General features: G+C 70.2%; 216 protein-coding genes, 6 tRNA genes and 1 other RNA gene (2 of these 223 cut by a window edge). 100 read left to right on the top strand and 123 right to left on the bottom strand.

Annotation, left to right across the window (positions count from 1 at the left end; genetic code table 11):
• Together EV279_RS08600 and EV279_RS08595 are read left to right on the top strand one after the other, a co-directional pair.
• On the top strand, positions 1-304 hold the final stretch of the coding sequence (locus EV279_RS08600; protein WP_133542593.1) for a hypothetical protein. The gene continues 950 nt to the left of window position 1, outside the view; only the last 304 of its 1,254 coding nucleotides appear in the window; the start codon falls outside the window, past its left edge; its stop codon occupies positions 302-304.
• An 85-nt stretch (positions 305-389) separates the two neighbouring features.
• On the top strand, positions 390-2,615 hold the full coding sequence (locus tag EV279_RS08595; RefSeq protein ID WP_133542591.1) for a hypothetical protein: 2,226 nt from the start codon (positions 390-392) through the stop codon (positions 2,613-2,615).
• A gap of 363 nt (positions 2,616-2,978) precedes the next feature.
• On the opposite strand, the gene EV279_RS08590 is transcribed toward EV279_RS08595, so the two are convergent.
• The 6 genes from EV279_RS08590 to EV279_RS08565 form a co-directional block, all read right to left on the bottom strand.
• The gene (locus EV279_RS08590; protein WP_133542589.1) at positions 2,979-3,662 is read right to left on the bottom strand and encodes a hypothetical protein; all 684 of its coding nucleotides are present in this window, start codon (positions 3,660-3,662) and stop codon (positions 2,979-2,981) included.
• On the bottom strand, positions 3,659-4,297 hold the full coding sequence (locus EV279_RS08585) for a transcriptional regulator (RefSeq protein WP_133542588.1): 639 nt from the start codon (positions 4,295-4,297) through the stop codon (positions 3,659-3,661). Before EV279_RS08585 ends, EV279_RS08590 begins: the two co-directional genes overlap by 4 nt.
• Positions 4,294-8,121 (bottom strand): TIGR04255 family protein, encoded by a 3,828-nt coding sequence (locus tag EV279_RS08580; protein WP_166644489.1) that lies wholly within the window; start codon positions 8,119-8,121, stop codon positions 4,294-4,296. The genes EV279_RS08585 and EV279_RS08580 overlap by 4 nt, the downstream gene beginning before the upstream one ends.
• 279 nt (positions 8,122-8,400) lie before the next feature.
• Complete coding sequence (locus tag EV279_RS08575) at positions 8,401-8,841, bottom strand: very short patch repair endonuclease (RefSeq protein ID WP_133542586.1); 441 nt, start codon at positions 8,839-8,841, stop codon at positions 8,401-8,403.
• A gap of 196 nt (positions 8,842-9,037) precedes the next feature.
• Positions 9,038-11,377: an ATP-binding protein gene (locus EV279_RS08570; protein WP_133542584.1), complete on the bottom strand. Its 2,340-nt coding sequence runs from the start codon at positions 11,375-11,377 to the stop codon at positions 9,038-9,040.
• Positions 11,374-12,420, bottom strand: coding sequence for a ribbon-helix-helix domain-containing protein (locus EV279_RS08565; protein ID WP_133542582.1), 1,047 nt, complete (start codon positions 12,418-12,420; stop codon positions 11,374-11,376). The genes EV279_RS08570 and EV279_RS08565 overlap by 4 nt, the downstream gene beginning before the upstream one ends.
• 583 nt (positions 12,421-13,003) lie before the next feature.
• On the opposite strand from EV279_RS08565, the gene EV279_RS08560 reads away from it, so the two are divergent.
• Complete coding sequence (locus tag EV279_RS08560; protein WP_208109502.1) at positions 13,004-14,230, top strand: NaeI family type II restriction endonuclease; 1,227 nt, start codon at positions 13,004-13,006, stop codon at positions 14,228-14,230.
• A gap of 81 nt (positions 14,231-14,311) precedes the next feature.
• A complete protein-coding gene (locus tag EV279_RS08555) occupies positions 14,312-15,493 on the top strand; it encodes a DNA cytosine methyltransferase (RefSeq protein ID WP_133542580.1) in 1,182 nt (393 codons plus the stop codon).
• 181 nt (positions 15,494-15,674) lie between these two features.
• Here EV279_RS08555 and EV279_RS08550 read toward each other — a convergent pair whose 3' ends face one another.
• A complete protein-coding gene (locus EV279_RS08550; protein WP_133542578.1) occupies positions 15,675-17,414 on the bottom strand; it encodes a DUF2075 domain-containing protein in 1,740 nt (579 codons plus the stop codon).
• Positions 17,401-17,721: a nucleotide pyrophosphohydrolase gene (locus EV279_RS17040; RefSeq protein WP_243728498.1), complete on the bottom strand. Its 321-nt coding sequence runs from the start codon at positions 17,719-17,721 to the stop codon at positions 17,401-17,403. The genes EV279_RS08550 and EV279_RS17040 overlap by 14 nt, the downstream gene beginning before the upstream one ends.
• Before the next feature lie 319 nt (positions 17,722-18,040).
• On the opposite strand from EV279_RS17040, the gene EV279_RS17035 reads away from it, so the two are divergent.
• The 4 genes from EV279_RS17035 to EV279_RS08530 all read left to right on the top strand — a co-directional run bounded on the left by EV279_RS17035 (position 18,041) and on the right by EV279_RS08530 (position 21,131).
• Positions 18,041-18,202, top strand: coding sequence for a hypothetical protein (locus EV279_RS17035; protein ID WP_243728497.1), 162 nt, complete (start codon positions 18,041-18,043; stop codon positions 18,200-18,202).
• A gap of 33 nt (positions 18,203-18,235) precedes the next feature.
• On the top strand, positions 18,236-19,171 hold the full coding sequence (locus EV279_RS08540) for a site-specific integrase (RefSeq protein WP_279526926.1): 936 nt from the start codon (positions 18,236-18,238) through the stop codon (positions 19,169-19,171).
• Positions 19,172-19,315: 144 nt separating this feature from the next.
• Complete coding sequence (locus EV279_RS08535) at positions 19,316-20,320, top strand: type IV toxin-antitoxin system AbiEi family antitoxin (protein WP_133542574.1); 1,005 nt, start codon at positions 19,316-19,318, stop codon at positions 20,318-20,320.
• The gene (locus EV279_RS08530) at positions 20,298-21,131 is read left to right on the top strand and encodes a hypothetical protein (protein ID WP_133542572.1); all 834 of its coding nucleotides are present in this window, start codon (positions 20,298-20,300) and stop codon (positions 21,129-21,131) included. Before EV279_RS08535 ends, EV279_RS08530 begins: the two co-directional genes overlap by 23 nt.
• Positions 21,132-21,560: 429 nt before the next feature.
• Here the strand turns inward: EV279_RS08530 and EV279_RS08525 are convergent.
• From EV279_RS08525 to EV279_RS08515, 3 genes are all read right to left on the bottom strand, one after another.
• Positions 21,561-21,632 (bottom strand) — tRNA-Arg (locus tag EV279_RS08525).
• A gap of 49 nt (positions 21,633-21,681) precedes the next feature.
• Positions 21,682-22,641, bottom strand: coding sequence for an NAD(P)-dependent alcohol dehydrogenase (locus tag EV279_RS08520; RefSeq protein ID WP_133542571.1), 960 nt, complete (start codon positions 22,639-22,641; stop codon positions 21,682-21,684).
• A 49-nt stretch (positions 22,642-22,690) separates the two neighbouring features.
• The gene (locus EV279_RS08515) at positions 22,691-24,853 is read right to left on the bottom strand and encodes an MDR family MFS transporter (RefSeq protein ID WP_243728495.1); all 2,163 of its coding nucleotides are present in this window, start codon (positions 24,851-24,853) and stop codon (positions 22,691-22,693) included.
• A gap of 256 nt (positions 24,854-25,109) precedes the next feature.
• Between EV279_RS08515 and EV279_RS08510 the strand changes: the two genes are divergently transcribed.
• The gene (locus tag EV279_RS08510) at positions 25,110-25,382 is read left to right on the top strand and encodes a Fe-S cluster assembly protein HesB (protein WP_243728494.1); all 273 of its coding nucleotides are present in this window, start codon (positions 25,110-25,112) and stop codon (positions 25,380-25,382) included.
• Between the two features lie 120 nt (positions 25,383-25,502).
• On the opposite strand, the gene EV279_RS08505 is transcribed toward EV279_RS08510, so the two are convergent.
• From EV279_RS08505 to EV279_RS08470, 8 genes are all read right to left on the bottom strand, one after another.
• Positions 25,503-26,060 (bottom strand): heme-binding protein, encoded by a 558-nt coding sequence (locus EV279_RS08505; protein WP_133542567.1) that lies wholly within the window; start codon positions 26,058-26,060, stop codon positions 25,503-25,505.
• Between the two features lie 23 nt (positions 26,061-26,083).
• A complete protein-coding gene (locus EV279_RS08500; RefSeq protein ID WP_133542566.1) occupies positions 26,084-29,644 on the bottom strand; it encodes an error-prone DNA polymerase in 3,561 nt (1,186 codons plus the stop codon).
• A gap of 264 nt (positions 29,645-29,908) precedes the next feature.
• Positions 29,909-31,498 carry a DNA polymerase Y family protein gene (locus EV279_RS08495; protein WP_133542564.1) on the bottom strand — a complete coding sequence of 530 codons (1,590 nt, stop codon included), beginning with the start codon at positions 31,496-31,498 and terminating at the stop codon, positions 29,909-29,911.
• Position 31,499: 1 nt separating this feature from the next.
• On the bottom strand, positions 31,500-32,378 hold the full coding sequence (locus EV279_RS08490; protein ID WP_243728493.1) for a hypothetical protein: 879 nt from the start codon (positions 32,376-32,378) through the stop codon (positions 31,500-31,502).
• Positions 32,379-32,469: 91 nt separating this feature from the next.
• Positions 32,470-33,033, bottom strand: a complete 564-nt coding sequence (locus EV279_RS08485; RefSeq protein WP_133542562.1) for a cysteine hydrolase family protein — start codon at positions 33,031-33,033, stop codon at positions 32,470-32,472.
• 252 nt (positions 33,034-33,285) lie between these two features.
• A complete protein-coding gene (locus tag EV279_RS08480) occupies positions 33,286-33,783 on the bottom strand; it encodes an HNH endonuclease (protein ID WP_133542560.1) in 498 nt (165 codons plus the stop codon).
• Positions 33,784-34,127: 344 nt separating this feature from the next.
• On the bottom strand, positions 34,128-35,054 hold the full coding sequence (locus EV279_RS08475) for a M23 family metallopeptidase (RefSeq protein WP_243728492.1): 927 nt from the start codon (positions 35,052-35,054) through the stop codon (positions 34,128-34,130).
• A 279-nt stretch (positions 35,055-35,333) separates the two neighbouring features.
• Positions 35,334-36,035, bottom strand: a complete 702-nt coding sequence (locus EV279_RS08470; protein WP_133542556.1) for a metal-dependent transcriptional regulator — start codon at positions 36,033-36,035, stop codon at positions 35,334-35,336.
• Between the two features lie 108 nt (positions 36,036-36,143).
• Between EV279_RS08470 and serC the strand changes: the two genes are divergently transcribed.
• Positions 36,144-37,256, top strand: coding sequence for a phosphoserine transaminase (gene serC, locus EV279_RS08465; RefSeq protein WP_133542555.1), 1,113 nt, complete (start codon positions 36,144-36,146; stop codon positions 37,254-37,256).
• A 159-nt stretch (positions 37,257-37,415) separates the two neighbouring features.
• Positions 37,416-38,045 (top strand): TetR/AcrR family transcriptional regulator, encoded by a 630-nt coding sequence (locus EV279_RS08460; RefSeq protein ID WP_208109501.1) that lies wholly within the window; start codon positions 37,416-37,418, stop codon positions 38,043-38,045.
• Between the two features lie 73 nt (positions 38,046-38,118).
• Here EV279_RS08460 and EV279_RS08455 read toward each other — a convergent pair whose 3' ends face one another.
• Both EV279_RS08455 and EV279_RS08450 read right to left on the bottom strand, forming a co-directional pair.
• A complete protein-coding gene (locus EV279_RS08455) occupies positions 38,119-39,063 on the bottom strand; it encodes a DUF3027 domain-containing protein (RefSeq protein WP_133542550.1) in 945 nt (314 codons plus the stop codon).
• Positions 39,047-39,430, bottom strand: coding sequence for a cold shock domain-containing protein (locus EV279_RS08450; RefSeq protein ID WP_133542548.1), 384 nt, complete (start codon positions 39,428-39,430; stop codon positions 39,047-39,049). Before EV279_RS08450 ends, EV279_RS08455 begins: the two co-directional genes overlap by 17 nt.
• Positions 39,431-39,538: 108 nt before the next feature.
• Between EV279_RS08450 and EV279_RS08445 the strand changes: the two genes are divergently transcribed.
• From EV279_RS08445 to EV279_RS08435, 3 genes are all read left to right on the top strand, one after another.
• Positions 39,539-39,808, top strand: coding sequence for a multidrug ABC transporter ATPase (locus EV279_RS08445; RefSeq protein WP_133542546.1), 270 nt, complete (start codon positions 39,539-39,541; stop codon positions 39,806-39,808).
• Positions 39,809-39,818: 10 nt separating this feature from the next.
• A complete protein-coding gene (locus tag EV279_RS08440) occupies positions 39,819-41,528 on the top strand; it encodes a helicase-associated domain-containing protein (RefSeq protein WP_133542544.1) in 1,710 nt (569 codons plus the stop codon).
• A 112-nt stretch (positions 41,529-41,640) separates the two neighbouring features.
• On the top strand, positions 41,641-43,281 hold the full coding sequence (locus tag EV279_RS08435; RefSeq protein WP_133542542.1) for a DNA repair helicase XPB: 1,641 nt from the start codon (positions 41,641-41,643) through the stop codon (positions 43,279-43,281).
• Between the two features lie 3 nt (positions 43,282-43,284).
• On the opposite strand, the gene EV279_RS08430 is transcribed toward EV279_RS08435, so the two are convergent.
• Positions 43,285-44,205, bottom strand: a complete 921-nt coding sequence (locus EV279_RS08430) for an alpha/beta hydrolase (protein WP_208109500.1) — start codon at positions 44,203-44,205, stop codon at positions 43,285-43,287.
• 101 nt (positions 44,206-44,306) lie between these two features.
• Between EV279_RS08430 and EV279_RS08425 the strand changes: the two genes are divergently transcribed.
• The 4 genes from EV279_RS08425 to EV279_RS08410 all read left to right on the top strand — a co-directional run bounded on the left by EV279_RS08425 (position 44,307) and on the right by EV279_RS08410 (position 47,849).
• Positions 44,307-44,855 carry a TetR family transcriptional regulator gene (locus EV279_RS08425; protein ID WP_133542540.1) on the top strand — a complete coding sequence of 183 codons (549 nt, stop codon included), beginning with the start codon at positions 44,307-44,309 and terminating at the stop codon, positions 44,853-44,855.
• 80 nt (positions 44,856-44,935) lie between these two features.
• Complete coding sequence (locus EV279_RS08420) at positions 44,936-45,628, top strand: response regulator transcription factor (RefSeq protein WP_133542538.1); 693 nt, start codon at positions 44,936-44,938, stop codon at positions 45,626-45,628.
• A 117-nt stretch (positions 45,629-45,745) separates the two neighbouring features.
• Complete coding sequence (locus EV279_RS08415) at positions 45,746-47,437, top strand: HAMP domain-containing sensor histidine kinase (protein WP_243728491.1); 1,692 nt, start codon at positions 45,746-45,748, stop codon at positions 47,435-47,437.
• A gap of 124 nt (positions 47,438-47,561) precedes the next feature.
• The gene (locus EV279_RS08410; protein WP_133542535.1) at positions 47,562-47,849 is read left to right on the top strand and encodes a WXG100 family type VII secretion target; all 288 of its coding nucleotides are present in this window, start codon (positions 47,562-47,564) and stop codon (positions 47,847-47,849) included.
• 275 nt (positions 47,850-48,124) lie between these two features.
• On the opposite strand, the gene groL is transcribed toward EV279_RS08410, so the two are convergent.
• From groL to EV279_RS08385, 5 genes are all read right to left on the bottom strand, one after another.
• Positions 48,125-49,744: a chaperonin GroEL gene (groL, locus tag EV279_RS08405; protein WP_133542533.1), complete on the bottom strand. Its 1,620-nt coding sequence runs from the start codon at positions 49,742-49,744 to the stop codon at positions 48,125-48,127.
• 203 nt (positions 49,745-49,947) lie between these two features.
• Entirely contained in the window at positions 49,948-50,151 is a 204-nt protein-coding gene (locus EV279_RS08400; protein WP_133542531.1) for a cold-shock protein, read from the bottom strand.
• A 146-nt stretch (positions 50,152-50,297) separates the two neighbouring features.
• Positions 50,298-50,888, bottom strand: a complete 591-nt coding sequence (locus EV279_RS08395) for a LytR C-terminal domain-containing protein (protein WP_133542529.1) — start codon at positions 50,886-50,888, stop codon at positions 50,298-50,300.
• 68 nt (positions 50,889-50,956) lie between these two features.
• A complete protein-coding gene (locus tag EV279_RS08390) occupies positions 50,957-51,208 on the bottom strand; it encodes a DUF3263 domain-containing protein (protein WP_133542527.1) in 252 nt (83 codons plus the stop codon).
• Positions 51,209-51,235: 27 nt separating this feature from the next.
• The gene (locus EV279_RS08385) at positions 51,236-52,255 is read right to left on the bottom strand and encodes a DUF2332 domain-containing protein (protein ID WP_243728490.1); all 1,020 of its coding nucleotides are present in this window, start codon (positions 52,253-52,255) and stop codon (positions 51,236-51,238) included.
• 82 nt (positions 52,256-52,337) lie between these two features.
• On the opposite strand from EV279_RS08385, the gene msrB (EV279_RS08380) reads away from it, so the two are divergent.
• Both msrB (EV279_RS08380) and EV279_RS08375 read left to right on the top strand, forming a co-directional pair.
• Positions 52,338-52,739 carry a peptide-methionine (R)-S-oxide reductase MsrB gene (msrB, locus tag EV279_RS08380; protein ID WP_133542523.1) on the top strand — a complete coding sequence of 134 codons (402 nt, stop codon included), beginning with the start codon at positions 52,338-52,340 and terminating at the stop codon, positions 52,737-52,739.
• 20 nt (positions 52,740-52,759) lie between these two features.
• Positions 52,760-53,287 (top strand): nitroreductase family protein, encoded by a 528-nt coding sequence (locus EV279_RS08375; RefSeq protein WP_133544774.1) that lies wholly within the window; start codon positions 52,760-52,762, stop codon positions 53,285-53,287.
• Here EV279_RS08375 and EV279_RS08370 read toward each other — a convergent pair.
• A complete protein-coding gene (locus EV279_RS08370) occupies positions 53,284-54,246 on the bottom strand; it encodes a DMT family transporter (RefSeq protein WP_243728489.1) in 963 nt (320 codons plus the stop codon). The two genes, EV279_RS08375 and EV279_RS08370, sit on opposite strands and share 4 nt — an antisense overlap.
• Positions 54,247-54,298: 52 nt before the next feature.
• Here EV279_RS08370 and EV279_RS08365 point away from each other — a divergent pair, with 52 nt between their 5' ends.
• Both EV279_RS08365 and EV279_RS08360 read left to right on the top strand, forming a co-directional pair.
• Positions 54,299-54,952: a hypothetical protein gene (locus EV279_RS08365; RefSeq protein ID WP_133542521.1), complete on the top strand. Its 654-nt coding sequence runs from the start codon at positions 54,299-54,301 to the stop codon at positions 54,950-54,952.
• A gap of 80 nt (positions 54,953-55,032) precedes the next feature.
• Positions 55,033-55,242 (top strand): hypothetical protein, encoded by a 210-nt coding sequence (locus EV279_RS08360; RefSeq protein WP_133542519.1) that lies wholly within the window; start codon positions 55,033-55,035, stop codon positions 55,240-55,242.
• A 46-nt stretch (positions 55,243-55,288) separates the two neighbouring features.
• Here EV279_RS08360 and EV279_RS08355 read toward each other — a convergent pair.
• Together EV279_RS08355 and EV279_RS08350 are read right to left on the bottom strand one after the other, a co-directional pair.
• Positions 55,289-55,364, bottom strand: a tRNA-Thr gene (locus EV279_RS08355).
• A 46-nt stretch (positions 55,365-55,410) separates the two neighbouring features.
• Entirely contained in the window at positions 55,411-56,292 is an 882-nt protein-coding gene (locus tag EV279_RS08350) for a thioredoxin domain-containing protein (protein WP_347876855.1), read from the bottom strand.
• A gap of 359 nt (positions 56,293-56,651) precedes the next feature.
• On the opposite strand from EV279_RS08350, the gene ugpC reads away from it, so the two are divergent.
• Positions 56,652-57,755, top strand: coding sequence for a sn-glycerol-3-phosphate ABC transporter ATP-binding protein UgpC (ugpC, locus tag EV279_RS08345; protein WP_133542514.1), 1,104 nt, complete (start codon positions 56,652-56,654; stop codon positions 57,753-57,755).
• Positions 57,756-57,821: 66 nt separating this feature from the next.
• Positions 57,822-59,129, top strand: a complete 1,308-nt coding sequence (locus EV279_RS08340) for a DUF4032 domain-containing protein (protein WP_133542513.1) — start codon at positions 57,822-57,824, stop codon at positions 59,127-59,129.
• A gap of 6 nt (positions 59,130-59,135) precedes the next feature.
• Here EV279_RS08340 and EV279_RS08335 read toward each other — a convergent pair whose 3' ends face one another.
• Both EV279_RS08335 and EV279_RS08330 read right to left on the bottom strand, forming a co-directional pair.
• Positions 59,136-60,443, bottom strand: coding sequence for a dihydrolipoamide acetyltransferase family protein (locus EV279_RS08335; protein WP_133542511.1), 1,308 nt, complete (start codon positions 60,441-60,443; stop codon positions 59,136-59,138).
• Complete coding sequence (locus tag EV279_RS08330) at positions 60,443-62,626, bottom strand: alpha-ketoacid dehydrogenase subunit alpha/beta (protein WP_133542509.1); 2,184 nt, start codon at positions 62,624-62,626, stop codon at positions 60,443-60,445. Before EV279_RS08330 ends, EV279_RS08335 begins: the two co-directional genes overlap by 1 nt.
• A 94-nt stretch (positions 62,627-62,720) precedes the next feature.
• Between EV279_RS08330 and EV279_RS08325 the strand changes: the two genes are divergently transcribed.
• Positions 62,721-63,275: a VOC family protein gene (locus EV279_RS08325; protein ID WP_243728488.1), complete on the top strand. Its 555-nt coding sequence runs from the start codon at positions 62,721-62,723 to the stop codon at positions 63,273-63,275.
• 8 nt (positions 63,276-63,283) lie between these two features.
• A complete protein-coding gene (locus EV279_RS08320) occupies positions 63,284-63,967 on the top strand; it encodes a GntR family transcriptional regulator (protein WP_133542507.1) in 684 nt (227 codons plus the stop codon).
• Positions 63,968-63,973: 6 nt separating this feature from the next.
• Here the strand turns inward: EV279_RS08320 and EV279_RS08315 are convergent, their stop codons facing one another.
• Genes EV279_RS08315 through EV279_RS08305 form a run of 3 tightly spaced genes read right to left on the bottom strand, consistent with a single transcriptional unit; the run spans position 63,974 to position 66,986 of the window.
• Positions 63,974-64,681: an SDR family oxidoreductase gene (locus EV279_RS08315; protein ID WP_133542505.1), complete on the bottom strand. Its 708-nt coding sequence runs from the start codon at positions 64,679-64,681 to the stop codon at positions 63,974-63,976.
• The gene (locus tag EV279_RS08310) at positions 64,678-65,604 is read right to left on the bottom strand and encodes an NAD(P)-dependent oxidoreductase (RefSeq protein ID WP_133542503.1); all 927 of its coding nucleotides are present in this window, start codon (positions 65,602-65,604) and stop codon (positions 64,678-64,680) included. Before EV279_RS08310 ends, EV279_RS08315 begins: the two co-directional genes overlap by 4 nt.
• Positions 65,604-66,986: a Xaa-Pro peptidase family protein gene (locus tag EV279_RS08305; RefSeq protein WP_133542501.1), complete on the bottom strand. Its 1,383-nt coding sequence runs from the start codon at positions 66,984-66,986 to the stop codon at positions 65,604-65,606. Before EV279_RS08305 ends, EV279_RS08310 begins: the two co-directional genes overlap by 1 nt.
• Positions 66,987-67,094: 108 nt before the next feature.
• Between EV279_RS08305 and EV279_RS08300 the strand changes: the two genes are divergently transcribed.
• Positions 67,095-67,778 carry a helix-turn-helix domain-containing protein gene (locus EV279_RS08300; RefSeq protein ID WP_133542499.1) on the top strand — a complete coding sequence of 228 codons (684 nt, stop codon included), beginning with the start codon at positions 67,095-67,097 and terminating at the stop codon, positions 67,776-67,778.
• Positions 67,779-67,786: 8 nt separating this feature from the next.
• Here the strand turns inward: EV279_RS08300 and EV279_RS08295 are convergent, their stop codons facing one another.
• Positions 67,787-68,836, bottom strand: coding sequence for an alcohol dehydrogenase catalytic domain-containing protein (locus EV279_RS08295; protein ID WP_133542497.1), 1,050 nt, complete (start codon positions 68,834-68,836; stop codon positions 67,787-67,789).
• A gap of 6 nt (positions 68,837-68,842) precedes the next feature.
• On the bottom strand, positions 68,843-69,148 hold the full coding sequence (locus EV279_RS08290; protein WP_133542495.1) for a Dabb family protein: 306 nt from the start codon (positions 69,146-69,148) through the stop codon (positions 68,843-68,845).
• Positions 69,149-69,283: 135 nt separating this feature from the next.
• Here EV279_RS08290 and EV279_RS08285 point away from each other — a divergent pair, with 135 nt between their 5' ends.
• Both EV279_RS08285 and EV279_RS08280 read left to right on the top strand, forming a co-directional pair.
• On the top strand, positions 69,284-70,711 hold the full coding sequence (locus EV279_RS08285) for an amidohydrolase family protein (RefSeq protein WP_133542493.1): 1,428 nt from the start codon (positions 69,284-69,286) through the stop codon (positions 70,709-70,711).
• A complete protein-coding gene (locus tag EV279_RS08280; protein WP_133542491.1) occupies positions 70,708-71,718 on the top strand; it encodes a 2-dehydropantoate 2-reductase in 1,011 nt (336 codons plus the stop codon). Before EV279_RS08285 ends, EV279_RS08280 begins: the two co-directional genes overlap by 4 nt.
• Before the next feature lie 12 nt (positions 71,719-71,730).
• On the opposite strand, the gene EV279_RS08275 is transcribed toward EV279_RS08280, so the two are convergent.
• The 3 genes from EV279_RS08275 to cysS all read right to left on the bottom strand — a co-directional run bounded on the left by EV279_RS08275 (position 71,731) and on the right by cysS (position 74,933).
• Positions 71,731-72,372 (bottom strand): NAD(P)H-binding protein, encoded by a 642-nt coding sequence (locus EV279_RS08275; protein ID WP_133542489.1) that lies wholly within the window; start codon positions 72,370-72,372, stop codon positions 71,731-71,733.
• 84 nt (positions 72,373-72,456) lie between these two features.
• Positions 72,457-73,458 carry a 23S rRNA (guanosine(2251)-2'-O)-methyltransferase RlmB gene (gene rlmB, locus EV279_RS08270; protein ID WP_133542487.1) on the bottom strand — a complete coding sequence of 334 codons (1,002 nt, stop codon included), beginning with the start codon at positions 73,456-73,458 and terminating at the stop codon, positions 72,457-72,459.
• Positions 73,458-74,933, bottom strand: a complete 1,476-nt coding sequence (gene cysS, locus EV279_RS08265) for a cysteine--tRNA ligase (protein ID WP_133542485.1) — start codon at positions 74,931-74,933, stop codon at positions 73,458-73,460. Before cysS ends, rlmB begins: the two co-directional genes overlap by 1 nt.
• 155 nt (positions 74,934-75,088) lie before the next feature.
• Between cysS and EV279_RS08260 the strand changes: the two genes are divergently transcribed.
• The gene (locus EV279_RS08260) at positions 75,089-76,057 is read left to right on the top strand and encodes an EamA family transporter (protein WP_133542483.1); all 969 of its coding nucleotides are present in this window, start codon (positions 75,089-75,091) and stop codon (positions 76,055-76,057) included.
• Positions 76,058-76,063: 6 nt separating this feature from the next.
• Entirely contained in the window at positions 76,064-76,534 is a 471-nt protein-coding gene (locus EV279_RS08255; RefSeq protein ID WP_133542481.1) for a GNAT family N-acetyltransferase, read from the top strand.
• Between the two features lie 22 nt (positions 76,535-76,556).
• Here the strand turns inward: EV279_RS08255 and ispD are convergent, their stop codons facing one another.
• Positions 76,557-77,750, bottom strand: coding sequence for a 2-C-methyl-D-erythritol 4-phosphate cytidylyltransferase (gene ispD / locus EV279_RS08250; protein WP_133544768.1), 1,194 nt, complete (start codon positions 77,748-77,750; stop codon positions 76,557-76,559).
• A gap of 126 nt (positions 77,751-77,876) precedes the next feature.
• Entirely contained in the window at positions 77,877-78,359 is a 483-nt protein-coding gene (locus tag EV279_RS08245; protein ID WP_133542479.1) for a CarD family transcriptional regulator, read from the bottom strand.
• A gap of 144 nt (positions 78,360-78,503) precedes the next feature.
• On the opposite strand from EV279_RS08245, the gene EV279_RS08240 reads away from it, so the two are divergent.
• Complete coding sequence (locus EV279_RS08240) at positions 78,504-79,010, top strand: DNA modification methylase (RefSeq protein ID WP_243728487.1); 507 nt, start codon at positions 78,504-78,506, stop codon at positions 79,008-79,010.
• A 76-nt stretch (positions 79,011-79,086) separates the two neighbouring features.
• Here the strand turns inward: EV279_RS08240 and EV279_RS08235 are convergent, their stop codons facing one another.
• On the bottom strand, positions 79,087-79,770 hold the full coding sequence (locus tag EV279_RS08235) for a response regulator transcription factor (RefSeq protein WP_133542476.1): 684 nt from the start codon (positions 79,768-79,770) through the stop codon (positions 79,087-79,089).
• Positions 79,767-80,996 (bottom strand): ATP-binding protein, encoded by a 1,230-nt coding sequence (locus EV279_RS08230; protein ID WP_133542474.1) that lies wholly within the window; start codon positions 80,994-80,996, stop codon positions 79,767-79,769. The genes EV279_RS08235 and EV279_RS08230 overlap by 4 nt, the downstream gene beginning before the upstream one ends.
• A 167-nt stretch (positions 80,997-81,163) precedes the next feature.
• On the opposite strand from EV279_RS08230, the gene phoU reads away from it, so the two are divergent.
• A complete protein-coding gene (gene phoU / locus EV279_RS08225; protein ID WP_133542472.1) occupies positions 81,164-81,850 on the top strand; it encodes a phosphate signaling complex protein PhoU in 687 nt (228 codons plus the stop codon).
• A 69-nt stretch (positions 81,851-81,919) separates the two neighbouring features.
• On the opposite strand, the gene EV279_RS08220 is transcribed toward phoU, so the two are convergent.
• On the bottom strand, positions 81,920-82,669 hold the full coding sequence (locus tag EV279_RS08220; RefSeq protein WP_133542470.1) for a phosphoglyceromutase: 750 nt from the start codon (positions 82,667-82,669) through the stop codon (positions 81,920-81,922).
• 53 nt (positions 82,670-82,722) lie between these two features.
• On the opposite strand from EV279_RS08220, the gene EV279_RS08215 reads away from it, so the two are divergent.
• Positions 82,723-83,550, top strand: a complete 828-nt coding sequence (locus EV279_RS08215; RefSeq protein WP_133542468.1) for a class I SAM-dependent methyltransferase — start codon at positions 82,723-82,725, stop codon at positions 83,548-83,550.
• A gap of 1 nt (position 83,551) precedes the next feature.
• Here the strand turns inward: EV279_RS08215 and EV279_RS08210 are convergent, their stop codons facing one another.
• The 4 genes from EV279_RS08210 to EV279_RS08195 form a co-directional block, all read right to left on the bottom strand.
• Positions 83,552-84,664: an FUSC family protein gene (locus EV279_RS08210; protein WP_166644488.1), complete on the bottom strand. Its 1,113-nt coding sequence runs from the start codon at positions 84,662-84,664 to the stop codon at positions 83,552-83,554.
• Positions 84,661-85,764 carry a glycine cleavage T C-terminal barrel domain-containing protein gene (locus EV279_RS08205; protein WP_133542466.1) on the bottom strand — a complete coding sequence of 368 codons (1,104 nt, stop codon included), beginning with the start codon at positions 85,762-85,764 and terminating at the stop codon, positions 84,661-84,663. The genes EV279_RS08210 and EV279_RS08205 overlap by 4 nt, the downstream gene beginning before the upstream one ends.
• Positions 85,764-86,363, bottom strand: coding sequence for an FABP family protein (locus EV279_RS08200; RefSeq protein WP_133542464.1), 600 nt, complete (start codon positions 86,361-86,363; stop codon positions 85,764-85,766). The genes EV279_RS08205 and EV279_RS08200 overlap by 1 nt, the downstream gene beginning before the upstream one ends.
• A 135-nt stretch (positions 86,364-86,498) precedes the next feature.
• The gene (locus tag EV279_RS08195; protein ID WP_133542462.1) at positions 86,499-86,789 is read right to left on the bottom strand and encodes a hypothetical protein; all 291 of its coding nucleotides are present in this window, start codon (positions 86,787-86,789) and stop codon (positions 86,499-86,501) included.
• Positions 86,790-86,903: 114 nt separating this feature from the next.
• Between EV279_RS08195 and EV279_RS08190 the strand changes: the two genes are divergently transcribed.
• The 3 genes from EV279_RS08190 to EV279_RS08180 all read left to right on the top strand — a co-directional run bounded on the left by EV279_RS08190 (position 86,904) and on the right by EV279_RS08180 (position 90,791).
• Positions 86,904-87,605: a response regulator transcription factor gene (locus EV279_RS08190; RefSeq protein ID WP_133542460.1), complete on the top strand. Its 702-nt coding sequence runs from the start codon at positions 86,904-86,906 to the stop codon at positions 87,603-87,605.
• Between the two features lie 85 nt (positions 87,606-87,690).
• Positions 87,691-89,856, top strand: a complete 2,166-nt coding sequence (locus EV279_RS08185; protein WP_133542458.1) for an RNA degradosome polyphosphate kinase — start codon at positions 87,691-87,693, stop codon at positions 89,854-89,856.
• Entirely contained in the window at positions 89,853-90,791 is a 939-nt protein-coding gene (locus EV279_RS08180) for an NUDIX domain-containing protein (RefSeq protein WP_133542456.1), read from the top strand. The genes EV279_RS08185 and EV279_RS08180 overlap by 4 nt, the downstream gene beginning before the upstream one ends.
• Positions 90,792-90,912: 121 nt before the next feature.
• Here the strand turns inward: EV279_RS08180 and EV279_RS08175 are convergent, their stop codons facing one another.
• Entirely contained in the window at positions 90,913-91,680 is a 768-nt protein-coding gene (locus EV279_RS08175; RefSeq protein ID WP_133542454.1) for a hypothetical protein, read from the bottom strand.
• A gap of 191 nt (positions 91,681-91,871) precedes the next feature.
• Here EV279_RS08175 and pstS point away from each other — a divergent pair, with 191 nt between their 5' ends.
• The 4 genes from pstS (at position 91,872) to pstB (ending at position 95,944) form a co-directional block, all read left to right on the top strand.
• The gene (pstS, locus tag EV279_RS08170) at positions 91,872-92,984 is read left to right on the top strand and encodes a phosphate ABC transporter substrate-binding protein PstS (RefSeq protein ID WP_133542452.1); all 1,113 of its coding nucleotides are present in this window, start codon (positions 91,872-91,874) and stop codon (positions 92,982-92,984) included.
• A gap of 85 nt (positions 92,985-93,069) precedes the next feature.
• Entirely contained in the window at positions 93,070-94,014 is a 945-nt protein-coding gene (gene pstC, locus EV279_RS08165) for a phosphate ABC transporter permease subunit PstC (protein WP_133542450.1), read from the top strand.
• A 1-nt stretch (position 94,015) separates the two neighbouring features.
• Positions 94,016-95,122: a phosphate ABC transporter permease PstA gene (gene pstA, locus EV279_RS08160; RefSeq protein WP_133542448.1), complete on the top strand. Its 1,107-nt coding sequence runs from the start codon at positions 94,016-94,018 to the stop codon at positions 95,120-95,122.
• A 42-nt stretch (positions 95,123-95,164) separates the two neighbouring features.
• A complete protein-coding gene (gene pstB / locus EV279_RS08155; RefSeq protein ID WP_133542446.1) occupies positions 95,165-95,944 on the top strand; it encodes a phosphate ABC transporter ATP-binding protein PstB in 780 nt (259 codons plus the stop codon).
• Between the two features lie 178 nt (positions 95,945-96,122).
• Here the strand turns inward: pstB and EV279_RS08150 are convergent, their stop codons facing one another.
• From EV279_RS08150 to sigK, 6 genes are all read right to left on the bottom strand, one after another.
• A complete protein-coding gene (locus EV279_RS08150; protein WP_133542443.1) occupies positions 96,123-97,010 on the bottom strand; it encodes an aminodeoxychorismate lyase in 888 nt (295 codons plus the stop codon).
• Between the two features lie 280 nt (positions 97,011-97,290).
• On the bottom strand, positions 97,291-97,929 hold the full coding sequence (locus tag EV279_RS08145; RefSeq protein WP_133542441.1) for a DNA-directed RNA polymerase subunit beta: 639 nt from the start codon (positions 97,927-97,929) through the stop codon (positions 97,291-97,293).
• A 99-nt stretch (positions 97,930-98,028) separates the two neighbouring features.
• A complete protein-coding gene (locus EV279_RS08140; RefSeq protein ID WP_133542439.1) occupies positions 98,029-98,436 on the bottom strand; it encodes a VOC family protein in 408 nt (135 codons plus the stop codon).
• Positions 98,437-98,642: 206 nt separating this feature from the next.
• Positions 98,643-98,990: a helix-turn-helix transcriptional regulator gene (locus tag EV279_RS08135; protein WP_133544762.1), complete on the bottom strand. Its 348-nt coding sequence runs from the start codon at positions 98,988-98,990 to the stop codon at positions 98,643-98,645.
• 104 nt (positions 98,991-99,094) lie between these two features.
• Positions 99,095-100,138: an anti-sigma factor gene (locus EV279_RS17030; protein ID WP_243728486.1), complete on the bottom strand. Its 1,044-nt coding sequence runs from the start codon at positions 100,136-100,138 to the stop codon at positions 99,095-99,097.
• The gene (gene sigK / locus EV279_RS08125; protein ID WP_133542437.1) at positions 100,135-100,737 is read right to left on the bottom strand and encodes an ECF RNA polymerase sigma factor SigK; all 603 of its coding nucleotides are present in this window, start codon (positions 100,735-100,737) and stop codon (positions 100,135-100,137) included. Before sigK ends, EV279_RS17030 begins: the two co-directional genes overlap by 4 nt.
• A 234-nt stretch (positions 100,738-100,971) precedes the next feature.
• Here sigK and EV279_RS08120 point away from each other — a divergent pair, with 234 nt between their 5' ends.
• The 5 genes from EV279_RS08120 to EV279_RS08100 all read left to right on the top strand — a co-directional run bounded on the left by EV279_RS08120 (position 100,972) and on the right by EV279_RS08100 (position 105,084).
• Positions 100,972-101,643, top strand: a complete 672-nt coding sequence (locus EV279_RS08120) for a fasciclin domain-containing protein (protein WP_133542435.1) — start codon at positions 100,972-100,974, stop codon at positions 101,641-101,643.
• Between the two features lie 80 nt (positions 101,644-101,723).
• Positions 101,724-102,881: an SLC13 family permease gene (locus EV279_RS08115; protein WP_133542433.1), complete on the top strand. Its 1,158-nt coding sequence runs from the start codon at positions 101,724-101,726 to the stop codon at positions 102,879-102,881.
• Positions 102,882-102,923: 42 nt separating this feature from the next.
• Positions 102,924-102,996, top strand: a tRNA-Lys gene (locus tag EV279_RS08110).
• 337 nt (positions 102,997-103,333) lie between these two features.
• Entirely contained in the window at positions 103,334-104,572 is a 1,239-nt protein-coding gene (locus EV279_RS08105) for a serine/threonine-protein kinase (protein ID WP_133542431.1), read from the top strand.
• Positions 104,569-105,084, top strand: coding sequence for a hypothetical protein (locus EV279_RS08100; protein ID WP_133542430.1), 516 nt, complete (start codon positions 104,569-104,571; stop codon positions 105,082-105,084). The genes EV279_RS08105 and EV279_RS08100 overlap by 4 nt, the downstream gene beginning before the upstream one ends.
• An 18-nt stretch (positions 105,085-105,102) precedes the next feature.
• On the opposite strand, the gene EV279_RS08095 is transcribed toward EV279_RS08100, so the two are convergent.
• Positions 105,103-105,681 (bottom strand): isochorismatase family protein, encoded by a 579-nt coding sequence (locus EV279_RS08095; RefSeq protein ID WP_133542428.1) that lies wholly within the window; start codon positions 105,679-105,681, stop codon positions 105,103-105,105.
• Positions 105,682-105,782: 101 nt separating this feature from the next.
• On the opposite strand from EV279_RS08095, the gene EV279_RS08090 reads away from it, so the two are divergent.
• Positions 105,783-106,745: an EamA family transporter gene (locus tag EV279_RS08090; RefSeq protein WP_133542426.1), complete on the top strand. Its 963-nt coding sequence runs from the start codon at positions 105,783-105,785 to the stop codon at positions 106,743-106,745.
• Between the two features lie 47 nt (positions 106,746-106,792).
• On the opposite strand, the gene EV279_RS08085 is transcribed toward EV279_RS08090, so the two are convergent.
• Positions 106,793-107,188, bottom strand: a complete 396-nt coding sequence (locus EV279_RS08085) for a hypothetical protein (protein WP_133542424.1) — start codon at positions 107,186-107,188, stop codon at positions 106,793-106,795.
• 173 nt (positions 107,189-107,361) lie between these two features.
• On the bottom strand, positions 107,362-107,802 hold the full coding sequence (locus tag EV279_RS08080; RefSeq protein WP_133542422.1) for a hypothetical protein: 441 nt from the start codon (positions 107,800-107,802) through the stop codon (positions 107,362-107,364).
• A gap of 236 nt (positions 107,803-108,038) precedes the next feature.
• Here EV279_RS08080 and EV279_RS08075 point away from each other — a divergent pair, with 236 nt between their 5' ends.
• Complete coding sequence (locus tag EV279_RS08075) at positions 108,039-108,467, top strand: hypothetical protein (RefSeq protein ID WP_133542420.1); 429 nt, start codon at positions 108,039-108,041, stop codon at positions 108,465-108,467.
• A 76-nt stretch (positions 108,468-108,543) separates the two neighbouring features.
• Positions 108,544-108,876, top strand: a complete 333-nt coding sequence (locus EV279_RS08070) for a biopolymer transporter Tol (protein WP_133542418.1) — start codon at positions 108,544-108,546, stop codon at positions 108,874-108,876.
• Between the two features lie 24 nt (positions 108,877-108,900).
• Here the strand turns inward: EV279_RS08070 and EV279_RS08065 are convergent.
• Positions 108,901-108,976, bottom strand: a tRNA-Thr gene (locus tag EV279_RS08065).
• Positions 108,977-109,225: 249 nt separating this feature from the next.
• On the opposite strand from EV279_RS08065, the gene EV279_RS08060 reads away from it, so the two are divergent.
• From EV279_RS08060 to EV279_RS08050, 3 genes are all read left to right on the top strand, one after another.
• Positions 109,226-110,125 carry a MetQ/NlpA family ABC transporter substrate-binding protein gene (locus EV279_RS08060; protein WP_133542416.1) on the top strand — a complete coding sequence of 300 codons (900 nt, stop codon included), beginning with the start codon at positions 109,226-109,228 and terminating at the stop codon, positions 110,123-110,125.
• A gap of 70 nt (positions 110,126-110,195) precedes the next feature.
• Positions 110,196-111,233, top strand: coding sequence for a methionine ABC transporter ATP-binding protein (locus tag EV279_RS08055; RefSeq protein WP_133542414.1), 1,038 nt, complete (start codon positions 110,196-110,198; stop codon positions 111,231-111,233).
• Positions 111,226-111,885, top strand: a complete 660-nt coding sequence (locus EV279_RS08050) for an ABC transporter permease subunit (RefSeq protein WP_133542412.1) — start codon at positions 111,226-111,228, stop codon at positions 111,883-111,885. The genes EV279_RS08055 and EV279_RS08050 overlap by 8 nt, the downstream gene beginning before the upstream one ends.
• A 284-nt stretch (positions 111,886-112,169) precedes the next feature.
• On the opposite strand, the gene EV279_RS08045 is transcribed toward EV279_RS08050, so the two are convergent.
• The 9 genes from EV279_RS08045 to EV279_RS08005 all read right to left on the bottom strand — a co-directional run bounded on the left by EV279_RS08045 (position 112,170) and on the right by EV279_RS08005 (position 121,462).
• Complete coding sequence (locus EV279_RS08045; protein WP_133542410.1) at positions 112,170-113,726, bottom strand: alpha/beta hydrolase; 1,557 nt, start codon at positions 113,724-113,726, stop codon at positions 112,170-112,172.
• On the bottom strand, positions 113,723-114,880 hold the full coding sequence (locus EV279_RS08040; RefSeq protein ID WP_133542409.1) for a DNA polymerase III subunit delta': 1,158 nt from the start codon (positions 114,878-114,880) through the stop codon (positions 113,723-113,725). Before EV279_RS08040 ends, EV279_RS08045 begins: the two co-directional genes overlap by 4 nt.
• Before the next feature lie 10 nt (positions 114,881-114,890).
• Positions 114,891-115,595 carry a dTMP kinase gene (tmk, locus tag EV279_RS08035; RefSeq protein ID WP_243728485.1) on the bottom strand — a complete coding sequence of 235 codons (705 nt, stop codon included), beginning with the start codon at positions 115,593-115,595 and terminating at the stop codon, positions 114,891-114,893.
• On the bottom strand, positions 115,592-118,300 hold the full coding sequence (gene topA / locus EV279_RS08030; protein ID WP_133542407.1) for a type I DNA topoisomerase: 2,709 nt from the start codon (positions 118,298-118,300) through the stop codon (positions 115,592-115,594). The genes tmk and topA overlap by 4 nt, the downstream gene beginning before the upstream one ends.
• 132 nt (positions 118,301-118,432) lie before the next feature.
• Positions 118,433-118,750, bottom strand: a complete 318-nt coding sequence (locus tag EV279_RS08025; RefSeq protein WP_133542405.1) for a helicase — start codon at positions 118,748-118,750, stop codon at positions 118,433-118,435.
• On the bottom strand, positions 118,750-119,088 hold the full coding sequence (locus tag EV279_RS08020) for a TadE family type IV pilus minor pilin (RefSeq protein ID WP_133542403.1): 339 nt from the start codon (positions 119,086-119,088) through the stop codon (positions 118,750-118,752). The genes EV279_RS08025 and EV279_RS08020 overlap by 1 nt, the downstream gene beginning before the upstream one ends.
• Positions 119,085-119,279 (bottom strand): DUF4244 domain-containing protein, encoded by a 195-nt coding sequence (locus EV279_RS08015; protein WP_133542401.1) that lies wholly within the window; start codon positions 119,277-119,279, stop codon positions 119,085-119,087. The genes EV279_RS08020 and EV279_RS08015 overlap by 4 nt, the downstream gene beginning before the upstream one ends.
• Before the next feature lie 57 nt (positions 119,280-119,336).
• On the bottom strand, positions 119,337-120,224 hold the full coding sequence (locus EV279_RS08010) for a type II secretion system F family protein (protein WP_133542399.1): 888 nt from the start codon (positions 120,222-120,224) through the stop codon (positions 119,337-119,339).
• The gene (locus EV279_RS08005) at positions 120,221-121,462 is read right to left on the bottom strand and encodes a TadA family conjugal transfer-associated ATPase (protein ID WP_133542398.1); all 1,242 of its coding nucleotides are present in this window, start codon (positions 121,460-121,462) and stop codon (positions 120,221-120,223) included. Before EV279_RS08005 ends, EV279_RS08010 begins: the two co-directional genes overlap by 4 nt.
• A gap of 409 nt (positions 121,463-121,871) precedes the next feature.
• Between EV279_RS08005 and acs the strand changes: the two genes are divergently transcribed.
• Positions 121,872-123,842 (top strand): acetate--CoA ligase, encoded by a 1,971-nt coding sequence (acs, locus tag EV279_RS08000; RefSeq protein ID WP_133542396.1) that lies wholly within the window; start codon positions 121,872-121,874, stop codon positions 123,840-123,842.
• A 66-nt stretch (positions 123,843-123,908) separates the two neighbouring features.
• Here the strand turns inward: acs and EV279_RS07995 are convergent, their stop codons facing one another.
• Both EV279_RS07995 and EV279_RS07990 read right to left on the bottom strand, forming a co-directional pair.
• Positions 123,909-124,385, bottom strand: coding sequence for a RidA family protein (locus EV279_RS07995; protein ID WP_133542394.1), 477 nt, complete (start codon positions 124,383-124,385; stop codon positions 123,909-123,911).
• Complete coding sequence (locus EV279_RS07990; protein ID WP_133542392.1) at positions 124,382-124,594, bottom strand: hypothetical protein; 213 nt, start codon at positions 124,592-124,594, stop codon at positions 124,382-124,384. The genes EV279_RS07995 and EV279_RS07990 overlap by 4 nt, the downstream gene beginning before the upstream one ends.
• Positions 124,595-124,716: 122 nt before the next feature.
• Between EV279_RS07990 and EV279_RS07985 the strand changes: the two genes are divergently transcribed.
• The 4 genes from EV279_RS07985 to EV279_RS07970 all read left to right on the top strand — a co-directional run bounded on the left by EV279_RS07985 (position 124,717) and on the right by EV279_RS07970 (position 129,257).
• A complete protein-coding gene (locus EV279_RS07985; protein WP_133542390.1) occupies positions 124,717-127,317 on the top strand; it encodes a transglycosylase domain-containing protein in 2,601 nt (866 codons plus the stop codon).
• On the top strand, positions 127,314-128,255 hold the full coding sequence (locus EV279_RS07980; protein ID WP_133542388.1) for a metallophosphoesterase: 942 nt from the start codon (positions 127,314-127,316) through the stop codon (positions 128,253-128,255). The genes EV279_RS07985 and EV279_RS07980 overlap by 4 nt, the downstream gene beginning before the upstream one ends.
• A gap of 78 nt (positions 128,256-128,333) precedes the next feature.
• Positions 128,334-128,407: transfer RNA gene (locus tag EV279_RS07975), tRNA-Pro, on the top strand.
• Positions 128,408-128,477: 70 nt separating this feature from the next.
• A complete protein-coding gene (locus EV279_RS07970; protein ID WP_133542386.1) occupies positions 128,478-129,257 on the top strand; it encodes an HAD-IIB family hydrolase in 780 nt (259 codons plus the stop codon).
• A gap of 219 nt (positions 129,258-129,476) precedes the next feature.
• Here EV279_RS07970 and EV279_RS07965 read toward each other — a convergent pair whose 3' ends face one another.
• Together EV279_RS07965 and EV279_RS07960 are read right to left on the bottom strand one after the other, a co-directional pair.
• Positions 129,477-130,757 (bottom strand): alpha-hydroxy acid oxidase, encoded by a 1,281-nt coding sequence (locus EV279_RS07965; RefSeq protein WP_133542384.1) that lies wholly within the window; start codon positions 130,755-130,757, stop codon positions 129,477-129,479.
• Between the two features lie 13 nt (positions 130,758-130,770).
• Complete coding sequence (locus EV279_RS07960; RefSeq protein WP_243728484.1) at positions 130,771-131,490, bottom strand: GntR family transcriptional regulator; 720 nt, start codon at positions 131,488-131,490, stop codon at positions 130,771-130,773.
• A gap of 112 nt (positions 131,491-131,602) precedes the next feature.
• On the opposite strand from EV279_RS07960, the gene EV279_RS07955 reads away from it, so the two are divergent.
• Positions 131,603-132,448 (top strand): DUF1295 domain-containing protein, encoded by an 846-nt coding sequence (locus EV279_RS07955; protein WP_133542380.1) that lies wholly within the window; start codon positions 131,603-131,605, stop codon positions 132,446-132,448.
• 6 nt (positions 132,449-132,454) lie between these two features.
• On the opposite strand, the gene EV279_RS07950 is transcribed toward EV279_RS07955, so the two are convergent.
• The 5 genes from EV279_RS07950 to EV279_RS07930 form a co-directional block, all read right to left on the bottom strand.
• Positions 132,455-133,102 (bottom strand): thymidine kinase, encoded by a 648-nt coding sequence (locus tag EV279_RS07950; RefSeq protein WP_133542378.1) that lies wholly within the window; start codon positions 133,100-133,102, stop codon positions 132,455-132,457.
• A 35-nt stretch (positions 133,103-133,137) separates the two neighbouring features.
• Positions 133,138-133,563, bottom strand: a complete 426-nt coding sequence (locus EV279_RS07945; protein ID WP_133542376.1) for a pyrimidine dimer DNA glycosylase/endonuclease V — start codon at positions 133,561-133,563, stop codon at positions 133,138-133,140.
• 10 nt (positions 133,564-133,573) lie between these two features.
• Positions 133,574-135,046 (bottom strand): malate:quinone oxidoreductase, encoded by a 1,473-nt coding sequence (locus EV279_RS07940; RefSeq protein WP_133542374.1) that lies wholly within the window; start codon positions 135,044-135,046, stop codon positions 133,574-133,576.
• Between the two features lie 95 nt (positions 135,047-135,141).
• The gene (locus tag EV279_RS07935; protein WP_133542372.1) at positions 135,142-136,218 is read right to left on the bottom strand and encodes an aspartate-semialdehyde dehydrogenase; all 1,077 of its coding nucleotides are present in this window, start codon (positions 136,216-136,218) and stop codon (positions 135,142-135,144) included.
• Positions 136,219-136,323: 105 nt separating this feature from the next.
• A complete protein-coding gene (locus EV279_RS07930; protein ID WP_133542370.1) occupies positions 136,324-137,097 on the bottom strand; it encodes an NRDE family protein in 774 nt (257 codons plus the stop codon).
• A gap of 92 nt (positions 137,098-137,189) precedes the next feature.
• Here EV279_RS07930 and coaBC point away from each other — a divergent pair, with 92 nt between their 5' ends.
• Entirely contained in the window at positions 137,190-138,407 is a 1,218-nt protein-coding gene (gene coaBC / locus EV279_RS07925; RefSeq protein WP_133542368.1) for a bifunctional phosphopantothenoylcysteine decarboxylase/phosphopantothenate--cysteine ligase CoaBC, read from the top strand.
• A gap of 295 nt (positions 138,408-138,702) precedes the next feature.
• On the opposite strand, the gene EV279_RS07920 is transcribed toward coaBC, so the two are convergent.
• On the bottom strand, positions 138,703-139,989 hold the full coding sequence (locus EV279_RS07920; protein ID WP_133542366.1) for an aspartate kinase: 1,287 nt from the start codon (positions 139,987-139,989) through the stop codon (positions 138,703-138,705).
• A gap of 228 nt (positions 139,990-140,217) precedes the next feature.
• On the opposite strand from EV279_RS07920, the gene EV279_RS07915 reads away from it, so the two are divergent.
• Positions 140,218-140,475, top strand: coding sequence for a hypothetical protein (locus EV279_RS07915; protein ID WP_133542364.1), 258 nt, complete (start codon positions 140,218-140,220; stop codon positions 140,473-140,475).
• A gap of 62 nt (positions 140,476-140,537) precedes the next feature.
• Here the strand turns inward: EV279_RS07915 and EV279_RS07910 are convergent, their stop codons facing one another.
• The 7 genes from EV279_RS07910 to pta all read right to left on the bottom strand — a co-directional run bounded on the left by EV279_RS07910 (position 140,538) and on the right by pta (position 151,340).
• Positions 140,538-141,491 (bottom strand): DMT family transporter, encoded by a 954-nt coding sequence (locus EV279_RS07910; protein ID WP_243728483.1) that lies wholly within the window; start codon positions 141,489-141,491, stop codon positions 140,538-140,540.
• Entirely contained in the window at positions 141,488-142,081 is a 594-nt protein-coding gene (gene recR / locus EV279_RS07905; RefSeq protein WP_133542362.1) for a recombination mediator RecR, read from the bottom strand. Before recR ends, EV279_RS07910 begins: the two co-directional genes overlap by 4 nt.
• A 3-nt stretch (positions 142,082-142,084) precedes the next feature.
• On the bottom strand, positions 142,085-144,313 hold the full coding sequence (locus EV279_RS07900) for a DNA polymerase III subunit gamma and tau (protein WP_133542360.1): 2,229 nt from the start codon (positions 144,311-144,313) through the stop codon (positions 142,085-142,087).
• 82 nt (positions 144,314-144,395) lie between these two features.
• Entirely contained in the window at positions 144,396-146,933 is a 2,538-nt protein-coding gene (locus EV279_RS07895; RefSeq protein ID WP_133542359.1) for a glycosyl hydrolase family 65 protein, read from the bottom strand.
• Positions 146,930-147,661, bottom strand: a complete 732-nt coding sequence (locus EV279_RS07890; RefSeq protein ID WP_208109499.1) for a beta-phosphoglucomutase family hydrolase — start codon at positions 147,659-147,661, stop codon at positions 146,930-146,932. Before EV279_RS07890 ends, EV279_RS07895 begins: the two co-directional genes overlap by 4 nt.
• A gap of 147 nt (positions 147,662-147,808) precedes the next feature.
• Positions 147,809-149,035, bottom strand: coding sequence for an acetate kinase (locus EV279_RS07885; protein ID WP_133542357.1), 1,227 nt, complete (start codon positions 149,033-149,035; stop codon positions 147,809-147,811).
• Between the two features lie 157 nt (positions 149,036-149,192).
• Positions 149,193-151,340, bottom strand: coding sequence for a phosphate acetyltransferase (gene pta, locus EV279_RS07880; protein ID WP_133542355.1), 2,148 nt, complete (start codon positions 151,338-151,340; stop codon positions 149,193-149,195).
• A 177-nt stretch (positions 151,341-151,517) separates the two neighbouring features.
• On the opposite strand from pta, the gene EV279_RS07875 reads away from it, so the two are divergent.
• Together EV279_RS07875 and EV279_RS07870 are read left to right on the top strand one after the other, a co-directional pair.
• Complete coding sequence (locus EV279_RS07875) at positions 151,518-152,180, top strand: NUDIX domain-containing protein (protein WP_133542353.1); 663 nt, start codon at positions 151,518-151,520, stop codon at positions 152,178-152,180.
• Positions 152,177-152,641 carry a VanZ family protein gene (locus EV279_RS07870; protein ID WP_133542351.1) on the top strand — a complete coding sequence of 155 codons (465 nt, stop codon included), beginning with the start codon at positions 152,177-152,179 and terminating at the stop codon, positions 152,639-152,641. Before EV279_RS07875 ends, EV279_RS07870 begins: the two co-directional genes overlap by 4 nt.
• Here the strand turns inward: EV279_RS07870 and ffs are convergent.
• An RNA gene (gene ffs / locus EV279_RS07865) (signal recognition particle sRNA small type) lies at positions 152,636-152,732 on the bottom strand. The genes EV279_RS07870 and ffs overlap by 6 nt on opposite strands.
• 190 nt (positions 152,733-152,922) lie before the next feature.
• Here ffs and EV279_RS07860 point away from each other — a divergent pair.
• The 5 genes from EV279_RS07860 to EV279_RS07840 all read left to right on the top strand — a co-directional run bounded on the left by EV279_RS07860 (position 152,923) and on the right by EV279_RS07840 (position 159,380).
• A complete protein-coding gene (locus EV279_RS07860; RefSeq protein WP_243728603.1) occupies positions 152,923-153,891 on the top strand; it encodes an AAA family ATPase in 969 nt (322 codons plus the stop codon).
• A 9-nt stretch (positions 153,892-153,900) separates the two neighbouring features.
• Positions 153,901-155,148 carry a DUF58 domain-containing protein gene (locus EV279_RS07855; protein ID WP_133542349.1) on the top strand — a complete coding sequence of 416 codons (1,248 nt, stop codon included), beginning with the start codon at positions 153,901-153,903 and terminating at the stop codon, positions 155,146-155,148.
• Positions 155,135-157,495, top strand: a complete 2,361-nt coding sequence (locus EV279_RS07850) for a DUF3488 and transglutaminase-like domain-containing protein (RefSeq protein WP_243728482.1) — start codon at positions 155,135-155,137, stop codon at positions 157,493-157,495. Before EV279_RS07855 ends, EV279_RS07850 begins: the two co-directional genes overlap by 14 nt.
• Before the next feature lie 91 nt (positions 157,496-157,586).
• Positions 157,587-157,674 (top strand) — tRNA-Ser (locus tag EV279_RS07845).
• A 164-nt stretch (positions 157,675-157,838) separates the two neighbouring features.
• A complete protein-coding gene (locus EV279_RS07840; protein ID WP_133542347.1) occupies positions 157,839-159,380 on the top strand; it encodes a serine/threonine-protein kinase in 1,542 nt (513 codons plus the stop codon).
• 43 nt (positions 159,381-159,423) lie between these two features.
• On the opposite strand, the gene EV279_RS07835 is transcribed toward EV279_RS07840, so the two are convergent.
• From EV279_RS07835 to EV279_RS07815, 5 genes are all read right to left on the bottom strand, one after another.
• On the bottom strand, positions 159,424-160,887 hold the full coding sequence (locus EV279_RS07835) for a glutamate-cysteine ligase family protein (RefSeq protein ID WP_133542345.1): 1,464 nt from the start codon (positions 160,885-160,887) through the stop codon (positions 159,424-159,426).
• A gap of 119 nt (positions 160,888-161,006) precedes the next feature.
• On the bottom strand, positions 161,007-161,456 hold the full coding sequence (locus EV279_RS07830) for a pyridoxamine 5'-phosphate oxidase family protein (RefSeq protein ID WP_133542343.1): 450 nt from the start codon (positions 161,454-161,456) through the stop codon (positions 161,007-161,009).
• Positions 161,457-161,519: 63 nt separating this feature from the next.
• Positions 161,520-162,761, bottom strand: coding sequence for an amidohydrolase (locus tag EV279_RS07825; RefSeq protein WP_133542341.1), 1,242 nt, complete (start codon positions 162,759-162,761; stop codon positions 161,520-161,522).
• A gap of 59 nt (positions 162,762-162,820) precedes the next feature.
• Positions 162,821-163,552: an alpha/beta hydrolase gene (locus EV279_RS07820; protein ID WP_133542339.1), complete on the bottom strand. Its 732-nt coding sequence runs from the start codon at positions 163,550-163,552 to the stop codon at positions 162,821-162,823.
• Between the two features lie 313 nt (positions 163,553-163,865).
• Positions 163,866-165,080, bottom strand: coding sequence for an alpha/beta fold hydrolase (locus EV279_RS07815; protein ID WP_133542338.1), 1,215 nt, complete (start codon positions 165,078-165,080; stop codon positions 163,866-163,868).
• Positions 165,081-165,274: 194 nt separating this feature from the next.
• Here EV279_RS07815 and EV279_RS07810 point away from each other — a divergent pair, with 194 nt between their 5' ends.
• Positions 165,275-166,243: a TIGR03557 family F420-dependent LLM class oxidoreductase gene (locus EV279_RS07810; protein ID WP_133542336.1), complete on the top strand. Its 969-nt coding sequence runs from the start codon at positions 165,275-165,277 to the stop codon at positions 166,241-166,243.
• 9 nt (positions 166,244-166,252) lie between these two features.
• On the opposite strand, the gene EV279_RS07805 is transcribed toward EV279_RS07810, so the two are convergent.
• On the bottom strand, positions 166,253-166,972 hold the full coding sequence (locus tag EV279_RS07805) for a CoA pyrophosphatase (RefSeq protein WP_243728481.1): 720 nt from the start codon (positions 166,970-166,972) through the stop codon (positions 166,253-166,255).
• A gap of 153 nt (positions 166,973-167,125) precedes the next feature.
• Here EV279_RS07805 and EV279_RS07800 point away from each other — a divergent pair, with 153 nt between their 5' ends.
• Positions 167,126-167,707 (top strand): DNA starvation/stationary phase protection protein, encoded by a 582-nt coding sequence (locus EV279_RS07800; protein WP_133542332.1) that lies wholly within the window; start codon positions 167,126-167,128, stop codon positions 167,705-167,707.
• 323 nt (positions 167,708-168,030) lie between these two features.
• Positions 168,031-168,930 (top strand): lytic transglycosylase domain-containing protein, encoded by a 900-nt coding sequence (locus EV279_RS07795; protein WP_243728480.1) that lies wholly within the window; start codon positions 168,031-168,033, stop codon positions 168,928-168,930.
• 70 nt (positions 168,931-169,000) lie between these two features.
• On the opposite strand, the gene EV279_RS07790 is transcribed toward EV279_RS07795, so the two are convergent.
• From EV279_RS07790 to EV279_RS07780, 3 genes are read right to left on the bottom strand one after another with little or no spacing between them, the layout of a single operon-like run.
• Positions 169,001-169,885 (bottom strand): alpha/beta hydrolase, encoded by an 885-nt coding sequence (locus EV279_RS07790; RefSeq protein WP_133542328.1) that lies wholly within the window; start codon positions 169,883-169,885, stop codon positions 169,001-169,003.
• A complete protein-coding gene (locus tag EV279_RS07785) occupies positions 169,885-171,135 on the bottom strand; it encodes a glycosyltransferase (protein WP_133542326.1) in 1,251 nt (416 codons plus the stop codon). The genes EV279_RS07790 and EV279_RS07785 overlap by 1 nt, the downstream gene beginning before the upstream one ends.
• A gap of 32 nt (positions 171,136-171,167) precedes the next feature.
• The gene (locus EV279_RS07780) at positions 171,168-172,271 is read right to left on the bottom strand and encodes a class I SAM-dependent methyltransferase (RefSeq protein WP_133542324.1); all 1,104 of its coding nucleotides are present in this window, start codon (positions 172,269-172,271) and stop codon (positions 171,168-171,170) included.
• 178 nt (positions 172,272-172,449) lie between these two features.
• Between EV279_RS07780 and EV279_RS07775 the strand changes: the two genes are divergently transcribed.
• The 8 genes from EV279_RS07775 (at position 172,450) to EV279_RS17020 (ending at position 181,575) form a co-directional block, all read left to right on the top strand.
• Positions 172,450-175,221: a LuxR family transcriptional regulator gene (locus EV279_RS07775; RefSeq protein ID WP_133542322.1), complete on the top strand. Its 2,772-nt coding sequence runs from the start codon at positions 172,450-172,452 to the stop codon at positions 175,219-175,221.
• A 102-nt stretch (positions 175,222-175,323) separates the two neighbouring features.
• Entirely contained in the window at positions 175,324-175,455 is a 132-nt protein-coding gene (locus EV279_RS17135; protein ID WP_279526919.1) for a hypothetical protein, read from the top strand.
• A 151-nt stretch (positions 175,456-175,606) separates the two neighbouring features.
• Positions 175,607-176,782 carry an aminotransferase class I/II-fold pyridoxal phosphate-dependent enzyme gene (locus tag EV279_RS07770; protein WP_133542320.1) on the top strand — a complete coding sequence of 392 codons (1,176 nt, stop codon included), beginning with the start codon at positions 175,607-175,609 and terminating at the stop codon, positions 176,780-176,782.
• A gap of 474 nt (positions 176,783-177,256) precedes the next feature.
• Positions 177,257-179,047, top strand: a complete 1,791-nt coding sequence (locus EV279_RS07765) for a serine/threonine-protein kinase (protein WP_166644487.1) — start codon at positions 177,257-177,259, stop codon at positions 179,045-179,047.
• 139 nt (positions 179,048-179,186) lie between these two features.
• Positions 179,187-179,666 carry a peptide-methionine (R)-S-oxide reductase MsrB gene (gene msrB / locus EV279_RS07760; RefSeq protein WP_133542316.1) on the top strand — a complete coding sequence of 160 codons (480 nt, stop codon included), beginning with the start codon at positions 179,187-179,189 and terminating at the stop codon, positions 179,664-179,666.
• Positions 179,663-180,223 carry a peptide-methionine (S)-S-oxide reductase MsrA gene (gene msrA / locus EV279_RS07755; RefSeq protein WP_133542314.1) on the top strand — a complete coding sequence of 187 codons (561 nt, stop codon included), beginning with the start codon at positions 179,663-179,665 and terminating at the stop codon, positions 180,221-180,223. The genes msrB (EV279_RS07760) and msrA overlap by 4 nt, the downstream gene beginning before the upstream one ends.
• A 287-nt stretch (positions 180,224-180,510) precedes the next feature.
• Positions 180,511-180,804 carry a hypothetical protein gene (locus tag EV279_RS17130; RefSeq protein WP_133542312.1) on the top strand — a complete coding sequence of 98 codons (294 nt, stop codon included), beginning with the start codon at positions 180,511-180,513 and terminating at the stop codon, positions 180,802-180,804.
• A 195-nt stretch (positions 180,805-180,999) separates the two neighbouring features.
• Positions 181,000-181,575: a DUF2510 domain-containing protein gene (locus EV279_RS17020; RefSeq protein WP_243728479.1), complete on the top strand. Its 576-nt coding sequence runs from the start codon at positions 181,000-181,002 to the stop codon at positions 181,573-181,575.
• A gap of 17 nt (positions 181,576-181,592) precedes the next feature.
• Here EV279_RS17020 and EV279_RS07740 read toward each other — a convergent pair whose 3' ends face one another.
• The 3 genes from EV279_RS07740 to EV279_RS07730 form a co-directional block, all read right to left on the bottom strand.
• Complete coding sequence (locus tag EV279_RS07740; protein WP_133542310.1) at positions 181,593-182,795, bottom strand: FAD/NAD(P)-binding oxidoreductase; 1,203 nt, start codon at positions 182,793-182,795, stop codon at positions 181,593-181,595.
• A gap of 147 nt (positions 182,796-182,942) precedes the next feature.
• Positions 182,943-183,593 (bottom strand): DUF1345 domain-containing protein, encoded by a 651-nt coding sequence (locus tag EV279_RS07735; RefSeq protein ID WP_133542308.1) that lies wholly within the window; start codon positions 183,591-183,593, stop codon positions 182,943-182,945.
• 53 nt (positions 183,594-183,646) lie between these two features.
• Positions 183,647-184,147, bottom strand: coding sequence for a DUF427 domain-containing protein (locus EV279_RS07730; RefSeq protein WP_133542306.1), 501 nt, complete (start codon positions 184,145-184,147; stop codon positions 183,647-183,649).
• A 114-nt stretch (positions 184,148-184,261) separates the two neighbouring features.
• Between EV279_RS07730 and EV279_RS07725 the strand changes: the two genes are divergently transcribed.
• The gene (locus EV279_RS07725; RefSeq protein ID WP_133542304.1) at positions 184,262-184,864 is read left to right on the top strand and encodes an NAD(P)H-dependent oxidoreductase; all 603 of its coding nucleotides are present in this window, start codon (positions 184,262-184,264) and stop codon (positions 184,862-184,864) included.
• A gap of 16 nt (positions 184,865-184,880) precedes the next feature.
• Here EV279_RS07725 and EV279_RS07720 read toward each other — a convergent pair whose 3' ends face one another.
• Positions 184,881-186,299: an NAD(P)/FAD-dependent oxidoreductase gene (locus EV279_RS07720; protein ID WP_133542302.1), complete on the bottom strand. Its 1,419-nt coding sequence runs from the start codon at positions 186,297-186,299 to the stop codon at positions 184,881-184,883.
• 164 nt (positions 186,300-186,463) lie between these two features.
• Between EV279_RS07720 and EV279_RS07715 the strand changes: the two genes are divergently transcribed.
• From EV279_RS07715 to EV279_RS07695, 5 genes are all read left to right on the top strand, one after another.
• Complete coding sequence (locus EV279_RS07715; protein ID WP_133542300.1) at positions 186,464-187,327, top strand: ATP-binding cassette domain-containing protein; 864 nt, start codon at positions 186,464-186,466, stop codon at positions 187,325-187,327.
• Entirely contained in the window at positions 187,324-187,998 is a 675-nt protein-coding gene (locus tag EV279_RS07710; protein WP_133542298.1) for an ABC transporter permease subunit, read from the top strand. Before EV279_RS07715 ends, EV279_RS07710 begins: the two co-directional genes overlap by 4 nt.
• Positions 187,995-188,720, top strand: coding sequence for an ABC transporter permease subunit (locus EV279_RS07705; RefSeq protein WP_133542296.1), 726 nt, complete (start codon positions 187,995-187,997; stop codon positions 188,718-188,720). The genes EV279_RS07710 and EV279_RS07705 overlap by 4 nt, the downstream gene beginning before the upstream one ends.
• A 31-nt stretch (positions 188,721-188,751) precedes the next feature.
• Positions 188,752-189,663 (top strand): ABC transporter substrate-binding protein, encoded by a 912-nt coding sequence (locus EV279_RS07700; protein WP_133542294.1) that lies wholly within the window; start codon positions 188,752-188,754, stop codon positions 189,661-189,663.
• Positions 189,664-189,759: 96 nt separating this feature from the next.
• Positions 189,760-190,092: a DUF2834 domain-containing protein gene (locus tag EV279_RS07695; RefSeq protein ID WP_133542292.1), complete on the top strand. Its 333-nt coding sequence runs from the start codon at positions 189,760-189,762 to the stop codon at positions 190,090-190,092.
• Positions 190,093-190,101: 9 nt separating this feature from the next.
• Here the strand turns inward: EV279_RS07695 and EV279_RS07690 are convergent, their stop codons facing one another.
• The 7 genes from EV279_RS07690 to EV279_RS07660 form a co-directional block, all read right to left on the bottom strand.
• Positions 190,102-190,815, bottom strand: coding sequence for an SDR family NAD(P)-dependent oxidoreductase (locus EV279_RS07690; protein ID WP_133542290.1), 714 nt, complete (start codon positions 190,813-190,815; stop codon positions 190,102-190,104).
• A gap of 135 nt (positions 190,816-190,950) precedes the next feature.
• On the bottom strand, positions 190,951-192,642 hold the full coding sequence (locus EV279_RS07685) for an AarF/UbiB family protein (RefSeq protein WP_133542288.1): 1,692 nt from the start codon (positions 192,640-192,642) through the stop codon (positions 190,951-190,953).
• Positions 192,643-192,679: 37 nt separating this feature from the next.
• Positions 192,680-193,258 (bottom strand): PadR family transcriptional regulator, encoded by a 579-nt coding sequence (locus EV279_RS07680; RefSeq protein ID WP_133542286.1) that lies wholly within the window; start codon positions 193,256-193,258, stop codon positions 192,680-192,682.
• A 170-nt stretch (positions 193,259-193,428) separates the two neighbouring features.
• On the bottom strand, positions 193,429-194,022 hold the full coding sequence (locus tag EV279_RS07675; protein ID WP_133542284.1) for a dihydrofolate reductase family protein: 594 nt from the start codon (positions 194,020-194,022) through the stop codon (positions 193,429-193,431).
• A complete protein-coding gene (locus tag EV279_RS07670; protein WP_133542283.1) occupies positions 194,019-194,636 on the bottom strand; it encodes a dihydrofolate reductase family protein in 618 nt (205 codons plus the stop codon). The genes EV279_RS07675 and EV279_RS07670 overlap by 4 nt, the downstream gene beginning before the upstream one ends.
• 35 nt (positions 194,637-194,671) lie before the next feature.
• Complete coding sequence (locus EV279_RS07665) at positions 194,672-195,184, bottom strand: ACT domain-containing protein (protein ID WP_133542281.1); 513 nt, start codon at positions 195,182-195,184, stop codon at positions 194,672-194,674.
• Between the two features lie 4 nt (positions 195,185-195,188).
• On the bottom strand, positions 195,189-197,291 hold the full coding sequence (locus EV279_RS07660; RefSeq protein ID WP_133542275.1) for an acyltransferase family protein: 2,103 nt from the start codon (positions 197,289-197,291) through the stop codon (positions 195,189-195,191).
• Positions 197,292-197,452: 161 nt separating this feature from the next.
• On the opposite strand from EV279_RS07660, the gene EV279_RS07655 reads away from it, so the two are divergent.
• From EV279_RS07655 to EV279_RS07640, 4 genes are all read left to right on the top strand, one after another.
• Positions 197,453-198,754 (top strand): MFS transporter, encoded by a 1,302-nt coding sequence (locus tag EV279_RS07655; protein WP_133542273.1) that lies wholly within the window; start codon positions 197,453-197,455, stop codon positions 198,752-198,754.
• Positions 198,755-198,836: 82 nt separating this feature from the next.
• A complete protein-coding gene (locus EV279_RS07650; RefSeq protein ID WP_133542271.1) occupies positions 198,837-199,628 on the top strand; it encodes a glycosyltransferase family 2 protein in 792 nt (263 codons plus the stop codon).
• The gene (locus EV279_RS07645; RefSeq protein WP_243728478.1) at positions 199,625-200,461 is read left to right on the top strand and encodes an endonuclease/exonuclease/phosphatase family protein; all 837 of its coding nucleotides are present in this window, start codon (positions 199,625-199,627) and stop codon (positions 200,459-200,461) included. The genes EV279_RS07650 and EV279_RS07645 overlap by 4 nt, the downstream gene beginning before the upstream one ends.
• Entirely contained in the window at positions 200,458-201,066 is a 609-nt protein-coding gene (locus EV279_RS07640) for a hypothetical protein (RefSeq protein WP_133542269.1), read from the top strand. Before EV279_RS07645 ends, EV279_RS07640 begins: the two co-directional genes overlap by 4 nt.
• Here the strand turns inward: EV279_RS07640 and EV279_RS07635 are convergent.
• The 6 genes from EV279_RS07635 to EV279_RS07610 all read right to left on the bottom strand — a co-directional run bounded on the left by EV279_RS07635 (position 201,055) and on the right by EV279_RS07610 (position 206,424).
• A complete protein-coding gene (locus EV279_RS07635; protein WP_243728477.1) occupies positions 201,055-202,443 on the bottom strand; it encodes an amidase family protein in 1,389 nt (462 codons plus the stop codon). The two genes, EV279_RS07640 and EV279_RS07635, sit on opposite strands and share 12 nt — an antisense overlap.
• A gap of 41 nt (positions 202,444-202,484) precedes the next feature.
• Entirely contained in the window at positions 202,485-202,982 is a 498-nt protein-coding gene (locus tag EV279_RS07630; RefSeq protein WP_133542267.1) for a metallophosphoesterase, read from the bottom strand.
• A 63-nt stretch (positions 202,983-203,045) separates the two neighbouring features.
• Positions 203,046-204,143, bottom strand: coding sequence for a crosslink repair DNA glycosylase YcaQ family protein (locus EV279_RS07625; RefSeq protein WP_133542265.1), 1,098 nt, complete (start codon positions 204,141-204,143; stop codon positions 203,046-203,048).
• Positions 204,140-205,219 carry a phosphogluconate dehydrogenase (NAD(+)-dependent, decarboxylating) gene (gene gnd / locus EV279_RS07620; RefSeq protein WP_133542263.1) on the bottom strand — a complete coding sequence of 360 codons (1,080 nt, stop codon included), beginning with the start codon at positions 205,217-205,219 and terminating at the stop codon, positions 204,140-204,142. The genes EV279_RS07625 and gnd overlap by 4 nt, the downstream gene beginning before the upstream one ends.
• Before the next feature lie 73 nt (positions 205,220-205,292).
• The gene (locus EV279_RS07615; protein ID WP_133542261.1) at positions 205,293-206,057 is read right to left on the bottom strand and encodes a hypothetical protein; all 765 of its coding nucleotides are present in this window, start codon (positions 206,055-206,057) and stop codon (positions 205,293-205,295) included.
• 1 nt (position 206,058) lies between these two features.
• Positions 206,059-206,424: a bleomycin resistance protein gene (locus EV279_RS07610; RefSeq protein WP_133542259.1), complete on the bottom strand. Its 366-nt coding sequence runs from the start codon at positions 206,422-206,424 to the stop codon at positions 206,059-206,061.
• 149 nt (positions 206,425-206,573) lie between these two features.
• Here EV279_RS07610 and EV279_RS07605 point away from each other — a divergent pair, with 149 nt between their 5' ends.
• Positions 206,574-206,786 carry a DUF2945 domain-containing protein gene (locus EV279_RS07605; RefSeq protein ID WP_133542257.1) on the top strand — a complete coding sequence of 71 codons (213 nt, stop codon included), beginning with the start codon at positions 206,574-206,576 and terminating at the stop codon, positions 206,784-206,786.
• Between the two features lie 115 nt (positions 206,787-206,901).
• Here the strand turns inward: EV279_RS07605 and EV279_RS07600 are convergent, their stop codons facing one another.
• The gene (locus EV279_RS07600; protein WP_133542255.1) at positions 206,902-207,414 is read right to left on the bottom strand and encodes a bifunctional nuclease family protein; all 513 of its coding nucleotides are present in this window, start codon (positions 207,412-207,414) and stop codon (positions 206,902-206,904) included.
• A gap of 132 nt (positions 207,415-207,546) precedes the next feature.
• Here EV279_RS07600 and EV279_RS07595 point away from each other — a divergent pair, with 132 nt between their 5' ends.
• Positions 207,547-208,575 carry an LLM class flavin-dependent oxidoreductase gene (locus tag EV279_RS07595; protein ID WP_133542253.1) on the top strand — a complete coding sequence of 343 codons (1,029 nt, stop codon included), beginning with the start codon at positions 207,547-207,549 and terminating at the stop codon, positions 208,573-208,575.
• Positions 208,576-208,600: 25 nt separating this feature from the next.
• Here the strand turns inward: EV279_RS07595 and EV279_RS07590 are convergent, their stop codons facing one another.
• The 4 genes from EV279_RS07590 to EV279_RS07575 form a co-directional block, all read right to left on the bottom strand.
• Complete coding sequence (locus EV279_RS07590; protein WP_133542251.1) at positions 208,601-209,014, bottom strand: DUF3054 domain-containing protein; 414 nt, start codon at positions 209,012-209,014, stop codon at positions 208,601-208,603.
• 93 nt (positions 209,015-209,107) lie between these two features.
• Positions 209,108-209,866 carry an MBL fold metallo-hydrolase gene (locus tag EV279_RS07585; RefSeq protein WP_133542250.1) on the bottom strand — a complete coding sequence of 253 codons (759 nt, stop codon included), beginning with the start codon at positions 209,864-209,866 and terminating at the stop codon, positions 209,108-209,110.
• Between the two features lie 156 nt (positions 209,867-210,022).
• On the bottom strand, positions 210,023-210,919 hold the full coding sequence (locus EV279_RS07580) for an SDR family oxidoreductase (protein ID WP_133542248.1): 897 nt from the start codon (positions 210,917-210,919) through the stop codon (positions 210,023-210,025).
• A gap of 53 nt (positions 210,920-210,972) precedes the next feature.
• Positions 210,973-211,851: an SMP-30/gluconolactonase/LRE family protein gene (locus tag EV279_RS07575; protein WP_133542246.1), complete on the bottom strand. Its 879-nt coding sequence runs from the start codon at positions 211,849-211,851 to the stop codon at positions 210,973-210,975.
• 315 nt (positions 211,852-212,166) lie between these two features.
• Between EV279_RS07575 and EV279_RS07570 the strand changes: the two genes are divergently transcribed.
• The 4 genes from EV279_RS07570 to EV279_RS16930 are packed head-to-tail and all read left to right on the top strand — an operon-like array spanning position 212,167 to position 213,460.
• Positions 212,167-212,499 carry a hypothetical protein gene (locus EV279_RS07570; RefSeq protein WP_133542244.1) on the top strand — a complete coding sequence of 111 codons (333 nt, stop codon included), beginning with the start codon at positions 212,167-212,169 and terminating at the stop codon, positions 212,497-212,499.
• Positions 212,500-212,521: 22 nt separating this feature from the next.
• The gene (locus EV279_RS07565) at positions 212,522-212,716 is read left to right on the top strand and encodes a DUF2795 domain-containing protein (protein WP_133542242.1); all 195 of its coding nucleotides are present in this window, start codon (positions 212,522-212,524) and stop codon (positions 212,714-212,716) included.
• Entirely contained in the window at positions 212,713-213,033 is a 321-nt protein-coding gene (locus tag EV279_RS07560) for a DUF2188 domain-containing protein (RefSeq protein WP_243728476.1), read from the top strand. The genes EV279_RS07565 and EV279_RS07560 overlap by 4 nt, the downstream gene beginning before the upstream one ends.
• Before the next feature lie 49 nt (positions 213,034-213,082).
• A complete protein-coding gene (locus tag EV279_RS16930) occupies positions 213,083-213,460 on the top strand; it encodes a hypothetical protein (protein WP_208109498.1) in 378 nt (125 codons plus the stop codon).
• A gap of 159 nt (positions 213,461-213,619) precedes the next feature.
• On the opposite strand, the gene EV279_RS17125 is transcribed toward EV279_RS16930, so the two are convergent.
• Positions 213,620-213,745, bottom strand: a complete 126-nt coding sequence (locus EV279_RS17125) for a hypothetical protein (protein ID WP_279526918.1) — start codon at positions 213,743-213,745, stop codon at positions 213,620-213,622.
• A gap of 254 nt (positions 213,746-213,999) precedes the next feature.
• Between EV279_RS17125 and EV279_RS07550 the strand changes: the two genes are divergently transcribed.
• Positions 214,000-214,413 carry a hypothetical protein gene (locus EV279_RS07550; protein ID WP_243728475.1) on the top strand — a complete coding sequence of 138 codons (414 nt, stop codon included), beginning with the start codon at positions 214,000-214,002 and terminating at the stop codon, positions 214,411-214,413.
• A gap of 24 nt (positions 214,414-214,437) precedes the next feature.
• On the opposite strand, the gene fdhD is transcribed toward EV279_RS07550, so the two are convergent.
• Entirely contained in the window at positions 214,438-215,304 is an 867-nt protein-coding gene (gene fdhD, locus EV279_RS07545; RefSeq protein ID WP_133542240.1) for a formate dehydrogenase accessory sulfurtransferase FdhD, read from the bottom strand.
• An 88-nt stretch (positions 215,305-215,392) separates the two neighbouring features.
• Positions 215,393-216,466, bottom strand: a complete 1,074-nt coding sequence (gene moaA, locus EV279_RS07540) for a GTP 3',8-cyclase MoaA (RefSeq protein ID WP_133544740.1) — start codon at positions 216,464-216,466, stop codon at positions 215,393-215,395.
• A 192-nt stretch (positions 216,467-216,658) separates the two neighbouring features.
• Here moaA and EV279_RS07535 point away from each other — a divergent pair, with 192 nt between their 5' ends.
• The 5 genes from EV279_RS07535 (at position 216,659) to EV279_RS07515 (ending at position 223,660) form a co-directional block, all read left to right on the top strand.
• A complete protein-coding gene (locus EV279_RS07535; RefSeq protein ID WP_133542238.1) occupies positions 216,659-218,104 on the top strand; it encodes a cytochrome ubiquinol oxidase subunit I in 1,446 nt (481 codons plus the stop codon).
• A gap of 12 nt (positions 218,105-218,116) precedes the next feature.
• The gene (gene cydB, locus EV279_RS07530; protein WP_133542236.1) at positions 218,117-219,148 is read left to right on the top strand and encodes a cytochrome d ubiquinol oxidase subunit II; all 1,032 of its coding nucleotides are present in this window, start codon (positions 218,117-218,119) and stop codon (positions 219,146-219,148) included.
• Between the two features lie 130 nt (positions 219,149-219,278).
• Positions 219,279-221,021: a thiol reductant ABC exporter subunit CydD gene (gene cydD / locus EV279_RS07525; RefSeq protein WP_133542234.1), complete on the top strand. Its 1,743-nt coding sequence runs from the start codon at positions 219,279-219,281 to the stop codon at positions 221,019-221,021.
• 143 nt (positions 221,022-221,164) lie between these two features.
• Positions 221,165-222,835, top strand: coding sequence for a thiol reductant ABC exporter subunit CydC (gene cydC / locus EV279_RS07520; protein WP_133544738.1), 1,671 nt, complete (start codon positions 221,165-221,167; stop codon positions 222,833-222,835).
• 279 nt (positions 222,836-223,114) lie between these two features.
• Positions 223,115-223,660, top strand: a complete 546-nt coding sequence (locus EV279_RS07515) for a GNAT family N-acetyltransferase (RefSeq protein ID WP_133542233.1) — start codon at positions 223,115-223,117, stop codon at positions 223,658-223,660.
• Here EV279_RS07515 and EV279_RS07510 read toward each other — a convergent pair.
• Both EV279_RS07510 and EV279_RS07505 read right to left on the bottom strand, forming a co-directional pair.
• On the bottom strand, positions 223,657-224,253 hold the full coding sequence (locus tag EV279_RS07510) for a GNAT family N-acetyltransferase (protein ID WP_133542231.1): 597 nt from the start codon (positions 224,251-224,253) through the stop codon (positions 223,657-223,659). The two genes, EV279_RS07515 and EV279_RS07510, sit on opposite strands and share 4 nt — an antisense overlap.
• A gap of 121 nt (positions 224,254-224,374) precedes the next feature.
• Positions 224,375-224,634, bottom strand: the final stretch of a protein-coding gene (locus EV279_RS07505; protein ID WP_133542229.1) for an ABC transporter ATP-binding protein. 874 nt of this gene lie beyond the right edge of the window; only the last 260 of its 1,134 coding nucleotides appear in the window; its start codon lies off the right edge, out of view — the gene reads right to left on this strand; its stop codon occupies positions 224,375-224,377.

The following is a 224,634-nucleotide window of genomic DNA, read 5'->3' as shown; positions in this document are numbered from 1 at the left end:
GCGAATGACATCCAGCGGGAGCACGCGTGAACCGATGCGCGGACTGGGACTGCGGCGCGTGCAGACGTTCCTCACCGCCCTAGGAGGGTTCGCGCGCATACGCAGCGGAAGATTCGAGGTTCAGCGCAATTTCGCGAGCGCCCCCTACCAAGGCCCGGAATCCGATGATCGAAAGTGGTGGGGTGGCGTGGGCGCGCCGACAGCAAAGGAAAAGTTGGCCGGAACCGCCTTTACCTTGCTGATCCCCGTTCCCCCTTCTGCGGCTGCGGATGTCCTGTGGAGGGCAGCTGCCGATGGGGGCTGAGAGACGTGGCCTGGTCACAGGCGACACCTACATATTCACCGTTCACGTTGCGCCGCGGAACGGACGCAGTCGCTCGATTGCTGTCGTGTTCACGCCCTCACCGACCCCGAGCGGGGCGGTACTCAGCAATCAGCTCCGGGACTTCTTCCTCACCAATCCCCTCAGCGCAGAGCTGTGGCTTGTAGCGCCGACATTCGCTGCCGATGCCCTCCGCGCTGCACGCGCCTCGGCGCCGTTCCGTGAGCGTCTGAATCACACGGCCACTTTGGATGCCGTGAGGCTCGTCACGTTCGATGCGGCCGGAGTTTGGGAGGAGATTGACCGGGCCGAAGGGACGGATGAACTCGTTACCCCGGACACGGTGGAGGCGGTTCGCACCGAGGGTCTGCGCATCATGTTCCGCGAAGGGCACGGCTTGTCCGAGGCACATGCCGGCCTGCATTATCGCAAGCCCAGCGGAGCGCACACACGATTCTTCCTGCGAGCCGGGCCGGTCGTTGCGCGCAGCCCGCTCGCTCACTTCGTCGCGACTTCGCTTCTGCCGTGGGCGTCCACAAGAGCACACGACCGCATCTGGGTAGACACGAGTGCCATCGCCGCTGTCGGGTATGCGCTGAGTGCGCTGCTGTCCATGTTTGAGGACAAGCCGCGGTTGGTGCCTGTTGACAGTTTTGGCGGTTACGAGCGCCTGTCTGACAACCCACCCGACCCCGTTGACCAACCGCTCGTCCTCATTTCCGCGAGCACGTCGGGCAACCTCGCCCGTGACATTCACGACAAGTACGGCATCGCGCTCGACGACATCATGACGCTGTTCTACGTCGGCGTGGAGACGCTGGACACGGTGCTCTGTGACCTCACCCGGCGGGTACCCGAGGACGCCGACGAGTACAAGGTCGACCCCATACCCTCATGGAGAGACCCTTGCCCGTTGTGCGACGAGGGACTGAGTACAATCGCGCTGGCCGGCGAGGAGTTCGTCCCAGAGGCCGCACGCGCATCCGTGCGAATGCTGAAGGCCGTCTACGCCGGCAAACACCTCAGTTCGTTCGTGCGCCGGTTCTACAACACTGGCGCCATTCGAGTCGCACGCGCCTCCGACGCACAATCCGGGAAGGCGCGGACAGTCAGCATCGACCTTCGCCGCGCGCTCGCCGAGAGCGCGGAGGTGCGTGCCCAAATCGAGAAAGACCTTAAGCGTCAGTTGCCGGCCCAGGTGCGCTGGATTGTGACGCTTGGCGACCCGGACTCGAACGCAGTTGCCGAACTCGCGAAACAGGTAGCACTGGAGGCGGGGCTCGCGCGGGTGGAGATAGTCGGCACGAGCGAACTCGACAGCCGTCAGGAACTCGGCGATGGACACGCGTTCGTTGTCGCGGGAACGATCGCCAGCGGGCGCGCACTCCTCAACGTCAGCCGCCAGCTGCGATATCTCCACGACGACCACATCCACTACTTCGTCGTGTGCGCAAGGCCGCGTAGCGAGGCGGCATGGAAATCACTCACCAGCGATCTGCGCTGGGGTGAAGGCCCGGCCTTCTATCCGCTCCATAACGTCTGGTTCGTCGAGTCGGAGCCGGACCGCGGCGAGGACAACCCCTGGCTGTTGGAACTCGCCGCACTTCGGGTGGTTCACGCGGCGCTGCCCGACGCGCATCCGGATTCTCTGGACGACGGCAGCTTGGACGCGGTGGCACAACGCATCGATGCGCTGAGTGACGAGAGTTCGGCCGAGGCCCTCGTGCTCTTCCCAGCCTCTGACCATGGCGGTGCCTCTACGGAGCTGACGCTGAACCCGAACTTTGCCTTCTGGAAATTCAGGTTCGAGAACGTCCCCGGTGAGCCCACGCAGGACGAAGTCTTCTTCACCATGGCGACCGTCCTGCACAACTTCCGCTACTCCGCAGAGGGCCGCTACGCGCTGTTTAGCCTGCCCGGACACGGCTATGTGCTCGACCCCTTGAACTTCGGACGGTTTAACGACCCCGTCATCCAGGGTGCGATACTCCGCGCGGCCAAAGGCGTGGAACTGGACTACCGAACCCACGTCGAGACAAGCCGACAGATGACCGACGAGGTACTGCATCTCCTCGCACATCACGCCGATATTAGGTTCGGCGGGGCATCTACCGAGTTCGCCTTGTCCGTCGCGCGAGGACTCGCCGACTTCGACTCTCCTGGAGCACTGCGGCTCCATCGGAACGACATCGCGCGGCTCGCTGAAGTCGCGCCGTCCATCTCACCGCGCGAGGCACCGCTACTGAGTGCGCTTCTTCGCTACATCGCGGCCCGCAGCGCCAGCTCGCTGTGATGCCCTGCTGCATGCGCGTTCGGGCGCTGGACGGAAGCGGAGCCGCCGCATCTGGCGGACTATCCCGGTCTAGACCAGCTAGCCCGAACGGGTCACGAGCACGGAATGCAAACGGAACCCTCCGCGGGGAGCGGGACTGAAGGGATCGGTGGACAACTGTCGGCATCGCGCCCGCAAGTGGCGTCAGCTGTTGCCCCACCTCAATCCGAGGCGTTTCCGCGGCAACCGGGCTCTCAGCGAAGGACTTCAGCGATACGCAACCGGAGCCCTTCGGGTGGACGAATCCCCTAGTAGGCGCCGTGCGATGGGCAAACGCGCATCGGTTGCAGCGGCCGCCAGGGCCCGCCGGCCAGCGCCAGTGCGCTACGCGGGTAGCACGGCCATGATCGCCCGGCGCAACTCCGCACGGACCGAGCCGGCAGTTTGTCGAGAGACAAGCGCCACGCGGCGTGAGCTTCCTGTCCCACCGTGGTCGACGCTTAGCCATGCCTCGATCCACGCAAGGGCTTCACTCGTCGTCATCCCCTTGGCTACCAGATCGGGAACAGAGTCCCCGATGAGGTCAGCTTCGTCGAAGGGTCCCGCCGTCGATGTCTCGAGGCGGGACGTTGGGACGACGATCCGTGCGTTGTGGTGGATCCAGCGCTGCAGGAGCAAATTGACGCCATACGCCGAGAGAATCGCAACTCGCTGACCGCTCTGCAGTTGCTGGGGCTCCACGATCTGGATGTCCTGGAATTTTACGCGGACTGCTCCGCTACCTTCCCCTTCTACCTCGGGAAGGAACATCGCCTTGAAATGTCCCGTCGACCAGTCGTTGGGGATGTTGCTGGCGACGGCTACATCCCCGACAAGGATCCGTGTCGCCAGACTGCTCCCATTGCGGAAGGCGCACGGGTGCTGCAGCACGCAGACGAGATTCTGCCCGTCGAGACGCATAAGATCCCCCGTGAAGACGGGCCTGTCGCGCAGTTCGTCCGCCTCTTCCCCGCGGGCGAGATACAGGTCTTCCGGAGACGCCGGAGTCTCCAGGTCGTTCGCTGTCACGCCTGCGCAGCGACCTTAATGGAGACGACGCCGTCGCTTGCGAGGAAACTTTCGAACTGATCGTCAATGAGTGTCGAACGCCAATCGGCGTCGTACTCATCAAGTATCCGATCGACTTCGACCGCGGGAGCGGTGTCATCTGCAATCAAGAGCAGAACCAGATCGAACCGACCCTGCGCTAGGAGCTGGAGCCTCGAGATCGCGACCCCATCCTTGACCGGCATCTCCAACCACGACGCTGGATCGCTGACGAAATGCTCTCCAAGAATGTCGAGCATTGCGACGATCCGCGCAAGAGCGAGCCTCCTCGCGCCGCTCATGCCCTCGCCACGACGCCACTTTTGCACTGCCGGCACTGTCACGCCCGCCAGCTTCGCGACATCGCGCCACGCGAGCCCCGAGTCGCTCAGCACGGACAGCAGCTCGACGCCGTCTCTCGCCGCCGCTTCCTGCTGGCGAGCATCGAGATCCTCGACCAATGCGTCACGCCGCATGGAGGCCGAGCTCTCGTGTAGGTCGCGCACCTGGCGATGCAGTACCCCGATCTGATCGACGAAGTAAGCCGAACGTCGAGTCTGTGGCAGTTCCGCAAATACACCTCGCTGACCTGTTCCAGACACCATCAGGTCGGTCATGCGAACACTTCCTTCCTAAGTCGATCGGTAATGAAGCTCTCGAAGATTTCCTTCATCGGTGCATGTAGTTTATCGGCGAGACCGACGACACCCGGTGAGGTGACCGCAGGCAATTCCTCCCCGTCCGTGATCTCCCAAGCCGCGTCGGTATCGATCAAGAAGTAAGAACCGGGCGCCGGAAGGTTCGGCCGAATCAGATTCGGCGCACTTGTGACTGCTGGGGGTCCGTCCATGGCGCCATAGCGCACTGTGATGGTCTCTCCCCGATCATGTCCCCCGTATTGCACCACCGCCTGCTGTTGCTTAAGTTGTAGCTCACTACCTGACGACTTGACCCGAGGCGCCAAGAGCGACGGGTCGAGCCAATCAGCCCAATCGGGTCGGGAATTGTTCGGTACGCGAACCTCGTCAATGATGCGGATACCGAGCCTGACGAGCCCATCCATCGGTGCGATGTCCTGTCGAGCCGATAGTCCAACTTCGAGGAAGCGCTTGAAGTCGCTCCAACCCTTATAGTCGGTGGTCTCGATGATCGTCGATGTGGTCGTGAACGTGACGCACGTCCGCCTGCTCCGGGTCATGAACTTGACGAGTTCTTGTTCGCCCCCATCTACGGGTCGGACACCAGCCGGTCCGAACTCCATCGAGAAGCCGCGCGTTCGCTCCGTCGCGAAGAGCGGCAGAGTCGATTGCACTGCCCTCTTCAGAGAAAGGATCTCCGCCCGGGTGAGGGGAGGGGACTCCGGGCCACGGAGTTCCACGATTGCCAGAGCGATGGGAGCATTGGGATACGGCGGCGTAGTGCTCATCACTGCGATGCTACTGAAAGAGAAACCAAAAATACAACCGTCGCTTCTCTCAGCAACGTGATCAGCCGCGGGACGCTCACACCGCTGGAGATAGCGTCGGACGATGCGGGCGGTGGCGAGAGCTACGGAAGAGGCGTGCGCCAGGAGAATCGAGGACTCTTCATCGCCCGAGGTGGGCTCTACATGCCTAGCCCGCGCCCCCGCACTCGGCGCCCCAACCACTGGCCCCGTAGCCATCGTCGCCTCCCGGTTCCGCGCCGCGCGACGCAGCTCCGCCTGGGCAGCGCGCACAGCATCCTGCATCGTCAACTCCGGCGTGCCGCGCTGCATGGACTCGGCGAGGCACTCGCGGGCCGCGGCATCCGTCCGCGCGACGACGATCGCGACGTTGCTCAGCCGACCGCGCGTGAGGCCTACGTAGAGTCCCGCCGCATCGACATCCGGCCCGACCACCGACGCAGCGGCGGTGTCGCCCTGCACGCCGTGGACGGTGGACGCGTAGGCGAGTTGCAGGTGCTCGCGCGCGTACTCGGTGAAGACACGCCTCACCTCGCCGCTGTCGCTCACGGAGATAAGAGGCACGTACCCGTCGCGGATGTCACGCACGGTCCACTGGGCGCGATTCTCGAGGCCCGTTAGCCGGTCGTTGCGACGGGTCTGGACCGTGTCGCCGACGAGGATGCGCTGCTGCCCCATTCCCCATGAGACGCGGCTGTCGAGCTCTCCCTCATCGACTCGCCGCTGCTGGATGGCGTCGTTGATCGCGTCCGCCTCAGCATTCGTGCCGGATACCAGCGTGACCCGCTTGCCGCGCGCGTGCCATTCGAAGTATGCGTCGATCATCCGCTCACGCGCTCCGTCGAGATGATCGACCCGGTCGACGTGACCCTGGTCGGCAAGCTCGCCCGCAACCGCCAGCGCACGCTCGCGATCACCAGCATCCCGGAGCCGCAGCGTGAGCGCCGCGTAGTCGGGATCACGGAACCGGTGCACCGTGTCGAGCTCGACCGCAGCGTTCGCGTGCCGGATCGCGGAACCCATTGCGCCCGCATGTCCGACCGGCAACGCCTGACGCGTGTCACCCACGAAGGCCAGCCCGACACCCTGCTCGATCGCGAGATCAACGAGGACGTTCGCCGTCTGCAGGTCGACCATGCCGGCTTCGTCGACGACGATCCGATCGTGAGAACGCAACACGTAGTGCGTTGGTCCGCCGTACACGGCGCCCATGCTGGGATCTAGTTCACCCACGCGAAGCCTGGTCCACACCTTCGCGCCGGCCTCGTCGGTGCCCCATCGGTAGCCGTGACCCGAGAGCAGGGCATGAATACTGGATGCCGCGGCCCCGACCTCGCGAGACGCCACCGATGCCGCCTTCCGCGTGGGAGCAACGACGAGCATCTGCCGCCGATGCGAAGTGAGCGCCCCGAAGGCAGCGCGCAGCATCGTCGTCTTGCCCGCGCCGGCGGGGCCGGTCACCGTCACGAGCCCGTCCGTGCCCGCGATGGCGCACGCGGCAACGCGTTGCGACGCGTCCAGTGTCGACAGCTCCTCGTTCCGTGCGAACCGCTGCAATTCGCCAAGCAGCAGGGAGCGCCCCGGCCGGGCGAGCACGTCTAAGCGGCCGGCGAGACGCACCTTGGCGCGTACGGTCTCCGTCGCCATGAACGCCTTCACGTGTGCCGGCGGATCATCCGTAACGAGCCGATGGGCGGAACGCGTGGCACGCTCCGTGATCTCGGTGATCACGCCATCGAGCCGGTCGCGCTCCGCAACGACGCCGGTGCGCGAGAGCGCGCGTATTGCGCCGGCGCGGATGTCGAAGATGCTGAACCTCCCGCCGCATGATGTGGACCGTTCGTCCGCGTCGACGACCGCCTGTGCCGCGAGCAGATCTAGGGCGACGGCATGCGGGGCTGTTGCAGCAACGGAGATGGCTGCGCGGGGGATGGTCAGATCCGGATCGATCGCTGCGATCTCGTCGTGGACGCGCGCCTCCCACAACGCCTCATCGAGATCTGTCGGCTTGTTCGGACGCGATACCGCCCACGCGCGCCGATCGATCTGCTGCAGCACCTCCGAACTCGGTGCAGATCCGTTGTGTGCCGCCGACCACTCCGCGGTTAGGCGCGCGCGGTTTCCTTCGATTTGCGCCGACCGACGCGAGACGCGTCGGATAGCGCTGGCGAGTTTGGCGATCTCGCCAGTGTTGTCGAGCGTGTATCCGTGCCGGGCGAGCGCGGCGATCCAGGCGGGATCGGTGCGGGTGGCGAGCTCGCCCTCGGCGTTGACGACGGTGTGCAGTTTCATCGCGACGCGCGAGTCGAGGTTCGACCACTTGCCGTCCACACCGAGGACCTTGATGTTCAGCCAGAGGTGACGGTGGATGTGCGGGTCGAGCGCGCGTGAGCGCCTATGCCGCAGCTCGACCACTTCGATGCGGGTGATCTCCTCGCGGATGAGCCCTCCGTGCCCGCGCCGCGCGTTGAGCTCGGTCTGCCACGTGAGCAGGATGCGGTCACGCAGTCGGTCCTGCAGCGCTTCGAACTCGGCGGCGAGTTCGGGATGTAGCAGCGCGGCGATGCTGTACGACTTCGGGTGGTTGAGTGTCCCGTCGAGCAGTAGGTCGGCGTCGGGGCTTAGCCGCTGATGGCCGCGCTCTTCCCCGGTGATCGGGTCGTGTCCGGTGAGCCAGACACGAAGGCCGCCGGCGGTGAGCTCGTCGCTGCCGATCCTGCCGCTCGCGACGATGAATCGCGAGACGGTCGAATTGGATGCCGCACTGTACGCTTCGAGCGCGTCAATGCTGGGGGAGTGCTGCAGGTGAGCATCGGAGATGCCCTCGAGCGCGTAGCCGATCGCCTGTCGAACCCCTCGGGATTCGACCCCTCGCTTCCAACGCTCGAGGCCTCCTCGCATGGCGTCAGAATAGGCTGCGTTTTCTGCATTATCCAGGTATTTTTGTAGTCTGAAGGTACGTGTAGGAGAGTGCTTCTGAAAGGTGCCGCGCACCATGGGTGCCTGCGTGCATCGCGTACATTTCCTGCCTGGATCGCGTGGACGAACCGCGTGCATCGAGCCGGTTGCGCATCACGCATGATCGCTGTGGATCGAAGTTCGACGGGTCAGAGAGCAGTAGGGAGATTCAATTGCACGTCCGGCGGCTGCTCGACAGTCGATCGCGAGCACGGAGACAGCGGTCGTGTCGGGTGCACGACCAGCTTCGACGAGAACCCAAGCGCTCTTCGCTAGCAGGCCGAGCACCGCAACGCCGGCGCGGACTTAGTGCGCGGCTCACTTCGAAGGCGCTGCGGTCGCGATGTCGCGGATCGTCTCGGCGACGCGGAGAGTGGCCGCCTCGGAAGGCTCGTGTTCCCAGACCCGGACGACAATCCAACCCGCCGCGGTGAGGAGCTCGGTGGTCTCGGCGTCGCGGCGGCGATTTTGATCGACCTTGCTGGCCCAGTAGTCCGCATTGGTCCGTGAGATCGTGTGGTGGGCGGGGCATCCGTGCCAAAAGCACCCGTCCACAAACACAGCTAACCGTAGCCTCGGAAAGACTATGTCAGCCGTGCGTCGGAGGTGCGCCAAGGGCCGCCGATTCACGAAATACCGAAACCCCATAGCGTGGAGTCCTCGACGGATCGCCATCTCGGGGCGCGTGTCGCGCCCGCGATTGCTACGCATGGAAGCGGCAGTGGCGGGCGAGGAAGCCCACGATTTGCGGTCGACCATGGGACCGACGGTACTTCGACGATCGCTTGCCCAACAACCCTGAGAGCCCGCACTTGGAACCGCTCGATCGTTTGCCAACCGCTTCGAACCGTGGTTTCCCAGCCGCTTCGAACCTTGGTTCTCCAGCCGCTTCGAACCCTGAGAGTCGATCGCGCGTGACGGCCCGGAGATCCCGGGCCGTCACGCGAGGTGGACGTCAGTCCTCGAGCTGCCGAGCGAGCTTGTCGTAGTCCGGCATGACACTGAGTACCGCTCGGGCTGCGGCACGCTGACCGCTGGCGATGCTCAGGTCGGGGAGAGGCGCGCCGGCCTTAGCCGCCTTCTGCGCTTCCTGATCGAGCATGAGCAATCCAACCCCAACTCCGACGGCGTATCGCTCGCGCGCCTGCTCTTTGCCCTCATCCGTAAGCTCGGCGGCGCGCGCCTGAACATACGTCTTCAGGGGTGAGAACGTGCGGTTGAGGACGACCGTAGGAACATCGCCCGGGACTCCGGCCAGATCTTTGTACTCCGCACGAGTTGCCGCCAGATCGGCCGCGGAAACCATCTCGATCGCTCCGACAGTCGCAGGAGTCCACTCACTGCCCTCATCCTCATCCGACTTCCAGATCAGTGCGACAAGGCCGCCCCCGGTGGGTCCGTTGTTACCAGTGTCACCGCCGCTCGTACCGCCCGAGCCGGGCCGCGGCCGAGTCTGATCAATGACCTCCATCCGAGTCACCCACTCGAACTCAGGACCAAGTCCGCCAGAAGACTTCGGCCATTGCGCGATCTTCGCGATCAGATTGAATGTGCCGAGCGCCGCGCCGTCAGGAACCGAAATCGACACCCGGACGCGTCCCCCGCGAAGTTCGCCGATCGTAATCTCATCGGCTCCGATATCGGGATGATCGCTTCGTAGAGAAAGCGTTGCGCGACCAGTCCCGCCGAGAAAGCCGTCTTTCGCGTTGAGCTTGAAGTAGACACCCTTCACGGCACCCGCGACCGCCTCGACGTTCTCCGGGCCTTCGAAATGGGTCGGATCCTCGTAGAGCCTCTCCGGCGGTGTGGGTTCGGGCGTCCTCGACCCACGGCCACCCCCGCCGGACCCGTTGCCGCCCAGCGAGAACCCCTTCACCTTGAGAGCTCGCGCGATCTTCTCGGCAATCGCGAGGGTAGGTCGGTCGTTGTTATCGCCGGTGATTGCTTCCCGAATGAGTGCTCGGTTCGCGTCCGCGAGCGCCGGCCAGTCAGCGAGGAACGCGGAAATCTCCGCCTCCAACCGAATGGCAGCGGCGCTGCGCACGAGCTGCGCGCGATCTGCCGTGAAGAGCTCAGTCCGGACTTCGACGGGAAGAGCATCACTCTCGACGACGATCAGCACGCGGTCGTAGAGCTTATTGAGCCGCGACTTCAGCTTGAATTCCTGAGGCGTCCAGTGAGAGTGAACCTGCCCGTTCGATGTGATCATCAGAGCGTGGCCGCTGGCCACGTAGTTGCGGCGTTCGCCTCTAGTGCCCGGCTTCGAGAAGATGCGGAAACGAATCGGCAGGTGGTACGTTTTACCCTCAAAGCGGAAGGGCAGAGTGTCGTTCCCTTCGGCCCCTTCGGGTCCGGGATTGTCGTTGAGGCGCCGCTCGAGCCCATCCAGGATCTCGTCGCGGCCCGCGCGAGTGATGTTATTTCGGTACCTGATGGGAAGCACGGGCCTAAAAAGCCGAGTATTCGTGACGGTGTCAAACGACTTTTCGTCGCCGGAGCGTCGGCCGAGGCCCTCGGTATCGAACCCGATCAGGGCGAGGTGGGTGCCCGGCTCGAAGGCCGGGTACGAAGCTGACGCGGCCGAAAACGGCACTGCACCAGGCCAACTCGAAGGGTCATCCTCATCCCATACGGCACTAGTGAGATAGAAGGCGTTGACCGTTGTGCGCTGACGTTCCCATTGAACTACAGCCACCGTGATTCGATCGCTCTCTCCCTTCGCAAGGAGATCGGGGTGACGTCGACTCACCAGTACGACCGCTTGAGCATTGCGGTAGGTCGTCGCACCGCCGAGCCCGAAAGTGCCCTGCTGCCAGTCGGAACCATCCTTGTGCTTCGAGCCGACCCGGAAGATGCTCTGCGGGACGGCCTCAGGCGTGATGCCGCAGCCCTGGTCGCGCATCACGAGTGTCACCCGCTTCTTGTCCGAACCCGCGCCGGCGGCATCAATAGTGACAGACGAGTAGCTCGCGACTTCTCGCTTGGGCATGCCTCGGGTGAGGTCCTCCGCCGCTTCGTGCGGAGTCCGGTACGGCACTGCGTCGCGCGTTCCGAACCGGCGAAGCGCCAGCAGCTCAAGCACGGCATCCTGCATGTTCGTGGCGACCTCAAGCGATTTGTGATCGTAACTAGCGCCGCTGCCCGTAAGAATGCCTTGGTTGTTCCAGGTGTTGCCGAGCGGTCGCTGATTCGTCTTGCCGACCGCCTTAGCGATTAGCTTCTGAACCGCGTCGGCTTCCTCGAGCGTGCGCGCAGAAAGCGCACCCTCGACGATCTCGTGATGCTGACCATTCATTCGTTTCCTCCAAAGAAGTTTTCATCGCCCAGCGCGGTGAGGCTGTACCGTCCATTTATCTGCTTCGGCTCCAGTAGTCCCCATTCGCGAGCTCGAGCGATGTACCCGGCCGAGTTTGTTGACACCTCGTTAGGCGTCCAGTCGGCCCAAGCGCCCGATACCCGCTCTAGGACCTCCGCGCGAGTAGCTCCCGACCTTCCCACGCTGCGAATCACCGTTCGCCAAGCCGCCCAATCGGCAGGAGCATGCGTCTGGAGATAGCGAATAAATGCGTGGGCCTGGGACTTGGTGTGAGGTTCCGACACCGAGATCCCTGTGACAGCGGCGCAGAGCTCCCAACCTGTGTCAGTGATCGCGACGCATGTCCCCTCATTGGCGTCCTCGACGAGTCCCACCGCGCTCCATTCGAATAGGGGTCCCCTGGTGTTGAACCCACCATCCGCTCGGGGGCTCGCCTCGCCGATCGCAAACGTGCGGAACGCAACCTCGGAGGCCTTTCGCTTCTCGGGATTGGTGGGAAACAACGCCGTTCGCTTTACCCCTGATTCCCGCTCCAGCAAGGTCAGCTTTTCACCGAAGCGCCAGGCCTCGCCGAGGATTGCGCGATAGAAATCATCGAGCGACATCGGAGCCTCGGCTGTCCAGCGAGCGAGCCAAGACAGGGCCCACAGCGACGGGAAGTCCCGATTGTGCAGCCCAAACAGCGGTTTGCCCTCGGGTGTACCGAGGTCGAGAGCCTTCGGGACGGCATAGCCGCTGGGAGGAAAGACGAGGGCGGTGTCGGAGGCCTCTCCCATCCGCTCGTCACGCGACGCTTCATGGTGCTGAGCGCTCGGAAGGTGGCGAACCGCGACGACCGTCTCCACCGGCTCGACGCCCGTCAGTGTGAGCTCGAGGATTCGTTCCCGTATGGCGTCGATGATGAACTCACCGCGGGTGGCGAAACCCCCGATGCCTTTGATAATCACCTCGTCCATGTCGTGTATCAAGTCGATCGGGAGGGCCACGCGCATCACGCGCAGTTCGCGTCCACTTTCAACCACTTGAACACCGCCTGTATCGGTCCATACAGGTACTGTATCACCATATCTGGCGCCTGCGCAAGACTGTATTTGACTATATTTTGATGTCGCCTGCTTAACGGGATATATTCGCCTACGAGCCCCGGCGCCACCGCCAAGACGTTCGGAATCAGCCGGGCGGCCAGACCTGTGGGATGAGCCGAGCTGTGGGATCTCGAGAAGTCGGAGTGCCAGCGGCCGAGCGGGTACTGCAGGCATTGCGCGCCGTGACCCCCCTTGCTGACGGGGCCCCCGCAGGACGCGGCTGATCGGCTGCCATATCCGGTCGGACGCCTGTGTGCGCATGGCGTTCGTGTGTAGCGCCGGCAAAGCGTGACGCATACCGGGTCGCGTCGGCAGGAGGGTGAGGCCGCTAGCTTGTCGCGAGAGCCACGCTCGGATGGTGGCTTTCGGACCAGCGCGATAGGGCGCAACGCCTTGCGCAGGAGGGGCGGCGCCGTGCCGTGCGTGGCCGGAGCTGACGCTCAGGCGCGGATCACGCAAGCACTGTGCTGAGGCGACGCCGCGTGTTCGAACAAACGCACACCGCTGATAACTTCGGCGGGTGGCTACGTGGCAAGGACTGGAACTGTACCCTGACGACGGTGATGCATGGACTGACGTCGATTCGCCGCGCGCCCAGCTCAGCTTCCTTGAAGGTGGAGACCTGGAGCTCGCGGCGACGACGAACCCGCAGCAGAACTCGAGAGCGCGCGCCCTCCGGCGCCGCAGGAATGCGTTCAGATTGCACCTTGACCCGTCCGCCTCCAGGAGCGGCGCTGAATCGGCGGTGTGGAAGAGCCTTAGCAACATCGAGCCCGAGCCCCCTCGCGAGCTAGCGCCCCTCGTCGATTGGTTCTACAGCGAAGATGAATCGCGGGAACGCTTTCGGTGGGCACTGCGAGACGGGCTTGACGAACTCCTCGACGGACAGCGCACCGGCCGCTGGGCGTACCAGCACCTATCGCCGACCGAGAAGGCACACCTGGGCACAGTGGTCGAAATCAACCTGACCAAGGAATTCGATCTCGAATCTGGTGAGCTGCTGGATTGGCAGATCCGCGGCATAGAGCTCGATTGCAAGTACTCCCAGACTCTCGGCAACTGGGAGATTCCATTGGAGATGTATCGCTGCGACGATCACGGCGACCGTCAGGGAAGGTCTGACTTCCCCGCTCTGCTGACGTGGCTGAGCGACGACTCGAGCGAGTGGGCGGCCGGGCTGATTACTGTCACGGACAAGCGCTTGCGATGGATGACGGACAAGACGACTGGTGCGTGGCGCCGTGTCTACAACGCGGATCGCAAGCGGCGCCTATCTGACGCAGCAGCGAAAGACATCTTCTGGCTCTGGGGCGGCCGGCAGAGTGACCTTCCGCGCAACCTCCTTCTACACATGAGTCCGGAGGCGCGTGCTCGCGTGTTCGCCAACGCCCGCTCCGGTCAAGCGCGAGTGAACCAGCTGTTTCGAGAGGTTCAGCAGCAACTAATTGGCCGCCAGACCGTCCTTACCGTCGCCCAGCAAGACGACGCACCGAAGCGTGCGCGTGACGCTCGGCCACACCTCCGACCGGACGGGATGCTAGTGATTGGGCATGAGCTGGCCCATCAACGTGTCGCGCGAGAACTCGGTCTGCCCGCTCCCGCTAAAGGCGAATGGATCAGCGTACGGGTAGTGCCCGTCAACGAAGCCGATACACGGAAGTTCACAGTACTGGACGGCAAGCGGTGGGCGAAGGCTCGCAACGATGATCCCCCCACCCCGGCGCCGCTGCTCCCTAGGACCCTCTGAGCTTGACGAAGTCCGGTGCGGCCATATCGACACCCGACGAAGAAGCGGGTTCGTGTCTGAGGTCTTGCGTACGATCGCTGTATGACCTCCGCGCTTCGTTTGATCGACCTGTTCGCCGGATGCGGTGGGATGACCGTCGGGTTCGCCGAAGAGGGGTTCCGACCGATCCTTGCGGTTGAATGGGACAGGGCGGCGGCTGCCACCTACGCCGCCAACTTCGGCGAGGACCACGTGATCGCGGGCGACATCGCTGGCGTTCCCGATCACATCATCCCGGCAGCCGACATCGTGATAGGCGGCCCCCCGTGCCAGGGGTTCTCCAATCTCGGCCTCAAGGACATCAATGACCCTCGCAATCAGCTGTGGCGCGAGTTCATGCGGTTTGTCAAGATATCGAACCCGAAGGTTTTCGTTATCGAGAACGTTGATCGATTCGCGAAATCACCTGAGTTCCAGATGCTGCTCGCGGAAACCGAGCACGGCGCACTTCGTGAATACGAACTGCAGCACGCGGTGCTCAACGCCGCCGATTATGGCGTTGCCCAGCGGCGCAAGCGGACGATCATCATCGGATCTCGTGTCGGAGTGATACCTCTTCCGGAACCAACTCACGCAAAGTCTCCGACTCCGGGATCCGGCCTCCTGCCGTGGAGGACCGTACGCGACGTCATTGAAGGCCTCCCTGCGGACCCGTTGACAACTGAGCTACCAGCCCGATCGTCGGTTCACTTCGGTGAGGCAATGCCCGGCGAGTTCGTCGGCGTCGAGCTTCACATCAAGCGTCGACCTACCGAGAAGAGTCTGCGCCGCTACAGTTTCGTTCCTCCCGGGGGCGGCCGCTTCGACCTGCCGGTCTCGCTACTGCCCACGTGCTGGGTGAATAAACCAACCGGCACGACTGACGTCATGGGGCGGCTCCGCTGGGATCATCCGTCTGTCACGATCAGGACTGAGTTCTTCAAGCCAGAAAAGGGGCAGTACTTGCACCCGCAATGGGAGGCTGGCGAGTGGGATGAGGAGCACTCGCGGCTCCGAGGTGACCCGGCGCGGTCGGTCGATCGAGTCATCACGCACTACGAAGCTTCATTGATTCAAGACTTCCCGCGTGACTACCGATGGGTGGGAACCAAGATTCAAGTCGCTCGCCAGATCGGAAACGCGGTACCTTCGGGTTTGGCGCGCGCAATCGCCCGTCAGGTCAAGTTCCACCTGGCCGAGGATCGCGGCATAGCCGATCGAGCCGCCGCGCTCGCGGTCGCGTAAAGCGAGCCGGATCCCTCGCGAGTCCACGGCATTTAGCGCGGAGCGTGCACCACGAAAATGGTGACCTCTCTCCGCCGGAGTCGGCGTACCCAATCCTGATCGGCCGGGTCGAGCGCCAGCAACTCTGCTTTCGCAGCAGGGAGCCTCACTGCGGAGTGCCGGCTGGCGGGCGATGACCGGATCAACCTTGCAGGACGGACTTGAAGTAGTGACGGAGATCTGGATCGCACACGTAGATGTATGTGCCTCGGATACCCCGCGTAAGCAGAACTCCGTAGATGTTCTGGATGAGGGCGAGGAGATCTTCGTTCGTCGTTGACCGACGGAGTTGTGCGAGGTTCTCCTTCCCCTTCTTGTCGCGGTAGGCGTCACGGTCTACGACAATCTGTCGCATGACCTCGTCGTACCGGAGGTCCATGCCGATTATTACGCCGGCGTAGTTGAGGTCATAGCCCTGCACGGTATGGATCGAGCCGACTTCATGGGTCGAGCTGGGCGAGTTGATCCAGTCCGTGTCGGTGCGATTCCAGGTGAACTCGATTCCCTCGAGTTCGAAGTCGAAGCCGGGCTTGTTGCCGCGGGTCTTCCAGTCCCAGGCGTAGCCAGCTACAAGTCGGGCGAGGCCGGCTTCGCGGTCGCGCTCGCAAATCGCCTCCTGCATCTCGGTGATGCTGTCAAAGAACCGCAGGTCGTACTCGCCGAAGTCCGGTCGGCCCCCTACGCGAAGCTCGCCCTGAAGAAGCTGGCGAATGAATCCCACGTAGTCTGCGTCCGCGTTCACCCGCATCTGCCTTGCTAACGGAAACCACCGATGCAACTGCTTTGCATCGGCAATCTCGGCGGCGAGCGTCTCGCCCGGGAGGTCCGCCGGCCGCACACCTTGGCGCTCGTCGATGAGCAGGATTTGGTGCGTGCTCTGGGCGCGGATCCAGTCGAGCTGGGTCTTGCGGAGGTCATCGGACCCAAAGAGTCGTTCGTTGATGTCCGCGAAGTCGCGGTTACGCATACCCGAGGATTGGTTCGCGCGGCGGTTGAGCCGGTGCGTCTCGTCGACGATGAGGAGGTCGAACGGCATGGACGACTTGCCGACGTCGAACGGGTTCAACACGAGGTCCTCACTGACCTTCGGCGTCTTCTTGAACACCTTCTTGATCGAGTCTCGAAGCGACTGCTGGGGTACGACCAGTCCGACCCGGACGCTCTTCAGTAGCTCGCGGTTCTCAGGGACGAAGAACTCTGAGAAGAGGGAGTCCTGCTCGATCTCATCCGTGTCGTCGTAGTCGCGGATGTCAGCCAGCAGCTTCATGAGGAAGATCGCCACGATCGTCTTGCCCGTACCCGGATTCCCCTGGATGACGCTGGTCGATCGTGTGCCCGTCGCGAGATCCGCGAGCAGCGATTCAACGATCTGCTCGACGGCGATTGCCTGCTCTCGAGTTAGGACCTTGAAAGGCGAGAGCTTGAAGAGATCGCTGTTCTCGATCTCGGGGATGCTGCGCTGAAAGATCCCGTCCGATCGCAGCTGCTCGAAGATGTCACGAAAGCTCTCGCGGTACTGGTCGCGCTCGTAGTACCGCGCGTCGATGATGCCCTCGTTTCCGTTGAGCACTGTGAAGTGCCCGTCGCCGGCGAGCCAGCGGATGAGGTGCGACTCGAGGTCGAGACACGCCGACTTGTTGAACGTCTCGTCTATGACGACACGCACCCGGCGGAACCCTGCCTTTGATGGATTCGGGATGTGCTGACGCAGGCGTGACACGGCGCTGACCGTCTCGCCGACATAGACAGATGGCGCATCCGGGGACCCGGCGCTGTCGAGAACGTAGACGACAGGCCAGTTCGTCCGCCGTTCATCACCGGACGCCCAAGTTGAGATCGCGGGTGTGGTGAAGTCGAGCCGTTCGATCTCAAAGGGCGTCATACTTCGTGCTCCGCCCTCTCGATCGATCGGCGGGGTACTTCGAGCCTGTTACCGCGAGCTTCTGGAGGACGATCTCGTCCAGGTCGATTCCCAGTTGAGCGGCGAGCAGTGTGCAGTATGTGACGACGTCGGCAAGTTCATCGCGTACGCGAACCTCGTCTGCATCGTCGCTCCACTGGAAGCACTCGAGCAGTTCGCCAGCCTCGATCGAAATGCTCTTCGCGAGGTTTGCTGGCGTATGAAATTGGGCCCAGTCGCGCTCGCGCACGAACTCCGACAAGGCTTCACGAACTCGCTCACTCGTCACGGTGTGAAGGTATCGCACAGCGGCCTCCCCTCCGACAATCAGCCGTTCCAGCGATCGGGCGCGGCGTATGCTCGTCGTCGAGCGGCTGCTAAGCGACGCGCGCCAGCGCGGAGTCTGCAAGGAGTGAGCGGCGAGAACGGAGGCGCGACCGATCGCTACACTCTCGGCGTCGGAGGGAGGCATCCGCTCCAACCTGACGCCAATTGACGACGTCTTCCGTCATCTATCCACATCCGTCGTCGGCCGCGTTGACGGCATCCGAGCAGTGTTCGAAACTGGCTCGATACCGACCATCGAGCCGGTATGAGCGGAGGTCGAGATGGGCACCATCACCCCGTACGAAACGGCGAGCGGCCGCCGCTACCGTGTGCGCTACCGCAAGCCTGATCGCACCGAAGGGCAGAAGCGCGGCTTCACGACGATGCGCGAGGCGAAGCTCTACCTGTCCATGGTCACCGTGTCCAAGTCGAAGGGCGAGTAAATCGACCCCGTGGCGTCCCGGGTGCCGGTCCGGATGTTCGCCGACAGCTGGCTGCGGTCGAAGCAGCCGCCGATGTCGAAGCCTTCGTACTACATGACTTTGGAGCGGGCGTGGAAGAACCACGTCGCTCCCGTCTGGGCAGACAGGGAGATCTGGTCGATCCGGCGGTCTGAAGTTCAGGATTGGGTGTCAGAGCTCGCGACTGCGAAGACGCGTACGGTCGTTCTTCGCGCGCTGGGAGTCCTCGCCGGCACCCTCGATGTCGCCATCGATGATCGGCGCCTTGCGAGCAATCCGGCGCGACACATCCGCAATCTCCCTCGGAGCGGACCGGGCAAGCGCCGCGTCTATCTCTCGCATGACCAGGTGGCGACGTTGGCGGCGTGCTCGGCGCATCCGACGATGGTCCTGACCTTGGCCTACACCGGCCTGCGGTGGGGTGAGGCGACGGCGCTGCGCGTGCGCAGCGTGAACCGGCTGCGTCGGCGCTTCGTGATCGAGGAGAACGCGGTGATGATCGCGTACGAGATCCACGTCGGCACGCCCAAGACGCACGAGAAGCGCTCGGTGCCCTACCCGGGGCGCCTCGCTCCGATGATCGAGCAGGCGTGCGCCGGCAAGGGGCCGGAAGGGCTGCTGTTCGGCGACGGCGTCAACCACATGCGCAACTCAGGCGCACAGGGATGGTTCGCGAACGCCGTCCGCCGCGCGCAGGCTGTGGACCCATCGATCCCACGGCTGACGCCCCACGATCTCCGCCACACCGCCGCGTCGCTCGCGATCAGCTCCGGCGCCAACGTGAAAGCCGTGCAGCGGATGCTGGGGCACGCGTCCGCGGCCATGACACTCGACACCTACGCCGACCTCTTCGACGACGATCTGGATGCCGTCGCATCGCGCCTCAACGACGCCATGCCGCTCGTGGCGCTGCCGTCGGGTCCGCAGACTCGCTACGCCCGGCCGCATTGACCGCCGCGCTCCTACGCACGGCGCTCGGTATCGCATCTGTTTGCAGTTGAATCTCGTTGCTAGAGATCGATAGACGGGCTGTTCATTCTGTGTGGGATTATTCTCAGAGAAGAAATCTGATCAGAGAATAATCTGGGAGGAACCATGGACGACCTCCTCAAGGCACTCCTGCAGCGCGCCGCAGCCTACGACATCGAGATCCTAGACACAGGGCCGCTCGAGCAGGGTGAGTCTATTACCCTCGCGCGTGTTAGACGGCAGACGCAGTCGCAGGAGTACCTCACGCTACTGAGTCCCCACATGCAGATGCCTGACTCGTACACGCAGGCTCGCTGGACAGCCCACCCTCTTCTGGTGATGGGCGCCAAGATCACTCCGCGCAACGCCGACCGCTTTCGCGATCTGGGGATCAACTTCATCGACGCCAATGGGAACGCCTACTTCGAGTTTGGCAACGTGCTCGTGGATGTCCGTGGGCGCTCCGGCGATCCTCTTGCGACCGAATACCAAGCTAGACCGAGCATGTCCAACCTCTTCAGCCCAAAGCGTGCCCAGGTCATTTTCGCGCTGATCTGCTGGCCCGACATCCTGAACGCGAAGCTGCGACAAATCGCCCAGGTAGCTGGCGTCTCGGTCGGATTCGCACAGCGCACTCTCGCGGACCTCGAGATCGCGAACTACATCGAGACGGGCACAGGTGCACGCGGCGGACGGCGTCTGAACGATCTCGACGCGCTCATCGACGGATGGGTGGCGTCGTTCCGGGGCACGATTGGGTCTCCGGACAAAACCCGCGCCTTCCGTGGGGACTTCGACCCTCGTCTCGTGTCCGATGAAGGTCCCGACATCTACATCAGCGGCGAGGCCGCAGCCGACTGGCTTAGGGGCAACAAGACATGGACGCTGTACTGCAACGAGATCCCTCGAGAGGCGGCAGCCGCTGGGCGTTGGGCGGCACGTGCGGGCGAACCGAACATCTTCGTCCGGCCGATCTTCTGGAACGAACCCCCGAGCCTTGACATGAAGCCGCGCGTCCGGACCGCTCCACCACTACTCGTATACGCAGACCTCGTCACATCAAACGACTCGCGTCAACGCGAAGCGGCCGACTACCTTCGCTCCGAGCATGCTGACCTTCGCGCCCAGTGACCTGCGCCAGCTCGATGACGTCGGCCTGGTCGTCGAGGACCTAGTCAGGCTGGCCGACATCGATCCGAGCTGCATCATGCTCGTCGGTGCCCGCTGCCGGGATGCGCTCCACGGCGCACTCGGTCAGACAAGCGCCAACACCGCGACGCAAGACCTCGATCTGGGAATCGCGCTAGCCGACTGGGCCGCGTTCGAGCGCGTCGAACGTGCTTTTCGTCGTGTTGGTAGCAATGGCATTCGCTACCTAATCTCGGGAGTTCCCGTCGACGTCATGCCATTCGGCTCACCCATCGAAGACCCAAGCGGGATATCGAGCCCCGCAACAAGGACGGAGGGTCTCGTGGTGTTCGGTTTCGAGGACGTGTTCGCTCAGGCCCTGCTGATCGATCTCCCCGGCGCAGGCCATCGGATCAGGATCCCTACGCCCGCCGGCTATGCGGCGCTAAAGGCTCGGGCCTGGGTGGACCGATCGGTCTATGGCGAGCCCAAGGACGCGATCGATTTTGGCCTCATTCTCCGCTGGTATGACGATTGGACCGAGGTGCAGGACCGGCTCTACGGCGACCAGCTGAACATTGCTGAGCGATATGAGTTCGACATGCCTCTCGCGGCGGCGCACTTGCTCGGATCTGATGTGCGCGCGAGCCTCGCCCCGTCGAATGCTGACGCCTTGGCGCTGGCATTCGCGGGCTCGGATCTCCTAAGGTTTGCATCGCACATGGCGGTGCAACCGAAGAGCCAAGATCGCCAAGTCGAGATTGTAGGGGCATTTCGAGCGGGTTTGGAGGCTATCGACGTGTCTGTGGCGTGACCTGCTGCGTCGTAGCTCTAATTCCCCAGGAAAGCGGTGATGATCGTCTACGAAGTCGGCACGCCGAAGGCACACGGGAAGCGCTCGGCCTGCTTGCCCCCACCAGCTCGTCGACGAAGATCGGGATGCGGTCGCGACGCGAGTGAACGACCAGATGCCGCTGGTAACACTGCCGTCAGGTCCGCAGACCCGCTATGCCCGACCGACGTAACGCCGGAGAGCAGACTGCTCAACTTTTCGGCGAGGCTCAGGACGTCAGAAATGCTCGATTTCGTCGTTCTGAGGCGTCGAACGACGCTCCGCGAAGGGCGTCGAATCTGCCTCGGTTTTGGCTCGTAGCAAACTCGAATGCGGCCAAAATGCGGCCAAAACGCACTCTGACTGGTCTGACCACAGAAGAAATACCTGGTCAGAGAGAAAAAGAGACTGTGCCCCTGGAGGGACTCGAACCCCCAACCCTCTCCTTAGGACGGAGCTGCTCTTCCATTGAGCTACAGAGGCTGACGGCATCCATTCTAGGCGGCGCACTCAGACGACCCGCGCCAGGCGGCTACTCGTCCCGAAGCTGAACGACGACTTTTCCGAGGGCATGGCCCTCACCGTGATAGGCGAGCGCGTCGCGGATCTCCTCCAGCGGAAAGACCCGGTCGACGTGCACTCGGATGTCCCCGGCGAGGATCGAGTCGGCGAGCGGCGTGAAGTGAGCCGGCCCCTCCCGCACGAACAGAATCCCCAGCCGGGTTCGCGTCACCGCACCCACGACCGTTCCGACCGTCAGCAGCCGCGCCATCGTGCGCGCCGTGCCCCCCACCATGAAGTAGCGGCCGCCGCGCGCGAGCGCGCGCCGCAGCGCGAACACCGACCGGTGCGCCACGAGGTCGATCACGAGGTCGTACGGGCCGGTGCGCGTGAAGTCCTGGGTGCGGTAGTCCAAGACCGCGTCGGCCCCGAGCTCGCGCATGAAGTCGAGCTTCGCGGCGTTGTCGACGCCGGTCACGTGCAGGCCGGCCGCTTTCGCGACCTGGATCGCGAACGAGCCCGCACCGCCGCCGGCGCCGTTGAGCAGCATCCGCTCCCCCGTTCGTCCGCGGGCGACCGCCTGCAGCGCGATCGCGCCGGACTGCGGGATCGTGGATGCCTCGACGAACGTCAGCTCGCGCGGCTTGAGCACGAGCGCCGACGCCGGGGCGACGGCGTACTCCGCGAAGCCGCCCATGAGCTGCAGGTTGTCGCCGTAGACCTCGTCACCGACGCGGAACGAAGAGACGTCGGGCGCCACCGCGACGACGCGGCCGGCGATGTCCGAGCCGAGGACGTGCCGTCTCGGGGCGAGCAGCCCGCCGATCCGGGCGTACGCGGGACTCCCGTGCAGTCCCTCCCAGTCGCTCAGATTGATCGAGGTCGCGACGACCTCGATGAGCACCTGACCCGCTCGCGGCGTCGGCGCCGGGATCTGAGCGATCCGCAGGCGGGACGGCGGACCGTAGGCGTCGTAGACGGCGGCTCTCACGCCTCAGAGTCTGGCGCACACGGCGGGGCGCGGCATCCACCCCTCGCGATCAGGAATCCGGGCCGCCGTCCGCGCGCTCGGCCGCTTCCCGAGCTGCGCGGGCCTCGCGCCGGGTCTGGGGCGGACCACCGGCGCCGACCACCGCGAGCTCTTCGGTCCTCGAGGCGTTCGGCTCGACGAGCGCCCCCATCTCGTTCGCCGCGCGCTGCGCCTCGAGGGCGGCCTGCTCGTCGACCGCCTCCTGCAAGGCGGACTTGTCGCGCAGGGGCGGGGTGCGGAAGAAGAGCGACAGAACGAAGGCCACGAGCACGACCCACATGGCGACCCAGTACACGGTCACCGCCGACGCGTTGAAGGCGACGAGCATCGGTTTCGTGAGAGCCGGCGCGGCGCCGAGCAGGAACGAGGTGTCGTTGATCGCGGAGTCGTCCGTCGCCGACTCGCCGCCGCTGTCGGCGAAGCGGTCCTGAAGGGTCGGGACGACGGATGCCACGAACGCGGCCCGCTGGTCCGGGTCGGAGAAGTCGAGACCCACGGTGCCGTCGTCGGCGATGCGGGCGACCGGCACCTGCTCCTGGATCTGCTGCACAGCAGCCTGCTGGGCTTGGGCGACGGCCTGGGCCGTCGCGGCCTCCTGCGCCTCGGGCGGGATGGTGCCGGCAGCTACCTGCTCAGCGATGTTCTGAGTCGCGGCGAAGGTCGCTTCGGAGAGCCCCGCCTGGATCTGAGCCGTCGTCGCCTCGGTGATCCCGCTGATGATCGGGGCGTAGATCCGCTCCATGATCGCGGCATTGGCCGGATCGTCCGCGATGTCGGGATCGAGGGCGGCGTCGAGGGCCGACGTGAGCGTGTCTTCGTCGGCGAAAGAGGTCTGGATGTTGGCCGGCATCACACCGAACATGAGCGAGAGCAGCACCGCCGTCCCGAGGGTTCCGCCGATCTGGCGGAAGAACGTCGAGGAGCTCGTGGCGACCCCCATGTCGCGCAGGCCGACGGAGTTCTGGCTCGCGATCGTCAGGGTCTGCATGAGCTGACCGAGGCCGAGCCCGAGGAGGAGCATCGCGCCGGCCATGAACCAGTACGAGCCGTCGTACTGCAGATGCGTGAGCCACCAGAATGCGGCGGTCATGAGTGCGGTGCCGAGGATCGGGAACATCCGGTAGCGCCCGGTGCGCGCGATGATCTGGCCGCTCCCGATCGATGCGATCATGAGGCCGAGGATCATCGGCAGCATCTGCAGGCCGCTCTCGGTGGGCGTCGAGCCGAGCACGAGCTGCAGGTAGAGCGGAATCGTCAGCATCGCCCCGAACATGCCGAAGCCGACGAAGACCCCGATGACGGTCGCCATCGAGAAGGTCGGCGAACGGAAGAGCTTGAGCGGGATGAGCGCGTCATCCTTCATGCGGATCTCGGTGATGATGAACGCCACGATGCCGATCGCGCCGATCGCGTAGCAGAGGACGGCGATCGGCGAGGTCCATCCCCACTCGCGGCCCTGCTCGGCTACGAGCAGCAGGGGCACGAGGGCCATGATGACGAAAGCGGCGCCGAACCAGTCGATCCGCACGGAGTGGCGGGGGTGCTTCGGGATGTGGAGGAACCGGAGCACGATCGCGAGCGCGAAGAGCCCGATCGGCACGTTGATGAGGAAGATCCAGCGCCACCCCGCGATGCCCAGGATCTCGTCGGTGCCGGCGAAGGAGCCGCCGATCAGCGGGCCGAGGAGGCTCGAGACCCCGAACACCGCGAGGAAGTAGCCCTGGTACTTCGCACGTTCACGGGGCGCGAGGATGTCGCCCATGATCGCGAGCGGCATCGACATGAGTCCGCCGGCGCCGAGGCCCTGGACGGCGCGGAACGCGGCGAGCTCGGTCATCGAGGTGGAGAAGGAGGCGAGGATCGACCCGATGATGAAGATCACGATCGCGAAGATGAAGAGCGGCCGCCGGCCGAAGATGTCGGAGAGCTTGCCGTAGATCGGCGTCGAGATCGTCGATGTGATCAGGTATGCCGTCGTCACCCACGCCTGCTGACTGAGTCCCTGCAGGTCGTCGCCGATCGTGCGGATGGCGGTCCCGACGATCGTCTGGTCGAGAGCTGACAGGAACATGCCCGCCATCAGGCCGAAGATGACGAACAGGATCATCCGGTGCGTCATGACGGGATCGGTGCGCGCTGCACCGCCGGTGCGTGAGGCGGCGACGTCCGACATGGATTCTCCCCAAGAGGTCGTTGGGCTCGGCGACTCCCGCGTCGTCAGTCTCGGCTCATCGTAAACCCGCAGATCGGCGGGAGGGGCGGACGACTGCGCGGCCGAGATGACAGCGAATGGATGCTTCGCCCCGGTGTGCTCCCGGTGTGAGAAGCCTCCGAAGCACCTCCATTTCGTTGCACCCCGGCCGGATTCTCGGAATCGTGGCGGACTCGATGCTCCAACCGAAGCAACGGAAAGGACGATCATGCTCACGATGACCGACACCGCAGCCGAGGCTGTCAAGACGATCGTGGCCCGGATTCCCGACGCCGCCGACGGCGGAGTGCGCATCAGCGACGACGGCGAGACCGTCGGCTTCGCGCTCACCATCGCGCCCGCTCCCGAGGCGACCGACACGGTCGTCGACGCGGACGGCGCCCGCGTCTTCCTCGACACGACCGCTGCGGCGGCCCTCGACGGACAGGTGCTCGACGCTCAGTTCACGCAGGACGGTCGGGTGAGCTTCGAGCTCGCGCCGCAGAGCTGACGCTGTGCTTCTCGCGGGCCCCGGGTGCGATGCGCCGGGGCCCGCGCTCTGTCAGGCTCCGTTCCGCTCCAGCCGGCGGCACCGCGCGCCGGCCCGCTCACACCCGGCGAGCCGGACACGTCAGGCAGAACGCGCGACGTCGACCAGAACCTCGTTGTGGCGCAGGAACGACGGGGTGATCGGCGGGTTGAACCGGGCGAAGCGGGGCTCGCCCTGCACGATCAGTCCGGCGGCGCGGACGTCGGCCAGCAGATCGTCGCGATGGCGTTCCCACGAGCTCCGCGTCCAGCGGCCCGGGAACCGAAGTGCGGCGACGAGCTGCTCCGGAACCGTGCGCAGCCGGACGTCGGGGTGGGTCGGGACCGGAGCATCCGCTTCGGTGATCCCTGCGGGAAGCACGAAGGCGACGACGAAGCCCTCGCCCTCCTTCTGCTGAAGCACCGGCGCCGTCATCGCGATCTTCTCCGGTGACTGCACGACTGGCGCCGTCATCGCGATCGACCGGCGGCCGACGTTCTCGCCGCCGATGTAGCCGGCGAGCGAGCGGAAGGCCCGGTTGCCCGCATCCTCGAACGAGGCGCCGCGGACGACGGTCTCGGCGACGACATGGGACGGATAGCTGCGGAGCTCCCACGAGTCGAATTGCTGGACGACGTCGTAAGGCTGCTGTTCGGTCACCCTGCGAGGCTACGCCTCGGGGATCACCGGAAGTCGCGCGACAGATGGTGCACCCCCACCCGCAGGTCCTCGAACCTGTCGGCGAGGAGGTTCGTCACTCCTTCAACCGAGCGCTCCAGCATCCCTCGCACGATGAGAGCCGGCGAATCGCGCACCACCCGGCGATAGCGGTTCCAGACCCCCACCGAGCAGACGATGTTGACGAGGCCGTGCTCGTCCTCGAGATTGATGAAGGTGACTCCGGATGCCGTGGCCGGCCGCTGCCGGTGGGTCACCAGTCCCGCGACCTCGACGCGCCTGCCCGACTCGTGCGACCGGAGCTCGCTCGAGGTGAGGACTCCGCGCGCGTCCAGGGCCGAGCGGTAGTGCGTCATGGGGTGGTCGTCGGTCGACACCCCGGTCGCCCACAGGTCGGCGGCGAGGAGCTCGTAGCTCGTGGGGTCGGCGAAGAGCGGGGGCTGCACCGCGACGAGCGAGTCCGGCAGGTACTCCGCCCGGTCTTCGGCGGCGGACCCGGCGAGCCAGATCGCCTCGCGCCGCGTGAGGCCCAGGCACTCGAATGCCCCCGCCGTCGCGAGCGACTCGAGCTGCACCGCCGTCACCCCCGTGCGCCGCACGAGGTCGCGGAGGTCGCGGTAGTCGCCGCCGCTCTCGCGCTCGGCCACGATGCGCTCGGCGACGGCCGAGCCGATCCCCTTCACGCCGGCGAGCCCGAGCCGCACGGCGAAGTGTCCGTCGCGGCGGTGAGCCTCGTACTCGTCGGGCTCGGAGGGGTCGAAGTCTCCGACGGGCGGCTGGTTGCGCTCGATGCAGCTGTCAAGGCCGGTGGGGCCGAGCCGCTTCTGAGGAGATTCGCACTTCTGAGGATCGCTCGACCCCAAGACGTCCTCAGAACTGCGAATCTCCTCAGTTGCGCTGTGCTCAACGACCGGGGAGGGTTCGGCGCGTTTCGTCTTCGCGGCTTCGCCGCTTCGCTCAACGACCGGGGGGTTGGAGGCCGGTTCGAGGGTCGCCTCGGCACCCGACCGCAGCAGGTCGGGGCGCAGCACCTCGACGCCGTGGCGCCGCGCGTCGGCGGTCAGCGTCGCGGGCGAGTAGAACCCCATGGGCTGGGCGCGCAGCAGCCCCGCGAGGAACGCTCCGGGATAGTGCAGCTTGATCCACGAACTCGCGTAGACGAGCAGGCCGAACGACAGCGAGTGCGACTCCGCAAAGCCGAAGTTGGCGAACGCCTGGATCTTCGAGTAGATGTCGTCGGCTTCCTGACCCACCAGGCCGTTGCGCGCCATCCCCTCGTACAGCTTCGTCTTCAGCGAATCGATGCGCTCGATGCCCCGCTTCGAGCCCATCGCCCGCCGCAGCAGATCGGCATCCTCGCCGCTGACCCCGCCGACGGCGACCGCCATCTGCATGAGCTGCTCCTGGAACACCGGGATGCCGAGCGTGCGCTCGAGCACGGGTTCGAGGTTCGGATGGGCATATGTGATGGGCTCGCGCCCGAGCTTGCGCCGGACGAACGGGTGCACGGCGCCGCCCTGGATGGGACCGGGGCGGATGAGCGCGATCTGCACGACGAGGTCGTAGAACCGTCGCGGCTGCAGACGCGGCAGCAGACCCATCTGCGCGCGCGACTCGACCTGGAAGACCCCGATCGAATCCGCGCGGCACAGCATGTCGTAGACCGCCTTCTCCTCCTTGGGGATCGTCGCGAGCTCCCACTCCTCCCCCGTCGACTCGCGGATCATGTCGAAGCAGTACTGCAGCGCGGCGAGCATGCCGAGCCCCAGCAGGTCGAACTTGACCAGGCCCATCCAGGCCGCGTCATCCTTGTCCCACTGGATGACCGTGCGGTTCTCCATGCGCGCGTGCTCGATGGGCACGACCTCGCCGACGGGCCGGTCGGTCAGCACCATCCCGCCCGAGTGGATGCCGAGGTGCCGCGGGGCCTTCAGCAGCTCGGACGCGTACTCGATGACCTGATCGGGGATGTCGTGATCGGCCCCCGTCTCGAGGATGGCGCCCCAGCGCTCGACCTGTTTGGACCAGGCATCCTGCTGCCCCGCCGAGTGCCCGAGGGCCTTCGCCATGTCGCGCACGGCGTTCTTGGGCCGGTACTGGATGACGTTCGCGACCTGTGCCGCCCGCTCGCGCCCGTACTCCGCGTAGACCCACTGGATGATCTCTTCGCGGCGATCGGAGTCGAAGTCGACGTCGATGTCGGGCTCTTCGTCGCGCAGCGACGACAGGAAACGCTCGAAGGGCAGGTCGTAGGCGATCGAGTCGACCGCCGTGATGTCGAGCAGGTAGCAGACGGCGCTGTTGGCGGCGGAGCCGCGCCCTTGGCACAGGATGCCTCGGCGCCGCGCCTCCGCCACGATGCCGTAGACGATCAGGAAGTAGCCGGGGAAGTCCTTCATCTCGATGACCCCGAGCTCCTTCTCGATGCGCTGAGCCTGGTCGGCGGTGAGGTCGGGGTACTTGCGGGGCGCCGCCTCCCACACGAGGTGCCGCAGCCATGACATCGGGGTGTGCCCCTCGGGGACCTTCTGCTTCGGCAGGGCCGGCTTGGCACGGCGGAGCGGGAACGCGAGCTCGTCGGCGAGGGTCACCGTGCGGGCGACGGCGCCGGGGTAGCGCGCGAAGCGCTCGGCCATCTCGGCCCCCGACCGCAGGTGCGCGCCGGCGTGGGCGGGAAGCCAGCCGTCGAGCTCGTCGAGCCCCCGGTTCGCGCGCACGGCGGCGACGGCGGCGGCGAGGTGCTCACGCTCGGGGGCGGCGTAGTGGACGTTGTTCGTCGCGAGAAGCGGAAGCCCGCGGTCGGCGGCGAGCGCGGCGAGCAGGTCGTTGTCGCGGGAGTCCAGCGGATTGCCGTGGTCGATGAGCTCGACGTGCACGGACTCCCTCCCGAACAGGGCGACGAGCCGGTCGAGCTCGCGTTCGGCACCGGAAGGTCCGTCGACCGCGAGGGCGCGGCGCACCGTGCCTTTGCGACACCCCGTGAGCACGGCCCACTGCTCCCCCGCCTGCATCGAGAGCTCGTCGAGGTCGTAGAGGGGCCGTCCTTTCTCGGCCCCTTGCAGCTGCGCGTGTGTGAGCGCCGCCGCGAGGCGGTGGTACCCCTCCTCTCCGCGCGCGAGCACGAGCAGATGGGTGCCCTCGGGGTCGGGCTCGCCCCTGCGCTCGGGGGTCGCTTGGTGGTTCTCGTGTCCGAGGGAGAGCTCGGCGCCGAACACGGTCTTGATCTGCAGCGCCTCGGCCGCCTCGGCGAAGCGGACGATGCCATAGAAGCCGTCGTGATCGGTGATCGCGAGGGCGTGCAGGCCGAGGCGCTCGGCCTCTTCGGCGAGCTCTTCGGGCGACGAGGCGCCGTCGAGGAACGAGTACGTCGAGTGCGCGTGCAGCTCGGCGTACGGCACGACGTCGGACGGGCGCTCGATCTCGGGCGCGACGTACTTCCCGCGCTTGTGCGACCACGCGGGGCTGTCGCCGCCGTCGGCGCCGGCCGGGATGTTGCGGGGGCGGCGCCGGTCGCTGAGGACGCGCTCGATCTCGGACCACGGCACCGAGGGGTTGTTGAAGCCCATCAGCGGAACCTCTCGTTTTCGTCGTACGGGGTCGGCGCTGCTCGTCGGTCCGGGGCGTTTCGTCTCGGTCGCTGCGCTCCCTCGCTCAACGACCGGGGATAACCGGGAGCGCTTCGTCTCGGTCGCTGCGCTCCCTCGCTCAACGACCGGGGGTGACCAGGAGCGTTTCGTCTGCGGCGCTGCGCTCCCTCGCTCAACGACCGGGGGTGACCAGGGGCGTCTTGTCTGCGGCGCTGAGTGCCTCCGCTCGACGACCGGAAAAGATCAGTCATAGCGGGCCTCCGCGGTCCAGCGGGCGTCCTCGCACACGAGCAGCCACGCCACCCCGTCGGCGTCGACGACCTGGAAGCGGTGCGCACGGCGCGCACGCGCGGCATCCCATCCCCGTTCGCTGATCGGCCACGGTCCCGCCCACTGCTCGATCGCGCGGCGCCGGCCGCCCTCGATGAGCTGCGACGGATGCCCCTGCAGTCGCCCGCGCTCGTCGATCGATACCGACCCGCCCATCGACGCGAGCACCTCGACCACCGGCGGATCGGCGAAGACCGACGTCGGCAGCGGGTCGGGGAGGCTTCCCGGCCATGGCCGGGACCGTTCCTTCTTCAGCGCGACCCGATCGCCCCAGGGCACGAGCACCTGACGCTCGGCGAGCCAGCGACCGCCGCCGATGACGGGGGTCAGCACGCCACGATGCCCGAGCATCGCCTGAACGCGCGAGAAGGTGTGGTGGACGCGCTCTTCGGGCCCGGCGCCGAAGATCGCGGGAGCGTGATGGGATGCCGCGTCCACGGCCTCGGGCGAGATCCGCACGACCGAGACGCCGCTGCGGAGGCCCTCGGCATCCTCCCCCAGCTGCCACCGCACGCGGTCGACGACCGCCGCCGCGTCGAACGAGCCGGGGTGCAGCCACACACGCTCGCTGCGTTCGCCGCGGTCGCCCGTCAGCTCGACGCGCAGCTCGGTGCACACGAGATCGACCGCGCCGAGCTTCGCGATGAACTCGTCGGCGGCGATGCGCATGCCGAAAGCGACCTGATCGGCGATCTCGAGCGGCGGTTCGAACGCGACCTCGCGATGCAGCTCGGGCGGGGGCGTGCGCGGATCGACCGCGCGGGGATCGCGGCCCGCGGCGAGAGCGTGCAGACGGATGCCTCGTTCCCCGAACCGCTCGCGCACCCGGTCGGCTTCGAGCGCCGCGAACTCGCCCAGCGTCTGCACTCCGAGCCGTGCCAGAAGCCCCGTGAACTCCGGCCCGCCCCCGAGCGTGACGTCGTCGAGCAGGCCGATGGGAAGCCCCGCGAGGAAACCGGCGCCCTCCCCCACCGGCACGACGCACACCGGGCTGTCGGGTCTCGTCCCGGCCCGCGCGGCCTGCTCGGCAGTGAACGGGCCGTCGGCGACCCCGGCCCGGGCCGTCTCCACGCCGAGGTCGCTGAGCGATTCGAGGAGGACGATCGCCGCCTCGAGCTCTCCGCCGTAGTAGCGCGCCGGCCCGCGGGCCTTGAGCGCGCACAGCCCTGCCCGCACGATCTGAACACCGGGGGCACGCTCCTCGATGCGCGCGACGAGAGGCGCGAAGACCCGGTGATCGCGCATCGGATCGGCGGGGATGACCGAGAGCCGTGGGCACCGCGCCTGGGCATCGCGGCGCCGCTGGCCGCGGCGGACGCCGTCGGCGCGGGCCGCGGCCGAGCATGCGACGACCTCGTTGCGCTCGAAGACCGCGACCGGCGCGGACGGGTCGACGGCTCCCTCGCGTGCCAGAGCCGTGACCGGCCAGTCCGGGAACCACAGCACGATGCTGCGGTTCGCCTCGCCGGGCGTCGTGAGGACTTCGCGCGGTGCGGCTCGCACGTCAGCCCACCGCCTCCAGCACACGCCTCGCCGTGCGCAGACGCTCGCGGTGGCGCTCCTCGGCCTCGAGGCGCTGCAGCTCCTCGTACTCGTGGTCCTCGGCGGTCCGGAGCGTTTCGTCTCGCGGAGACCCGCGCTGAGCGAGCGCCCCGCGCGAGTCGAAGTGTCGCTCAACGACCGAGGGGTTCGACCCTTCGACAAGCTCAACGACCGAGGGCGCCACGAGCGCGACCTGGCCGTCGGGGCCGGGCAGCAGCATCCGCTCCCTCTTCGCGCGAGGCCAGCGCCTGCTCGACGACCTCACCGTCACCGCCCTGCCGGCCACGTAGCCATGGCCGCGGCCGACACCCGACCATTCGGGGTCGCCCACGTCGAGCGTCGCCTCGGCCTGCGGCCATGGTCCTTGCACGAGCAGCACGGTGCCGCGGTCGCGCAGCCGCGCCGCGAGTCGGGCCACCTGGCCGTCGGCCACACGCGTCGGCGGCCGCACGGCGACGACGGGCGCGACCTCGGCGATGGTCGCCGTGACGGCGAGCCAGCGCGGTCCGGGATCGGGAACCAGCACGAGGCGCGCGAGATCGACGCCGATCGATTCGGCCGCCTCGGCACCGAGCTCGGGCATCCCGACGGCGGCGCACCACGACCCCTCCTGCGACGGCCGCGCCATAAGCGCGAGCAGCAGCGACATCGACCGGGCGAGGGAGTACGCCGCTCCCGGGCGCAACCCCCCGCCCGGGAGCAGCGCGGCGAACGCGGGATGCGTCGGCAGCACAGGCGCGTCGAGACGGCGGCCCTGCACCCGCTCGAGCTGCGCCCGAAGACGCAGCACCTCGTCACCCTGCTCCTGCTGGAGCGCTTCGTTCCGCACGATCGCCCTCACCTCCACAGAATAGAACAGATGTTCTATTTGTTCAATGGTGCGATCGAAGATACCTCCGGCCTCCGACATCGCGAGAGGCGGAGGCGTCAGCTCACCCCGAGACGACCTCCGCGGTCGTCGCGATCCGCGCGAACCCGCCCTCCTGCAGCACGAGGGCCGTCGAAGCCATGAGATCGTCGGCCGTGCGGGTCACGGCGCCGAGGCCGGGCACCTCGGCGGTCAGGTCGAACGTCCGCGTCGCATCGAGCACGACCGTCGTGTCGTAGCCGAGATTGCCCGCCATGCGCGCGGTCGTCTCGACGCACATGTTGGTCTGGATGCCGCAGATCACGAGCGCGTCGATCCCCTGCGCGCCGAGCCATGCGTGCAGATCCTGGTCGCCGTAGAACGCGGAGTTGACGTCCTTCGTGATGAACAGCGCCGGCTCCACCGCGGCGACGGCGTCGACGAGCGCGTTGCCGGCGTTGTCGGGATGCAGCGGCGAGTCCGGAAGAACGGAGTCGTGGCGCACGACGACGATCGGTTCACCGGCATCCCTCCACCGCTCGACCAGCGCGGCGACGTTCGCCTCGCATGCGGGATTCGTCGTGCCGCCCCAGAAGTCCACGTCGTTGAATCCACGCTGCATGTCGATCACCAGAAGAGCTCGGGTCATGCGCTCCATCCCATCACGTGCGCGACAGCGCGGGCTCGGCAGGCGTCAGGGTGGCAGGATGCCTCGGCACGATGCCGTGCGCGGATCGCTCGCGCTACAGCATCCTGCGAACGCGACAGAGATCTGTGGCGCGCTCGCAGGAAAGTGTGGCGCTCGACCGCGCCCGATACACCGCGCGTTCGACCGCGCCCGCTACACCGGGAGCTCGACCGCGCCCGCTACACCGGGAGCTCGACCGCGCCGCGCGCCTCGTCAGGCCGCGAGGGCGAGATACGGCTCCCAGCGCGGGTCGGTCCGATCGGTTCCGCGAACGGTCCACTGCGCGCCGCGCGGCGGGCGGGGCGTCGTGCGCAGCTCCCAGTTCATCTCCTGCGGCGTCCGGTCGCCCTTGACGTTGTTGCACCGCAGGCAGCACGCGACGAGGTTCTCCCACGAGTCCCCGCCCCCGCGCGAGCGCGGCAGGACGTGGTCGATCGTCGACGCCGACTTCCCGCAGTATCCGCAGCGGTGCGCGTCGCGACGCAGCACGCCTCTTCGTGTCACGGGGATGCTGCGCCCTCCCGGTACGCGGACGTACCGCGTCAGCAGGATCACGGCGGGGCGATCGTACGACTGCGTCGTCCCCCAGACCGGTTCATCGTCGATGTGTTCGACGACGGTGGCCTTGTCGTTCATGACGAGCACGAGCGCCCGCTTGAAGGACACGACAGCAAGCGGCTCGTAGCCCGCGTTCAGCACCAGAGTGCGCATTCCTCATCCTCTCGAACGGCCCGGACGGCTTCGCGGATTGTTCGACGTGCGACGCTGAGGAAGGTGGAAAGGGCATGAAAAAGGCGCTGTCTCACAGACAGCGCCCTGGCGCCACGGACGTGCCGTGGCATCCGCTCATGCGATGCCGAAGGACGAACAGGCCGAGCGCATCCATGGTTCGGATGCGCGGCATGGCGTCCATCGAGTTCCCTCCGCCTCTTTCAGCGTCGGAATCAGGCTAATGCACCCTGAGGTGCCGAGGGCGACACGCACGAGTGAACGCCCGGTGGCGTGTCGGGGAACGCGGCCCCGACGCCCACCGGGCGTTCACGGAAAGAGGAGGATCAGCCCGCGTTCGCCTGCAGCCAGGACAGCGGGTCGACGAGCGAGCCGTTGATGCGCACCTCGAAGTGCAGATGGTTCGCGGTCGAGCTGCCGGTGCTGCCGACGGCGCCGATCACCTGCCCGGCCGAGACGGTCTGGCCGGAGACGACCTGACGGCTGCCGTAGGTCATGTGGCCGTACAGCGTCGAGACCTGCTGCCCGTTGATGACGGAATCGATCGTGACCGCGACGCCGTAGCCGGCGTAGCTCTCCTGCGAGATGCGCACGACCCCGCCGGCAGCGGCGAAGATCGGGGTGCCCGCGGGTGCCATCATGTCGAAGCCGTTGTGGTTCGGCCGGTTGGCGGGACGGAAGAGGTTGTAGCTCGCGTACGTGAAGTTGGTGACGGGCCAGCGCACGGCGCCGGAGCCGGGGGCCACCATCGAGAGGTTCATGCTGTAGCGCGAACCCGATCGCGACGACGCGGCCTTGGCGGCGGCCGCAGCGGCAGCGGCCGCGCGGGCGCGCTCTGCGGCGGCCTCTTCGGCCTTCTTCTTCTCGATCTCCTCCGGCGTCGTCGCGGAGTAGCTGCCACGGCTCAGCTCCGCCGACGTGGCATCGGACGCCACGACGAGCGACTGCGCGTCTTCCGCGGCGACCTGCTGGATGGTGACGGATGCCTCGGCCGGCGTGCGCCACGCCCCGTATGCGGGGAGCGCGACCGTCGCGACAAGAGCCCCGACCATCGAGAGGATCACGAGGCTCCGCACCGGGCGCGTCGTGCGACGGGGAGCGGATGCCGTGGCGGCGCGGGCCGCGGGAGCGGATGCCGTGGCGGCGCGCGCCGCGGGAGCCTTCGCCTTGGCACGGCGCAGCGTCAGACCGCGGGGTCGCGAACGTCGCGTGATGCTCTGGGGCTCCTGCGCCGATTCTTCGCGCGCAGACAAGTCGTTCTCTTCAGCCAAACTGGTCCTCCGGCGCCTCTGCGCCGGGGGCGCTGGCTCGTCGGCACTGGGTGTTCGGGGCACTTGATGCGGGCTTCACCGCGCGGACGACGAGCCAGGGAGGCAATCCGTGCGGGGTCCGTTCGGCGGGCTTCTCGCCTGGTGGACTCTCCGAGGCTACCCGAAGGTAACGAATATGTCACGTTGACGGGCTGGCAGATCCCTGGGGAGGACGAAGCGCTTTCCCGACGGGCCGAGCAGGCATCGGCCTCGACCGGGGGATCAGACGCGATCGTCGACGAGGAAGATGTGCGCGGCCACTTCGACGGGCAGTTCGAGCGCCTCGTCGATGCCGTGCATCTCTACGAGCACGTATCCCTCGTTGTAGCGGAATCCGCCGCTGGCACCCGGGACCACGCCGGCGCCCTTGAGCTGCTGCAGCAGCTCGGGGTCGACCTGCGCCGGCTCGGCCAGGCGGCGCACCGTGCCCTCGACGGGCCGGCCCGCCTCGTTGAGGCGGCGCACGAGGCCGACGACGCCCTGCTCGAAGTTCTGCGACGGGATGTCGCCGAGCTGATCGAGGCCCGGGATGGGGTTGCCGTACGGCGATTCGGTGGGGTGCCCCAGCAGCTCGACCAGACGGCGCTCGACCTGCTCGCTCATGACGTGCTCCCACCGGCACGCCTCTTCGTGCACGTAGGCCCAGTCGAGCCCGATGACATCGGAGAGCAGGCGCTCGGCCAGCCGGTGCTTGCGCATGACGTCGACCGCCTTCTGGCGGCCGGCACCCGTCAGCTCGAGGCTGCGGTCGTCGGAGACGACGACGAGCCCGTCGCGCTCCATGCGCCCGACCGTCTGGGAGACGGTGGGACCCGAGTGACCGAGACGCTCGGAGATGCGCGCGCGCAGCGGGACGATGCCCTCTTCCTCGAGTTCGAGGATCGTGCGCAGGTACATCTCTGTCGTGTCGATGAGGTCGGTCATGCAGGGTCCTCGCGAGGGTGGGTGGGCCCAGCCAGCCTATCAATCGGGCCGGACACCGGGCGTCACACGGACCGGGGCGCTCGCCGCCCCGACCTTAGAATCGGACCCATGCCCCACGTCCTTCTGCCCCGCGAGATCCTGCCCGCCGACGGACGCTTCGGATGCGGTCCGTCGAAGGTGCGGACCGAGCAGCTCGAGAAGCTGCGCGCGCACCAGTCGCTCCTGGGCACGTCGCACCGGCAGGCTCCCGTGAAGGACCTCGTCGGCCGCACGCGCGCCCACCTCGCCGAGCTCTTCCGCCTGCCGCACGGCTACGAGATCATCCTCGGCAACGGCGGATCGACTGCCTTCTGGGATGCCGCGGCCTTCGGCCTCATCGAGTCGCGCAGCCAGAACCTCGTGTTCGGCGAGTTCGGCGGCAAGTTCGCCGCGGCCGCGAAGGCGCCGTGGCTCGAGGCGCCCGACGTGCGGGACGCCCCGGCGGGAACCCGCGTCGCGCCGGAGCCCGTGGAAGGCGTCGACGTCTACGCATGGCCGCACAACGAGACGTCGACGGGCGTCGCGGCACCGGTCGAGCGCGTCCACGGCGACGAGGGGGCGCTGACGGTCGTCGACGCGACGAGCGCCGCGGGCGGCATCGACTTCTCGGTCTCGCAGGCCGACGTCTACTACTTCGCACCGCAGAAGAACCTCGGGTCCGACGGCGGGCTGTGGTTCGCCGCCGTGTCTCCCGCCGCGATCGAGCGCATCGAGCGGATCGCGGCTTCGGGCCGCTACATCCCCGAGTTCCTGAGTCTCAAGAATGCCGTCGACAACTCGCGGCTCAACCAGACGCTCAACACGCCGGCCCTCGCGACGCTGGTGCTCCTCGAGGCGCAGCTCGAGTGGATCGCCGGCAACGGAGGCCTGCAGTGGGCCGACGCGCGGACGCGCGAGTCGTCGCGGGCGCTGTACGACTGGGCCGGGGCATCCTCCTTCGCGACCCCGTTCGTCGCCGACCCCGCCGACCGCTCCCCCGTCGTCGTGACGATCGACTTCGACGAGTCGGTGGATGCCGCGGCTGTCGCGGCGAGCTTGCGCTCGAACGGGATCGTCGACATCGAGCCGTACCGCAAGCTCGGCCGCAACCAGCTGCGGGTCGCGACCTTCGTCTCGATCGAGCCCGACGACGTGCGCCGGCTCACCCGCTGCATCGACTACACCGTCGCGCGCCTCGGCTGAGGTCTCCCGCAGCCTGGGGCGTGTTGTATCGCTCGCTCGACGACCGGGAGTTCCGGGCGCGCACGAGGGCGGTCATAATGCTTACAGTTCGGTAAGTCGCCGCGAGGGAGGACCATGACGCCCGACGCAAGGACGACGGGTCCTCCTGAGCAGGAAGCAGTGCGAGCGCCGAGGCCGCACGCACGGACGCTCGCGCGGCGGGAGGCCGTGCTGCGGGCGGCGATGAGGGTCTTCGGGCAGCGCGGCTACAACAAGGGTGCCCTCGTCGAGGTCGCGGAGCAGGCGGGCATGACGCACGCGGGAGTGCTGCACCACTTCGGCAGCAAAGAGGGCCTGCTCATCGCGATGCTGCAGTACCGCGACGGCGAGGAGGCAGCCGGCATCCCAGGGCGGGCGCAGACCGAGGGACCCGCGTTCCTCGATCACCTTCTCGACACGGTGGCCGAGAACACCGCGCGTCCCGGCGTGGTGCAGACGTACGCCGTGCTCGCCGCCGAGTCGGTCACCGAGGGGCATCCGGCCCAGGATTACTTCCGGGATCGCTTCGCGCGACTGCGAGACAAGATCGCCGGTGTGCTGGCGGAGGTGTCGGGACTGGATGCCTCGGACCCGGACGTGCGCGACGATGCCAGCGCACTCATCGCCCTCATGGACGGCCTGCAGGTGCAGTGGCTCCTCGACCCGAGCGCGGTCGACATGCCGCGCGTCGTCGAGAAGATGCTGGACGAACTGGTCGACCGCCTGCGGACAGGCCGCGCGGCACCGTCGTTCCCGCGGCCCGCGGAGTGACCCCGTCGGGCGTCGGTCAGTCGTCCCTGTCGAGCCGATCGTCGTCGAGATCGTCGACGTCGTCTTCCTTTTCTTAGTCCTCGGCGAGGTCGTCGTCGAGGTCGTCCACGTCGTCCACGTCGTCCTCGTCGTCGTCATCCTCGTCATCGTCGAGGTCGTCGTCGGATTCCTCGTCGTCGGAGTCGTCGAGGCCGTCCTCGTCCCGGTCCTCGTCGTCGTCGAGGTCGTCGTCGGATTCCTCGTCGTCGGATTCGTCGTCGTCGAGGTCGTCCTCGTCCGCGTCGGCGTCAGACTCCTCGTCCTCGTCGTCGGCGAGCTCGTCGATGTCGACGCCGTCGACGTCTCCCGCGTGCAGGATCGGCGATCCGTCGTCGTCGAAGTCCGACGCATCCAGGTCTTCGACGTCTTCCAGCTCGGCCTCGTCGGACTCGTCCTCGGCGTCGCCGGCCCGGTCGCGCTCGGCTTCGGCGAGCGCCGCCTGCGCGGCCTGATAGTCGGCCAGCCGCTCGGCCCACGGCACCCAGTCCGGCGCGAGGAGCGCACCGTCGCCGGGCAGCAGCTCGGTCTCGAGCACCGTCGGCTCGGCGCCCTCGACCACCGCGACGCTGACCGTCCAGAACCACCCCGGGTAACCTCCGAGGCGGTTGTGGAAGCGGAGCGAGACGACTCCCCCGTCCTCCACGGCGTAGCCCGCCGGCTCGCCGATCGTCGCCTCGGGCGTGATCTCGCGCAGCGCGGCGAGCGCGAGGTCGTGCGCCTCGAGGAGACGCGCATCGGGCTCCACCGGCTCCGTGGCCGCGGTCTCGCCCGACGCCTCCGGCTCCCCGGCGGCAGCAGGCTCGACGGGCTCGACGGCAGCGGGCTCCACCGGCTCCCTGGGCTCTTCCGCGGCACCGGGCTCGACCGGCTCCGCCTCCTCCGACCCCTCGGCGACCGCGGGCGCCTCGGTGGGATCGGGCTGCGTGCCGTCAGCCGGCTCGCTCGGGAATGTCACGTCGGGATCAGGCGTCGAGCTCATCCGCGACCTTGCGGAGCACGGCGGCGACCTTCTTGGCGTGCGAGCCGCTGGGGTAGCGGCCGTGACGCAGATCGCCCCCGATCCCGTCGAGGAGCTTCACGAGATCTTCGACGATGATCGCCATGTCGTCGGCGGGCTTGCGGGCGCGCTTGGCGAGGCTCACGGGAGCCTCGAGGACGCGCACCGACAGCGCCTGCGGGCCGCGCTTGCCGTCGGCGATGCCGAACTCGAGCCGCGTGCCCGCCTTCGGAGCCGGAGTGCCGGCGGGAAGGGCAGTGGCGTGCAGGAAGACGTCCTGACCCTCGTCGCTGGTGACGAAGCCGAACCCCTTCTCCTCGTCGTAGAACCTGACCTTGCCGGTGGGCATGGAGAACCTCGCTGTGGAAAGCCCGCTCTCGCGGGCAGGGCGTGACGGGACCGGAGGGTCCCTCCCTCAAGCCTACGGCACCGGCGCCGCGGGGCTAGGCTGGAGCGGATGAGCACGCGCAGCAGCGGCCCGGACCTGCCCGTCCGCCGCATCGACCGCATCCTGGCCTACATGGCGCTCGGGCTGACGATCCTCTCGATCGTCTGCTTCTTCGCGGTCATCATCGCGCGTCCGCTCGGGGTCGAGGACTTCACGACGGGGGTCTGGCCGCTCATCGTCGTGCTGCCGCTTCTGGCGCTGCCGATCGCCTTCGTCATGATCGTGGTCCTTCTCGTCATGAGCTTCGTGCGCCGGTCGCGGGCCAACAAGGGCGCGTAAGGCGAGTCCGATGACCACCGACGAGCGCGCGCTCGCGACGTGGCTGTCCGCCCGCGCCGACGCGGAGCTGACCGAGACGTTCGCCCTGCGCTCGGTCTCCGCCTCGACGTCGTGGCACGACTTCTTCGATGCCGCGGCGGGGCTCCTCGACGCGGCATCCGTCGACCGCGCTCTCACCCGGCTGCCGCGATCCGCTCTCGCCGCGCTCGCGAGCGGTTCCGGGGCGGATCGGCCCGAGCTCTCGCGAATGGCCCTCGTCGATGAGAACGGCGCCCCGTACGCGGCGGTCGCCGAACGGGTCGCGGTGGCGAAGGCGACCGCTCCCGCCGCCTTCGAGGCGAGGGCGGATGCCTCGGCTCCTCCGCCTGCGGACGACCCTGCCGCCGCGGCGGCCGCCGAACGCGTGCTCGCGACGACGGGCGCACTGGCCGACCTCCTCATCGCGACGCAGCACACGCCGCTGTCCCGGACCGGGACGGGCACGGTCAGCGCCGTCGACCGCAAGCGGCTCGTCGAGGCCGGCGCCGTCGCCACCCCGGAAGACCTGGACGACCTCGTTCAGGCGGCGGACGCGGCGGGGCTCCTGGAGTCCCCCGACCGCGAGTGGGTCGCGAGCGAGGCCGCCGACGAGTGGCTCGAGGCGCCGACGACCGTGCGCTGGTCGCGAGTGGTCGAGGGCTTCCGCGCGGCTCTGCGGCCCGGACTGCGCACGGCGGCGGGCGGATACCTCGCGCCGGCCGAGTGGGCGACCGCCTACCCCCTCGACCCCGAGTGGGACGCCGAGGCCGTCCGGCTGGAGCGCATCGCCGTGCGGTGGGGTCTCGTGACCCCCGACGGCGCAGAGCCGCGCTGGGCGGCGCCGCTTCGCGCGGGCGCAGCTCCGGATGCCGCGTCCCTCGCCGCCCTGCTTCCGGCCGAGATCGACCGCGTGTACCTCCAGGCCGACCTCTCGGCCATCGCGCCGGGTCCTCTCGCCCCGGCTCTCGACCTGCGGCTGCGCCGGATCGCCGTGCGCGAGTCGCGCGCGCAGGCCTCGACCTACCGCTTCACGAGCGACTCCCTCGGCGCCGGCATGACCGAGGGCGAGACGGCCGAGTCCATCAGGGACTTCCTCGCGCGGCTGTCGCTGACCGGCATCCCTCAGCCGCTGGAGTACCTCCTCGCCAGCACGGCGTCGCGTCACGGCCTTGTGCGCGTGCGCGTCGGGGAGCATGGGAACACCGTCGTCGAGAGCGCCGACCCGAGCGTGCTCGGCTCGATCGCGGTCGACCAGGCGCTGCGCCCGCTGGGCTTGGTGCAGGACGGGGCGGCCCTCGTCACGCGCGTTTCCCGCGACGTCGTGTACTGGTCGCTCGCCGATGCCCGGTACCCGGTGGTGGCGATGGGTCCGGCGGGCGATCCGGAGTCGGTCAGCCGTCGCCGGCGGGCTGGAGCCGCGGTCGCGGAGACCGACGCCAGGCCCTTCGCGGCACTCCTGTCCCGGCTGCGCGATACTCACGAGACCGACGCCGACGCCGCCTGGCTCGGACGCGAACTCGAGCAGGCCGTCCGCGCGCGCTCGGTCATCCACGTCGCGGTGCACCTCCCGGACGGGTCGGAGCGCACCTTCACCCTCGAGGCGACGGGCCTCGGCGGCGGACGTCTCCGCGGCCGGGACCGGGGCGCCGACATCGAGCGCACGCTCCCCGTCTCGAGCATCGTGAGCGTCAAGCCGGCCTGACGCGCGTGCGGCCAGGGCGGTGTGGCGTGCGAGCGGCGCGAGCCCGGCGCCCGCACGCCGATCGGGGGGGCCGGCGTCCGGGTCGGGCGGGTCGCCGGTAGAATCGAACGTTATGGCTGACGGCCCCCTCATCGTGCAGAGCGACCGAACCGTGCTGCTCGAGGTCGCGCATCCCGACGCGGAGAGCGCGCGCCACGAGCTCGCGATCTTCGCCGAACTCGAGCGCGCCCCCGAGCACATCCACACGTACCGGATCACGCGGCTCGGGCTGTGGAACGCCCGTGCCGCGGGCCACGACGCCGACGACATGCTCGGCACGCTCGACCGCTGGACGCGCTTCCCCGTGCCGCCGTCGGTGTCGATCGACATCCGCGAGACCGTGAATCGCTACGGGCGCCTGGTCATCGAGCGGAACGACGAGGGCGCGCTGATCCTGCGGTCGACGGATGCCGCGGTCCTGGCCGAGGTCTCGAAGAACAAGCGCATCGCTCCGCTCCTCATCGGCCGCCCCTCCCCGGACTCGTTCCTCGTCGACGCGTGGGCTCGGGGCCACATCAAGCAGGAGCTGCTCAAGATCGGCTGGCCGGCGGAGGACCGCGCGGGCTACACGCCGGGTACGCCGCATCCCATCGACCTCGCCGAGAACGGCTGGAATCTGCGCCCGTACCAGCGCGAGGCGGTCGACAAGTTCACCGACGGCGGCTCGGGCGTCGTGGTGCTGCCGTGCGGCGCCGGCAAGACGCTCGTCGGCGCCGGCGCGATGGCCGACACCAAGACCACCACGCTCATCCTCGTGACGAACACCGTGAGCGCCCGGCAGTGGCGCGACGAGCTGCTCAAGCGCACGTCGCTCACGCCCGAGGAGATCGGCGAGTACTCGGGCCAGGTCAAGGAGATCAAGCCCGTCACGATCGCGACCTACCAGATCCTCACGGCCAAGCGCGGCGGCCAGTACGCCCACCTCGCGCTGCTGGACGCCCTCGACTGGGGACTGATCGTGTACGACGAGGTGCATCTGCTCCCCGCCCCCGTCTTCAAGCTCACCGCCGACCTCCAGGCGCGCCGCCGCCTGGGGCTCACGGCGACGCTCGTGCGCGAAGACGGCCGCGAGGGCGACGTGTTCAGCCTCATCGGGCCCAAGCGGTTCGACGCGCCGTGGAAGGAGATCGAGGCGCAGGGATTCATCTCCCCGGCCGTCTGCTACGAGGTGCGCGTCGACCTCCCGGCGGGCGACCGCCTCGAGTACGCCGCCGCCGCGGACGAGGACCGGTATCGCCTGGCCGCGACGGCGCCGGCCAAGATCGGCGTCGTGCGCGACCTCGTCGAGCGTCACGCCGGCGAGCGCATCCTCGTGATCGGCCAGTACCTCGACCAGATCGACATCCTGGCCGAGGCCCTCGGGGCGCCGAAGATCACGGGGGCGACGCCGGTCGACGAGCGCGAGGAGCTCTACCAGGCCTTCCGCGAAGGCTCGATCGACGTGCTCGTGGTGTCGAAGGTCGCGAACTTCTCGATCGACCTGCCCGAGGCATCCGTCGCCATCCAGGTGTCGGGCTCTTTCGGATCGCGCCAGGAGGAGGCGCAGCGACTCGGCCGCCTGCTGCGTCCGAAGCAGTCGGGCAACACGGCGAGCTTCTACACCCTCATCGCGCGCGACACCGTCGATCAGGACTTCGCGCAGAACCGCCAGCGCTTCCTCGCCGAGCAGGGGTACAGCTACACGATCCTCGACGCCGACCAGGTCGCGGCCTGACCGTCAGCCGATCCGCTTGAAGAAGTCCGCGATCAGGCGAGTGACCTCATCCGGCTCGTCGTCGGTCATGAAGTGCGCGGCACCCGGCACCGTGGCCGTCTCGAAGTGATCCGCATACCGCGCGACGTCGCCGCTGTGCCTGCGTGCGAAGGACTCCGTGAGCGGCTCGTCCTTCTCCCCGAACAGGTACAGGCTGGGAACTCGCAATCGCTCCGTCCGGTAGAAGCCACCCGCGAGCCTCGGGAGTTCGCCCCCCACGAGGCCGCGGTACAGCTGGCTGATCGCGCCGTCGATCTCGGGGCGTGCCATCGGAGCGAGATAGGTCGCGACGGTCTCGGGCGACATCGGCCTCGATGTGTACGGCGGCCGGAAGAGGTACGCGAGCGATCTTCCGCGGCGGTGGAAGCGCAGCTGCGGCACGTGGCGCAGCGCCGGCAGGAGTCCCAGGCTCATGCGCATGAAGGGCGGAGGGACGGACAGCACGACCAGCGCTCGCATCCGATCGGGGTGAGCGTACGCGAGGTGGCACGCCGGCAGCCCGCCCATGTCATGCGCCACGAATCGCGCAGAACGGATGTCGAGAGCATCCATCAGCGCGACGGCATCCTGCATGATCGTGAGGTGCCCGATCCGCGGTGACTCCGCCCGCGTCCAGCCGAAGCCGCGAAGGTCCGGGCAGATGACCCGATAGCGCGCGCCGAGCGCCGCGCCGATCGAGCGCCATTGCCACCAGTGCTGGGGAAGCCCGTGAAGCATCACCACGGGCTCGCCCTCACCGATCTCGGCCACATGAGCCGTCAATCCCGGCAGATCGACGTAGCGGTGAGTGAAGCCCGGCACGACCGGCATGTCCGGCCATTCCTCGGGCGGCGACGTCGCCGCCGGACGTCCTCCCGTGACGGATGGCTCGCTCTCCGCGTCCATGGGGCCCTCCCCTGACAGCACCGTTGCTTCCCTCCACGTTACTACTTCCGTAGTGCCGTGTCACTACGATCGTAGTCTGAGCGCTCGTCTAGGGTCGTGGCATGGCATCCACGCGCGATCGGGCTCTGGACGCCGCGCTCGCGCTCGTCGGCGAGCAGGGCATCCGCGCCTTGACGCACGCGCGAGTCGATGAAAGAGCAGGACTGCCGAAGGGGTCGACCTCCAACTGGTTCCGCACGCGCGAAGCGCTCGTCGCCGGGGTCGTGGCCTGGCTCGCCGAGACCGAGCGCGCCGAGTTCGCCTCGGGAGACGCAACGCCCGTCGAGACACCGGAGCAGCTCATCGAGGCTCTCGCCGATGTCATCGCGGTGCAGACCGGACCGCTCGCGCCTCGCACGAGAGCCCGCTACGCACTGTTCCTGGAAGGAGCGGGCAACCCCGAGCTGCTGGCCCCGCTCCTCGCCCAGCGTCGCGCCTACGTCGAGTGGACCCTCGGTATCCTCGCCCGGGTGGGCGCGCGGCATCCCGAGCAGGCCGTCCGCACGCTGATGGCCGCCGGGGACGGCATCGTGCTGCATCGTGTGACGGTGGACCCGGATGCCGAGATCCGGCCCGTCGTCGAGCGCGCGGTCCGTGCCTGCCTCGACTGAGCGAGACCCGGAGGCGACGGATCCGGGGCCGCGTCGGGCGATATCCCGCGTGCCACAGCATCCGTCACCATAATGGGCCTATGACCGCACCGCGCATCCTCGTCGTGGACGACGAGCCGAACATCCGCGACCTGCTGATCACGAGCCTCCGCTTCGCGGGATACCAGGTCCGCGCCGTCTCCAACGGAGCCCAGACGATCTCGGCCGTCTTGGAGGAGGAGCCCGACCTCATCATCCTCGACGTCATGCTGCCCGACATGAACGGGTTCAGCGTCACCAAGCGCCTCCGCGGGGCGGGGTACACGGCGCCGATCCTCTTCCTGACGGCCAAGGACGAGACCGAGGACAAGATCACCGGCCTCAACGCGGGCGGCGACGACTACGTCACCAAGCCCTTCTCGCTCGACGAGATCGTCGCGCGCATCCAGGCGATCCTCCGCCGCACCATGCAGGCCGACGAGGAGTCGGTGATCCGCGCGGGCGAGCTCACGATGGACCAGGACACGCACGACGTCGTGGTCGGCGACGTGTCGATCGACCTCAGCCCCACGGAGTTCAAGCTCCTGCGCTACCTCATGCTGAACCCCAACCGGGTGCTGTCGAAGGCTCAGATCCTCGACCACGTCTGGGAGTACGACTTCAACGGCGACGCGGGGATCGTCGAGAGCTACATCTCATACCTCCGTCGCAAGATCGACCCGCACTCGTCCGAGCCGCTCATCCAGACCAAGCGCGGCTTCGGCTACATGCTGAAGGCCGGCAAGACCGCCTGACACAGCGACCTGCGGAAGGGGGCGGCGGCCCTGACGAGCAAATCCGACGCGGTCACCGGCTGGTGGCGCGGCATCAGCCTGCGCGCCAAGGTCACCGGTGTCACGGTCGCGCTCCTCGTGATCGGGCTCGCGGCCGCCGGCATCGGCACGCTCGCGTTCCTCCGCAACGCCCTCATCGTCAACCTCGACGAGCAGCTGCAGCAGCTGACGTCGACGGATGTCGCGGTCAACGCCCTCATCGAGGTGACGATCGTCGACGGCATCCCGGAGTTCACGACGAAGAAGGATGCCTCGACCGACTACTACGTCGCGATCTACGAGGGCAGCGAGGAGGACAACCTCGTGATCACGGCGGGCGGCGATCCGGATGAGCTCGACCCGGACTTCCCCGACACCGTCACCCTCGAGGAGGCCCGGATCCGCGGAACGGAGGCGTTCTGGCTGACGAGCCTGGACGGCACGCGGTCGTTCAAGGCCGTCATGGACGTCTACCAGCCACCCGGGTCGAGCACGCTCTACACGCAGGTGGTGGCCATGCCCATGGCTGCCATCAACCGCGTCGTCACGACCTACATCGGCATCTACGGCGTCCTCGCCCTCATCACGATCGTCGCGGGCGCGCTCCTGACGCGCTGGCTCGTCACGCTGACGTTCCGCAGCCTCGGTCAGGTGGAGTCGACCGCCATGTCGATCGCCGCCGGCGACTTCAGCCAGCGCATGACCGACATCGAGCCGACGACGACGGAGGTCGGGCGCCTCAAGACCGCGATCAACGCGATGCTCGGCCGGGTCGACGCCGCCATCTCGCAGCGCGATGCGACGGTCCGGCAGATGCGCCGCTTCATCGGCGACGCGAGCCACGAGCTGCGGACGCCCCTCGTGACGGTGCGCGGGTACGCCGAGCTCTATCGCATGGGTGCGATCGAAGGCGACGACGACGTCGCTCAGGCCATGGACCGCATCGAGAGCGAGGCCAAGCGGATGGGCCTGCTCGTCGAGGACCTGCTTGCGCTGGCCCGCCTCGACGAACGCCGGGACGTCGTGATCGCCCCCGTCGACCTCCGCCCGGTGGCGCGGGATGCCGCGATGGACGTGCGCGCCGCCTCACCGCAGCGCCGCGTCACCGTGATCGACACGACCCTCGTCGAACCGGAGCCCGAGCCCGAGCCCGAGATCGAGGTGCTCGAAGAGCCGCCGCCTCCCCCGCCCAAGGGACGACGCGGCACGACCAGCCCCTCCGCCATCGCCCGGGCCGGCGGCGCGACGCTGTCGCTCCTGCGTCGGCGCCCCCGACCCGTGCCGGCGTCCGAAGCCCCCGTCTCCGGCGAGATGCCCCCCGTCGCGCCGGTCGACGCCGGGGAGCCCTCCGAGCCGCTCCCGGAGCCGATCGTGCTGGGCGACGAGAACCGCATCCGCCAGGTGGTGGCGAACCTCCTCGGCAACGCGCGCCGCTTCACGGGCGAGGACTCGCCCATCGAGCTGCGCGTGGGCGTCGATCCGCTGCTCGGGGCCGGCTGGATCGAGGTCATCGACCACGGCGAGGGCGTCCCCGACCAGATCAAGGACAAGATCTTCCAGCGCTTCTGGCGCGCCGATACGTCCCGCGCACGCGAGACGGGCGGCACGGGTCTGGGGCTGTCGATCGTGGCGTCGATCGTGGATGCGCTGCACGGCACCGTCGACGTCGTCGACACGCCCGGTGGCGGGGCTACCTTCCGCGTCGCCCTCCCGCTCGCGCGCGAGCGGGCCGCCGAGGAGCACCTCACCCTCATGACCCAGCCCATCGCCCGTCCGCGCGACGAGCGCTGACCGCTCCTCCCCAACGCCGCGGCGCGACGCCTGTATCCCCCGACGGAGCGGACGAGGACGGATGCCGCGCCCGCGGCCTCTACGGTGACTGAACCCGTCCTCACCGACCTCTCAAGGAGTCCCCATGGCCGTCTTCTCCGTCGACAGCGACGCCGTCCTCTCCGCCACGGGCTCGATCCGCGGCACGATCGATCGCCTCGAAGCCGAGACCCACTCCATGCTCAGCCAGCTGACCCAGCTGCAGTCCGCGTGGTCGGGCGCGGCCGCCGTCGCCTTCCAGGGCGCCGTCGACCAGTGGCGGGCCACGCAGCGCCAAGTGGAAGAGAGTCTCGGCGCCATCAACCAGGCGCTGGCGGTCGCCGGCCGGCAGTACGCCGAGGCCGAGCAGGCCTCGATCGCGCTGTTCCGCTGAGCCGCGGCTCGTCCCGATGCGCTCAGGACGACCGGCGGCACCGGTCGTGAAGCGAGGGAGCGCAGCGGCCGAGACGGCCCACCCCCGGGCGAACCGGGGTGCGGCCCACCCCCGGGCGCACCGGGGTGCGGAGAAGTGCAGGATCGCGGATGCCGAGGGCCGGCACGATCCGCGATCCTGCACATCTCCGCATTCCTGCTCGGGAAGCAGATGGTCCCGACGCGCGAAGAAGGCCCCCTCCCGGAGGAGGGGGCCTTCTTGCGGTTCAGCTCGACTCAGAAGTCCATGCCACCCGTCGGGTCGCCGGCGGGAGCCGCGACCTTCTCGGGCTTGTCGGCGACGACGGCCTCGGTCGTGAGGAAGAGGCCGGCGATCGACGCGGCGTTCTGCAGCGCCGAGCGCGTCACCTTGGCGGGGTCGATGATGCCCTGCTGGAACAGGTCGCCGTACTCACCGGTCGCGGCGTTGAGGCCGTGGCCGACAGGGAGGTCGGCGACCTTGTTCGCGACGACGCCCGGCTCGAGGCCGGCGTTGAGGGCGATCTGCTTGAGCGGCGCCTCGATGGCGACCTTGACGATGTTCGCGCCGGTGGCCTCGTCGCCCGAGAGCTGCAGGCCCTCGAACGCGACCTTGCCGGCCTGGATCAGCGCGACGCCACCACCGGGGACGATGCCCTCCTCGACGGCCGCCTTCGCGTTGCGCACGGCGTCCTCGATGCGGTGCTTGCGCTCCTTGAGCTCCACCTCGGTGGCCGCGCCCGCCTTGATGACGGCGACGCCGCCGGCGAGCTTGGCGAGGCGCTCCTGAAGCTTCTCGCGGTCGTAGTCGCTGTCGGTGTTCTCGATCTCGCGGCGGATCTGGGTCACGCGACCCTCGATCTGCGCACCGTCACCGGCACCCTCGACGATGGTCGTCTCGTCCTTGGTGATGATGACCTTGCGCGCACGGCCGAGCAGGTCGAGGGTGGCGTTCTCGAGCTTGAGACCGACCTCCTCGGTGATGACCTGGCCGCCCGTGAGGATCGCGATGTCCTGCAGCTGCGCCTTGCGACGGTCGCCGAAGCCGGGAGCCTTGACGGCGGCCGACTTGAAGATGCCGCGGATCTTGTTGAGCACGAGCGTCGCGAGCGCCTCGCCCTCGACGTCCTCGGCGATGATGACGAGCTCCTTGCCGTCCTGGATCACCTTGTCGACGACGGGCAGAAGGTCCTTGATGTTCGAGATCTTCTGGTTCGCGATCAGGATGTAGGGGTCCTCGAAGACCGCCTCCTGGCGCTCGGGGTCCGTGACGAAGTAGGGGTTGATGAAGCCCTTGTCGAAGCGCATGCCCTCGGTGAGCTCGAGCTCCGTGCCGAAGGTCTGCGACTCCTCGACGGTGACGACGCCCTCCTTGCCGACCTTGTCGATCGCCTCGGCGATCAGGTCGCCGATCGTGGTGTCGGCGGCCGAGATCGACGCCGTAGCGGCGATCTGCTCCTTCGACTCGACCTCCTTGGCCGAGGCGAGCAGCTCGTCGGTGACCGCCTTGACGGCCTTCTCGATGCCCTTCTTGAGCGAGATCGGGTCGGCGCCCGCGGCGACGTTGCGAAGGCCCTCGCGGACGAGCGCCTGGGCGAGCACGGTGGCCGTCGTCGTGCCGTCACCGGCCACGTCGTCGGTCTTCTTGGCGACCTCCTTGACGAGCTCCGCGCCGATCTTCTCGTACGGGTCGTCCAGCTCGATCTCCTTGGCGATCGAGACGCCGTCGTTCGTGATGGTGGGGGCGCCCCACTTCTTCTCGAGCACGACGTTGCGACCGCGGGGGCCCAGGGTCACCTTGACGGCGTCGGCCAGCGTGTTGAGGCCGCGCTCGAGGCCGCGACGGGCCTCCTCATCGAAAGCGATGATCTTTGCCATGTGTGTGTCGTCCCTCCCGGACGTTGGCTTTCGGTCTTAGCACTCGCAGATACGGAGTGCTAAGCCATTCTGGCACTCGCCCCTATCGAGTGCAAGCCGCGCGGAAGCCCTTCCGACACATGACGACACCCCGGGGCCGGAACGCCACCGGGGTGTCTCTCACCACGCCGCTTCGCGGGACGGATGCCGCGGCATCCGTCACCTCATGCGACGATGCGCACGGACTCCGCCTGCGGCCCCTTCTGACCCGAGCCCACCGTGAACTCGACCGTCTGGCCCTCTTCGAGGACGCGGAATCCGGTCATGTCGATGTTCGAGTAGTGCACGAAGACGTCCTGGCCGTCCGCCACGGTGATGAAGCCGAAACCCTTCTCGGCGTTGAACCACTTGACAGTGCCCTGGGTCATGCGAATCACTCCTGTTGCCGTGTGTGTGGGCCCATCGTATGGTTCGCCCGAAAGCGGAAATCGCGGCGTGGGCAACTGTTGACACGCATGCCGCGAAGTGTTTACCCGACCGAAACACGCACCCCCGGCCGAGGTCGGGACGCGGGCTACGGACTCGGCGGAGTGCTCGTGCGATCGAGGCCGATCACGACGACGAGCTGCTTGGTCCGGCTCTCGTCGACGTCGGCCGTCTCGGGGTCGTCCTGCGGCTGGTAGACGTCGCTCTGGGAGACCTGCGCCCCGCCGAGGACGGTCTCGGCGAGCCCTCGCGCCGCCGCCTCGTCCTCGGGATAGGCGTAGTAGACCGTCGTCTCGGCGAAGTCCGTCGAGCCCGCCTGCCCCGCGTTGACGCTGTCGGGAGCCCACCCTGCCGCGATGATCTGGTCTCGCAGCTGGGTCGCGAGCCCCGTCTCCGGCGTGGCGTTGAGGACGATGACGGAGTACGAGGTGTCGACGACGGGCGCCACGGTCGGCAGCGGGGTGACCGTCGGCTCAGGGGTCGGGAAGAGCACGACGCGTCCGGAGGCGATCAGGGTGCCGAAGATCCCGACGGCGACGAGGACGATGGTCGCGAGGACCGCCCAGAGGAACACGACCCACCCGCGCATGCGGGGGTTCTCGGCGCGATGCGCGCCGACTCGGCCGCCGTCCGCGGGGAGTTCGTCGAAGCGATCCCGCGGGTAGGTCGTTTTCGGCACCAGGAAATGCTACCGGGCGACGCCCGCGAACCCGATTCGAGGGCGTCGGCGCGGCGCCGAGCCGGCCGTCATCGGGGATCGGCTGCGGCGCCGGCGACCCTGGTGTCCCGCGAGACGTCGCGCATCCGGCGCAGGCGCTTGACGAGCATCGGGTCGTGCTCCTGCGCCTCCGCCGTGTCGATCAGGCGTCCGAGCAGCTGGTAGTAGCGGGCGGGGGCGAGTCCGAGGTCGGAGCGGATCGCCTCCTCCTTCGCGCCGGCGTGCCGGCGCCACTCCGCCTCGAAGTCCAGGATGGCGCGGTCGCGGTCGGAGAGGGGCACGGCCTCACGGTAGCCCGGCGTCCCCTCCTATCCGGCGCGCCACTCCACGAACCCGCCGAGCGGATCGACGGCGGCGAGCGGACGGGCGTCGCGTCCGAGGACGAAGCCGCCCCACGTCGCGGGGTCGACCGGAGGATCCCAGGCCCTGTGCAGGCCCGGCGGGTCGATCGAGATCCACACGCCGCCGAGGTCGGCGAGCGCCGCGAGGAGTCGTTCCCGTCCGGCGCGCGGGATGTGCGGAAGGACACCGGGCGTCGTGACGACGAGCGTCGCCCCGGCGGGTGCCTCCGCCGCGAGCGCGTGCAGCACGGCCGGGTCGGAGGCATCCCCCCGCACGATCCGCGGCGGGTCGGCGGCGGCGATGTCGAGCGCCGCCTCGATCCGCTCGGCGCGGCCCTCCTCACCCGGCCAGGCCAGGGTGGTGAGGAACCTCCGGTCGTCCTCGTCCCGGGGGTCGAGGGGATCGACGTCGATCCCCGCGCGCCACACGACATCCGGCAGGCGCAGGGCCGGCTCGCCCCGGAGCTCGCATTCCAGCGTGACCGAGGACGGCCCCCCGGATGGGTCGAGCGACACCGTCCGATCGCCCCGGTAGCGGTAGGAGAAGCGGTCGGGATACAGGCACAGCCCGGCGCTCGCCCCCACCTCGAGAAGCGCCAGCGGGCCGGTCACCGTGCTGAGCGCCGGCAGCAGCGCCGCGCAGCGCAGGGGCTCGTTGGTCTGGAGGCCGCGGCGCGCGCTCTCGGCCACGACGGCGTCGATGTTCCGGCCCACCCACGCCGCCCACTCGCGGTACCCCGCGAGCGGAGCGCCGAGCAGGCGGCTGATGGCGAAGACGAGGGGCGGCTGCCGTCGCGTGGCGGGAATCCGCGCGAGAAGGTGCGCGGTGGACGCATCCGTCGCGACGCCGTTCGCCCACTCCTCGTAGACCGCCGAGCGACCCGGGGCCTCCTCCCGTCCGAACCGGGCGTACCGCTGCTGCACCTCGGCCGCGACCGGGCCGAGCGCTGCGGGACTCGCGGGCGAGGCATCCGGACCAGTCGTCACGTGTCCATTGTCGGCGAACCGGCAGAACCCGCCGGAGCGCACAGGCCCAGGCTCGGGTTGAATGGAGGGTGAAGGAGATCCCATGACCTACGCAGTTTCCAAGACCGACGCCGAGTGGCGAGAGCAGCTCGACCCGCAGCAGTACGCCGTGCTGCGAGAGGCGGCGACCGAGCGCCCGTGGACCGGCGAGCTGCTGGACGAGAGCCGCGCGGGCCTGTACACGTGCGCCGCGTGCGGGGCGGAGCTCTTCCAAAGCGGCACCAAGTTCGACTCGCACTGCGGGTGGCCGAGCTTCTACGAGTCGATCCGCCCGGAGGCCGTGGAGCTGATCGAGGACCGCAGCCACGGCATGGTGCGCACCGAGGTGCGGTGCGCCGCGTGCGGCTCGCACCTCGGCCACGTGTTCCCCGACGGGTTCGGCACGCCGACCGGCGACCGCTACTGCATGAACTCCGTCTCGCTCGCCTTCACGCCCGACGCGTGAGCGGCGGCGCACTGGAGGCGATGCGGGCGCGTCGCTCCTGGTCGAAGGTGACGGATGCCGCGCCCTCCTCCGCCGAGCTGCTCGAGCTGGTGTCGGCGGCAGGCCGTGTCGCCGACCACTCCTCGCTCAGGCCGTGGCGGCTCATCGAGCTGCGGGGCGCTGATCGAGAGCGGCTCGGCAAGGCGATCGCCAAGGCCGAGGGCGACAAGCACCCCTCGTCCAAGCCCCTCCGAGCGCCGCTGCTCCTCGCCGTCGTGGCGAGCTACCGCAAGAGCGGGAAGGTCCCCAGATGGGAGCAGGAGGCCGTCGCCTCGGGCGTCGCCCACGTGCTGAGCCTGCTGCTGGACGAGGCGGGGTGGGGTGTGATCTGGCGCACCGGCCATTACACGCGCAGCAAAGCCGTCGCCAAGGCGCATGGGCTGAAGAAGAACGAGGAGCTGCTCGGGTGGCTCTACGTCGGCGGCAAGCCGCCGGTCAAGCGGCACGGCGGGCGCCGCCCCCTCGACGCGTCGCGATTCGTGACGCGCATGCCCGGCGCGAAGGCCTAGCCGCGCGCCCCGCCTCGGCGCGGCAGCACCGCCCGCCACGGGACGACCGCCACGACGACGCCGACGAGCGCGACGAACACCGCGGCGACGGCGACGCCGAGTGACGGCCCCGACAGCGGCGGCCAGAGCGCATCGAGGACGACGGATGTCGCGAGCAGGCCGACGACGGATCCGAGCCCGAGCAGCAGCACGCCGGTGTGCCGCACGAGGGCGGCCGACAGGAAGATGTACACGACGCCGATGGCCCCTCCGGCATAGAGCCACGCGTCGGCCGGGAAGCGCTCTGGTGCGCCGGCGGTCGAGATGTGGACGACGTCGGCGACGACGAGGGCGAGGGTTCCCCCGATGAAGTTGACGAGCGTGGCCACAAGCGGACTGCCGACCGCCTGACGCAGCCGGCCGTTCGTGGCCTGCTGCCAGGCGATGCCCGCACCCGCGAGGAACGGGAGGAGCAGCATCCACCACGGCACTGCGGCCAGGCCTTCGCCGGCGAGACAGAGCACGACCGCCAGGAGCACGAGCAGGCCGCCCGCCAGGCGGCCCAGGGTCACGGCGACGACCCCCGCAGGGCCATACCCCACGCGGTCCAGCACGAGGCCGTTGACGGTCTGCCCCGCCACGACCCCGACCGTGAAGAGGGCGACGCCGATCGTCGCGACCGTGAGGCCTTGCGTGGCGACGGTGAGGGCGCCCGCGAGGCCGCCGATCAGCATCCAATACGGGATGTCGCGTCCCACGCCCCGCACGAGCCTTACGAGCCCGGCCCGGCCGGCGGGGAGCACCGCGCACAGGACGAGGAGGATCGCCAGCCCCGAGCCGAACGAGATGACCGCTGCCGTGAACCCGTCGCCCAGAGCGAGGCCGAGCGACCCGTTGACGCGCGCCTGCACGGCCGTCAGGACGCCCACGAGCACCGCTCCGCCGAGCGCGAGCCAGGCGGGCATGCGGGGCGGGGTCACGCGTCAATCTTGCCCGGACCGGGAGTGTCCGACCTGCGACGTACTCTGGAGTGTGACTCGAACGCGCAGGCAGAAGCTGCTCTCGTGGCTCCCGGCGGCGATCCTGCTCGTGATCATCGCGGGCGTCGTCTTCACGACGATCGCCGTGCAGAACTCCTGGTGGGCCGAGGACCGACCTGTCGCCTCGAGTGACCAGAAGGCCTCCGACGGCAGCAGCATGCTCTCGGACGCGGGCCTGGACTACGTCAACGTCGAAGGGGTGCTGCGCGTCCGGATCGGCCCCGGGGCGTTGCCGACCACGCAGGTCGGCCTGGGCGCGGACGAGGAGAAGTCCGGGGAGTTCCGGCGCCCCGTCCGCGCCGTCATCGCCGCGGGCGACGAGGTGTACGTCATCGAGGACGTCGAGACGATGCGGGCCGCGGCGAAGGACGGGAAGCTGACCTCGCTGACCCTCGGCGTCGGGCAGGCGCTGCCGTGGTCGAGCGCCGTGGGCACCGTGCAGGGGCTCGCGTCGGAGTTCGGGTGGGATCAGGACGAGATCGCCTCGTGGCAGCAGCAGGTCTCGGACTTCACGCGCGAGAACACGGAAGGCATCTTCACGGCCGAGGTGACGTCGACGGATGCCGCGCAGGTCACCGGCACGCTCGCCTTCGACCGGTCGAGCGGCAACACGACCCTCTCGATCACGTTCGCCCCGGTCGCCTGAGCGCGGTCCGGTCGCAGGCGTCGGGCGGGCGCCTGTCAAGGGCCCTCGACAGTCCCGCCTCGGCGGCGGAGGATGCGCTCATGCGAGAAGTGCAGATGTTCGGCCACGGGGAGGTCGTGAAGCTGCCGACGGGCGAGACCGCCCGTGTGGTGTACCCGGCGTCCGGTCCGCCCGTCGACTTCTTCGACCCGCTGACCGACCCGTTCGTCCTCCGCGCGGTGAACGTGCTGATGGACGACGGCGAGGTCCGGCGCTACCTGGCGTCGGAGCTCGTCCCGGAGGAGGAGTGACCTCAGGACTCCTGCCCGCCGGTGAGAATCGCCGAGGCATCCGCCGTGGAGCCGACCACGGGACTCGAACCCGTAACCGCCCGATTACAAGTCGGGTGCGCTACCAATTGCGCCAGGTCGGCAGAGCGACAAGTCTAGCCGCGCCCGCGGTGGCGACCGTTCGCCCGATCAGGGCGCGGGAGTCGGCGTGGGCGTCGGAGTGGGGGTCGGCGAGGGCGTCTTCGTCGATCCGTCGCTCGCGATCGTCAGGACGAACTGCGAGAACTCCGCCGGGTCGTCGAGGGCGCCGATGTACTGCGTCCCGTTGACGAGCACCATGGGGGCGGTCGTGAGGGCGACGCCGTCCGTCCCGGGGATCGACTTGAGGGCCCGGTCGGTCGCCGACTTGGCCCATCCGGCGAAGTCCTCGTTCTCGATGCAGTCGCGCACGACCTTCGGCGAAGAGGCACCGGAGGCGATGGCGGCGGCCGCGAGATCCGAGTCGGAGATGCCGTCGGAGTCGACCTCGGGCTGCTGCTCGAGGAGGGAGTGCGTGAAGGCGAAGAAGGCATCGGGCGAGTGCGTCGCGACGCAGGCGGCCGCGCTCGCGGCGCGCAGGGAGTACTTGGTGCCGTTGGACTTCGACGTCAGCATCGCAACCGGGTGATAGGTGAGGGTGGCCGCGCCCTCCTTGACCCAGGTCGCCAGCTGTGCGGCGTTGGCGAGCTGGAACTCGCGCGACCCCGGCGAGAGGTAGTCGACGTAGATGCGGATGTCGACGGCCGGGGCGGCGGTCGCCTCGGCGTCGGGAGCGGGCGTCTCGACGGGCGTCGGCGTGGGCGTGGGCGTTGCGCCGGCGGCACCCGAGCCCGGCGCGCCCATCTCGGCCTTGCTGTCTTCGAGCGTCGTGCCGGTGACCGAGGTCACCACAACGCCGTCGTCGGTCACGTTCGCGGGGTCCAGGAGGGGCTTGGATGCCGCGGACCCGACCGTCCACGTGACGACGATCGCCGCGACGGCGACGATCGCGACGACGGCGACGGCGACGGCGGCGCCGCGGAGGAGGCGCACGCGCGACTGCTTCGCTTGAACCTGAAGCGCCTTCTCGCGGACCGCTTCGCGGCGGTCGCTCGGGACAGGCGCGTTCTGTGATTCGTCGCTCGACATGAAACCTTCTGGAGACGGGGGGCCGTGGGCCGGGTCGCGGATCGGGCGCGACCGCAGACGATGCTAGCCAGGCAGGCTGGGAAAAGCCCAGACACGGCGCCTGGCGAGGGCGCGGCATCCACCCGTCGCAATCCCGGCGGGAAGCGATCCCGCCCGGCATGTCATACTGAGGGGTACGCCCGACGATGGGCGTGCGGGTGAGCCCCCGCAATTCCATTCACTACGGATCGTCCGGCACGTACCTGCCGGTGAAGGAGAGCACGATGGCGTCCGTCACGTTCGACAACGCAACCCGCTTGTACCCCGGGGGCACGCGCCCCGCTGTGGACAAGCTCAACCTCGAAGTGGGCGACGGCGAGTTCCTCGTCCTGGTCGGTCCCTCCGGCTGCGGCAAGTCCACGTCCCTGCGCATGCTGGCCGGCCTCGAAGAGGTCAACTCCGGCCGCATCCTCATCGGCGACCGCGACGTCACGGACGTCCCGCCGAAGGACCGCGACATCGCGATGGTGTTCCAGAACTACGCGCTGTACCCGCACATGACGGTCGCCGAGAACATGGGCTTCGCGCTCAAGATCGCCGGCGTCGGCAAGGAGGAGCGCGCCGCCCGCGTGCTCGAGGCAGCCAAGCTCCTCGACCTCGAGCAGTACCTCACGCGCAAGCCGAAGGCCCTCTCGGGCGGTCAGCGTCAGCGTGTCGCGATGGGCCGCGCGATCGTCCGTCAGCCGCAGGTGTTCCTCATGGACGAGCCCCTGTCGAACCTCGACGCCAAGCTCCGCGTCCAGACCCGTACGCAGATCGCGTCGCTGCAGCGTCGCCTCGGCGTCACCACGGTCTACGTCACGCACGACCAGACCGAGGCCCTCACGATGGGCGACCGCATCGCCGTGCTCAAGGACGGCCTGCTCCAGCAGGTCGGCTCGCCGCGCGACCTGTACGAGAAGCCGAACAACGTGTTCGTCGCCGGCTTCATCGGCTCGCCCGCGATGAACCTGTTCCCGGCCGACCTCGCCGAGGGCGGCGTCCGCTTCGGCGACACCGTCGTCGGGGTCGAGGCCGACACGCTCGGGAAGGCGCACGGCTCGGAGGTCACGATCGGCGTGCGTCCCGAGGACATCCAGGTCGCCCCCGCGGACGGCCGCGGCCTCCCGGTCGTGGTGGACCTCGTCGAGGAGCTCGGCGCGGACGGCTACCTCTACGGCCACTCCGACGTCAACGGCAAGCGCACCGACATCGTCGCGCGCGTCGACGGCCGTCGTCACCCGAACGCCGGTGAGACGGTCGTGCTTGCACCCGTGCCCGGCCACGTCCACGTCTTCGACGTCGAGACGGGCGAGCGCCTGACCGACAAGGCCATCGCCTCGGCGTAAGACCGATCGGACACAGCGCGGGCGGCTCGTCATGAACCGCCCGCGCTGTCGTCTTGCTGGAGAACAATGCCCGCTGCCCTGAGCATCACCGCCAGCTCGGTCGATCCCGGTCTGCTGAACCTGCCCTGGTCGACGACCCTCGCCGAGTGGCCGAGCAGTCACATCGTCTTCCTCCCCAAGGGCATCTCACGGCACCTGGTGCGCTTCGCGAACCTGTCCGGCCGAGTCGTGGCCATCAAGGAGACGACGGAGGAGATGGCGCGCCGCGAGTACGACATGCTCGGCAACCTCCATCGCCTGGACGCACCGTGCGTCGAGCGGGTGGCCGTCATCGCCGGCAGGACGGATGCCGCGGGCGAGCCGCTGCCGGCGGCTCTCGTCACCGCGCACTTGAAGTTCTCGCTCCCCTACCGGGCGCTCTTCACGCAGGTGCTCCGCCCCGACACCGCCAATCGCCTCGTCGACGCTCTGGCAGTGCTCCTCGTGCGTCTGCACAACGTCGGCTTCTTCTGGGGCGACGTCTCGCTCTCGAACACGCTCTTCCGCCGGGATGCCGGCGCCTTCGCGGCCTACCTCGTCGACGCCGAGACCGGCGAGCTGCACGAGTCGGGCCTCACCCCCGGGCAGCGCGCGCACGACCTCGAGATCGCCCGCACCAACATCGCCGGCGAGATCATGGACCTCGAAGCCGGCGGGCGGCTCGAGGGCGGTGTCGATGCACTGGCCATCGCCGACGGCATCATGTCGTCCTACCACTCGCTGTGGGGCGCGCTGACGGACAAGGAGTCCTTCGCGGCGAACGAGGCGTGGCGCCTGACGGAGCGCGTGCAGCGCCTCAACGACCTCGGTTTCGACATCGGCGAGATGTCGATCGTTGCCACCACCGACGGAACGAGGGTGTCGATCCAGCCGAAGGTGGTCGACGCCGGCCACCACCAGCGGCGACTGCTGCGGCTCACGGGCCTCGACGTCGAGGAGAACCAGGCCCGGCGGCTCCTCAACGACCTCGACGAGTTCCGCGCGCGCGTCTCCCGCCTCGGCGACGACGAGGAGATGGTCGCGCACGAATGGCTGACGCGCGTCTTCGAGCCCGTCGTGAAGGCGATCCCGTTCGATCTCCGGGCGAAGCTCGAGCCGGCCGAGGTGTTCCACCAGGTGCTCGAGCACCGCTGGTACATGTCGCAGGCGCGCGGCAGAGCGGTGCCGCTGGCCGAGGTGCTCACGAGCTACATCGACGACGTCCTGCGCCACCGCCGCGACGAGGCGACGGTCATGGGCCCCCCGACCGAGACCACGTCGATCCCGGTGCTGACCACCGGAGCGATCGATCTCAGCGACGAGGACGACGACGTCGACTGGCGCGATCTGGTGTGACCCCGCTCAGACGAGGATCCGCACCGGGTTCTCGACGAGCGCGGTGAACGCGGCGAGCCACCGGGCGGCAAGCGCCCCGTCCAGCACGCGGTGATCCGCCGACAGCGTGACCGTCATGACGGTCGCCACGGCGAGCTCGCCGTCGACCGCCACGGGCCGCTGCTCGGCGGCCCCGATCGCCAGGATGCCCGCGTGCGGTGGATTGATGATGGCCGCGAACTCGCGCGTGCCGTACATGCCCAGGTTCGTGATCGAGAAGGATCCGCCCTCGAGCTCATGCTGACGCAGGCGCCCCGCGCGGGCCCGGTCGATGAGATCCCGGAGGGTCGCGCTCAGCTCGCCGAGCGCGAGGCGATCGACGCTCCGCACGACCGGCGTCACGAGGCCGTCGTCGAGGGCGACCGCCACGGCGAGATCGACGTCCGAGAAGCGCTGGATGCCGGCATCCGTCCACACCGCGTTGGCGTCGGGAACCTCGCGCAACGCAGCGGCGACGGCCCTCACCAGGAGGTCGTTCAGAGTGACAGGATGCTCGCGGTCCGCGTTGATCGTGCGCCTCAGGTCGAGGAGGCCGTCGACGCGGCAGTCCGCGCGGAGATAGAAGTGCGGGACCGTCGCCTTGCTCTCGGTGAGCCGGCGGGCGATCGCGCGCCGCATCGGCGTGAGCGGCACGACGACCGGCTCCGCGGCCGCCCGCGGCGACGCGTCGCGCCCGTCGGCGGCGGCGCCGGGCGGCGGCGGGGACGCGTCGTGCCCGTCGGCGGCGGCCCCGGAAGACGGCGCCGGCGCGGGCGGCGGAGCCGAGCCGTCCGGAAGCCCGTCACCCACCAGCTGCTCGACGTCCCGACGGACGATGCGCCCCCCCGGACCCGTGCCACGGACTGCGGCGAGGTCGAGCCCGCGCTCCCGTGCGATCCGGCGGACGAGCGGGCTGGCGAAGATCCGGTCCGCGCTGTCGGGCACGGCGGGGAACTCCCCACCGGAGTGCGCCGGTGCCGGGCTCGCAGGCGCCTCGCGCGGCGGTGCCGGATCGGCGCGCGAACCCGCGGCGGCGAGTGCGGCATCCGGAGACTCTCCCTCGTCGGCCAGCACGGCGATCGGGGTGCCGACCGCGACGGCCTCGCCGGGTGCGACGAGGAGGCCGGCGACGGTCCCGGATGCCTCGGCCTCGTGCTCGAAGACGGCCTTCTCGGTCTCGATCTCGGCGATGGTCTGCCCCGCCTCGACGGCGTCGCCGACCGCCACGAGCCAGGCCTGGAGCGCGGCCTCGGTCGCGCCGGCCATGACGGCGGGCATGCGCACGACGGTCGCCATCACGCTCCTCCCCACGCCGCGCGCATCCGTTCGAGGGCGGCGGCCACCTCTTCGGTCCGCGCGATCGCGGCACGCTCGAGCACCCTCGAGATCGAGGGGGACGCCTCTCCCCCGGTGACCCGCTCCACGGGCTGGTCGAGCCAGTCGAAGAACCGCCGCTGGATCTCGTCGGCGAGCCACGCTCCATAGCCCGTGCCGCGGGCGCCCTGCTCCACGACGAGGACGGCGTTCGTCTTGCGGGTGCTGTCGCCGATCGTGTCCCAGTCCAGCGACGCCCGGTCGAGCCACCGCAGATCGATGAGCTCGGCGTCGATGCCCGTCTGCTCGATCGCCTCGGCGCTGTGCCCGACCATCGAGAGGTAGGTGAGCACCGTGACGTCGGACCCCGCGCGCCGGACGGCCGCGGAGCCCGGCGCGATGACGTGGTCGAGGGCCCCCTCGCGCACGGTCTGGGTGGTGGGATAGAGGTCGACGTGCTCGATCACGAGCACGGGGTCGTCGATGGCGAGGGCCGCGTTGAGAAGTCCGACGTAGTCCTCGGCGGTGGATGCCGCGGCGACCCTCCAGCCGGCGCTGGTGGCGAAGATCCCCGCGGGATCCATGAGGTGCTGCGAGCCGTAGCCCGAGCCCATCGCGACCTTCGTCCGCAGGACGAGCGGCACGGCGTGCGTGCCGCCGAACATGTGCCGTGACTTGGCGATCTGGTTGAAGACCTGATCGGCGGCGACCCACATGAAGTCGGGGTACATGAACTCGACGACGGGACGATAGCGGCCGTCCAGGGCCATGCCGCCCGCCAGGCCGAAGAAGGCGTTCTCGCTGATCGGGGTGCCGATGACCCGGTCGGGGCCGTACTTGGCGAAGAGCCCCTTCGTGGCGCCGTTGGTGCCGCCGGCGAGGCGGTGCACGTCCTCGCCGAGTACCACGATGCGGGGGTCCTGCTCCATCCGGCGATCCATCACCTCTGCCACCACGTCGACGAAGCGCCTCTCGGCGGCGGGTGCGTCGTCCGGGAGCGGGGCTCCCACTCCCTCGAGCTCGCGAAGGTCGCTCCGGATGCCGACGTCGACGAACCCCGGGTCGGGCCACAGCGCGGGACGGATGCGCTGCTTGCCCTCGTTGTCCGGGTCGTCCTCCAGCAGAGCCGCCGCAGCTTCGGCCATCGCCCGCTGGGCCCGCTCGCGCAGGGCGGCGACGGCGTCCTCGTCGGTCAGGCCGCGGCGCTGCATCTCGTTCGCGACCCGGTCGAGCGGATCGCGCGCCCGCCACTCGGCCTCCTCCTGCTTGGTTCGGTAGCCGAAGGCGCTGCCCGGGAAGGGGCCGTTCTGGTGGAAGAAGCGGTACACCTCCGCCTCGATGATGGCCGGACCGCCGCCGGTCCGCAGGCGCTCCGACGCGGCGCGCATCGCGAGGTGGACCGCGAGCGGATCCATTCCGTCGACCCGCCAGCCGGGGATGCCGAACCCCTGCCCGCGGACCGAGAAGCGGGTGTCGGCGGTGATCTCGTCGGCCCGCGTCGAGACGGCGTACAGATTGTTCTCGATGAAGAAGCACAGCGGGAGCTTCCAGGCCGCCGCGAGGTTCATCGTCTCGAGCACGGAGCCGATCTGGCTCGCTCCGTCGCCGAAGCAGTTGACGGTGAGATCCGTCGTGCCGGCGTGCTTCTGCGCCCACGCGTTGCCCGCCGCCATGGGCGCACCCCCGCCGACGATCGCGTTCGTGCCGAGCGCGCCCGCCTCGAGCCACTGGAGGTGCATCGAGCCGCCGCGACCGCCGCAGTAGCCCTGGGCGAGACCGAGGATCTCGGCCAGCGTGCGCTGAAGGACCTCCTGGACGGCCGGCGTCACGGGGGACGCGGCATCCATCGTCCCTCCCGTCACGTGCGAGAGGGCCTTCGCGAGGAACTGGTGGTGGCCGCGATGGGAGCCGTTCACGGCATCGGTGGAGCGGAGGCCGACGATGGATCCCACCGCGCCGCCCTCTTGACCGATGCTCGAGTGGGCCGGTCCGTGGACGAGCCCTTCGGCGGCGAGGGAGAGCACCGTCTCCTCGAAGGCGCGGATGAGATGCAGCTGCACGAGCATCGTGGTGAGCAGGCCCGGGTCGGCGGCATCCCAGTCCTCGGCCGTCGTCTCGAGCTCGACCCAGTCGACGCCGGTCTCCAGCGCTCGTGTGTGCGGCATCGTCGCCTCCTCGAGCGCCAGAGTAGTTCAGATTGCATCCAATATCAACGGATCGGGGCGATCAGGGTGGATTTCCGCTGAGACGAGGAGCACTATGGATCCAATCGCGAAGGAGGCCATGATGGCGATCCCCGGCATGCGCGGTGTCGACCACATCGGATTCACCGTGCCCGACCTCGACGAGGCCGAGCGATTCCTCGTCGGCGTGCTCGGCGCCGTGCACGTCTACACGCTGGGCGCCAAGCGCTCCGACGCGGATGACTGGATGACCGTGCAGCTCGGCGTGCATCCGCGCACGGTGATCCGCGAGATCCGGTTCTATCGCCTGGGCAGCGGCAGCAACCTCGAGGTGTTCCAGTACGACAGCGCGGACGGACAGGCCCCGCCACCGCGCAACAGCGACATCGGCGGTCACCATGTGGCTCTCTACGTGGACGACATGGACGCCGCCGTCGCGTTCCTGCGGTCTCAGGGCGTCGAGGTGATGGGCGAGCCCGTTTCGAGCGCCGGCGCCTCGGCCGGGCAGCGCTGGCTGTACTTCCGAAGCCCGTGGGGTATGCAGTTCGAGCTCGTGAGCTTCCCCGGCGGCAAGGCGTACGAGAGCGACGCCGACGTGCTGCTGTGGCATCCCGGGCGGCCGGCGGAATGAGTGAAGGGATGCCGCAGCCCGCCGCCGTCGAGCGTCCGCCGGACGGGCACGGCGCGGCGGGAGCCAGGGTGGCGGAGGCACTGCGCAGCGCCATCCTTGACGGCCGCTACGCGCCCGGCGAGCGGATCCGGCAGGAGGTGCTCGCCGAGCGGTACGGCGCGAGCAGGGTTCCCGTGCGTGAGGCGCTGCGCATGCTGGACGCGGAGGGTCTCGTGACGCTCGTCGCCAACACCGGAGCGTGGGTGTCGCGGATCAGCCTCGCGGAGTGCGAGGAGATGTACCAGATCCGCGAGCGGATCGAACCGCTGCTCCTCCGCTTCAATCTGCCGCTGCTCTCGCCGGCGGATGTCGCCGAGCTCGCGCGGCTGGCCGATGCGATGGAGGCGACCGACGACGTCGAGGAGTTCCTCGCACTCGACCGCGCGTTCCATCTCTCGTGCTACGACCTGGTGCCCACATCGGTGCTCGGCGATCTGGTGCGGCAGCTCTGGAACCGCACGCAGCACTATCGCCGCGCCTTCACCCGCGTGTTCCGGGCGGAAGGCGACCGCAGCGTGCACCACGAGCACCACCTCCTGGTCGCGGCCCTGCGGCGCGGCGATGCCGACGAGGCCGAGCGCGTGCTGGCGGGGCACATCCGTCGCACCCGGCTCGAGCTGGCGAGGCATCCCGAGGTGTTCAGCGACTCCTGAGCCGCGTCAGGTCAGCCGCCACCCGCGGTCGACGTCGAGGCTCGTGCCCGACACGCCGCGGTTGCGCAGCAGGAACTGCACTGCGTCGACGATGTCGGCCATCGTCGCGAGGTCGCCTCCCGGCGTGCGGGACGTGTAGCCGTCGAGTACGCCGGCGGGCTTCGACGCCCAGAACGGGCTGTCGCCGATGATGCCCGGGTGGATCCCGTTGACCCGGATGGGCGCGAGCTCCAGAGCGAGCGTCCGGACGAGACCCTCGACTCCCCCGTTGATCGTCGACACCGTCGTCGACCCCGGGTACGGGGCATCCTTCGCCCGCCCGCCGAAGAGGACGATCCCGGTGTCGCGGGACGGTGCGAGGCGATCCAGCAGGCAGTGGACGACCTCGGTGTAGCCGATGAGCTTGAGCGTCACGAGGCGCCGGGCGCGGGCGATGTCGTAGTCGCGGACGGTGTTGGCGTCGCGCTCGATCGCCGCCAGCACGAGCCCCTGGACCGGCCCGAGGGGCGCGAGCTGCCCGGCGATCGATTCGGGTTCGGAGATGTCGAGCCCGATCGCCGAGGCTCTTTCCCCGATTCCCGCCGCGATCTCGCGCGCGCGGGTCGCGTCGCGCCCCGTGAGCACGACGCGGTCGCCCTGAGCGACGATGTCCTGGGCGAGGGCGAGTCCGATGCCGGACGTTCCGCCGACGACGACGATGGTGCGGTCGGTCACTGTTCCTCCTCGGGTTGGGGCGGGGAGACGGAGTCCGGTGCGAGCGGGCCCGCACCGCCGAGCAGGCCTCGCCTGCTGACCTCCGCGGCGGCTCCCCAGTCGGATCGGGCGAGTTCTTCATCGGCCAGAGCCCGCTCGAAGACGGCCTTCAGCGCGTCGAGGGTGGGCAGATGCACGGATGCCTCGCCCGCGACCTCCTCCGCCAGGCGCAGGTCCTTGTATCCGAGGGCCATGAGGAATCCGGGCGGGATGTAGGACCGGTCCACGATCTCGGCTCCGTAGACCGAGTAGGCGACACCGCCGAAGAGGGTGCTCGTGAGGAGCTCGACGAATCCTCGGCCGTCGATGCCGTGTCGCTCCACCGTCGCGAGCGACTCGCCGATGGCCTGGATGGCATGGATGATGTTGTAGTTCACGACCACCTTGGCGACGTTGGCGACGCGCGGCTCCTCGCCGAGCCGCCACACGCGGGCGCCGAGCACCTCGAGCACGGGCAGCACGTCCTCGACGGCGGCAGGGCGACCGGCCACGAGGATGTTGAGCTTCCCCTCTGCCGCGACGGTCGGCCGCCCGAGCACCGGCGCGGCGACGTACTCCGCGCCGGCGGCGCGGAAGAGCGCGCGCAGCCGGTCGGCGGCCGCGGGGCTGATGGAGGCCATGTTGACGTGGATGCCGCGAGCCCGCCGTACCGCGGCCGCGTCGAGCACCGTCTCCGCGGCCGCGTCGTCGGCCAGCATCGACACCGACAGGCCCGCTTCGAGCGCGTCGCCCGGGGATGCCGCGAGCACCGCGCCCGCTTCGAGGAGCGGGGCCGCGGCATCCGGCGAGCGGTTCCAGACCCGCACGTCGTGGCCGGCATCCACGAGTCGGCGTGCCATCGCCGAGCCCATCGTGCCGAGCCCGAGGAATCCGATCGTCGCCATCAGGACTCTCCGCGCCCCCAGGCCGTGTTGAGATGCGACTGGCTGTCGCGTTCGAGGTTGAGGGGGCCGTCGATCGTGTAGTAGCGGCGACCGGCGACGATGAGCTCCTCGGCGGGGAACTTCGTGATGACCTCGCAGCCGTCGGCGGTCACCACGACCTCCTCCTCGATGCGGGCGGCACCCCATCCGTCCGCCGAGGGCCAGTACGTCTCGAGGGCGAACACCATGCCCTCCTGCAGGACCTCGGGGTGATCCAGCGAGACCAGCCGCGAGAAGATCGGCTTCTCCCAGATCGAGAGCCCGACGCCGTGCCCGTACTGCAGGGCGAAGGCCGCCTCCTCGTCGGCGAAGCCGAACTCCTGCGCCGTCGGCCACACCTCGACGATGTCGGCGGTCGTGGCGCCGGGTCGCACGAGGGCGATGGCCCGGTCCATGTACTCGCGCGCCCGCGTGTAGGCGTCCCGCTGAGCCGAGCTCGCCGACCCGACGGCGAAGGTGCGGTAGTAGCACGTGCGGTAGCCGTTGAAGCTGTGCAGGATATCGAAGAACGCCGGGTCTCCCGGACGGATCAGCCGGTCGGAGAACACATGCGGATGCGGCGAGCAGCGCTCGCCGGAGATGGCGTTCACCCCCTCCACGTACTCGGAGCCGAGGTCGTAGAGCGTCTTGGCGACCAGCCCGACGGCCTCGTTCTCGCGCACTCCCGGGCGGAGGAACCGGTACAGCTCCTCGTACGCGGCATCCACCATGGAGCACGCCTGCGTGAGGAGCCGGATCTCGTCGCCCGTCTTGATCCGACGAGCCTCCATGAACACCTGCTGGCCGTCGACGACCCGGATGCCCTTTTGTTGCAGCGCGAAGAGGATCGGGAGCTCGATCACGTCGACGCCGAGCGGCTCGTCCGCGACACCGAACTTCTCCAGCTCGCGCTTGATCTTCCTCGCCACCCCCTCGGCGATGCCCGCGTCCGGGGTGAACGCACCGCGCAGGGTCGAGATGCCGGCGCGGGCGCCTCGCTCGGCCCGCGGCCGGAGCGCGCCTTCGTGCGGCGCGTCGGGATCGGCATCCATCTCCGCCGTCGTGACGTCGAGCCACGGGTTGTAGAGCGCGTGGTGCTTGGCCGCCGAACCGAAGTCCCACGAGATGGGGTCGCTGTTTCGCGTGAGGAGGCTGAAGCGGATGAGCTTGTCCATCGCCCAGGTCCCGATGTGCGTCGCCGTCATGTAGCGGATGTTCGAGAAGTCGAAGGCGAGCACCGCGCCGAGGTCGGAGCGGTCGAGCTCGGCTTTGAGCCGTGCCAGGCGGTCGGAGCGGAGGCGGTCGAAGTCGACCCTGGCCTCCCAGTCGACGGCGTTCGATCCCGTCGTCCCGGTGTTCTTCATCGGATCCTCCTGCGACGCTGTGGTGCGAACACGTGCGATCAGGTGTAAAGGTACAGTGAACACTTGCGACATGTCACGTCGCAAGGGGAACGCCGGAGACGGAGCGACATGGCCACGGAGGAGATCGGCGCGCGTCTGCGCGACGCCCGGCTCGCGCGAGGCCTGAGCGTGCGCGGGCTCGCGCAGGCGCTCGGCGTCTCGGCGAGCCTGATCTCGCAGATCGAGACCGGCAAGACACAGCCCTCCGTCTCGACTCTCTACGCGATCGTGTCGGAGCTGGGCGTCTCGATCGACGAGCTCCTGGGCGTGGGACGAGTCCCCGAGCCGGCGCCGCAGAGCACCACCGTCGCGGCCGTCCAGCGTTCGCACGAGAATCCCGTCATCGAGATGGAGAACGGGGTGAAGTGGGAACGGCTCGCCGCCGGCGACGGGGCTGCCGATGCGCTCCTGGTGACCTACGCCCCCGGCGCGTCGAGCTCGGTCGAGGGACGGCTCATGCGCCACGCGGGCGTCGAGTACGCGTATCTGCTCGAAGGCGAGCTGACCCTGCAGCTCGACTTCGACACCCACGTCCTGCATCCGGGCGACTCGCTGCACTTCGACTCGATCAGACCGCACCTGTACGTCAATCGCGGCGACGCCGTGGCCCGCGGGATCTGGTTCGTCGTCGGACGCCGCGAGCAGATCGAGGCGATGCCCGTCGCAGACGGCAGCCCGTCCGCCGGGGCGGACGCGCCGATAGCGTCGGCCGTCGACGTGCTGCAGGCGATGGATCGCCTCCGGAGGCGCTGAGAACCGCGTCAGCGCCGGTGCCGCGCCGGGCGCGGAGCCTCGGCCCACGGATCCACGAGCGTCTTGATCTGGGAGGCCGTGCCCTCGAGCAGGGGCCGCAGCGCCCGCTCGACGACGAGGTCGAGCGGGATCACCTCGCCGGCGACGTCCGACCAGTCCGCCCGCGTCGCCAGCAGCTTCACCGCCTCGGGCATGTCATCGGCGAAGACGTGCGCCACGCTGCCGACGATCGCGATCTCGTCGAGCGTGACGTCCCGCAGCGCCAGACTCGTCGGCACCTTCTGCACGCCGACCGGCACCACGACCGCGCCGCGCGGGGCCGCCCCGAGCACGTCGGCCAGCCCTTCCGCCGTGGCGCTCACCTCGAACAGGACGTCCGGCTGCACCCCGCGCTGCCGCAGCGCATCCGCGAGCGGGATCTCTCCGGCTCGGATGCCGTCCGCCGCGCCCAGCCGCCCCGCAAGAGCCAGCCTTTCCGGGTCGCGGGCGACGGCGGTCACACGTGCGCCCGTCGCCGCCGCCGCGACGACGAGGAATGCCCCGATCCCCCCGACCCCGACGATGACCGCCTCGTCGCCGGCGCGCAGGCCGCTTCGCCGCACGACGTGCACCGCGATCGACATCGGCTGGGCGAGCGCCAGGGTGTCGTTGGGCAGACCCGCCTCGGACACGTCGAGCAGGATGGCGGCCGGAACGACGACGTAGCCGGCGAGCCCGCCGTCGACCTGCAGACCCGCCGTCCGGTAGGTGCGGCACAGGTTCGTGCGGCCCCGAGAGCACTGCCGACACGCGCCGCAGGAGATGCCGGCACCGCACACGACGGTCGCCCCGGCCCGCAGCCCGGAGACTCCCTCCCCGATCTGCTCGACCACCCCCGTGAACTCATGTCCCAGCACCACGGGCGGCGTCGAGAGGAGTCCGCGATCCCACTCGATCGCGTCGGTGCCGCACACTCCGCACACGGTCACCCGGACGAGGACCTCCCCGGCGCCGGGCCTCGGGATGGGGCGCTCCTCGAGCCGCAGATCGCGGAGCGCGTGAAGGACGGCCGCGCGCATCGTGCGTCAGCCGGCCGAGCCGATGTCGAGCTGCGCGGCGTGACGGGTCGCGATCATCCGGCCCAGAAGGCGGTCGTACACCGCCTTGTGCACGTCCGAATCGAGGTAGCCCGCGAGGCCGTCGGCGTCGTCGACGATCGCGGCGACGGCATAGTCGGCGTCGCTCGGGCGCAGGCGGAGGTTCTCGCCGCAGTCGTACCGCCGGAGGGCCGGTATCTCCCCGGCCATCTCGGTGAGCTGCCGGGTCAGCTCGGCCACGTCCTCGGAGGTGACGTCGCCCTTCCAGGTGAACAGAGCCAGGTGAAGGATCATGACGCTCCTCGCTTCGACGTGTGCGGCCGCTCGCCGTGTACAGGGACACTTTACGCCCGTGCAGTCATTCGAATACACTTCGGGCGACGGCGGAGATCCGATCCGCCCTCCCCTGCTGATCGAAGGAGATGAGCGATGACGGACAAGCCGACCCCTCGGAAGGGCCAGCCGATTCTCTTCACGAACGGGATCGTCCTCACGATGGATGACGCCCGCACCGTCCTGGATCGTGGCGACGTCCTGGTCAAGGACGGCAGGATCGCCGAGGTCGGGGTCGGCGTCGCCGCACCCGAGGATGCCTTCACGATCGACGCCGAGGGCGGCATCGTGATGCCCGGCATGGTCGACACGCACCGGCACATGTGGCAGACGGCGATGCGGGCGTACGGAGCCGACTGGACGCTCACCCAGTACTTCGTCTGGTACTACCTGCAGCACGGCGCGAAGTTCCGCCCGGAGGACGTGGCCGCGGGCAATCTGATCTCTGCTCTCGACGCGGTCGAGTCGGGAGTGACGACCAGTGTCGACTGGTCGCACGGCCTTCGCACCGTCGACCACGGCGAGGCGGCCTACGAGGCGCTCGCCACCTCGCCCGGTCGGTTCGTGCTCGCTTACGGCAACCTCGCGCAGTCGCCGTGGGAATGGACCGCGGACAAGGCGATCCAGGATCTTCTGACGCGCTCCCGCGACGACTCGCGCATGTTCGGCACGCAGATCGCCTTCGACGTGCCGAACCAGGACGAGGAGTTCCCCGAGCTCGCCGCCTACCGCGTCGCGGAGGAGCTCGGGCTGAGGGTCACCACCCATGCCGGGGTGTGGGGAGCGACCAACGACTGGGGCATCAAGAACGCCTACGCCGCGGGCGTGATGAAGGAGGGGTACACGTACGTCCACGCCGCGTCGCTGTCGGCGGAGTCTTACCAGAAGATCGCGGCGACCGGCGGGAACGTGTCGCTGGCGACCGAGTCCGAGGACACGTGCGGTCAGGGCTATCCGCCCGTGCACCAGCTGCGGCGCTACGGCATCCCGGCTTCCCTCTCGGTCGACACCAGCGTGTGGTTCAGCGCCGACCTCTTCTCGGCGATGCGCGCGACCGTCAATGCCGATCGCGCCCTCGAGCACTACCTCGCGCATCAGCTCGACCCCGCAGAGACGGTGACCCACGTGAAGCTGCGGGCCGAGGACGTGGTCGACATGGCCACGCGCGGGGGTGCCAAGGCGATCGGCAAGGACGACCTGATCGGCTCGCTCGAGGTCGGGAAGCTCGGTGATGTCGTGCTGCTGAAGAACGAGCACTCGGCCACGTGGGCGCCTCTGATCAACCCGTGGGGGCAGGTCGTCTACCAGGCTCAGCGCGGGGACGTGCACACGGTCGTCGTGGGCGGGGACCTCGTCAAGCACGAGGGCCGGCTGGTTGCCGGCGACCTCGAGGGAGTGAAGGCGAAGCTCGCCGACACCGTGTCGTTCCTCGAGCGCGAGGTCGGCGACGACTGGATCGCGGGGCAGCATCCCGAGATCCCCGAGGTCGAGGTGCTCTACAACCCGTACCAGTACAAGAAGTGAGCACGGGCACCGCTCGGATCGCGGTGGTGGGCGCCGGCGCGAACGGGGCGTCCATCGGTGCCGATCTGATCGAGTCGGGCCACGACGTCACGCTCATCGAGCAGTGGCCCGCCCATGTCGAGGCCATGCGCTCCGACGGGCTGACGGTGCGGACGACGGCGGGCGAAGCCACCGTCCGGCCCCGCGCGCTGCACGTGTGCCAGGTGGCGGAGCTCCGGCATCCGTTCGACGCGGTCCTTCTCGTGATGAAGGCCTACGACACGCGGTGGGCCGCCGAGCTGGTCGCGCCGCACGTGACGCGTGACGGTCTCGTCGCCGCCGTGCAGAACGGGATGACGACACCTGCCGTCGCCGCGGCCCTGGGCCCGGAGCGCGCGGTGGGCACCGTCATCGAGGTCTCGGCGACGATGACCCAGCCGGGGGTCGTGCAGCGCCACACCCCGCCCGACCGCTCCTGGTTCGCCGTCGACGCGGACCCTCGCGCGGCGCCGGTCGCCGAGCTCCTCCGGAGCTCGGGGCGGGTGGAGACCTTCGACGACATCGGCTCGGCGAAGTGGATGAAGCTCGTCAGCAACGCGTCCGTGCTCGTGCCGACGGCGGTGCTCGGAGCCCCGATGCTCGACGCCATCGAGGTGACCGGGATGCGAGATCTCATGCTCGAGGCGGGCCGCGAGGCGCTCGCCGTCGGGCGGGCGCGGGGGCACGGCATCCTCCCGATCTTCGGACTCACGGCGCAGCAGATCGCCGACGAGCCGGCCGTCGTCGAGACGATGCTGGACGTGCTCTACGACCGCTTCGTGGTGCCGGGCGCCACGACGACGGTCCTGCAGGACTGGACCAAGGGACGCCGCAGCGAGGTCGACGACATCAACGGCCTCGTGGTCGCCGAGGGTCGGCGCCTGGGCGTTGCGACGCCGGCGAACGAGCGCATCGTCGATGTCGCCCACCGCATCGAGCGCGGCGAGCTCGATCCGTCGACCGGCAACGCCGCGCTCCTCACCGGATAGGCGCCTGAGGGCTCAGTAGCCGACGGTGAAGCGCTCGCGGGAGTGCTTCGGGTCTTCGATCTCGTCGACGACCGCGACCGCGAAGTCCGCTCCCGAGATGAACGACTCGCCGTTCTCGTCCGTCACGAGCACGTCGCCGCCGACGCGGTACGAGCCGGTCCGCTCGCCCGGATTCCACGCACCGAAGCCGCCGGCCGGGTGGATGTAGAACCAGTCGTGCCCGTAGTCCTGCGCCTGCAGGTCTTCGAGCACCCCGATCGCCTCGAGCGCCTCGGGCTTGAACTCCTCGGTGAACGACGGCTGGTCGACCACACGTCCGCCGCCCGGAGCGACCAGGCTGCCGCCGGCCCCGCCGACGACGCCGATGCGCACCGAGTCGGGCAGCTCGGCGACGAGCTGTGCCGAGTTCGTGCGGACGTTGCCCTGCATGTCGCCGCGCGCGGGGACGGCGACCACGACGACGTCGACGCCCTGAAGCTCGGCGACGAGGCTCGGGACGTCCAGCAGCGTGCCCTCGATGTACGTCGCGCCCTCGACGCGCTCTGCGGGGACGGTGCGGGCGACGGAGACGACGGTGTGACCGCGGGTCACCGCCTCCGCGACGATGTGACTTCCGGCATAGCCGGTCCCTCCGATGACGGCGATGCGGGCCATGGTCTTCCTTTCGTCGGTGTCTCGGAGTGCAATCCGCCGCCCGAGCGGTTCATTCCCTCGAATGGATCGGCGGACGGTGGGCGATCAGTCGGCGGCGGCCCGGAGCGTCGCCACCTGGTACAGGGCGACGGAGGTCGCGATCCCGGCGTTGAGCGACTCGGTCGCCGCCGAGATCGGAATCGACACGATCTGGTCGCAGGTCTCGGTCACCAGGCGCGAGAGGCCCTTGCCCTCCGATCCCACGACGATGATCACGGGACGGTCGGCGAGCTCCAGCGCCGGCAGCTCGACGTCGCCGCCTCCGTCGAGTCCGAGCACGAAGACGCCCTGCTTCTTGAACTCCTTGAGCGTCGAGGTGAGGTTGGGGGCGATCGCGACCGGGATCCGCGCCGCCGCGCCGGCGCTCGTCTTCCACGCCGCCGAGTTGACGCCCGCCGATCGGCGCTGCGGGATGACGACACCCTGTCCGCCGAACGCCGCGGTCGACCGGATGATGGCGCCGAGGTTGCGGGGATCGGTCACGCCGTCGAGCGCGACGAGCAGCGGGGTCTCGCCCGCCTCGACGACCTCCTCGAGCAGATCCTGAGGGTGCGCGTACTCGTACGGAGGCACCTTCAGGGCGACGCCCTGGTGCACGCCGTCGAACCCCGCCATGCGATCGAGCTCTGGACGCGTCACCTCGAGCACCGGGATCTCGCGGTTCGTCGCGATCGACAGCATCTCCTTCACCCGGTCGTCCATCTCGACCCGCTGCGCGATGTACAGGGCCGTCGCGGGGATCTTCGCGCGAAGGGCCTCCAGCACCGAGTTGCGCCCGGTGACCGTCTCCGTGTCGTCGTCCTGCTTCGCCCGTCCGCCCCGGTTGGGGTTCGAGCCGCCCTTCCCGGGGCCCGACGGCCGGCCCTTTCCGCCGGCGGCCGCGTAGCGCTCGGCTGCCGCCTTGCGCTTGCCGGCCGGATGCCAGGCCCGGTCCTCCGCCTTGGGGGTGGGGCCCCGGCCCTCGAGAGCGCGCTTGTTCTTGCCGCCCGAGCCCTTCGTGGGACCCTTGCCGCCCTTGCTGGCGCCGGGGCGCCCTGGCTTAGCCATCAGTTCTCCTTTGCGCGGGGCTCGGCCCCGTCGGTTCCCGTGCGCGTCGCGGGAGTGTCGGCGACACTCCAGCGCGTCCCGTCAGGACTGTCCTCGAGGGTGATTCCGGCCGCCGCGATCGCGTCGCGGATGCGGTCGGCCGCAGCCCAGTCCTTCGCAGCCCGCGCCTGCGCGCGCTGCTCGATCATCGTCGTCAGCAGCGCGTCGAGAGCGGATGCCTCGGGCCCGCGTGCGCCGCTGAGCCACCTCGGGTCCTCCGGATCGATGCCGAGGATGCCGGTCATGACCGCCACCTGCCCGAATGCGCTCAGCACCCCCTCGCGGTCGCCGGCGTCGAGCGCCGAGTTCCCGTCCCGCACCGTCTCGTGGACGACGGCGAGCGCCTGCGGCACGCCGAGATCGTCGTCCATCACCGCCGCGAAACGCGCGGGGACGGCGGCGTCGATCCGTTCGTCGTCATCGGCGGCGAGCACGCGCGCGGCACGCTGCAGGAAGGTGCGGATCCGGTCGACGGCGGCCTCCGCCTCGTCGAAGGACGTGGCGGTGATGTCGAGGCTCGACCGGTAGTGCGCGGCGGCGAGCGCGTAGCGCACCACGAGGGGGTCTCGTTCGCGCAGCACGTCCTCGGCGAGGATGAAGTTGAAGAGCGACTTGGACATCTTCTGCCCGCCTACGGTCACGAGCCCGTTGTGCACCCAGTAGCGGGCGAAGGGGTCGCCGGCCGCCGTGGACTGCGCGAGCTCGTTCTCGTGATGCGGGAAGCGGAGATCGAGGCCGCCGCCGTGGATGTCGAACTCGGGTCCGAGGTAGCGACGCGACATCGCCGAGCACTCGATGTGCCACCCCGGGCGCCCTCTCCCCCACGGCGACTCCCAGATCGCCGAGACGGGCTCGTCGTGCTTGGCGCCCTTCCAGAGCGCGAAGTCGCGCGGGTCGCGCTTGCCCCGCGGGTCGGCGTCCTCTGCCGGCTCCATCGCGTCGAGCGACTGGTTCGTGAGCGACCCGTAGCTCGGCCACGACCGCACGTCGAAGTACACGTCGCCCTCGGCGTCCCCGCCAGTTGCCGCGGGATAGGCGTGTCCCGCGTCGACGAGGCGCTCGATCAGCTCCTGCATCTGCGTGATGGATGCCGTCGCGCGAGGCTCGTACGTCGGCGGGAGGATGCCGATCGCGGCATAGGCCCGCGAGAACTCCAGCTCCATCCGGTACGCCAGTGCCCACCAGGGCTCGCGCTCGGTCGCGTTCACGAGCACCTTGTCGTCGATGTCGGTGACGTTGCGCACGAACGTCACCCGGCCGTACCGGTGCACGAGCCACCGGCGAAGGATGTCGAAGCTCAGCGCACCGCGGAGGTGCCCGATGTGCGGCCCGGACTGCACCGTGGGGCCGCAGACGTAGACCGTCACGTTGCCGGGGTCGAGGGGCACGAAGTCACGCAGCTGCTGCGCCTTGGTGTCGTAGAGCCGGACGGTCACCGGACAAGCCTATCGGCGGGGATCCGGACGGACCGGGCGTGACAGCGTGACAGGGGCCGGCGTGACAGCGGCCGCGTTACAGCGGCCGGCGTGACAGCGGCCACGTGACAGCGGCCGGCGTCACGGGGCATCCGAGCGACGGGCGACAATGGAGCGTGCTCCACGTCCTCGCCGTCTTCGCCGCGGCCGTTCTGTTCGGCACGACCGGAACGTCGCAGGCGCTCGGGCCCGAGGGGACGACCCCGCTCGCCGTCGGCGCGGTCCGCCTCGCCATCGGCGGCACGGGCCTCGCTCTGTTCGCCTTCGCGCTCGCCCACCGCCACCGTGTCCGCGCCGACCGCACCGGCGCGGCGCCCCCGCTGAGCCTCCGGTCGCTTCCGGCGACACGCGCGAGGCTCCGCCCGCTCGCGCTGATGGTCCTCACCGGGGCGTGCCTGGCGATCTATCAGCCGCTGTTCTTCCTGGGCACCGAGCGCAACGGCGTCGCCGTCGGCACGGTGATCGCCCTCGGGTCGGCCCCGATCATGGCGGGCGTCCTGGAGTGGGCGCTGACCCGACGCGTGCCGAGCGGCGCCTGGATGGTCGCAACGGCCCTTGCCACCGTGGGGGTCGTCCTCCTGGGCCTCGGAGGCGGCGCAGCGGGCTCGGGGGCCGGTGGGACGGATCCGGTCGGACTCGCAGGGTCTCTCGGGGCCGCGGCATCCTTCGCCGTCATCGCGAATGCGCAGCGGCGCCTGCTGGACGGCGGCTGGGACCCCTTCACCGTCGTCGGCGCGATGGGCGCGAGCTCCGCCGTCATCTCGTTCGCCGTCCTGCCGTTCGTCGACCTGTCGTGGCTGTCGACGGCCGCCGGCCTCGCCATGGCGCTCTGGCTCGGCGTCGCGACGATCTCGATCGCCTACGTCCTGTTCACCTGGGGTTTGAGCGGCCTGACCGCGGCGACCGCGGCGACGCTGACCCTCGGCGAGCCGCTCACCGCCGCCATCCTCGGCCTCACCGTGCTCGACGAACGGCTGAGCGTTCTCGCGGTCGCGGGGCTCGTCGTGCTCGCGGCAGGTCTCGCCCTCCTGGCGTGGGGCTCCCGAGCCGCCCGCGACCCCCGGCCCTTCGCCGTGGAAGGATGACCTCCCATGCCTGCCCCGAGCATCAGCATCCTCGTCGACGACCTCACCAGCGAGGCGACCCTGCGTCTCATCGCCCGGCACCTCGACGGGATGCGCGAGTACTCACCGCCCGAGAGCGTGCACGCGCTGGACGTCGACGAGCTCCGCGCGCCCGGCGTCACGTTCTGGTCGGCGTGGATCGATGGCGACCTCGCGGGCATCGGGGCCCTCAAGGCGCTCGACGACGAGCGCGGCGAGCTCAAGTCCATGCGGGTCGACGACCGGTTCCGGGGTGCGGGGGTGGGTCGCGCCCTGCTGCGGCACATCGTCGCGGAGGCGCGCCGCGAGGGGATGACGAGCCTCTGGCTGGAGACCGGCACGACGCCCGACTTCGCGCCGGCCCAGCGCCTCTACGAGAGCGAGGGATTCGTGACGTGCGAGCCGTTCGACGGGTATGCGCACGATCCCTTCTCGCGGTTCATGACGCTGGCGCTCTGATCGGGCGCCGCCGCGCCCGTCGTCACGCGGGCAGGATCACCGCCACCGCGAAGGCCGCGACTCCGTCGCCGGCCCCGGTGAAGCCGAGTCCGTCGGTGGTCGTGGCGGAGACGGAGACGGATGCCCCGCCCAGCGCTGCCGACAGGACGGCTTCGGCCTGGGCGCGGCGCGGCGCGAAGCGCGGGCGGTTGGACTGCACCTGCACCGCGACGTTGCCGATGCGCCAGCCGGCCTCGCCGAGGAGCGCGTGGGTGCGCGACAGGAACGCGTCGGCGTGCGCCGCGGCGTATTCCGGCCGGTCGGTGCCGAAGTGCGTGCCGATGTCTCCGAGCCCCGCCGCCGACAGCAGCGCGTCGACGATCGCGTGGGCGACGGCGTCGCCGTCCGAGTGCCCGGAGAGCCCCTGTTCGCCAGGCCAGAGCAGGCCCGCGAGCCACAGATCGTCCTCCCCGCCGAAGGCATGGACATCGGTTCCCACACCGACGCGCGGCACGGGCGGCAGGCGGTCCAGATCGATCGGGACGGGAGCGATGGGCGCGACGAGGCCCCGGGCACGGTCGAGGTCGGCGGGCGTCGTGATCTTGAACGCGAGCGGGTCGCCGGCGACGGCGGCGACGGGATGCCCCGCCGCGGCCACGAGAGCCGCGTCATCGGTGAACTCGTCCTTCGCCGCGCGGTACGCGGCATCCAGCACGTCCCGGCGGAAACCCTGCGGCGTCTGCGCCGCCGACAGCGTGGAGCGGTCGACGGCCGCGACGACCTCGGCCCCCTCCACGCGCTTGATCGTGTCGACGACAGGAAGCACGGGGATCGCTCCGTCGGCGCCCGCGTCGATCGCCGCGAGGACGCGGTCGAAGACGTCGCTCGGGGTGAGCGCGCGCGCGGCGTCGTGCACCAGGACGATCTCGACATCCGGCCAGACGCCGTGGATGCCGGCCTGGACGGACGCCTGCCGGCTCGCGCCGCCGGCCACGACCGACACGAGGTCGCGCCGGTCACCGGCGGCCTCCAGGGCCTCGGTGAGCGCGTCGCCCTCACGTCCCGCGGGCGCGACGATCACCACCTGCGCCTCCGGCGCGGCGAACACCCCCCGCAGCGCATGCCGGAGGATCGTGTGCTCGTCGATGCCGACGAAGGCCTTCGGCGATCCGCCGCCCAGGCGTGTGCCGGACCCGGCCGCGACCACGATCACCGCGACGCGAGGGACGGGGATCAATGACGGACGGGCCCCGCGCCAGGACGGCTCGGAAGCGGCGTGGGACGGCGGAAAGACTCCGTCGGAGGGATCGGCGTCGTCGAGGGTCACGCCCCCACGCTACCGGGACCGGTCAGCGCCGGCGGATCAGGACGCGAGCACCTCGTCGAGCACGACGCTCGCCTGCTCTTCGTCGGTCTTCTCGGCGAGCGCGAGCTCGGAGATGAGGATCTGGCGCGCCTTGGCGAGCATGCGCTTCTCACCGGCCGAGAGGCCGCGGTCCTGGTCGCGCCGCCAGAGGTCGCGGACGACCTCGCTCACCTTGATCACGTCGCCCGAAGCCAGCTTCTCGAGGTTGGCCTTGTAGCGACGCGACCAGTTGGTCGGCTCTTCCGTGAAGGGAGCGCGGAGCACCTCGAAGACGCGCTCGAGACCCTCCTTGCCGATCACATCGCGAACGCCGACGAGATCGACGTTGTCGGCCGGGACCTCGATCGTGAGATCGCCCTGTGTGACTCGAAGCTTGAGGTAGACCTTCTCTTCGCCCTTGATGACGCGGGTCTTCACTTCTGCGATTGTCGCCGCCCCGTGGTGCGGATAAACGACGGTTTCGCCAACCTCAAAAAGCATGCAGTTATGTCCTTTCGGCAACCTCCAGGATACCACAGGCGACATACGCTAAGGTTCGCCGCCCACCCCCGCCGCCGCGACGGCGGAGCGGGCGATCGACCCTCTAGACTGCAAGGGCAGCCGTCATCCGCACCAGGAGGATCCGTGATCTCGATTTCCCGCGCCCGCGCGGCCGGCACTCGGAGGACCTCGCGCCTTGTCGCGTCTCTCGCTCTGGGCGCCCTCGCCCTGTCCGCGACGACCGGCTGCGCCATGCTGTCGACACAGGCCACGACGATCCCGTATTCGCCGGCCGACGGCGTGAACGTGCCCGACTCCGGTCCCGTGCTCGTGCGCAACGCCCTCTTCGTCGCGGACGAGAGCGGCGAGGACGCCAACTTCATCGCGGCGATCATCAACAACACCGACGAGAACCACACCCTCAACATCGAGATCGGCGAGGAGTCCCCGATCAGGAAGACGGTCCGGGTACCCGCCAAGACGACGATCAGCCTCGGCGTGACCGAGGATCCGATCCTCGTCGAGGGGCTGGACGTCATGCCCGGCGCCGACGTGCCGGTGTACTTCCAGTCCGGGGACTTCGAGGGGGCCGTGATCGCGGTTCCCGTGCTCGACGGCGAGCTGGAGTACCTCGCGCCGTTCGTCCCCTGAGCCGGGCTTCTGACACGACGGAAACGGCCCCTCCGCGCTGATGCGCGCGAGGGGCCGTTCCGCGTTCGGCGGGCGTTCAGCCCTCGAAGCGGTAGCCGAGGCCGCGCACGGTGACGAGCATCGAGGGCTCGCCCGGGTTCTCCTCGATGCGCGAGCGGATCCGCTTGATGTGCACGTCGAGCGTCTTGGTGTCGCCGAAGTAGTCGGTCCCCCACACGCGGTCGATGAGCTGACCTCGCGTGAGCACGCGCCCTGAATTGCGCATCAGCACCTCGAGGAGCTCGAATTCCTTGAGCGGCATGCTGATCTCCGAGCCGTCGACCGCGACCGTGTGGCGGTCGATGTCGAGCGTCACACGGCCGCCGTTGAGCACCCGCTCATCGAGGTCGGCATCGCCGGTGGAGAGCCGGCGCAGGACGGCCCTCATGCGCGCGAGCAGCTCACGGGCCGAGTAGGGCTTCGTGACGTAGTCGTCCGCGCCGAGCTCAAGGCCCACGACGATGTCCACCTCGGAGTCCTTGGCGGTGAGCATGATGATGGGAACGCCGGAGGCGGCCCGCAGCTGCCGGCACACCTCGGTCCCCGGCATCCCGGGCAGCATCAGGTCGAGCAGGACGATGTCGGCGCCGCGCTCCCGGAATGCCGACAGCGCCGCAGGCCCGTCCTCGGCGATCTCGACTTCGTATCCCTCGCGCCGAAGCAGGTAGGCGAGGGGGTCGGCGAGGTCTGGTTCATCCTCGACGATCAGGACGCGGCTCATGCGGTTTCTCCGTTCACGGGGCTGGGGGCTGTGGCGGCCGGGCGCGGCAGGGCGCCCTTTGCCCGACTCTTCTTACGCTTCTTGCGCGGCGGCTCGGCGACGGGACCATCGACGAGCGGTAGCCGGATGGTGAAGGTCGACCCGCGCCCGGGCCGCGACCACAGCGTCACCTCGCCGCCGTGCCGCTGCACGGCATGCTTGACGATCGACAAGCCCAGGCCGGTGCCTCCCGTGCGGCGCGAGCGGGCCTGGTCGGCGCGGTAGAAGCGCTCGAACACCCGTTCCTGCTCGCCCTCCTGGATGCCGATGCCCCGGTCGGTGACGGCGATCTCGACGATCCCGTCGGTCGACCTGACGCCGACCCCGACGCTGGAGCCCGCCGGCGAGTACGATATGGCATTGGCGACGAGGTTCCCGACCGCCTCGCTGAGGATCTGCGGATCGCCTCGCACCCAGAGGCCCCGCGCACCGCCGCGCACCACCGAGACGCCGGCGGAGTCCGCCTGGATGGCGTGGGCCTCGACGGCTGAGGCGACGATCTCGTCGACGGCGACGTCGCGCTCGTCGTGGAGCTCGTCGGCGGCCTGGAGCCGCGAGAGATTCATGATCCGCGACGTGAGCGACGCCAGGCGCGCCGCCTCCGCCGTCAGGCGGGCGGCGAAGATGCGCACCTGCTCGGGATCGTCCGCAGCGGACTCGATCGCCTCGGACAGGAGGCTGACGGCGCCGACCGGTGTCTTCAGCTCGTGACTGGTGTTGGCGACGAAGTCCCGGCGCATCTGCTCGACGCGCTCCTTCTCGGTGATGTCGCGCAGCACGAGGAAGGTGAGGCGCGGCGAGATGGGCGTCGCCCGCACGACGACCAGGCGCGGCTCGGCGGGTGCCGCTCCCCGGCGCAGGCGCATCGTCTCGGTCGCGGCGGAGTCGCCCGTCCGGGCGCTGCGCACGAGGCCCTTCAGCTCGTCGCCGGGAAGGACGCCCCCCACGACGAGACCGAACGGCGCCGCCGAGGGCGAGGTGGCGAGGATCGTCGACGAGGTGTCGACCACAACGGCCGCGTCATCCATCCCGCTCAGCACTTCCGCGACCCCGTCCGGGATCTCCGCACTGCTCCCGGCCTGCACCCGGTCGCGCGCCCGCAGGGAGAGGAAGATCAGCGTCGAGACGAGTCCCCCGATCGCTGCCCCGAGGACCAAGGACAGCAGGGCGAGCTGCACCGGTTGCATGCATCCCAGGTTACGTGGCGGCGCACGGAGCGAACGGCCCTGCGCCGTCCCCCGCGAAAGCGCGCCGACTACTATTCACTCTCGTGGCACGGTTCGTTAACCTTCGCTGACGACAATCGCGGGGGTCGCGACACGAGCGTGTGCCGCGGAGATGAAAGGTGTCGCGAATGCGTGAAGTGTTCCATCAGTCGCTCGAGGACGTGCAGGATCGGCTCGTCGAGATCGCCGAACTCGTCACGACGGCGATCGAGAAGGCGACCCTCGCGTTCGGGACGAGCGATGTCGCCCTCGCCGAAGAGGTCATCGAGGCCGACATCATCATCGACGAGAGGGCGCTCGCCCTCGACGAGCAGGCGATCGAGATCCTCGCGCGCCAGCAGCCCGTCGCCCGGGACCTCCGCATCGTCGTGAGCGCCCTGCGCATCAGCGCATCGCTGGAGCGCATGGGCGACATCGCCGAGCACATCGCCCAGCTCACGCGCATGCGCTTCCCCGAGAGGGCGATCCCCAAGGGCCTCAAGAGCACCTTCACGCGCATGGGTCAGCTCGACGTCGAGGTCTCCCGCAGGCTGACCGAGCTGCTGCGCACGCAGGACCTCGCGCTCGCCGAGCAGATCCGCAACGACGACGACAAGATCGACGAGCTCCACATCTCGGTGTTCGAGAAGGTCCTCTCCGACTCGTGGCAGGGCGAGACCGCTGCGACGGTCGATGCGACCCTCGCCAGTCGCTACCACGAGCGCTTCGCCGACCACGCCGTGTCGATCTCGAAGAAGGTCACCTACCTCGCGACGGGCGACTGGTCGGCCGAACCCGACGACACCTTCGTCGCGGGCGCCTCGACCGGCGTGTAGCCGCATCCGGACAGACGAAGAGCGGATGCCCCGGCACGGGGCATCCGCTCTTCTGCGTTCGTCGGACGGTCAGCCCTTGCCCTGGTTCGCGACCGCGGCGGCACCCGCGGCCGCCGCCTCCGGGTCGAGGTACTCGCTCGGCCCCGCCGGCGTGAAGTCCTCGTTCAGGCGGTAGACGAGCGGGATGCCCGTGGGGATGTTGAGCTCGGCGATGTCGGCGTCGCTGATGCCGTCGAGGTGCTTCACGAGACCGCGCAGCGAGTTGCCGTGCGCCGTGACGAGCACCGTTCTGCCGGCGGCCAGGTCGGGCTTGATGTCGCTCTCCCAGTAGGGCAGGAAGCGGTCGATGACGAGCTTGAGCGACTCGGTGCGGGGGATCTCGCCGTCGATGTCGGCGTAGCGCGGGTCGCCGACCTGACTCCACTCGGAGTCGTCGGCGAGCAGGGGCGGCGGCACGTCGAACGAGCGGCGCCACAGCATGAACTGCTCCTGGCCGAACTCCTCGAGGGTCTGGGCCTTGTCCTTGCCCTGCAGCGCGCCGTAGTGGCGCTCGTTGAGCCGCCACGAGCGCTTCACCGGGATCCAGGCGCGGTCGGCCGCGTCGAGGGCGATGTTGGCCGTCTGGATCGCGCGGGTGAGGACCGAGGTGTGCAGGATGTCGGGAAGCAGCCCCGCCTCGGCGAGGAGCTCGCCGCCGCGCTGGGCCTCGGCCTTCCCCTGGTCGGAGAGCCGGACGTCGACCCACCCGGTGAAGAGGTTGAGCTTGTTCCATTCGCTCTGCCCGTGGCGCAGCAGGATGAGGGTGTAGGGGGCGGTCATGCCGCCAGCATACCGAGGCCGAGGAAGCGGCATCCGGCTGGCATCATGGGCTCATGGCGACCGGCCGCTCCCCCATCGGACAGGTGACTCGGGGCACGACGGGCACCAACCGGCTGCGGCGCGTGGACCGCTGGATCGCCCGCCATCCGGCCCTTCGGCGGGCCGCCGACCCCCTCGTCATCGACCTCGGCTACGGTGCGAGCGCCGTCACGACGCTCGAGCTGCACGCCCGCCTGGTCCGCACCCGCAAGGACGTGGAGGTGCGCGGCCTCGAGATCGAGCCCGCCCGCGTCGCGCGGGCGAACGATCAGCTCGCGCTGGTGCAGGCGGGCGGATCCTCGTTCGCCGCCGACGCACGCGTCTCCTTCGCGCTCGGCGGGTTCGAGGTGCCGGTTCCGGATGGGCGGCGGCCCGCCGTCATCCGTGCGATGAACGTCCTCCGCCAGTACCGGGAGGACGAGGTCGCCGAGGCGTGGGCCCGCATGTGCGGACGGCTGGCCCCGGGCGGCGTCCTCGTCGAGGGCACCTGCGACGAGCTGGGCCGCATCGTGACGTGGGTCGCGGTGAGCCCGGACGCGCTCCCCCGGTCGCTCACGGTGTCGCTTCGCCTGGCCGGGCTCCAGCATCCGTCGATCGCCGCGGAGCGGCTCCCGAAGGCGCTCATCCACCGCAACGTCCCCGGCGAGGCCGTCCACGCCTTCCTCGCGGCCCTCGACGACGAGTGGGCCCGCGCGGCGTCGGTCGCGCCCTTCGGTCCCGTCCACCGCTGGCAGACGGCCCTTCGCGCCATGGAAGCGGCGGGCTGGCCCCTCCTGGCCCGCTCGCGGTGGCGCCTCGGCGAGGTCACCGTGCCGTGGACCGCGGTGGCCCCGACCGAATAGCTCAAATGCGCGGTGCGACCTTCCGGGCGTCGGCCTCCGACATCCCCGCCGCCGCCAGCAGGTCTGCCACGAAGGGACGGATGCCGAGCACGAGGTTCTGCTCGCCGAGCGACGCGCCCGGAACGATCGTGCGCGGGTCCAGTCGCGCCGCGACGGCGGTGAGCGCCTCGCGCGCGGCCGGCTCGAGCGAGATGTCGTCGAGCGCCGAGGCGATCACCTCGATCGCGCGGGCGGTCTCGGCGAGCACGTCCGCGACGACCGGCCGCGGCGTCCCGTCGTCGCACAGGTAGACGACGCGGCGCGCGATCACGCGCGCGTTGCGCACGGCGAGGTCCATCGAGCGGCGCACGCGGTCGTGGCGCTCGAGCTCGTACCGCTGACGCCTCAGGAACGGCGAGATGCGGGCGACGGACCGCCCGGACTCGAGCGAGGCGCGCCACCGGTCCACGAGCGGCGTCACGGCGCGCGCCTTCTCGAGACCCCGCTCGGCACGAAGGCGGTCGCCGCGGCGGAGCGCCTGCGCGAGCGTCGTGATCGCCCCGTCGAGCGCCTGGAAGAGCGACGCGGCGTCGGCGCGCTCCGCGCGCACGGCGTTGCGCGGGACGAGGGCCGTGACGAGCAGGGCGGCGACACCGCCCACGAGGCCGTCGACGAGTCGCAGGAACGGCACGGGCGACGGGATCACCATGACGATGAGCGATTGGATCGCCGCCGCGATCGCGAAGCCCGGCTGAGGTGAGAGGAAGCGCGCGACGACGAGCGTGAGACCGAGTGCGAGACCGATCTGCCACCATCCGGTGCCCGCCAGGAGGAAGAGGGACTCCGCCACCAGGATGCCCACCAGCATCCCCATCACCGTCTCGAGCACCTGGCGCGGACGCGCGTCTCGCACGAGGCCGAGGCTTCCCACCGTGACCGTCGCGGCGAGGAGGGGTGCGGTGTGACCCAGCACATAGTGGGCGAACGCGTACGCGCCGGTCGCTGCCACGACGATCTGGAGGATCGAGTTGCCCGAGTCGCGCACGCGCACGAGGGCCGGGCGGGGGTCGAGCCGGTGTCGCCACCCCGTGGGGACCGCCTGAGTGACGGGCGCCGCCGCGGGGTCGTCGCTCATTTCGCCTGGGCGCGGCGGGAGAGCCGCGTCAGGCGCGGGACGGATGCTGTCGCCCCGGCCTCGGGCGGCACGATGACCTCCTGCGCGCCGGCGACCCGCACGTCCTCGGCGTCGATCGTCAGCGGCGCGTCGACGGGGGTCGTCCGCCGGACGAGGGCGAGGGCGATCGGCCCGTCCTCGTGGTGCTGCGCGACGGATGTGACCACCCCGACGACGTCGTCGCCGAGTCGCACGGTTTCTCCTCGCGTGGGGAGCACGCTCTCACTGCCGTCGAGATCCAGAGCCACGAGCCGGCGGGGCGGGTGGCCGAGGTTGTGCACCTTCGCGACGGTCTCCTGCCCGCGGTAGCAGCCCTTCTCGAGATGCACGGCGGTGCGCAGCCAGTCGAGCTCGTGAGGGAGGGCGCGCTCGTCGACCTCCGTCGACCAGCGCGGACGCCAGGCGGCGACCCGGAGCGCGTCGGCGGCGACGAGGCCCGCGAGGGCGATCTCCCCACGGGCAGCCGCGGCGGCGATCCGCTCCTCCTCGCTCCTGGTCACGATCGCCTCGGCCCAGTCGCGGTCGGCGCCGGGATGCGGCTCCACGACGGAGTAGGCCCATCCCCCTGCGCCGACCCCGGGCCAGGGGTCCCGCCAGATGAGCGGAACGCCCCCCGGTGCGGCGACGGCGAGCGCCTCGACGGCCGCCGCGGTCCCCCCGACCACCGCGAACTCTTCGCTCGCGTCCCGCGGCGCGACCCGGAGGCGGAAGCGCATGCGCAGCAGCCACGCGAGGAGCCCCTCGGCGTCGTCCGCGTCGGCGAGCAGCCACGTCGTCTCGCCGTCGTCGATGACGGCCGCCGCGTGCTCGATGTGTCCGTGCGGGTCGAGGATGAGAAGCTCCGTGCTCTCACCGGGGGCGAGGTGCGTGAGCGCCTGCGACGAGAGGGAGTCGAGCCACGAGAGCCGGTCCTCGCCCGGCACGGCGAGGACGCGCCGGTCGCCGAGCGGGACGACGGCGGTGCCGGCTGCGAGGGCGCGCTGCTCGGGGAGCGGATTGCCGACGTGCAGCAGGCCGCTCTCGTCGAGCACGGCGCCGGGAACGAGCGCGAAGCCGCTCATCAGTCCGCCCGGGCCAGCCGCGCCGAGGCGTGCGAGGCCAGCTCGCCGCCGAGGGCCGCGATGTCCCACGCCCACAGCAGGTGACCCTCGACGAGGCCGTACATGCGGGTCGCGGCCGCATAGACCTTCGCGTTGGCGGTGCGGATGACGGCGTCGGTCGCGATGTCGATGCGTGGACCGCGCACCTGGCCGAGGTACAGCTCGCTCACGCCGTCGGAATGGACGATGGATGCCTCGATGTCGAACCCGCCCTCCGCATTGCGGAGGGTTTCGACGTCGTCGACCGTGCGGCTGACGGCCGGCCCTGTCGCCGGCAGGAGCGCGGGCCCGGCATCGGCCTCCGTGGCGGGACGCGAAAGCCGCCAGTACCCGATCTCGGAGACCAGGGGCGCGCGTGCATCGTCGCCGAGCAGCCACGCGCTCGCAGAGTAGTTGAGGAAGGCACCCCCGTCATGGCTGAAGCTGACGCGATGTGCGAACTCTCCGTCGAAGTGGCGATCGGATGCCTCGTAGTCGATGACACCTGTGCCCTCCCACACGCCCAGCAGCCACGAGAGCGGCGCGAGGTCGGCGGGAAGGTCGGTCGGCAGCTCGATCACGGCGCCGCCTGTCAGCGCTGGCCGCGGTACAGGTTCTTGATCACGACGCCGGAGACGAAGACGATCGCGAGCGATGCCAGACCGAGCAGGCCCACGTAGAAGAGTTCGAGCGCGACGAGATCCATACGCCTCAGCCTACCCGCGAACGATGGACGCGAGTCCGAAACCCAGGCTGATGACCCCCATCACCAGGAGCGCGCCGAGCACGCTCACGGCGACCCGCTGGATGTAGCCCTGCGACCGCCCGTAGGCGAGCTGGACGACGAAGGCGAGGATGAGGCATCCACCCAGTCCCAGCACGAGCCACGCCGCGCGCCACTCCGCAGGCACGAACAGGCCGATCGCGAGGCCGACGACGGCGGCCGCGATCCAGACCGAGACGACGCCGCCGGTGGCGCGGCGCGGAGCGAGAGCGGGTCCTGCCATGCGTCCATTCTGCCCGTGCCGAATGCGTCACGCACCGTCGGGCTGCCACGTCCCTTCCCCGCACACCCTAAACTGAGGTTTCACGCCGCGATCCCTGCGCCGGGAGGTTCCCCTTTGGCACAGCTCCTCGTCTTGAGTTCCGCACAAGGAGGAGGCCCGGTCCTGCCCTCGCTCGAGCTGCTCAGCCACCGGGTGCGGCAGATCCCCGCCGAGCCGGCGCAGCTCGTCAATGCACCGAGTGCCGACGTGATCTTCGTCGACGCGCGCATCGACCTCGTCGGGGCGAAATCCCTCTGCAAGATCCTCAACACCACCGGCCTGGACGCGCCGCTCGTCCTGGTGGTGACAGAGGGCGGCCTCACCGCCGTCTCGACCGACTGGGGCATCGACGATGTCATCCTCGTGACGGCGGGGCCCGCGGAGGTCGACGCGCGGGTGCGCCTCGCGATCGGCCGTCAGTCGGCCGAGCAGGTCTCGACGCGCATCCAGACCTCGGGGATCACGATCGACGAGTCCTCGTACTCCGCCAAGGTGCACGGCAAGCCGCTCGACCTCACCTACAAGGAGTTCCAGCTCCTGCACTTCTTCGCCACGCACCCCTCCCGTGTTTTCACACGCGAGCAGCTGCTGAGCGAGGTGTGGGGCTACGACTACTTCGGCGGCACGCGGACGGTCGACGTCCACGTGCGGCGCCTGCGCGCGAAGCTCGGCGACCTCGAGCAGCTGATCGGCACGGTGCGCAACGTCGGCTACCGCTTCAACGTGTACGAAGACGACCAGCTCCCTGCGCCGTCGTCCACGCCCTCCCCCGCCTAGTATCGGACCGCGACGCGGTCTCTGAGCGAGCGAAGCGAGTCGAAGGGTTCACGCGCTCGTCACACGGCCCTGCAATGATGAGGGGATGATCGAACACGAGGTGCTCGACGCCGGTCTCGGCGATGCCGACGACGACGACTTCGAGCTTTCCGAGACCTTCGACTCGCAGCTGCCCGAGCACCGCTATCTCGACCGCGAGATCAGCTGGCTCGCGTTCAATCAGCGCGTGCTGGAGCTGGCGGAGGATCCTCGGCTGCCGGTGCTCGAACGCGCGAACTTCCTCGCGATCTTCGCCAGCAACCTCGACGAGTTCTTCATGGTGAGGGTCGCCGGCCTCAAGCGCCGTATCGTCACGGGCCTCGCGGTCCCGACGAACGTGGGCCGGGCCCCGCAGGAGGTGCTCGCCGACATCTCGGCGGAGGCCCACACGCTGCAGCTGCGTCACGCCGCCGCCTGGACGAACGAGGTCAAGCCCGCCCTCGCCGAGGCCGGCATCCAGATCCTGCGCTGGGACGACCTCAGCGACGACGAGCGCGGCCGCCTCTACGACTACTTCCAGGCCCAGGTCTTCCCCGTCCTCATGCCGCTGGCCGTCGACCCCGCCCACCCGTTCCCGTACATCTCCGGGCTCTCGCTCAACCTCGCGATCCGCATCCGCAACGCCCGCACCGGGCGACAGGAGTTCGCGCGCCTGAAGGTCCCGCCGATGCTCCCCCGCTTCGTCGAGGTCTCGCGCGAGGGCGAGGCGGTGCGCTACCTCCCGCTCGAGTACCTCATCTCCAACAACCTCGGCGACCTCTTCCCGGGCATGGAGATCCTCGACCACCACGCCTTCCGCCTCACCCGCAACGAGGACGTCGTGATCGAGGAGGACGAGACCGAGAACCTCATCCAGGCGCTGGAGGCCGAGCTGCTGCGCCGCCGATTCGGCCCGCCCATCCGCCTCGAGGTCACCGAGGACATGGACGACCTCACGCTCGACCTCCTCATCAAGGAGCTCGACATCACCGACCAGGAGGTCTACCGCCTCCCCGGGCCGCTCGACCTGCGGGGGCTGTTCGACCTGTCGCGCATCGACCGCCCCGACCTGCGCTACAAGCCGCACGTTCCGACGACGGCGACGGCCTTCCAGCCGGGCGACAACAACGAGCGCCCCGACATCTTCGCGTCGATCCGCAAGGGCGACGTGCTCGTGCATCACCCCTACGAGTCGTTCGCGACGAGCGTGCAGGCCTTCCTCGAGCAGGCCGCGAAAGACCCGCACGTCCTCGCCATCAAGCAGACGCTGTATCGCACGTCGGGCGACAGCCCGATCGTCCAGGCGCTCATCGACGCGGCCGAGGCCGGCAAGCAGGTGCTCGCCCTCGTCGAGATCAAGGCGCGCTTCGACGAGGCGAACAACATCGTCTGGGCGCGCAAGCTCGAAAAGGCCGGCGTCCATGTCGTGTACGGCCTGGTCGGGCTGAAGACCCACTGCAAGCTCGCCCTCGTCATCCGCGAGGAGAACGGGGTGCTGCGCAGCTACAGCCACGTCGGCACCGGCAACTACAACCCCAAGACGAGCCGCATCTACGAGGACTTCGGCCTCTTCACGATCGACGACCAGGTGGGCCGCGACCTCACGCGGCTGTTCAACGAGCTGTCCGGCTATGCGATCGAGAAGAAGTTCAAGCGCCTCCTCGTCGCCCCGCTGCACCTGCGGAAGGGACTCCTCCGCCAGATCGATCGCGAGCGGCGGCACGCGCTCGAGGGCAAGCCGTCGCACATCCGCATCAAGGTCAACTCGATGGTCGACGAGCAGATCATCGATGCGCTCTACCGCGCGAGCCAGGCCGGCGTCCCCGTCGAGGTGTGGGTGCGCGGCATCTGCTCGCTCAAGCCGGGGGTCGAGGGCATGAGCGAGAACATCACGGTCCGCAGCATCCTGGGCCGCTATCTCGAGCACTCGCGGATCTTCGCCTTCCACAACGACGGCGACCCGCAGGTCTACATCGGCAGCGCCGACATGATGCACCGCAACCTCGACCGCCGCGTCGAGGCGCTCGTGCGCGTCATCGCGCCGGCGCACATCAAGGAGCTGCTCGACCTGTTCTCGCTCGCGATGGCCGACACGACGAGCTCGTGGTGGCTGGGACCGGAGGGCGAGTGGACCCGCCACAGCCTCGACGACGAGGGCAGGCCGCTGGTCGACATCCAGGACAAGACGATGTCGAACGTGCAGCGCCGCCGGCGCGCGCGGGCGGTGCGATGACCGACACCGCCGTCTACGCTGCCGGCGGCGTCGTGTGGCGCCTGGTGGAGGGCAAGCTCTCCGTTCTGCTCATCCACCGCACCGCCTATCGCGACGTCACGCTGCCCAAGGGCAAGGTGGATCCGGGCGAGACCCTCGCCGAGACCGCAGCGCGCGAGATCTTCGAGGAGACCGGCATCCGGGTGTGCCTCGGCGTGCCGGTGGGCGTGTCGCGCTACCGCATGCCGAACAAGCGCCAGAAGATCGTGCACTACTGGTCGGCCGAGGCGACCGACGCCGCGATCCGCACGTCCGCGTTCGTACCCAACCGCGAGATCGCCGCGCTCGAGTGGGTCTCGCCCAAGAAGGCGATCAAGCGCCTCAGCTATCCCGTCGACGTCGAGATCCTCGAGAACTTCCTCCGGTTCGTCGACGACGGAGTGCTGGCGACCTTCCCCCTCATCGTGCTGCGGCACGCCAAAGCGGTCGCCCGCGAGGAGTGGAAGGGGAAGGATGCCGCGCGCCCGCTCGCGCACCGCGGAAAGCGGCAGGCGAACGCCGTCGTGGGACCGCTGGTCGCCTTCGGCCCTCGCCGGATCGTGTCGTCCCCGGCGGTGCGGTGCGTGAAGACCGTCGCACCGCTGGCGTCCACGCTCGGCCGCCGCATCGAGGAGTCGGCGCTCATCAGCCAGGACGCCTGGGAGGAAGGCAAGTCCGACGCGCGCCGCATCGTCGGCGAGCGCGTGCGCTCGCGCAAGACCGCCGTACTCTGCAGCCACGGCCCGGTGCTTCCCGAGCTCCTGACCGAGATCGCGCTCGCCACCGGCACCCTGCGCGGCTCCTACCTCGGAAGCGCGTCGGCGCTGGAGCCCGGGGCGTTCTCGGTCGTGCACCTCTCGGCCACGAATCCCGGATCGGGCATCGTCGCGATCGAGACCCACCAGCCGAAGGTGTGACGACGGCCGCCGCCGGAGTGCGGATCGCGTGGCGCCATGTCGCGGCGGGACCCGTACTCCCCTCGCTCGGCCGTCGAGCCCGAGCGGTCGAGTGGCGCGGTTGGCGGGGGCGACCGACGGGTCAGGAGAGCAGGTCGATGAGCTGAGCCTTCGTCAGCCGCGAGTAGCCCGCACGTCCCTGGCTCTTCGCCCGCTCGCGAAGCGCCGCCACGGTGAGGGTGTCGAGGGCGAGCGACGGCTCGTCCTGGCCCGCCTCGTCGGCGGCGGGACCGAAGGCGGAGTCGCCGGCGCGGTCCGGGGCGGGGCTGTCGGCAACCTCCGGGTCGGGGCTGTCGCCGCGCCCAGGGCCGGGGGCGTCAGCGGGCCCAGGGCCGGGCGCGTCTGCGGGCTCGATCTCGACGACCGCTTCCACGAGCTCGCCGGGAGCGGCAAGGTCGGTCATCTCGTCGAGCGCAGGCCCTTCGGATCCGGTCGTCGCCGGCGCGGCCGGGGACGGGTCCGTCGTCGAGAGGTCCTCTTTCAGCGAAGGAGTCGTTCCCTCCTTCTTCCTCGCCGCCTTCCCGGCGGCGCGGCGCTCCGCGTCCTGTCGCGCGGCGGCCTTCTCGGCCCTCCGCGCGGCCTTCTTCTGCTCGCGCTCCAAAGCCGACTCGGTCGCCACGAGCGCGGCGTCGGCGGCCCGGTCCGCGCGCCTGGTGACCTTCTTCGGATGCTTGCGGAGAGCCTTCTTCGAGACGTCGGCTGCGCCCTTCGCCTCGTCCGCCGCCGCGCGGAGCTTCTCGGCGTGCTTGCCGGGCAGCGTCTTGGACACCTGCTTCGCGAACTTGGCCGCGGCGGCGGCGTCCTCCAGCGCGGCGATCGCCTTGCGCTCGCGTTTCGATGTCTTCGCCATGGCGAAACCCTAGTCGTCGACAGTGAACGGGCGGGAGCGCGGAGCATCCTCGCTGCTCATTCGAGCGAATGGATTCTCCTCCTCGTTCACCTCGCGTTCACCTGCGTAGAGCACTCTCTTAAGGGTCGCTGTCTACCGTCAGGTCGAACCCTGCACCGGGTTCTCACCCTGACACCCGAAGGATCCACACAGTGAAGATCTCTCGCATCGCCCAGCTGGGCGCTGTCGCCGCGGTCGCGGCTCTGACTCTCGCCGGTTGCGCCGCGAACGAGGGCGGCGGTGGCGGCAACGCCAGCGGCGCTCCCGCGTCCGACCTCTCCGGTGAGGTGGCCGGCGGCGGCGCCTCGTCCCAGGAGGTCGCGGTCCAGACCTGGACGGCCGGCTTCCAGACGGCGAACCCCGACGTGACGATCACGTACGACCCCGCCGGCTCCGGCGCGGGCCGCGAGTCCTTCCAGGCGGGCGCGTTCGCCTTCGCGGGTTCGGACCGCGCCTTCACGCCCGAGGAGATCGAGGCAGGGCCGTTCGACGGCTGCGTCGAGGGCACCGGCATCGTCGAGCTTCCGACCTACATCTCCCCCATCGCGGTCATCTTCAACATCGAGGGCGTCGACTCGCTCAACCTCGACCCCGCGACCCTCGCGGGCCTGTTCGCCGGCACCATCACGACGTGGAACGACCCCGCGATCGTCGCCCTCAACCCCGACGTGACGCTGCCGGACACGGCCGTGACGCCGGTGCACCGCGCCGACGACTCGGGCACGACCGAGAACTTCACCGATTACCTCTACCAGGCCGCGGGCGACGTCTGGACCGAGGAGCCCGATGGCGTGTGGCCGCTGCAGAGCGGTGAGGCCGCACAGGGCACCTCCGGTGTGGTCGCGGCCGTCGCGGGGGGCAACGGCACCGTCGGCTACGCCGACGCGTCGCGCGCCGCGGAGGAGGGCCTGAGCACGGCCGCCATCCAGGTCGGCGACGAGTTCGTCAGCTACACGCCCGAAGCCGCGGCAGCGGTCGTCGACGAGTCGCCCTTCGAGGAGGGCCGTGCCGACGGCGACCTGGCGATCGCGCTCGATCGCACCACCGAGGTCGCGGGCGTCTACCCGATCGTCCTCATCAGCTACATGATCGGCTGCCAGCAGTACGTCGACGAGTCGGTGACCCCGGTCGTCCAGGCGTTCTTCGAGTACATCGCGAGCTCCGAGGGCCAGCAGGCGGCGGCGGAGGCTGCCGGCAGCGCGCCGATCTCGGACTCCCTCCGCGACCAGATCAACGACGCGATCGCCCTGATCGGTCAGGAGTAAGGCCACGGATACCCGGCGCGGCTTCCTCGTGAGGTCGCGCCGGGTACTTTCGTGAGATCCACCCGAACACCCCAGACAGGACCACATGACCACCACAACGGCGCCGGCCAGGACTCCGGTCAAGCAGAGGGCGGGTGACCGCTGGTTCTCGGGCACGGCACTCTTCGCCGGGTCGATGATCCTCGTCACCCTCGCGGCGGTCGCGATCTTCCTCATCATCCAGTCGATTCCGGGCGTGACCGCGACGAGCGACACGGCGTCGCTCCTGTCCTCGAACTTCTGGGCGTATGTGTGGCCGCTGGCATTCGGAACGCTCTGGTCGTCGTTCCTCGCGCTGCTGATGGCGGTCCCGCTGTCCGTGTGCGTGGCCCTGTTCATCTCGCACTACGCCCCCCGGAGACTCGCCCAGTCGCTCGGCTACATCGTCGACCTGCTCGCGGCCGTCCCCTCGGTGGTGTTCGGTCTGTGGGGGATCATGGTGCTCGCGCCGGCGGTGCAGCCGGTCTACGCGTGGCTCAACGCCAACATGGGCTGGTTCCCCCTTTTCGGCGGCACCGTGTCGGCGACCGGTCGCACGATCTTCACCGCCGCTATCGTCCTCGCCGTCATGGTCGTGCCCATCATCACGGCGATCTGCCGTGAGATCTTCCTGCAGACGCCCGTTCTCCACGAGGAGGCGGCGCTCGCCCTCGGAGCCACCCGCTGGGAGATGATCCGCATGGCCGTCTTCCCCTTCGGCCGCAGCGGAATCGTCTCCGCCGCGATGCTCGGGCTCGGCCGTGCCCTCGGCGAGACGATGGCCGTCGCGATGGTGCTCTCCGCGACCGGAGTGGTGACCTTCCAGCTCTTCACGTCCGAGAACCCGAGCACGATCCCGGCCAACATCGCGCTCACCTTCCCCGAGGCCTACGGCACGAACATCAACGTCCTCATCGCGACGGGCCTCGTCCTCTTCATCGTCACCTTCGTGGTGAACGCCATCGCACGCTGGATCGTCAGCCGGCGCAAGGAATTCTCGGGAGCGAACTGACATGGCGATCACGACGACACCGACGCGCACCCCGTCCCCCGCGCCCACCTCGCAGGCGCCGAGCCTCACCACGGGTCAGCTGCCCCGCTTGACGCCCTGGGCGGTCCTGGCCGGTTCGGCCCTCCTCAGCGGGATCGTCTTCCTCCTGCTCTCGGTCGCCGGCGGCGACGGCTTCAACCTCGCCGGCTGGGCCGTCGTGACGGCCATCCTGTACCTGCTCATGATCACCGTCGCCTCGGCGATCGTCGAGAGCCGCCGCAAGGCCGTGGACCGACTCGTGACCGGGGTCGTCACGATCGCGTTCCTCATCGCGATGGTGCCGCTCGTGTCGGTCGCCTACACGGTGCTCGTGAACGGCATCGCCGGCCTGTCGGCCGAGTTCCTCAGCAGTTCGATGCGAAACGTGGTGGGCGAAGGCGGCGGTGCGCTGCATGCGATCGTCGGCACGGTGCTCATCACGCTCGCCGCGGCGATCATCTCGATCCCCATCGGCATCTTCGCGGCGATCTACCTCGTCGAGTACGGGGCGGGCAAGCCGATCGCCCAGGGCATCACGTTCCTCGTCGACGTGATGACCGGCATCCCCTCGATCGTCGCCGGCCTCTTCGCCTACGCGCTGTTCGCCCTCTTCCTCGGTCCCGGCATCCGCATGGGGTTCATGGGGTCGATCGCGCTCTCGGTGCTCATGATCCCGGTCGTCGTGCGCTCGAGCGAGGAGATGCTGCGTCTCGTCCCCAACGAGCTGCGCGAAGCGGCCTACGCCCTCGGCGTGCCGAAGTGGCGCACGATCGCGAAGGTCGTGCTGCCGACGGCGATGGCCGGCATCACGACCGGCATCATGCTCTCGATATCCCGCGTCATCGGCGAGACCGCGCCGCTCCTGCTCACGGCGGGGGTGACGGCATCCATGAACTACAACCTCTTCGAGGGCCGGATGATGACCCTCCCCGTCTTCGCCTATACCCAGTACATGAATCAGGGCATCCCGGCGTCGGCGTACATCGAGCGCGCGTGGGCCGCCGCGCTGCTGCTCATCGTCTTCGTCATGGTCCTGAACCTCGTGGCGCGCCTGGTCGCGAAGCTCTTCGCGCCCAAGCTCGGGCGCTGAGCCGAGGCATCCCTTCTCCCCTTCCCGAAACAAGAGGAATCCGTGTCCAAGAGCATCGAAGTCAACGATCTGAACGTCTATTACGGCGACTTCCTCGCCGTCGAGGGCGTCTCACTCGACATCGAGCCGCGCACCGTGACGGCCTTCATCGGCCCGTCCGGATGCGGCAAGTCCACCTTCCTGCGGACGCTGAACCGCATGCACGAGGTCATCCCCGGTGCGCGCGTGGAGGGCGAGGTCCTGCTCGACGGCGACAACCTGTACGGTCCGGGCGTCGATCCCGTGCAGGTCCGCCGTCAGGTGGGGATGGTGTTCCAGCGTCCGAACCCGTTCCCGACGATGTCGATCAAGGAGAACGTCCTCGCGGGAGTCAAGCTCAACAACAAGCGCATCTCCAAGTCCGACGCCGACGCCCTCGTCGAGAGGTCGCTGCGCGGTGCGAACCTGTGGAACGAGGTGAAGGACCGCCTCGACAAGCCGGGCTCCGGCCTCTCCGGGGGTCAGCAGCAGCGCCTGTGCATCGCGCGGGCGATCGCGGTCTCCCCCGAGGTGATCCTCATGGACGAGCCGTGCTCGGCCCTTGACCCGATCTCGACCTACGCGATCGAGGAGCTGATCGAGGAGCTCAAGACCGAGTACACGGTCGTCATCGTCACGCACAACATGCAGCAGGCCTCGCGGGTGTCCGACAAGACAGCGTTCTTCAACATCGCCGGCACCGGAAAGCCCGGCAAGCTCATCGAGTACAACGACACGACGTCGATCTTCACGACCCCGAGCGTGCAGGCCACCGAGGACTACGTCTCGGGCCGCTTCGGCTGAGTCGCACCGACGCGTCGGACGCCGGTCTCCTCGCGGGGACCGGCGTCCCGCGTTCTCACGACGGGCGTTCGGCGTTTCGGATCGGACGGCGGGAGGAGATCCAGCCGAGGGAGGAGGACTCCCCCGGATTCATCCTCCCCCCGCCGAATCTCCTCCGCTCGTGCGGGCCGCGGGCGGCTCAGTCGCGGGGACTCAGCAGATAGTCCGTGAAGGATGCAGTGAGCTCGGCGTCGACGGGGAGCGCGACGCCGTCGATGGACGTGATGGGAGCGGCCAGCCGGACGCTCGAGAGCAGCCACGCGGCATCCGCGCCGGAGAGATCCTCGACCCGGATCTGCTCGTAGGCGACCGCGCGGCCGAGCTCGCGGAGGTGGTCGAAGAGGCTCATCTGAGTCGTGCCGTGCAGGATCGCCCCGGAGGGCTCAGGCGTCACGAACCGGTCGCCGAAGCGCAGCACGACCGACGCGGTCGGCGCCTCGAGCACGAATCCGTCGCTCGAGACGAAGATCGCGTCGTCCGCTCCGCGCCGCTTCGCCTCCCGGATCGCCGCCATGTTGACGGCGTACGAGAGCGTCTTGGCTCCGAGCAGCAGCCACGGCGCGCGGGCCGGCGCGCCGCTGTCGTAACCACGGTCGAGGGTGACGACACGGATGCCGCGGGTGCGCGCCGCCGAATTGTCCGGCGCCTGCGCGGCAGTGACCCAGGCCGTCGGGGCGGGTCCGTGCTCGACGCCCCGGCTGAGGATGAGCTTGATGACGCCCTCACCCTCGGCGCGGCTCTCAGCCGCCGCGCGGAGGATGGCCTGACGCCACTGCTCGCGATTGGGCGCGGGCAGGTCGCACAGCCGTGCCGAATGCGCCAGCCGGTCGAGGTGCGGGCCGACCTCCTGCGCGTGACCGTTCACGACGCCGATCGACTCGAAGATGCCGTCGCCGCGCTGCGTGCTGAGCTCGCCGACGCTGAGGGCCGGTGTGGTCGGATCGACGACGGTGAAGGTGCCGGAGAAGTCGGTGCGCGGATCCTCGGATGCCGCGGGGTCGATCATGAGGGCGTAGCGCCAAGCCATGCATCGAAGCCTACGCGCGGGAATAGCCGCCCCCGTCGCTCGGTTACACTGTCATGGCCGGGCCGCAGTAACCCCGGGCTCCATCTTCTGCCGCCGCGAGCGGCCTTGCGCCGAGAGGCGTTCTGCGGCCCGGCACTTGCATGTCCGGGCGTCTTCAACCCGATGTCCGGACGGACCGCCCGTGCCATCCCACCCGGCTCAGCTGCGTCGGCCGGCGGCGCAGGAGACCCGATCTCGCCCGTCCGAGCCGAGATGCCGCAGTGGAGTGCGTTCCCGGACCTCAGGTGAGGGCGTCGCGGCGCCACAGCGCCGCGCAGGCCGCAAGGTCGCCGGCATAGTCCGACAGGCGCAGGGCGCGCGTCGTGAACGCCGACGCCCGCTGGGGCTCGGTCGGCTCGTAGTCGTCGGCGAGATGGGTCGCACCCGAGGCCTGCACCCGGCAGAAGGCCGCCGCGCGATCGAGGGCGACGGCGAAGTCCCCCTCGAAGAGCCCGCGCAGGATCGTGTCGATGAGGGTGACGAGCTCGTCGGGACCGGCCGGCACGGGAGCGCCCGCCACGACGGCGTCCGCCGAGTGCAGCTCGGTCCTCCCGCGCTCGTAGAGGAGGGCCGCCGTCTGCGGATCGTCGTGGATCATCAGCTGGAGCAGATACAGGCGCCAGAGCGCCCCCGGCAGCGTCTTGGCCGGCGACCGCGACCACAGCTCGGCGATGTCGTCGATGCCGTGCTCGGTCGTGAAGGCGACGAGACGGTCGATGACTTCGGCGCTGCGGTCCTCGCGCACGCGGGACAGCAGAGCCTGAGCGGTCGAGTGGGCGACGCGCGAGACCTCGGCGGGATCCTCCGCCGAGAACAGGCGGTCGAACAGCTCGGCGGGGCGTCGCACGGGCTTGTGGTAGTCCCTCGATCCGTCAGTCACCCGCCCAAGGCTACTCGCGGCCACGAGCGCGGTCCCCCCGTTGCGCTCGGCCGTCATCCACGGCAGGCACATCGCGCGTCCGCGACCGTGAGGCCGCCGTCAGGCCTGGTTGATGCGGATGTGATTGCCCGCAGGGTCGCGGAACGCGGCATCCCGAGCTCCCCACCCCTGGTCGATCGGCTCCTGCAGCACCTCGGCGCCGAAAGCCCGCAGGCGCTCGAAGGTGGCGTCGAGGTCCCGCGTCGTGAAGACATACGGCCCCGGTCCCGAGCCCTTCACGACGAGGCGCTCCAGCGCGTCGCCGTCTTCGGGCGATCGCCCGGCGGTCGGGTCCGAGACGACGAGGGCGAGGCCCGGCTGGCCGGGGAATCCGAAGCTGACCCAGCGGTGCCCGTCGTAGGCCACGTCGTTGACGATCTCGAGCCCGAGCCCGTCGCGGTAGAAGGGGATCGCCGCGTCGACGTCGTCGACGGTGATGGGGCTGTAGGCGAGTGCGATGTCGGTCATGGCTGCCACGGTAGGGCAGCGTGCGAGACCGCGCTTCTCCGATCCTGCTCGATCGGGCTCTCGCATGATGTCGACCTCCGCCGAGCGGAGGAGTGCAGGCGAGCGGAGGTCGATGCGGCCGGATCCGTCCTCCCTTCACCTGAAGACCTCCGCCGGGCGGAGGAGTGCAGGCGAGCGGAGCTCAGGCGTACCGCGCCGGCCGGCGCTCAGGCGTACCGCGCCGGCCGCGTCAGGAGTCTCGCGATGCACAGGGGCATCGCCTCCGCCGCCTCGTGCGGACGTGCCCGGTAGGCGCTCGGCGTCTCGCCGACGATCTCGGTGAACGTCGAGCTGAACGAGCCGAGGGAGGTCGCGCCGACCGCGGTGCAGGCATCCGTCACCGATGAGCCGGCCCGCAGCAGCGCCATCGCGCGCTCGATGCGGCGCGTCATGAGGTAGGCGTACGGCGTCTCGCCGTAGGCCGCCTTGAACTCCCGCGAGAAGTGCGCGGGCGACATGAGCGCCTTCGCCGCCATCGTCGGCACATCCAGCGGCTGCGCGTAGTCCCTGTCCATGAGGTCCCGCGCGCGCCGCAGATGCACCAGCGTCTGCGGCGTCTGCGCCGAGCGGACGGATGCCACGGTCCGAGGCTACCCGGGCTCGCCGGCGCTCGCCCGGCTCAGGCCGTGGGGATGGTGAAGATCGGGTCCGAGGTGGGCTGCCCCGTCTTGGAGCCGCCCCGATCCTCGACGGTGACGGCGATGACGTCGCCGGTCTGCATGGGCTCCTCGAGGAGCGCCGTCGCCCGCCCGGCGTCGTCCGTGTCGAAAAGGCCCGCGGAGACGGGGGTATCGCCCCGGACGAACCACAGCTCGTACGTCTTGCCGGAGGCCGGCTCGGCGACGCCGTCGGTCACGAGCACCGCCTTGCCGATCGACTCCGACCAGTGCGCGGTAGCGGTGCCGCCGCTGTCGACCTCCACGGTCGCCACCTGCGCGTCCGGCGCGTCCTCGATCTCGTTGAGGGCGGCGACCGACGCCGGCTCGCGCAGGCGGTCGCCGATGACGACGGCGGTCGTGCCGAGGGCGATGAGGAGCACGAAGGATGCTGCGAGCGCGAGCAGTCCGCGTGTCCAGTTGCGCCGCGCGACGGTCTGGACCGCCTCGGTGGTCGGCGGCGGTTCGTCGCGACGACGCGGATCGTCGGCGGAGCGCAGCGGCGCGACGAGCCCGGGAAGGGGCTCGACGACGTCGGAAGCGCGAACGCTCGGCTTGGGGGGCTCGGCGCCGGCAGCGCCCGGCTTGGAGGGCTCGGCGGCGGCAGCGCCCGGCTTGGAGGGCTCGGCGGCGGCAGCGCCCGGCGCGAGCGGCTCGGCGGCGGCAGGTTTCGTCGTGAGCGGGTCGGAGGCGGCAGCGCCCGGCGCGAGCGGGTCGGAGCCGTCGGCTCTCTGCTTCCGGGAAGCCGAGCGCCCGAGCTGCGGCGGCCGCTCGTCGGTGATCGGGCCGCCGGCGATCCGCGAGAGGAGTTCTCCGCGGAGCGCTGCCGGGGGCGTCACGGCATCCACGGTCTCACCCAGCTGGGCCGCGGTCGCGACATCGGCATCGATGATGGCGGCCCACTCCGGATGCTCGGCGAGAGCGTTGCGGAAGGCGCGCTGGTCGTCCGGCGACAGCGCGTTCAGGGCATGCCCGGCAGCCAGCTCGGCGAACTCCTGCACGTTCACGGTGTCACCCCCATCTCGGTGCGCAGGCGCGACAGGCCGTCGCGCATCCTCGTCTTGATCGTTCCCAGGGGCGCGCCGACCAGCGCGGCGATCTCGCTCTGACTGTACCCACCGAAGTAGGCCAGCGTGATGGCCTCGCGCTGCGCTTCCGGCAGAGCGGCGACGGCCTTCGCGACCCGGAGTCCCTCGATGCGAAGCTCCGCCTGTTCGGCGACTCCGTCGTGAGCGACGTCGAGATCACGGAAGCCGACGCGGACGTCGCGATCGGCACTGGCCTGCGCCGACCGCACGCGGTCGACGGCACGTCTGTGCGCGATCGTGAGCACCCACGCCCTCCCCTGACCTTTCTTCGGAGCGAATCGGTCAGCGGATTGCCACACCTCCAGGAACACCTCCTGCAGAACCTCCTCGCTCTGCGCGCGGTCGACGAGCACACGCAGGATCAGGCCGAAGACCCGGGAGGCGAGCATGTCGTAGAGGCGGGCGAAGGCGGCCTGGTCTCCGTCGGAGATGCGGCCCAGCAGGTCGCCGACGTGGTCGATGCGCCCAGGGCCGTCCTCGGGCACGTCCACGTCGTCAATCACCACACTGCTCAGCATGCCCTAGCCGATCCTTCCGCCCTAGTCGACGCGTCGGGCTTGCGTCTGTCGGTGTGTTCGTGCCCGCGCGCCGGTCGGATTGGTCCGCGCGCGCGGGCGGACCCGTGTTCGCGGCGGAATCCAATCCGTTCGGACGGATGCCTCGAACAGCCCGTGTACGCCGCTTCCGGCGCACCACCCGCAGCACCGGGGTGTCCACAGGGGTCGCACCGGCCCTCGACAACGGAGGAACTCATGCTCACCAAGAAGACCCACCTCGCCGCAGGACTCTCACTCGCTTTCGCGGCGGCTCTCGCCCTCTCGGCCTGCAGCTCCTCGAGCGGCGGCACCTCGGACGACTCGATGGAGTCGACGGCGCCGAGCTCCGAGCCCACGCAGTCGGCGATGACCGACGACATGATGGACCCGGCGGCCAACCTGGTCGGCCCCGGCTGCCAGGACTACGCCGAAGCCGTGCCGGACGGCGACGGCTCGGTCGCGGGCATGGCGGAGGATCCCGTGGCGGTCGCGGCATCCAACAACCCGCTCCTCACGACGCTCGTTTCGGCCGTCAGCGGACAGCTGAACCCCGAGGTCGACCTCGTCGACACGCTCAACGGCGGCGAGTTCACCGTCTTCGCTCCCGTCGACGACGCCTTCGCCAAGATCGACCCGGCGACGATCGAGGCACTCAAGACCGACTCCGCGACGCTGTCGTCGATCCTCACCTACCACGTCGTGCCCGGCCAGATCCAGCCGGACGACATCGTCGGCACGCACGCCACCGTGCAGGGCGCCGACCTCGAGGTGACCGGAAGCGGCGATGAGCTGATGGTCAACGACGCCATGGTCGTCTGCGGCGGCGTGCAGACCGCCAACGCCGTCGTCTACCTCATCGACACGGTGCTGATGCCTCCGGCCCAGTAAGCGGGGGTGCAAGGGGGCGGCTGTCCGAGGCCGCCCCTTTCCGTGCGCCGCGGCGTCGCACCGGTGCGAGTGGGCTCAGGATGGAGGACGTGCCGATCGCCGTCATCGGAGCGGTCCTCCTGCTCCTCAGCGCCGGCGCCGTCGCGGCCGGCATCATGCCGATGTCGGAGGTGCTGGCCATCGCCGACCGCGTGTGGCCGATCCTGCTCTTCGTCCTCGCGATCACCGTCGTGGCCGAGCTCGCCGCCCTCGCGGGCGTCTTCGATCTCGCATCCGCGTTTCTCGCCCGGACCTCCCGGCGGCGCGTGGGGGTGCTGTGGCTGCTCGTGGTGGGCCTGGCGATCCTGTCGACGGCGTTCCTCTCGCTCGACACGACAGCGGTGCTCCTGACGCCGGTGGTCGTCGCCGTGGCGCGAGCGCACCGTCTGGATCCGCTGCCCTTCGCGTTTGCGACGGTCTGGCTGGCCAACACGGCATCACTCCTGCTCCCCGTCTCGAACCTCACGAACCTCCTCGCCGTCGAGTCGCTCGGGATCGGCGCGGGAACCTTCCTCGCGCTGCTCGGGCCGTCGGCGCTCATAGCGATCGCGATCTCGGTGGGGATCCTGTGGACCGTCTTCCGTCGCGCGCTCCGGGGCCGGTTCACCCCGGCAGCGCCACCCGCGATCGGCGACCGGACGCTGTCGTGGCTGGCGGGCGCGGTCGTCGTCATCCTGCTTCCGCTCCTCGTCTCGGGCGTACCCCCGTGGGTCCCCGCCCTGACCGCTGCCGTCGTCCTCGTCATCGTCTTCGTGTGGCGCTTCCCGCGAGCGCTGCGCCCGGCCCTCGTGCCGTGGCAGCTCCTCCTCTTCGCCTCCGGCCTGTTCCTCTCCGTCGGCGTGCTCGAGTCGCTCGGCGCGCCCGCGATCCTGCAGACGCTCAGCGGCACGGGCGACGATCTCGTCGCCCTCTGGCGCTTGTCGGGAATCGGGATGCTGGGCGCCAACGCGGTGAACAACCTCCCCGCGTATCTCGCGCTCGAGGGCGTGGCCGACTCTCCCGCGCGGCTCGGCGCGCTGCTGGTCGGCGTGAACGCCGGTCCCCTCGTCACTCCCTGGGCCTCGCTCGCGACGCTGCTCTGGCACAGCCGGCTCACCGCCGCCGGCGTCCCCGTGTCGTGGATGCGCTTCGCGCTGCTGGGCCTCGTCGCCGCGCCGCTCGCGGTCGGGCTGGCGGTGGTCCCGCTGGCGCTGCGTTGAGCGGGGTCGGGGGTTCGCGCGCCAAGTAGGCTTGTACGTCGCGGGCCTCTAGCTCAGTCGGTAGAGCATCGGACTTTTAATCCGCGGGTCGTGGGTTCGAGCCCCACGGGGCCCACGAAGGAGGAGAGGCGCCCTTGCGGGCGCCTCTCCTCCTTCATGTGCCCCGTGTCGTCGAGAACCCAGCCTTATAAGCACAGCTTCGAGCCCCACGGGGCCCACGAAGGAGGAGAGGCGCCCTTGCGGGCGCCTCTCCTCCTTCATGCGCCCCGTGTCGTCGAGAACCCGGCCCAAACGCACATAACGGAAATGAACCCCAGCGTCCGCCACGACGTGCCACTAACCGGCAGGCAAGTCAAGCGCCTGCGTCGACACGGACCGAGGGGTAGGTTGCACGTCATGACCCCCCGCACCGGTGCCCGACCGGAACCCCCCTCTGGACCCATCGACGGAAGATGAACGTCACCTCGACCGACGTCGGCACAGGCAGCATCCTCGACGGTCGATATCGCCTCGACGAGACGATCGGCGAAGGCGGCATGGCGCGGGTCTACCGGGCGGAGGACATGGCGCTTCAGCGCACCGTCGCGATCAAGGTCATGCGCGGACCCACGGAGGGCAGCCCCACTCCGGATCGCGTGCGCTCCGAGACGACGCTCCTGGCGTCCCTGGGGCATCCGTCTCTCGTGACCCTCTACGACGCGCACATCTCGACGACCAAGCCCAGCTACCTCGTGATGGAGTACGTCGAGGGCAAGACCCTGCGCGACCGCCTCGACGAGGGCCCCCTGCCGGCGGATGAGGTGGCGGCGCTCGCGGTCGATCTCGCGGAGGCGCTGCACGTCGTCCACGAGAAGGCCGTCGTGCATCGCGACATCAAGCCGTCGAACATCCTGCTGTGGCCGTCCCCCCTCCCCGACCGGTCGTACCGGGCGAAGCTGACGGACTTCGGCATCGCGTACCTCCTCGACGCGACCCGGGTGACCTCGCCGGGCACTGTCATCGGCACCGCGGCGTATCTCGCCCCCGAGCAGGTGCGCGGCGAGAAGCCGTCCCCCGCCGCCGACATCTACGGACTCGGCCTCGTGCTCCTCGAAGCACTCACCGGGCGCCGCGCCTTCGCGGAGTCGGTCGGCCACGAGGCGATCGTCGCCCGCCTTACGGTCTCTCCGACGATCCCGCCGAGTCTGCCAGCGACGTGGCGCGCGCTCCTGGCTGCCATGACGGCGTCCAATCCGGAGCGACGCCCCACGGCCCTCCAGGTCGCTCTGGCTGCGACCGAGCTGCGCGAGCCGCGACCCTCGACCGGCGAAGTGCTCGCCGCGTTCATGGACCCCGTCGACACCGCGCCGCACTCGATCGGGACCGAGCCGGTCTCGGTCGCCCCCGCCGCACCACACACCCCGCAGCCGCAGTCGCCGGCGTCGACGCCTGCGGCGACCGACCCGACCCGCACGCAACTGCTCGACCCCGGTCAGCCGGCCGCCCCCGCTCGGCACCGGCAGCCCCCGCACAGGCGCGCCGGGATCCTGGCCCTCGCGGCGGTCGTCGTCGCGCTGGCTCTGGCGGTTGCGATCGGCGTGGGGATCGCCGTGTCCGCGGGCTCGCAGCCGGAGCCCGCCCCGTCCCTCCCGGTGGTCGACCAGCCGCTCGGCACCCACCTGCAGGATCTGCTCGACGAGGTGACCCCATGATGTCCCCCCGCTTCGCAGCGGCTGTGGCCGGCGGCCTGCTCGTGGTCGGTCTCACCGCGTGCGCCCCGCAGTCTTCTCTCGACGCTGCTGCGGGCGCGAGCATGCAGGACACGGTCGTCGCCGTCGCCGAGCTCGCCGCGAACCGCGACACCGCGGGCGCGACGGCGCGACTCGACGAGCTGCAGTCCCAGCTGGATGCCGCGATCGACGGCGACCTCGTCACGGCGGCGCGTGCCGCGCGCATCCAGGACGCCATCGACGCCGTGCGGGCCGATCTGGCGGCGCTGTCGACCACGCCGCCTGACCCGAGCCCGACGCCGAGCGAGACGGTGCAGGACGATGACGGCGGAGGTTCGGACGACGTCTCCGACGACGGCGGTGAGTCGGGCGGGAACGACTCCGGCCCGGGCGACGGCGGCTCGAGCGGCAACGGAAACAGCGGCCCGGGGAACAACAACGGGAACGGCAAGGGCAGCGGGAACGGCAAAGGTGGCAGCCGGGGCAACGGCTGACCCGCGGAACGCTCGCGGTCAGATCCCGGACTCGGCGAGCTCGGCCCCCGCGTGGGCGAGCTCGGCGAGCGCTGCCTCGCTCGAGGCCGCCGCGACACCTGCCACCAGGTCGGTCAGCACACGGACGCGTCGCCCGTGCTCGATCGCGTCGAGCGCCGACGCGCGCACGCAGTAGTCGGTGGCGATCCCGGCGATGTCGACGTCGACGACTCCCGCAGCCTCCAGCAGCTCCGACACCTTCTCGCCCTCGTCGGTCGTCCCCTCGAACAGCGAGTACGCCGGCTGCCCCTGCCCCTTCTTGACGTGGTGCGTGACCGACGACGTGTCGAGACCCTCGTCGTACTCCGCGCCTTCCGTCCCGCTCACACAGTGCACGGGCCACGTGTCGATGTAGTCCGGCTCCGGGTGGAAGTGCCCGCCGTTGTCGTTGTCAGCGTCGTGCCAGTCTCGCGACGCGACGATGAGGGCGTACTCGCCGGCATGGCCCTCGAGGTACCGCGTGATCCGCCCGGCGACCTCGTCACCCCCCGTCACGCCGAGGGCGCCGCCCTCGGTGAAGTCGTTCTGCACGTCGACGATGAACAGGGCTTTGCTCATGCTCCGAGCGTACGCCGCGAGCGTCGCGTCGTGTCCGCTGCGACGACGGATGCCTCGGCGGCGCGGGCCGCGGCATCCATCCGCCTTCTAGGCTGATCCGGATGATCCCCGCTCTCGTCGCCCTCGCCGGCGCGCTCGTCTACGGTTCCGCCGATTTCCTCGGCGGCCTCGCGGCGCGCGGCCTCCGATCGATCGTCGTGACGGCGGTCGCGGCGGTGGCGGGGCTCCTACTGGTGCTGGGAGCGTACCCGTTCGTCGGCGGCGCCTGGATCCCGGCCGACGTCGCCTGGGGCGTCCTGTCGGGGTTCACGGGAGCCGCCGCCGTCGTGCTCCTCTACGCGTGCCTCGCGATCGGGCCGATGAGCATCCTCTCGCCGCTGACGGCGGTCGTCTCCGCCATCGCGCCGATCCTCTGGGGCCTCGTCGTCGACGGCGAGACGCTCTCGGCGGTCGGATTCGCGGGGCTGGGGATCGCGCTCGTGGCGGTGGTCCTGGTCGGCTTCATCCCCGGCGCGAAAGTGGTGCGCCCGAGCCTCCGAGGGCTTCTCCTCGCGATCGGGGCGGGATCGGCCATCGGCGCCTTCCTGATCGTCATCGATCAGACGAGCGACGACAGCGGGCTGGTGCCGCTCCTCCTCAACCGCTCCGTGAGCAGCGTCGTCACGATCACAGCCGTAGTCGTGCTCGCTGTGCTGGCGGCCCGCAGCGGCCGGGGCGCGGCATCCGTCCTTCCGGCAGCCGGAGCGCAGCTCGGCGCGACCCCGACGGGACACGCCGACCTCGAGCACGCCGCCGACGTCCCGGCCCGCACCCGGACCTCCGCCGGACTGCGCGGAGCGTTCCTCCTCGCCGCGGCGTGCGGGGTGGTGGATGCCGCGGCCAACCTCCTGATGCTCTTCGCGCTGCGCGCGGGCGACCTGACGATCGTGTCGGCGCTCACCGCGATGTATCCGGCGGGGACGATCCTGCTCGCCGCGATCGTGCTCCGCGAGCGCATCGCCGCGGTGCAGTGGGCGGGGCTCGCCCTCGCCCTGACGGCGGGTGCGCTGCTGGCCCTGGCCTGAGCCGCCGGCCGCGAGGCGGCCGGGTGGCGACGATCCCCCGCGACGACTCAGCCCCGGGCGAAGAGGAGCACCCAGGAGAGGATCATCGCCACTACGCCGAGGCCGAGGAGCCCGGCCGCGAGCAGCGCGACCGCCCGGACGGCCGGTGAGCCGTGTGTCAGCCGCATCCGGTTCGCACTTCCCCGCCGGTAGTAGATGTCGGCCATGTCCTTGCCGGCGAGCTCGCGCGCCTGCTCGTACGTGAGGTACGCGGCGTTGACACCGCCGTCCTGGTCGAACCAGCGGACGAGCGACGATTCGTCCTCGTGTTCGACGACGGCGCGGGTGGGCAGCCACGTTCCGTCGGCGAGGCGGAGGATGAGGGCGGCGAGCCCGAGCAGGATGCCTGCGCCGATGCCGACCCAGGTGAAGATCTCGATCACGGCGTCCAGCGCGTGGTCCATCTGCTCCTCACGGGATGCGACGCGGGCAAGGTCTCGGATACGCGCGAGGCCCGCTGGATGGCGGGCCTCGACATCCTGGAACGTCCTGGTTCCGGATGATCGCGATGCGATGTCGATCCTACCCGACCCCTCGCCGCCTCTCGTCCGGAATCCGCCACTTCCGTCCGGTCGGGCTACGGCGCGATCGGCTCCCAGATCAACTCAGCGACGTCCAGCACGAGTTCCGGCGAGTCACCCGGATCGGTGGCTGCCCGCACCTCACCCAGACATGCGCAGACGGTGTCGTTCAGCCGCTGGTAGCGGGGATAGTCGCTCACGTGGAACACGTAGCCGACGATCTGCCGCCTGCCCGCGGGGTAGGCGCGACCGTATCCGCGGCATTCGAAGAGAACCGTGCCCTCGTCGTCTGTTTCGATGACGCCGTGCAGGAGCGGAAGGAAGGGTCCGTCCTCGGTCCGTCGGAGTGGGAAGTTCGCGCCACGGAATCGACCGCTGATCTCGCCCTCGCAGCGGCCGTCGGCGAGATAGAAGTGCTGCTGCCAGCCGCCCTCCAGTCCCACCGCCCAGCCATGGGGATAGGTGAAGCGGAGGCGATACAAGGGCTCGAGTCGCATCTTGAGTCTCCTCCCTGTCGAGGCACCGGCACGATGTGTGCTCCGCGCTGCCTCCAGCCCACACCGTAGCCCCGGGATCCGGGTCGCGCACGGGCACAGCGCAAGAGCGGCATTCGGGATGCGGAGGCGGTTCCGCGCGTCCGAGTCCCCACGCGACCGACATCGCGGACCGCGTGGGACCTTCGACCCGGCAGCCGGGGTGAAGCTGCGGTGAAGTGAGGGGTGGAGGCATCGACATGGACAGCACTGCGACGACGACTCGGAGCACTCGGTGGTGGCGGGCCGTGTGGGACCGGCCGATGACGGCGGTGGGGGCGATCGTGATCGGCGCGGCCATCGCCTCGGTCTTCGCCCCGGACCTCGTCACGGGCAGCCAGCACGAGCACCTTCCGCTGGTGGCGTTGACGATCTGGCCATGGGCCGCGGCTGCGGTGGGGTATGTCCTGATGGCAGGTCGCCGAGGGCCGGCGCGCCAGCTTGTAGCCGGGGTGAGCGTGATCTGGGCTGCGGTCGCGGTCGTCGCCGTCGCCGTTCCCCCCATAGTGACCGGCACCGACCCGACGCGTATCCCGCTCGCGGCGCTCATCGTCGCGCCCTTCGGTGCCGTCGTGACGGGGTTCCTCGCGATCTCACACGCCATGGCGGGCGACAGAGCGGCTCCGTGACGGCACGCGGGGCGGGGCACGCATCCGGACCACGCGCGTGGGCGCGCGATCGCGCGCCGGCCAGTACCGTCGGACCATGGCGGAGCGGGAAGAGGATTCGTCGATCGAGACGCCTGCCGACGAGCGCTGGCTGGTGATCGGCGGGCGACGATGGCGCCGCACCGACCCGTCGCTGCCCGACGATCTGGTGAAGGCGCTGAAGTCGCATCTGGGACGCGGCAGGTCTGCGGTGCGCACCGCCCAGCGGGGCGGCGACGCGGCCGCGGTCGCGGCAGCGCGGGTGCGGGTCGGCCTCGCCAAGCGAGGACTCGGAGAACGCGGTCCCTACTGGTGGGACGAGCCTGAGGAGGAGCGCCGGAGACGAGCGGAGGATGCGCTCCGCGAGCTCGATGCGCTGGATCGCGGATGAGTCCGCTGCGACCCGATCGGGATGTGGAGCCACCTAAGGGAATCGAACCCTTGACCTATTCATTACGAGTGAATCGCTCTGCCGACTGAGCTAAGGTGGCGCACCCCGCTCGCGCGGGGCACGATGAACGATCTTACAGGGTCCCGCGAGTGCTCGCGAACCGGGCGCGACGCGCTCCGGCGTCAGTCGCGCGGTGCTCGCGTGTCGAGGTGTTACGGCTCGATTCGGGATGCCTCGTCCCGCGCGCCTAGCCTCGAAGAGGCACCGCGAAGAGGCGAACGCGGTCCGATGATCGCGTTCTGCGATCCGCACGCACCGCGGTGCCGATCACGACACCAGGAGCATCACCATGTCCAAGAAATTCGTCACGGCAGCAGCCCTCGCCCTCCCGCTCGCCCTCCTCCTCGCCGGCTGCGCCGGCGGGTCGACCGACTCCGCGGGCACCGCCGGAGGCGGCGAGCCGGACGTCGTCCGCATCGGCGTCGTGGGCGCGGGCGACCCGTACTGGGAGACCTACAAGGAGGCGGCAGCGACGGAGGGAATCGAGGTCGAGCTCGTCGACTTCAGCGAGTACACGCAGCCCAATCCCGCGCTCTCGGCCGGCGAACTGGACCTCAACCAGTTCCAGCACATCATCTACCTGGCCACCTACAACGTGAACAGCGACGACGACCTCGAGCCGATCGGCGCCACGGCGATCTACCCGCTCGGTCTGTACTCGACCCAGTACGACGACGTCGCCGACATCCCCGAGGGCGCGACCGTCGCCGTCCCCAACGACGAGTCGAACCAGGCCCGCGGACTGCTCGTGCTCCAGTCGGCCGGCCTGATCGAGCTGAAGGACGGCGGCTCGACGCTCTCGACGGTGGCCGACGTGCTGCCGGAGTCGAGGGTCCAGGTCGAGGCGCTCGACGCCGCGTTCACCGCGACGTCGCTGCCCGATGTCGCCGCGGCGATCATCAACAACGACTTCATCGCCGACGCGGGACTCGAGCCCTCGGACGCCATCGCGCAGGACGACCCGAGCGACCCGAACGCCGTGCCCTACGTCAACATCTTCGCGGCCAAGGCGGAGGATGCCGACAACCCGACGTACCAGAAGCTTGTCGAGCTGTACCAGAGCACGCAGAGTGTTCTCGATGGCGTGCAGGAGGCGTCCGGGGGCACGGCGGTCTTCGTGAAGACCTCGGCCGCAGACCTCAAGACGTCGCTTCAGGACGTCGAGGAAGACATCCGCGCCAACCAGTGATCCGCTCGAACGAGTGCGGCCCGTCCCCGTCGACGGGCCGCACTCGCATGTCGCACGCCAGGAGGCGACCATGACCCTCATCCGCTTGAACGGGGTGACCAAGGCCTTCCCGCCGCCCTCGAAGGACGCCGAGCCGACCGTCGCGGTCGACGACGTGTCGCTCGAGATAGCGGCGGGCGAGATCTGCGGCATCGTCGGCTACTCCGGGGCCGGCAAGAGCACGGTGCTGCGGCTCGTCAACGCTCTCGAGACGCCCACCTCCGGCACCGTCGAGATCGACGGCCGGGACATCACCCGCCTCCGCGAGCGCGACCTGCGCGCGCTGAGAGGGGACATCGGGATGATCTTCCAGCAGTTCAACCTCTTCGACTCGCGAAACGTCGCGGGCAACGTCGCCTACCCGCTCGAGGTCGCCGGCCGCTCGCGGTCGGAGATCTCCGCCCGCGTCGAGGAGCTCCTTCGTTTCGTCGGCCTCGCCGACAAGGCCCGCAGCTTCCCCGAGCAGCTCTCCGGTGGTCAGAAGCAGCGCGTCGGCATCGCGCGGGCCCTCGCGACGAGCCCGAGGATCCTTCTCGCCGACGAGGCGACGAGCGCCCTCGACCCCGACACCACGCATGAGGTCCTCGCCCTCCTCCGCCGCGTCAACAGGGAGCTCGGCATCACGATCCTCGTCATCACGCACGAGATGGACGTGATCCGCACGCTCGCCGACCGGGTCGTCGTCATGGAAAAGGGACGCATCATCGAGTCGGGGGATGTCTTCGACGTGCTGTCGGCGCCGCAGCATCCCGCGACGCAGCGCTTCGTCGCGAGCATCATCGAAGACGTCCCGACGGGCGAGCAGCTCGCGACGCTCCGCGCACGACACCCGGGTCGCATCGTGACCTTCACGATCCGCGACGGCGATGTCGCGCAGTCGGAGGTCTTCTCGGCGCTCGCGGCACACGATGTGCGGTTCGAGCTGATCCACGGCGGCATCAACGACATCCGCGGGCGGGTCTTCGGCCATCTCACCCTGGCGCTGCGCGGCGAGGCGTCTGCGGTACAGCGGGCCATGGACGCGGCATCCGTCCACGCCCCTCTCCTCGAGGAGGTCGAGAATGGATAGGCTCGCCGACCTGCTGCCGGAGCTCTGGGCAGCGACCGCGGAGACCCTCTACATCGTCACGCTCGCACTCCTCTTCGGCGGGCTCGCGGGACTCCTCCTCGGACTGGCGCTGTACGCGACGCGACCGGGCAGCCTCTTCCCGAATCGGCCGGTGTACGGCTTCCTCAACATCGCCGTGAACTTCTTCCGGCCGATCCCCTTCGTCATCCTCCTCGCAGCCGTCCAGCCGGTCGCGCGGAGCCTCGGCATCCCGGGCATCGGCCCGGAGTTCGGCATCTTCGCCATCTCGATCGCGTCCATGTTCGCGATCAGCCGCATCGTGGAGCAGAACCTGCTGACCGTGAAGCCGGGCGTCCTCGAAGCGGCGCGCGCCGCGGGGGCGAGTCGCTCTCGGATCCTGTTCCGCCTCATCCCCCGCGAGGCCCTCGGCCCGCTGGTGCTGGGCTACACCTTCATCGTCGTCGCCCTCGTGGATATGACGGCGATCGCCGGTGCGGTCGCGGCCGGCGGGCTCGGGGAGTTCGCGATCGTCTACGGCTTCAAGCAGTTCAACCCCGTCGTGACGTGGGCGGCCGTGCTCGTGATCATCGTCATCGTGCAGGGCGTGCAGTTCCTCGGGAACGCGATCGCGCGCCGGGTGCTGCGCCGCTGAACGGCGGACGCTCACCTGGCGCGAAGCGTCGCATCCCGGCGCCGGGAACGACGGGATGCGCCACGTGAACGACGGATGCCGGCGGCATCCCCGTCGTGCGGACGCTCACCCGGCGCGAAGCGCCGCATCCCGGCGCCGGGAACGACGGAGTGCGCCACGTGGACGACGGATGCCGCGGCACCTCGCCACGCGGACGCTCACCTGGCACGAATCGCCGCGTCCCGGCGCCGCGAACGACGAAGTCCGCCAAGTCGACGAACGGATGCCGCGGCATCCGTCGTCCCTCACTCGCAGCGGAGCCCGTCCTCGGGGACAGTGCCGTTCAGCAGGTAGGCCTCGACCGCCTCGTCGACGCAGTCGTTGCCCTTGTTGTAGCCCGTGTGGCCCTCGCCGACGCGCGTGACGAGCACGCCCGATGCGAGCTGCTCGGCGAGCGCGACCGCCCACTCGTAGGGGGTCGCGGGATCGTTCGTCGTGCCGACGACGACGATCGGCGCCGCGCCCTCGGCCGAGATGGACTCCCGCACGCCGGTCGGCGGGTACGGCCAGACCTCGCACGGGTCGGGGCCGAACCAGTACGGCGCGACGGTGGGTGCCTTCTCGGCGAGGATGGCCTGCGCCGCCGCGAGGTCTTCCGGCGTGGAGTCGACCGGGTAGTCCATGCAGTTGTACGCCCGGAACGCCTCGGTCGAGTTGTCCGTGTAGGCGCCGTCCTCGCGGCCGTAGTAGAAGTCCGCGAGCTGGAAGGCCGTGTCGGGGTTGCCCTGCAGCGCATCCGAGAGGGCCATCGAGAGGTACGGCCAGCTGTCCTCGGAGTAGAGCGCCGCGACGATCGCCGTCATGAGGGCGTCTGCGCCGAGCTCGCGCCCGTCGGAACCGCGCAGCGGAGAGCGGTCGACGCTCGCGAGGAGTGTGCCCAGATCGGCCATCGCATCGTCGACCGTGCCGTTGAAGGGGCAGTCGTCGCCCCCGACGCACGAGTCCATGTAGGCACGGAGCGCGTTCTCGAACCCGATGCCCTGGGTGATGTTGACCTCGAGACCCGACACGGACGGGTCGATCGCTCCGTCGAGGACGAGCCGACCGACCTTGTCGGGATAGAGCTTGGCGTAGGTCGCACCGAGGAAGGTGCCGTAGGAGTAGCCCAGGTAGTTCAGGCTCGCGTCGCCCAGCACGGCACGAAGCAGGTCCATGTCGCGGGCCGCGTTCTCGGTCGTGATGTACGGGAGGATGCCGTCGCTGTTGGCGTCGCAGGCCTCGGCGAAGCCGCGGTGGGCGTCGAGGAGATCCTCCGTCCACGCCGCCGAGCCGCGGGCGTCGGGGACGATGTCGAAGAGGTAGGCGTCCATGTCGGCGGCATCGAAGCAGCGCACCGCCGTGGACTCCCCCACGCCGCGCGGATCGAAGCCGATGACGTCATACGACTGCTGCAGCGGCTCGCCGATGGCGAACGACAGCGAGTCGCGGATGAGGCTCACGCCGCTCGACCCCGGACCGCCCGGGTTGGTCAGGAGAGATCCGACGGGTTCGCCGCCGGTCGCACGATGACGGATCACGGCGAGATCGATCTCGCCCGCCCCGGGATTCGCCCAGTCGAGGGGAGCGGTCACGGTCGTGCAGTCGAAGCCGTCGCCGCAGTCCTCCCACGTCAGCTCCTGACCGTAGTACGGCAGGAGGTCCGCCGAGACGCCCTCGGTGTCGGGAGCGGCGCTCTGGGTCGACCGGGGCGCCTCGTCGGGGATCAGCTGGTACAGGCATCCGGAGAGGAGGAGGGATGCCGCGGCGAGCGCGGCGACGAGTGCCGAGGCGCGGCGCCTCCGGCGCGAGGGAGTCTGGTTCACGGCGTCCTTCCGCTCGCGACGGTGATCAGCATGCTCTCGAGCGCGAGGGCGGGTGCCGCGTTCTGCTCGAGGTTGCGTCGGGTCTCGGTGATGCGATCGAGCACGGTGAGGGTGCGGGCAGGCGTCCACGCCTGGGCGAGCGCTCGAAGCTCGCCCTCGAGCTCGGTGTTGATGAGATCGGTGTCGCGCCCGAACTGAAGCACGATGACATCCCGGAACATCGACTGCAGATCAGTGAGCACGCGGTCGATGCCGTCTCGGAGGCTCCGGGTCGCCCGCCGCTTCTGATCGTCCTCCAGCGCGGAGAGCTGGGCGCGCACCGCCGGCGGAACCGGCGATCCTTCGGCGATGCCGAGGGTTCGCAGAAGCGTCGACCGCTCCGACTCGTCGCGCTCGGCGGTGAGGGCCTTCGCGTCATCGGTCGCCACCTGCACGATCGTCCCGGCGACCTCGACAGCATCGCCGACGCCTCGGACGCGCAGGACCGCGCGCAGGGTCTCGTCTCGGCGGGCGCGAGCCGCGGCATCCGTCGCCAGTCGCTGGGCCATCCCGATGTGGCGCTGCGCGTGCCGCGCCGACTGCTCCGCGACGGCGACGTCGACGCCCGTGCGCTGCACGATGAGCCGCGCCACGTCCGCGACCTCCGGATCGCGCAGGCGGAGGGTGCGCACGCGGGAGCGGATCGTGGGCAGGAGGTCGGCGTCGCTCGGGGCGCAGAGCACCCAGACCGTGCGCTCAGGAGGCTCTTCGAGGGCCTTGAGCAGGACGTTCGAGGTGCGCTCGGCCATGCGGTCGGCGTCCTCCATGACGATGACGCGGTAGCGGCCGAGCGAGGGCGCGTAATAGGACCGCTCCACGAGGGCCCGGGCATCCTTGATCGAGATGATGACGCCCTCCGTGCGCAGGGCGGTCAGGTCGGGGTGCGTGCCGGCGAGCACCTGACGCATGGCCGCGTCGTCGCCGGGCTCCGCGATCAGCGCGGCCGCGAACGCGTACGCGAGCGTCGACCGGCCCGATCCGGGGGGCCCGGTCAGGAGCCACGCATGGGTCATCGATGCGGGATCGGATGCCGCGGCCCTCAGCGCCGCGACGGCGTCGTCCTGTCCCCACACGGCGCCCCAGGGCGGGGCGTCGACGGCGGCCGTGGCATCCATGGCGACCACCCTAACCGCGCGCCCCGACGCTTCCCTGAGCGCCCGGAATCCCGGCGAGGAGGACCTCGACTCGATCACGGACGGCGGCCGCGAGGTTCGCGGGCGGCCGCGAGGCGTCGAGCACGAGGAACCGGCCGGGCTCCTCCCGGGCGATCGCGAGGAAGCGGTCCCGGACCCGGTCGTGGAAGTCCTCGCGCTCGGCCTCGAGGCGGTCGAAGGGCTTGTCGTCGGCGTCGAGGCGCCGACGGGCCGCGCCGTGATCGAGATCGAGGAGCACGGTGAGATCGGGCAGCAGTCCTCCCGCGGCCCACAGCGACAGCTCGCGGATCTGCGCCGGCTCGAGCTGACGGCCCTCCCCCTGGTAGGCCACCGACGAGTCGAGGTAGCGGTCCTGGATGACGACCTCGCCTCGCCCGAGCGCGGGACGCACGACGGTCTCGATGTGGTGCGCACGGTCCGCGGCGTACAGCAGGGCCTCGGCGCGGGGCGCGATGTCTCCCCGATGGTGCAGCACGATGTCGCGGATCAGGACGCCGACCTCCGTGCCGCCGGGCTCGCGGGTCCGCAGCACCGTGCGCCCGCGCTCGCTCAGCCACGTGTCGAGGAGGGCCGCCTGCGTCGTCTTGCCGACCCCGTCGCCGCCCTCGAACGTGATGAACAGTCCCCCGGACGGCCGCTCGTCGGCGATCGCCGCCGGGACCCCCGCCGAGGTCACTTCTTGGCCGCGGTCTTGCGCGTCGTCGTGCGCCGCGTCGTCGCGCGCTTGGGCGCGGGTCCCTTCGCCCGCTTGTCGGCGAGCAGCTGCACGGCCCGCGCGAAGTCGACGTCGTCGACGCTCTCGCCGCGCGGGATCGTCGCGTTGGTCTCGCCGTCGGTCACGTACGGGCCGAAGCGGCCGTCCTTGACCTTGATCGGCTTCCCGCTGGTCGGGTCCGCCTCGAACTCCTTCAGTGCGCTCGACGCGCCGCGCGCACCGTACTTCGGCTGCGCGTAGACGGCGAGCGCCTCGTCGAGGGTGATGTCGAAGATCTGCTGCTCGCTCTGCAGCGTGCGCGAGTCGGTGCCCTTCTTGAGGTAGGGACCGTAGCGGCCGTTCTGCGCGGTGATGACGTCGCCCGACTCGGGGTCGGTGCCGACGACACGCGGAAGCGAGAGGAGCCGGAGCGCGGTGTCGAGGTCGATCGTGTCGACCGACATCGACTTGAAGAGCGACGCGGTCCGAGGCTTCGGCGCCGGCTCCTTCTTGGCACCGCGCTTCTTCGGCGCCCCCTCGACCACCTCTCCCGTGGCCTCGTCGACGGAGTCGGGGTCGACCGGCTCGGTCTCCTGAACGTACGGGCCGAAGCGCCCGTCCTTTACGACGATGAGCTTGCCGTTCTCGGGGTTCTCACCGAGAACACGGTCGCCTGCGACCGGCGCATCGATGAGCTCCTGCGCCTTCTCGGCGGTGAGCTCGTCGGGAGCGAGGTCGGGCGGGATGTTCACGCGCCGGGGCTCCGCGTCGGGGCTCGCCGGGTCGATGACCTCGAGGTACGGGCCGTACTTCCCGAAGCGGAGGGTCGCGGCATCCGTGATCCTCGTCGAGTTGAGCTCGCGCGCGTCGATCTCGCCGAGATTCTCGACGATGTTGCGCAGGCCCACCTGGCCGTCGGATCCGAAGTAGAAGTCGTGCAGCCATGCGCCGCGCTTCTGCTCACCGCGGGCGATGGCGTCGAGGTCGTCTTCGAGGCCGGCGGTGAAGTCGTAGTCGACGAGGTCGGCGAAGTGCTGCTCGAGGAGCCGCACGACGCTGAAGGCGAGCCAGCTGGGCACGAGCGCCTGCCCCCGCTTGCTGACGTAGCCGCGATCGAGGATCACGTCGATGATGCTCGCGAACGTCGACGGGCGCCCGATTCCCTTCTCCTCGAGCGCCTTGACGAGGCTCGCCTCGGTGTAGCGCGGCTTCGGGCTTGTCGCGTGACCCTTGGGCTCGACGTCTCGAAGCCGGAGGACGTCGCCGACCGTCATCGCCGGCAGCGACTGGTCCTCGTCCTTGTCGGCGTCGCCGCGCTTCTCGTCGTGGCCCTCCTCGTAGGCCTCGAGGAAGCCCTTGAAGGTGTACACCGTCCCGGACGCGGTGATCTCGGCGCGCCTGCCCGACGCCTGCACCTCGAGTGTCACGGTGGTCGTCTCGTACTTCGCGTCCGACATCTGGCTGGCGACCGTGCGCTTCCAGATCAGGTCGTACATGCGCTGCTCGTCGCGGTCGAGCTCCGATGAAACCGACGCCGGAGTGCGGAAGTCCTCGCCCGAGGGACGGATCGCCTCGTGCGCCTCCTGGGCGTTCTTGCTGTTGTTGCGGTAGGTGCGCGGGTTGAGCGGGACCGCTCTCCCGCCGTACAGCCTCACCGCCTGCGCGCGGGCCGCCTCCACCGCCTGCTTGGACAGCGCCGTGGAGTCGGTGCGCATATAGGTGATGTACCCCTTCTCGTAGAGCCGCTGCGCGACGCTCATCGCGTGCTTGGCGCTCATCGAGAGCTTGCGGCCGGCCTCCTGCTGGAGGGTCGACGTCGTGAAGGGGGCACGGGGGCTGCGGGTGCCCGGCTTGGACTCGATGCCCGAGACGGATGCCTCGGCCGCCGATTCGATCGCGTCAGCGAGCTCGCGAGCCGCCGCCTCGTCGAGGACGAGGACCGCCTTCTTGAGCGCTCCGAGGTCGTCGAAGTCCGTTCCGCGGGCGAGGGGCGCGCCGTCGACGCGAGCCAGGCGCGCCGTGAAGGAAGAGGAATCCTTGACGGCGAGCGCCTCGACGTCCCAGTACGAAGCGGATCGGAAGGCCATGCGGTCGCGCTCGCGGTCCACCACGAGACGCGTGGCGGCCGACTGGACGCGACCGGCGCTCAGCGTCGAGCCCTCCCGACCGCTTCCGACCTTGCGCCACAGCACGGGCGAGACATCCCAGCCGTAGAGGCGGTCGAGCACGCGACGGGTCTCCTGCGCGTCCACGAGCGCGAGGTCGAGCTCGCGGGTGTTCTCGGCGGCGGCCCTGATCGCGTCCTTCGTGATCTCGTGGAAGACCATCCGCTTGACGGGGACCTTGGGCTGGAGGACCTCGAGGAGGTGCCAGGCGATCGCTTCGCCTTCGCGATCCTCATCGGTGGCGAGCAGGACTTCGTCGGCGCTCTTCAGGGCGCGCTTGAGCTCGGCGACGGTCTTCGTCTTGCGGTCGTTGACGACGTAGTACGGGTCGAAATCGTTCTCGATGTCGATCGAGTACTTGCCGTAAGCCGTCTTCTTGTCGTCCGGAATCTCCTTCTTGCTTGCGAGATCGCGGATGTGCCCGACCGAGCTCAGCACCTCGTAGCCGTCGCCGAGATACCCCTGGATCGACTTCATCTTCGTCGGGGACTCGACGATCACGAGCTTCTTGCCTTGTGCCAACGTGGGTCGTCCTTTCTTCGAAGCACACCATACACACCGTGCCCAGGCATGGACGCTGTGAGGATTCCCAGGCGGAACGACGCGCCCGGGTGGCGGTATTCCCTCCGTCCGCGTCGATCCGAGGACGCGCTGTCAGGGGGGAGGCCCCGCTCGCGCCGTCGCGGCGACGGTCACGCCGGCGAACCCCACTGACACCGTGACGGTCGCGACCAGCCCGTCAAGGTCGCACGCGGCGACCCCGAAACCCGCCGCTGCGGCCAGCTCCGCTGCCCGATCGCACGGGACGCCGGGCACGGCACCGGATGCCGCGTCGGCCGCTGCCAGTGCCGCCGCGTCCGCAGCGCCCGCCAGCCGCTGACCTGCGACCGCGGCCGCTCCGACGGTGGAGAGCCCGACGGAGACGATCGCCGCCGAAGCGACGATCCCGACGGCGAGGACCGCGCCGGGCATCAGAGCCCGCCTCCGAGTGCGCAGGACGTCGCGGACAGCTCGAGCGCCGCGACGCCCGCACTCGCGGTGGCCGTGACGCAGACCAGATCCCCGGCGGGGTGGACGGCAGCGGTCGCACCGGGCACCGCCCGCGAGACGACCGCGCCCGCCGCCGCGTCGGGCTCGCCTCGCGCCACGAGGCGGGCCGCGTCGGCCGCGGCATCCTGCAGCCGGACCTGACGTGCCCCCGCGGAGAGCGCGCCGAGGCCGAAGAGGAGCACGAGCGCAACCGCCGGCAGCGCCACGGCGAACTCGGCGACGACCGACCCGCGCTCGCCGCCGAGCCGGCACGACGTCATGCCACCGTGAGGGCGCGGCGCACGAGGTCGGTGAGGATGCCGCGCACCTCGTCGGATCGCATGATGACGACGAGGAGGCCGGCGAACGCGACGGCGGCCATCGTCGCGATGGCGTATTCGGCGGTCGCCGCGCCCGTGTCGTCGGTGAAGAGCTGAGCGGAACGGCGGCGGCTGAGTCGTGGGATCGACATGTGATCTCCTTCAGGGCGGTGGATGGGTACGGGCACGCGGGGGGCGCGGAGCGCGGGTCAGAGCGAGAACGACATGGTCGACATGACGCCGAGAAGCATCGGCGCGACGCCGAGGAGCAGGAACGCGGGGAGCGTGCAGGCTCCGAGAGGCAGGAGCAGCCGTGACGACAGCCGCGCCGCCCGGACGCGGCCGTCGACGCGCGCACGATGGCGGGCAAGCGCGGCTGTCGCCTTGAGGAGCTCAACGGCCGGCACCCCGGCGCTCTGCGAGAGCAGCAGCACCTCGTCGATGGAGGAGTCGGCATCCGGAGCTCCGGCAGCGGCGACGAGGCTGCGGGCGCGTTCGATGGACGCGCCGCCGGAGAGGGCGATCGCGAAAAGCTCGGCGGCCAGGCCCGGAATCCCGGGCTCGGGTTGCGCCTTGCGGACGAGAGCGGACGTCCAGCGGTGGGCCACCACGAGGAGGAGTCCGCCGGCGGCGAGGCAGGCCAGTCCGAGCGGCTCGGTCACGAGGGTGGCGAAGGTGTCGAAGCCGAGCGCGGCCCCGAGCGCTATCGCGGCCAGAGGAAGCCAGGTCAGCAGCCGAGCCGTGCCTGCCGGCTCGGCGAGCGTGACGCGGATGTCGTCGGACGTCTCCTGAGCATCCCGCAGGGCAGCGGCGATGGAGCGGAGCGAGTCCGCGAGCGGAGCCCCCACCGTCGTGGCGATCGTCCACGCCGCGCCGACGCTCGTCCAGGCGCCTCCCTGCCGGGCGATGGCGGCCGAGAGGGCGTCGCCGTCCTGGAAGGCGGCATGGATGCGTCCGGCCACTCGGTCGCCGGAGTCGGCGGCGACCGCCCAGGCCCGAGCGGGGGCCAGCCCGGCCTGCAGGAGAACCGCGAGGCGCAGCACGGTCGAGGCGGCTTCGTCGGCGGAGGGCGCGGCCCGCGCGGTTCGTCGTCTCACTCCTGCACCTCCTCGATCGTGAGGCGTCCCGCCCTGTCGAGGACGGGTCGCCCCACGGCCGACAGCCGGCGGGCGCCGCCGCTCACGCGCGAGACGTGGAGCACGACGCCGATCGCGCTCACGACCTGGCGCGCGAGGGCACGGTCGTCCAGTCCCGCCAGCGCACCGAGGGACTCCAGCCGCGCGGCGACCTCGTGCAGCCCGTTGGCGTGGAGGGTGCCCGCTCCCCCGTCGTGCCCCGTGTTGAGAGCGGCGAGGAGCTCTCGCACCTCCTCTCCGCGGCACTCGCCGACCACGAGCCGATCCGGCCGCATGCGCAGCGCCTCGCGGACCAGACGTGCGAGTCCGATGCCGCCGACCCCCTCGAGATTCGGCTGCCGCGCCTCGAGGCGCACATGATGCGGGTGCGGGATCCGCAGCTCCGCGACATCCTCGATGGTGACGATCCGGTCGGACGCCGCAGCGTGGGCGAGCAGCGCGGCGAGCAGCGTCGTCTTGCCCGCCCCCGCGGCACCGGTGACGAGGAGGTTCTCGCGGCGCCGGACCGCGGCGTCGAGACGACGGCGGGCGGCGGCATCGAACATGCCGCGCGACTGGAGCTCGTCGAGGCTCGGAGCCTCCAGCCGCGGCACCCGGATGGAGATGAGCGTGCCCGAGGGCGAGACCGGCGGCAGCACCGCGTGGATGCGGATCCCGCCGTCGATCCGCACGTCGACGCAGGGGGCGGCGTCATCGAGGTGACGGCCGCCCGCCCCGATGAGTCGGACGGCCAGCTCGCGCACCTCCGGCTCGGTTGCCCGCCAGGCCGCCTCGCGCTCGGCGCCCTCGCCGCGATCGACGAAGAGGCCGGCATCGCCGTTGATGAAGAGGTCCGTGACCCGCGGGTCCTGGAGGATCGCGGCCACCGGGTCGAGGGCCGGGTCGAGTACGCGCTGGAAGGCGGGGATGAGGGCCGCATCGGCGATCCGGCCGAGGGCTGACGGCTGAACGCGATCCGCAGCCGGAGCGAGGTCAGCCGGACCGTTCGGCGGGTCGGCCAGCGGAAGTGCCGGCAGGGGGTCGCCGATCGGCAGTGGAGCACTCCCACCCGCTCGCTCACCCCCATCGCCGCCGCGATCCGGCGACCGGCGCACGGCGAACCGCTCCCCCGCGGCAGCCGGCGTCGCCGTCGAGCTCGGCTCCCGGGCGGCGTCCGAGGACGCCGGCGTGCGAGGCGAGACGACGAACGGCGGGGGCATGCGCACGAAGCTATGCGTGTCGCCGGCGGAGGAGCGGCGCCTCCGCTGCAACGGTGCAGAACCGGTTCGGAGCCTGTGGTTGTGGAGGACGGCCCGTCGCCGATGAGCGTGAACCCGCCGAAAACAGGGGCGGCATCCCATGGGGGGAATGGGATGCCGCCGCGCGCGACACCGCAGTTCGGGGGGTGCGTCGGGTGCCGCAATGCCAGAATCGAAGTTCGGCCGTGGATGAGCATACGCAACTCGACGCAACCTTCCAAACAAACCCGATCGCGGTCCGCGTGATATATCGATGAGAGTTCTCACATCTTCGGGTCACCTTCTGTCGGAGGTAGTGGGACCTCCCGGCCGCCAGTAGATTGCTTGCGGCATCCGACCCTCCGTCCCATCCCGCAAAGGAGCGCGCCGCATGAGCAGCCAGATCGACCACCTCCTCGACGAGACCCGCCGTTTCGCACCCCCGGCGGAGTTCGCGGCCGACGCGGTGGCGACCGCCGAGCTGTACGAGGAGGCTCAGGCGGATCGCGAGGCGTTCTGGGCCGATCAGGCGCGGCGGCTCCTGCACTGGCACACGCCGTTCACCGAAGTGCTGGACTGGACGACTCCGCCCTTCGCCAAGTGGTTCGCCGACGGAGAGCTGAACATCGCCTACAACTGTCTCGACCGTCATGTCGAGGGGGGCCACGGCGACCGGATCGCGCTGCTGTGGGAGGGCGAGCAGGGCGATGACCGCCGCGTGACGTACGCCGAGCTCACCGACGAGGTCAAGCGGCTGGCGAACGTGCTCACAGACCTCGGCGTCGGCGAAGGCGACCGCGTGGCGATCTACATGCCGATGATCCCCGAGGCGATCGCGGCGATGCTCGCCGTCGTGCGCATCGGCGCGATCCACTCCGTCGTCTTCGGCGGCTTCTCGGCCGACAGCCTGCGCTTCCGCATCGACGACGCCGGCGCGAAGGTCGTCATCACCGCCGACGGGGGGTACCGGAAGGGCAAGGTCTCGCCGCTCAAGCCGGCGGTGGACCTCGCCCTCGCCGATCGGAACGGCTCGGGCGCTCAGGAGACGGTCGAGAAAGTCCTCGTCGTCAAGCGCGGCGGCAACGACGTCGAGTGGACCCACGGCCGCGACATCTGGTGGCACGATGTGGTGCCGCAGGCGTCGAGCGTGCACGAGGCGCAGGCCTTCGGCGCCGAGAACCCGCTCTTCATCCTGTACACGTCCGGCACGACGGGAAAGCCGAAGGGCATCCTCCACACCTCCGGCGGCTACCTCACCCAGGCGGCGTTCACGAACCAGGTCGTCCACGACATCCACCCGGCGAGCGACGTCTACTGGTGCACGGCCGACATCGGCTGGATCACGGGTCACACCTACGTGACGTATGGACCTCTCGCGAACGGTGCGACGCAGGTGATCTACGAGGGCACGCCGGACACGCCGCATCCGGGCCGATGGTGGGAGATCGTGCAGAAGTACGGCGTCACGGTCCTCTACACGGCCCCGACGGCGATCCGCTCCTTCATGAAGATCGGACGCTCCGTTCCGAAGCAGTTCGACCTGTCGTCGCTGCGCCTGCTCGGCTCGGTGGGCGAGCCCATCAACCCCGAGGCGTGGATGTGGTACCGCAAGATCATCGGCGGCAAGACGGCCCCGATCGTCGACACGTGGTGGCAGACGGAGACCGGCGCGATCATGATCTCGGCGCTTCCGGGGGTCACGGAGACGAAGCCCGGCAGCGCGCAGGTGCCGCTTCCCGGCATCTCGGTCGATGTCGTCGACGAGGACGGGCAGCACGTGGGCAACGGCAACGGCGGACTGCTCGTGGTCACCGAGCCGTGGCCGAGCATGCTCCGCGGAATCTGGGGCGACCCCGAGCGTTTCAAGGAGACGTACTGGGACAAGTTCGCCTCGCAGGGCTACTACTTCGCCGGCGACGGCGCCCGTCTCGACGACGACGGCGACGTGTGGCTGCTCGGCCGCGTCGACGACGTCATGAACGTGTCGGGTCACCGGCTTTCGACGACCGAGATCGAGTCGTCGCTCGTGGGGAACGAGGCGGTGGCCGAGGCGGCCGTCGTCGGCGCCTCCGACGAGACCACGGGGCAGGCGGTGGTGGCCTTCGTCATCATCAAGGAGAGCTACCTCAAGGAGCACTCGGCCGAGGGCCTCGCGCAGGGTCTGCGCTCCTGGGTCGGCGAGCAGATCGGCCCGATCGCCCGCCCGCGAGACGTCTACATCGTCGGCGAGCTCCCCAAGACCCGCTCCGGGAAGATCATGCGGCGCCTGCTGCGCGATGTCGCGGAGGGCCGTGAAGTCGGCGACACCACGACCTTGGCCGACACCGCCGTGATGTCGGTGATCAGCGCGCAGGTGAAGTAGGCGGACGCCGGCCCCCGGCATCCCGTCGTCCGCGCAATCCCGCGTCTCGCGGGCCGCGGCCGGGGGTCAGGCGAAGCTGAAGACCACCTCGACCTCGACCGGGCTGTCCAGCGGCAGCACCGGGACCCCGACCGCCGAACGGGCGTGGCGGCCCGCGTCGCCGAAGATCTCGCCGAGCACCTCGCTCGCGCCGTTGATGACGCCAGGCTGCCCGGTGAACTCCGGGACGGATGCCACGAACCCGACGACCTTCACGACCCCGGTGAGCCGGTCCACTCCCCCGACGGCGGCCGCGGCGGCGGCGATCGCGTTGAGCGCCGACTGGCGGGCGTAGTCCTTCGCGTCGGCCCCGGGAACGAGGCCGTGGCCCTCGCCGACCTTGCCCGTCGCGGGAAGCGCGCCCGAGACCATGGGAAGCTGGCCCGCCGTGTAGACGAGATCGCCGTGCGCCTTGGCCGGCACGTAGGCGGCGACCGGGGGCACGACCTCCGGCAGGTCGATGCCGAGCTCGGCCAGCCGGGCCGAGACGGTTCCGCCGCTCATGCCTCGAACTGCTTCGCAGCGACGGCGGCGGCATCCAGACCCGCGTTGGCGTTTCCGCCGCCGACGGGGCGCTTGAAGTACGCGACCAGGCCGCCCTCCGGGCCCTGCACCACCTGCACGAGCTCCCACCCCTGCTTGCCCCAGTTGTTGAGGATCGCGGCGGTGTTGTGGATCAGGAGAGGGGTGGTGAGGTACTCCCACGTGGTCATCTGCGGCTCCTGCCGGGGTCGAGGTGCATGAACGAGGAAAGCCCTGATGACGCGCTGATCGGATGCCGCGGCAGGGCGTTCCGTCAAGGGATCTGCCAGGTAGTTCCCTTACGATCAACCCTATGCCTGATACGAAACGGACGGCTAGCGGTGTGCTCGGCGGTCTCGCCGGCCTCGTCGGCCTGAGCGCTGTCGCCGGTGTCCTCGTGACCGCGACCGTGACTCCCGCCATCGCCCTGTCCGGGGCTGCGGCTTCCAGCGCGATCACCATGTTCGACAACCTGCCGAGCGTGCTCGAGATCGAGAAGCTCATGCTTCCCTCGAGCCTGATCTACATCGACCCGAACTCGGGTCAGGAGGTCGAGTGGACGCAGTTCTACGACCAGAACCGGTCGCCCGTCCAGTTCGACCAGATCGCGCCGGTGATGTACGACGCGGTCCTGTCCAGTGAGGACAAGAACTTCTACAAGCACGGCGGCATCGACCTCGTCGGCACCGTGAGCGCCGTCGTCGACAACGTCCGCGGACGCGACACGCGCGGTGGCTCCTCGATCAGCCAGCAGTACGTCAAGAACATCCTCGTCCAGCGCTGCGAGAGCAACGCCAAGTCGGACGAGGAGCTGCAGAAGTGCTACACCGACGCCACGACGGCCACCGGTGACAAGGGCCTGCAGCGAAAGCTCCAGGAGATGCGCTACGCGATCGCGCTCGAGCAGAAGTACTCGAAGAACGACATCCTGCTCGGCTACCTCAACATCGCCGGCTTCGGCGGCACGAACTACGGCGTCGACGCGGCATCCCGCTACTACTTCGGCGTCGCTGCGAAGGACCTCTCGCTCAGCCAGGCGGCGACGCTGGCAGGCATGGTCCAGAACCCGAACGCGTACCGCATCGACATGCCGAACGGCTCGATCACCGACCAGGCCGGCAACCTCGTCAACAGCGCGGCCGACGGGTACGCCCGGACGAAGGACCGTCAGGTGTATGTGCTGGACCGCATGCTCGCCGACGGCAAGATCACGCAGGAGCAGCACGACGCGGCGGTCGCCGAGCCCATCACCCCGAACATCGTGCCGCCGTCGAAGGGATGCGCCTCGACGGGGAAGGCCGCGTACTTCTGCCAGTACGTCGTCTCGATCGTCAAGAACGACCCCGCCTTCGGCGCGACGCAGGAGGACCGCACCCGGGCTCTCCGCCAGGGGGGACTGAAGATCTACACGACGATGGACCCGCGCGTGCAGCAGGTCAACGAGGCCGCCATCAGCGACAACAGCCCGACGTCGATGGAGGGCATGATGTTCGGCTCCACCTCGGTGAGCCTCGAGGCATCCACGGGACGCATCCTCGGCATCGCGCAGAACACCAACTTCAGCGAGGACGCGAGTCTCGCCAGCGACCCGAACTTCTCATCGCTGGTGTATGCCGGTGACAGCACATATGGCGGATCCATCGGCTTCCCGGCCGGTTCGACCTTCAAGCTCTTCACGCTCCTCGACTGGATCGAGAAAGGCAAGTCCCTCAATGAGACGCTCAACGGCGTCAACCGCGTCTTCCCGAAGATGACCAACTCCTGCTACGGCAACTGGGTGAACTTCGAGAAGGCCAAGATCGGGAACTACAACAACGTCGGCGGCTACGTCGGCACTCCCATGCGGTTCACCAAGGACTCGCTCAACTCGGGCTTCCTCGCGATGGCCGAGAAGCTCGACCTCTGCGACATCGCGAAGGTCACGGAGAGGCTCGGCGTTCAGACCTACAGCTTCGACGAGAAGAAGATGGTCCCCATCAAGATGACCGTCGCCTCCGAGGTCATCGGCTCCGACAACGTCTCCCCGCTCGCGATGGCCTCGGCGTACGCGACGGTGGCGAACAACGGCATCCGCTGCGAGCCGAAGGCGATCGACAAGGTCGTCGACCCGGATGGCCGCGAGTTCGCCCCGCAGAAGTCCTGCACTCAGGTGCTCGACCCGACCATCGCCGCCACGGCCGCCTACGCGCTGCAGGGCGTCATGGCCCGCGGCGGCACCGGCGCCGACGGAAACCCGTTCGACGGCACGCCCATGCTCGGCAAGACCGGTACCCACGAGGCCTGGCAGACGTGGCTCGTCGAGTCGAGCTCGAAGGTCACCACGGCCGTCTGGGTCGGCAACTCGCAGGGCGAGGCACCGCTGGCGAAGCGCTGGTACAACGGCAAGTCCCTCAACAACCTCCGCTACGGGATCAACAAGCAGATCATGCGGACGGTGAACGAGATCTACGGCGGCGACGAGTTCCCGCGCCCGAAGCAGGACCTCATCCGACAGGTGCTCTACGACCTGCCGAACGTCGTGGGTCTGTCCATCGACGAGGCGACGGCGAAGATCCAGGCCGGCGGCTTCGATGTGACCGTCGGGGATCCGATCGACTCCTCGCAGCCCGAGGGAACCGTCGCCGCGCAGAATCCGGCCGCGGGACGGGTCGCGGGCGGCTCCACCGTCACGATCTATCCGAGCAACGGCGCCGGCGTCACCGTCCCGTCCGACGTCGCCGGCAGATCGGTCAGCGAGGCGATCAGCTACCTGAGGTCGCTCGGCTTCGGCAACGTGCAACCGGGTGCCTGTGCGGAGGAGAAGGGCGTCAAGGGCAACGGAATCGCGACCGGGACGAACCCGCCGGCCAGCTCCGCCGTGAACCGGAACTCGCCGATCGTCGTCGACTACAAGAGCGAGAACTGCAGCCGGTGACCACCGGCGGTGGTCCACGCGCCGCCCTCACCGCGCTCGGCGCGGTGGGGGCGCTCGCCGTCGGCTCGGCGGTCTGGGGCATCGGCATCGAGCGCTACCTGTTCACCCTCCGGCGCCATGAGCTCCACGTCCTGCCCGCCGGCTCCTCCCCGCTCCGTCTCCTGCACCTGTCCGACGCCCATATGGCGCCGTGGCAGCGCCGCAAGCAGCGATGGATCGCCGGCCTCGCCGAACTCGCGCCCGACCTCATCGTCAACACGGGCGACAACCTCGGCCACGAAGACGGCCTGCGCGGCCTGCGCCGCGCGTTCGCGCCGTTCCGCGGCATCCCGGGCGTCTACGTACACGGATCCAACGACCACACCGCGCCGTCGCCGCGCAATCCCGTCAAGTACTTCACCGGGCCGTCGAAGCACAGGCCGACCGCCGAGCCGCTCGACACGCAGGCGCTCGATTCGTACCTGACCGACGACCTCGGCTGGACCGAGCTGAACAACGCGGCGACGTCGCTGGATGTCGCGGGGGTCCGGATCGACGCGTTCGGTGTGAGCGACGCGCACCGTCACTGGGATCGCCTCGACGCCCTGCCCGACCAGATCGAGGAGGTGCGCGACGCGCGGTCGCACGAGCCGGACTTCACGATCGGCGTCACGCACGCGCCCTACCGCCGCGTGCTCGATTCGTTCACGGCGCTCGGCGCCGACATGATCTTCGGCGGCCACACCCACGGCGGTCAGCTGCGCATCCCGGGCGTCGGCCCGCTCGTGGCGAACTGCGACATCCCGCTCCGCCAGGCGCGCGGCCTCAGCGAGTGGTCGCGCGGCGGCCGGACGATCCCGCTGAACGTCAGCGCCGGCCTCGGGCACTCGATCTACGCTCCCGTGCGCTTCGCGTGCTTTCCCGAGGCATCCCTCCTCACCCTTCTCCCCGAGACGTGACCGCCCGCTCTCGGCCCGCCTGCGGCGGCGCCCGGTTCGGAGGACCGCCGCGCATCAGGTAGGCTAGGAGGGTTGCCACGGGGTGTGGCGCAGCTTGGTAGCGCGCTTCGTTCGGGACGAAGAGGCCGCAGGTTCAAATCCTGTCACCCCGACCGCAGAGAGGCTCCACCACTTGTGGTGGAGCCTCTCGCTGTAAAAGCCGAAGAAGAGACTGGAGAACGAATGCCGCACCCCCGCCTCGTCGCGTTCGACCTCGACGACACCCTCGCGCCGTCCAAGAGCGTCATCGATCCCCGCATCGGCGAACTGCTCCTCGCCCTCGCCGAGCGTGTCGAGGTCGCGATCATCTCCGGCGGGCAGCTCGCCCAGTTCACCGCACAGGTCGTCGACAGGCTGCCGGATGCCTCGCCCGAAACGCTCGCCCACCTCCACCTGCTGCCCACCTGCGGCACGCAGTACTACCGTCTGACGCCCCAGGGCGTCGTCACGGTGTACGCGCACTCCCTCACCGACGACGAGAAGTCCCGCGCCCTCGCCGCTGTCGAGGAGGAGGCGCGACGGCTCGGCTTCTGGGAGTCCGACACCTGGGGCGACATCCTCGAGGACCGCGGATCGCAGATCACCTTCTCGGCGCTGGGGCAGCGCGCTCCGCTCGACGCCAAGAAGGCATGGGATCCGACGGGCGAGAAGAAGAACACCCTGCGGGCGGCGATCGCGGAGCGCATCCCCGATCTCGAGGTGCGCTCCGGCGGGTCGACGAGCGTCGACATCACGCACCGCGGCATCGACAAGGCCTACGGCATGCGCCAGCTCGCCGAGCAGACCGGCATCCCCCTCGACGACATGCTCTTCGTCGGCGACCGCCTCGACCCGGACGGCAACGACTACCCCGTCCTGGCGATGGGCGTCGAGTGCCAGGCCGTCGACGGCTGGGAAGACACGGCCGACTTCCTCGACGCGCTCATCCCGACCCTCCCGCATCGGGCACACGAAGCCGCCTGACCGCCGCTCCCCCGTCGGCGGGACGCTCGGCCGGTCGCCCGGGCCGCCTCCGGACCGCGAAACCGCACATCGCTGCGCCGACTCGCACATCGAGCCTGGTCGAATCCGCGGTCTCGAGCATGAGTGCGCGTGCTCGGCGCAGAACGCGCAGCAGCGGGCGTGCGAGGGCGCTCGGGCCGGCGAGGGTCCTCGGCGCACAGCGCGGCACGCGCAGGGCGCTCAGGCCCGCACGCGCGGCGCGCCGCCCGCGGTCGCCTCGGCCGGGGCGCCGGCCAGCGGCAGAAGGCGCGTGAGTTGCGTGACGTGCTTCGGCGCGAGCTCTTCGAGAGACGCGACGCCCAAGAGCTTCATCGTGCGCTCGATCTCACCCCGGAGGATCTCGATCGTGCGATCCACGCCGGCGCGACCGCCCGCCATGAGGCCGTAGAGGTACGCGCGGCCGATCAGCGTGAACTTCGCGCCGAGCGCGATGGATGCCACGATGTCGGCGCCGTTCATGATGCCGGTGTCCACCATGATCGTGGCGTCCTTCCCGACCTCGCGCACGACGTTCGGCAGGAGGTGGAACGGGATCGGGGCGCGGTCGAGCTGCCGTCCGCCGTGATTGGAGAGGACGATGCCGTCGACGCCCAGATCGACCAGCCGCTGGGAGTCCTCGACGTTCTGCACGCCCTTGACGACGATCTTCCCCGGCCAGATCTCGCGGATCACGGCGAGGTCGTCGTAGCTGATCGTGGGGTCCATCGCGGCATCCAGCAGCTCCCCGACGGTACCGCCGGTGGACGAGAGCGACGCGAACTCGAGCTTCGGTGTCGTGAGGAAGTCGAACCACCACCATGGCCGCGGGATCGCGTTGACGATCGTGCCGAGCGTCAGCTGCGGCGGGATCGAGAAGCCGTTGCGCTTGTCACGCAGGCGAGCCCCGGCGACGGGCGTGTCGACGGTGAACATGATCGTGTCGAAGCCGGCCGCGGCGGCCCGGCGGGCGAGTCCGTACGAGATGTCGCGGTCCCGCATGACGTAGAGCTGGAACCAGTTGCGTCCCGTGGGGTTGGCCGCCCGGACGTCCTCGATCGAGGTCGTGCCGAGCGTCGAGAGCGTGAAGGGGATGCCGGCGGCGCCGGCGGCAGAGGCGCCGGCGATCTCGCCCTCGGTCTGCATGAGGCGCGTGAACCCGGTGGGCGCGATGCCGAAGGGAAGGGCCGAGGGGCCGCCGAGGATCGTGGTCGACGTGTCGACGCTCTCGGCGGGCTGGAGGATGCTCGGGTGGAACTCGACATCCTCGAAGGCCTGGCGGGCCCGCGCAAGCGAGAGCTCGCCCTCGGCGGCCCCGTCGGTGTAGTCGAAGGCCGCCTTGGGGGTGCGGCGCTTGGCGATGAGGCGCAGATCGGCGATCGTCAGGGCGCCGGCCAATCGGCGCCGCTTGCCGTTGAGGTCGGGCGCCTTGAACTTCAGAAGCTCGAAGAGCTCGGACGGAACGGGCAGCTGTCGCTGAACCATGGGAGTCCTTCCGTCAGCTGCGGGTCAGACCCGCGGCCGCGTAGTAGCCGGTGATGTGGTCGTGGACGAGCGAGCGGGCGAGATCGGACTCGCCCGCATCGACCGCCTGAAGGATCGCGCGATGCTCCCGCCGGAGTCCGTCGGCCGCGGCATCCCAGTCCTCGATGCGCTTCGCACCGGCCTGGACGTACGTCTCGATCGCGGTGCGCAGCCCGGCCATCGACGCCGCGACGACCGCGTTGCCCGAGGCCTCCGCGAGGCCCAGGTGGAACTGCGCGTCAAGCGCCAGGAACTCCTGGGCTGTCAGCGTGGAGTCATCCATCGCCGCGAGGGTCGTGCGCACATCGAAGAGGTCATGCGACCCGTCGGTGGCGAGAGTGGCGACGACCCACTGCTCGAGGAGGAGACGCGTCGCGACGACATCGGAGAGCGGGAACGCCTGGGCAGCGACCTGCAGCCGCAGGAGCGCGGCGAGACCGCCTCGAGGCGTCGCGATGATGATCGCGCCCGATGTCGGACCCGAACCCGTCCCCGTGCGGATGAGGCCCATGACCTCGAGCACGCGCAGAGCCTCGCGGACACTCGATCGGCCGACGCCGAGCGTCGCGGCGAGCTCGCGCTCCGGCGGCAGCCGGTCGCCCGGCGCGAGGCGTCCGTCCAGCAGATCGCTCTCGATCTTCTCGAGCACGACACGCCACGCCCGCGCGGGCGGGATGTCGGTGTGTGCCTCCACGGATGCTCCTCGTCGATGTGGTCCGACCACACTACACCCGCGGTCAGTCCTCGTGAAGGAGACGCGGGAGTCCACCCACCGCGGGATCGGGCCGGGTCGTAGTCTGATCGCCATGGACCCGCTCGCCCTTGTCCTGGCCGTCGCCGCCGTCGCGTGCGCCTTCTCCTGGATCGCATCGCTGGTCACGCACGACACGTCGTGGGTCGACCGGATGTGGTCGATCGTCCCGGTCGTCTACGTGTGGATCTTCGCCGCTTCGGCGGTCCTCGACGGCGACGACCCCGTCCGGCTTCTCGTGATGGCGGTGCTCGTGACGGCGTGGGGCGTGCGGCTCACGTTCAACTTCGCTCGGAAGGGCGGGTACACGGGCATGGAGGACTACCGCTGGGCGATCCTGCGCGCCCGCATGAAGAGCTGGCAGTTCCAGCTCTTCAACCTGTTCTTCATCGTGCTCTACCAGAACGCGCTCCTCGTGCTCATCACCCTTCCCGCATACGTGGCCTGGCAGGCTCCGTCGTCCTTCACGGGAGGGGATGCCGCGTTCTCGGCGCTCTTCGTCGCCTTCCTCATCGGCGAGACGGTGGCGGATCAGCAGCAGTGGGACTTCCACCGCGCGAAGCGGGCCGCGGGCGGGCACCTCGAGCCCGGCTTCGTCACGACCGGACTCTTCCGCTGGAGCCGCCACCCCAACTTCTTCTTCGAACAGGCGCAGTGGTGGGTGTTCTACGCGCTCGGCGCGACGGCTGCCGTGGCATCCGGACTCGGCTTCTGGGGCGGCGCACTCAACTGGACGATCCTCGGAGCGGCGCTCCTCTCCGTGCTCTTCGTCGGCTCGACGATCTTCACCGAGTCGATCTCGGCGTCGAAGTACCCCGCCTATGCCGAGTATCGCCGCACGACCTCGATGCTCATCCCGCTGCCGCCCCGACGACGACGCGCCGCCGAGGCGAGGGCATAGCGCGTCTCAGCCGAGACGGCCTCCGGACTCGCGGAGGTAATCCTCCGCGCACAGCGCCTCGTACGTGACGCGCTCGGTCGACAGCTCGTCGATCGCGACCTGGTCGCCCTCGAACACGAAACGGCCCCCGACCAGCCGCGCGTTGAAGAGCGCCTTGCGCCCGCACCGGCAGATCGTCTTCAGCTCCTCGAGGCTGTGAGCGAGTTCCATAAGTCGGCGCGAGCCGGGGAAGGCACGGGTCTGGAAATCGGTGCGGATGCCGTATGCCAGCGCGGGAATGCCGTCGAGGACGACGATGCGCAGAAGATCGTCGACCTGTTCGCGCGTGAGGAACTGCGCCTCGTCGACGAGGAGGCACGCGACGTCGACCGGATGGTCGTTCGTCTCCGGCACCAGGGTGGCGGCCGCCTCGCGGATGAGACGCTTCCGGTGCTCGGCGAAGACCGCGCGCAGGTCGTCGTCGGGGGCGACGAGGAAGTCCACCGCGCGGGTCACCCCGAGGCGGCTCGAGATCTCGTCGGCGCCCTTCGTGTCGATGGCGGGCTTCGCCAGGAGGACGTGCTGGCCCCGCTCCTCGTAGTTGTACGCGGCCTGCAGCAGAGCCGTCGACTTGCCGGAGTTCATCGCTCCGTAGCGGAAGTAGAGCTTGGCCACCCAGCGAGTCTAGAGGCGGGCCGGAAAGCGGCCGGTCAGGGCCGCTCCCACGACTCGATGCCACCGTCCACGACGGTGAAGGACGGTGCCGCGAGCGCGACCTCCGGAAGGCGCGCGAGCCACGCGGCATCCCGTTCCGAAACCTTCGCGCGCAGATGTGCGAGCTCGTACGCGAGCTGGCCGTGCGTCACGGGGATGCCGGGAGGCACGGCGTGCGTGCGCAGCACGCGGGTGAGGTCGAACCGGTATCCGCGTACCGTCGCCTCCAGCGCCAGCTCGCCGAGGTAGTGCCCGATCGCATCGAGCGGGTCCGATGCGGTGCGGAACCGCTCGAGCTGAGGATGCCGCGTGTACCCCTTCGTCCCGCCCGCGAGAACCCTCTGCGCGAGAAGCCCCTCGCGCCAGCATGCGACCAGACCCACGCGGTCGAGGATCGACGGGTGCAGCGACCACAGCCTCATCGCGCGAGCGTCAGGCCGTGAGCGCGAGCGCCTCCGCGGTCTCGGTGAGCGTCTCCTCGGCCGCCTCGGGGCGCGGATTGAGGGTCTGGCCGTAGCTCGGGATGAGTTCCCGGAGGGCCGGCTCCCACTCCCCGATCCGGTCGGGGAAGCAGGTCTTCAAGAGCCCGAGCATGATCGAGACGGCCGTCGAGGCACCCGGCGACGCGCCGAGCAGACCCGCGATCGTTCCGTCCTGCGACGTCACCACCTCCGTGCCGAACTGCAGCACGCCGCCCTTCTTCGGGTCCTTCTTCATCACCTGCGCGCGCTGGCCGGCCTGCAGCAACTCCCAGTCCTCGTCCTTCGCGCTCGGCATGAAAACGCGGAGGCTGTCGACCTTCTTGGCGTGGTTCTTCAGGAGCTCGCCGACGAGATACTTGATGAGGCCCGGGTTGTCCCAGGCCACCTTGAGCATCGGCCCGATGTTGCCCGGCCGCACCTGGCCGACGATGTCGAACCACGAGCCGTTCTTGAGGAACTTGGGGCTGAAGGTCGCGAACGGACCGAACAGCAGGGATGCCTCACCGTCGACGACGCGCGTGTCGAGGTGGGGAACCGACATCGGCGGAGCACCGACCGAGGCCTGCGAGTAGACCTTCGCCTTGTGCTGCGACACGAGGGCGGGGTTCGTCGTCTTCAGCCACTGGCCGCCGATCGGGAAGACGCCGTATCCGGAGATCTCCGGGATGCCCGAGCGCTGCAGGAGCTTGAGCGCCCACCCTCCCGCGCCCACGAAGACGAAGCGCGCGTTGGTGTAGCCGGGTGTGCGGCCGATCGTGTCCCGCCACTTCAGCGTCCACGTGCCGTCGCGCAGCTTCTTGATCTTGCGCACTTCGCGGTTCGTGATGACCTGAGCGCCGCGTTCCTTCAGCCCGTCGAAGAGCTGGTGGGTGAGTGCGCCGAAGTCCACGTCGGTGCCGGCAGGAACGCGGGTCGCAGCGAACGGCTCGCCCTTCGGCCGCTTCTGCATGAGCAGCGGAGCCCACTGATTGATGACGCGGGAGTCCTCGCTGTACTCGATCCCCTCGAACAGCGGCTCCTGCTTGAGCACCTCGTAGCGCTTGCGGAGGTACGCGACATCCTTCTCGCCGCGCACGAAGGTCATGTGCGGAGCGGAGTTGATGAAGGTCTTCGGCTCGTCGAGGACGCCCTTCTCGACCAGCGACGCCCAGAACTGACGGCTCTGCTGGAACTGCTCGTTGATCGAGATCGCCTTGGCCGGGTCGAGCTTCCCGTCGGGCCCCTCCGGCATGTAGTTGAGCTCGCACAGGGCGGCGTGGCCTGTGCCGGCATTGTTCCATGCGTTGGAGCTCTCGAGCGCGACGTCACTCAGCCGTTCGTAGACGACGATCTTCCAGTCGGGCTGCAATTCGGAGAGGAGGGTACCCAGGGTGGCGCTCATGATGCCGCCACCGATGAGCACGACGTCTACGGTCTCGGTCACCCGTCAATTCTAGGCGCCGCGGCGGGACGCTCATGCCGGGATGGATGCCTCGGCACGGCAAACTCCGCGGTTCTTGCCGGAGCGGAAAGTCGCTGTCAGGCGCTGACGGAGGCGGTGCGCTCGGCCGCGACGAGCTCCGCGATCTGCACGGCGTTGAGCGCGGCGCCCTTGCGGAGGTTGTCGTTGGAGATGAAGAGCACGAGTCCCCTGCCTTCCGGGGCGGACTGGTCCGCGCGGATGCGACCGACGTAGCTCGGGTCGCTTCCCGCCGCCTGCAGCGGGGTCGGGACCTCCTCCAGCCGCACGCCGGGGGCGCCGGCCAGCAGCTCGCGCGCGTGCTCGGGCGTGATCTCGCGCGCGAACTCGGCATTGATGCTCAGCGAGTGGCCGGTGAAGACCGGCACGCGCACGCACGTGCCGGCGACGCGGAGGTCGGGCAGCTCCAGGATCTTGCGGCTCTCGTTACGGAGCTTCTTCTCCTCGTCGGTCTCGTTCAGCCCGTCGTCGACGAGGTTGCCCGCGAAGGGGATGACGTCGAAAGCGATCGGCGCGATGTACTTCTCGGGCTCGGGGAAGTCCACCGCCGAGCCGTCGTGCACGAGACGGAGCGTGTCGCCCTGCGCGAGCACGCCCTCTACCTGTCCGAGGAGCTCCTGAGCGCCGGCGAGTCCCGACCCCGACACCGCCTGGTACGTCGACACGATGAGGCGCTCGAGACCGGCCGCCTGGTCGAGCACCTTCAGCACGGGCATGGCGGCCATCGTGGTGCAGTTGGGGTTCGCGATGATCCCCTTGTGCGCCGCGGCGATCGCGTGCGGGTTGACCTCGCTCACGATGAGCGGCACCTCGGGGTCCATGCGCCAGGCGCTGGAATTGTCGATGACGAGGGCGCCTGCCTCGGCGAAGCGGGGCGCGTGCGCGCGGCTGCCCGTCGCGCCGGCGGAGAAGAGGGCGATATCGACTCCGGCGGGGTCGGCGGTCGCGATGTCCTCCACGATGACAGCCTTCCCACGGAAGACGACGTCGCTTCCGGCCGAGCGCGCGGTCGCGAAGGCGCGCAGCTCGCGCACCGGGAAGTCGCGCTGCTCGAGGATCTCGAGCATGACGGCGCCGACCTGTCCCGTGGCGCCGACGACGGCGACGGAGAGTCCGGAATCTGAGATGCGGGTCATGACGAACGTCCTCGAGGTAGGGCGGGTGTGAACGCCGATTCTACCGGCGCCGGCTGCGCGGCCCGACCGCATGACGGTGGGCGAGACGGTCGCCCACCGTGCGATTCACGCCAGATCCGGGCGGTTCCATCTTCCGGGCTCGTCGAAGGCGCCGTAGGCCAACTCCACCCCGTCCGGTCCGATCGTCGCCGTGCAGACCAGGAGCGACAGGGTGGGATAGCCGTGCGGTCGGTTGTCGCGGATGATCGCCTCGTCGTCGGTGGGCGGCAGATCCGCGGATGCCTCGAGCAGCGCGAGCCACGGAGCGAACCAGTCCCCCGGCGGCGTTCCAGCCGGCTCGTCGAGGTCGGCGACGGCCGGAGCCGAGGCATCCGTGGCCGGAGCGGTGTGAGCCTCGGTGAAGGGCGCGAGCCATCGGGCGATGCGAGGCGTCGCCGCGTCGTCGACATCGTCGTGCGCGATCATGTGGGTGCCCGGTCCGAGCTGGACCGCCCGCCGGTCCGTGCCGTCCCACGTCGTGACCGACACCCGCGTGCCGGCGACCTCGACGAGGTTGAACCCGTGCGTCGGGGGATGCTCGCCGGGGGAACGGCCGGCGACCGACTCGAGGACGAGTCCCCCGCGCGATCGCACGGCATCGTCGGGGATCGTCTCGACGTCGGCGCGGTTCAGGAGCACCGCGAGCCGGCCCTCGTCGGGGTCGGCGGCGAGCCACGCGCCGCCTGCCCGGACGTCGCGCACGCCCACGACGCCCGGGTACGTCTCGGGCCACCAGGGGCCGATCGCGTCCCACGGGCGGGCGGGGTCCTCGTCGCGCACCGCCAGCAGTCGCAGGGGCTCGCCGACGCTCGCGGGCACGTGGACGATCACGGTGCACATCGGCTGCCGTCGCTTTCTCCGCGGTCCTCGCTCGCGCCGCACCGGCGACCCGGGCCGGGACGCGCGTCGGCGCAGCATGGGAGGATCGGGGAATGTTCATCGTAGTCGGGGTGACGGGTGGCATCGCCGCCTACAAGACGGTGCAGCTGGTGCGGTTCCTCGTGACGGACGGACACGATGTGCACGTCATCCCCACCGCCGATGCCGTGCGGTTCGTCGGCATCACGACCTGGGAGGCGATCAGCCGGAACCCCGTCACGACGTCGGTGCACGAGGACGTGGCCGAAGTCCGGCACGTCGCTCTCGGCCGGCGGGCCGATCTGGTGATCGTCGCGCCGGCGACGGCGCACACCCTGGCCTCGATGGCGGCCGGGCTCGCCGGCGACCTTCTCGGCACGACGCTGCTGGCGACCTCGGCGCCGGTGGTCGTCGCCCCCGCGATGCACACGGAGATGTGGCAGCACCCGGCGACGACCGCGAACGTGGAGACGCTGCGGCGCCGTGGCGTGCACATCGTCGGCCCGGCGGACGGGCCGCTCACGGGCGGTGACAGCGGGCCGGGACGGATGACGGAGCCCGAGCAGATCGCGGCCGCCGCCCTCGCCGTGGTCTCGGCCGGCGGAGATCTGGCAGGCGTGCGGGTCGCGGTATCGACGGGCGGCACCCGCGAGCCCATCGACCCGGTCCGCTACATCGGCAACCGGTCGAGCGGGAGGCAGGGCGCCGAGATGGCCCTGGCCGCGGCGGACCGCGGAGCATCCGTGCGCCTGATCGCCGCGCATGTCGACGAGGGGGCGTTGGGCGCGGCATCCGTCCATCCCCGGATCGAGATCACCCGCGTCGGCACCGCGAGCGAGCTGGCGGCCGCGATGCGAGAGGCCGCCGCGGACGCCGACGCGGTCGTCATGGTGGCCGCGGTCGCCGACTATCGCGTCGCCGAGGTCGCCGACCGCAAGCTCAGCAAGGAGGACGGGCCGCTGCAGACGCTCGCACTCGTGCAGAACGACGACATCCTGGCCGGCCTCGTCGCCGGCCGCTCGCCGGGGCAGACCGTGGTCGGGTTCGCGGCGGAGACGCCGGCCGACGACGCGGATCTGCTGGAGCGCGGGCGCCGCAAGCGCCGTCGCAAGGGCGTCGACCTGCTCGTCGTGAACGAGGTGGGCTGGAGTGCGGGCTTCGAGTCGACCGACAACCGCATCATCGTGGTCGGGGATGACGACCAGGTCGTGGCCGAGGCATCCGGCACCAAGCGCGAGGTCGCGGACGCGGTCTGGGATGCCGTCCTCGCCGTGCGGGGCGCGCCGGACTGATCAAGCGGGGCGCGGGGAGAAAGGGGCCGCGGGGTCGGGCGCGCGCGTGGCTGCGGCATCCTTCCTCTCCGCCCTCAGGCCCGGCGCTGCTGAGGCGATCTGCGCAACGGAGGAGCGGACCCGGGGTTCCGGCCCTCGCATCGGCCGATCTCCTCCGTTGCGCCACGCCGCGGCGCGACCGTCGGGGTCGCAGGCGCCGGGCAGAGAAGGGATGCCGCGAGCGCCGTCGCGCGCGTCGGAGGCGGAGTTGCCGCGACCGGCGGCGGGCCGGGCAGATCGACGCAGGCGACTCGGCTCAGCGGCCCGATCCGGCGTAGACAGTGGCCTCCGTGTCGCCGTCCAGGCCGTAGGCGGTGTGGACGACCCGCGCGGCCTCGGCGAGGTCGCTGCCGCGCACGACGACCGAGATGCGGATCTCGGAGGTCGAGATCATCTCGATGTTGATCCCCGCGACCGAGAGCGCCTCGAAGAGGGTCGCCGACACTCCCGAGTGGGTGCGCATGCCGGCACCGACGACCGAGAGCTTACCGATCTGGTCGTCGTGGACGAGGCTCTCGAAGCCCACTTCGGACTGATCCGCGGCCAGAGCCTTCAGGGCCGTGGCGGCGTCGGTCTTCGGGAGCGTGAACGAGATGTCGGTGCGCCCGGTCGCCGCGACCGAGACGTTCTGCACGATCATGTCGACGTTCGCGCCGGACTTGGCGACGACCTTGAAGATCTCGGCGGCCTTGCCGGGCACGTCGGGCACGCCGATGACGGTGATCTTCGCCTGGCTCAGGTCGGTGGCGACGCCGGCGACGATGGGCTCTTCCATCTCTTCTCCCTCTTGGCCGTCGGGCAGGCTCATCCCCTGGCCGAGCACGTAGGTCCCCACGCCCGAGCTGAACGTGGAGCGGGCATGGATCAGCACGCCGTGGCGGCGGGCGTACTCGACAGCGCGGATGTACAGCACCTTCGCGCCGTTCGCGGCGAGCTCGAGCATCTCCTCCGCCGAGACCACGTGCAGCTTGCGCGCCTTCGGCACGACGCGCGGGTCGGCGGTGAAGATGCCGTCGACGTCGCTGTAGATCTCGCAGACGTCGGCGTCGAGCGCCGCCGCGAGGGCGACGGCCGTCGTGTCGGAGCCGCCGCGGCCGAGGGTGGTGATGTCGCGGGTGTCGCGGTTGAAGCCCTGGAAACCCGCGACGATGACGATCGCGCCCTCGTCGAGCGCCTCGCGCAGGCGCACGGGGGTGACATCGACGATGCGCGCCGAGCCGTGGTCGGCCGTCGTGATCATGCCGGCCTGGCTGCCCGTGAACGAGCGCGCCTCGAAGCCCATCGAGTGGATCGCCATGGCCAGCAGGGCCATCGAGATCCGCTCGCCGCTGGAGAGCAGCATGTCGAGCTCGCGCGGCGCGGGGATCGGTGAGACCTCGTTCGCGAGGTCCAGCAGCTCGTCCGTGGTGTCGCCCATGGCGCTGACGGCGACGACGACTTCGTGGCCGGCGCGGCGCGTGTCGACGATGCGCTTGGCGACCCGCTTGATGCTCTCCGCGTCGGCGACGGACGACCCGCCGTATTTCTGGACGATCAGCGCCACGTTGGATCTCCCCGGGATGCGCCGCCGGTCCCCTCGACGTGCGATGTCTCCGACCGGCGGAGGGCGAACGGATGCCGCGCCCGAAGGTCAATCTTACGGACGGCCTCATGCCGCCCCGACCATGTGACCGCGCGCGGTCGGCCGCTCGCTTGCGGCGATCGGTCGTCGCAGGAGCAGTTCGCCGCAGGTGGACTCGGGCGTCGTCGTTCACTTGCGCCGATTGGTCGTGTGCAGAGGCAAATTGCCGCAAGCGACGCGCTCTGCGGGCAGGCGGCGCGGCGCAGGCACCAGGACACGCACCCGGCGAACCGGGCCAAGCTCGCCAGGTCCGCGATCGCGTTCGTCTCGCCCGTCGCCTACCTCCTGGGCGGCATCCTGCCCGTGCTCGATCTGCCGGGCGTCACGTGGTTCGCGGTGGGCTCCATCGCGGCGATCGTCGCCGCGGTGCTCATCTCGCGGATCGCGCTCGTCGAGGTCCTGCGCTGACGCCGCCGGTCGCCGACGTCCGCTCGACGCCGTCGGGTCCGTCGTGACGCGCGGTCGGCTGCTCAAGGACTGCGCGTTCCGCCGAGGGGCGGGGGTCCCGGCCGCGCCCGGCGAGGGACCAGGCCGCCGGTCGCCGCCAGCCAGCAGCCGAGGATGACGAGCGGGAAGCCGACGAGCAGGCCGACGCTGAGCTCCTCGCCGAGGAGAAGGGTGCCCAGGACGATCGCGACCACGGGATTCACGTACGTGAAGAGCGGCGCGCGGGCCGGACCGACCTCGGCGATCAACGCGAAGAACGCGATGAAAGCGACCGCCGTGCAGATGACGCCGAGCGCCACGAGCGAGACCGTGCTGCGCATCGTCGGCACCTCGTGCTGCGTCAGCAGCCCGATCGGCAGGTAGAAGAGCCCGACGGCGAAGAGCGAGAGGGTGATCGTGCCGAGCGAGGGCACGTCCTTCAGCTTGGTCGCCACGATGAACGGGGCGATGGCATAGCAGACCGCGACCAGCAGCACCTCGACGATCGCCACGAGGCTCGTCGTGCCGCCGGCTGCGAGCCCAGGACCGGCGACGATGATCCCCACGCCGACGAACCCGACGACAAGCCCTCCGGCGCGGACGGGTCGCAGCATCCCCCGATCGCCGCGAGTGAACGCGATGGCCGCGGCGAAGAGGGGCACCGTCGCGACGAACAGTCCGGTGAGCCCCGAGGGAAGGGTCTGCTCGGCGTGTCCGAGGAGCAGGAATGGCCCGGCCATCTCGATCGCGCCGAACGCGAGCACCCAGGGCCACAGGCGAAGGGCGGGGCGCAGTGCGCCCCGATGGATGGCGAGCGGGAGGAGGATGACCGCCCCGATGAGCGTGCGGCCCGCGACGACCGCCGCGGGCGAGTACGAGTCGACGGCCTCTTTGATGAACAGGTACGGCACGCCCCAGACAAGCGCCATGACGGCGAAGAGCACCCAACCCCGCGTCGTGAACCGGGACGGAGCCGCCACGACCGCCGGCCCGCTCACAGGGTGCGCCGGCCCTCGAACGCCCGCCCGAGTGTCACCTCGTCTGCGTACTCGAGGTCGCCTCCGACGGGGAGGCCCGAGGCCAGGCGCGTCACCGTGATCTCGAGCGTCGTGAGCAGCCGGCTGAGGTACGTGGCGGTCGCCTCGCCCTCCAGGTTGGGGTTGGTGGCGAGGATGACCTCCTGCACGGTGCCGTCGGCGAGGCGCTGCATGAGCTGGGCGATCCGCAGGTCATCGGGACCGATGCCGGCGATGGGGCTGATCGCACCGCCGAGCACGTGATAGAGCCCTCGGAACTCGCGCGTGCGCTCGATCGCCGCGACGTCCTTCGCATCCTCGACCACGCAGATGAGCGACGGATTGCGGCGCGGGTCGCGGCAGATCGAGCAGCGCTCCTGCTCGGATACGTTGCCGCACACCTCGCAGAAGCGCACCTTCTCCCGCACCTCGGCGAGGAGCTGGGCGAGGTGGGAGACGTCGAAGTTCGGGGTCTGCAGGATGTGGAAGGCGATGCGCTGGGCGGACTTCGGGCCGATGCCCGGAAGCCGCCCGAACTCATCGATGAGGTCCTGGACGATGCCGTCGTACATGGGCTAGCTGAACCTCGTCGGCGGTTCGTAGGGCTCTTCGCGGAGGAACGTCGCGCCGAGCACCTGCCGCACGACGGCCTCGCCGTACCGCTGCACACCGGCGTGCGCCGACCTGGTCTCGCGCCCGACACCGACCTGGCGCGGCGGAACGGCGAGCGGCGGCGCGATCGACGGGGGGACGGGAGCATCGACGGATGCCGCGATCTCGAGATCCTCCTCGTCGTCGCCGTCGTGCTCGATCGAGGGCTCGACGTCCTCCCTCGGGAGCACATCGCCCTCGCGCGGCGGGGCGAGCGTCGCCGTGCGCTGCCGCAGGGTTGCGGACGCCGCCTCCTCGGGCTCGTCGTCGATCGGGAACTGCGCGACGGCGGGGCCTGAGGGCGTGGCAGCCTCCGGGACGACCGGGGCCGGCCCGTCGTCCCGCGCCGTCGAAGCGTCGGGGATGGGCGCGACAGCCCATTCCGTCACGGGTGCCGCGGCCGCCCGGGCGGGAGCCGGGGCGCGGGGCGCCTCCCGCTGCGCGCGGGGCGGAGCAGGCGGAGCCGTGGGCGCGTCCGGCCGACCGCCGTGGCCGCCGTCGGCGTCGTGCCGGGCGATGTACTTCACCCGGATGCCGAGCACAGCCAGGATCGCCGAGCGCAGATCTTCGCTGGGACCGGCCCCCGCCGAGAGCTGCTTGAACTTGGCGACATCGGCCTGGCTGCGGAAGTTCAGGGTGAGCACGTCGTCGTTCAGCCCCACGACGTCGGCGGCGGAGGCGACCAGCCACGACGATCGGCTGATGTCTTCGAGACGGCCGAGCACCTCGGGCCAGGCGTCTCTCATCCGCTGCAGCGACACCGGCCCCGTGGGAACGGACGGAGCGGGCTCGAGCGGGGCGGGGACGGCGGGCGGGACGGATGCCGCGGCCGCGCGAGGGGTCATCACGTCCGGCGTCGCCGCCTCCCCTCGCTCGGCCCGCTCGGCGACCGTGGAGGCCGTGGCGAGATCCGCGGAATCCGCGGATCGGGCGGCCGGGCGAGGAGCCGTGGGCTCGGGCGCGGCTGCCGGGACCGTCGCCGCAGGCGCCGGAGCCGCCACCGCAGGAGCCGCCACCGCAGGAGCCGCCGCCGCCGCAGGTGCCGCGGCTCCGCTGCCGGCGGCGAGCACGCGGGCCACCATCAGCTCGAGCTGCAGCCGCGGGGAGGTCGCTCCCGTCATGTCGTCCAGCGTCGCAATCACGAGATCGGCGGTGTGCGACAGGCGCGCCGACCCGAACGCGTCGGCCTGGCGCTCCATGCGCGCGAGGTCCTCCGCCGAGACTCCGCGCAGGACCGCCGCGGCTCCCTGCCCGGTCGCGGCGACGACGATGAGATCCCGCAGCCTCTCGAGCAGGTCGTCGACGAAGCGCCGCGGATCCTGGCCGGTCTGCACGACGCGGTCGATCGCCGCGAAGGCCGCCGAGGCATCCGTCGCCGCGAAGGCGTCCACCACCTCGTCGAGGAGCTCCGCGTGCGTGTAGCCCAGCAGGGCGACGGCGCGCTCGTACGTGACGACGGAACCCTCCGAGCCGGCGATGAGCTGATCGAGCAGCGACAGCGTGTCTCTCGGCGAGCCGCCGCCGGCCCGCACGACGAGCGGCAGCACCCCGGACTCGACCGTCACGTCCTCGGTGTCGCACAGCTCCTGCACGTAGGCGAGCATCGCCGCAGGCGGCACGAGCCGGAACGGGTAGTGGTGCGTGCGGGAGCGGATCGTGCCGATGACCTTCTCCGGCTCGGTCGTCGCGAAGATGAACTTGACGTGGTCGGGCGGCTCTTCGACGAGCTTCAGCAGCGCGTTGAAGCCCTGCGGCGTCACCATGTGGGCCTCGTCGAGGATGAAGATCTTGAACCGGTCGCGCGCGGGGGCGAAGATCGCGCGCTCGCGCAGGTCGCGGGCGTCGTCGACGCCGTTGTGCGACGCGGCGTCGATCTCGACGACGTCGAGAGAGCCGCCGCCGCCACGGCCCAGCTCGATGCAGCTCTCGCACGTGCCGCACGGAGTGTCGGTCGGGCCCTCCGCGCAGTTGAGACAGCGCGCCAGGATGCGCGCGGACGTCGTCTTGCCGCAGCCGCGGGGCCCGGAGAAGAGGTAGGCGTGACCCACGCGGTCGCCGCGCAGCGCCGTCATGAGCGGCTCGGTGACCTGGGCCTGGCCGATCATCTCGCCGAACGTCTCAGGACGATAGCGGCGATACAGAGCGGTGGTCACCGCACCAGCCTACGGCGTAGGTCGGACATCACGCCGGGCCCCTCGACCACGCCGCGCCGCGGCATCCCGAACCTCCCCGACCTCACGCCCCGACCGTCTCCTCGCGCTCGGGGAGCGTGCCGAGCACACCCGTGTCGGTGATGATCGGGATCGCCGCCGTGACCGTCGGCACCGAGGCGACGAGCAGCGTGCCGTCCTCGCGCCGGACGTCCTCGAGCTGGCGGATCGTGGGCCGCCCCGGGATCACCGGTCCCTGATCGGCGAGGGGGACGACGACCTCGTCGCCGGGCGACACGGTGTAGCTCGAGCCGCGCACCGTGAAGGTCACCGGATCGCCCTCGCCCGCCGCGATCCTCAGCGCGTCGCGCGTGAGCACGACATGCAGGCGCGTGCCGTGCCACTGAAGGGAGTAGGCCAGCTCATCCCAGCTCCGCGGAAGCCGCGGGTCGAACGACAGCTCGCCGAAGTGGTCGCGCAGGCCGCCGAAGCCCGAGACGAGCGCCGTCCACACGCCGCCCGCAGACGCGACGTGCACGCCGTCGGCGGCGTTGTGGTGGAGGTCGCCGAGGTCGACGAACGCGGACTGCTCGAAGTAGTGCAGCGCGAGGTCCTGGTAGCCGACCTCCGCCGCGAGGATCGACTGCACGACCGCCGACAGCGTCGAGTCGCCGGTCGTCAGCGGGTCGTAGTACTCGAAGTCGGCGAGCTTCTCCTCGGCGGTGAAGTGGTTCCCCTGCAGGAACAGCGCGAGCACGACGTCTGCCTGCTTCAACACCTGATACCGGTAGATGACCAGCGGATGGAAGTGCAGCAGCAGCGGCCGCTTGTCGGGCGGCGTGTGCTCGAGGTCCCAGATCTCGCGCTCGAGGAACACCTCGTCCTGCGGATGGATGCCGAGGGCCGCACTGTAGGGGATGTGCATCGCCTCGGCGGCCCGGTCCCACGCATCCGGCTCCTCGGGGTCGAGCGCGAGGCGGTCGACCATCATCCGGTAGGCCTCGGGATCGGTGTCGGCCATGAGCCGGACCGTGCGAGCGGCGAAGCGGAGGTTGAAGCGCGCCATGACGTTCGTGAAGAGATTGTCGTTGACGACCGTCGTGTACTCGTCCGGACCGGTCACGCCGTGGATGTGGAAGGTCTCCACCTCGACGTCGCCGTCGCTCGTCCGCCAGAACCCGAGGGTCGTCCACAGCCGCGCCGTCTCGACGGCGATGTCGACGCCCTCCCGGAAGAGGAACTCGTTGTCGCCCGTCGCCCGCACGTACTTCGCCAGGGCGAAGCTCACGTCGGCGTTGATGTGGTACTGCGCCGTGCCGGCGGCGTAATACGCCGAGGCCTCCTCGCCGTTGATCGTGCGCCACGGGAAGAGCGCGCCGGCCTCGTTCAGCTGGAAGGCCCGGCGGCGTCCCGCGGGCAGCATGAGGTACCGCATCCGCAGCGCGTTGCGGGCCCACTGCGGGGTCGTGTACGCGAGGAAGGGCAGGACGTAGATCTCGGTGTCCCAGAAGTAGTGCCCGCTGTAGCCGGAGCCCGTCATGCCCTTCGCAGGGACCCCCTGTCCGTCCGCGCGCGCCGCGGCCTGGGCGAGCTGGAACAGGCACCAGCGGGTGGCCTGCTGCAGGGCCGGGTGGCCGGCGATCCGCACGTCCGAGCGCTCCCAGAAGCCGTCGAGCCACGCGCGCTGCTGGCGGATGAGCTCGTCGACGCCGACCATGAGCGCCCGATCGAGCGTGCGACGGCAGCGATCGACGATCTCCCGGGCGGGCACCCCGCGGGAGGTGTGATAGCTCACGAGCTTGGTGACCCGGATGGGCACCCCGGCCTTCGCCTGCACGCGGAAGACGTTCTTGGCGATGTCGGGCTCGATGAGCCTGCGGGCCGAGTACTCGTTCTCCGTCTCGATGAGGTGCTCGGCCAGCACCGCGATCGTCATGCCGGAGTTGGTGACGCGGTACGACAGCGCCGAACGCGTGTCGTCCTGCCAGTACTCCTGCGGCTGCAGCACGCGCTCGTGGAATCGCTCGGTCTTGCGCGGATCGAAGCCCGCGCGGGCCGTGTGGGCGGGGGAACCGCCGTACACGTCCTCGCCGTCCTGACGGTTGATCACCTGACAGCTGATCGTCACGGGGGCATCGGCGTTGAGGACGGTCACCTCGACGCGCATGATCGCCAGGTGCTTCTCCTCGAACGACACGAGTCGCTCGAAGTCGATGCGCACCTCCTTGCCCGCCGGCGTCACCCAGACGAGGCCGCGCCGCAGCACGCCGTCGCGCATGTCGAGAGCGCGCTCGTACTCGCGCACGTCCGCGACGTCGAACGACAGGGGCTCGTCGTCGACGTAGACGCGCATGATCTTGGCGTCCGGCGCGTTGATGATGGTCTGCCCCACCTCGGCGAAGCCGTAGGCCTGCTCGGCGTGGCGGATGGGGAATGTCTCGTGGAATCCGTTGATGTAGGTCCCGTGCTCGTGCGCGTGACGGCCCTCGGGCATGTTGCCGCGCATGCCGAGGTAGCCGTTGGCGACGGCGAAGAGCGTCTCGGTCACGCCCGACTCCGCCGGGCTGAACCTCGTCTCGACGAGGCGCCACGGGTCGACGGGGAAGCGGTCGCGGTCGATCATGGGACGAGCTCCTCCAGGTCCGTCACCACCACATCCGCCCCGGCCGCACGGAGCTCGTCCGCGCCGGCACCGCGGTCGACGCCCACCACGAGAGCGAACCCACCCGCCGCCGCGGACTGCACGCCGCTCAGCGCGTCCTCGACGGCGACGCTGCGGGCCGGATCGACATCCAGCATCCGGGCCGCCTCGACGAACACGTCGGGTGCCGGCTTGGAGGCGAGGTGGTCGCGCTCGGCGATGACCCCGTCCATCACCACCGGGAACCGGTCGCGGATGCCCGCGACCTGGAGCACCTCCTCGGCGTTCTTCGAGCTGGACACCACGGCCACGGGAGTGCCCGCGGCAGCCAGCGCGTCCAGCAGGGCGACCGAGCCGGGGTACGGTGCGATCCCCTCGTCGCGCAGCACCCGGGAGAACACCTCGTTCTTGCGGTTGCCGATGCCGCACACGGTGTCCGCCTCGGGCGGATCGGAGGGATCACCCCAGTGCACCTCGACGTCGCGGCTGCGCAGCAGGCTCGCGACGCCGTCGTACCGCTTCTTGCCGTCGAGGTAGTCGAAGTAGTCGCGCTCCTCGTACGGCGGCTGGATGCCCCATGCCGCGAAGAGCTCCTCGAACATCGTCCGCCACGCGTGCATGTGCACCTCGGCGGTCGGGGTGAGAACCCCGTCGAGGTCGAAGAGCACTGCGTCGAACGTTGTCAGGTCGGGCAGGGCGTCAGCGGGCACAGAACCTCCAGGGCGAGGGTCAACGGGTCGAAGACGAGGCGGCTCTTCGTCGCGCCGTCATGCAAGCGTAATGGCCGCGCCCCTGCTTCCGAGCGCTGCCGCATCCGGAATGGGTGACGGATGCCGCCGCCGCCCGCGAGGCGCCGTTCAGCCCGCCACGGAGAGGGTCTGACGGGCGATCTCGAGCTCCTCGTTCGTCGGGACGACGAGGACGGTGACGGATGAGGCATCGGTCGAGATGACACGGATGCCGCGGCCCCGCGCCGCGTTGCGCTCGGGGTCGATCTCGATCCCGGCGAAGCCGAGGGTCGACAGGGCGCCGGCCCGCACGGCGGGGGCGTTCTCACCGACGCCGGCGGTGAACGAGATGACGTCGGCGCCGCCGAGCTCGGCGAGGTAGGCCCCCGCGTAGGAGCGCAGCCGATGCACATAGACCTCGAACGCGAGGGTGGCCGCGGCATCCCCCCGCTCCACTCCCGCGGTGATGTCCCGCATGTCGCTGACGCCCGCGAGACCGAGCAGGCCGCTGCGCTTGTTGAGCAGCGTGTCGAGGTCGTCGAAGGACATGCCGGCCCGACGCGCGAGATGGAAGAGGACCGCCGGGTCGATGTCGCCCGAGCGCGTGCCCATCACGAGGCCCTCGAGCGGGGTGAGGCCCATCGAGGTGTCGACGGAGCGTCCGCCGTCGATCGCCGTGACCGACGCCCCGTTGCCCAGGTGGAACACGATCTGCTTGAGCTCGGCGAGCGGGCGGCCGAGGAAGGCGGCGGCCGCCTCCGAGACGAATTTGTGGGACGTGCCGTGGAAGCCGTACCGGCGGATGCGGTGCGCCTCAGCGAGCTCGCGGTCGATGGCGTAGGTGTAGGCGGCGGGCGGGAGGGTCTGATGGAAGGCCGTGTCGAAGACGGCGACGTGGGGCAGCTCGGGGAACGCGGCTCTGGCCGCCCGGATGCCCTGGAGCGCACCGGGGTTGTGGAGCGGGGCGAGCACCGAGAGCTCGTCGATGTTGATCTCGACCAGCGGCGTCACGAGCGTCGGCTCGAAGAAGCGCGCACCGCCGTGCACGACGCGGTGCCCCACCGCCACGGGCGGGCGATCCTCGAGCGACGGGCCGTGCTCGGCGAAAGCGTCGAGCATGACCCGGAAGCCGGCGGTGTGGTCGGGGATGGGGAGGTCGCGGCGGTAGGTGGCGTCGGTGGCGGTGACGGATGCCCCGTCCTGCGCCCCGCGGAAGTACACGGTGTGCGTCGACTCCCCCGTCGCCTGGCCGATGCGCTCGACGAGTCCCGACGCGAGGACCGCCTCGGCATCCATGTCGATGAGCTGGTACTTGAACGACGACGACCCGCTGTTGACCACCAGCACGAGGCTCATCGGACCGCCCCGGTCTCGGCGGCCGAACCCGCGGTCGTCGAGCGAGGAGCGCAGCGACGAGACGAAACGCGCCGGGCGCGCGAGCAAGCGAGGATCTCCGCCCGCTGCGGGCGTTTCGTCTCGCTGCGCTCGCTCAACGACCGGGGTTTCACAACGGTCATACGGCGCTCCCCTCGCTCTGCGCCTGGATCGCCGTGATGGCGATCGTGTTGACGATGTCGTCCACGAGCGCTCCGCGCGACAGGTCGTTGATCGGCTTGTTGAGGCCCTGCAGCACGGGCCCGATCGCAACGGCGCCCGCCGAGCGCTGCACGGCCTTGTAGGTGTTGTTGCCGGTGTTGAGGTCGGGGAAGACGAACACGGTCGCCCGTCCCGCGACATCCGATCCCGGCATCTTCGCCTTCGCGACCGCGGCATCCGCCGCCGCGTCGTACTGGATCGGGCCCTCCACGAGAAGCTCGGGCTCACGCTCGCGCACGAGCGCGGTGGCCTGCCGCACCTTCTCCACGTCGGCGCCGGAGCCGGACTCCCCCGTCGAGTACGACAGCATCGCGATGCGCGGATCGATGCCGAACTGCGCGGCCGTCGCCGCGGAGGAGATCGCGATGTCGGCCAGCTGCTCCGCCGTCGGGTCGGGGATGACGGCGCAGTCGCCGTAGACGAGCACCCGGTCGGCGAGCGCCATGAGGAAGACGCTCGAGACGACGGATACGCCGGGCTTCGTCTTGATGATCTCGAACGCCGGCCGGATCGTGTGCGCCGTCGTGTGCGCGGCGCCCGACACCATCCCGTCGGCGAGCCCCAGATGCACCATGAGGGTGCCGAAGTACGAGACATCCGTCACCGTGTCGGAGGCCTGAGCGTACGTGACCCCTTTGTGCGCGCGGAGACGCTCGTACTCGCGCGCGAACTTGTCCACGTGGACGGCGTCGAACGGCGACAGCACGACGGCGTCGCGGATGTCGATGCCGAGCTCGAGGGCGCGGTTTCGCACCTCGATCTCCTCTCCGAGGATCGTGACGTCGGCGATGCCTCGCGAGAGCACCGTCGCCGCGGCCCGGAGGATGCGGTCGTCGTCGCCCTCCGGCAGCACGATGCGCTTGCGGTCTGCGCGGGCGCGCTCCATGAGCCCGTACTCGAACATGAGGGGGGTCACGACGGTCGAGCGGGCGAGGCCCAGCGAACGCACCAGCCCCTCCGTGTCGACATGCTTGTCGAACATCGCCAGCGCCGTGTCGTACCGGCGCTGCGAGTCGGCGGCGAGGCGGCCCCGCGTGGACATGACCGTGACGGCGGTCTCGTACGTGCCGGCATCGGTCGTCAGGATCGGCAGCGTCACGCCCAGGCCGTCGATGAGCCGGTCGATGTCGTCGGGCAGCGGGAACGGCCCGTTGAGCACGATGCCCGCAAGCGACGGGAAGGTGCCCGACCGATGCGCGAGCAGGGCCGCGAGCAGCACTTCCGTGCGGTCGGCGGGGATGATCAGGAGCGCGCTCTCGAACAGCCGCGGGAGCACGTTGACCATCGACATGCCGGCCACGACCACTCCGAGCACCTCACGGGTCAGGAGCTCGGCATCGCCCTTGAGGAACGTCGCATCCAGCGACCGCATGACGCCGCGCACCGACGGCGCGACGAGGAACCGATCCTCCGGCAGGGCCCACACCGACACGGCGCGGTCGGGCGCGGCACGCTCGGGGGCGGGCGAGGCGTCGACGACGGACTGGATCGCCTGGACGGTTTCGGCGAGCCGTTCGGGGTCGGCCCGGTTCGCCACGACGGCGAGGAGCCCCGCGCGCCCGTGCGCGAGCTCGGCGAGCGCGAGCGAGGCGATCTGCCCCATCTGGTCGGGAGTGCGCGCCGGCGCGGTGCCGAGCTGCTCCCCCTGCCCGGCGCGACCGCCCAGGACGAGCAGGACCGGGGCGCCGAGGTTCGCGGCGATGCGGGCGTTGTAGCCGAGCTCCGCGGGGCTGCCGACGTCCGTGTAGTCGCTGCCGACGATGACCACGGCGTCGCACTGCGCCTCGACCGCCTTGTACCGCTCGACGATCCGCGAGAGCGCGGCATCCGGATCCCGGCGCACGTCGTCGTAGGTGACGCCGACGCACAGCTCGTACGGGAGGTCGACGCCGTCGTGGTCGAGGAGCATCTCGAGCACGTAGTCGCGCTCGGCGGTCGACCGGGCGATCGGGCGGAAGACCCCGACGCGCGGCGTCGCGTGACTCAGGGCGTCGAGAACCCCCAGCGCGATCGTGGACTTGCCCGAGTGACCCTCCGCCGACGTGATGAAGATGCTCTGCGCCACGCGTTCAGCCTATGGGCGGGGTGGATGCCGCGGCCATGGATATCTCCGAGGCGAGGCGTCGCCGGCACGGGCGAACGCGCCGGGCGCGGCGCGTTCCGTCTCGCTTCGCTCGCTCATCGGCCGGGGAGCGAGGGCCGCTGCGACGAGGCGGAACACCGGACCGGTAGGCTCCGGGCCATGTGTCCGACGCCCGGCATCGACATCCCCGACTCCCGCGGTCGCATCGGCCTCAACCGCACGGGCCGCGACCTCGACCGCAACCCGGACGTCCGGGTGACCGAGGTCGAGCTCCTCGCCGCCGCGTGGCACGTGCTGCGCCGGACCACGCTGGAGTACCGGGACGCCTCGGGCACCTGGTCGACGCAGCAGCGCGAGACGTACGACCGGGGCAACGGCGCGACGGTGCTGCTGTACGACCGCGACGCGAGGAAGGTGCTCCTGACGCGCCAGTTCCGCTATCCGGTCTACGTCAACGACCACCCCGACGGGATGCTGGTCGAGACCGCCGCAGGACTCCTCGACGACGACGATGCCGAGACGGCCATCCGGCGCGAGGCGCAGGAGGAGACCGGCGTGGAGATCGGCGACGTCGAGCACGTGTACGACGTCTACATGAGCCCCGGCTCGGTCACCGAGCGCATTCACTTCTTCGCAGCGCCCTATGACAGCTCCCGGCGGCAGCACGATCGCGGCGGACTGGAGGAGGAGGGCGAGGACATCGAGCTCGTCGAGCTCGACATCGGCGAAGCGCTCGCGTGGATCCGCGATGGACGCATCCAGGACGCCAAGACGATCATGCTGGTGCATTGGGCCGTGCTCGAGGGCCCCTTCGCCCGATGAGGCAGGGCGGGAGCGCCCTGCGGCGGAACGTCCTGCTCGCGGCGCTCGCGGCGTACGCGGTCTTCGTGTGCCTCATCACGCTGAGTCCGCGCACCCCGGGCGACAGCTTCGTGACGCGGTTCGTGAACGATGCGCTCGCGGCGCTGCACGCGCGCGGCCTTCTCCTCCAGGTCGACTACCTGACGGTCGAGTTCTTCGCGAACACGCTCCTGTTCGTGCCGCTCGGCGCGCTCACGACCGCCGTGCTGGACCGCCGGTGGTGGTGGACGCTGCTCGTCGCGGGCACGGCGTTCTCGGGTCTGCTCGAGCTCGTGCAGCTGCTGCTCCTGCCCGACCGGGTCGCCGACTGGCGCGACCTGGTGTCGAACACGATCGGATTCCTGCTCGGCGCCGCGGCCGTCGTGATCGCGGGCTCGGCCGCGCGTCGGCGCGCGGCATCCTCCGTCCCCCGGCAAAAGTAAGACTCTCCGCGAACCCGGCAGAGCCTGGTTACCCTTGCTACGTTTCCGTCCTGGGGGAGTTGGCCTGGATGCCGCCTCGCGGAGAGCTGGGAACAGTCTACCCGTCCCGCGTCGTGCGAATGTCAGGGCCTTCCCAGGCCCACCGCCGCGGACGCGCGGTTAGGATCGACGAACGGGAGCGGCGTCGCCCCTGAGCGGCGTTCGACCGGGGAGGTCCAGTGGCGGATACGACGGTGACGGAGACGGATGCCTCGGTGACCGCACCGACGGATCCGGCGCCGATCGACGCCGCCGCTTTCAGCCGCACGACCGACGAGATCCTCGCGTCCGTCGGCAGCGTCATCGACGGGAAGCCCGACGCCGTGCGCTCGGCTCTGGTGTGCCTGCTCGCGGAGGGGCATCTGCTCATCGAGGACGTGCCGGGCGTCGGGAAGACGATGCTGGCCCGGGCGCTCGCGGCATCCGTCGACGCCACCGTCCGCCGCATCCAATTCACCCCCGACCTCCTCCCCGGCGACGTCACGGGCGTCAGCGTCTTCAATCCGGTCGAGCGGGAGTTCGAGTTCAAGCCCGGCGCGATCTTCGCCAACATCGTCATCGCCGACGAGATCAACCGCTCCTCCCCCAAGACCCAGTCCGCTCTCCTGGAGGCGATGGAGGAGCGACAGGTGACCGTCGACGGTCTCTCGCACGTCCTGCCAGAGCCGTTCCTCGTGGTCGCGACGCAGAACCCGCTCGAGATGGAGGGAACCTACGCCCTCCCCGAGGCCCAGCGGGACCGCTTCATGTTCCGCATCTCGATGGGGTATCCCGACGCCAGGTCCGAGGCGCTCATGCTTCGACAGCGCGACACCGTCAACCCGCTGTCCGCGATCCGGTCCGTCGTGTCGGCCGACAGGATCGCCGGACTCATCGCGTGGGCCCGAGCCGTCCACGTCGCCCCGACGATCGAGGACTACGCGGTCGCGCTGGCCCAGGCGACGCGCAGCCACTCCGACCTCCGGCTGGGCGCCAGCCCGCGCGCGACGCTCCAGCTCGTCCGTGCCGCCAAGGTGTGGGCCGCCCTCGACGGCCGCGGCTTCGTCATCCCGGACGACATCACGGCCCTGCTCATCCCGGTCTTCGCACACCGGCTCATCCCGACGCGCTCGGCCGGCGGCTCGCGCGCCCGCTCGGGCGCCGACGCGATCACGACGATCCTCGAGCGCATCGCGCAGAGCGTCCGCGTTCCCATCGCGGCCCGGCAGTAGGGGAGCAGGATGAAGCGGCTCTGGCCGTTCACGGCACGGGGGACGGGTGCGCTCGTCCTCGCGATCGCCTGCTTCATCGTCGCGAACGAGATCGGCGTCGTCGAGCTGCTCTACTTCGGGGTGCTGCTCGTCGGGATCCTCGTGGCGGGTCTGGTCTCGCTCCACCTCGTGCGCCGCACGGACCGCATCACCCGATCGCTCTCCCCCGACGTCGGCACGGTCGGGCGGCCGTCGACGGTCGTCGCGCGGGTCGGCGTGCGATCCCCCTTCCCCACCGCGCCCGGAACCTGGGACGACACGCTGCCCAAGGGGGTCACGGGGCTCTCCCACGGCACGTTCCCGGCCGTGAGCTCCGGCCTGGCCGGCGTCGACAAGGTGGTCGAGCTGGAGTACGCCGTCACGGGCGTGCGCCGAGGCATCCATTCGCTCGGTCCCCTCGTCGTGACCTCGACCGATCCCTTCGGGCTGACCAGGCGGCGCACGGTGTTCGCGGAGCGCACCGATATCACGATGGCGCCGGCGATCATCGAGCTCTCGGCGCTGACCAACCTGCTCGGCGACGCCGGCGGCACGCTCCACACGCAGAACAACCAGCTGGGCCAGGGCGCGGACAATCTCGTCGCCCGGCCGTACGTTCCGGGCGATTCGATGCGGCGCATCCACTGGCGGGCCTCGGCGCATCGCGGAGACCTCATGGTGCGGCAGGAGGAGCAGGAGTCGACCCCGGACGCCGTCGTCGTGCTGGACCGGGGGGTCCTGCGGTACTCCAGCGAGGCGATGACCACGACGGGCGCCGATCCCGGCTTCGAATCCGCCGTGTCGGTCGCGATCTCGGTCATGACGCGGCTCGTCCACGACGGCTACGCCGTCGACGTGATCGACTCCGACGGCACCGCGCTGACCGAGCGCATCGACGGCGGCGACATGACCGCGGTCGAGGACGTCCGCACGTTCTTCGCGACGCTGACCGCACGCAAGGACGACCACCTGCCGCGCCTGCCCAAGGTCTTCCAGGGCGTCATGACGGGACCGGTCGTGCTCGTCGTGGGCCGATTCGACCGGCAGGATGCCGAGGCCCTCGCCCCCGTCGTGCACCACAGCTCCCTTCCCATCCTGTTCGCCGTGGCGCCTTCGCGCGACGGGGTGGAGCGCGCGCTGGACTTCGGCTGGCACGTCGCCACGATCGATCCCGATGCCGACATCGCCGCGGCGTGGTCGGGGGTCGTCGAGCGGGGGGTGAGCCGTGCCCTCCGCTGAGTCCCGACCCCTCGCCGCCGAGCCGCGCCGCACCACGCGCACCGAGCGGGTAGTGCGGCGGCCGGAGGAGCCCCGGCGCAGCGACGATCGCGACCTGCGCAGGCCGGCGGATCTGCCGCTGACCCTGGGCGTGCTCGTGGCGATCCTCGCCGCGCTCATGCCCGTGCTCGGCGTGGTCCGGCCCTGGCCATGGCTCGGAGTCGCGCTGCTCCTCGTCATCGCGATCCTCGCGGCCGGGTATGTCGCGCGGCTGTACCGGCTTCCGGCCGTCGCCGTCAGCCTCATCGAGGTGTCGATCTGGGCGGTCGCGCTGACCTTCCTCTATTTCCGCGACACAGCGCTCCTGTGGCTTCTTCCCACGCCGGCGACGTTCCGCGCGATCCCCGAGTCGATCACTGTGGCCTCGAACGAGATCGCGCTGGGCGCCGCTCCGCTCCAGGCGGGGCCGGAGCTGTCGTTCCTCATCGTCGGCGCGACGGCGCTGCTCGCCATCATCATCGACCACGTCGTCCTCACCGCGAGGATGCCGCTCCTGGCCGGAGTCGGCCTGATCGCCGTGTCGCTCATCCCGTCGATCGCCGTGCCCCGCGGCATCGAGGTGTGGTCGTTCGTGCTGCTCGCCGGCGCGATCCTCTTCCTGATCCGCGCCGACACCCGTTCGCGGGAGCCGAAGGGCGAGCGCGAGGCATCCCGCTCCGCAGGGGTCCCCGCGACCGCTCTGGGCATCGGCGCCATCGCGGTGGTCGTCTCGGTCGTCGCCGCTCCCCTGCTGCCCCAGCCGGCCGTCCAGCCGAGCGGTTCGGGGATCGGCGCGGGACCCGGCATCGATGTGACCCTCCAGCTCGGCGACGACCTGCGCCGTCCGCGCGAGACGATCTCGCTGCTCGTGCGCAGCGACATGTCGTCGACCCCGTATCTGCGCGCCGCCACGCTGTCCGAGTTCACGGGCTCGGTCTGGGAGCCCGACCGCTCGCGATCGCTGCCCCTGGGGAGCGAGTTCGCGCTCAACGAGGTGTCGGTCGCGCCCGACGTACGGGTCGCCGAGTACACGACGACGGTCGAGGTCAAGGAGCTCGTGTCGCCGTGGCTCCCGGTGCCCTTCCCGGCCGTCGCGGTGACCGGCCTCCGAGGCGACTGGGAGGCGGTCCCGTACAACCGCACCGTCGTCTCCCGCTCGACCTCCACCGCGGGGCAGGTGTACCAGGTGGTCTCGCACCAGCCGCGGCCGACGCTCGAGCAGATGCGGGCGTCGAACTCGGGCGGTCCGCAGATCCGCGACGAGACGACGTTGCTTCCCGAGGACCTTCCCGCGATCATCCGCGACACCGCCCAGCAGGTGACGGCAGAGGCCGGCAGCGATTACGACGCCCTCGCAGACCTGCAGCGATGGTTCCGCAGCGGCGAGTTCCGGTACTCGCTCGACGCACCGGTCGAGGAGGGCTTCGACGGCAGCGGCGCGGAGGCGGTTGCGAAGTTCCTCGAGGTCAAGGAGGGCTACTGCGTGCACTTCGCGTCGGCGTTCGCCCTCATGGCGCGGACGCTCGGGATGCCGTCCCGCATCGTCGTCGGCTACCTTCCCGGCAACGCGACCAGCGACTCGGTGGACGGCCAGACCGTGTACGAGGTCGCGAGCAGCCAGCTGCACTCGTGGCCCGAGGTGTACTTCGACGGCATCGGCTGGGTGCCCTTCGAGCCGACGACGGGTCTCGGCATCCCGACCACCTTCGCGCCAGCCGCGACGCTTCCAGGGACCGCCGACGACCCGCAGGATCCGCAGTCCGCGCCGTCCGCCTCGGCCACGCCCAACCTCCCCGAGTCCGAGCGTGACACCGGCGAGACGGGGACGACCGACGCGTCCTCGCCGACGACCTCGGTCAACCCGCTGCCGTCGCTCGGCATCGTGCTGGCGATCCTCCTGCTCCTCGCGATCCCCTCGATCGTCCGAGCGACCCAGACACGTGCCCTCCTCCGTTCCGCGGAACAGGGCGACGCCGTCGCCGCGTGGATGATCGTGATGGATGCCGCGATCGACCTCGGCATCCCGGTTCCGGCGAGCGAATCGCCGAGATCGCTGGGCAGGCGCCTGATCGACGAGCATGGTGCGCCGCTGGCCGAGACGACTCAGCTCGTGCGTGCGATCGAGCGGGCGAGCTATGCGCAGGGCGGCCGGCACCGGCTCTGGGAGTCCACTCCGATGTCGGATGCCGCGGCCGCCGTGCGCAGCGCGCTGTTCGCGTCTGCGAGCTCGAGCCGTCGCGTCCTCGCGGTCGTCGCGCCGAAGTCCCTCGTCATCCGGCCCGGCTCGGTCTACGCCGGGGCGGGCGCCCGCGCGCGCGCCGGACTCTGATCCCTCCACCGTTGCGGACAGCCCGAGCAGCGGCGTGGTTCGGAGCCGCGCACCGCACCGGGTAAGATGTCCTGTGGCCCTTCGGGGCCCAGGAGGATTCGCCTAGTGGCCTATGGCGCACGCTTGGAAAGCGTGTTGGGTGAAAGCCCTCAGGGGTTCGAATCCCCTATCCTCCGCCATTTTCGCCAGCGCTCTCCGCCCCCGGAGAGCGGTCGCGCCGACAGGTCGCGCCGCTGCCGCATACGAGTGACGCATTGTCAAGGGCGTCTGCTCACCCCACCCCGGAGTTAGGTTCGGAGTACTGAACGCCGTACTACCGCGCTTGGGGCGGAGAGGACAACGCGTGACCCAGCACACCGATGAGCACGAGACCGTCGCTCTCCTCGATGGGCGCTACGAGCTCCACGAACGTCTGGGCGCGGGAGGAATGGCGGAGGTCTTCCGGGCCGAGGACACGTTCCTCCGCCGCACGGTCGCCGTCAAGATGCTCCGGTCCGAAGCAGACGCGCTCGCTTCGCCGGTTCGGGCGCAGCGCGAGGTCAGCGCCCTCTCGGCCGTCGCCCATCCGGCGCTCGTGACGCTCCTCGATGCCCAGATCGCACCCGACCGGCAGCGATACCTCGTCATGGAGTTCGTCGACGGCCCGACCCTTGCGCAGCGGCTGTACACGAGTCCGCTCACGATGGAGCAGGTGGGGCACCTTGCATCCGAACTCGGCGCGGGACTGCGCGCCGTCCACGATGCAGGACTGGTGCATCGCGACGTCAAGCCCTCCAACATCCTGCTCGCACCGTCGGCGGCGCCGTCGAGGGAGTTCCACGTTAAGCTCGCCGACTTCGGTCTGGCCCAGCTCGCCGACGCAGCGCCTCTCACCACGCCCGGTGTCGTGATCGGGACCGCGGCCTATCTCGCGCCCGAGCAGGTACGGGGCGAGTCGTGCGGCTCGGCGGCCGACATCTACGCGTTCGGCCTGGTCCTCCTCGAAGCCATCACGGGCGAGCGGGCGTTCCCGCACGCGTCCGGCATCGGCGCGGTCATCGCACGTCTCGTCGAATCCCCCGAGATCCCCTCGGGTCTCGACCCGCGGTGGGCCGATCTGCTGCGCCGGATGCTGTCGGCCGAGCCCGCCGAACGGCCGAGCGCACTCGAGGTGCTCCATGCCGTGGCCGAGGTCCCGGCACCGGCCGTCCGGCCCGCCGCTGACAGTGTGCGCCGCGAAGAACCGTCACAGCGGGACGCGGCGACGGCGCTGCCCGCAGCCCCCCGTCTTTCCGACGACACGGCGCCGCGCCCCGTCCGCCGTCGTGGCGTCCGGCGTCTCTCGCGTTCGCTGGTTCTCGCTGCCTCGGTCGCCGGGGCGGGCGTGATCTGCGCAGCAACGATGCTGACCGGGCCCGCGTCCTCCCCGTCACGATCCGCGGCCGCCGAAGAGGCTCGCGTCGAGTATGCGATCCCCGGCGTGCTCCCCAGCGCGCCGAGTCTGATCGAGGCCGCGGACCTCGGCCCGACCGCCTCCGAGGAGCAGGCAGATGCCGATCCGACCACGCCGGACGACACCGCGGATGCCGCTCCGACCATCTCGCACGACGCGGCGAACCGCGCTCCGATCGCGTCCCACGCCTCCGTCGACCCCGTCGCCTCGGTCGCCTCCGTCGACGTGCCGGCGGTGTCGTCCCCGGCCCCGGCGGACGCGGGCGCGTCCCCCGCGCCGGCGGCCGCAGAGCCGGGGAATGGACGGGAGGGCGGCCAAGGCAACGCCCGGGACGCCGTGACCCACGGAGAGTCCTCGGGGCGTGATGCCGCTCGAGAGGCCGCGGTCCAGCAGCGAGGCCCCGATGACGCGGTCCGCGAAGCGGCTCAGGCCGGCGAGAAGGGCGGTCGCTGACCCGATCGCGCACACCCGCCCCGGGGGGCGCGGCGCGATCTCGTCACTCCCACGTGTGCACCGGCTCGTTGGTGTGCATCGCCTCGCGGTATTCGAGCAGAGTCGCGCGGAGGGCGTCGTAGCGCTCCATGTCGGCTCGCCGGTGCATCCGATCGACGAACCAGCCCGCGCCGGTGACGCCCGTGAGGCAGCGGCCCTCGATGATGCCGAGCAGGCGATCGCGGACGGATGCCTCGACGCCCCACGCCTCGAGTCCCTCGTGGGCCTTGGGAAGGAGACGTCGAAGAACGAGCTCGGTCGCCGGCACGTGGCCGACGCCCGGCCAGTAGAGCTGTGCGTCGATGCCGTCGCGAGCCGCGGTGTGGAAGTTCTCCTCGGCGGCCGGGAACGACAGCTGCGACCAGAGCGGACGGTTGTTCTCGGCGATCGCCCGCACGAGTCCGAAGTAGAAGGCGGCGTTGGCCATGATGTCGGCGACCGTGGGGCCGGCGGCCAGGAGCCGGTTCTCCACGCGCAAGTGCGGCATACCGCCGGCGATGTCGTAGATCGGCCGGTTCCAGCGGTAGATCGTGCCGTTGTGGAGGCGGAGCTCCGCGAGGGAGGGGATGCCGCCCGCCTCGAGCTCGGCCATGGGATCGTCGTCGTGCACGATCGGCAGAAGGGCCGGGAAGTAGCGGACGTTCTCCTCGAACAGATCGAACACCGATGTGATCCATCGTTCGCCGAACCAGACGCGGGGCCGCACGCCCTGCACCTTCAGCTCCTCGCTGCGGGTGTCGGTGGCCTGCTCGAAGAGCGGGATCCGCGTCTCCCGCCAGAGCTCGCGCCCGAGCAGGTAGGGCGAATTGGCCGACATCGCCAGCTGCACGCCCGCAATGGCCTGGGAGGCGTTCCAGTAGGCGGCGAAGGAGTCGGGTGATGTCTGCACGTGCAGCTGGGTGCTGGTGCAGGCAGCCTCCGGCAGGATCGAGTCCGCTGTGGTCCGCAGCCGCTCCGGACCGGCGATCGAGATCGCGATGTCCTCGCCGCGCGCATCGAGGATCTGCTCGCTGAGCAGCCGATAGCGCGGGTTGGCGCTGATGTTGTCCGGTCGCAGGTGGCCCTCGGCGAGGGTGGGGAGGATGCCGATCATCACGAGGTGCGCACCGATCGCCGACGACCGGGTCTCCGCGTGGTTGAGGCTGCGCCGCAGCCCCTCCTCGAACGTGGTGAGCCCGCCCTCTCGCAGGCGGGCGGGCGGCACGTTGATCTCGATGTTGAACTGCCCGAGCTCGGTCTGGAACGCGGCATCCGCGATCGCCTCGAGCGCCTCCGCGTTGCGCAGAGCGGGGTCTCCGACCTCGTCGACGAGATTCAGCTCGACTTCGAGGCCCGTCAGCGGGTCGGTCGTGTCGAAATGCGCTTCGCGAAGCATCCGCGCGAACACGTCGAGATTGCGCCGGACCTTCTCACGATGCCTCGTGCGGTCGGCGCGGGTGAACTCCTGTGCCGGGACGTCCTCCCCCATGCCGGAACTCTAGCGAGCCGGTGCCCGAACCGGCAGAAGGTCGCGCCCGGCGGGTCGGCCGCGCACCGGGTCCGGCGCAGCCGCGGCCGGGAAGCGGCGCTGCGGGTGCCGCGCGGCGGTCAGGTCGTCGAGTCGTCGGACGAGGCGCGATACCGGGCGGGCTCCGCCGTCCGCCGGAACCATCGACCGCTGATCTGGGTCGGCGCGATGCGCACCCACCGGTACTTGAGCGTCGGGATCCACGGGCTCAGGGGCAGGGCGTCCGCTGCGTCGATCTCGCTCTGCAGCTCGAGGCGCTTCGCGACCCCTTTCACGATCACGCTGGCCGCGGAGCTGTCGTCGAACTCGTCCACTTCGAAGGCCACTCGCGGATTGTCGGTGAGCTCCGCGAGCTTCGACCCGGGTGCCGTGCGGAAGAGCAGACGGGGGCCGTCGACCACGTAGTTCACGGGGAAGATGTCGGGCTCGCTGTCGGCCGCGAGGGCGAGGCGGCCGAGTTCGCCGCGAGACAGCAGATTCCAGCACTGCTCCTCGGTCAGCGTCACCACCGCGTCGTTCGTGTCGTTCATGACGTATCTCCGTCGATTCGTCGGCTGGAGGATGCTCCGCTCAGAACGATACTTCGGGACGGGTCAGCCCTTCCAGGACGTTCGGCCCAATCGCTCCCAGCGCTCCACGATCCGAGGCGTGCGATCGTCGCCGGCCGCAGGTTCGACGACGGCGCGACCGTTGATGAACACCCGCTCCACTTCGGAGCCGACCGACAGCGGATCGCCCGACCAGACGACGATGTCGGCATCCCGTCCGTCTTCCAGCGCTCCGACGCGCGCCTGCAGCCGGAGGATGGATGCCGGGTTGATCGTCAGCGCCTCGAGCGCCGTCTGCGCGGGCAGGCCCTCCCGCACCGCGAGGATCGCCTGCAGTCGCAGCTGATCGATGGGGACGACGGGGTGGTCGGTCGTGATGGCCACGGTGACGCCGGCGCGCGCGAGAAGCGCGAGGTTGCCGATCGCCCGGTCGCGGAGTTCGACCTTGGACCGCGACGTCAGCAGCGGACCGAAGATGACCGGGATGCCCTTCTCGGCCAGCACGTCGGCGATCTTGTGTCCCTCGGTGCCGTGGTTGACGACGAGCGAGTAGCCGAACTCCTCCGCGAGGCGGATGGCCGTGGCGATGTCGTCGTGGCGATGGCAGTGCTGGTCCCACACCAGCACTCCGTCCAGCACGGCCGCCAGGGTCTCGTCCGTGAGGTCGCGATCGAACGGCTCGCCCTTGGTGGCCGCGGCAGCCCGCTTCTCGGCATAGTTGCGAGCGCCGACGAACGCCTCGCGCAGCACCGCAGCGACGCCGAGCCGCGTCGACGGCGTCTGCTTCTTGTCGCCGTACACGCGCTTCGGGTTCTCACCGAGGGCGGACTTGACCGAGACGTCGAGCGCGAGCACCTGTTCGTCGACGGTGCGGCCGCCCCACGTCTTGATCGCGACCGTCCGCCCTCCGATCGGGTTGCCGGAACCGGGCTTGATGACAGCGGTGGTCACGCCGCCGCGCAGAGCGTCGCGGAATCCGACCTCCTCGATGTCGATGCCGTCCAGCGCCCGGAACCGGGCGCCGTTGGGGTCGGTCATCTCGTTCGTGTCGTTGCCCGACCAGCCCTCGCCCTCCTCGTGCACGCCCAGATGCCCGTGGGACTCGACGAAGCCCGGGAGCACCCAGCTTCCCGGCGCCTCCACGATGCGCGCGCCGTCCGGGACGGGGGTACCGGGTCCGCCCACGGCCGAGATGACTCCGTCCGTGGCGACCACCGTCCCGTTCTCGATCGGATCGCCGATCACAGGAACGACGTAGCCACCGGTGATCGCCAGGAACTCGGTCATCCTCCCACCCTAGGTCGGCCGCGGCGCCGCGGCGCCGGGGCCGCCGCCGCGCGGCGGAGTCAGCCGACCGAGGCCGCGGCGGCGCGGATCGCGTCGAGCGTCACCTCGGGGTGCGAGACCATCGACACGTGCGAGGCATCCACCTCGGTGATCGTGGCTCCCGCGCGCTGGGCCATCGTCCGCTTGAGGGCGATGGGGATGACCCGGTCCTCCGTGCCGAGGACCGCCCAGCTGGGGATCGTCCGCCACGCCGGCGGGCCCGAAGGCGTCACATTCGCCACGAGCGACGCTGGTCGCTGCGTCGCGGCGATCAGCCGGCGATCGGGCTCCGGGAGGTCCTGAGCGAACGAGTCGTGGACGGTCTCGGGCTTCAGATAGGCGTCCGCCGCACCATCGGGTGCGCCCGGGTACCCTGCCAGATCCAGCACTGTGGTGGGATCCTCGACGGCGAGCGCGGATCCGGACCCGCCGAGAAGGCCGACGACCGTCTCCCCCTCATCCGGGATGAATGCGTCGACGTACACGAGCGCCTTCACGTCGCCGCCGCCGAGCGCGGCGTTGGTGATGACGGCGCCTCCGTACGAGTGGCCGACGAGCACGACGGGTCCCGAGGTGCGCTGAGCGAGGAACGACGCGATGTAGGCGGCGTCCGACTCGAGGCCGCGCAGCTCGTTGGGCGGCGCCAGCACGACGAACCCCTCGTCCTGGAGTGGCGGGATCACCGCGTTCCAGCTCGAGGCGTCGGCCCATGCGCCATGGACGAGGACGAGGGTGGGCTTGCTGTCCGGCATGCTGACTTCCGATCGTTTCGGCCGCAGTCGCGCGGCTTGTGAAGGATGGATCGCGCCCCGAGTGCTGTGCCGGACGCAGTCGTCAGGATAGGAGCGCTCTCACCGGAGTGTCCAGCGTTGTGATCAGGAATTCACGTCGGGTCGAGCGGCCGCCGAAATGCTCGGCTCACCACCTGGGACGGGTGCGACGGCCACGTGCGATCGCGCCGATGCGAACGAGTCGAAGCCGGAGCCCGCACGAACCCCCCGGCCGTGCGGACTCCGGGGCCTCAGAGCCTACACGGGCGGAGTGACCGCGAACACTCGCATCGGTTCACGAGAGCCGAGTGGGCTCGAGGATGCTGTCGAGCCATCCGAACGAGCGGGCGTGGTAGTGCTGGCGCGCGCCGACCTCGCAGTGGTCGCCGGCGCCGTCGACGGCGAGGAACGTGATCAGCTCCTTCGGACAGGTGAGCGCGGCGAACGTCAGCGGCGCTTGCGATGCGATGGGGTCGAGCTCGCCGTGACAGATCAGCGTCGGGCACGTGATCCTGTCCGCGAGCCCCTTGAGCGTGTAGCGCCGCGCGTCGCGCACATAGTCCATCATCGATCCGACGCCGTTGACGTAGAGCCCGCGGCGCAGACTCCATCCCTCGGTCGGCTTCTTCATGAGCTTGTCCATCCGCGACTGGACGATCGCGACCGCGGCCTCGTTGCCGTCCGGGATCTGCGCCCGCACGGGCATCGGGAGCCGGTCGAGCACGGCATCGAACAGGTCGTAGAAGTTCGCGTCGGCGATGCACGCCGCGAGGCGGTGCTCCCCGCTCGCGGCCCGCGGCGCGAGGAAGCCGCCGAGGCTCCAGCCGATCAGCGCGATGCGCTCCGGATCGGCGCCCGGCCGCTCGAGCAGCCAGTCGACGACCGTGGGCACGACGTTCTCCCAGTCCGGCCGCAGCGTCACGCCCTGCTCGATGAGCACCGCCCCCTGCCCCGGCCCGTCGAAAGCCAGGACGTCGTAGCCGCGATCGAGGGCCGCCTGCGCGTTGCCGAAGTACATCTCCTCGACGGTGCCGTCGTACCCGTTCGTGAGGATGACCGTGGCACGCCGGCGGTCGTCGTCGGCCACGCGGAAGTAGTAGCCGGGCAGTGTGATCTTCCCGAGCGGGATCTCCACGATCTGGACGTGCGCGCCGAGATACGGGATCGCCCGCCGGAACGCCTCGCGCTGCCGGACCAGGCTCTCGCGCAGGCGCGGGTCGACCGGGCTGCCGAGGAAGGCGATCCCCGACGTGCGGAAGTATGTGCAGGCACGCAGGAACGCGCGCTTCGCGGTGTCGGCCCGGGCGGAGGCCTCGGCCTCCTCACCGAGCGCGAACGCCCGCCGCCCCGCCGCCGCCCACTCGTCGTGCCAGCTGTCCAGATCACGCTTCTTAACGCGGCGGGCGATCGCGATGCACTCCAACACGTCGGCGCCGCCGTACGGCGCCGTGCCGGCGGCGCGCAGCGTCTGCCCGTCGAAGAAGTCGTCCTCCACGGCGAATCCCGCCATCGCGCCCTCGCTCTCTCGTCGCCCTCACTCTGGCGGTCGCGGATGCAGCGGGCAAGCGGCGGTTCCCGCGGCGTCGCCGCACCCGCGTAGCAGGTCACCGGACGGGTGCCAATCCCTCGATCGCCCCGCCGCCACGCCGTATCGTCCCCCACATCGCGTTCGGGCGATGCCGGACGCCGCCGACAGGAGGAATGATGGCGCGATTCGGATACACCCTGATGACAGAGCAGAGCGGGCCGCGTGAGCTCGTCCGATACGCCCAGGCCGCCGAGGACGCGGGCTTCGACTTCGAGGTATCAAGCGATCACTTCACGCCGTGGCTCATGAGCCAGGGCCACTCCCCGTACGCGTGGACGGTGCTCGGAGCCGTCGCGCAGGTGACGTCGTCCGTCGACCTGATGACCTACGTCACGTGCCCGACGACCCGGTATCACCCCGCGGTCGTCGCCCAGAAGGCGGCGACCCTGCAGATCCTCAGCGAGGGCCGCTTCGTGCTGGGCGTCGGTTCGGGCGAGAGCCTCAACGAGCACGTCGTCGGCGAGGGCTGGCCGAGCGTCGACACCCGGCAGTCCAAGCTCGTCGAGGCCATCGAGATCATCCGCGAGCTGCACAGCGGCGACCTCCTGACGTACGACGGCGAGTACTTCCGCGTCGACTCGGCCCGGATCTGGGACGTGCCGGACGTGCCGGTCGAGATCGCCGTCGCCGTCTCCGGGGACGAGTCCATCTCGTCGTTCGCGCCCCTCGCAGAGCACATGGTGGCCGTCGAGCCGGAGGGCGACCTCGTCGAGAAGTGGGACGAGGTGCACGAGGGCGGCTCGCGCAAGATCGGTCAGGTGCCGATCTGCTGGGATCCCGACCGGGATGCCGCGATCGAGCGCGCCCACGACCAGTTCCGGTGGTTCGCCGGCGGGTGGGCCGTCAACAGCGAGCTGCCGACGCCCGCGGGATTCGCCGCCGCGAGCCAGTTCGTGCGTCCGGAGGACGTCGCCGCGGAGATCGCCTGCGGCCCCGATCTCGACGAGCTGGCGGAGAGCGTGCACCCGTTCCTGAAGGCCGGCTTCACCGATGTCGCCGTCGTCCAGGTCGGAGACGAGAGGCAGGATCAGTTCCTCGCCGAGGTGGCCGAGCCGCTTCTCGAGCGGATGCGCGCGCTCCGCTGAAGTCCCGCGTCAGTCGGGGAGCTCGAGGGGCAGCTCCTTCTGCTCGTCCCACGGCTCGGCCCAGCCGAGCCTGTCGAAGAGCGCGTCGAGCAGCATCCCGGTGAAGCCCCACACGAGGTGCTCGCGGCCGTCCTGCGCGACGAGGAAACCCGGCCCGCGCCACTCCTGACCGTCGCGCCGGATGACGGTCACGCCGCGGTTCGCCGGCGCGAGCAGGTCGGCGACCGGGGCGCGGAAGACGTCGGTGGACTCGGCCACGTCGACCACCCCGACGGGCGACGGATGCCGCCACCACCCGAGCACGGGAGTCACGAGGTGCTGCGAGTACAGCAGTGGCACATTCTCCAGCACGCCGAGCACGTCGACGCCCGCCGGATCGAGCCCGGTCTCCTCCCGCGCTTCCCGGAGGGCCGCGGCGACGGGGCCCTCATCCCCCGGGTCGACGCGTCCGCCCGGGAAGGCGACCTGGCCGGGGTGCGAGCGCAGGGTCGTCGCCCGGGCGAGCAGCAGGACGTCGAGGTCGCGCGAGACCGCGGAGGCCTGCGCGTCGTGATCGCTTGCCAGCCCGTCGAGGACCCCGAAGAGGATCAGGACCGCGGCGGCGCGGGCATCCGTCGCCGGCGGAAGGCTCGCGACCCAGCGGGATCCGCGCTCGTCACCGGCGGCGGCAGCGTGGGCGAGCGCCGTCAGTTCGGCACGCGCGCTCAGCGAGGTGGGATCGGCACGCACCGGATCAGGGTACGCCCGATGGCGGACACGCGGCGTTCGAGGCATCCGTCGCCGCGTACCACGGCGACGGCATGCCCACAATCCCGCGCCGCGCGGCGCCGACTGGGCCTACCGTCGAGACGATCCCCGACCATGAGACCGAAAGGCGAAGCGATGGCTGACACCGCGACCAAGAAGAGCTCGACCTCCTCGTCGGGAGGCACCGCGACGAAGAACCGCCGCCGTCCCGCGAGGAGTGGCGCCATGCTCACGAACGAGCAGAACGCCGAGAGCGGCTTCCAGGCGTCCGAGTCGCTGAGCGAGAACCTCCAGCGCGTGCTGGTCGACCTCATCGAGCTGGCGAGCCAGGGCAAGCAGGCGCACTGGAACGTCGTCGGCAAGAACTTCCGCGACACGCACCGGCAGCTCGACGAGATCATCGAGGCGGCCCGCGGCTTCAGCGACACGGTCGCCGAGCGCATGCGCGCCCTGCACGCGCTCCCCGACGGCCGCAGCGACACCGTGTCGGAGACGACGACCCTGCCCGAGTTCCCGCAGGGCGAGATCGACACCTCCGAGGTCGTCGATCTCATCACGGAACGGCTCGAGGCCGCCATCGGCACGTGCCGCGAAGTGCACGACGATGTCGATGAGGAAGACCCCACCTCCGCGGACATCCTCCACGCCATCCTCGAGTCGCTCGAGCAGTTCGCGTGGATGGTAAGCGCCGAGAACCGCACCCCCTCCACTCGCTGAGAACGTCGCGGCGGGCGCGATCCCGCGTCCTCGGGTGCGGCCCCCGAGCCCCCTCGGCGCGCCGCAAGAACGGCGCGCGGGACGCCGCCGTCCAGGTAACGTCCAGATAACGCTCAGAAAAGACGTGCAGGATCAGGGTTTTGTGTCCGCAAGAGCGGCCGCGATGCGTCGAAACGCCGGCGCGGACTCCCGACACGAAACCCGAATCCATGCGCTCGAAGACGTCTCCTCCTTCCGCCCGCCGTACTCGCCGACTGTCCGAACGCCGCACCCGACGCCGTCCGCTCGTCGTCGCATCGGGAGTAGCCGCCGCCGTCGCCACGATGGTCGGGCTCGTCGGCGCCGTCCCTGTGTCGTATGCCGAGGCATCCGGATCGTCGGTGACCTTCGTGCCCGCCTCGTACACGATCCCCGCCACGACGACGGCGACGACCGCGACGGGCGAGGACGGTGCGACGAGCACCGCCGCTGAAGCGGTCACGGCCGCTGCCGCCGCCGTGACGGCCGCTCAGGCTGTCACGTCCGACATCGCCGCCTCGGGTCTCGACATCGGGGTCGCGGAGACGACGGTGGACACCGCCGACCTCCAGCAGGCGGCCGACCGTCTCGAGATCGGCATCGACCACCTGCCCGACGCGCTGCTCCCCGACGTCACCGACAATGTGACCGATCTTGTGACGGCGACCAACCAGCAGGTCGCGAGCCTCCGCGGCAGCCTCGACGCGGCGATCGCCGCCGAGGCGCAGCGACAGGCGGAGGAGAAGGCCCGTCAGGAAGCGGAGGCCCGCGCCAAGGCCGAGGCCGAGGCGAAGGCCGCCGAGGCTGCGGAGAGCTCTTCGTCGTCGGGCTCCTCGTCGGGGCGCTCTGCTTCGGCCCCCAGCGTGCCGATCCCCTCGGGGAACGGCAACGGCGACAACAGCCCCAGCGGCGCTCAGGCGTTCGCCTACTCCCAGTTCGCCGGCCGCGGCTGGGGAGACGATCAGTTCGGCTGCCTCGTGGCGCTGTGGAACAAGGAGTCGGGCTGGAACTACCAGGCGTACAACCGCTCCAGCGGCGCCTACGGCATCCCCCAGGCCCTCCCGGGCAGCAAGATGGGCTCGGCGGGAGCCGACTGGCAGACCAACGCCGCCACGCAGGTGCTGTGGGGTCTGGGCTACATCCAGGGGCGCTACGGCACTCCGTGCGGCGCGTGGGGTCACTCGCAGTCGACCGGCTGGTACTGAGTTCTCGCACCTGAGACTTTCGGGGACGGATGCTGCGGCATCCGTCCCCCGCTTTCGTGAACGAAGGCGCTCAGCGCTGGCCGGACGCCGCGGCCCGGAAGACGAACTCCCGCAGCAGCAGGTTCACCTTCACCGGGTCGCGCGCCTGCGGGAGATGTCCGCCTCCCTCGATCACGACGTGCTGGGCGCCCGTCAGCTCCGCCAGACGGCGGCCGCGCTCGGGGTTCTGGCACATGTCGAGGGAGCCGGTGATCACCAGGACCGGGCATCGCACAGCCCGCGCGGCGGTGATGGTCTGCTGCTCGTCGCCGGGATACGGGGGTGAATAGCCGGCCAGCAGCATCGCTTCGGGAGTGGTCTGCAGCGCCCACGCGACGCAGTCCTCGCGCTGCTTGGTGGAGTGCGGCTCGGGGAGCAGCTGGCCGAAGAAGAACTCGGCGAAACCCGGCCAGTCCTCGAGCCAGTAGTGACGATTGAGCTTCTCCCACCCGTCGTATGATTCGCGCGCCTCGTCGAAGTCGAAACGCACTTTGTGCGGCAGGGGCGGGCTCAGCTGCAGGCCGGGGTTGATCGAGCAGATCCCGAGCACCCGCTGGGGGGCCTCCGCCGCCATCATCACGACGTAGCCGGCGCCCGTGCACAGGCCGACCAGGACCGCCCGGTCGGCCCCGACGGCATCGAGCACCGCCCAGGCATCGTCGATCATCAGCCTGTCCTCGAAGCCCTCCGCACTCCGGGGGGTGGTGCTCCCGCCGTTGCCTCTCGGATCGCTCACGACGACCCGGAAGAACCGTGCGAGGAACGGGATCTGAGCCTTCCACGCGCGGCTCTGCACGATCGTGTCGGGCATCAGCAGGTAGACCGTCGGCTCGCCCTCGCCGTACACCTCATACCGGACACGGTCGCCCGCGCCCCGGTCGACCCACCCCGACGCCGACGGCTCGACGGCGCGCATCAGAGAAGCTCCCCCAGCAGCGCCGCGGCGCGGGCGGCCCCGTCGGTCTCGACCGGCCGGCAGCTGACCTCGCGTCCCGCCTCCGCGACGAGCTCCCCGGCCAGCGTATCGGGATCGCTCGCCTCCGCGTACCGGATACGGCGTCCGGCGCCGTAGCGCTCCAGCCGGTGCCGCACATGGAAGTTCTGCTCGAAGTGATTCTCGAGCGGGACGTACAGGAACGGCCGGCGGGCGGCGGCGAGCTCCATCGTCGTCGTGAGCCCGCCCTGCACGACGGCGACGTCGCACGCGGCGAGGCTCAGGTAGAGGTCGGGGACGAAGCCGCGAACCTCGGCGCCCTCCGGGCACGGGAGCGATGCCGGGTCGATGCGCGGACCGGCGACGGCCAGGAACCGCAGCCGAGACTCTCGGCGCCGCGCCTCGGGCACCGCATCCAGCACGCGCCGCAGCAGGGCCTCTCCGACTCCCGATCCGCCGACCGTCACGACGCAGAGCAGCTCGCCGCCGTCGAGTCCCAGGTCGTCGCGAACCCGAGCGAGCTCGTCGGGTGACGGAGGCGAGAATCCCGTGACGTATCCCGCGAAGTCGAAATTCGCCTCCGTCCACTCCCGGATGCGCGGCAGCCCAGGACCGAACGACTCGTCGATGACGTCGTCGGGGTTGCCGACGAAGATCGAGCGATCGCGCAGGCGCCGATAGCGCGCCCGCTGCTCGAGCATCTCGGCGTTGTAGTCCGCCGTCAGCGCGGCCTCGGCAGCCCCGCCGACGGGCATGGGCAGCCACCCTACGAAATCGGTCAGCCACGCGAATGCGAACCGCTTCAGCTCGGGATTCTCGTGCAGGAAGTAGTCGACGTCCCACGCTTCGTCGCCGATCACGAGGTCGTAGTAGGTCTCGTCGACGACGTCGTTGAAGACCATGAAGTTGCTGACCAAGATCTCGTCCATGCGACGGATCGCCTGAAAGGCGTGAAGGTCGTGGTCGGCGGACTCATCCTCGATGTGCGCCGACTCGTTGGCCAGCCACGCGGATGCCGGATGCACCGACTCACCGGCGTCCGCGAGGACGCGGGTGACGGGATCCTGCGCCAGCCAGTCGATCCGCAGGTCGGGGTGGATCGCACGCAGCTCCCGCGCGATCGCTACGTCGCGCCGGGCATGACCGAGCCCGATCGGGGACGAGAGGAACAGCGCCCGCTTCGGCCGACGCTGGGCCCGCACCCACGTATGGCTCTTCCCCATCGTGGCCATGCCCCCAGTCTGCTCCTCCCGCCGCGCGACCGTCAGGGGCGTGCCTCGAGCACCCTGTTGAACGGCGTCTCTGCGACGCTGCGGAATCGGGTGAATCCGCCTGCCGCCGTCACGTCGCGGATCCGCGCCGGCCCCGCCTGCGTCCCGAGCGCGAGGCCGACGTCTTGCGACAGCGACGAGGGCGTGCACAGCAATGTCGAGAATCCGTAGTAGGCGCGGCCGACCGGGGTGAAGTTCTCCTCGACGCTGTCGCCGGCCATGGGCTCGACGATCATCCACGTCCCATCGTCGGCGATGACCTCCCGCACATGGCGGGCAGCTCCGACGGGGTCGCCCATGTCATGAAGGGAGTCGAACATCGCGACGAGATCGTACCCGCGCCCGCCGAACGCCTGTGCCGTGGCCACCTCGAACGTGACACGGTCCTCGACGCCGGCTTGGGCCGCTCGTGCCCGGGCGGTCTCGATCGACGCTGCGTGGTAGTCCGAGCCGATGAATCGCGAGTTCGGGAAGGCCTGTGCGAGGAGGATCGAGGATGCGCCGTGCCCGCACCCGACGTCGGCAACGAGGGCGCCGCGCTCGAGCTTGGACCGGACGCCGTCCAGCGCCGGGATCCACGAGTCGACGAGGTTGGCGTGGTAGCTCGGCCGGAAGAACCGCTCGCATCCGACGTGCACGTCGGTGTCGTGCTCATGCCAGCCGTAGCCCGCGCCGCTTCGGGCGGCGTCGACGATGTGCTGGGTGTCGTGCACCGTACCGAGGGCGATCTGGAAGAAGCCCGGAAGGAAGGCCGGGCTGTCGGCATCCGTCATCGCGAGCGCATGCTCGGGAGGGAGGGTGTAGCGCCTCGTCTCGGGGTCGTATGTCACATAGCCGCCGGCCGCCTGCGCATTGAGCCACTCACGCGCGTAGGGCTCGGCGGTCTCGGTGCGCTCGGCCAGCTGTGCGGGAGTGGTGGGCCCGTGGGCGGCCAGGTCGCGGTAATAGCCGAGCTTGTCGCCCATGACGACGAGGGCCGCGTTCAGCGTGGCACCCACCTCGTCGACCGCTCGGAAGACGAAGCCCATGAGCTTGTCGGTGTCGATCGGTGAGGGCCCCTGCGGCTGGTCGCTTCGGACTTCGGTTGTCAGTGACATGGGATTCTCCTTCGTCGGGTTCCGTCCTGGATTCCTCGACGCTAGGAGGGGGCGGTTGAGCGCCGCATCCGGGGACCCCCCTGGTCTTTCCGGCGCGGATCGGGACGGGCGGCACCGTGCATCCGCACGACCGCCGCTCGGCCTGGGCGACGGCCCCGCTCCGGCCTATGCTCGGAACATGCTGGTGGGTCGGCAGGCCGAGCAGCGGGCGATCGACCAGCTCGTCGCCGGGGCTCGCCTGGGGACGAGCGGCGTGCTCGCGATCCTGGGCGAGGCGGGGGTCGGCAAGACGGCCCTGATCGATGACGCCGTCACCCGCCTGGACGGCATGCGTATCCTGCGCGCGACCGGCCTCGAGACCGAGCGGGAGATCCCGTTCGGTACCCTGCTGCAGCTGCTGCGCCCCGCGTTGGGCTCGCTCCACGGCATCCCCCGCGCGCAGGCGCAGGCCCTGGCTTCGGCGCTCGCGCTGTCGCGGCACGAAGGCTCCGCGCTCCCGGGCTCGCCGATCGCCGACGGTCGCGATCGCTTCACGATCGGCGCGGCGGTGCTGAGCCTTCTCTGCCGCTACGCGGAGGACGGACCGGTTGCCGTCATGGTCGACGACTTCCAGGTGGCCGATGCCGCCTCCGCGAGCACGCTCGCCTTCGCCGCACGCCGGCTGTCCGCCGACCCGGTGATGGTCCTGCTCGGCGTGCGGAGTCCCGACGGGGACGACGCTGTCGCCGGCCTCCCTCGGCTCGTGCTGGCCGGGCTCGATCTCGATGCGACGCGTCTCCTGATCGCACGAACCCGCGGCGGCCACGCCACCGAGGAGCAGGTGCGAAGCCTTCACGACGCGACCGCCGGCAATCCGCTCGCCCTGCTCGAACTCGGGGCAGCCGATCCGACGTCGCTGGAGGGCGTCGAGGCAGGCATGCCGCTGCGTGTGCCTCGGGCGGTGACACGCGCGTTCGGCAGGCGTCTGGGGCGTCTGGATGGCGAGTGCCGAGCCGTCCTGCTCCTGGCCGCAGTCTGCGGCGCCGACCTCCGGCTCATCACGCATGCGTGCGCGGCGCTGGGACTGGATGTCGGCAGGCTCGGTGAGGCGGAAGACTCGGGCTTCGTGACCGTTGCAGGCGGACGCGTCGACTTCCGGCATCCCCTGCTGCGCGCCGCCGCGTACTCGGCGGCCTCGGTGGACGAGAGACGAGCCGCGCACCGCGCCGCGGCGGACGCCACGCCTCGAGATGATGTCGACCGGCGCGCATGGCACCTGTCGGAAGCGGTCTGGCAGCCTGATGGCGAGGTGGCTGACCTTCTCGCGACCGCGGCGGAGCACGCTGTCCTGCGCGGTGCGTACTCCGTGGCGGCCGGCGCCTTCGAGCGCTCGGCGCGAGTCAGTCCTGACGGACCGACCCGCGAGGCCCGGCTCCTGCGAGCGGCCGACACCGCCTGGGCGGCGGGAGACGGCGAACGCGCGCTGGCGCTTCTGGAGCAGCGGGATGGCGTGGCGGGCGCCGCGGACCCCAGCCGCGACGTGCACGCGATCGAGCTCCGCGCCTCGATCGCGGCGCGGTCCGGCTCGCTCCGGGAAGCGCTCGAACTGCTCGTCGCGGCTGCCGACTCCGTCGGCGACCCCGATGATGAGGCCGTCGCGCTGGCGGACGCGGTCCACGCGACCTACTACCTCGGGGACGCGCACACGGCCGCTCGTCTCGCCGACCGGCTGGAGGCGCTTCGTGGCCGAGTGCTGAAGCCGCGGTCGCGCACGCTCGCGCTGATGGCGACGGGGATGGCTCGGACGCTCGCCGGTCAGGGTGGCGCGGACGAAATCCGCGCCGCGGTCCCTCTCCTCGAGTCCGATCCCGACCTCGCGCACGATCCGCGCCGCCTGTCGTGGCTGCTGCTGGCGCCCCTGTTCCTCCGCGACTCCACGAGCGGGTCGCGGCTGCGCGCACTCGTCGACGAGGTCCGCGGGGCCGCGGGCATAGGGGCGCTTCCCGCCGTTCTCTTCCACGTCGCGCGCGACGAGTCCACGACGGACGCACGGTGGACGCGCGCCGAGGCGGACTACACCGAGGCCATCCGTCTCGCCACCGAGACACGACAGACCACCGAGCTCGCGATGTCGCTCGCGGGACTCGCGTGGCTCGAGTCCCGCGCAGGGCGTGCGGAGGCGTGTCGCGTCCACGCCGCGCAGGCACGGGAGCTGTGCATCGCGCGCGACATCCACGTCGGGGAGGTCTGGGTCTCACTCGCGACCGGCGATCTGGAGCTGTCGCTCGGGCGCGTGGAGGAGGCCGCCCGGGAGCTCACGCGACTCGGTGCGCTGCTCGAACGGCTGGCCCTGGACGACGTCGACCTCGCCCCCGGGCCGGAGCTGACCGACGCGCTCCTCCGGCTCGGCCGCCGCGCCGAGGCCGAGGAGGTCGCCCGGACCTACCGCGAACGGGCTGTCGCGAAGGGGCAGCCCTGGGCCCGAGCGCGAGCCGATCGAAGCGTGGGCCTCCTGGCTGGGGACGCCGACGTCGACGCCTGGTTCGAGTCCGCCCTGGCGTGGCACGATCGGACCCTCGACCGATTCGAGACCGCGCGGACGCAACTCGCCTTCGGGTCGCGGCTGCGGAGGGCGGGCCGACGCATCGACGCGCGCATCCCGCTGCGCTCCGCGCTGGACGCCTTCGCAGAGCTCGGGGCGCACATCTGGCGTGATCACGCGGCCACGGAGCTCGCGGCCACGGGAGAGCATGTGCGGGCGGCGGGATCGAACCCGCTGGCCGCCCTGACCGCCCAGGAGCTCCAGGTCAGCGTCCTGTTGGCGGACGGCCGCACGACGCGCGAGGCGGCGACCGCGCTGTTCCTGAGTCCCAAGACCGTGGAGTACCACCTGCGGAAGGTGTACACCAAGCTGGGCATCTCCTCGCGGACCGAGCTCGCGACCGCGCTGCGCGGCCCCGCGGCATCCTGACGCGACTGCCGACACCCGGCACCCTGGCCCTCCCCGCCCGGCGCTCGCACCGCGCGCACAGAGGCTGTGAGCGGATGCTGCGGCATCCGTCCCCTTCCTTTCATGCGGCGGCATCGCCCAGGGGCGAACTTCCCGGACGCCGAGGTGAACGGCGTCGCGTTATCGGTCGGCTCCGGCGTGAACAGCGACGGCATCCTGCACTCGCTCACGGCCGGTCAGGTCTACACGTTCTGATCTCCGCCATCGGGGTGCTTCGCCGCTTTCCCGCCGGCGAAGCACCCCTTCGTCTTCGCCTCACCGCAGAAGGGCCTGTTGACGAGGCCGGTCGCCGCTGGGATCCTGACCGCATCGCTTGCCATCCTTTCTTGGGACGAGGGTGATTGCCATGGTGATGTCGATGCGCGCGACCGCGGCGAAGGCCTCGGTCGACGTCGTGACGGACTACCTCGCCCGCATGCAGGCCCTGACGGCCGATCCCGACGCGCTCGACATGACGTTCGGCAATCCGCACGAGTTCCCCCTCCCAGCGCTCTCCACCGCCATCCGCGCGCAGATCGACCCGCGATCGGTCGACTGGTTCGCGTACAAGACGAGCGAGCGGGGCGCTCAGGATGCTGTCGCCGCGGGCCTTCGAGAGGAGCTGGGCCTCCCCTTCCAGGCCGACGACATCGCGATGACGCAGGGCGCCTTCGGCGCGATGTCACTCGCCTTCGCGCTGCTCGCCGACGCCGGCGACGAGGTCGTGATCCCCGTGCCGGGCTGGTTCTGCTACGAGCCGATGCTGCATGCGGCGAACCTCGTGCCGGTGCGGGCCGCCCTCGCGGAGGGGAGCTTCGACCTGGATGTCGAGGCCATCGCCCGCGCCATCACCCCGCGCACGCGCATCGTGATCGTCAACTCTCCCGCGAACCCCACCGGTCGCGTCTATCCCCGGGCGGCGTGGGAGGCGCTGGCCGACGTGCTGGAAGGGGCGTCGCAGGCGAACGGCCGCCGCATCTGGATCCTCTCGGACGAGCCGTACCGGCGGATCCGCTTTCCCGGGGTCGGGTTCGAAAGCCCCGCGGGATTCTATGCCTCGACGGCGATCGACTACAGCTACGCGAAGGTCATGCTCGCACCCGGACAGCGCCTCGGGTATCTCGCGCTGTCGCCGCTCCTGCCGGCCGCCGAGCGCGCCGAGCTGCGGGCGGCCCTCATGCCGATCGGGCTCGCCGTCGGCTGGGGCTTCCCGGACGCGATCATGCAGTACGCCGCGCCGGCGCTGGAGACGGTGTCGCTCGACATGGCGGAGCTCACGCGCAAGCGCGACCGCATGTACAGCGCCCTGAGCGGTGCGGGCGTCGAGATCACCAAGCCGGAAGGCACCTTCTACCTGTGGGGCCGCGCGCCCGGTGGAAGCGCCCGGGAGTTCTGCGCCGCTCTCGAGAAGCGGAACGTCTATCTCATGCCGGGAACGCTCTTCGACCAGCCACATCACTTCCGGGTGTCCCTGACGGCGACCATGGACACGATCGAGCGCGCGATCCCCCACGTCCTCGAGGTGGCCGCCGAGCTGCGGTGACCGGTCGTCTGCCGCGGAGCTGCGGTAACCGGTCGTCTGCCGCGGAGCCGCGCGCGTGAGGATCACGCCGCGGCCGATGATGCCGTAGGAGCCGCCCTGCCGCAGGAGCCAGGCATCCGTTCCCGGCTCGACCTCGCGGCGAGCGCCCACCGACCACTGCGTCAGGTGGGGGGTGCCGCCCGCGACACGGCGCACCACGGCGGCGTAGCCGCCCGGCCACTCGTTCCACAGGCCGGGGTTCCACCCCATGATGACGTCTTCCCCGGACCGGGAGGGGCGGATGCCGCAGCCATGCCTCCATCCTCCCCCTCGCGCAGGCGCAGCCGGCGCGCGGCTGGTGGACGGGGTCGCGGGCGGGACCGGAACGTCGCGTCGGGGACCGGTCTTCCACACCGGCGCGTGGGTCGCAACCCCCTCATGCGGTCGTCCCGCACGCGAGAGCATCGGGACGAACCACAAGGAGCGGAAACCCCGATGAGCACCCCTCCCGCCCTCGTCAGCGACCGCTATCGGCTGGTCAGGCTCCTCGGCGCGGGCGGAATGGGGGTTGTCTGGGAGGCGTGGGACGAGAAGCTCCATCGCACTGTCGCGCTCAAGATGCTCCGGGCGCAGCCCGAGCTGACCGACGCCGAGCGACAGACCGCCACCGATCGCGCGATGCGAGAGGCGCGCATCACCGCAGGACTGCATCATCCCCACGCTGTCACGGTCTTCGACGTCGTCGAGCATGAGGGCCAGCCCTGCATCGTCATGCAGCTCGTCGAATCGACCCCGCTGTCGGTGCTGCTGCGCGAGCACGGGACCTTCTCGCCGTCCGAGACCGCCCGCATCGGCGCCCAGGTCGCATCGGCCCTGGCCGCGGCCCACGCGCTCAAGATCGTGCACCGCGACGTGAAGCCCGGAAACATCCTCATCGGAGCGGACGGCTCGGCGCTGATCAGCGACTTCGGCATCTCGCACGCCCTCGGCGACACCACCATCACAACGACCGGGCTCGTCCACGGCACACCGGCCTACCTCTCGCCGGAGGCGGCGCGCGGCCTGCCGATGAGCTTCGCCTCCGACGTCTTCTCACTCGGCTCGACGCTCTACGCGATGACGGAGGGCAAACCGCCCTTCGGATCCGAGAGCAATCCGATCGCACTCCTTCACCGGGTCGCCCGCGGTGGCTATCCCGCGCCGAAGAATGCCGGCCCGCTCACGCCGCTGCTGCGCCGGATGCTCGCGACCCAGGCGAAGCGACGGCCCACCATGGCGTCGGTCGTCGACGCGCTCAGCGGACTCCAGCAGGGACCCCTCGAGGTGCCGCGGGCTGTCCTCGCGTCCACGCCTCCCGTCCCCGAGGATTGGACGACGCAGCGCCTCGAGCCTGCGCAGGCGGACGACCCGGACGCGGCGGGTCACCGAGAGCCGCCGGCGGGGGATGACGCCGAGCCGACGACGGGGACGGATGCCGCAGCCGAGCCGCCGACGCGGGAGACCATCGCGTCTTCCGAGCCCCCGCTGACCGCCGTCATGCCGGCGGAGCCTACGGCCGAGACCCTGCGGGTGGATCAGCCGACCCGCTACGAACCTCCGACCGCCGAGACCGAGCCGTTGAGCCGGTCCGTCGCTGCCGCGCCCACGGATACCACCGCGACGACGGTACCGTCCAGGCCGGCACCGACCGCGCCGGCCGACGAGGCCCCGGCCTCGCCCCGAACCCGCGTCAGACGCCTGTGGGTCGTGGCCGGGGCGCTCATCCTCCTCGTGGCTCTCGCCGCCGGCGCCTGGATGCTCGCCGATATGCTGCGGCCGGAGGCGCTGGGCGAAGGACCGACGGCGTCGAGCGCGGCACCGACCCCGCCGAGCACACCCGCGCAGGCGACGCCGACGGAAGAGCCGTCGACCACGACCGCGCCGCCGGTCGAGGACGAGACGCCCGCTCCCCAACCGGCCTTGCCGGAGCAGCGCGTCGTCGAGACGATCGTCGCCTACTACGCCCTCATGCCCGGCCAGCGCGACAGCGCGTGGCCGCTCATGACCGCCGACTACCAGCAGAACCACGCCGGCGGCCGCGGCGGCTACGAGGCGTTCTGGTCGGAGGTCGAGGCGGTTTCGGCCGCGGAGGTCTCGGCGACCGGTGCCGATCGCGGCCAGGCGACCCTCACCTACACCTTCCGGGACGGCCGCACCGTTCAGGAGGTCACGAGCTACCGCTTCGTCGACGAGGGCGGCGTGCTGAAGATCGCCGAGACCGACGTGCTGAGCAGCGCCGGGCAGTGACGTCGTGGCCCACAGGGCCCCGTCGGCGGGAGCGGGCGAGAACTCACGGCGCGCTCCCAGCTTCGCGGGACCAAAACCGGGCAGGCATCCGTTCTTCCCAGTGACGCCGCAGCCAGCGACGCCGAGTAAGGAGGAGACCGTGGGAGACCACGACTACCGCAGGACCCCCGAGGCGGTCAGCCGCCTCACCGACACCCAGTACCGCGTGACGCAGGAGGACGGCACGGAGCCGCCCTTCCGCAATGCCTACTGGAACAATCACGAGGCCGGCATCTACGTCGATGTCGTGTCCGGCCAGCCGCTGTTCTCATCGCACGACAAGTACGACAGCGGCACCGGATGGCCGAGCTTCACCCGTCCCATCGAGCCGGACGCCGTTACGACGAAGACCGATTGGAAGCTCCTCGTCCCCCGCACCGAGGTCCGCTCCTCGGGCGCCGACAGTCACCTGGGCCACGTGTTCCACGACGGCCCTCGGGATGCCGGCGGCCTGAGATACTGCATGAACTCAGCCTCGATGCGGTTCATCCCCGTCGCCGAGCTCGACGACCAGGGCTACGGCCGGTACCGCAGCCTCTTCGACACCACCGACACCCACTCGCAGGAGAACGCATCATGACCAGCGGACCCACCGACACCGGAACCGTCACCCAGAACCCCGGCACCGAGACGGCCGTCCTCGCGGGCGGATGTTTCTGGGGCATGGAGGATCTCATCCGTCGCCAGCCCGGCGTGCTGAGCACGCGCGTGGGCTACACGGGGGGCCGCAACGACCATGCGACCTACCGAAACCACCCGGGCCACGCCGAGGCGGTCGAGATCGTGTTCGACCCGAGCACGACGTCGTACCGCGACATCCTGGCGTTCTTCTTCCAGATCCACGACCCGTCGACTCTCAACCGTCAGGGCAACGACATCGGCACGAGCTACCGCTCGGCGATCTTCCCCCTCTCCCCCGAGCAGGAGCGGGTCGCCCGCGAGACGATCGCCGACGTCGACGCCTCCGGGCTCTGGCCTGGCCGTGCCGTCACGACGATCGAGCCCGCAGGCCCGTTCTGGGAGGCCGAGCCGGAGCACCAGGACTACCTCATCAAGTACCCGAACGGCTACACCTGCCACTTCCCTCGTGCGGGATGGGTGCTGCCCAGGCGCAGCGAGGCCGGCGCCACGGCCTGAGGCACGAGAGGACGACGGATGCCGCGGCCCCCGGGTCGCGGCATCCGTCGTCTGTCGATCCCCCACCGGCGATGCCGTCCGCACGAGCTGCGGGCGACACGGCGGGCGTGGCACACTCCGCGGCGGCGCGTCATCGCCGGATCGGGCGGACGGCATCAGGGGGGCCCGCCGGCTCGGGACTAATCGGCGCGGCAGAGCCCGTCAAGCCCTATGCCGGCTTGGGTTGACGCCGCATGCTGGCTCGAGGAGTGCCGGCCCGCCCGGTGCGGAACGAGGTGGAGCATCACATGAGCGAGACACTTCCCGGCGTCCCCCTGCCCGGCGACCCCGGCCCTGGGCCCTCCGGTCCCCCGCCCGGCGAGGTGCCCGGAGCTCCCGAGGCGCCCTCCGGTCCCGGTGCGCCGCTGACGCCCGCGACCCCGGGGACCGATCCGACGACGCCTGAGCCGGCAGCGCCGAACCCGGCGGAGCCGCTCGCACCCAATCCGGAGGAGCCGAGCATCCCGTCCCCGGACGAACCGCTGGCCCCCAGCCCCGACGAGACTCCCGCCCCCTCGCCGACCGAGCCGAGCGCCACCTGATCGTCGGAGCCCCCGTCCCGAGCCGCCGTCGTTGCGAGGGCTGCCGGCTCGAGAACAGGAGAAGACGCGAGAACAGGCGATTCGAGGTCGGAAAGGTCCTGTTCTCGCTCCTTCTCCTGCTCTAGCAATCGGCGTGGGCATGGCGGCCCGCGATCGCCTGCCCCGCTCGGCATGGGCCCCGGTAGCCTCGTCGCCATGGGCACCGAGGCCGAACCCGGCTGGTACGACGACGGCACCGGCAAGCTGCGCTGGTGGGACGGCGCGCGCTGGACGCAGGACTACGCCGATTTCGGCGGGTTCGGCGTCGAGGTGCGCTCGGACGCGATTCCCCCGTCTTCGACGCCGGTCGCAGCCGGCTGGTACGACGACGGTCGCGGGCGGCAGCGGTGGTGGGACGGCCGGCGCTGGACCAGGCAGACCCGGTTCAGCGGCGGCGAGGACGCGTTCGGCGGCATCGTCGTGGACGGGCGGTGGATCCACCTGGGAGATCTGAGTCAGCCGGTCGGCGGGCTCACGGCCGTGGTCGCGACGGTCGCCGACCTCGCCCGACGGCCGTCGCTGCCGGAGGCCGTCCGGGCACGGGCCCTCTTCACGCCGCAGGGTCCCCTGACACCGCGCCAGTTCGGGCGGATGGACCGGCAGGCGGTGTTCCTCGCCGTCGAGGGCGGCGGGCAGCTGTGGCTGACGCCGGTCGCGCCGCAGGACGCGTCAGAGGCGCGCCGGTTCGCCGCGTGGATCAACACGTCGTCCGACCATTACCGCTACGGCTGAGGGACGGATGCCGCGGGTCACACGAGGCCCTTGAGGATCAGGTTCCAGTACACCCAGGGCAGGACGTGGCGATCGGCGATCCAGGCCAGCCGGTTCTCGCGGTACATGGTCTTGAGGAAGGGGATCGTGGGTTTGAGCTGCCCTTGAGCGTCGAACTCCGCCCACACCACGGTCGAGCGCGACACGGTGAAGGGGCAGACGGAGTAGGTGTCGTACTCCCACCGCGGCTGCTGCCCCTTACGCACCGCGGCGAGGTTCTTCGCGAGGACGTAGGTCTGCTTGCGCAGCGCGCCGCCGCACTTCGAGTTCGTCGTGGCCGCCGCATCCCCGAGCGCCCACACGTTGCCGTAGCGGGGGTGGCGGAGCGTGCGCGTGTCGACCTCGACGAAGCCGCCCTCGTCGCCGGGCGCGACGAGCGGGGTGGCGGCCAGCCAATCCGGCGCCGACTGCGGTGGGACAGCGTTCAGGACGTCGTAGCGGATGCGCTCGGTGCCCTCGGGACCGCCGATGACGACCTCGGAGGACTCGGCATCCACTTCCAGCAGCTCGCTGTCGGTGCGCAGCTCGATGCCGTACTCGGAGATCTTGCGCTCGAGCTCCCGATCGAACGCCGGGATGCCGAACACGGTGTGGGTGGGGACGACCATGATGACCCGGATGCCGTCGCGGACGCCGGTGGCCCGCCAGTAGTCGCACGCCTGGTACATCGGCTTCTGCGAGGCGCCCGCGCACGACGCCGGGCCGGGCGGCTGGGTGAAGACGACCGTACCGGAGCGGAGGTCGCGCAGAAGGAGCGACGCCTTGGCCGCCAGATCGTGCTCGTAGTGAGAGGCGACATTGGGCGCCGCGAGCGCCTGCTGCAGCCCCGGGACGCTGTCCCAGTCGTGCTGGATGCCGGGACACACGATGAGGTGCTCGTAGGTGACGCGACGATCGTCCTCGAGGGTCACGCTGCTCGCGTCGGGGTCGATCGAAGACACGCGGCCGCGGATCCACTCCACCCCCTTCGGCATGACGTCGCGCTGCGGCCGCACCGTGATGGCGGCGCGAGCGGTGCCTCCCGCCACGTGCGAGAACAGCGGCTGGTAGAGGTGCTGCTCCCGCGGCTCGACGATGGCGATGTCGTCGATGCCCAGCCGGCGCAGGCGCGCGGCGACCGAGATCCCTCCGTTGCCGCCGCCGATCACCAGGATCTCGTGGTGTGTCGTGTTCTCGGGCATCGCGAACCGTCCTCCGACCGATGGGTGCTGTCCACGGTATGCCGGGCGGGCGGCCCCGCGTCAGGGGTTGCGGGTCTTCGCCGACGCGGGTATCGGATGCCGCGTCAGGGGTTGCGGTCTTCGCCGACGCGGGTGTCGGATGCCTCGTCAGGCGTCGAGGATCGTGCTGAAGGCGAGCACGATGATCAGGGCGTTGAGGAAGAAGCTGAAGGTCGTGTGCCAGACGACGGTCCACCGCATGCGGCTCGTCTGGACGAGCACGTCCGACACCGAGAAGGTCGTCGCGTTGGTGAAGGAGAAGTAGACGAAGTCGACCAGGCGCGGCCGATCGGTGCCGGGGAAGACGAGCGGCGGCGGCGACGGAGCGAGTCGGAAGCGACGGTCGTAGATGCGCGCATAGCCCCAGTGGAAGAGCGCCCACGACAGGAGCATGGCCCAGACGCCGACGGCGTCGACCCAGTCCGCCCAGTCGGGATCGTCACGCAGGAGCAGGAGCTCGCTGGCGGCGACGATGCCGACCAGACTCGCGGCGAACGTGGCTGTGGTCGACACGACCGCGATGATCGGGTGGACGTCCACGTGCCGGAGCCATCGCGGAGCACGATCCGGGCCCCGGCGCACGCTGACGCCGACGGCTATGACGGCGGCGAGCCAGTACAGCGTCCCGAGGAGGCACCAGAGCGAGAGCACCTCGATCGTCGCGGCGTCGTCCTCGGTGAACAGGAGCGCCGCGCCGAGGCCGATGAGCCCGAGCTGCACGAGCAGGTCGACCGCGCGCACGACCACTGCGACCACCATGCGCGACCCCCGGCTTCCGTTGGGGACACGCTATCGGCTGGTGGGGCGGCGCCTCACCACCCCATCGATCCCGGCACGCCCTTGAACGGGCCCGCCACCGCCGACGTGATCCACCCCCCGTAGAACCCGCCGGGCTGGGGGACGACCGCTTCGCCGTCGACCGTCACCTCGTCCATGGGCCGGGCGTACAGGGCGACGCGCTCGGCCAGCGCCTCGAATCCCCGCTGCGGCGCGGGGTAGTTCCAGGCGGCTCGCGCAGCAGTCGCACCGTTGCCGCCCACGACGTCGAAGTAGACCGCGGAGCCCTTGAACTCGCAGTACGAGCCGCCCGCCGCGGGGACGAGGGCGCCGGCGCGGAACGCGGACACGGGCAGGTAGTAGACGGGCGGATGACTCGTCTCGAGCACCCGGACCACGTCCGTCGTGTCGACGAGAACCGCGCCGCCGAAGCGCACGACGACGCGGACATCCCGACGCTCGACACGCGGGGGGCGCGGATAGTCCCACACGGACTCCTGGCCGGGGGCGGTGGGTTCGGGGCGAGGGCGAGCCATGATCTCACCCTAGATCGGCACGCGGAGGGAGGGGCCGATCGTGCGCCTGTCAACCCTTCGGGGGTCGGCGCGCCGGGCTCGTAGTCTGCGACCATCGTCGACGAAAGGCACGCCATGGTCACCGCGCTCGCGCTCAACTGCACGCTCAAGCCCTCACCCGCGGCATCCAGCTCTCAGCTCCTCGCGCAGCAGGTGCTCGACGCGCTCGCGGAGCACGGGGTGACCGGCGAGCAGCTGCGCGTCGCCGACCACGACGTGAAGCCCGGCGTCGAGCACGACATGGGGGACGGCGACGAGTGGCCGCGCATCCGCGAGCGCGTGCTCGCGGCCGACATCCTTGTCCTGGCCACCCCGACCTGGGTGGGACACCTCTCGAGCATCGCGCAGCGGGTGCTCGAGCGGCTCGACGCCGACATCTCCGAGACGGATGACGAGGGCCGGCAGGTCATGGCGGGAAAGGTCGCGGTGGCGGTCGTGGTGGGCAACGAGGACGGCGCGCACGCGATCATCGCCGACCTCTTCCAGGGGCTCAATGACGTCGGGTTCACCGTCCCTGCCGCCGGGGCGGTCTACTGGAACGGCGAGGCGATGCACAAGACGGACTACAAGGACCTCTCGTCCACTCCCGAGGAGGTCGCCGGCGCGACGGCGACGCTCGCCCGCAATGCGGCCCACCTGGCGGCTCTTCTCACCGAACGGCCGTACCCGGGCGCGTGAGATCGCGCCGAGGCGTTCAGCGCCCGTACGCCTCGAGCCAGCGGAGCCAGACCTCGCTGAGCGTGGGGTACGACGGAACCGCATGCCAGAGGCGGTCGAGCGGAACCTCTCCGACGATCGCGACGGTCGCCGAGTGCAGCAGCTCGGCCACATCGGCGCCGACGAAGGTCGCGCCGACGAGCACCTCGCGCTCCTCGTCGACGATCGCGCGCGCCCGTCCGCGGTAGTGGTCGGCATACGTGGACGCGCCCGAGACCCAAGACAGGTCGTAGTCGAGGACGCGGACGGGGAGTCCGGCCTTTCTCGCTGACGCCTCGGTGTGGCCGACGGACGCCACCTCGGGGTCGGTGAAGACCACCTGCGGCACCGTCGCGTGGTCGGCGGTCGCGACATGCCGGCCCCAGCGTCCGTCGTCGACGTCCGCGCCCAGAGCGCGGGCGGCGATCACGTCGCCCGCCGCACGGGCCTGGTACTTCCCCTGGTGGGTGAGCAGCACGCGGTGGTTGACGTCACCGACCGCGTACAGCCATTCCGAGCCGCGGACGCGCAGCGTGTCGTCGACATCCAGCCATTCGCCGGGCGTCAGTCCCACGGTGTCCAGGCCCAGATCCTCGGTGCGGGGCGCCCGCCCGGTGGCGACGAGCAGCTCGTCCGCCCGCAGCTCGGATCCGTCCGACAGGGTCAGCGCGACGTCCCCGCCGCCCTCGCGCCTCACCTCGCTCACGCCGAGTCCGGTGCGCACGTCGGCTCCCGCCTCGCGCAGCGCGGTCGTCACGGCTTCGCCCGCGAAGGGCTCGAGCGCGCCGAGCAGGCCCGAGCGCGCGATGACCGTGACGGCGGATCCGAACGACGTGAACAGCGTCGCCATCTCGCTGCCCACCACGCCGCCTCCGAGGATCGCAAGGGATCCCGGCACATCTCGCACGCCCGTCGCGTCGCGGCTCGTCCACGGCGCGGCGTCGGCGAGTCCGGCGATGTCGGGAAGCAGCGCCGCCGACCCTGTGCACACCGCGACGGCGTGCCGCGCGATGAGGACCGTCTCGGCGCCGTCGGGGTCGGTGACGACGACGCGCCGCTCGCCGCTGAGTCGTCCGTGCCCACGGACGAGATCGATCTCAGCCCCCTGGAGCCACTTCACCTGCGAGGAGTCGTTCCACTCGTGCACGATCGCGTCGCGCCGCCTCAGCGCCGCGGCGACGTCCACGCCGCCCGTCACCGCCTGCCGCGCCCCGTCGACGTCCGAGGCGGCACGGACGGCCGACCCGGCCCGCAGGAGGGTCTTCGACGGCATGCACGCCCAGTACGAGCACTCTCCGCCGACCAGCTCGCTCTCGACGACCACGACCGACAGTCCCCCCTGTCGCGCCCGGTCGGCGACGTTCTCGCCGACGGGCCCGGCGCCGATCACGACCAGGTCGTACTCTCGCTCACTCATGACTGCCACCGTATCGAGCGTGCGACACGACCGGGCCGGGGTGCATCCGAATCGGCCCCCGACTCCGAATGAGCACGGGAGACTTGTCTCGTCAATACCTGTTCGCCGGCCGGCCGATGTGTTCGTATGCATGGTTGGCTGGAAGCCACGTCGGAAAGGACACCATGGCGATCGAGTTCCGCTCTGTCACGAAGCGGTTCGACGACGGCACTGTGGCAGTCGACGACTTCAGCCTCGTCATCCCCGCTCACAAGACCACCGTGCTCGTGGGATCCTCGGGATGCGGCAAGACGACCCTGCTCCGGATGATCAATCGGCTCGTCGAGCCCACCGGCGGCGACATCCTCATCGACGAGGAGTCGATCTCCCGCCGCGACCCGGTGCTCCTGCGGCGCAGCATCGGCTACGTCCTGCAGAACTCCGGGCTGCTGCCGCACTTCACGGTGGTCGACAACATCGCCACCGTTCCGCGACTGAACGGCGCCTCCAAGACCGAGGCACGCGCACGGGCGCTCGAACTGCTCGATGTCGTGGGGCTGGATCGAGCCCTCGCCGAGCGCTACCCCAGCCAGCTCTCCGGCGGCCAGCAGCAGCGTGTCGGCGTCGCGCGCGGCCTCGCCGCCGACCCGAACATCCTGCTCATGGACGAGCCGTTCGGCGCAGTCGACCCGATCGTCCGGCGGGAGCTCCAGAACGAGACGATCCGCCTGCAGCGCGACCTCGCCAAGACCGTCGTCTTCGTGACGCACGACATCGACGAGGCGTTCCTCCTCGGCGACCAGGTCGTGATCCTGCGCAAGGGCGCCCGCATCGCGCAGGTCGGCAGCCCGAGCGAGATCATCGAGAACCCCGCCGACGACTTCGTCGCCGACTTCATCGGCACCGAGCGCGGCGCGCGCGCTCTCTCCATCGCGCACACGCCGCGGGGCCCCGTCCTGGTCGATGCGGCCGGACGCACGCAGGGCGTCCTGGTCGACGAGGGGGCGAGGGATGCCGCGGGCTCCTCCGCATCGCGGGGAGCGCCGTGACCTGGGTCCTCGACAATCTCGACCTCATCTGGCAGCTCACCGTCGACCATCTCCGGCAGAGCGCGATCGCCATCGTGCTCGGCTTCGTCCTCTCAGTGCCGATCGGGTGGGCGGCCTTCCGCTACACCCGGTTGCGAGGACCCGTCCTCACGTCGATCGGGCTGCTGTACACGATCCCCTCCTTCGCCCTCTTCGCGATCCTGGTGCTGTTCGGCGTGCCGTATCTGTCGGAGGCGAACCTCGTCATCGCCCTGACGATCTACGCCGTCGCCATCATGACGCGCTCGGTCACGGATGGCCTGGTATCGGTCGACCCGGTGACACGCGCAGCCGCCGTCGCGGTCGGATTCGGCGCCTGGGCCCGCTTCTGGAGGGTCGACTTCCCCCTCGCCGGCCCCGTGCTGCTCGCGGGGCTCCGGGTGACCGCCGTCTCCACCATCTCCCTCGCGACGGTCGGAGCCCTCATCGGCGTCCAGAACCTCGGCTACCTCTTCACCAACGGCTCCCAGCGCAACATCGTCGCCGAGATCCTTGCCGGGGTCGTCGCCGTCGTCGTCATCGCCCTCGTGATCGACCTCTTCCTCGTGCTGGCCGGCCGCGCGCTCATGCCGTGGGCGCGGCGCGACCCGCGGGGGCGCTCGGCGCGCGGAGCCCGGACGGCGATCGCATGAACCTGCTGCTGGAAGCCTTCGCGTGGATCTTCTCGCCGGCACGCCTGGAGGGGTCGATCCCGCTTCCCACCGCGATCTATCAGCAGCTGGCCTTCACGTTCGGCTCCGTGGCGATCGCGGCCCTCATCGCCATCCCCGCGGGGTGGGCGATCGGCCACACCGGCCGCGGGCGCGAGACGGCGGTCTTCGTCTCGGGCGCCGCCCGGGCGCTGCCGGCCCTGGGCGTCGTGGCGCTCCTGCTCGAGCTGATCCCGATCTCGTACAAGACCTTCGCTGCGGTGGTCGCGTTCGTCCTCCTGGCGATCCCCTCGATCCTCGCCGGGGCGTATTCGGGATTCGAAGCCATCGACCGCTCCGTCATCGGAGCGGGCCGCGCGATCGGAATGACCCAATGGCAGGTCCTCTTCCGCATCGAGGTGCCGCTCGGCCTCGCGCTGCTTATCAACGGCTTGCGCTCCGCGACGCTGCAGGTGGTGGCGACCGTGACGATCGCGGCGTACTTCGGCCTCGGGGGTCTCGGCTTCTACATCATGCAGGGGCTGGCCAATCGCGACTTCCCGCAGATCCTCGGCGCCTCGATCATCATCATCGTGCTCGCCCTCGTCCTGGACGGGCTCTTCGCCCTCGTCGCCCGCTTCGCCGTACCCCGCACCGACGGCGGCCGCACCCGCCGCACTCCCGCCCCTCCCGTGACGGTCGCCGCCACGGGACCAGCCGTCTGATGTCCTTGCCCATCACACCCGGAGGATCCACATGAAGCACACACGCACCCGCCTCTCCCTCGCTGTCGCCGGCGCCGCCGTCGCGGCGCTCGCGCTCGCCGGCTGCGCCTCGAGCGCCGACCCCCTGGACGGCGACGCGGGGGGCGCGGCCACCGACTCGTCGACCATCGTCATCGGCTCGCAGGCCTACTACTCGAACGAGATCATCGCCGAGATCTACGCGCAGGCGCTGGAGGGCGCCGGATTCGAGGTCGAGCGCCAGTTCAACATCGGCCAGCGCGACGCGTACCTCCCCTCGCTGGAGGACGGATCGATCGATCTGTTCCCGGAGTACAGCGGCAACCTGCTGCAGTACTACGACCCCGAGACCACCGCGACCACGCCCGACGACGTCTACGCGGAGCTCCAGGATGCGCTGCCCGACGGCCTGACGGTGCTGGAGCAGTCGTCCGCCACCGACCAGGACTCGTACAACGTGACGGCGGCCTTCGCAGAGGAGAACGACCTCGTCTCGATCGAGGATCTCGCCGGCATCCCCGACCTCACGCTCGGCGGCGCGCCCGAGCTGGAGACGCGTCCCTACGGTCCGACCGGCCTGAAGGATGTCTACGGCGTGGACGTCGCCTTCAACCCCACCGCCGACACCACCGTGGACGAGCTCGTGGCCGGCACCATCCAGGTGGCCAACGTCTACAGCGCGGACCCCCGCATCGAGACCGACGACCTGGTCACCCTGGAAGACCCCAAGGGACTCTTCCTCGCTTCCAACGTCGTGCCGCTCGTGAATGCCGACGTGGCCGACGAGATCGCGGACGTCATCGACAAGGTCAGCGCGGCCCTCACGCCCGAGGGACTCGTGGCCCTCAATGTCCAGTCGACCGTCGACGAGCGATCGGCAGCGGACATCGCACAGGACTGGCTCGCCGAGAACGATCTGAGCTGACCGCGCCGCCGGCTGATCGGCCGGCAGCGCTTCGCGGGGGCCCGCATCGTGCGGCCCCCGCGATCCCCGAGGAACCCACGTGCCCGAGGAGGCCGGATGAAGCCGCGTTGGACCCCGCTCGCCATCGGCTATCTCGTCCTCTCCCTCATCGGGCTGGTGGGGACCTTCATCCTCAACGCGTGGACGGTCGTCGAGGCCCGGAACTACTTCGGCGACATCTTCGGCAGCGGCCCGGCGGTCTCGTCGATCGGCGTCGACCTGCTCGTGGTGGCCGTCGCCGGCGCGGTCTTCATCGTCGCCGAGGCACGCCGGCTGGGCATGAAGCGCGCCTGGCTCTACATCGTGCTGTCGCTGGTGACGGCCTTCGCCTTCACCTTCCCGCTGTTCCTCGCGATGCGCGAGCGCCGGATGGCCGCCGACCGCGTCTGATTGGCCGCGTCACCACGCGAGTGCGCGACCGTCGCGAGTGAACGAGCCCGCCGGGACGAACCCGTCTCCCAGAACGGGACGGAGGATGCTGAGTGCGCCGTCGCGCGGATCCCGGGCGCCCATCCCGGCCATGCCGGGCGCAGTGGCGGTGAGTCCCGGATCGACGACGTAGACCGCGACGTCCCTCTCGCCGAGCTCGAGTGCGGCCTTCCGGCCGAGGACGTGCACCGCCGCCTTCGACGCCGCGTAGCCCACCGCTCCCGCGTTCGTGGTGACGCCGAAGTCCGGGTCGCCGTGCGAACCTCCCCCGCTTCCGACGATGATGAGCGAGCCCTGGGCCCGCATGAGCGCCTTCGAGAACGCCTGGATCGTCCGCCATGTGCCGAGCACGTTGACATCGAGGATGTCGCGAGCGCCGTCGAGGTCGGCCGTGAGGACCGTCTCGTCCCACGGCGAGAACTGCGCGGCGTTGGCCACCACGAGGTCCGCGCCGTCCTCGCCGAGCTCGGCGGCGACGGTCGCGAGCGACGTCTCGTCCCGGAGGTCGGCGACGCGCACCTCGACCGCGGATCGGTCGAACGCCTCCCGCGCTCCGGCGGCATCTCGGACGACGGCGATGACGTGCCAGCCCCGTTCGCTCAACAGCTGCGCAGCCGCACGCCCGATTCCCCTCCCTGCGCCGGTCACGACGGCCCGGCGTGTCCTCGCGGTGTGCTCCGACATGGACTCCTCCGCACTCCGGTGTGCCTGCAGACTCGCTAGCCAAACTAGTGACACTCGGAGGAGGGAGGGCCGATTCTCAGGAACTTCGTCGATCTCGGAGCGGATGCCGCGGCATCCCTTCCCGCCTCCGCGCCGTCAGAGGGGTCCGCGCCCGCTCGCCCACCCGGCCAGGAGCGCGTGCAGGGCAGCGGGGATCGACGCGACGATCAGGACGACCGCCCACACCAGCTCATCGGAACGGAGCAGAAGTCCGCCCAGGAAGAGCGCCGCGAATACGACGGCCGACACGATCCGTCTCGCCGTCCTCTCGAGCGAGCGCATCCGCTGCTCGAGCCGCGGCGACTCGGCCACCAGCCGGCCCTCCTCGATACGGGTCACCGCGTCGTCGAGGCGGCGCGGCAGTCGTGCGGTGATGCCGGCTGCGCGCACGACCTCCTGGCCGATCGCCTGCGCGAAGTTCCCTCGCTCGTCGCGGAGGAGCTGAGCGGCATACGGCTCGACGGCGTCCCAGATGTTGAAGGCCGGGTCGAGCGAACTGCACATCCCGGACGTGAGCGAGATCGCGCGCACGATGAGGAGGAAGTTCTCCGGCAGCTGAAACGGAAGGGCCCGCACGACGTCGCCGAACTCGACGGCGAAGGCACGGAACTCCCGGGGGTCGACCTCCTGAAGCTCGGCGAACCCCATGCCGCCGAAACGGGCGAAGAGGGCGGTCATCGCGCGCTCGAGCTCGGTCGTGTCGGCCGAGGGCAGGAGCACGCCGACATTCCGGATGCTGTCGACCATCTGACGTCCGTCGCGGGCGGCGACGGCGATGATCAGTCGCTGGAGGCCCTTGCGGAGGCGCTCGGGGACCTCGCCCATCATCCCGAAGTCGATGAAGGTCAGCTTCCACTCCCGGCCTCCCGGGGCGCCAGGGGTGGGCGTGACGAAGATGTTCCCGGGGTGCGGGTCCGCGTGGAAGTACCCGTCGCGGAAGAGCTGATCGAACATCACCGCCGCGAACTCGTGGGCGACCGCCGTCGGATCGATCCCCGCCGCCCGGAGCGCGTCGACGTCGTTGATCTTGATCGCCGTGACGTCCGAGAGCGTCAGCACGCGGCGGGTCGTGCGCTCCCACGCCACCTCGGGGACGTCGACGCGCGCGTCGCCGGCGAAGTTCGCAGCGAAGCGCTCGGCGTTGGCGGCCTCGGCGAGATAGTCGATCTCCTGCAGGCTCGTCGCCCCGAACTCCTCCATGAGCGCGGGGAGGTCGACACGGTCCGAGACCACGCGGACGCGGCTGAGCCAGCCCGCGACCTTCCGGAGTGCGGCGAGGTCGACCGCGACGATCTGGTCGATCCCCGGGCGCTGGATCTTCACGACCACGCCGTCGAACCCTGTGTCGTCGGCTTCTTCCGGTCGCAGCCGAGCCCGGTGCGCCTGTCCGAGGGATGCCGCTGCCAACGGCACCGGGTCGACAGACGCGAACGCCCGCTCGAGCGGCATCCCGAGCTCGGATTCGGCCAGCGCGCGGATGGCGGCGAAATCCACCGGCGGCACCTCGTCCTGCAGGCCTTCGAGCTCTCGCGTGATCTCCGGCGGCAGCACGTCCAGCCGCGAGGACAGGAACTGCCCGACCTTGATCATGAGCCCGCCGAGCGACACGGCCAAGCCGTGGAACTTGCGCGCGAGCCGGGTCAGCCGGGCTGCCCGGCCACGCGCCGAGAAGCGAGCGAACCCGATGCGCGGGAGGAAGAGCTCGTACCACCACGCCTGCACCATGTACCGGGCTGCGAACCGCAGGATCCGGCGATAGCGGGCGCGCTCACCGCCGACGTCGGCCATCGATCACTCCTTGACGCCGACGTTCCGACGGCGAGGGTCAGTCCTGGGCGAGAATGGAGTAGAGCTTACGGCGCGCCTCTTCGAGCACCTCGATCGCCTGCTTCACCTGGTCGGGGCTGCCGGATTGCCCCACCTGTGCCGCCGCCTGGGCGAGGTCCACGCCCGCCTTGCCGAGACCGGTCCGCGAGCCGCCCTTCGTCCCCTGCGACTGCCAGGGAGCCCGCCCGCCGGCCTCGTCGGCCTCCGCCTGACCGGCCGCGGTGAGCGAGTACGTCTTCCGGCCACCGGACTCCTCGGCCAGGATGAGGCCCTCATCGGCCAGCAGCTGGAGTGTCGGGTAGACGGATCCTGCGCTCGGCTTCCACGACCCGCCGCTGCGCTCCTCGATCTGCTGGATGATCTGGTAGCCGTGCATGGGCTGCTCGGCCAGGAGTGCGAGCACGGCGGCGCGCACGTCGCCCTTGCTCACTCGCGTGCTCGACGTCGCCGAGCCGACCTTCTGGTCGAAGGCTTCCTTCAGCTGGTCGAGCAGGTCGAACAGGCCCGATCCCGCCCCGCTCCCGGACTTCCGGGGGTCGAACCCGCCGAAGCCGCTTCCCGTCCACGAACCGCTCATGATCGTCCTCCTGGGTGTGTGCGAGCGCGGCGCGCTCAACGATATACATACCGATATATCGTCATCCGACGTCCCCGGCAAGAGTTTCGGGCGGAGAGAACGCTGAGAGTCGGGGATTCTGCGGAATCGGAGGTGCAGAGGCACGACGAGCCGACCGATCGTCGAAGACGTCAACGACTGTCGGGATGCGGCATCCGCGATCCTTCGAGCGGCCGTGCGCGGACGTTGATCTCGTGTCGCGGCTCGTCGGTCATGGTGAACATGAGCGGGATCGGCGCCGCCCCGGGGTTGTCGTAGAGCCGGACGCCGTCGCCGAGGAGCACGGGCGCGATGTGCAGGTCGATCTCGTCCAGGAGGCCACGATCGAGCAGCTGACGCCCGATGGAGGCGGACAGGATCTCGACGTTCTTGCCGCGGGCGGCGTCTTTCGCGATGCGGAGCGCCTCCTCCACGTCGCAGCTCAGGATGGTCGTGCCCTCGCTCGGCGGAGCGTCCTCGGGGTGGTGCGTCAGGACGAAGACGGGACCGCTCCAGGCGCCGCCGTAGATCGTCGACGCGTCGGGGAAGGCGTCGAAGCCGTCGCGGCCGCCGAGCACGGCACCGGTCGTCGCGATGTACTCGTCGAGGATGTCCGGGCGTCCCGTCGTCAGCCCTTCCATCCAGTCCATGGAGTGTTCGGGGCCGGCGACGAAGCCGTCGAGGGACATGGTGAAGTGCCAGAGGGCCTTGCCCTCCGCCTTCTGCGGGCTGGGCTCGGTGATCATGACTCCTCCTTCCCCGCCGTGCGGCGGACGCGGTAGCGGACGTGCGTCACGAGCGACGCGCCCCGGGTGCTGACCAGCTCGAGGTCGACCGGCCCCACGCCCTCGAACAGACGCAGGCCCGTCCCGACGATCGTGGGCGAGATCTGCAGCATGAGCTCATCGACGAGACCGGCCGCGAGGTACTGGTTGATCGTGCTCACGCCGCCGGCCACGTGGACCGCGCGCTCCTCCGCGGCATCCCGGGCCCGGTCGAGCGCGGCCTCGATCCCGTCGGTCACGAAGTGGAACGTCGTGCCGCCCGCCATCGGGATGGACGCGCGCGGATGATGGGTGAGCACGAAGACGGGAGCGTGATAGGGCGGGTCGTCACCCCACCACCCGCGCCAGTCGCGATCCCACTCCCCGCGCACCGGGCCGAACATGTTGCGTCCCATGACGTAGGCCCCGGCAGACACGATCTCGTCGATCTCGGCCCGGTTCTCCTCGGGCGTCTCGAACATCCATCGATGGATGAGTTCGCTCGAGGTGTCGCCGAACGGCCGCTCCTCGGTCTGGTTGTGACCGGAGCCGATCCCGTCGAGCGAGATCGTCATGGTCGCGATGACTCGTTGCATGCTGGTCCTCCACACCGGCCCGTCGGACTAGTCGGTCAGTCTCGACGCGTGACGTCGACCTGCAGCTCGTGGGCGAGCCGCTCAAGCTCTTCGACGAGGGCGTCGACGTCGACGGATGCCGGGACCGCGGCCGAGATCGTCGCCTCGAAGAGCCGGCCGCCGGCCATGGCCGCATCCCTGGTCTGGCTGTTCATGCGCTCGATGCTCACGCCGTTCGCGCTGAGCGTCGCCGACAGCTCGCGGACGATGCCCGGACGGTCGTTCCCGAGGACCTCGAACGTGAACAGGCGCTCGGGCGAGGCATCCGTCGTGTCCTCGTGCCCGGGCACCGCGACCGTGAGAAGCCCCTCCACCTGCGCCAGCGCGTCGCGCAGCGCGTCGGCGCGGTGCGGGGCGACCGAGACCTCGATGATGCCCGCGAAGGCGCCGGAGAGCTCGGCGAGCTGGCTGTTCTCCCAGTTGCCGCCGTGCGAGTCGATGACTTCGGCGACGGCGGCGACGAGTCCGGCGCGGTCGTCGCCGACGACCGTGAGCACGAGGGTTGTCATGGGCTCAGGGTATTCCAGGCGACCGTGCCGCAGGGGCCGTGTGCGGACGCTCGCCCGGACCGCGAGGTCCGGCGAGGGGCTCCCCGCCCGAAGTCGCGGACGGCAGGAGCGGACGCAGTCTCTCCCCCATCACGCCGCCCAGCAGCGCGCTGAAATCCGCCGTCAGATGGTGCGAATCGCGGTACACGAGGGTGTCGCCGATGATGGGCGGGCACCACTGGGCGCTGCACAGGTAGTCGTTGAAGTCGAGCACCGGCACCCCCCGCACGGTCGCCGCCGCGGCGGCGGCCCCGCGCGACGCGTCGCGCAGCGCGATGGCGCGCGGCTGCCCGCACACCTCGGCGTCCGACAGATGCGCCGACAGGCAGGGGGCGGGGTCCTCGCGGATGTCGGGGGTGTCGGCGATCACGGCCTTCGGCACGGTGATCGCGTCCAGCGTCGTCCCGTACGCGGCCTCCCACGTCGCGAGATCGTCCTTCACTCCGGGTGAGAGGTCCGGGTCGCTGTAACCGGCCAGGAGCACGATCACGGGCCGCGACTCGTTCACGGCCGCGATCACAGCCTTCCGCCACTCCGGGCACTGAGGATACGGCGTTCCGCGGCGGGTCGCGTCGATCGCCGCATACGGGCAGGAGCTCTTGGTGTGCACCTCGACCGCGTACCCGGCCGAGAGCGCGAACGACTCGAGCGCGGGGAACCAGTGCGCCGCGTGGGAGTCGCCGAACAGCGCGATGCGCGGCGCCGACGGGTCGCCGTACAGGCACTCCCCGGCATCCGTGGCGGCGATGCCTCGCACGCAGTCGTCGGCGTAGACCTCCGGAAGGCTGTCGTCCGCATCCCGCAGCGACGGGCGGAGGTTCTCGGGGACGAAGTCGGTCGCCTGCGGCGGGTCCTCGATCGCGGGCGCGGGGGCCGCTTCCGCGACGTTGAGCGTGCGGGTGTCGGCGACGGCGTACGCGCCGGTCGCCACCAGCAGGCACGCCACCGAGCCGACGGCGGCGCCGATGAGCGTCCGCCGCGTGCGGGCCCGCGTCAGCCACGACGCGCGCCGCATCGGATCTTCGACGAACCGGTACATCGTCCACGCGAGCGGCACGCACGCCAGCGCGATGAGCAGGGTGAGCCACAGCGGCAGGCCGCCGCGCGAGGCGGATTCCGGGATGACAAGGGCCGGCCAGTGCACGAGATAGAGCGAGTAGGAGATGGTCCCGATGAGCACCATGGCCGGCGCCGACAGGACGCGGTCCGAACCCCCGCGGGTCTGCGACGCGCCGGCCACGATGACCAGCGCGGCGCCCAGCACGGGAACCGCCGCCCACCCGCCGGGGAACAGGGTCTTCGACGAGAAGAGCGTGATCGAGGCCGTGATCGCCGCCATGCCCGCCCAGCCGAGCCATGGTGCCAGTCGCCGCGGGACCAGCTGCTCCCGCCGCAGCAGGAGGAACGCGACGATGCCACCCGCGCCGAGCTCCCACGCACGCGTCGGCAGCCAGAAGAACGCGAGGGGCTGGGACCGGAGGGTGAGCCACACGCCAGCGACGAAGGATGCCGCCACCACCGCCACCAGCATCCAGAACAGCGTCCGCCGGGACTTCACGACGAGCCAGGCCAGCCCGAGCAGAGCCGGCCACACGAGGTAGAACTGCTCCTCGACGCCGAGCGACCAGTAGTGCTGGAACAGCGACGGCGTCGTCGACTGCGCGAGGTAGTCCGTCTGGTCCATGGCGAAGAGGTAGTTCGGCACGTAGAGCGCCGTCGCGACGGCTGCCCGCCACACCTTCTCCATGAGCAGCGGGGGGTACCAGATGAGGGCCGCGACGATCGAGAGCACGAGCACGACGAAGGACGCGGGGAGGATGCGCCGGGCACGGCGCGCGTAAAACGATCCGAAGCGGATCCGGCCCTCGCGCTCGAGGCTCCCGAGCAGATGCGTCGTGATGAGGAAGCCCGAGATCACGAAGAACACGTCGACGCCGACATACCCGCCGGGAAGGAACGGGACCCCCGCGTGGTACAGCACGACAGCGCCCACGGCGATCGCTCGCAGGCCCTGGATGTCGGGCCGGAAGCCGGAGGAGCCGGTCCCGCTGGGGGTGTGCTCTGCCACGATCCGTGAAGTGTAGGCCGGTCGGGTGAACCGGACGGGGGGACTTGACAGCGAGCCTCGCCCACCGGTCGGGTCTTGACGTCGGGCCCCGGCGCCGCCAGGGTCGGTGTCGAGCCGCTGCGCCGGCGCCGGCACCTCGCCACCTCGAACGGACCGATGCCATGACTCGTCCCGCACGCACGAGGACGCGGCGCACGATGTCGTCCCTCGCGGGGTTCTGGGTCGTCGCGGCGGTCTTCACGACCGTGACGGCCTACGCGACCATCCCGACGCCGCTCTATCCGCTCTATCAGGCACAGGACCGCTTCCCCGTGCCGATCATCACGCTCATCTTCGCCGCCTTCGCGGTGGGCGTGGTCTTCAGCCTCTTCTTCATCGGACATGTGAGCGACTGGGCCGGGCGCCGTCGCATGACCATGATCGCCGTGGCGACCTCTGCGCTGGCTGCGATCGTCTTCCTCACCTGGAACGCCGTACCGGGCCTCGTCGTCGGCCGCTTCGTCGACGGCGTGAGCGTCGGCACCCTCACCGCGGCGGCGACGGCGCACCTCGCGGAACTGCGCCGGAGCGCCCGCCCGAACGAGACGGCGGTGATCGCGGCCTCCGTGGCCGGCGCGGCGAATCTGGGCGGCCTCGCGCTCGGCCCCCTCATCGGCGGACTGTTCGCGGAGTTCCTCCCCGACCCGCTCGAACTGCCGCACGCGGTGTTCCTGGTGCTGTTCGTCGCGTGGCTGCCCGTGATCCTCCTCGTCCCCGAGACGATCGACCCGACGAAGGATCGGCCCGCCTATCGCCCGCAGCGGCTGGCCTTCCCGCCGGGCGGCGGCTCCGCCTTCGCCGCGGCGGGAGTCGGTGCCGCGGCATCCTTCGCCCTCTTCGCCCTCTTCACCTCGCTTGCGCCGACGTTCATGCACCAGACCTTCCGTGTCACCGATCCCCTCGCCGACGGCGCGGCCGTCTTCGCGGTGTTCGGCGCAGCCGCACTCGCTCAGATCGTGCTCGTCGGCGTTGCTCAGCGCACGCAGCTGACCATCGCCGTCGTCTGCTTCGCCGTCGGTCTCGCCGCGATCGCGGTCGGCGCTCTCCTGCCGGCGCTCCCCCTGTTCCTCGTCGGCGGCATCATCGGCGGGGCGGCGGCGGGCATCATGTTCCGCGCGGCGATCGCGTCGGCGGCGGCCCTCGCACGGCCCGACCGGCGGGGCGAGACGCTCGCCCTCCTCTTCCTCATCGCGTATACCGGGCTCGTCGTCCCGGTGCTGCTCGTCGGGGTCAGCCTCGCGTTCGTCGGGGAGATCACGGTGCTCCTCGTGTTCACCGCGTTCGTGCTCGTCGCGACCGTCGGAGCCGGCGTCGTCATGCGCGGCCACTCCGCGCCCGCGACCGCTCGAGCACAGCGCCAGGGGTCGTCGGGGGCTGACCACGGTCAGGACTCCGCGCCGTCCGCGGGGACCCCGACCGACTAATCGACGGCCTGGTGCGTGTCAACCGCCGGGGGTCGCCCGGGAAGGCGGCTAGCGTGACGGATGACAGCGATGAGGAGACGACGTGGCCGCGCCATCCCCCCGTGACCGGACGACCGTGTCGGTCGTCATCCCGGTCAAGGACGACGACGCCGAGCTGGCACGCTGCCTCGCGGCACTGAGCGTGCAGACCCGCGTTCCCGACGAGATCATCGTCGTCGACAACGGGTCGACCGATGCCTCGGCCGCGGTCGCCCGTGACGCCGGCGCCCGCGTCGAGCCATGCGATCGGCCGGGCATCCCCGCGGCGAGCGCCCACGGCTACGACCGCGCGTCGGGGGATCTCATCCTCCGCCTCGACGCCGACTGCATCCCGGACCCGGACTGGGTCGCCGCCGTCGTCGACGCCTTCGATCGCGCCGAGATCGGCGCCGTCACCGGCGGCGCTCGATTCCTCGATGGGCCCCGTGCGCTGCGCGCACCGCTCGCGATCACCTACCTCGCCGCGTACGACGGCGCTGGAGCGCTGGCGCTGGGACATCGACCGCTGTTCGGATCGAACCTCGCGCTCCGGCGCGAGGCCTGGCGCGGCATCCATCACCGGGTGCACCGCGACGACGCGGCGGTGCACGACGACTTCGACCTCTCGTTCCACCTCGGCGAGCGATGGCGCATCGGCCGCGTGAAGGCCGATCACATGGCGATGTCGATGCGACCCTTCGCCGACCCGGGCGCCTTCGCACGGCGCGTGCGGGCCGGGTTCCGCACCGTCGTCATCCACTGGCCGCACGACGTGCCGCCGGTGCGGTGGGTGCGCATCGCGCTCCGCCGGGCGGGCCTGGGCATCCGCGTCCGTCAGGATCGGCCGCTGCCGTGACGGATGCTCTCATCGGGCCGGTCGAGGCGCCGGACCTGCACGTCATGACGTACAACATCCGGCGCCGATTCGACCGCGGCAACTGGCGGGCGGCCGACCGCTGGACGCGTCGTCGCCCCCTGGTGCAATCCCTCGTGCGCACGGAGCGGCCGACCCTGCTGGGAGCCCAGGAGGTGCGCCCCGACCAGGCGCGCACACTCCAGGACGCCCTCGGATCCCGCTACCGCTTCGTGGGCCGCGGGCGCAACCGCGGAGGCCGGGGCGAGGGCAACCCGCTCTTCTACGACACCGAGCGGCTCGAGCTCCTGGACTGGTCGCAGGAGGCGCTCGCCGACCGTCCCGACGAGGAGGGGGCGCGCGGGTGGGGCAACCTCGTGCCGCGGGTGCTCGTGACGGCGACGTTCCGCGATCGGCTCACGGGCGCGATGCTCTTCGCCGTCAACACCCACTTCGACCATCTCTCCGGGCGCGCCCGCCGGCAGAGCGCGGTGACCGTCCGCCGTCGCGTCGCCGCGCAGCCGCACCCGGCGATCGTGACGGGCGATCTCAACACGGGCGAGCGGACCGCGCCGATCCAGGAGCTGCTGGGCGACGGGACGCTGACGGATGCCTGGGCCGAGGCATCCGTCCACCTCACCCCCGAGTGGGGCACTTTCCCCAACTACCGCCCTCCCCGTGTCGGCGGCGCCCGCATCGACTGGATCGCCGTCTCCCCGGACGTCGAGGTGCTCCGCGCCGGCATCAATCCGGCGCGGGTGGACGGCGCCTGGCCGTCGGATCACCTTCCGGTGCAGGCCGTGGTGCGGATGCGGGGCGAGGAGGCGAGCGCATGAGCGACCGCCCCGCGTCGGTCGAGCGGTTCGTCCGTCCGCCTTCCGGCGGGATGGACTGGGCGGCGGACGGCGTCCGCGCCCTGGGACTGGTCGGCGTCCTCGTCGCGGCGGTCTGGATGACGCCGATGAACGCCGGAGTGCTCGCGCTGGCCCTTCCCGTCGTGCTCGTACCCCGGTTCGTCGGAGTCCGGCCGTGGTTCGACATCGTCTTCTGCGCCGTCGTCCTGCTGGCGGCGTGGAGCAATGTCCTGGACCTGTACACGACGATCGCGGGGTGGGACCTCGTCATGCACTGCGTGTGCACCGGCGTCATCGCGGCCATGGGTCATCTCGTGCTCGTGCGGCTGGGGATCGTCCCCGATCCGCTCGCGGGACTCCGCCGCGTCCCTCTCGTCATCGTCCCGGTGATCGCGCTCGCGGTGAGCGCGGTGTGGGAGATGATCGAGTGGGTCGGCTGGGCGTTCGTCTCGCCCGACATCTTCGTCGCCTATCAGGACACGATCGGCGACATGGCCGCCGGCGGACTCGGAGGGCTCGCAGCCGGCGTGCTCGTCGCGTACGTGCCGCTGATCCGCGACCAGCCGGCGGGCCGGTCAGGCCGCTGACTCGACGGAGCGAGCCGCCTCGAGCGCGAGCTCGTCGGCGTGCAGCGGGCCGATGAGCTGCACGCCGACCGGCAGCCCGTCGCGGTCGGCGCCCGACGGAACGCTCACGGCGGGCAGCCCCAGGAAGTTGACGGCGACGACCAGCCGCAGGTCGCGCCAGGCCGCATCCGCCGCCTCGCGCCCTCCCAGATCGAAGTCGCGCTCCGGCGTCCGGCGCGTCGACACCGGTCCGAGGACCAGCGGGATCTCGACCTGCAGGAGCCGCCAGGCGGCCGCGACGACAGCCCGACGGGCCCACGCCGCCGCGTAGTCGGCCGCGGATTCGTACGGGCGCGCGACCGCCGTGCTGTCGCGGAGGAAGGATGCCGCGGACCGGCCGAGCGGCACGGGCAGCAGCGCCTCATCGAGCGTCAGGAGCATGTCGGTGCACGCGAGCCGGCGCCACAGGACCGCGGCCTCCTCGAGGAGCGGCGGATCGACGTCCACCACCTCCCACCCCGCCCGCGCAAGCGCCGCGGCCGCGCGCTCCACGCCGGCGGCGACGTCGGCGTCGACGCCCCAGCCGAGCGGATCCCGGACCACGCCGACGCGGCGAGGCGAGGCATCCAGCTCCGCCGCTGTGCGCGGCGGCACCGCGAGCGAGACGGGATCGGCCGGGTCGACGCCCTGGAGCACCCCCAAGGCGAGCGCGACATCGTCGACGGTGCGGCCGAGCGGGCCGTTCACGGAGAACTGCTGCAGCGTCGGAGCGACCCCGGCATCGCGCACCGCCGCCCGCGGCACACGCCCGAAGGACGGCCGCAGTCCCGCGATGCCGAGAGCGGAGGCGGGGAGGCGGATCGATCCGCCGAAGTCGTTGCCGAGCCCGATGGCCGCCATTCCGGTGGCGACGGCGACCGCGTCACCGCCGCTGGAGCCGTACACCGATCGGGCTTCGTCGAAGGGGTTGAGCGTGCGGCCGAACAGGTCGTTGTCGGTGTCCCAGCGCATGCCGAAATCCGACATGTTGCCGCGCCCGATCGGGATCGCTCCGGCCGCGCGCATCCGCCGCACGACCGCGGCATCGGCCTGCGGGACCGCACCGGCGAGGCCCTTCCAGCCCTGCGTCGTGGGCGACCACGTCAGGTCGATGCTCTCCTTCACGGAGAACGGCACGCCGGCGAGGGGGCCCGGAGCCTCCCCGTCGCCGATCGCTCGATCGACACGGTCCGCGGCGGCTCGCGCGCGATCGGCGAAGACCGCGGTGAGCGCGCGGAGCCGGGGATTCTCGGCCTCGATGGCGATCAGGTGGGCCTCGACGACCTCGCGTGCGGAGACCTCGCGACGGTGGACGCCCGCCGCGATGTCCCTCGCCGTCCGGCGTGTGATCTCGTCCACCTCTTCACTCTCGCAGGTGCGTGCTCGACTCCGGGGCGAGGTCAGCCGACGGTGAGCAGATCCACCTCGACCCGGCCGCTCGTGTCGACGACCGCCGTCATCATGGTGTGGACGGGCTGACGCCGCCGATCGGTCGGCGATCCTGGGTTCAGCAGGCGGAGGCCGCCCGGCGTCACGGTGTCCCACGGGATGTGGCTGTGTCCGAAGACGAGCACGTCGGCATCCGGGAATGCCACGTCCATGCGGCGCTCGCGCGTCTTCGCGTCGCCCGTCTCGTGCACCACCGCGAAGCGAAGCCCCTCGATCGTCCGGCGGGCGATGTCGGGCAGGCGGCCGCGCAGCTCGGCACCGTCGTTGTTGCCGAACACGCCGATCACCTCGCCGTGGTCCTCGAGCTCGTCCAGCACGGATGCCGCGACCCAGTCACCGGCGTGCACGATGAGGTCCGCCGCGTCCGCCTCGCGGAGCACCGCCTCGGGGAGTCGCCGCGCGCGCCCGGGGATGTGCGTGTCGGAGATGAGGAGGAGCCGCGTCGTCATTCCCCCAGCATCCCCGACTCTCCGCTCGACGGGATGCGTCCCGGTGAGCGGCGGACCACCCCGTCAGCCGGCCCCGGCCACCGAGACGCCGAGCCAGTCCGCCAGCTCCCCGATCTCGGCGCGCACCATGTCGCTCTCCTCCGGCTCGAACGGCAGCAGCTCGTGAACGGCCCGCACCGTCAGGACCTCGCGTTCCCGGTCGACCTCGGCGTCCAGCATCCCGACGAACCGGTCGCCGAGGAGGATCGGGTGCGCGAAGTAGCCGTACACGCGCTGGCTCTTCGGCTTGAACTGCTCGAGCACGTAGGTGAACCCGAAGAGCTCCTCGAGCCGCCTCCGGTCGAAAAGGAGGCTGTCGTAGGGGTTGAGGAACGCCACGCGTCCGCCGTCGTCCTCCTCGAGAGCGGCCACCGCCGCCGGGTCGACGCGGAGCTTCCAGGCGCTGCCCTCGACGACGGCCGGCTCGCCGGAGGTCTTGCCGACGCCGTTCCACCACCAGTGCGGCTTGGCGATGCCCGCGGCCTGGAGCATCCGTTCCCCGAGGAGCCGCGCCGCCTCCTCATCCGCGTACTCGGGGAGGTCCTGCGGATAGACCCGTTCGGCGAGATCCCACCGGCGATGGCGATTCTCGCGTCCGACGATGGCGACCCTGCCCTGGCGCAGGAGGAAGTCGAGCATGATCGGCACCTGGTTCGAGCCGCTCCAGCCGTCGGGAGCCCTGCTCACCTGTGCGGTGTCGGGGATGTCGGAGGCGAGGAGCGGCCCCTCCGCAGCGAGCCGGGCCAGGATGTCCCGCGCGAACCGGTCGTTCGCGTCGAGCCACTGCCTCGTCTTCTCGCGCTCGGGCCATCGCCGCATGGCCGGCAGCATGAGCGGAAGCAGGCTCATGGGCCGGAACGCGCCGTCGAACTCGAACAGCAGCCGGTCGATCTCGACGGCCTTCTGCAGCTGACCGGGCTCGTACGACCACCCGATCCGCGACCACAGCACGGTGTGCTCGCACGGCGCGATCGTCGCGGTCGGATCGATCTTGATGTAGCCCAGCTGCTCGGCCACCTCGACGACGTCCCCCGGTCGATCGGCGTCGAGCAGCTGGGCGCGCACGATGATGCGCCGGGCCTGCTCCTTGGTGAGCTGGTGCGCGCCGGCGCCCTTGCTCATGCGCCCTGCGATTGGCCCGTCGAGGACGACTCGGACTTGCGGCCGCCCGCCTCGAGCACGTCGCCCGCGGGCAGCTCCTGATGCCCGCCGAACTGCAGCCGCATCGCCGACAGGACCTGGTTGGCGAAGTGATCCTCGCCGCGCGAGGCGAACCGTTCGAAGAGCGATGCCGCGAGCACGGGCGCGGGAACCCCCGTGTCGACGGCCGCCTTGACGGTCCACCGCCCCTCGCCCGAGTCCGAGACCCTCCCCGCGAGCCCATCGAGCGTCGGGTTCTGCGTCAGCGCGGCAGCGGTGAGGTCCAGGAGCCACGACGAGATCACCGACCCGCGGCGCCACAGCTCGGACACCTTGGCGGTATCGATCGTGAACTGGTAGAACTCCGGCTCCTCCAGCGGCGCGACCTCGGCCGAGTGCTCCGCCTCGCGCACCCCTGCGTCGGCGTGCTCGAGGATGTTGAGGCCCTCGGCGAGCGCCGCCATGATGCCGTACTCGATGCCGTTGTGCACCATCTTGACGAAGTGCCCCGCGCCCGACGGCCCGCAGTGGAGGTACCCCAGCTCCTCGGGCGCGAAGTCGCCTTCCCGGCCGGGGGTGCGCGGGACCTCCCCGCTTCCCGGTGCGATCGTCTTGAGCACCGGCTCGATCTGCCGGAAGGCCTCGTCCGGACCGCCGACCATGAGGCAGTAGCCGCGGTCGAGGCCGAAGACCCCGCCGCTCGTGCCCACATCGACGTATCGGATGCCGGCGTCCTTGAGCTTCGCGGCGCGGCGCACGTCGTCCTTGTAGTTCGAGTTGCCGCCGTCGATGATGATGTCGCCCGGCTCGAGCACGTCCGCCACCTGATCGACGACGGTGCCTGTGAGCCCGGCGGGGATCATGAGCCAGACCGCCCGCGGCGCCTCGAGCTTCGCGGCGAAGTCCGCCAGGCTCGACGAGCCGATCGCACCCTCGCCCGCGAGGGCCGTGACGGCCTCGGTGTTGACGTCGTAGACGACGCACTCGTGGCCGTCGCGCATGAGGCGGCGCACGATGTTCGCCCCCATCCGGCCGAGTCCCACCATTCCCAGTTGCATTCCTGCTCCTTCTCGATAAGGCCGCGAGGGCGACAGCCCCGGTCGCAGTCTAGGCATCCGCTGTCCGGCGAGGTCAGAACATCCAGGGCTCGATGCCACCCATGCCCTGGCTCTGCCGGGGCGGGTCGGCGATGGCGGGCGGAGCCGCGCGACGCCGGCGCAGCCGACGGATGAACGCGTGCCGGACCCAGCCCGGGAAGCCGCTCCGTCCGGCGCGCAGGCGGACCAGCTCGGCCGCGCGCGGACCGGTCGGGATGTCGCGCGGAAGGGAGTTCGCAGCGACGATCCAGTCCGGCATCCCGAGCAGTCGGAGCGCCTGCCGGAGCCGCTCGGACTCGTAGACGCTGTCGGGGTCGAGCTCCTCCGCGAGGAGGTCGGCGAGGTCCTCGGCGACCTCCTCCCTTCCGACCAGCCTCGCGAACGCGAAGGCGAAGGCCACGCCGACCGGCTCGGCGAGGATGTCGTCGTCGTCGCCGGGCTCCTGCGAGGGATCGCTGGAGTAGCGGCCGATCTCCTCGGCGCCGTCCCATGCGACGATCGCCAGCTGCCGGTCGCGACGCACCCGCAGCGCCAGGACAGGCGCGGCGATGTGCTCGGCGGCCATCCCGCCGACCTCGATGATGCCGCGTCGCTCCGCGGCGACGACCCCGGCGCCGGGGTCGCCGAGCGCGACGAGCCAGTCGTCGGCGGGCGGAGCGATCCAGCCGGTGAAGCGGATGCTGCGCAGCAGCTCCTCGAAGGGGGCCTGCGCGTCGGAGCCGGCGCGGACGACGACGGCGCCGTAGGAGTAGCCGTCGGGGCCGCCGACCTCGTTGGTCGAGCCGATCGGGTACGTCACGTCAGCCGGCGTCCTCGATGAGGTGGAGCTGCGTCCCGTCCAGGTCGATCAGGTATCCCGCCCGCTGCCCCCACTCCTGCAGGGCGATCGGGATGAGCCGCGGGATGCCGGTGACGACCTCGGGCACTCCGCTGGCACGCACGGCGGCGAACAGCTCTTCCACATCGGCGACGCGGATGCTCGCCATGTACCCGCTCGAGTAGGGGTCGAGCTCGGGCCACAGGAAGAACTCGAGCACGACGGTTCCACGGCGGAGGATCAGCCAGCCTCCGTCGTCGTAGGCGACCTCGAAGCCGAACCCGCCGTAGAACGCGGCCGTCGCCTCGAACGAGCGCGACGGAAGATTGGGCACCGCACGATCCACCACGCCCCGAACCTACGACGAGCAGCGAGAAGGCGGAAGGGCCCTTGACGCGGGTCGTCAACCCCGTTCCGCTGCGGGGGGCTCCCGAACGACGATGAGACGACGGATGCCGCGATCGACGCATCATCCCAGACTCGAGCAGAGGAGAACCCGTGGCGAACGACCTGTCGAAAGGCGACCGCGTCAGCTGGAACACGTCTCAGGGACGCACGCAGGGGAAGGTCGTGGAGAAGCGCACGAGCGATTTCCAGTTCGCCGGCCAGAAGTTCACCGCATCGGACGACGAGCCGTCGTACATCGTGGAGTCGGACAAGAGCGGAGACCGGGCGGCGCACAAGGGCTCGGCGCTGCGCAAGCTGTCCTGACGGCCCGGTCGACGGGGCGCGCTGAGGGCGATGCCGGCGGGGGCGGCCCGCGTCACCGGGGTGGTCCGCGGGCGCCGCGGGGCCCGCGGGGCCACAGGGCCGCCGCCGGTCGGGCTCAGCGGAAGTCCTCCGGGTCGACGTCGTCGATGAATCGCTTGAACTCGTCCAGCCGCTCGCTGATGTCGGTCTCGGCCTCTTCGCCCTCGCCGACCTCGGTGACGTTGTCCGCCATCCCGGCCTCGTCCATCACGGCGTCGGCGACCCAGATGGGTGCGCCCACGCGCGACGCGAGAGCCACGGCGTCCGAGGGCCGGGAATCGACGATCCGCTGCCCGGCCGCCGTCTCGAGGGTGATCTCGGCGTAGAACGTGCCGTCGTCGATGCGCGAGACCTCCACGCGCGTCACCCGTGCGCCGAGGGAATCGAGCATGTTCCGCATGAGGTCGTGGGCGAGCGGGCGCGGCACCTCGGCCCCCTCGATCGCGATGAGGATCGACGTCGCCTCCTGCTGCCCGATCCAGATCGGCAGGATCTGCCCTTCGCCGGGAAGCTCGTCGATGGGCTTGAGGAGGATCACATGCTGCTGCGTCGCGTCGAGGGCGACACCGGCCACGCGGACCTGGACCATCTCGCCTCCCTCCGTCACATCCGTTATGCCATGGTAGGCACCGGCCATGCTCGATGGGGCCCCGCGGCGACAGCGCCGACCCGAGGATGCATTCACCGGAATGGATGCCGCGGGCGTACCGTTGCAGTCATCGTGAAGCGCTTCGGAACACTCTCGTTCGGACACTACGGACCCCTCGGCGGCGGGCGCGAGCTGACCGCCGGCGACTCGATGCTCCAGGCGATCGATCTCGCTCAGGGCATGGACGAACTGGGCGTCGACGGGGCGTACTTCCGCGTGCACCACTTCGCACGCCAGCAGTCCTCCCCCATGCCTCTCCTGGCGGCGATCGCGGCGCGGACCGAGCGCATCGAGGTCGGCACGGGCGTGATCGACATGCGGTATGAGAACCCTCTCCACCTCGCCGAGGAAGCGGCATCCGTCGACCTGCTCAGCGGCGGGCGGCTGGCACTCGGAGTGAGCCGCGGGTCACCCGAGACCGTCGTCCGCGGCTACGAGGCGTTCGGCTATACGGGGTCGGCAGACCCGCGCGGCGCCGACATCGCGCGCGACCACTTCGCGCTCTTCCTGCGCGCGATCGAGGGAGAGGGGCTCGCCGAGCGCGACCCGCACAGCCCGTTCGGCGGCGGCACCGGCCTGCAGCGAATCGAGCCGTTCTCGCCTGGATTGCGGTCGCGCATCTGGTGGGGTGCGGGCAACCGCGACTCGGCGGAGTGGGCGGGCCGCACCGGCGTGAATCTGATGTCGTCGACCCTCCTGACCGAAGACCGCGGTCTGCCGTTCGACGTGCTCCAGGCGGAGCAGATCGATGCCTTCCGCACCGCCTGGCGGGACGCCGGACATGACGGCGAGCCTCGCGTGTCGGTCAGCCGCTCGATCTTCCCGCTCACCACCGCCGAGGACGAGTTCTACTTCGGCGGGCGGCAGGACGGCGAGGGCGTCGGCTACATCGACGGCATGCGTTCCACGTTCGGCAAGACCTACGCCGCCGCGCCCGACGTGCTGATCGAGCAGCTCAAGGAGGACGCGGCGATCGCCAGTGCCGACACGCTGATGCTCACGATCCCGAGCCAGCTCGGGGTGGACTTCAACCTGCGCATCGTGGAGTCGTTCGCCACCCACGTCGCACCCGCCCTGGGCTGGACGGGCACGCGGAGCTGACGGATGCCGGGGTCCGCGGCGCCGGCTACTTCGCCGTCGGTCCGGTGCGGACTCTCGTGACGACCGCCACGATCGCTCGCCAGCCCACGAGGAAGGCGAAGAGCACGATCGCGGCGACGATCACGAACGGGATCGCGATGCCCTGACCCGAGAGGGTGCGCAGGAGCATCCCGACCACGAGTGTCGCTCCCCACACGCCGAGACCGGTGCGAACGGGCGAGAGCGGGTCGCGCCACGCCTGCTGGACGAGCCAGCCGACGACGACTCCGACGAGGAACGGCCAGGCCGTCTCGAGGAGCCCCGCGAGGGCGTCCTCACCGTGACTGGCTCGCCCGATCGCCGAGAAGACGCCGACGAGAACGATGTCGATCGCGAAGGCCCCGACGATCGATCCGGTCGCCGGGCGCGGGGTGGCGGGCTTCTGCGGCTCGAACGTCACGTCTCCACCCTACGTTCGCCCGCCGGCGCCCATTCGCCCGCGCGTTCCCTTCGCCCGCGCATCCTCCCCTGAGCGGGCACGGCAGACGCCGCGTCACGCGACCTTCTCGGCCAGCGCGTCCTTCACCGCGCGGCGCACGTCCCCCTCGTACGGACGGCCGTGTCCCGGCAGCACGAGGGTCGCTTCGGTCGCGGCGAGGTTCCCGAGGCTGCGCAGCGCGGTCGAGGCATCCGCCGTCGCCGCTCGCGCGACCACGCGCGGACCCGTGCGTCCCGTGTAGGGGTCGAGGGTCACGAGGGCATCGCCGGAGAAGAGGATGCCGCGACCGGCGAGGTGGAAGCCGCAGTGCCCGTTGGTGTGCCCCGGCGACCACACCGGCACGAGACCGCCCGGCACGTCGAGGGGCTGCGTCGGGACGACATCCACGACCGGGGTGATGCCTTTCACCGTGAGCGCGCCCGCCCCGGCCATCGCCGTGAGGATCGGCACACCGCGCGGATGGCGGAAGGGATACAGCACGCGCGGAGACTCGTGACGGTAGCGGTAGGGATGCCGCGCCAGCAGCGCATCGGCGACGTGGATGTGCGACTCGACGCTGTGGTCGTCGCTCAGCCGCCGGCTCATGCCGACGTGATCGAAGTGACCGTGAGTCAGGATCACCGCGTCGATGTCGGCGACACGAGCTCGAATCTGCGTCAGAGCCTGCTGGAGCACCGGCCAGGTTCCCGGAAGCCCGGCGTCCACCAGCGTCAAGCCGTCGCTCGCCGCGACGAGGTAGCAGTTCACCCCCGCCCGGTGCAGGCGGAAGACGCCCTCTGCGATTCCGGTGACGCCATCCCGATCCCGTGTCATGCAGGCCACTGTGCGATCCGCGAGAACCGGGGCGAGGGGGATTGCCGCGCCCGCGACGCCGTGGTATCCCCTCGGGGTACGGCTCCCGGATCCACCGGCGCCGTCTCGGGCCGCGCATCCGCCGCGGCACGACGAGGCGGTGCCGGCGCTTGCGTGTCAGGGCGTCGGCGAGCCTCCCGTGACGGCGAGCGTCTCCCCGGCGACGTAGCTCGACTCGGCCGACGCGAGGAACACGTAGGCGGGCGCCAGCTCGGCGGGCTGCCCCGCGCGGCCGAGCGGGGTCTGCTCGCCGAAGGACTCGATCTTCTCCTGGGGCTGGCCCTCGGTCACCTGGAGGGCGGTCCAGATCGGCCCCGGTGCGACGGCATTGACGCGGATGCCCTTCGGCGCGAGCTGCTGCGCGAGAGCCTTCGTGAAGGCGTTGATGGTGGCCTTCGTCGAGGCGTAGTCGACGAGGATCTCCGACGGCTGATACGCCTGGATCGACGTCGTGTTGATGATCGTCGACCCCGGCTGGAGGTGAGGAAGCGCCGCCTTCGTGATCCAGAACATCCCGTACACGTTGGTCTTGAAGGTGTCGTCGAACTGCTCGTCGGACAGGTCCGTCAGGCTCTCCTGGAACACCTGCTTGCCGCCGTTGTTGACCAGGATGTCGAGTCCGCCCAGCCCGTCGACGGTCTGCCGCACGAGATCGCGGCAGTAGTCGGCGTCGCGAAGATCGCCGGGAAGGGTCAGCACCGTGACACCCGCATCCCGCAGGATGCCGGCGACGCGCTGGGCATCCTTCTCCTCCGCCGGCAGATAGGACATCGCGACGTCGGCCCCCTCCCGCGCGAACGCGATCGCCGTCGCCGCCCCGATGCCCGAATCCGCGCCCGTGACAAGCGCCTTGCGCCCCGTCAGACGGCCGGTGCCGCGGTACGTGTCCTCGCCCAGATCGGGCTTGGGCTGCATCCGGGCCTCCAGTCCCGGCTCCGGCTGCTTCTGCTTCTCGGGGTCGAAGTCGGAGTAGAGCTCGGCGGGGTTGGTGAACGTGTACTGGTCGCGGGACATCGCGTCTCCTGTCTCTGATCTCGGATCGTTGCGGGTTGGGAGGATGCTTCGGCTCAGCCGACCCCGAAGGTCCGGGCGGGCCGGCCGCGGCCTACGCCCTCGACCCGGAAGATCGAGCCGCTCTCGGGGCATTCCGCCAGCCTCTCGGCGTCGAGGCCGTCGCGGGCCGAGGCGACGAACAGGACGTCGAGATCGGCGCCTCCGAACCCGACCGATGTGACGGCGGGCGCGGAGAGCGGAATGGTCTCGAGCGGCTCGCCGTCGAGGTCCCAGCGCTGCACGATGCCGGAGCCGTAGACGGCGCCCCAGAGCGCCCCGTCGGCGTCGAGGGTCATGCCGTCGATCGTGTGCCCGCCGAAGAACGGCGTGAGCGGTCCCGTCGCGCCGAATCGCCCATAGGGCGCGAGATAGACGGTCTCATCCGACGTGTCCGCGATGAACCAGGTCTCGCCGCCGTCGGACCAGTCGAGGCCGTTGGCGTTGTTGAAACCGCCGGCGAGCACCCGCACCCGTCCGTCCGATTCGAAGCCATAGACGCGGGCGTCCGAGGCATCCGTCGTCTCGTCTATCGATCCGACGACGAAGCGGCCGAACGGATCGACCTTTCCGTCGTTGAAGCGGATGCCGTCGTGCGCGTGCCGGACGCTCGCCACCGTCCGGACGATCTCGCCGTCGGCGTCGAGCAGGATGACGGAATCGCGCAGCGCGGCGACGTAGCCGTCGCCGGCAGCGGGCTGCACGACGCCGAGCGGCGCGGGCAGTCCCACGACGCGGTCGTCGGAACCGTCGACGGCGCCGTCGAGGCGACCACGGTGCAGTGTTCCGCGCCGGATGTCGACCCAGACGATCTCGTCGGTGCGCGCATCCCACCAGATGCCCTCCGGCAGGAGCGCCCCTTCTCCACTTCGGAACACAGTGGGCTCGGCATCCATGTCGCCACCGTATGAGTGGTTCCGCGTGCCCGCCCGGGGGGTTGCGCAGGCGCCATGGCTTCGGTTAGGGAGGGCCGGAGGAGCTCTCGCGTCGCGGCTCGACCTCGCCGAAGAACGGGGAGCACGGGCTACACACGTGTCTCAGGCCGTGTCAAGGGTCCTCCTCGACAGATGCCGCGACCCTACCGTCATCCCTGAGGGAACGACGGAAGGAACGAGGATGGCCGGCGCGGGCGACATCGGGACACATGGCCGCGCCGACGGACGTCGATACGCTGTGCGGTCCGCTCCAGGCACCACCCGGAAGGCCGTCCGGTGAGCCCCGTCGCCCCTGTGCATGCCGGCCCCGGCGGCGTGCGCGAGCAGGCGCCCCTCGAGGTCGAGCACCGGCGGTACTGGCTCGTTCCCGGTGGCGTCCTCGCCGTGGTCGCCGTGCTCATCTTCGCCCTGACGATCAGCCTCAACCCCCCGATCGGCCTCACCGGGGTCATCCTCACGTGCGCGTTCTACGGCGCGATGCTCGTCTGCGCCATGACCGTCGACAGCGTCAAGAACCGCAACCTCGCCTTCGCGTGGCTCGTGGGAGCCATGTCGGTGTCCTCCACCGTGCTGCTGCTGTTCGTCCTCATGATCGAACAGCTCAGCTGAACGCAACGAAACGGAACAGACCATGGCAGACCAGCCGAATCCCATCGACCTGCAGAAGCACCTCGCCGGCGTCGACTACCCCGCCAGCCGCGCGACGCTCGTCGAGGCCGCGCGCCGTAACGGCGCACCCGACGACATCGTCTCGGCGCTGGAGAATGCCGGACGGGACGATTTCGAGACACCTGCCGAGGTCTCCGCAGCGGTGTTCGACAGATGACCGACGCGGAGATGAGCGCACGCGAGGTCGAGACCTTCTCGAACCGCGGGCAGTGGGTGACGCGCGTCATCGATGAGCCCGAGCTGTCGCAGAGCTTCTCCAGCCGCGACGAGGCGGTCGAAGCCGGCGAGCGGCTGGCCGCGCGTCTGGGCACGTCGCATCGCGTGGTCGAGAGCGAGCCGGAGGGCACGATCACCGACCAGGAGACGGCGGCGGACGCGGATGCCGCCTCCCCGCGGGCGTCGCGCGGCGGTGAGCAGGATCTGCCGCCGACGACCGATGACGACGGGATGCCTGTCGAGAATCCGTCGGGCTGACCCGCCCGCCCTCGCGACCACCATCCGCGCACGAGACGAAGGAGACGACATGTTCACACCGGACTTCGAAGCCACGACCCGCAACGACTCGCTCGGGGTCGACGAGGAGGACCTCGACGCCCCCGAGAGCGACGACAGCGGGACGCTGGCGGACGGCGCCCTCGGCACCGACAGCCCGGCCGTCTCGGACAGCTCCATCGCCGACGACGACGCAGACGCGGGCACCGCCGACAGCGAGGGAGCGGACGCGACGGACCCCGACATCATCGCGAACGATCCCGACGAGTACTCGGGCGAGCCCCACATGGGCAGCGTCCCCCGGGTCCTCGGCGAGGAGGAGTACATGCCCGACACGCAGGGCGAGGATCCCCTCTACGCCGAGCTCGGCGACGAGGGTCAGGGCGACCTCGCGCCGGAGGACATGTGACCTGAAGAGACCTCGACCCGTCCGCCGCCGTGGCGACCCCCGATCGGGCCCGCGCGGGACGACGCACACGCAGGTCCAGAGGCGTTCGGCGGACGGGTCGCCGCATCACAGCCGACGACATCGCACGGGGTGTCGTCGGCTCTGGTGTGTCGGCCGCGCTCAGTCCACGGAGCGGAAGATCACGCCGACGCGACGGTCCTCGGTCTCCCACGAGTCGGCGTCGCCGCACAGCGCCGCCTCGAGTCGCGACGGATACTCGCGCCCGCACGTCGTGCACTCGAACATTCCCCATACCCCTTCGCCCCAGGCCGGCCGCCCCCCGCACGTCGCGCGGCATCTCTCGAAGCTAGCGCCGGCTCTATGCAGACGAATTGGTCGTTGCTCACAACATCCGGGGAGGCCGACGAGAGAGCGCCCACAAGCGCGGACTGCACCTCGGGATGGAGTCGACGGATGCCGCGGCATCCGTCGTCATCACTCACCCGTGCCGGGCGAATCCGTCCCGGCGTCCCGGCATGGGGGTCGCTAGAGTCAACCGCATGGCCACCAAGAGCAACCGCCGCCCCTCCTCGACGAGCAATCGCCCCGCCGCCTCGAGCAAGGGACGCGCCACGACGATGGCCGAAGACGACGACCTCGGCAGCAAGACCGTCCTGTGGGGCTACCTGTCGGGCATCATCGTCGCCGCGTTCATCGCCGTGCCGCTCTCGGCTGCGTTCTCGTTCGCGACGCACCCGAACACCCAGCAGCTGTTCGCAGGGCGCCTCTCAGAGGCGTCGCAGGGCGGCTATGTCGCGTTCTGGTGGCTTGTCACGCTGCTTCTGGTCGCGCTGCCGTTCCTCGTCGGCTTCTCGGTGGCCAAGCTCTCGGGTCGCACCCTCGCGATCGTCGGCGGCATCATCGCCGTCTTCGTGATCGCCATCCTGATCGTGGGACAGACGTTCGTCTTCTGAGTCCGGCGGCGCCGGCCACGGCTGCTATGCGGTGACGGGCGCGGACACGCGCACGCGGTCCGCTCGGGAGTAGACGTTCATCGACGCGCCCCGGAGGAATCCGACGAGCGTGAGACCGGATGCCTCCGCGAGCTCGACGGCGAGCGACGAGGGAGCCGACACGGCCGCCAGGACGGGAAGCCCCGCCATGACGGCCTTCTGGACGAGCTCGAAGCTGGCGCGCCCGGAGACCTGGAGCACCGTGCCCCGCAGTGGGAGGCGGTCCTGGAGGACCGCCCATCCGATCACCTTGTCGACGGCGTTGTGGCGACCGACGTCTTCTCGCAGCACGAGCAGCTCCCCCGTGCGTGCATCGAAAAGCGCCGCCGCGTGAAGTCCGCCCGTCTTGTCGAACACGCTCTGCTGCGCCCGCAGCCGGTCGGGGAACGCCGCGAGCGCCTCGGCATCCAGCACGGCGTCGTCGGCGCTGACGTCGTAGGACGAGACCGTCTCGACGGCCTCGATCGACGCCTTCCCGCACAGCCCGCAGGAGCTGGTCGTGTAGAAGTTGCGCGCGAGGTCGGCCGCCGGAAGCGCTGCTCCCGGCGCCAGCGCGACGTCGAGGATGTTGTAGGTGTTCCCCTCCCCACTCGCCGGAGCAGCGCCGGTGCCGGGGCCGCCGCAGTGGATCGCCGAGCGGAACTGCTCGCCGGAGGAGATCACGCCCTCCGAGACGAGGAATCCGGCCGCGAGCTCGACGTCGTGCCCGGGCGTCCGCATCGTCACGACGAGCGGCGCACCCCCGACGCGGATCTCGAGGGGCTCCTCGACGGCGAGCGTGTCGGGCCGCCGCGTCTCGCCCACGCCGAGCGTGATCTTGACGACGGGCCTGCGCGCCGTGATCCGTCCCATGCCTTCAGGGTATGCCCGTAGAGCCGGGAGCGGACCGGGCGGTGACGACAGGTCAGAGCGGCTCGTCTGCGGCGCTTCGCGCGCCCGCTCAGCCGCCGATCGCGTTCATGCCGCGCGCGGGCTGGAGGAACCCGGGGTCGTTGATCGCGTGACCGGGCAGCTTGCCGTCGACGCAGGAGCGCAGCATCCCGTCGATCGCGTCGTCGATCGAGGCCGCCACATCCGGCCCGTGAGCCTGTCGAAGGATCGGCAGCAGGTCGTACTCCGTCGTGGAGAACAGGCAGTTGCGCAGCTGACCGTCCGCGGTCAGGCGCAGGCGATCGCAGTCGCCGCAGAAGGGCGCCGTGACGGATGCGATGACTCCCACCGAGCGGGGACCACGGTCGAGCATCCACCGTTCAGCCGGCGCTCCGCCGCGCCCCGGCACGGGGGTCAGGTGCCAGCGCGTCGACAGGGTGGCGAGGATCTCGTCGCGCGTGACCATCCGCGAGCGGTCCCACGTGTGGCCGGCATCGAGCGGCATCTGCTCGATGAATCGCAGCTCGGCGTCGTGCGCGAGGGCGAACTCGACCAGGTCGACCAGCTCGTCGTCGTTCACGTCGCGCATCGCCACGGCGTTCAGCTTCAAGGGGCGGAGGCCGGATGCCGCGGCCGCCGCGATGCCCTCGAGCACCTCGTCGAGCCGATCCCGGCGGGTGAGATCCCGGAACCGATCCCGCCGCAGCGTGTCGAGCGAGATGTTGAGTCGCCCGAGCCCGGCGGCGACCAGCCCCGGCAGCAGATCCGGGAGGCGGATGCCGTTCGTCGTCATCGCGAGCTCGACCAGCCGGCCGTCGGGCGCGGTGATCTCGCCGAGCCGGCGCACGACCTCGACGATGTCCGGCCGCAGCAGCGGCTCGCCGCCGGTGAGCCGGAAGGTCGTCACACCGTCCGAGGCCGCCACGCGGGCGACGGCGACGATCTCATCGAGGGTCAGGATGCTGGACCTCGCGAGCCATTCGTTGCCCTGCTCGGGCATGCAATAGGTGCAGCGCAGCGAGCAGCGGTCGGTCAGCGAGATGCGCAGATCACGGTGCACCCGGCCGAAGCGGTCGACGAGGGGGTCCCCGGGCCGCCCGTGCGGGCCCGGACCGGAGTCCGCCGCGACCCGGGGTCGCGGCATCCCGATCGTCACCGGAATCGTCGTCACGAAAGCGCACCTCCCGTCGCTTGCTCCAGGTTAGCCGTGACCTCTCGGGCTGTATGGTCAGACCACATCTCTCGATGTCGAACTAATCGCCTCTCATCAGGTCGTAAGCGCTCCGGTTCCTGTGTACCGTGGGCCGCAAGTCGCACGTGATCTGGAGGACATCGCATGGACTGGCTCGATCCGCTGCTGCTCGCCCGCTGGCAGTTCGGCCTGACGACGCTCTACCACTTCCTGTTCGTGCCGCTCACCCTGGGGATGGCACTGACGGTCTCGATCTTCCAGACGGCGTGGTTCCGGACCGGGAACGTGAAGTGGCTCCATCTGACCCGCTTCTTCGGCAAGATCTTCCTCATCAACTTCGCGATGGGCGTCGTGACGGGCATCGTGCAGGAGTTCCAGTTCGGGATGAACTGGTCGTCCTACTCCCGCTTCGTCGGCGACGTGTTCGGTGCTCCCCTCGCCTTCGAGGGTCTGATGGCCTTCTTCTTCGAAGCGACCTTCATCGGGCTCTGGATCTTCGGGTGGGACAAGCTGCCCAGGGGCCTGCACCTCGCGAGCATCTGGATCGCCACGATCGGCGCGTGGTTCTCGGCGTATTTCATCCTCGCCGCGAACGCGTTCATGCAGAACCCCGTCGGCTACCAGATGTCGCAGGACGGCAGCCGCGCCGAGATGAACGACTTCCTCGCCGTCCTGACGAACCCCGTCGCGCTGGCGGCTCTCCCCCACACGCTCTTCGCGGCGTTCATGATGACGGCCGGCGTGATCATCTCGATCTCCGCCTGGCAGCTCGCCCGGCGGCAGAACGTCGAGATGATGCGCTCGTCCCTCAAGTACGGCCTGTGGGGCATGCTCGTCGCGTTCGGCGGCGTCGCGCTCTCGGGCGACCAGCTGAGCCTCGTGATGGTGTCGACGCAGCCGATGAAGATGGCGGCGGCCGAGGCGACGTTCAACACCGTCTGCGGGGCGGATGCCTCGTTCTCGATCTTCACGCTCGGCACGCCCGACGGCTCCAGCGAGCTGTTCTCGATCCGCGTCCCCTACCTGCTCTCGCTGCTGTCCACGCATTCGCTCGACGGCTGCGTCGAGGGCATCAACGATCTGAACGCCGAGTACACCACGCAGCTCTTCCCCCAGTTCGCCGACCGGGTCGACGGCAGCTTCGCCCCGGTCCTCTGGGTCACGTACTGGTCCTTCCGCTGGATGATCGGCCTCGGCGGCCTGGCGGCGCTCACCGCGGTCGTCGGCCTGTGGCTCACGCGCAAGAGCGCCAAGCGGGACGTCCCCGCGTGGGCCTGGAAGCTCGCCGTCTGGGCGTGGCCGGCTTCGCTCTTCGCCATCCTCGTCGGGTGGATCTTCACCGAGATGGGCCGCCAGCCGTGGATCGTCTTCGGCCTCATGCTCACGGAGGACGGCGTCTCGCCCAGCGTCCCGGGCTGGACCGTGCTCATCTCGCTGCTGTCCTTCACGGCGATCTACGCGGCGCTCGCCGTCGTCGAGATCCGGCTGATCATGAAGACCGCCCAGAAGGGACCGGACCCCCTGCCCGGACCCGACGACCCTCATCCGTCCGAACTGGCGCTCGAAGACACGCCCACCACGGTGTACTAGGAGGAGCCCGCCATGGATCTCGCATACCTCTGGTTCTTCATCGTCGGCTTCCTCTTCGTCGGCTACTTCGTCCTCGACGGCTTCGACTTCGGCGTGGGCATGTCGCTTCCGTTCCTCGGGAAGGACGACATCAGCCGCCGGCAGATCATCAACACGATCGGTCCCGTGTGGGATCTCAACGAGACGTGGATCATCGTCGCCGGTGCGTGCCTGTTCGCCGCGTTCCCGGAGTGGTACGCGACGCTGTTCAGCGGCTTCTACCTCGCCCTGCTGCTGATCCTGCTGGCGCTCATCCTGCGCGGCGTCTCGTTCGAGTACCGGCACCAGCGCGAAGGCGCGGAATGGAAGCGGCGCTTCGACCGCATGATCGTGATCGGCTCCGCCGTCCCGGCCTTCCTGTGGGGCGTCGCGATCGCCAACATCGTCCAGGGCGTTCCGCTGGACGCCGACCACGAGTTCACCGGGTCGCTCCTGACTCTCCTCAATCCGTACGGCCTCCTCGGCGGGCTGACGACGCTGCTGCTCTTCTTCACGCACGGGGTCTACTTCGTCGCGCTGAAGACCGACGGACAGGTGCACCGCGACGCACGGACGCTCGCACGTCGCAGCGGCATCCTGACCGTCGTGGCGGCCGCCCTCTTCCTCGCGTGGACGATCCTCAACGCCGCGGCGGCCGGAGCTCCCGCTGTCGGACTCGTCGTGATCCTCTCGGCGATCGCGGCCGTCGCCCTCGTATCCTCCCTCGTCGCCAACGCGCGCGATCGGGAGGGGTGGGCGTTCGGCCTCGGCGCGGCGACGATCGTGACGGCCGTGCTCGCGCTGTGGTTCGCGCTCTTCCCGAACGTCATGCCGTCGACGACCGACGTCGCGAACAGCCTCACCATCGAGAACGCGTCGAGCACGGACTACACCCTCACGATCATGAGCTGGGCGGCCCTCGTCTTCCTCCCGCTCGTGCTGCTCTATCAGGGGTGGACGTACTGGGTCTTCCGCAAGCGCGTCTCGCGCACCCGCATCGAGCGCGCCGCCGCGGTGGTGCACTGACGCCGATCGCAGTGCCACTCCGGTCGCCGAGACTGCACTTCGAGGCTCGAGCCCGCACACCAGGACGGGGCGGGCATGAGGTCTCGGGCACGGTTGTGCGGATTCGCCGGTGGGTAGGGTCGGGAGCGGGATGAGTGAGAAGGATGCCGGGGGCCGCGCGAAGCGCACGCCCCCCGTCGATCCGCGACTGCTGAAGTACGCGTCGGCGTCGCGGGGCTTCTTCGTCGCGATCGCCGCGATCGCGACGGCCCAGACGCTCGTCATCGTCGCGGTCGCGTGGCTGCTGACCTCGGCGATCGTCGGGGCGGTGGACGGGATGCCGCTGCCCGAGCTCGCGCCGACGCTCGGCCTGCTCGTCGCCGCCGTGGCCGCCAGAGCTGTGCTGCTGTGGGCACGCGAGAGCGTCGCGGCGCGCGCCGCGGCGCGAGTGGAGGCTCAGCTGCGGGACTCGCTCGTCGGCGCGGTCGGCGCGCTCGGGCCCGAGTGGATCGGCAGGCGCAACACGGCGCAGCTGGCCGTCACGGCCGGGCGCGGCCTCGCAGCGCTCGAGGCCTACTTCGGCCGGTACCTCCCGCAGCTCGTGCAGACGATCATCGCGACGCCGATCCTCGTCGCCGTCATGTGGTGGCAGGACTGGATCTCCGGTCTCACGGTGCTGCTCACGCTGCCCCTCATCCCGATCTTCATGGTGCTGATCGGACTCGCCACGCGCGCCGTCCAGCAGCGGCAGTGGCAGACCCTCCACCACCTGGCGGCACGCTTCTCCGACACCGTGCAGGGCCTGTCGACACTGAAGGTCTTCGGCCGCCAGCACCGGGCCGCGGCATCCATCTCGTCCGTCACCGAGCAGTACCGCGCCGAGACGATGAAGGTGCTGCGCGTCTCGTTCCTCTCGGGCTTCGCGCTCGAGTTCCTCGCCTCGATCTCGGTCGCGATCGTCGCCGTCTCGATCGGGTTCCGCCTCCTCGACGGCTCGCTCGAACTCCTGGTCGGGCTCTTCGTGCTGCTCCTCGCGCCCGAGGCCTACCTGCCGCTGCGACAGGTGGGCGTGCAGTTCCACGCCGCGGCCGAGGGGGTCGCCGCGACCGACGACGTGTTCGCCGTGCTGGATGCCGCCTCCCACGCCCCGGCGACACTTCCGCCCCAGCCCCTTCCCGACTCGCTTCCGGGCGCTGACCCCAACCCGGTCCGCGAGCCGGCCGAAGGGTCGAACCACCCGGCGCGCGCGGCTTCGACGCCCGGCATCCTCACCCTCGACGCCGTCCAGGTCCGACGCGGCGAGCGCCTGCTCCCACCCGTCGACCTCATTGCCCGCCCGGGGGAGGTCGTGCTCCTGGAGGGTCCGAGCGGCTCGGGCAAGTCGAGTCTCCTCGCCGTGCTCCGCGGAGCAGCAGGTTTCGAGGGGCGGGCCGCGTACGACGGCCGGTCGCTGCGCGACCTCGCCCCGTCGACGTGGCTGGCGTGGGCAGGGCAGAGTCCTGGGCTCATGGCGGGAACCATCCGCGCGAACGTCGCGCTCGGCGACGCCACGACGGACGACGCCACCGTGCGTCGCGCGCTGGAGCTCGCGGGCGCAGGCGATCTGGAGCCGGACCACGAGCTCGGCGTCCAGGGCGCGGGGCTGTCCGGCGGACAGGCGCAGCGCGTCGCGGTCGCACGCGCCTTCCACCGCCATCTGCGCGGCCACGCCCCGGTTCTCGCCCTCGACGAGCCGAGCTCCGCCCTCGACGCCGAGACGGAGGAGCGCCTGTGGGCCTCGGTGCGCCGCCTCGCCGACTCCGGCGCGACCGTCGTCCTCGTCTCGCACCGCACCTCGGCGCGCGAGATCGCCGACACGGTCGTCCGCCTCGAGCACATCGAGGTCCCGGCATGAGCTCTCCCTCCCCGCGCCGGCCCCCCTCTCCCCGCGAAACGTCAGCTGAGCGCCGGGACAGCGGGGCGATCCCGCTGTCTCGGCGCGCGGATGCTGTCTCACAGTCGGTGGAGGCGACGACGGCCGGTGTGCTGCGGACCGCGATGCCGTCGGGCAGGCGCTTCTGGCCGGGCGCGGCATCCGCGTTCGTCTCCGAGGCATCCGCCGTCGCTCTGCTGGCGGTGAGCGCATGGCTCATCGTGCGCGCGAGCGAGCAGCCCCTCGTCATGTACATCACGGCCGCCGTGGTCGGGGTGCGGCTCTTCGCGCTCACCCGCGCGTCGTTCCGCTACCTCGATCGCCTCGCCGGCCACGACGCGGCCCTGCGCCAGCTCGCCGTCACGCGTTCCGATCTCGTGCGACGGCTCATCCCCTTCGCGCCCGACGGCGTGACGCGGTCCCGACGTGGGTCCGTCCTCGCAGCGCTGGTGGACGACGTCGACGACCTGCAGAACCTGCCCCTGCGGGTCGTGCAGCCGCTCGTCGCCTCGGCCGCCGTGGCGCTCGGCTCCGTCGTGCTCGTGGCCTTCGTCTGGTGGCCCGCCGCGCTGACGCTCCTGGCCTGCGTCCTCGTCGCCGCCGCCGCCGCGATCCTCTGGGGATGGGCGTCCGGCGCGAGGGCGGAGCGCGCGATCGCACCACTGCGCTCGCGCCTCGCCGACGCCATCGTCGATCACCTCGGCAGCCTCGATGTCCTGCTCGCGTACGGCGCCGAGACCGAAAGCCGGGCACGCATCCGCGAGGCGGACGCCGCGCTCCGGCGCGCGGTCGTGCAGCGCAGCGCCGCTCAGGCGGGAACAGCCGCGGTCGTCTCCCTCGTCGCGGGCGCCGCGTCGATCGCGGCGATCGTCGTCGCGACCCCGGCCCTCCTCGACGGCGCGCTTTCGGCCCCGGCGCTGGGCGTCGTGGTGCTCGTGCCGATGGCGGTGTTCGAGGTCTTCGGGAGCGTGCCGATGGCCGCCTCCGCGTGGCGCCAGGTGCGAGCCTCGGCGGAGCGCATCGCCGAGTCGGTCCCCGTGAAGGCACCCGCCGAGCTCGTGCCCGAGAGCGTGCCGGCGAGCGGCGTCGCGCCGGAGCTCGGTCGCGGCCTGCGACTTCGCCGCGTCTCTGCGCGGTGGCCCGGCGCGGCCGAGGCGTCCCTCACCGGCATCGACTTCGACGTGCGACCCGGCGAGCGCGTGCTCGTCGTCGGCTCGAGCGGCTCCGGCAAGACCACGCTCGCCCACGCCCTCGTGCGGTTCCTGGACGTCACGGGGAGGTACTCCATCGGAGACCGGTCGGTCGGTGACCTCGCCTCCGACGATGTGCGGCTCACGGTCGGGCTCTGCGAGCAGCAGCCGATGCTCTTCGACGAGGACATCCGCCAGAACCTGCTCTTCGCTCGCGACACGGCGACCGACGCCGAGCTGGTGTCGACGCTGGAGCGGGTCGGGCTGGGAGCGTGGCTGCGGGAGCGGGGCGGCCTGGATGCCCGGGTCGGCGAGCGAGGCGCCCTGATCTCGGGCGGCCAGGCCCAGCGCCTCGCCCTGGCGCGGGCTCTGCTGCGGCGCTTCCCGGTGCTGATCCTCGACGAGCCGACGGCGGGAGTCGACCCCGAGGCATCCGACGCCCTCCTCGGCGATCTGCTCACCGCGGTCTGGCACGATCAGGCGGTCGTGCTGATCTCGCACGTGACGGTCCCCGCCGGCCTGGTCGACCGCACCGTGCGGCTGGACCGCGGGCGCCTGGTCGCGCATTCCCGGAACGGCTCGACGGGCGGGCATCCCGGCACATGACCGATGGCGGACCGCCCACCGCCCGGTTCTGGGGCCGCGCGATGCCGAATGCCGCAAGCGAACGCGCGTCCAGGGGTTCGGTTGCGCCGTTCCGCGCCGCGCGATGCCGAATGCCGCAAGCGAACGCGCGTCCAGGGGTCCGGTTGCGCCGTTCGACGCGGCGCTATGCCGAACGCCGCAAGCGAACGCGCGTCCAGGGGTTCGGTTGCGCCGTTCGACGCAGCGCGATGCCGAACGCCGCAAGCGAACCGCTGGGCGGGACCCCGGTAGCGTCGTGTCATGACCCAGGTGGTGGTGCGCAGGGCGAGCGTCGGCGACGCCCGCGCGATCGCGACGATCCGCGTGGAGACGTGGCGCGCGGCCTATGCCGGGCTCATCGCGGCGGAGGTCCTCGACCGCTTCGACATCGACCGCGAGGCCCAGCGCCGCGCGACGCACTGGGAGGAGCGCCACGTCGACCCGCAGAGCGTCGAGCTGATCGCCGAGGTCGGCGGCGAGCCGGTCGGCTGGGCGGCGGCGGGGCCGTCGCGCGACGGCGAGACGGACGGGTGGGGCGAGGTGTACGCCATCTACACGCTGCCGGCGCACTGGTCGACCGGCGTCGGGCACGCGCTGATGACCGCGGCCGAGGACTTCCTGCGCCGGGCCGGATTCCGCCGCGCGCACCTCTGGTATCTCGACGGCAACGAGCGCGCGGCGTCCTTCTACCAGCGACACGGCTGGGTGGACGACGGCGCGACGAAGCTCGACGATCGCCTCGTTGCGGATGCGCGGGCCGCGGCCCTGCTCGAGCGGCGCCGCGTGCGCGATCTCGTCGACAGCTAGAGCGTCATGCCGAACGCCTGCACTCCCTCGTGGGAGGGCAGCGGCACGAACCCGAGGCGCGGGTAGAACGCGATGGCGCCGGTGTTGCCGGCCGAGGCGACGAGGTGCAGGCCGTGGATGCCGTGCTCGCGCAGCGCGCTGACGAGCGTCTCGACCAGCCGCCGACCCCAGCCCTGCCCCTGGAGCTCGGGCAGGAGGTCGATGTGGAGGTGTGCCGGATAGTCGTCGCCGTATGGCTCGGCGCCCGCACGGCGGGCGTAGGCGTATCGGAGCGTGCCGTCCTGCCTGTTGCGCTCCAGGTCGGGGCGCGGCCATCGCTCAGCGAATCGGGGCCACCATTCACCCGCGAACCAGTCCTCGAACGCCCGCGTGTCGGGCGCGCACACGATGTAGCCGGCGACCCGGCCGTCGTCGGCCTCGACCACGAAGGCGAACTCGGGATGGCGGGCGACATAGGGCAGGACGAAGATCTGCGCCCAGATCTCGTCGTCGTCGAAGATGCCGGTCGCGTCGCCGCCCTCGTCGGCGGTCCGCAGGCAGATATCGGCGAGCGCCGGCTCGTCGCCGCGCTGGAACGGCCGGATACGGGGCACGCGGCGAGTCTAGAGGCCGATTCGGACACCGTCCGCCCGGCCCGTCGGAACAGGGCTGGCCGGGCGAATGGAACCTTCGAGCCCGGACACCGCGCCCCGGCCGCCGGACCCGCTCCGGCGCCTATGCGGGGATGAACCGCACGTCGGCCGGATCGATCCGCAGGCGCACCGGTGCGCCCGGGACGAGCCCCGCGGCGGCGGCGCGGTCGGCGGGGAGGTCCACGGCGACTTCGGGCCCGGCCGTTCGCACCCGCACCCCCGCTGGGGTCTGCTCCAGCCGCACGATACGGCCGAGCCACTCACCGGCCGGCCGAGTGAGCGACATGGATGCCTCGAGCCGCAGCGCTCCGGTCCAGGTCGCCCCGTCGATCGGCTCGAGCC

It is taken from the genome of Microbacterium sp. BK668 (assembly GCF_004362195.1).
Classification (GTDB): Bacteria; Actinomycetota; Actinomycetes; order Actinomycetales; family Microbacteriaceae; genus Microbacterium.
This window is presented reverse-complemented; position numbering and strand designations above follow the sequence as displayed.

Excerpts from the sequence above, each read along its gene's own strand:
- EV279_RS08135 (WP_133544762.1), bottom strand. The coding sequence starts at position 98,990 with ATGGACAGGGACTACGCGCAGCCGCTGGATGTGCCGACGATGGCGGCG.
- EV279_RS08290 (WP_133542495.1), bottom strand. The coding sequence starts at position 69,148 with ATGATCCTTCACCTGGCTCTGTTCACCTGGAAGGGCGACGTCACCTCC.
- EV279_RS08275 (WP_133542489.1), bottom strand. The coding sequence starts at position 72,372 with ATGGCCCGCATCGCCGTCATCGGAGGGACCGGCTATGCCGGAAGTCAC.
- EV279_RS08360 (WP_133542519.1), top strand. The coding sequence starts at position 55,033 with ATGCGAGAAGTGCAGATGTTCGGCCACGGGGAGGTCGTGAAGCTGCCG.
- EV279_RS08185 (WP_133542458.1), top strand. The coding sequence starts at position 87,691 with ATGATCGAACACGAGGTGCTCGACGCCGGTCTCGGCGATGCCGACGAC.
- EV279_RS08295 (WP_133542497.1), bottom strand. The coding sequence starts at position 68,836 with ATGCGCGCGGCCGTCCTTCACGCGCTCCGCGATCTGCGGCTCGAGGAG.
- EV279_RS07815 (WP_133542338.1), bottom strand. The coding sequence starts at position 165,080 with ATGGCGGGATTCGCCGTGGAGGACGACTTCTTCGACGGGCAGACGCTG.
- cydB (WP_133542236.1), top strand. The coding sequence starts at position 218,117 with ATGGATCTCGCATACCTCTGGTTCTTCATCGTCGGCTTCCTCTTCGTC.
- EV279_RS08235 (WP_133542476.1), bottom strand. The coding sequence starts at position 79,770 with ATGAGCCGCGTCCTGATCGTCGAGGATGAACCAGACCTCGCCGACCCC.
- EV279_RS07810 (WP_133542336.1), top strand. The coding sequence starts at position 165,275 with ATGGCGCGATTCGGATACACCCTGATGACAGAGCAGAGCGGGCCGCGT.
- EV279_RS07930 (WP_133542370.1), bottom strand. The coding sequence starts at position 137,097 with ATGTGCACCGTGATCGTCCACGTGCCCGCGAGCGTCGGCGAGCCCCTG.
- EV279_RS07875 (WP_133542353.1), top strand. The coding sequence starts at position 151,518 with ATGTGTCCGACGCCCGGCATCGACATCCCCGACTCCCGCGGTCGCATC.
- EV279_RS07560 (WP_243728476.1), top strand. The coding sequence starts at position 212,713 with ATGACCGACGCGGAGATGAGCGCACGCGAGGTCGAGACCTTCTCGAAC.
- EV279_RS07575 (WP_133542246.1), bottom strand. The coding sequence starts at position 211,851 with ATGGATGCCGAGCCCACTGTGTTCCGAAGTGGAGAAGGGGCGCTCCTG.
- EV279_RS07965 (WP_133542384.1), bottom strand. The coding sequence starts at position 130,757 with ATGGTTCAGCGACAGCTGCCCGTTCCGTCCGAGCTCTTCGAGCTTCTG.
- gnd (WP_133542263.1), bottom strand. The coding sequence starts at position 205,219 with ATGCAACTGGGAATGGTGGGACTCGGCCGGATGGGGGCGAACATCGTG.
- EV279_RS08090 (WP_133542426.1), top strand. The coding sequence starts at position 105,783 with ATGATCCCCGCTCTCGTCGCCCTCGCCGGCGCGCTCGTCTACGGTTCC.
- EV279_RS08255 (WP_133542481.1), top strand. The coding sequence starts at position 76,064 with ATGCCTGCCCCGAGCATCAGCATCCTCGTCGACGACCTCACCAGCGAG.
- ugpC (WP_133542514.1), top strand. The coding sequence starts at position 56,652 with ATGGCGTCCGTCACGTTCGACAACGCAACCCGCTTGTACCCCGGGGGC.
- pstA (WP_133542448.1), top strand. The coding sequence starts at position 94,016 with ATGGCGATCACGACGACACCGACGCGCACCCCGTCCCCCGCGCCCACC.
- EV279_RS08080 (WP_133542422.1), bottom strand. The coding sequence starts at position 107,802 with ATGCGACTCGAGCCCTTGTATCGCCTCCGCTTCACCTATCCCCATGGC.
- EV279_RS07735 (WP_133542308.1), bottom strand. The coding sequence starts at position 183,593 with ATGGTGGTCGCAGTGGTCGTGCGCGCGGTCGACCTGCTCGTGCAGCTC.
- EV279_RS08210 (WP_166644488.1), bottom strand. The coding sequence starts at position 84,664 with ATGAGCGACGACCCCGCGGCGGCGCCCGTCACTCAGGCGGTCCCCACG.
- EV279_RS08020 (WP_133542403.1), bottom strand. The coding sequence starts at position 119,088 with ATGACGTCGTGCCGGCTCGGCGGCGAGCGCGGGTCGGTCGTCGCCGAG.
- EV279_RS07830 (WP_133542343.1), bottom strand. The coding sequence starts at position 161,456 with ATGAACGACACGAACGACGCGGTGGTGACGCTGACCGAGGAGCAGTGC.
- EV279_RS07640 (WP_133542269.1), top strand. The coding sequence starts at position 200,458 with ATGAGCGACCGCCCCGCGTCGGTCGAGCGGTTCGTCCGTCCGCCTTCC.
- recR (WP_133542362.1), bottom strand. The coding sequence starts at position 142,081 with ATGTACGACGGCATCGTCCAGGACCTCATCGATGAGTTCGGGCGGCTT.
- EV279_RS07515 (WP_133542233.1), top strand. The coding sequence starts at position 223,115 with ATGACCCAGGTGGTGGTGCGCAGGGCGAGCGTCGGCGACGCCCGCGCG.
- EV279_RS08580 (WP_166644489.1), bottom strand. The coding sequence starts at position 8,121 with ATGGTGCGCGGCACCTTTCAGAAGCACTCTCCTACACGTACCTTCAGA.
- EV279_RS08325 (WP_243728488.1), top strand. The coding sequence starts at position 62,721 with ATGGATCCAATCGCGAAGGAGGCCATGATGGCGATCCCCGGCATGCGC.
- EV279_RS08500 (WP_133542566.1), bottom strand. The coding sequence starts at position 29,644 with ATGGGCTTCAACAACCCCTCGGTGCCGTGGTCCGAGATCGAGCGCGTC.
- EV279_RS08555 (WP_133542580.1), top strand. The coding sequence starts at position 14,312 with ATGACCTCCGCGCTTCGTTTGATCGACCTGTTCGCCGGATGCGGTGGG.
- EV279_RS08540 (WP_279526926.1), top strand. The coding sequence starts at position 18,236 with ATGTTCGCCGACAGCTGGCTGCGGTCGAAGCAGCCGCCGATGTCGAAG.
- EV279_RS07670 (WP_133542283.1), bottom strand. The coding sequence starts at position 194,636 with ATGCAACGAGTCATCGCGACCATGACGATCTCGCTCGACGGGATCGGC.
- EV279_RS08005 (WP_133542398.1), bottom strand. The coding sequence starts at position 121,462 with ATGCCCCCGCCGTTCGTCGTCTCGCCTCGCACGCCGGCGTCCTCGGAC.
- cydD (WP_133542234.1), top strand. The coding sequence starts at position 219,279 with ATGAGTGAGAAGGATGCCGGGGGCCGCGCGAAGCGCACGCCCCCCGTC.
- EV279_RS08175 (WP_133542454.1), bottom strand. The coding sequence starts at position 91,680 with ATGGCGAAGACATCGAAACGCGAGCGCAAGGCGATCGCCGCGCTGGAG.
- EV279_RS07855 (WP_133542349.1), top strand. The coding sequence starts at position 153,901 with ATGAAGCGGCTCTGGCCGTTCACGGCACGGGGGACGGGTGCGCTCGTC.
- EV279_RS08485 (WP_133542562.1), bottom strand. The coding sequence starts at position 33,033 with ATGACCCGAGCTCTTCTGGTGATCGACATGCAGCGTGGATTCAACGAC.
- EV279_RS08330 (WP_133542509.1), bottom strand. The coding sequence starts at position 62,626 with ATGCCGCACACACGAGCGCTGGAGACCGGCGTCGACTGGGTCGAGCTC.
- pstC (WP_133542450.1), top strand. The coding sequence starts at position 93,070 with ATGACCACCACAACGGCGCCGGCCAGGACTCCGGTCAAGCAGAGGGCG.
- EV279_RS08530 (WP_133542572.1), top strand. The coding sequence starts at position 20,298 with ATGCTGACCTTCGCGCCCAGTGACCTGCGCCAGCTCGATGACGTCGGC.
- groL (WP_133542533.1), bottom strand. The coding sequence starts at position 49,744 with ATGGCAAAGATCATCGCTTTCGATGAGGAGGCCCGTCGCGGCCTCGAG.
- EV279_RS07765 (WP_166644487.1), top strand. The coding sequence starts at position 177,257 with ATGAGCACCCCTCCCGCCCTCGTCAGCGACCGCTATCGGCTGGTCAGG.
- EV279_RS08435 (WP_133542542.1), top strand. The coding sequence starts at position 41,641 with ATGGCTGACGGCCCCCTCATCGTGCAGAGCGACCGAACCGTGCTGCTC.
- EV279_RS07935 (WP_133542372.1), bottom strand. The coding sequence starts at position 136,218 with ATGACCCGCATCTCAGATTCCGGACTCTCCGTCGCCGTCGTCGGCGCC.
- EV279_RS08245 (WP_133542479.1), bottom strand. The coding sequence starts at position 78,359 with ATGCTTTTTGAGGTTGGCGAAACCGTCGTTTATCCGCACCACGGGGCG.
- EV279_RS07970 (WP_133542386.1), top strand. The coding sequence starts at position 128,478 with ATGCCGCACCCCCGCCTCGTCGCGTTCGACCTCGACGACACCCTCGCG.
- EV279_RS07705 (WP_133542296.1), top strand. The coding sequence starts at position 187,995 with ATGAACCTGCTGCTGGAAGCCTTCGCGTGGATCTTCTCGCCGGCACGC.
- cydC (WP_133544738.1), top strand. The coding sequence starts at position 221,165 with ATGCCGTCGGGCAGGCGCTTCTGGCCGGGCGCGGCATCCGCGTTCGTC.
- EV279_RS07995 (WP_133542394.1), bottom strand. The coding sequence starts at position 124,385 with ATGAGCGGCGGAACCGTCTCGGCCCGGCTGGCCGAGCTCGGCATCGAC.
- EV279_RS08300 (WP_133542499.1), top strand. The coding sequence starts at position 67,095 with ATGGCCACGGAGGAGATCGGCGCGCGTCTGCGCGACGCCCGGCTCGCG.
- EV279_RS07825 (WP_133542341.1), bottom strand. The coding sequence starts at position 162,761 with ATGACCGAGTTCCTGGCGATCACCGGTGGCTACGTCGTTCCTGTGATC.
- EV279_RS07565 (WP_133542242.1), top strand. The coding sequence starts at position 212,522 with ATGGCAGACCAGCCGAATCCCATCGACCTGCAGAAGCACCTCGCCGGC.
- EV279_RS08285 (WP_133542493.1), top strand. The coding sequence starts at position 69,284 with ATGACGGACAAGCCGACCCCTCGGAAGGGCCAGCCGATTCTCTTCACG.
- EV279_RS08140 (WP_133542439.1), bottom strand. The coding sequence starts at position 98,436 with ATGACCGACATCGCACTCGCCTACAGCCCCATCACCGTCGACGACGTC.
- EV279_RS08430 (WP_208109500.1), bottom strand. The coding sequence starts at position 44,205 with ATGGACGCGGAGAGCGAGCCATCCGTCACGGGAGGACGTCCGGCGGCG.
- EV279_RS08120 (WP_133542435.1), top strand. The coding sequence starts at position 100,972 with ATGCTCACCAAGAAGACCCACCTCGCCGCAGGACTCTCACTCGCTTTC.
- rlmB (WP_133542487.1), bottom strand. The coding sequence starts at position 73,458 with ATGGCTAAGCCAGGGCGCCCCGGCGCCAGCAAGGGCGGCAAGGGTCCC.
- EV279_RS08015 (WP_133542401.1), bottom strand. The coding sequence starts at position 119,279 with ATGTCGATCCCACGACTCAGCCGCCGCCGTTCCGCTCAGCTCTTCACC.
- EV279_RS08375 (WP_133544774.1), top strand. The coding sequence starts at position 52,760 with ATGCGGGCGCGTCGCTCCTGGTCGAAGGTGACGGATGCCGCGCCCTCC.
- EV279_RS08305 (WP_133542501.1), bottom strand. The coding sequence starts at position 66,986 with ATGAAGAACACCGGGACGACGGGATCGAACGCCGTCGACTGGGAGGCC.
- EV279_RS08105 (WP_133542431.1), top strand. The coding sequence starts at position 103,334 with ATGAACGTCACCTCGACCGACGTCGGCACAGGCAGCATCCTCGACGGT.
- EV279_RS08400 (WP_133542531.1), bottom strand. The coding sequence starts at position 50,151 with ATGACCCAGGGCACTGTCAAGTGGTTCAACGCCGAGAAGGGTTTCGGC.
- EV279_RS08040 (WP_133542409.1), bottom strand. The coding sequence starts at position 114,880 with ATGGATGCCACGGCCGCCGTCGACGCCCCGCCCTGGGGCGCCGTGTGG.
- EV279_RS07700 (WP_133542294.1), top strand. The coding sequence starts at position 188,752 with ATGAAGCACACACGCACCCGCCTCTCCCTCGCTGTCGCCGGCGCCGCC.
- EV279_RS08455 (WP_133542550.1), bottom strand. The coding sequence starts at position 39,063 with ATGAGCTCGACGCCTGATCCCGACGTGACATTCCCGAGCGAGCCGGCT.
- EV279_RS08570 (WP_133542584.1), bottom strand. The coding sequence starts at position 11,377 with ATGAATGGTCAGCATCACGAGATCGTCGAGGGTGCGCTTTCTGCGCGC.
- phoU (WP_133542472.1), top strand. The coding sequence starts at position 81,164 with ATGCGTGAAGTGTTCCATCAGTCGCTCGAGGACGTGCAGGATCGGCTC.
- EV279_RS07820 (WP_133542339.1), bottom strand. The coding sequence starts at position 163,552 with ATGCCGGACAGCAAGCCCACCCTCGTCCTCGTCCATGGCGCATGGGCC.
- EV279_RS08335 (WP_133542511.1), bottom strand. The coding sequence starts at position 60,443 with ATGGCGACCGTCGTGCGCATGCCCGCCGTCATGGCCGGCGCGACCGAG.
- coaBC (WP_133542368.1), top strand. The coding sequence starts at position 137,190 with ATGTTCATCGTAGTCGGGGTGACGGGTGGCATCGCCGCCTACAAGACG.
- EV279_RS07945 (WP_133542376.1), bottom strand. The coding sequence starts at position 133,563 with ATGAGGCTGTGGTCGCTGCACCCGTCGATCCTCGACCGCGTGGGTCTG.
- EV279_RS16930 (WP_208109498.1), top strand. The coding sequence starts at position 213,083 with ATGTTCACACCGGACTTCGAAGCCACGACCCGCAACGACTCGCTCGGG.
- EV279_RS08070 (WP_133542418.1), top strand. The coding sequence starts at position 108,544 with ATGGCGGAGCGGGAAGAGGATTCGTCGATCGAGACGCCTGCCGACGAG.
- EV279_RS08585 (WP_133542588.1), bottom strand. The coding sequence starts at position 4,297 with ATGACCGACCTGATGGTGTCTGGAACAGGTCAGCGAGGTGTATTTGCG.
- EV279_RS08410 (WP_133542535.1), top strand. The coding sequence starts at position 47,562 with ATGGCCGTCTTCTCCGTCGACAGCGACGCCGTCCTCTCCGCCACGGGC.
- EV279_RS07695 (WP_133542292.1), top strand. The coding sequence starts at position 189,760 with ATGAAGCCGCGTTGGACCCCGCTCGCCATCGGCTATCTCGTCCTCTCC.
- EV279_RS08050 (WP_133542412.1), top strand. The coding sequence starts at position 111,226 with ATGGATAGGCTCGCCGACCTGCTGCCGGAGCTCTGGGCAGCGACCGCG.
- EV279_RS07985 (WP_133542390.1), top strand. The coding sequence starts at position 124,717 with ATGCCTGATACGAAACGGACGGCTAGCGGTGTGCTCGGCGGTCTCGCC.
- EV279_RS08025 (WP_133542405.1), bottom strand. The coding sequence starts at position 118,750 with ATGCCCGGCGCGGTCCTCGCCGTCGGGATCGTCGCTTCGGCGGCGATC.
- EV279_RS07585 (WP_133542250.1), bottom strand. The coding sequence starts at position 209,866 with ATGACACGGGATCGGGATGGCGTCACCGGAATCGCAGAGGGCGTCTTC.
- EV279_RS07835 (WP_133542345.1), bottom strand. The coding sequence starts at position 160,887 with ATGGGGGAGGACGTCCCGGCACAGGAGTTCACCCGCGCCGACCGCACG.
- EV279_RS07730 (WP_133542306.1), bottom strand. The coding sequence starts at position 184,147 with ATGGCTCGCCCTCGCCCCGAACCCACCGCCCCCGGCCAGGAGTCCGTG.
- EV279_RS08180 (WP_133542456.1), top strand. The coding sequence starts at position 89,853 with ATGACCGACACCGCCGTCTACGCTGCCGGCGGCGTCGTGTGGCGCCTG.
- EV279_RS17135 (WP_279526919.1), top strand. The coding sequence starts at position 175,324 with ATGCGGCGGCATCGCCCAGGGGCGAACTTCCCGGACGCCGAGGTGAAC.
- msrA (WP_133542314.1), top strand. The coding sequence starts at position 179,663 with ATGACCAGCGGACCCACCGACACCGGAACCGTCACCCAGAACCCCGGC.
- EV279_RS17020 (WP_243728479.1), top strand. The coding sequence starts at position 181,000 with ATGGGCACCGAGGCCGAACCCGGCTGGTACGACGACGGCACCGGCAAG.
- EV279_RS08575 (WP_133542586.1), bottom strand. The coding sequence starts at position 8,841 with ATGGTCGACCGCAAATCGTGGGCTTCCTCGCCCGCCACTGCCGCTTCC.
- EV279_RS08220 (WP_133542470.1), bottom strand. The coding sequence starts at position 82,669 with ATGACCGCCCCCTACACCCTCATCCTGCTGCGCCACGGGCAGAGCGAA.
- EV279_RS17130 (WP_133542312.1), top strand. The coding sequence starts at position 180,511 with ATGAGCGAGACACTTCCCGGCGTCCCCCTGCCCGGCGACCCCGGCCCT.
- EV279_RS08550 (WP_133542578.1), bottom strand. The coding sequence starts at position 17,414 with ATGACGCCCTTTGAGATCGAACGGCTCGACTTCACCACACCCGCGATC.
- EV279_RS08095 (WP_133542428.1), bottom strand. The coding sequence starts at position 105,681 with ATGAGCAAAGCCCTGTTCATCGTCGACGTGCAGAACGACTTCACCGAG.
- EV279_RS07790 (WP_133542328.1), bottom strand. The coding sequence starts at position 169,885 with ATGCGCGCCGTCGAGCCGTCGGCGTCGGGGTGGGTCGACCGGGGCGCG.
- EV279_RS07725 (WP_133542304.1), top strand. The coding sequence starts at position 184,262 with ATGGTCACCGCGCTCGCGCTCAACTGCACGCTCAAGCCCTCACCCGCG.
- EV279_RS07775 (WP_133542322.1), top strand. The coding sequence starts at position 172,450 with ATGCTGGTGGGTCGGCAGGCCGAGCAGCGGGCGATCGACCAGCTCGTC.
- EV279_RS07675 (WP_133542284.1), bottom strand. The coding sequence starts at position 194,022 with ATGATCACCGAGCCCAGCCCGCAGAAGGCGGAGGGCAAGGCCCTCTGG.
- acs (WP_133542396.1), top strand. The coding sequence starts at position 121,872 with ATGAGCAGCCAGATCGACCACCTCCTCGACGAGACCCGCCGTTTCGCA.
- EV279_RS08060 (WP_133542416.1), top strand. The coding sequence starts at position 109,226 with ATGTCCAAGAAATTCGTCACGGCAGCAGCCCTCGCCCTCCCGCTCGCC.
- EV279_RS07685 (WP_133542288.1), bottom strand. The coding sequence starts at position 192,642 with ATGGCCGACGTCGGCGGTGAGCGCGCCCGCTATCGCCGGATCCTGCGG.
- msrB (WP_133542523.1), top strand. The coding sequence starts at position 52,338 with ATGACCTACGCAGTTTCCAAGACCGACGCCGAGTGGCGAGAGCAGCTC.
- EV279_RS08480 (WP_133542560.1), bottom strand. The coding sequence starts at position 33,783 with ATGCGCACTCTGGTGCTGAACGCGGGCTACGAGCCGCTTGCTGTCGTG.
- EV279_RS07535 (WP_133542238.1), top strand. The coding sequence starts at position 216,659 with ATGGACTGGCTCGATCCGCTGCTGCTCGCCCGCTGGCAGTTCGGCCTG.
- EV279_RS07780 (WP_133542324.1), bottom strand. The coding sequence starts at position 172,271 with ATGTCACTGACAACCGAAGTCCGAAGCGACCAGCCGCAGGGGCCCTCA.
- EV279_RS07580 (WP_133542248.1), bottom strand. The coding sequence starts at position 210,919 with ATGTCCCGCGACCAGTACACGTTCACCAACCCCGCCGAGCTCTACTCC.
- EV279_RS07680 (WP_133542286.1), bottom strand. The coding sequence starts at position 193,258 with ATGAGCGGTTCGTGGACGGGAAGCGGCTTCGGCGGGTTCGACCCCCGG.
- EV279_RS08425 (WP_133542540.1), top strand. The coding sequence starts at position 44,307 with ATGGCATCCACGCGCGATCGGGCTCTGGACGCCGCGCTCGCGCTCGTC.
- EV279_RS17125 (WP_279526918.1), bottom strand. The coding sequence starts at position 213,745 with ATGTTCGAGTGCACGACGTGCGGGCGCGAGTATCCGTCGCGACTCGAG.
- EV279_RS08420 (WP_133542538.1), top strand. The coding sequence starts at position 44,936 with ATGACCGCACCGCGCATCCTCGTCGTGGACGACGAGCCGAACATCCGC.
- EV279_RS07990 (WP_133542392.1), bottom strand. The coding sequence starts at position 124,594 with ATGACCACGTGGGAGTACCTCACCACCCCTCTCCTGATCCACAACACC.
- EV279_RS08320 (WP_133542507.1), top strand. The coding sequence starts at position 63,284 with ATGCCGCAGCCCGCCGCCGTCGAGCGTCCGCCGGACGGGCACGGCGCG.
- EV279_RS08470 (WP_133542556.1), bottom strand. The coding sequence starts at position 36,035 with ATGACCGACCTCATCGACACGACAGAGATGTACCTGCGCACGATCCTC.
- EV279_RS07690 (WP_133542290.1), bottom strand. The coding sequence starts at position 190,815 with ATGTCGGAGCACACCGCGAGGACACGCCGGGCCGTCGTGACCGGCGCA.
- EV279_RS07770 (WP_133542320.1), top strand. The coding sequence starts at position 175,607 with ATGGTGATGTCGATGCGCGCGACCGCGGCGAAGGCCTCGGTCGACGTC.
- EV279_RS07715 (WP_133542300.1), top strand. The coding sequence starts at position 186,464 with ATGGCGATCGAGTTCCGCTCTGTCACGAAGCGGTTCGACGACGGCACT.
- EV279_RS07630 (WP_133542267.1), bottom strand. The coding sequence starts at position 202,982 with ATGACGACGCGGCTCCTCCTCATCTCCGACACGCACATCCCCGGGCGC.
- EV279_RS08085 (WP_133542424.1), bottom strand. The coding sequence starts at position 107,188 with ATGGACCACGCGCTGGACGCCGTGATCGAGATCTTCACCTGGGTCGGC.
- EV279_RS08440 (WP_133542544.1), top strand. The coding sequence starts at position 39,819 with ATGACCACCGACGAGCGCGCGCTCGCGACGTGGCTGTCCGCCCGCGCC.
- EV279_RS08445 (WP_133542546.1), top strand. The coding sequence starts at position 39,539 with ATGAGCACGCGCAGCAGCGGCCCGGACCTGCCCGTCCGCCGCATCGAC.
- EV279_RS07895 (WP_133542359.1), bottom strand. The coding sequence starts at position 146,933 with ATGATCGACCGCGACCGCTTCCCCGTCGACCCGTGGCGCCTCGTCGAG.
- EV279_RS08510 (WP_243728494.1), top strand. The coding sequence starts at position 25,110 with ATGACCGACACCGCAGCCGAGGCTGTCAAGACGATCGTGGCCCGGATT.
- EV279_RS08100 (WP_133542430.1), top strand. The coding sequence starts at position 104,569 with ATGATGTCCCCCCGCTTCGCAGCGGCTGTGGCCGGCGGCCTGCTCGTG.
- EV279_RS07955 (WP_133542380.1), top strand. The coding sequence starts at position 131,603 with ATGGACCCGCTCGCCCTTGTCCTGGCCGTCGCCGCCGTCGCGTGCGCC.
- EV279_RS08535 (WP_133542574.1), top strand. The coding sequence starts at position 19,316 with ATGGACGACCTCCTCAAGGCACTCCTGCAGCGCGCCGCAGCCTACGAC.
- EV279_RS07665 (WP_133542281.1), bottom strand. The coding sequence starts at position 195,184 with ATGACAACCCTCGTGCTCACGGTCGTCGGCGACGACCGCGCCGGACTC.
- EV279_RS07600 (WP_133542255.1), bottom strand. The coding sequence starts at position 207,414 with ATGGTCCAGGTCCGCGTGGCCGGTGTCGCCCTCGACGCGACGCAGCAG.
- EV279_RS07785 (WP_133542326.1), bottom strand. The coding sequence starts at position 171,135 with ATGGCCACGATGGGGAAGAGCCATACGTGGGTGCGGGCCCAGCGTCGG.
- EV279_RS17035 (WP_243728497.1), top strand. The coding sequence starts at position 18,041 with ATGGGCACCATCACCCCGTACGAAACGGCGAGCGGCCGCCGCTACCGT.
- EV279_RS08150 (WP_133542443.1), bottom strand. The coding sequence starts at position 97,010 with ATGGCTTGGCGCTACGCCCTCATGATCGACCCCGCGGCATCCGAGGAT.
- EV279_RS07655 (WP_133542273.1), top strand. The coding sequence starts at position 197,453 with ATGACTCGTCCCGCACGCACGAGGACGCGGCGCACGATGTCGTCCCTC.
- moaA (WP_133544740.1), bottom strand. The coding sequence starts at position 216,466 with ATGCCGCGACCCCGGGTCGCGGCGGACTCCGGTCCGGGCCCGCACGGG.
- EV279_RS08515 (WP_243728495.1), bottom strand. The coding sequence starts at position 24,853 with ATGTCGGACGTCGCCGCCTCACGCACCGGCGGTGCAGCGCGCACCGAT.
- EV279_RS08340 (WP_133542513.1), top strand. The coding sequence starts at position 57,822 with ATGCCCGCTGCCCTGAGCATCACCGCCAGCTCGGTCGATCCCGGTCTG.
- serC (WP_133542555.1), top strand. The coding sequence starts at position 36,144 with ATGCCCCACGTCCTTCTGCCCCGCGAGATCCTGCCCGCCGACGGACGC.
- EV279_RS08450 (WP_133542548.1), bottom strand. The coding sequence starts at position 39,430 with ATGCCCACCGGCAAGGTCAGGTTCTACGACGAGGAGAAGGGGTTCGGC.
- EV279_RS08215 (WP_133542468.1), top strand. The coding sequence starts at position 82,723 with ATGGCGACCGGCCGCTCCCCCATCGGACAGGTGACTCGGGGCACGACG.
- EV279_RS08195 (WP_133542462.1), bottom strand. The coding sequence starts at position 86,789 with ATGGCAGGACCCGCTCTCGCTCCGCGCCGCGCCACCGGCGGCGTCGTC.
- EV279_RS08055 (WP_133542414.1), top strand. The coding sequence starts at position 110,196 with ATGACCCTCATCCGCTTGAACGGGGTGACCAAGGCCTTCCCGCCGCCC.
- EV279_RS08310 (WP_133542503.1), bottom strand. The coding sequence starts at position 65,604 with ATGGCGACGATCGGATTCCTCGGGCTCGGCACGATGGGCTCGGCGATG.
- EV279_RS08230 (WP_133542474.1), bottom strand. The coding sequence starts at position 80,996 with ATGCAACCGGTGCAGCTCGCCCTGCTGTCCTTGGTCCTCGGGGCAGCG.
- EV279_RS07870 (WP_133542351.1), top strand. The coding sequence starts at position 152,177 with ATGAGGCAGGGCGGGAGCGCCCTGCGGCGGAACGTCCTGCTCGCGGCG.
- EV279_RS08205 (WP_133542466.1), bottom strand. The coding sequence starts at position 85,764 with ATGAGCGGCTTCGCGCTCGTTCCCGGCGCCGTGCTCGACGAGAGCGGC.
- EV279_RS07885 (WP_133542357.1), bottom strand. The coding sequence starts at position 149,035 with ATGAGCCTCGTGCTGGTGGTCAACAGCGGGTCGTCGTCGTTCAAGTAC.
- fdhD (WP_133542240.1), bottom strand. The coding sequence starts at position 215,304 with ATGGGACGGATCACGGCGCGCAGGCCCGTCGTCAAGATCACGCTCGGC.
- EV279_RS07795 (WP_243728480.1), top strand. The coding sequence starts at position 168,031 with ATGGTCGGGCTCGTCGGCGCCGTCCCTGTGTCGTATGCCGAGGCATCC.
- EV279_RS07625 (WP_133542265.1), bottom strand. The coding sequence starts at position 204,143 with ATGAGCAAGGGCGCCGGCGCGCACCAGCTCACCAAGGAGCAGGCCCGG.
- EV279_RS07800 (WP_133542332.1), top strand. The coding sequence starts at position 167,126 with ATGGCTGACACCGCGACCAAGAAGAGCTCGACCTCCTCGTCGGGAGGC.
- sigK (WP_133542437.1), bottom strand. The coding sequence starts at position 100,737 with ATGCTGAGCAGTGTGGTGATTGACGACGTGGACGTGCCCGAGGACGGC.
- EV279_RS07740 (WP_133542310.1), bottom strand. The coding sequence starts at position 182,795 with ATGCCCGAGAACACGACACACCACGAGATCCTGGTGATCGGCGGCGGC.
- EV279_RS08115 (WP_133542433.1), top strand. The coding sequence starts at position 101,724 with ATGGAGGACGTGCCGATCGCCGTCATCGGAGCGGTCCTCCTGCTCCTC.
- EV279_RS07720 (WP_133542302.1), bottom strand. The coding sequence starts at position 186,299 with ATGAGTGAGCGAGAGTACGACCTGGTCGTGATCGGCGCCGGGCCCGTC.
- EV279_RS08075 (WP_133542420.1), top strand. The coding sequence starts at position 108,039 with ATGGACAGCACTGCGACGACGACTCGGAGCACTCGGTGGTGGCGGGCC.
- EV279_RS07550 (WP_243728475.1), top strand. The coding sequence starts at position 214,000 with ATGGCCACCAAGAGCAACCGCCGCCCCTCCTCGACGAGCAATCGCCCC.